Origin of the sequence: Streptomyces sp. P9-A4, from assembly GCF_036634195.1 — a bacterium.
In the GTDB taxonomy this organism is placed as follows: domain Bacteria; phylum Actinomycetota; class Actinomycetes; order Streptomycetales; family Streptomycetaceae; genus Streptomyces.
In genome coordinates this window covers 284,454-515,139 of record NZ_JAZIFY010000001.1, presented here as the reverse complement: position 1 = coordinate 515,139, position 230,686 = coordinate 284,454, and the positions used below count along the sequence as shown (strand labels likewise).

The 230,686-nt window shown below is 73.0% G+C and carries 176 protein-coding genes, 13 pseudogenes and 1 riboswitch (2 of these 190 only partly in view); of the genes and pseudogenes, 89 read left to right on the top strand and 100 right to left on the bottom strand.

Annotated elements, in window-relative coordinates:
• Positions 1-664, top strand: the 3' end of a protein-coding gene (locus tag V4Y03_RS02260; RefSeq protein ID WP_332433810.1) for an AfsR/SARP family transcriptional regulator. 2,321 nt of this gene lie to the left of the window's left edge; only the last 664 of its 2,985 coding nucleotides appear in the window; its start codon lies beyond the left edge, outside the window; the stop codon is at positions 662-664.
• 114 nt (positions 665-778) lie between these two features.
• Here V4Y03_RS02260 and V4Y03_RS02255 read toward each other — a convergent pair whose 3' ends face one another.
• Both V4Y03_RS02255 and V4Y03_RS02250 read right to left on the bottom strand, forming a co-directional pair.
• Complete coding sequence (locus V4Y03_RS02255; protein WP_332433809.1) at positions 779-1,810, bottom strand: serine hydrolase domain-containing protein; 1,032 nt, start codon at positions 1,808-1,810, stop codon at positions 779-781.
• A 186-nt stretch (positions 1,811-1,996) separates the two neighbouring features.
• Positions 1,997-3,733: a VanW family protein gene (locus V4Y03_RS02250; RefSeq protein WP_332433808.1), complete on the bottom strand. Its 1,737-nt coding sequence runs from the start codon at positions 3,731-3,733 to the stop codon at positions 1,997-1,999.
• A gap of 189 nt (positions 3,734-3,922) precedes the next feature.
• Here V4Y03_RS02250 and V4Y03_RS02245 point away from each other — a divergent pair, with 189 nt between their 5' ends.
• The 5 genes from V4Y03_RS02245 (at position 3,923) to V4Y03_RS02225 (ending at position 11,767) form a co-directional block, all read left to right on the top strand.
• Positions 3,923-4,684 carry an IclR family transcriptional regulator gene (locus tag V4Y03_RS02245; protein WP_332433807.1) on the top strand — a complete coding sequence of 254 codons (762 nt, stop codon included), beginning with the start codon at positions 3,923-3,925 and terminating at the stop codon, positions 4,682-4,684.
• Between the two features lie 45 nt (positions 4,685-4,729).
• Positions 4,730-5,059 carry a putative quinol monooxygenase gene (locus V4Y03_RS02240; RefSeq protein WP_317873277.1) on the top strand — a complete coding sequence of 110 codons (330 nt, stop codon included), beginning with the start codon at positions 4,730-4,732 and terminating at the stop codon, positions 5,057-5,059.
• A gap of 92 nt (positions 5,060-5,151) precedes the next feature.
• Positions 5,152-6,186 carry a LacI family DNA-binding transcriptional regulator gene (locus V4Y03_RS02235; RefSeq protein WP_332433806.1) on the top strand — a complete coding sequence of 345 codons (1,035 nt, stop codon included), beginning with the start codon at positions 5,152-5,154 and terminating at the stop codon, positions 6,184-6,186.
• Positions 6,187-6,359: 173 nt separating this feature from the next.
• Positions 6,360-11,003, top strand: coding sequence for an aminotransferase class I/II-fold pyridoxal phosphate-dependent enzyme (locus V4Y03_RS02230; RefSeq protein ID WP_332433805.1), 4,644 nt, complete (start codon positions 6,360-6,362; stop codon positions 11,001-11,003).
• Positions 11,000-11,767, top strand: a complete 768-nt coding sequence (locus V4Y03_RS02225; RefSeq protein ID WP_332433804.1) for a class I SAM-dependent methyltransferase — start codon at positions 11,000-11,002, stop codon at positions 11,765-11,767. Before V4Y03_RS02230 ends, V4Y03_RS02225 begins: the two co-directional genes overlap by 4 nt.
• A gap of 35 nt (positions 11,768-11,802) precedes the next feature.
• Here the strand turns inward: V4Y03_RS02225 and V4Y03_RS02220 are convergent, their stop codons facing one another.
• The 9 genes from V4Y03_RS02220 to V4Y03_RS02180 all read right to left on the bottom strand — a co-directional run bounded on the left by V4Y03_RS02220 (position 11,803) and on the right by V4Y03_RS02180 (position 24,594).
• Positions 11,803-13,089, bottom strand: coding sequence for a hypothetical protein (locus tag V4Y03_RS02220; RefSeq protein WP_332433803.1), 1,287 nt, complete (start codon positions 13,087-13,089; stop codon positions 11,803-11,805).
• On the bottom strand, positions 13,086-14,177 hold the full coding sequence (locus V4Y03_RS02215; protein WP_332433802.1) for a glycosyltransferase family 4 protein: 1,092 nt from the start codon (positions 14,175-14,177) through the stop codon (positions 13,086-13,088). Before V4Y03_RS02215 ends, V4Y03_RS02220 begins: the two co-directional genes overlap by 4 nt.
• A complete protein-coding gene (locus V4Y03_RS02210) occupies positions 14,164-15,849 on the bottom strand; it encodes a phospholipid carrier-dependent glycosyltransferase (protein WP_332433801.1) in 1,686 nt (561 codons plus the stop codon). Before V4Y03_RS02210 ends, V4Y03_RS02215 begins: the two co-directional genes overlap by 14 nt.
• Positions 15,846-16,718 (bottom strand): PIG-L deacetylase family protein, encoded by an 873-nt coding sequence (locus V4Y03_RS02205; RefSeq protein ID WP_332433800.1) that lies wholly within the window; start codon positions 16,716-16,718, stop codon positions 15,846-15,848. Before V4Y03_RS02205 ends, V4Y03_RS02210 begins: the two co-directional genes overlap by 4 nt.
• A complete protein-coding gene (locus V4Y03_RS02200) occupies positions 16,700-18,598 on the bottom strand; it encodes a glycosyltransferase family 4 protein (protein ID WP_332433799.1) in 1,899 nt (632 codons plus the stop codon). The genes V4Y03_RS02205 and V4Y03_RS02200 overlap by 19 nt, the downstream gene beginning before the upstream one ends.
• The gene (locus V4Y03_RS02195; protein WP_332433798.1) at positions 18,595-21,117 is read right to left on the bottom strand and encodes a lipopolysaccharide biosynthesis protein; all 2,523 of its coding nucleotides are present in this window, start codon (positions 21,115-21,117) and stop codon (positions 18,595-18,597) included. The genes V4Y03_RS02200 and V4Y03_RS02195 overlap by 4 nt, the downstream gene beginning before the upstream one ends.
• Entirely contained in the window at positions 21,114-22,580 is a 1,467-nt protein-coding gene (locus tag V4Y03_RS02190) for a glycosyltransferase family 4 protein (protein WP_332433797.1), read from the bottom strand. Before V4Y03_RS02190 ends, V4Y03_RS02195 begins: the two co-directional genes overlap by 4 nt.
• Before the next feature lie 5 nt (positions 22,581-22,585).
• Complete coding sequence (locus V4Y03_RS02185; RefSeq protein WP_317874739.1) at positions 22,586-23,335, bottom strand: glycosyltransferase; 750 nt, start codon at positions 23,333-23,335, stop codon at positions 22,586-22,588.
• Positions 23,336-23,862: 527 nt separating this feature from the next.
• On the bottom strand, positions 23,863-24,594 hold the full coding sequence (locus V4Y03_RS02180) for a glycosyltransferase family 2 protein (RefSeq protein ID WP_317874740.1): 732 nt from the start codon (positions 24,592-24,594) through the stop codon (positions 23,863-23,865).
• Between the two features lie 315 nt (positions 24,595-24,909).
• On the opposite strand from V4Y03_RS02180, the gene V4Y03_RS02175 reads away from it, so the two are divergent.
• Positions 24,910-26,748, top strand: a complete 1,839-nt coding sequence (locus V4Y03_RS02175; RefSeq protein ID WP_332433794.1) for a glycoside hydrolase family 15 protein — start codon at positions 24,910-24,912, stop codon at positions 26,746-26,748.
• 33 nt (positions 26,749-26,781) lie between these two features.
• Here V4Y03_RS02175 and V4Y03_RS02170 read toward each other — a convergent pair whose 3' ends face one another.
• Positions 26,782-27,030, bottom strand: coding sequence for a hypothetical protein (locus V4Y03_RS02170; protein WP_317874742.1), 249 nt, complete (start codon positions 27,028-27,030; stop codon positions 26,782-26,784).
• 137 nt (positions 27,031-27,167) lie between these two features.
• Here V4Y03_RS02170 and V4Y03_RS02165 point away from each other — a divergent pair, with 137 nt between their 5' ends.
• The 4 genes from V4Y03_RS02165 (at position 27,168) to V4Y03_RS02150 (ending at position 32,595) form a co-directional block, all read left to right on the top strand.
• Positions 27,168-28,241, top strand: coding sequence for a phosphatase PAP2 family protein (locus V4Y03_RS02165; RefSeq protein ID WP_332433793.1), 1,074 nt, complete (start codon positions 27,168-27,170; stop codon positions 28,239-28,241).
• Positions 28,242-28,286: 45 nt separating this feature from the next.
• Complete coding sequence (locus V4Y03_RS02160; protein ID WP_332433792.1) at positions 28,287-30,512, top strand: NADP-dependent isocitrate dehydrogenase; 2,226 nt, start codon at positions 28,287-28,289, stop codon at positions 30,510-30,512.
• A gap of 94 nt (positions 30,513-30,606) precedes the next feature.
• Entirely contained in the window at positions 30,607-30,897 is a 291-nt protein-coding gene (locus tag V4Y03_RS02155) for a hypothetical protein (protein WP_317878773.1), read from the top strand.
• Positions 30,898-31,014: 117 nt separating this feature from the next.
• Positions 31,015-32,595, top strand: coding sequence for a sigma-70 family RNA polymerase sigma factor (locus V4Y03_RS02150; RefSeq protein ID WP_332433791.1), 1,581 nt, complete (start codon positions 31,015-31,017; stop codon positions 32,593-32,595).
• A 31-nt stretch (positions 32,596-32,626) separates the two neighbouring features.
• Here the strand turns inward: V4Y03_RS02150 and V4Y03_RS02145 are convergent, their stop codons facing one another.
• The 4 genes from V4Y03_RS02145 to V4Y03_RS02130 all read right to left on the bottom strand — a co-directional run bounded on the left by V4Y03_RS02145 (position 32,627) and on the right by V4Y03_RS02130 (position 36,658).
• Complete coding sequence (locus V4Y03_RS02145) at positions 32,627-33,559, bottom strand: CAP domain-containing protein (RefSeq protein ID WP_332433789.1); 933 nt, start codon at positions 33,557-33,559, stop codon at positions 32,627-32,629.
• A 152-nt stretch (positions 33,560-33,711) separates the two neighbouring features.
• Positions 33,712-34,584 carry a universal stress protein gene (locus tag V4Y03_RS02140; protein WP_332433788.1) on the bottom strand — a complete coding sequence of 291 codons (873 nt, stop codon included), beginning with the start codon at positions 34,582-34,584 and terminating at the stop codon, positions 33,712-33,714.
• Positions 34,585-34,731: 147 nt separating this feature from the next.
• Positions 34,732-36,045: an acyl-CoA dehydrogenase family protein gene (locus V4Y03_RS02135; protein WP_317878373.1), complete on the bottom strand. Its 1,314-nt coding sequence runs from the start codon at positions 36,043-36,045 to the stop codon at positions 34,732-34,734.
• 157 nt (positions 36,046-36,202) lie between these two features.
• Positions 36,203-36,658 (bottom strand): RrF2 family transcriptional regulator, encoded by a 456-nt coding sequence (locus V4Y03_RS02130; RefSeq protein WP_317878372.1) that lies wholly within the window; start codon positions 36,656-36,658, stop codon positions 36,203-36,205.
• Positions 36,659-37,170: 512 nt separating this feature from the next.
• Here V4Y03_RS02130 and V4Y03_RS02125 point away from each other — a divergent pair.
• Complete coding sequence (locus tag V4Y03_RS02125) at positions 37,171-38,031, top strand: glutathione S-transferase C-terminal domain-containing protein (protein WP_317878371.1); 861 nt, start codon at positions 37,171-37,173, stop codon at positions 38,029-38,031.
• A gap of 35 nt (positions 38,032-38,066) precedes the next feature.
• Here V4Y03_RS02125 and V4Y03_RS02120 read toward each other — a convergent pair whose 3' ends face one another.
• A complete protein-coding gene (locus V4Y03_RS02120) occupies positions 38,067-39,104 on the bottom strand; it encodes an NAD-dependent epimerase/dehydratase family protein (protein ID WP_332433786.1) in 1,038 nt (345 codons plus the stop codon).
• 143 nt (positions 39,105-39,247) lie between these two features.
• Between V4Y03_RS02120 and V4Y03_RS02115 the strand changes: the two genes are divergently transcribed.
• Positions 39,248-39,490 carry a DUF5133 domain-containing protein gene (locus V4Y03_RS02115; protein WP_317878535.1) on the top strand — a complete coding sequence of 81 codons (243 nt, stop codon included), beginning with the start codon at positions 39,248-39,250 and terminating at the stop codon, positions 39,488-39,490.
• 188 nt (positions 39,491-39,678) lie between these two features.
• Positions 39,679-42,051, top strand: coding sequence for an excinuclease ABC subunit UvrA (locus tag V4Y03_RS02110; RefSeq protein WP_317878536.1), 2,373 nt, complete (start codon positions 39,679-39,681; stop codon positions 42,049-42,051).
• A gap of 99 nt (positions 42,052-42,150) precedes the next feature.
• Here V4Y03_RS02110 and V4Y03_RS02105 read toward each other — a convergent pair whose 3' ends face one another.
• Entirely contained in the window at positions 42,151-43,443 is a 1,293-nt protein-coding gene (locus V4Y03_RS02105) for a D-alanyl-D-alanine carboxypeptidase family protein (RefSeq protein WP_332433785.1), read from the bottom strand.
• 425 nt (positions 43,444-43,868) lie between these two features.
• On the opposite strand from V4Y03_RS02105, the gene V4Y03_RS02100 reads away from it, so the two are divergent.
• Entirely contained in the window at positions 43,869-45,896 is a 2,028-nt protein-coding gene (locus V4Y03_RS02100) for a potassium channel family protein (RefSeq protein WP_332437088.1), read from the top strand.
• A 196-nt stretch (positions 45,897-46,092) separates the two neighbouring features.
• The gene (locus V4Y03_RS02095; RefSeq protein WP_332433783.1) at positions 46,093-47,343 is read left to right on the top strand and encodes a cytochrome P450 family protein; all 1,251 of its coding nucleotides are present in this window, start codon (positions 46,093-46,095) and stop codon (positions 47,341-47,343) included.
• A gap of 23 nt (positions 47,344-47,366) precedes the next feature.
• On the opposite strand, the gene V4Y03_RS02090 is transcribed toward V4Y03_RS02095, so the two are convergent.
• From V4Y03_RS02090 to V4Y03_RS02070, 5 genes are all read right to left on the bottom strand, one after another.
• Entirely contained in the window at positions 47,367-47,612 is a 246-nt protein-coding gene (locus V4Y03_RS02090; protein ID WP_317878544.1) for a hypothetical protein, read from the bottom strand.
• Between the two features lie 63 nt (positions 47,613-47,675).
• On the bottom strand, positions 47,676-48,164 hold the full coding sequence (locus V4Y03_RS02085; protein WP_332433781.1) for an NUDIX domain-containing protein: 489 nt from the start codon (positions 48,162-48,164) through the stop codon (positions 47,676-47,678).
• Positions 48,165-48,281: 117 nt separating this feature from the next.
• The gene (locus tag V4Y03_RS02080) at positions 48,282-49,487 is read right to left on the bottom strand and encodes an FAD-dependent oxidoreductase (RefSeq protein ID WP_332433780.1); all 1,206 of its coding nucleotides are present in this window, start codon (positions 49,485-49,487) and stop codon (positions 48,282-48,284) included.
• Between the two features lie 40 nt (positions 49,488-49,527).
• The gene (locus tag V4Y03_RS02075) at positions 49,528-50,946 is read right to left on the bottom strand and encodes an FAD-dependent oxidoreductase (RefSeq protein WP_332433779.1); all 1,419 of its coding nucleotides are present in this window, start codon (positions 50,944-50,946) and stop codon (positions 49,528-49,530) included.
• Complete coding sequence (locus V4Y03_RS02070) at positions 50,943-52,427, bottom strand: FGGY family carbohydrate kinase (RefSeq protein ID WP_332433777.1); 1,485 nt, start codon at positions 52,425-52,427, stop codon at positions 50,943-50,945. The genes V4Y03_RS02075 and V4Y03_RS02070 overlap by 4 nt, the downstream gene beginning before the upstream one ends.
• 304 nt (positions 52,428-52,731) lie before the next feature.
• Here V4Y03_RS02070 and V4Y03_RS02065 point away from each other — a divergent pair, with 304 nt between their 5' ends.
• Together V4Y03_RS02065 and V4Y03_RS02060 are read left to right on the top strand one after the other, a co-directional pair.
• Positions 52,732-53,706, top strand: a complete 975-nt coding sequence (locus V4Y03_RS02065; RefSeq protein WP_317875742.1) for a hypothetical protein — start codon at positions 52,732-52,734, stop codon at positions 53,704-53,706.
• A 125-nt stretch (positions 53,707-53,831) separates the two neighbouring features.
• Complete coding sequence (locus V4Y03_RS02060) at positions 53,832-55,364, top strand: amino acid permease (RefSeq protein ID WP_317875743.1); 1,533 nt, start codon at positions 53,832-53,834, stop codon at positions 55,362-55,364.
• 49 nt (positions 55,365-55,413) lie between these two features.
• Here the strand turns inward: V4Y03_RS02060 and V4Y03_RS02055 are convergent, their stop codons facing one another.
• On the bottom strand, positions 55,414-56,181 hold the full coding sequence (locus tag V4Y03_RS02055; RefSeq protein WP_332433776.1) for a GntR family transcriptional regulator: 768 nt from the start codon (positions 56,179-56,181) through the stop codon (positions 55,414-55,416).
• Positions 56,182-56,365: 184 nt separating this feature from the next.
• On the opposite strand from V4Y03_RS02055, the gene V4Y03_RS02050 reads away from it, so the two are divergent.
• Positions 56,366-57,706 (top strand): DUF2252 domain-containing protein, encoded by a 1,341-nt coding sequence (locus V4Y03_RS02050; RefSeq protein WP_332433775.1) that lies wholly within the window; start codon positions 56,366-56,368, stop codon positions 57,704-57,706.
• Between the two features lie 73 nt (positions 57,707-57,779).
• On the opposite strand, the gene V4Y03_RS02045 is transcribed toward V4Y03_RS02050, so the two are convergent.
• The 3 genes from V4Y03_RS02045 to ctaD all read right to left on the bottom strand — a co-directional run bounded on the left by V4Y03_RS02045 (position 57,780) and on the right by ctaD (position 61,642).
• On the bottom strand, positions 57,780-59,171 hold the full coding sequence (locus V4Y03_RS02045; RefSeq protein WP_332433774.1) for an FAD-dependent oxidoreductase: 1,392 nt from the start codon (positions 59,169-59,171) through the stop codon (positions 57,780-57,782).
• 330 nt (positions 59,172-59,501) lie between these two features.
• Entirely contained in the window at positions 59,502-59,936 is a 435-nt protein-coding gene (locus V4Y03_RS02040) for a hypothetical protein (protein ID WP_332433773.1), read from the bottom strand.
• On the bottom strand, positions 59,933-61,642 hold the full coding sequence (ctaD, locus tag V4Y03_RS02035) for an aa3-type cytochrome oxidase subunit I (RefSeq protein WP_443079713.1): 1,710 nt from the start codon (positions 61,640-61,642) through the stop codon (positions 59,933-59,935). Before ctaD ends, V4Y03_RS02040 begins: the two co-directional genes overlap by 4 nt.
• A gap of 284 nt (positions 61,643-61,926) precedes the next feature.
• Between ctaD and V4Y03_RS02030 the strand changes: the two genes are divergently transcribed.
• Positions 61,927-63,600: a sensor histidine kinase gene (locus tag V4Y03_RS02030; protein ID WP_317876844.1), complete on the top strand. Its 1,674-nt coding sequence runs from the start codon at positions 61,927-61,929 to the stop codon at positions 63,598-63,600.
• A gap of 18 nt (positions 63,601-63,618) precedes the next feature.
• Here the strand turns inward: V4Y03_RS02030 and V4Y03_RS02025 are convergent, their stop codons facing one another.
• The 3 genes from V4Y03_RS02025 to V4Y03_RS02015 all read right to left on the bottom strand — a co-directional run bounded on the left by V4Y03_RS02025 (position 63,619) and on the right by V4Y03_RS02015 (position 65,797).
• A complete protein-coding gene (locus V4Y03_RS02025; protein WP_317876845.1) occupies positions 63,619-64,299 on the bottom strand; it encodes a response regulator transcription factor in 681 nt (226 codons plus the stop codon).
• Between the two features lie 332 nt (positions 64,300-64,631).
• Positions 64,632-65,270, bottom strand: coding sequence for a vitamin K epoxide reductase family protein (locus tag V4Y03_RS02020; protein ID WP_317876846.1), 639 nt, complete (start codon positions 65,268-65,270; stop codon positions 64,632-64,634).
• Positions 65,267-65,797, bottom strand: coding sequence for a hypothetical protein (locus tag V4Y03_RS02015; RefSeq protein ID WP_332433771.1), 531 nt, complete (start codon positions 65,795-65,797; stop codon positions 65,267-65,269). Before V4Y03_RS02015 ends, V4Y03_RS02020 begins: the two co-directional genes overlap by 4 nt.
• A 290-nt stretch (positions 65,798-66,087) precedes the next feature.
• On the opposite strand from V4Y03_RS02015, the gene V4Y03_RS02010 reads away from it, so the two are divergent.
• The gene (locus V4Y03_RS02010) at positions 66,088-66,492 is read left to right on the top strand and encodes a pyridoxamine 5'-phosphate oxidase family protein (RefSeq protein ID WP_332437086.1); all 405 of its coding nucleotides are present in this window, start codon (positions 66,088-66,090) and stop codon (positions 66,490-66,492) included.
• Positions 66,493-66,765: 273 nt separating this feature from the next.
• Here the strand turns inward: V4Y03_RS02010 and V4Y03_RS02005 are convergent, their stop codons facing one another.
• Entirely contained in the window at positions 66,766-67,725 is a 960-nt protein-coding gene (locus tag V4Y03_RS02005; RefSeq protein WP_332433770.1) for an acyl-ACP desaturase, read from the bottom strand.
• A gap of 332 nt (positions 67,726-68,057) precedes the next feature.
• Here V4Y03_RS02005 and V4Y03_RS02000 point away from each other — a divergent pair, with 332 nt between their 5' ends.
• Positions 68,058-69,383: a globin domain-containing protein gene (locus tag V4Y03_RS02000; RefSeq protein ID WP_332433769.1), complete on the top strand. Its 1,326-nt coding sequence runs from the start codon at positions 68,058-68,060 to the stop codon at positions 69,381-69,383.
• A gap of 158 nt (positions 69,384-69,541) precedes the next feature.
• On the opposite strand, the gene V4Y03_RS01995 is transcribed toward V4Y03_RS02000, so the two are convergent.
• From V4Y03_RS01995 to V4Y03_RS01955, 9 genes are all read right to left on the bottom strand, one after another.
• Entirely contained in the window at positions 69,542-71,557 is a 2,016-nt protein-coding gene (locus V4Y03_RS01995) for an NADPH-dependent 2,4-dienoyl-CoA reductase (protein ID WP_332433768.1), read from the bottom strand.
• Positions 71,558-71,652: 95 nt separating this feature from the next.
• On the bottom strand, positions 71,653-72,522 hold the full coding sequence (locus V4Y03_RS01990) for an ATP-binding cassette domain-containing protein (protein ID WP_332433766.1): 870 nt from the start codon (positions 72,520-72,522) through the stop codon (positions 71,653-71,655).
• Complete coding sequence (gene cbiQ, locus V4Y03_RS01985) at positions 72,519-73,268, bottom strand: cobalt ECF transporter T component CbiQ (protein ID WP_332433764.1); 750 nt, start codon at positions 73,266-73,268, stop codon at positions 72,519-72,521. The genes V4Y03_RS01990 and cbiQ overlap by 4 nt, the downstream gene beginning before the upstream one ends.
• A 6-nt stretch (positions 73,269-73,274) precedes the next feature.
• Positions 73,275-73,700: an energy-coupling factor ABC transporter substrate-binding protein gene (locus tag V4Y03_RS01980; RefSeq protein ID WP_332433762.1), complete on the bottom strand. Its 426-nt coding sequence runs from the start codon at positions 73,698-73,700 to the stop codon at positions 73,275-73,277.
• Positions 73,697-74,395 carry an energy-coupling factor ABC transporter permease gene (locus V4Y03_RS01975; RefSeq protein WP_317878144.1) on the bottom strand — a complete coding sequence of 233 codons (699 nt, stop codon included), beginning with the start codon at positions 74,393-74,395 and terminating at the stop codon, positions 73,697-73,699. The genes V4Y03_RS01980 and V4Y03_RS01975 overlap by 4 nt, the downstream gene beginning before the upstream one ends.
• A 29-nt stretch (positions 74,396-74,424) precedes the next feature.
• Positions 74,425-74,632, bottom strand: a riboswitch (cobalamin riboswitch).
• Between the two features lie 65 nt (positions 74,633-74,697).
• Positions 74,698-75,117 (bottom strand): PTS-dependent dihydroxyacetone kinase phosphotransferase subunit DhaM, encoded by a 420-nt coding sequence (locus V4Y03_RS01970; protein WP_332433761.1) that lies wholly within the window; start codon positions 75,115-75,117, stop codon positions 74,698-74,700.
• Positions 75,114-75,869, bottom strand: a complete 756-nt coding sequence (gene dhaL / locus V4Y03_RS01965) for a dihydroxyacetone kinase subunit DhaL (protein WP_332433759.1) — start codon at positions 75,867-75,869, stop codon at positions 75,114-75,116. The genes V4Y03_RS01970 and dhaL overlap by 4 nt, the downstream gene beginning before the upstream one ends.
• Before the next feature lie 8 nt (positions 75,870-75,877).
• A complete protein-coding gene (dhaK, locus tag V4Y03_RS01960; protein ID WP_317878622.1) occupies positions 75,878-76,870 on the bottom strand; it encodes a dihydroxyacetone kinase subunit DhaK in 993 nt (330 codons plus the stop codon).
• Between the two features lie 174 nt (positions 76,871-77,044).
• Positions 77,045-77,422: an ArsR/SmtB family transcription factor gene (locus tag V4Y03_RS01955; RefSeq protein ID WP_317878621.1), complete on the bottom strand. Its 378-nt coding sequence runs from the start codon at positions 77,420-77,422 to the stop codon at positions 77,045-77,047.
• A 122-nt stretch (positions 77,423-77,544) separates the two neighbouring features.
• On the opposite strand from V4Y03_RS01955, the gene V4Y03_RS01950 reads away from it, so the two are divergent.
• Complete coding sequence (locus V4Y03_RS01950) at positions 77,545-79,512, top strand: heavy metal translocating P-type ATPase (RefSeq protein ID WP_332433757.1); 1,968 nt, start codon at positions 77,545-77,547, stop codon at positions 79,510-79,512.
• 45 nt (positions 79,513-79,557) lie between these two features.
• On the opposite strand, the gene V4Y03_RS01945 is transcribed toward V4Y03_RS01950, so the two are convergent.
• A complete protein-coding gene (locus V4Y03_RS01945; RefSeq protein ID WP_332437085.1) occupies positions 79,558-81,468 on the bottom strand; it encodes an amino acid transporter in 1,911 nt (636 codons plus the stop codon).
• Positions 81,469-81,833: 365 nt separating this feature from the next.
• On the opposite strand from V4Y03_RS01945, the gene V4Y03_RS01940 reads away from it, so the two are divergent.
• Together V4Y03_RS01940 and V4Y03_RS01935 are read left to right on the top strand one after the other, a co-directional pair.
• On the top strand, positions 81,834-82,730 hold the full coding sequence (locus V4Y03_RS01940; protein WP_443079857.1) for a maleylpyruvate isomerase family mycothiol-dependent enzyme: 897 nt from the start codon (positions 81,834-81,836) through the stop codon (positions 82,728-82,730).
• A 123-nt stretch (positions 82,731-82,853) separates the two neighbouring features.
• A complete protein-coding gene (locus V4Y03_RS01935) occupies positions 82,854-83,153 on the top strand; it encodes a DUF1876 domain-containing protein (protein WP_332433755.1) in 300 nt (99 codons plus the stop codon).
• A gap of 141 nt (positions 83,154-83,294) precedes the next feature.
• Here V4Y03_RS01935 and V4Y03_RS01930 read toward each other — a convergent pair whose 3' ends face one another.
• Positions 83,295-83,900 carry a CBS domain-containing protein gene (locus V4Y03_RS01930; RefSeq protein ID WP_317873588.1) on the bottom strand — a complete coding sequence of 202 codons (606 nt, stop codon included), beginning with the start codon at positions 83,898-83,900 and terminating at the stop codon, positions 83,295-83,297.
• A 210-nt stretch (positions 83,901-84,110) separates the two neighbouring features.
• On the opposite strand from V4Y03_RS01930, the gene V4Y03_RS01925 reads away from it, so the two are divergent.
• Positions 84,111-85,391 (top strand): YncE family protein, encoded by a 1,281-nt coding sequence (locus V4Y03_RS01925; RefSeq protein ID WP_332433754.1) that lies wholly within the window; start codon positions 84,111-84,113, stop codon positions 85,389-85,391.
• A 59-nt stretch (positions 85,392-85,450) separates the two neighbouring features.
• On the opposite strand, the gene V4Y03_RS01920 is transcribed toward V4Y03_RS01925, so the two are convergent.
• The 5 genes from V4Y03_RS01920 to V4Y03_RS01900 all read right to left on the bottom strand — a co-directional run bounded on the left by V4Y03_RS01920 (position 85,451) and on the right by V4Y03_RS01900 (position 90,934).
• Complete coding sequence (locus V4Y03_RS01920) at positions 85,451-87,520, bottom strand: discoidin domain-containing protein (RefSeq protein WP_332433752.1); 2,070 nt, start codon at positions 87,518-87,520, stop codon at positions 85,451-85,453.
• Between the two features lie 158 nt (positions 87,521-87,678).
• Positions 87,679-88,272 (bottom strand): TetR/AcrR family transcriptional regulator, encoded by a 594-nt coding sequence (locus tag V4Y03_RS01915; RefSeq protein ID WP_317873585.1) that lies wholly within the window; start codon positions 88,270-88,272, stop codon positions 87,679-87,681.
• A 70-nt stretch (positions 88,273-88,342) separates the two neighbouring features.
• Complete coding sequence (locus V4Y03_RS01910; RefSeq protein ID WP_332433751.1) at positions 88,343-88,921, bottom strand: 3'-5' exonuclease; 579 nt, start codon at positions 88,919-88,921, stop codon at positions 88,343-88,345.
• 10 nt (positions 88,922-88,931) lie between these two features.
• A complete protein-coding gene (locus tag V4Y03_RS01905) occupies positions 88,932-89,657 on the bottom strand; it encodes a GntR family transcriptional regulator (protein ID WP_332433750.1) in 726 nt (241 codons plus the stop codon).
• An 83-nt stretch (positions 89,658-89,740) separates the two neighbouring features.
• Positions 89,741-90,934 (bottom strand): CaiB/BaiF CoA transferase family protein, encoded by a 1,194-nt coding sequence (locus V4Y03_RS01900; RefSeq protein ID WP_332433749.1) that lies wholly within the window; start codon positions 90,932-90,934, stop codon positions 89,741-89,743.
• Positions 90,935-91,070: 136 nt separating this feature from the next.
• On the opposite strand from V4Y03_RS01900, the gene V4Y03_RS01895 reads away from it, so the two are divergent.
• Positions 91,071-92,270 (top strand): acyl-CoA dehydrogenase family protein, encoded by a 1,200-nt coding sequence (locus tag V4Y03_RS01895; RefSeq protein WP_317873581.1) that lies wholly within the window; start codon positions 91,071-91,073, stop codon positions 92,268-92,270.
• A gap of 145 nt (positions 92,271-92,415) precedes the next feature.
• Here V4Y03_RS01895 and V4Y03_RS01890 read toward each other — a convergent pair whose 3' ends face one another.
• Together V4Y03_RS01890 and yczR are read right to left on the bottom strand one after the other, a co-directional pair.
• Positions 92,416-92,919: an FBP domain-containing protein gene (locus V4Y03_RS01890; RefSeq protein WP_317873580.1), complete on the bottom strand. Its 504-nt coding sequence runs from the start codon at positions 92,917-92,919 to the stop codon at positions 92,416-92,418.
• A 100-nt stretch (positions 92,920-93,019) separates the two neighbouring features.
• Complete coding sequence (yczR, locus tag V4Y03_RS01885) at positions 93,020-94,489, bottom strand: MocR-like transcription factor YczR (RefSeq protein ID WP_332433748.1); 1,470 nt, start codon at positions 94,487-94,489, stop codon at positions 93,020-93,022.
• 96 nt (positions 94,490-94,585) lie between these two features.
• On the opposite strand from yczR, the gene V4Y03_RS01880 reads away from it, so the two are divergent.
• Both V4Y03_RS01880 and V4Y03_RS01875 read left to right on the top strand, forming a co-directional pair.
• On the top strand, positions 94,586-94,819 hold the full coding sequence (locus V4Y03_RS01880) for a hypothetical protein (RefSeq protein WP_317873578.1): 234 nt from the start codon (positions 94,586-94,588) through the stop codon (positions 94,817-94,819).
• Positions 94,816-95,385: a universal stress protein gene (locus tag V4Y03_RS01875; RefSeq protein WP_332433746.1), complete on the top strand. Its 570-nt coding sequence runs from the start codon at positions 94,816-94,818 to the stop codon at positions 95,383-95,385. The genes V4Y03_RS01880 and V4Y03_RS01875 overlap by 4 nt, the downstream gene beginning before the upstream one ends.
• A gap of 39 nt (positions 95,386-95,424) precedes the next feature.
• On the opposite strand, the gene V4Y03_RS01870 is transcribed toward V4Y03_RS01875, so the two are convergent.
• The gene (locus V4Y03_RS01870) at positions 95,425-96,861 is read right to left on the bottom strand and encodes a DUF6777 domain-containing protein (RefSeq protein ID WP_332433745.1); all 1,437 of its coding nucleotides are present in this window, start codon (positions 96,859-96,861) and stop codon (positions 95,425-95,427) included.
• Between the two features lie 206 nt (positions 96,862-97,067).
• Between V4Y03_RS01870 and V4Y03_RS01865 the strand changes: the two genes are divergently transcribed.
• Positions 97,068-98,417: a streptophobe family protein gene (locus tag V4Y03_RS01865; protein WP_443079710.1), complete on the top strand. Its 1,350-nt coding sequence runs from the start codon at positions 97,068-97,070 to the stop codon at positions 98,415-98,417.
• A gap of 38 nt (positions 98,418-98,455) precedes the next feature.
• Here V4Y03_RS01865 and V4Y03_RS01860 read toward each other — a convergent pair whose 3' ends face one another.
• Genes V4Y03_RS01860 through V4Y03_RS01850 form a run of 3 tightly spaced genes read right to left on the bottom strand, consistent with a single transcriptional unit; the run spans position 98,456 to position 102,926 of the window.
• Positions 98,456-99,442, bottom strand: coding sequence for a serine/threonine-protein kinase (locus V4Y03_RS01860; protein WP_317873574.1), 987 nt, complete (start codon positions 99,440-99,442; stop codon positions 98,456-98,458).
• A complete protein-coding gene (locus tag V4Y03_RS01855; protein WP_332433742.1) occupies positions 99,442-100,254 on the bottom strand; it encodes a hypothetical protein in 813 nt (270 codons plus the stop codon). Before V4Y03_RS01855 ends, V4Y03_RS01860 begins: the two co-directional genes overlap by 1 nt.
• A gap of 5 nt (positions 100,255-100,259) precedes the next feature.
• Positions 100,260-102,926, bottom strand: coding sequence for an FHA domain-containing protein (locus V4Y03_RS01850; protein WP_332433740.1), 2,667 nt, complete (start codon positions 102,924-102,926; stop codon positions 100,260-100,262).
• A gap of 102 nt (positions 102,927-103,028) precedes the next feature.
• Between V4Y03_RS01850 and V4Y03_RS01845 the strand changes: the two genes are divergently transcribed.
• Positions 103,029-103,694, top strand: a complete 666-nt coding sequence (locus tag V4Y03_RS01845; RefSeq protein WP_332433739.1) for a TetR/AcrR family transcriptional regulator — start codon at positions 103,029-103,031, stop codon at positions 103,692-103,694.
• Between the two features lie 212 nt (positions 103,695-103,906).
• On the opposite strand, the gene V4Y03_RS01840 is transcribed toward V4Y03_RS01845, so the two are convergent.
• The gene (locus V4Y03_RS01840) at positions 103,907-104,779 is read right to left on the bottom strand and encodes a DUF3626 domain-containing protein (protein WP_332433738.1); all 873 of its coding nucleotides are present in this window, start codon (positions 104,777-104,779) and stop codon (positions 103,907-103,909) included.
• A gap of 122 nt (positions 104,780-104,901) precedes the next feature.
• Between V4Y03_RS01840 and V4Y03_RS01835 the strand changes: the two genes are divergently transcribed.
• Both V4Y03_RS01835 and V4Y03_RS01830 read left to right on the top strand, forming a co-directional pair.
• Positions 104,902-105,570: a ThuA domain-containing protein gene (locus V4Y03_RS01835; protein ID WP_332433736.1), complete on the top strand. Its 669-nt coding sequence runs from the start codon at positions 104,902-104,904 to the stop codon at positions 105,568-105,570.
• Between the two features lie 81 nt (positions 105,571-105,651).
• Positions 105,652-106,029, top strand: a complete 378-nt coding sequence (locus tag V4Y03_RS01830; protein WP_012895409.1) for a nuclear transport factor 2 family protein — start codon at positions 105,652-105,654, stop codon at positions 106,027-106,029.
• A gap of 169 nt (positions 106,030-106,198) precedes the next feature.
• Here the strand turns inward: V4Y03_RS01830 and V4Y03_RS01825 are convergent.
• The 6 genes and pseudogenes from V4Y03_RS01825 to V4Y03_RS01800 all read right to left on the bottom strand — a co-directional run.
• A pseudogene (locus V4Y03_RS01825) lies at positions 106,199-106,857 on the bottom strand (helix-turn-helix domain-containing protein); the annotation flags it as partial.
• A 228-nt stretch (positions 106,858-107,085) separates the two neighbouring features.
• Positions 107,086-107,829: an alpha/beta hydrolase gene (locus tag V4Y03_RS01820; protein WP_332433732.1), complete on the bottom strand. Its 744-nt coding sequence runs from the start codon at positions 107,827-107,829 to the stop codon at positions 107,086-107,088.
• 239 nt (positions 107,830-108,068) lie between these two features.
• The gene (locus tag V4Y03_RS01815) at positions 108,069-108,839 is read right to left on the bottom strand and encodes an alpha-ketoglutarate-dependent dioxygenase AlkB (RefSeq protein WP_332433731.1); all 771 of its coding nucleotides are present in this window, start codon (positions 108,837-108,839) and stop codon (positions 108,069-108,071) included.
• Positions 108,823-110,055 (bottom strand): hypothetical protein, encoded by a 1,233-nt coding sequence (locus V4Y03_RS01810; protein ID WP_332433730.1) that lies wholly within the window; start codon positions 110,053-110,055, stop codon positions 108,823-108,825. The genes V4Y03_RS01815 and V4Y03_RS01810 overlap by 17 nt, the downstream gene beginning before the upstream one ends.
• 33 nt (positions 110,056-110,088) lie before the next feature.
• A complete protein-coding gene (locus V4Y03_RS01805) occupies positions 110,089-110,412 on the bottom strand; it encodes a hypothetical protein (RefSeq protein ID WP_332433728.1) in 324 nt (107 codons plus the stop codon).
• Positions 110,413-110,485: 73 nt separating this feature from the next.
• Positions 110,486-110,869, bottom strand: a complete 384-nt coding sequence (locus V4Y03_RS01800) for a VOC family protein (RefSeq protein WP_332433727.1) — start codon at positions 110,867-110,869, stop codon at positions 110,486-110,488.
• Between the two features lie 222 nt (positions 110,870-111,091).
• Between V4Y03_RS01800 and V4Y03_RS01795 the strand changes: the two genes are divergently transcribed.
• Positions 111,092-112,489, top strand: a complete 1,398-nt coding sequence (locus V4Y03_RS01795; protein WP_332433726.1) for an NADP-dependent succinic semialdehyde dehydrogenase — start codon at positions 111,092-111,094, stop codon at positions 112,487-112,489.
• An 85-nt stretch (positions 112,490-112,574) separates the two neighbouring features.
• On the opposite strand, the gene V4Y03_RS01790 is transcribed toward V4Y03_RS01795, so the two are convergent.
• Both V4Y03_RS01790 and V4Y03_RS01785 read right to left on the bottom strand, forming a co-directional pair.
• On the bottom strand, positions 112,575-113,600 hold the full coding sequence (locus V4Y03_RS01790) for a PHP domain-containing protein (RefSeq protein ID WP_332433725.1): 1,026 nt from the start codon (positions 113,598-113,600) through the stop codon (positions 112,575-112,577).
• A gap of 11 nt (positions 113,601-113,611) precedes the next feature.
• Positions 113,612-115,687, bottom strand: a complete 2,076-nt coding sequence (locus V4Y03_RS01785; RefSeq protein ID WP_317874405.1) for a SpoIIE family protein phosphatase — start codon at positions 115,685-115,687, stop codon at positions 113,612-113,614.
• Between the two features lie 150 nt (positions 115,688-115,837).
• On the opposite strand from V4Y03_RS01785, the gene V4Y03_RS01780 reads away from it, so the two are divergent.
• From V4Y03_RS01780 to V4Y03_RS01765, 4 genes and pseudogenes are all read left to right on the top strand, one after another.
• Positions 115,838-119,353, top strand: a complete 3,516-nt coding sequence (locus V4Y03_RS01780; RefSeq protein WP_332433723.1) for an AfsR/SARP family transcriptional regulator — start codon at positions 115,838-115,840, stop codon at positions 119,351-119,353.
• Between the two features lie 8 nt (positions 119,354-119,361).
• Entirely contained in the window at positions 119,362-119,562 is a 201-nt protein-coding gene (locus V4Y03_RS01775; protein WP_317874403.1) for a hypothetical protein, read from the top strand.
• A 348-nt stretch (positions 119,563-119,910) separates the two neighbouring features.
• The gene (locus tag V4Y03_RS01770; protein ID WP_332433721.1) at positions 119,911-121,089 is read left to right on the top strand and encodes an acyl-CoA dehydrogenase family protein; all 1,179 of its coding nucleotides are present in this window, start codon (positions 119,911-119,913) and stop codon (positions 121,087-121,089) included.
• Positions 121,090-121,130: 41 nt separating this feature from the next.
• Positions 121,131-121,505: pseudogene (locus tag V4Y03_RS01765) on the top strand (SAM-dependent methyltransferase); the annotation flags it as partial.
• 37 nt (positions 121,506-121,542) lie between these two features.
• Here V4Y03_RS01765 and V4Y03_RS01760 read toward each other — a convergent pair.
• The 3 genes and pseudogenes from V4Y03_RS01760 to V4Y03_RS01750 all read right to left on the bottom strand — a co-directional run bounded on the left by V4Y03_RS01760 (position 121,543) and on the right by V4Y03_RS01750 (position 125,011).
• Positions 121,543-122,276, bottom strand: a pseudogene (locus tag V4Y03_RS01760) (ATP-binding cassette domain-containing protein).
• A complete protein-coding gene (pstC, locus tag V4Y03_RS01755) occupies positions 122,264-123,976 on the bottom strand; it encodes a phosphate ABC transporter permease subunit PstC (protein ID WP_332437084.1) in 1,713 nt (570 codons plus the stop codon). The pseudogene V4Y03_RS01760 and the gene pstC overlap by 13 nt, the downstream one beginning before the upstream one ends.
• Before the next feature lie 123 nt (positions 123,977-124,099).
• Positions 124,100-125,011: pseudogene (locus tag V4Y03_RS01750) on the bottom strand (phosphate ABC transporter substrate-binding protein).
• A gap of 684 nt (positions 125,012-125,695) precedes the next feature.
• On the opposite strand from V4Y03_RS01750, the gene V4Y03_RS01745 reads away from it, so the two are divergent.
• The gene (locus V4Y03_RS01745) at positions 125,696-126,025 is read left to right on the top strand and encodes an ArsR/SmtB family transcription factor (protein ID WP_317874396.1); all 330 of its coding nucleotides are present in this window, start codon (positions 125,696-125,698) and stop codon (positions 126,023-126,025) included.
• A 289-nt stretch (positions 126,026-126,314) separates the two neighbouring features.
• Here V4Y03_RS01745 and V4Y03_RS01740 read toward each other — a convergent pair whose 3' ends face one another.
• Positions 126,315-126,734 carry an arsenate reductase ArsC gene (locus V4Y03_RS01740; RefSeq protein ID WP_332433719.1) on the bottom strand — a complete coding sequence of 140 codons (420 nt, stop codon included), beginning with the start codon at positions 126,732-126,734 and terminating at the stop codon, positions 126,315-126,317.
• Between the two features lie 71 nt (positions 126,735-126,805).
• Between V4Y03_RS01740 and V4Y03_RS01735 the strand changes: the two genes are divergently transcribed.
• The 7 genes and pseudogenes from V4Y03_RS01735 to V4Y03_RS01705 form a co-directional block, all read left to right on the top strand.
• Positions 126,806-127,114, top strand: coding sequence for an ArsR/SmtB family transcription factor (locus tag V4Y03_RS01735; RefSeq protein WP_332433718.1), 309 nt, complete (start codon positions 126,806-126,808; stop codon positions 127,112-127,114).
• A complete protein-coding gene (gene arsB / locus V4Y03_RS01730; protein WP_332433716.1) occupies positions 127,111-128,196 on the top strand; it encodes an ACR3 family arsenite efflux transporter in 1,086 nt (361 codons plus the stop codon). Before V4Y03_RS01735 ends, arsB begins: the two co-directional genes overlap by 4 nt.
• Before the next feature lie 75 nt (positions 128,197-128,271).
• On the top strand, positions 128,272-129,330 hold the full coding sequence (locus V4Y03_RS01725; RefSeq protein ID WP_332433714.1) for an ArsO family NAD(P)H-dependent flavin-containing monooxygenase: 1,059 nt from the start codon (positions 128,272-128,274) through the stop codon (positions 129,328-129,330).
• Positions 129,331-129,419: 89 nt separating this feature from the next.
• Complete coding sequence (locus tag V4Y03_RS01720; RefSeq protein WP_332433712.1) at positions 129,420-129,800, top strand: ArsR/SmtB family transcription factor; 381 nt, start codon at positions 129,420-129,422, stop codon at positions 129,798-129,800.
• A gap of 482 nt (positions 129,801-130,282) precedes the next feature.
• Positions 130,283-131,545, top strand: coding sequence for an ATP-grasp domain-containing protein (locus V4Y03_RS01715; protein ID WP_332433710.1), 1,263 nt, complete (start codon positions 130,283-130,285; stop codon positions 131,543-131,545).
• Between the two features lie 502 nt (positions 131,546-132,047).
• Entirely contained in the window at positions 132,048-135,086 is a 3,039-nt protein-coding gene (locus V4Y03_RS01710) for a hypothetical protein (RefSeq protein ID WP_332433708.1), read from the top strand.
• Positions 135,087-135,120: 34 nt separating this feature from the next.
• Positions 135,121-135,402 (top strand): annotated as a pseudogene (locus V4Y03_RS01705) (transposase); the annotation flags it as partial.
• Between the two features lie 170 nt (positions 135,403-135,572).
• Here V4Y03_RS01705 and V4Y03_RS01700 read toward each other — a convergent pair.
• The 4 genes and pseudogenes from V4Y03_RS01700 to V4Y03_RS01685 all read right to left on the bottom strand — a co-directional run bounded on the left by V4Y03_RS01700 (position 135,573) and on the right by V4Y03_RS01685 (position 145,254).
• Positions 135,573-142,937, bottom strand: a complete 7,365-nt coding sequence (locus tag V4Y03_RS01700; protein WP_332433707.1) for a polymorphic toxin type 27 domain-containing protein — start codon at positions 142,935-142,937, stop codon at positions 135,573-135,575.
• A gap of 267 nt (positions 142,938-143,204) precedes the next feature.
• Positions 143,205-143,489, bottom strand: a pseudogene (locus V4Y03_RS01695) (transposase family protein); the annotation flags it as partial.
• A 4-nt stretch (positions 143,490-143,493) separates the two neighbouring features.
• On the bottom strand, positions 143,494-144,009 hold the full coding sequence (locus V4Y03_RS01690) for a GNAT family N-acetyltransferase (RefSeq protein ID WP_332433706.1): 516 nt from the start codon (positions 144,007-144,009) through the stop codon (positions 143,494-143,496).
• 120 nt (positions 144,010-144,129) lie between these two features.
• On the bottom strand, positions 144,130-145,254 hold the full coding sequence (locus V4Y03_RS01685; protein WP_332433704.1) for a permease: 1,125 nt from the start codon (positions 145,252-145,254) through the stop codon (positions 144,130-144,132).
• Positions 145,255-145,554: 300 nt separating this feature from the next.
• Between V4Y03_RS01685 and V4Y03_RS01680 the strand changes: the two genes are divergently transcribed.
• Entirely contained in the window at positions 145,555-145,884 is a 330-nt protein-coding gene (locus V4Y03_RS01680) for an ArsR/SmtB family transcription factor (RefSeq protein WP_332433703.1), read from the top strand.
• Positions 145,885-145,899: 15 nt separating this feature from the next.
• Positions 145,900-146,292, top strand: a complete 393-nt coding sequence (locus tag V4Y03_RS01675) for an ArsR/SmtB family transcription factor (protein ID WP_443079856.1) — start codon at positions 145,900-145,902, stop codon at positions 146,290-146,292.
• 141 nt (positions 146,293-146,433) lie between these two features.
• On the opposite strand, the gene V4Y03_RS01670 is transcribed toward V4Y03_RS01675, so the two are convergent.
• Entirely contained in the window at positions 146,434-146,796 is a 363-nt protein-coding gene (locus tag V4Y03_RS01670) for an ArsR/SmtB family transcription factor (RefSeq protein ID WP_332433702.1), read from the bottom strand.
• A gap of 187 nt (positions 146,797-146,983) precedes the next feature.
• Here V4Y03_RS01670 and V4Y03_RS01665 point away from each other — a divergent pair, with 187 nt between their 5' ends.
• The 7 genes from V4Y03_RS01665 (at position 146,984) to V4Y03_RS01635 (ending at position 157,258) form a co-directional block, all read left to right on the top strand.
• Positions 146,984-148,387: an NAD(P)-binding domain-containing protein gene (locus V4Y03_RS01665; protein WP_332433700.1), complete on the top strand. Its 1,404-nt coding sequence runs from the start codon at positions 146,984-146,986 to the stop codon at positions 148,385-148,387.
• 198 nt (positions 148,388-148,585) lie between these two features.
• Positions 148,586-149,455 (top strand): oxygenase MpaB family protein, encoded by an 870-nt coding sequence (locus tag V4Y03_RS01660; protein WP_332433699.1) that lies wholly within the window; start codon positions 148,586-148,588, stop codon positions 149,453-149,455.
• 26 nt (positions 149,456-149,481) lie between these two features.
• Positions 149,482-151,767 carry a serine/threonine-protein kinase gene (locus tag V4Y03_RS01655; RefSeq protein WP_332433697.1) on the top strand — a complete coding sequence of 762 codons (2,286 nt, stop codon included), beginning with the start codon at positions 149,482-149,484 and terminating at the stop codon, positions 151,765-151,767.
• A 144-nt stretch (positions 151,768-151,911) separates the two neighbouring features.
• Entirely contained in the window at positions 151,912-153,504 is a 1,593-nt protein-coding gene (locus V4Y03_RS01650; RefSeq protein WP_332433695.1) for a phytoene desaturase family protein, read from the top strand.
• 446 nt (positions 153,505-153,950) lie between these two features.
• Entirely contained in the window at positions 153,951-154,985 is a 1,035-nt protein-coding gene (tdh, locus tag V4Y03_RS01645; RefSeq protein ID WP_332433694.1) for an L-threonine 3-dehydrogenase, read from the top strand.
• A 3-nt stretch (positions 154,986-154,988) separates the two neighbouring features.
• On the top strand, positions 154,989-156,188 hold the full coding sequence (locus V4Y03_RS01640) for a glycine C-acetyltransferase (protein ID WP_317875788.1): 1,200 nt from the start codon (positions 154,989-154,991) through the stop codon (positions 156,186-156,188).
• 140 nt (positions 156,189-156,328) lie between these two features.
• A complete protein-coding gene (locus tag V4Y03_RS01635; RefSeq protein ID WP_332433693.1) occupies positions 156,329-157,258 on the top strand; it encodes a LysR family transcriptional regulator in 930 nt (309 codons plus the stop codon).
• Here V4Y03_RS01635 and V4Y03_RS01630 read toward each other — a convergent pair.
• Both V4Y03_RS01630 and V4Y03_RS01625 read right to left on the bottom strand, forming a co-directional pair.
• Entirely contained in the window at positions 157,228-158,340 is a 1,113-nt protein-coding gene (locus V4Y03_RS01630; protein ID WP_332433692.1) for a winged helix DNA-binding domain-containing protein, read from the bottom strand. The genes V4Y03_RS01635 and V4Y03_RS01630 overlap by 31 nt on opposite strands.
• A complete protein-coding gene (locus V4Y03_RS01625) occupies positions 158,337-159,326 on the bottom strand; it encodes an NADP-dependent oxidoreductase (protein ID WP_332433691.1) in 990 nt (329 codons plus the stop codon). The genes V4Y03_RS01630 and V4Y03_RS01625 overlap by 4 nt, the downstream gene beginning before the upstream one ends.
• Before the next feature lie 92 nt (positions 159,327-159,418).
• On the opposite strand from V4Y03_RS01625, the gene V4Y03_RS01620 reads away from it, so the two are divergent.
• Complete coding sequence (locus V4Y03_RS01620) at positions 159,419-160,375, top strand: helix-turn-helix transcriptional regulator (RefSeq protein WP_332433690.1); 957 nt, start codon at positions 159,419-159,421, stop codon at positions 160,373-160,375.
• Between the two features lie 72 nt (positions 160,376-160,447).
• Here V4Y03_RS01620 and V4Y03_RS01615 read toward each other — a convergent pair whose 3' ends face one another.
• Entirely contained in the window at positions 160,448-162,280 is a 1,833-nt protein-coding gene (locus V4Y03_RS01615; protein ID WP_332437082.1) for a serine hydrolase domain-containing protein, read from the bottom strand.
• A 162-nt stretch (positions 162,281-162,442) separates the two neighbouring features.
• Between V4Y03_RS01615 and V4Y03_RS01610 the strand changes: the two genes are divergently transcribed.
• The 3 genes from V4Y03_RS01610 (at position 162,443) to V4Y03_RS01600 (ending at position 166,816) form a co-directional block, all read left to right on the top strand.
• Positions 162,443-163,555: an NAD(P)H-dependent flavin oxidoreductase gene (locus tag V4Y03_RS01610; RefSeq protein WP_317875793.1), complete on the top strand. Its 1,113-nt coding sequence runs from the start codon at positions 162,443-162,445 to the stop codon at positions 163,553-163,555.
• Positions 163,552-165,123 (top strand): acyl-CoA synthetase, encoded by a 1,572-nt coding sequence (locus V4Y03_RS01605; RefSeq protein WP_317875794.1) that lies wholly within the window; start codon positions 163,552-163,554, stop codon positions 165,121-165,123. Before V4Y03_RS01610 ends, V4Y03_RS01605 begins: the two co-directional genes overlap by 4 nt.
• 595 nt (positions 165,124-165,718) lie before the next feature.
• Positions 165,719-166,816 carry a calcium:proton antiporter gene (locus V4Y03_RS01600; RefSeq protein ID WP_332433687.1) on the top strand — a complete coding sequence of 366 codons (1,098 nt, stop codon included), beginning with the start codon at positions 165,719-165,721 and terminating at the stop codon, positions 166,814-166,816.
• A 29-nt stretch (positions 166,817-166,845) separates the two neighbouring features.
• On the opposite strand, the gene V4Y03_RS01595 is transcribed toward V4Y03_RS01600, so the two are convergent.
• Positions 166,846-169,248: a penicillin acylase family protein gene (locus tag V4Y03_RS01595; protein WP_332433685.1), complete on the bottom strand. Its 2,403-nt coding sequence runs from the start codon at positions 169,246-169,248 to the stop codon at positions 166,846-166,848.
• A gap of 156 nt (positions 169,249-169,404) precedes the next feature.
• Here V4Y03_RS01595 and V4Y03_RS01590 point away from each other — a divergent pair, with 156 nt between their 5' ends.
• Positions 169,405-170,913, top strand: a complete 1,509-nt coding sequence (locus tag V4Y03_RS01590) for a fatty acyl-CoA synthetase (protein ID WP_332433683.1) — start codon at positions 169,405-169,407, stop codon at positions 170,911-170,913.
• A 22-nt stretch (positions 170,914-170,935) separates the two neighbouring features.
• On the opposite strand, the gene V4Y03_RS01585 is transcribed toward V4Y03_RS01590, so the two are convergent.
• A complete protein-coding gene (locus V4Y03_RS01585; RefSeq protein ID WP_332433682.1) occupies positions 170,936-171,658 on the bottom strand; it encodes a TetR/AcrR family transcriptional regulator in 723 nt (240 codons plus the stop codon).
• A 117-nt stretch (positions 171,659-171,775) separates the two neighbouring features.
• On the opposite strand from V4Y03_RS01585, the gene V4Y03_RS01580 reads away from it, so the two are divergent.
• The gene (locus tag V4Y03_RS01580; protein ID WP_332433681.1) at positions 171,776-172,999 is read left to right on the top strand and encodes a saccharopine dehydrogenase family protein; all 1,224 of its coding nucleotides are present in this window, start codon (positions 171,776-171,778) and stop codon (positions 172,997-172,999) included.
• A 40-nt stretch (positions 173,000-173,039) separates the two neighbouring features.
• On the opposite strand, the gene paaK is transcribed toward V4Y03_RS01580, so the two are convergent.
• A complete protein-coding gene (paaK, locus tag V4Y03_RS01575) occupies positions 173,040-174,347 on the bottom strand; it encodes a phenylacetate--CoA ligase PaaK (RefSeq protein WP_332433679.1) in 1,308 nt (435 codons plus the stop codon).
• A 259-nt stretch (positions 174,348-174,606) separates the two neighbouring features.
• Here paaK and V4Y03_RS01570 point away from each other — a divergent pair, with 259 nt between their 5' ends.
• The 4 genes and pseudogenes from V4Y03_RS01570 to V4Y03_RS01555 all read left to right on the top strand — a co-directional run bounded on the left by V4Y03_RS01570 (position 174,607) and on the right by V4Y03_RS01555 (position 178,974).
• On the top strand, positions 174,607-175,830 hold the full coding sequence (locus V4Y03_RS01570) for a cytochrome P450 (RefSeq protein WP_332433677.1): 1,224 nt from the start codon (positions 174,607-174,609) through the stop codon (positions 175,828-175,830).
• A gap of 105 nt (positions 175,831-175,935) precedes the next feature.
• A pseudogene (locus V4Y03_RS01565) lies at positions 175,936-176,019 on the top strand (cupin domain-containing protein); the annotation flags it as partial.
• Between the two features lie 128 nt (positions 176,020-176,147).
• On the top strand, positions 176,148-176,924 hold the full coding sequence (locus tag V4Y03_RS01560; protein WP_332433675.1) for a GNAT family N-acetyltransferase: 777 nt from the start codon (positions 176,148-176,150) through the stop codon (positions 176,922-176,924).
• A gap of 118 nt (positions 176,925-177,042) precedes the next feature.
• A complete protein-coding gene (locus V4Y03_RS01555; RefSeq protein ID WP_332433674.1) occupies positions 177,043-178,974 on the top strand; it encodes a serine/threonine-protein kinase in 1,932 nt (643 codons plus the stop codon).
• Positions 178,975-178,999: 25 nt separating this feature from the next.
• Here the strand turns inward: V4Y03_RS01555 and V4Y03_RS33825 are convergent.
• A pseudogene (locus V4Y03_RS33825) lies at positions 179,000-179,281 on the bottom strand (pentapeptide repeat-containing protein); the annotation flags it as partial.
• A 636-nt stretch (positions 179,282-179,917) separates the two neighbouring features.
• Here V4Y03_RS33825 and V4Y03_RS01545 point away from each other — a divergent pair.
• Both V4Y03_RS01545 and V4Y03_RS01540 read left to right on the top strand, forming a co-directional pair.
• Entirely contained in the window at positions 179,918-181,264 is a 1,347-nt protein-coding gene (locus V4Y03_RS01545) for an alpha/beta fold hydrolase (protein ID WP_332433673.1), read from the top strand.
• A gap of 242 nt (positions 181,265-181,506) precedes the next feature.
• A pseudogene (locus V4Y03_RS01540) lies at positions 181,507-182,826 on the top strand (IS701 family transposase); the annotation flags it as partial.
• Between the two features lie 101 nt (positions 182,827-182,927).
• On the opposite strand, the gene V4Y03_RS01535 reads toward V4Y03_RS01540, so the two are convergent.
• Positions 182,928-184,568, bottom strand: coding sequence for an acyl-CoA synthetase (locus V4Y03_RS01535; RefSeq protein WP_332433671.1), 1,641 nt, complete (start codon positions 184,566-184,568; stop codon positions 182,928-182,930).
• 184 nt (positions 184,569-184,752) lie between these two features.
• Here V4Y03_RS01535 and V4Y03_RS01530 point away from each other — a divergent pair, with 184 nt between their 5' ends.
• The 7 genes from V4Y03_RS01530 to V4Y03_RS01500 all read left to right on the top strand — a co-directional run bounded on the left by V4Y03_RS01530 (position 184,753) and on the right by V4Y03_RS01500 (position 193,182).
• Positions 184,753-185,553, top strand: coding sequence for a crotonase/enoyl-CoA hydratase family protein (locus V4Y03_RS01530; RefSeq protein WP_317877625.1), 801 nt, complete (start codon positions 184,753-184,755; stop codon positions 185,551-185,553).
• Between the two features lie 231 nt (positions 185,554-185,784).
• A complete protein-coding gene (locus V4Y03_RS01525) occupies positions 185,785-186,744 on the top strand; it encodes a Zn-ribbon domain-containing OB-fold protein (protein ID WP_332433669.1) in 960 nt (319 codons plus the stop codon).
• Complete coding sequence (locus V4Y03_RS01520) at positions 186,741-187,799, top strand: thiolase domain-containing protein (protein ID WP_332433667.1); 1,059 nt, start codon at positions 186,741-186,743, stop codon at positions 187,797-187,799. Before V4Y03_RS01525 ends, V4Y03_RS01520 begins: the two co-directional genes overlap by 4 nt.
• Positions 187,792-188,973 (top strand): thiolase domain-containing protein, encoded by a 1,182-nt coding sequence (locus V4Y03_RS01515; RefSeq protein WP_332433666.1) that lies wholly within the window; start codon positions 187,792-187,794, stop codon positions 188,971-188,973. Before V4Y03_RS01520 ends, V4Y03_RS01515 begins: the two co-directional genes overlap by 8 nt.
• 434 nt (positions 188,974-189,407) lie before the next feature.
• The gene (locus V4Y03_RS01510; RefSeq protein WP_332437081.1) at positions 189,408-192,242 is read left to right on the top strand and encodes an ATP-binding protein; all 2,835 of its coding nucleotides are present in this window, start codon (positions 189,408-189,410) and stop codon (positions 192,240-192,242) included.
• Positions 192,243-192,298: 56 nt separating this feature from the next.
• Positions 192,299-192,799 (top strand): hypothetical protein, encoded by a 501-nt coding sequence (locus tag V4Y03_RS01505; RefSeq protein ID WP_033205852.1) that lies wholly within the window; start codon positions 192,299-192,301, stop codon positions 192,797-192,799.
• A gap of 17 nt (positions 192,800-192,816) precedes the next feature.
• Positions 192,817-193,182: an RNA-binding S4 domain-containing protein gene (locus V4Y03_RS01500; protein WP_332433663.1), complete on the top strand. Its 366-nt coding sequence runs from the start codon at positions 192,817-192,819 to the stop codon at positions 193,180-193,182.
• Positions 193,183-193,251: 69 nt separating this feature from the next.
• On the opposite strand, the gene V4Y03_RS01495 is transcribed toward V4Y03_RS01500, so the two are convergent.
• From V4Y03_RS01495 to V4Y03_RS01485, 3 genes are all read right to left on the bottom strand, one after another.
• Entirely contained in the window at positions 193,252-195,447 is a 2,196-nt protein-coding gene (locus tag V4Y03_RS01495; protein WP_332433662.1) for a terpene synthase family protein, read from the bottom strand.
• 162 nt (positions 195,448-195,609) lie between these two features.
• Positions 195,610-197,556 carry an N-acetylmuramoyl-L-alanine amidase gene (locus tag V4Y03_RS01490; RefSeq protein ID WP_332433661.1) on the bottom strand — a complete coding sequence of 649 codons (1,947 nt, stop codon included), beginning with the start codon at positions 197,554-197,556 and terminating at the stop codon, positions 195,610-195,612.
• Between the two features lie 365 nt (positions 197,557-197,921).
• Complete coding sequence (locus V4Y03_RS01485) at positions 197,922-199,049, bottom strand: aminoglycoside phosphotransferase family protein (RefSeq protein WP_317878076.1); 1,128 nt, start codon at positions 199,047-199,049, stop codon at positions 197,922-197,924.
• A gap of 234 nt (positions 199,050-199,283) precedes the next feature.
• Here V4Y03_RS01485 and V4Y03_RS01480 point away from each other — a divergent pair, with 234 nt between their 5' ends.
• On the top strand, positions 199,284-200,777 hold the full coding sequence (locus tag V4Y03_RS01480; protein WP_332433659.1) for a DNA-binding protein NsdB: 1,494 nt from the start codon (positions 199,284-199,286) through the stop codon (positions 200,775-200,777).
• 55 nt (positions 200,778-200,832) lie between these two features.
• On the opposite strand, the gene V4Y03_RS01475 is transcribed toward V4Y03_RS01480, so the two are convergent.
• The gene (locus V4Y03_RS01475) at positions 200,833-202,311 is read right to left on the bottom strand and encodes a PP2C family protein-serine/threonine phosphatase (protein ID WP_332433657.1); all 1,479 of its coding nucleotides are present in this window, start codon (positions 202,309-202,311) and stop codon (positions 200,833-200,835) included.
• A 326-nt stretch (positions 202,312-202,637) separates the two neighbouring features.
• Between V4Y03_RS01475 and V4Y03_RS01470 the strand changes: the two genes are divergently transcribed.
• Both V4Y03_RS01470 and V4Y03_RS01465 read left to right on the top strand, forming a co-directional pair.
• The gene (locus V4Y03_RS01470) at positions 202,638-203,750 is read left to right on the top strand and encodes a hypothetical protein (protein WP_332433655.1); all 1,113 of its coding nucleotides are present in this window, start codon (positions 202,638-202,640) and stop codon (positions 203,748-203,750) included.
• Between the two features lie 136 nt (positions 203,751-203,886).
• Positions 203,887-205,029: a hypothetical protein gene (locus tag V4Y03_RS01465; RefSeq protein WP_332433654.1), complete on the top strand. Its 1,143-nt coding sequence runs from the start codon at positions 203,887-203,889 to the stop codon at positions 205,027-205,029.
• 240 nt (positions 205,030-205,269) lie between these two features.
• Here the strand turns inward: V4Y03_RS01465 and V4Y03_RS01460 are convergent, their stop codons facing one another.
• The gene (locus V4Y03_RS01460) at positions 205,270-205,848 is read right to left on the bottom strand and encodes a TetR/AcrR family transcriptional regulator (RefSeq protein WP_332433653.1); all 579 of its coding nucleotides are present in this window, start codon (positions 205,846-205,848) and stop codon (positions 205,270-205,272) included.
• An 89-nt stretch (positions 205,849-205,937) separates the two neighbouring features.
• Here V4Y03_RS01460 and V4Y03_RS01455 point away from each other — a divergent pair, with 89 nt between their 5' ends.
• The 3 genes from V4Y03_RS01455 to V4Y03_RS01445 all read left to right on the top strand — a co-directional run bounded on the left by V4Y03_RS01455 (position 205,938) and on the right by V4Y03_RS01445 (position 208,000).
• Positions 205,938-206,384 (top strand): DUF1772 domain-containing protein, encoded by a 447-nt coding sequence (locus tag V4Y03_RS01455; protein ID WP_332433652.1) that lies wholly within the window; start codon positions 205,938-205,940, stop codon positions 206,382-206,384.
• 82 nt (positions 206,385-206,466) lie between these two features.
• Entirely contained in the window at positions 206,467-206,997 is a 531-nt protein-coding gene (locus tag V4Y03_RS01450) for a GNAT family N-acetyltransferase (protein ID WP_332433651.1), read from the top strand.
• 64 nt (positions 206,998-207,061) lie between these two features.
• On the top strand, positions 207,062-208,000 hold the full coding sequence (locus V4Y03_RS01445; protein ID WP_332433649.1) for a carbohydrate kinase family protein: 939 nt from the start codon (positions 207,062-207,064) through the stop codon (positions 207,998-208,000).
• A 130-nt stretch (positions 208,001-208,130) separates the two neighbouring features.
• Here the strand turns inward: V4Y03_RS01445 and V4Y03_RS33820 are convergent.
• The 3 genes and pseudogenes from V4Y03_RS33820 to V4Y03_RS01425 form a co-directional block, all read right to left on the bottom strand.
• Positions 208,131-208,636 (bottom strand): annotated as a pseudogene (locus V4Y03_RS33820) (GNAT family N-acetyltransferase); the annotation flags it as partial.
• A gap of 192 nt (positions 208,637-208,828) precedes the next feature.
• Positions 208,829-209,185: a DUF805 domain-containing protein gene (locus V4Y03_RS01430; RefSeq protein WP_332433646.1), complete on the bottom strand. Its 357-nt coding sequence runs from the start codon at positions 209,183-209,185 to the stop codon at positions 208,829-208,831.
• A 190-nt stretch (positions 209,186-209,375) separates the two neighbouring features.
• Positions 209,376-209,735, bottom strand: coding sequence for an SPW repeat protein (locus V4Y03_RS01425; protein ID WP_242427237.1), 360 nt, complete (start codon positions 209,733-209,735; stop codon positions 209,376-209,378).
• 383 nt (positions 209,736-210,118) lie between these two features.
• Here V4Y03_RS01425 and V4Y03_RS01420 point away from each other — a divergent pair, with 383 nt between their 5' ends.
• Complete coding sequence (locus tag V4Y03_RS01420; RefSeq protein ID WP_317876023.1) at positions 210,119-210,490, top strand: cupin domain-containing protein; 372 nt, start codon at positions 210,119-210,121, stop codon at positions 210,488-210,490.
• A 55-nt stretch (positions 210,491-210,545) separates the two neighbouring features.
• Here the strand turns inward: V4Y03_RS01420 and V4Y03_RS01415 are convergent, their stop codons facing one another.
• Positions 210,546-210,908 carry a hypothetical protein gene (locus V4Y03_RS01415; protein WP_332433641.1) on the bottom strand — a complete coding sequence of 121 codons (363 nt, stop codon included), beginning with the start codon at positions 210,906-210,908 and terminating at the stop codon, positions 210,546-210,548.
• Positions 210,909-211,186: 278 nt separating this feature from the next.
• Positions 211,187-212,146, bottom strand: coding sequence for a LysR family transcriptional regulator (locus V4Y03_RS01410; protein ID WP_332433639.1), 960 nt, complete (start codon positions 212,144-212,146; stop codon positions 211,187-211,189).
• A gap of 137 nt (positions 212,147-212,283) precedes the next feature.
• Here V4Y03_RS01410 and V4Y03_RS01405 point away from each other — a divergent pair, with 137 nt between their 5' ends.
• The 3 genes from V4Y03_RS01405 to V4Y03_RS01395 all read left to right on the top strand — a co-directional run bounded on the left by V4Y03_RS01405 (position 212,284) and on the right by V4Y03_RS01395 (position 216,262).
• On the top strand, positions 212,284-213,534 hold the full coding sequence (locus V4Y03_RS01405; protein ID WP_332433638.1) for an MFS transporter: 1,251 nt from the start codon (positions 212,284-212,286) through the stop codon (positions 213,532-213,534).
• Between the two features lie 40 nt (positions 213,535-213,574).
• Entirely contained in the window at positions 213,575-215,017 is a 1,443-nt protein-coding gene (locus V4Y03_RS01400; RefSeq protein ID WP_332433637.1) for a carboxylesterase/lipase family protein, read from the top strand.
• A 552-nt stretch (positions 215,018-215,569) separates the two neighbouring features.
• Positions 215,570-216,262: an RraA family protein gene (locus V4Y03_RS01395; protein WP_317876018.1), complete on the top strand. Its 693-nt coding sequence runs from the start codon at positions 215,570-215,572 to the stop codon at positions 216,260-216,262.
• Between the two features lie 33 nt (positions 216,263-216,295).
• Here V4Y03_RS01395 and V4Y03_RS01390 read toward each other — a convergent pair whose 3' ends face one another.
• Together V4Y03_RS01390 and V4Y03_RS01385 are read right to left on the bottom strand one after the other, a co-directional pair.
• Positions 216,296-216,733 (bottom strand): OsmC family protein, encoded by a 438-nt coding sequence (locus V4Y03_RS01390; RefSeq protein WP_073902499.1) that lies wholly within the window; start codon positions 216,731-216,733, stop codon positions 216,296-216,298.
• Positions 216,734-216,853: 120 nt separating this feature from the next.
• Positions 216,854-217,666 carry a type 1 glutamine amidotransferase gene (locus V4Y03_RS01385; RefSeq protein WP_332433633.1) on the bottom strand — a complete coding sequence of 271 codons (813 nt, stop codon included), beginning with the start codon at positions 217,664-217,666 and terminating at the stop codon, positions 216,854-216,856.
• Between the two features lie 188 nt (positions 217,667-217,854).
• Between V4Y03_RS01385 and V4Y03_RS01380 the strand changes: the two genes are divergently transcribed.
• Positions 217,855-218,481, top strand: coding sequence for a hypothetical protein (locus tag V4Y03_RS01380; protein WP_332433632.1), 627 nt, complete (start codon positions 217,855-217,857; stop codon positions 218,479-218,481).
• Positions 218,482-218,526: 45 nt separating this feature from the next.
• On the opposite strand, the gene V4Y03_RS01375 is transcribed toward V4Y03_RS01380, so the two are convergent.
• The gene (locus V4Y03_RS01375) at positions 218,527-219,180 is read right to left on the bottom strand and encodes a class I SAM-dependent methyltransferase (protein ID WP_332433631.1); all 654 of its coding nucleotides are present in this window, start codon (positions 219,178-219,180) and stop codon (positions 218,527-218,529) included.
• A 232-nt stretch (positions 219,181-219,412) separates the two neighbouring features.
• On the opposite strand from V4Y03_RS01375, the gene V4Y03_RS01370 reads away from it, so the two are divergent.
• The gene (locus V4Y03_RS01370; RefSeq protein ID WP_332433629.1) at positions 219,413-221,839 is read left to right on the top strand and encodes a molybdopterin cofactor-binding domain-containing protein; all 2,427 of its coding nucleotides are present in this window, start codon (positions 219,413-219,415) and stop codon (positions 221,837-221,839) included.
• A gap of 15 nt (positions 221,840-221,854) precedes the next feature.
• Positions 221,855-222,334 carry a (2Fe-2S)-binding protein gene (locus V4Y03_RS01365; protein WP_332433628.1) on the top strand — a complete coding sequence of 160 codons (480 nt, stop codon included), beginning with the start codon at positions 221,855-221,857 and terminating at the stop codon, positions 222,332-222,334.
• A gap of 9 nt (positions 222,335-222,343) precedes the next feature.
• Here the strand turns inward: V4Y03_RS01365 and V4Y03_RS01360 are convergent, their stop codons facing one another.
• The gene (locus tag V4Y03_RS01360; RefSeq protein ID WP_317878435.1) at positions 222,344-222,718 is read right to left on the bottom strand and encodes a MerR family transcriptional regulator; all 375 of its coding nucleotides are present in this window, start codon (positions 222,716-222,718) and stop codon (positions 222,344-222,346) included.
• Between the two features lie 63 nt (positions 222,719-222,781).
• On the opposite strand from V4Y03_RS01360, the gene V4Y03_RS01355 reads away from it, so the two are divergent.
• Positions 222,782-224,080: an MFS transporter gene (locus V4Y03_RS01355; protein ID WP_332433627.1), complete on the top strand. Its 1,299-nt coding sequence runs from the start codon at positions 222,782-222,784 to the stop codon at positions 224,078-224,080.
• 106 nt (positions 224,081-224,186) lie between these two features.
• Here V4Y03_RS01355 and V4Y03_RS01350 read toward each other — a convergent pair whose 3' ends face one another.
• From V4Y03_RS01350 to V4Y03_RS01320, 7 genes and pseudogenes are all read right to left on the bottom strand, one after another.
• The gene (locus tag V4Y03_RS01350) at positions 224,187-225,026 is read right to left on the bottom strand and encodes a hypothetical protein (protein ID WP_332433626.1); all 840 of its coding nucleotides are present in this window, start codon (positions 225,024-225,026) and stop codon (positions 224,187-224,189) included.
• Positions 225,026-226,300: a VWA domain-containing protein gene (locus V4Y03_RS01345; protein ID WP_317874837.1), complete on the bottom strand. Its 1,275-nt coding sequence runs from the start codon at positions 226,298-226,300 to the stop codon at positions 225,026-225,028. Before V4Y03_RS01345 ends, V4Y03_RS01350 begins: the two co-directional genes overlap by 1 nt.
• 80 nt (positions 226,301-226,380) lie before the next feature.
• A pseudogene (locus V4Y03_RS01340) lies at positions 226,381-226,803 on the bottom strand (flavodoxin family protein); the annotation flags it as partial.
• A complete protein-coding gene (locus V4Y03_RS01335) occupies positions 226,791-226,973 on the bottom strand; it encodes a hypothetical protein (protein ID WP_332433625.1) in 183 nt (60 codons plus the stop codon). The gene V4Y03_RS01335 and the pseudogene V4Y03_RS01340, both read right to left, overlap by 13 nt.
• 151 nt (positions 226,974-227,124) lie before the next feature.
• Positions 227,125-227,856, bottom strand: a complete 732-nt coding sequence (locus V4Y03_RS01330; protein ID WP_332433624.1) for an NUDIX hydrolase — start codon at positions 227,854-227,856, stop codon at positions 227,125-227,127.
• Between the two features lie 116 nt (positions 227,857-227,972).
• Positions 227,973-228,662 (bottom strand): annotated as a pseudogene (locus V4Y03_RS01325) (IS5 family transposase).
• 103 nt (positions 228,663-228,765) lie between these two features.
• Positions 228,766-229,406, bottom strand: a pseudogene (locus tag V4Y03_RS01320) (transposase family protein).
• 312 nt (positions 229,407-229,718) lie between these two features.
• Here V4Y03_RS01320 and V4Y03_RS01315 point away from each other — a divergent pair.
• A protein-coding gene (locus V4Y03_RS01315; protein WP_332433622.1) for a flavin monoamine oxidase family protein crosses the window boundary here: on the top strand, positions 229,719-230,686 show its 5' portion. 391 nt of this gene lie beyond the right edge of the window; 968 of the gene's 1,359 nt are visible here — the first part of the coding sequence; the start codon lies at positions 229,719-229,721; its stop codon lies off the right edge, out of view.

Sequence of the window (230,686 nt, the reverse complement as noted above, 5' to 3'; positions counted from 1 at the left end):
GCTGCACCGGCGCATGGCCGTCGCCCACGGCATGGCCTTCCGCAACGAGGCCTGCCTCGACCACCTCCGTATCGCCCTGGAGCTGTTCACCGAGCGCGGGGACGTACTGGCCCAGGCGTCCATCCTCGGCAACATGTCGTCCCTCTACGCCCAGATCGAGGACGCCGAACGGGCGCTCTCCCACGCCGAACTCTCCCGCGACCTCTACCGGAAGGCCGAACGCGACCTCCCCCGGGAGCGCGGCAGCAGCCGGGGCGAGGCCCTCGTCCTCAGCCGGATCGCGGACGCCCGGCAGCTGCTCGGCGATCTCGAAGGGGCGGCGGCTGACTTCCTCAGTGTGATCGAGCTGCTGCGCACGGACGGCCACTGGCTGTTCCTGGCCACCTCTCTCACCAAGTACGGCGACATCCTCCGTGGTCTGGGGCACCGCGACGAGGCCTTCGCCGCCCTCGCGGAGGCGCTCGGCATCCGGCACCGGATGAACGACGTCGGCGGGACCGCCGACTGCCTGGTCTTCACCGCCCGCGCCCACCACCACTTCGCCGAGTGGGAGGCCGCCCGCGAGACCTGGGAGAACTGCCTTCGGCTGGCCCGGGAGCACAACCTGGCCAAGCGGATTACGGAGAGCCTCGAAGGCCTGGAGGCCCTTCCCGCAGGAACGTAGCAACCCGGCCCGGCGCGGGGGCCGTCCACGGCCGTCCCGGACGGCACCCGGGAATGCCCGGGACGTCCCTGGGACGACCGGGACGCGGAGGACGAAGGCGGCCGGCTCCGGCGGTCAGGGGAAGGCCAGCGCCCGGAAGACGTCCCTGACCCGGGCCAGCGGGCCCGGGTCACGGGTGAGGCGGAGCCGGTTGGTGAGCAGGACCGCCCACCGCCCGCGGGCCGGTGACACCCACATCCCCGTACCGGTGAAGCCGAAGTGCGCCCACACGCCGTCCGCCGGATCCGTGCCCGGTGCCGGGTGCCAGAACAGCCCGCGCGGCGGGTCGAGTTCACCGGTGCGGACCCGGAGCGAGTCGGCGGTCCAGCCGGCGGAGAAGGTGCCGGGCACGGGGGCGAGCAGATGGCGCAGGAACCCGCCGATGTCCGCGGTGGTGGTGAAGACCCCGGCGATCCCGCAGGCCCCGCCGAGCAGCCGGGCCGAGAAGTCGTGGACGGTGCCTTGGAGCGGGGCGCCGGTCCCCTCGTCGTACTCGGTGGGCGCGCACCGCTCCCTGATCGCCGCGGGCAGCGGACCGTACCGGGTCTCCGGCATGGCGAGCGGCGCCCAGACGCGTTCCCCGGCGAGCCGGGGGAGCGGGGTGCGGGTGAGGTGTTCGGCGAGGTAGCCGAGGACCAGCGCCGCCCGGTCGGTGTACGCGACGGCTTCCCCCGGCCGGTGCCGCAGCGGCTCCGCGAGGACGCCGTCCCTGACGTCCTGCGGATCGGAGCCGTACAGGTGCCGGAGGTTGGCGCGGAGCGGCAGGCCCGCGGTGTGGGTGAGGAGGTGGTGCGCCGTGACCCCGGCGAGGGGACGCCCCGCCGCCTCGGGCCAGTAGGAGCCGAGCGGCGCCGCGAGGTCGAGCTTCCCGGCGTCCACGAGGGTCCCGGTCACGGCCCACACGGCGAGGATCTTGGTGAGGCTCGCGACGTCGAACAGGGTGTCGGGGCGCATCGGCTCCCCGGGCCGCGCCGGGTCGAGGAGTCCGACGGCGCCGTCCGACAGGGTGCCGCGGGCGTCACCCACGGCCCACGCGGCGCCCGGGTACACACCCGAGCGGGCCGCGTCACCCAGCAGCCGCTCGATGGGATCGCTGCGCACTGCCAAGGCGGGCCTCCGACGGGTCTGCGGGGGCGGGGCCCCGGGGACCTGGCGGGCCGCGCTCCGGAGTCATGCCCCGGCGGTACGGGAAGACACCCTTCCGTCACGGGAAGACCCCGGGCGCCTCATCCGTACCCCCCGACGGACGCGTGCCGGTCATCTGCCGTACGCGCCCCCGAGCCGCCGCCCGCGTTACTTGCAGATCACCTCGTCGCGCGGGGTGTAGTGGGTCTTGAAGGTCTCCCGCTTGACCTCGGCGCCGCCGTTCTTGAACACCCGGTCCACCGAGATGTCGAAGCCTTCGAGGGGCGGCTGCGGCACACAGGCCTCACCGGTTCCCTCGCGCTTCGAGGGCTGCGTGAGGTTGGTGCGCGGTCCCGCGACCGCCTCCACGGAGTCGTACTTCTTCGTGCCCAGGAAGCTCACCGTGACCGAGGTGTCGGTCGCGCCCGCCTTGATGTAGATCGGCTTGCCGGTGTCGTTGCGGAACTTCAGGTCCAGCGAGCCCCATGCGACGGTCGCCTCACGGCCGGCCGGGTAGCGCTCGATGTAGAAGGAGTGGGCGCCGTACTCCACGGGCTTCACCCCGGCGAAGAACATGGCGTTGAACATGGTGGTGGCCATGGCCGAGACGCCACCGCCGGGCGCCGACCGGTACTGGCCGTCCAGGATCATGGTGCCGTCGACGAAGCCGTTGTCCGCGGTCCGCTCGCCGACCGTCTTGTTGAAGCTCCACACCTCGCCCGGCTGTACCAGCGAGCCGTTGATCAGCTCGGCCGCCCGGCCGATGTTCGTCGTCCGGTACGGCGCGCTCGGGAAGTTCACCGTGAAGGTCGACATCTGCTCGGTGATGCCGAGACGCGCGAGGGAGCCCGCGCTCAGCTCGGGCTCGGTGACGGTGGTGGCCACCGGCGCGGTCCGCGCGGCCGTGCCGGACTTGGTGAGCAGCGGGCGTACGGCGTCCCCGAGGGCCTTCGCGGTCACCTCGTGCCCCGGCCGGCCCTCGGACTCCACCACGACCTTGCCGTCCCTGACCCCGAGGCTCGCCTCGACGGGCGCGCCGGTCAGCGCGGCGAGCGGCCGGGCCACGTCCGGATCACGCAGCAGCGCCTCCGCGTCGAGCGCGGGAGTGAGCCGGCCGTTCTCCGTCTTCACGGTGAGGTGGTCGCTCAGCGTCGCGGGGGAGATCCGCAGCCGCTCCTGGCCGGCGGTGAGGGTCACCGGGCCGGAGACGGCGGGCTTCGCGTACGAGTCGAGGAAGCGGGACACCTCGGTCGCGGGCAGCTTCGGCTCGGTCATCGTGACGGGCAGGTTCACCGCCGAGGCGCCGGTGGCGGGGTAGGCGGCGCGCAGGGTCTCGACGGCCTGCCCGGTGTCCAGCTTCTGCCCCGTCACCGGGTGCGTCGCGACGGCCTTGCCGTCGCGGAAGGCCACGGACCCCTCGCGTACCGCCCGGTCGTTCTTCTCGGCCAGCGTCGACACGGTGGCCTTCGCCTTGGCGGCGTCGTACGCGTAGACGGGCCGGATGTCGCGCTCGCCGGACGAGAAGAGCCGCCCGATGACGGTGAAGGGGTCACGGGCCGGATCGGCGGCCAGGTCGGCGGTCTTCGCCAGGTCCACGGTGAGGCCGGCGGCGGCCGGGGCCACGGTGGTGGCGCTGTCGCCGACCCGCACGGGTATCGGCGCGTTCCACGAGGCCGGGGCCTCGGCCGCCAGCTTGGCCTGGGCCTGCGCCCGGCTCATGCCGCCGATGTCCACGCCGTCGACACGGGTGCCGGCGGATATGTCGTCGCCGGTCGCGGCGAGACCCGCGACGTACAGGCCGCCCGCGGCGACGGCGACCACACCCGTCGCGATCGCCGCCGTCCGGAGGCGAGGACGGCGCCCCTGCCGGGGCAGTGGGGCATGGTCGGTCCTGGAGCGGGGCACACGCTCTCCCGTGGCGTCGAGGATGGGGGGAACCACTCGACGGTACGCCGAAAGAGTGCCATATGCACATAAGGCCGGTTGACCTGCGGGGATACGGAGGGGAGGGGTGCGGGTGCGGAGAGTGCCGGGCGGGGCTGGGAGGCCCGCGACCGCGCTCCCCCCATTTGCCGGTCGGTCTAAGCTGGAGCGGTGCCTGATGCGTCCCCGAGTTCCGGGCCCCGGTCCGTCGACCGGGCCCTCGCCGTCCTCGACGCCGTCGCCGACGCCGACCGGCCCGTCGGGGCGAAGGCGCTCGCCCGGCGGCTCGGCTGCGCCCTCTCGACCGTGTACCACCTCACCGGGCCCCTCCTCGCCCGCGGCTACCTCGTCCGCACCGCCGAGGGGTACGCCCCGGGCCCCCGCGTCCCGGCCCTGTACCGCTCCCACCAGCGGCACCACGGGCTCGGCGCAGGGACCGGCGACCTCCTCGGCCGGCTGCGCAGGGCCACCGGTGCGGAGGCGTACCACACCGCGTACCGCGACGGCCTGATCACCGTCGTCGACACCACCGCCCCGGTGACCGACGCCGCCCACCCCTTCACTCCCGGACCCGAGGACCGGGCGCACGCCACCGCCCACGGCAAGGCGCTGCTCGCCGCCCTGCCGCGCCCGCTGCGCCGCCGCTATCTGGCGGAGCACGGGATGGCCCGGTTCACCGAGCGCACCATCACCAGCGCCGAGCGCTTCGAGGCCGAGGTCGACCGGGTGCGCGGGCAGGGCTTCGCCGTGTCGGTGGGCGAGGCGGACCTCGCGTACACCTGTCTCGCCGTGACCCTGCCCGAGCGCGGCGACGGCATCGTGCACGCGCTCTCCGTCTCGCTGCCGACCGCCGACTTCGGCCGGCGGCAGGGTGTGATCCGGGCGGCCCTCGCCCGCGCCGTACCGGACTTTCCGGCCCTGCCGGAATCCTGAGGGGGCCGGCTGGCGGCGCCCGCCGGCCGAGCGCAGGCTGGACGCATGATCTTCATCGCCGTCCGGTTCACCGCCCGCCCCGACCACGCCGACCGCTGGCTCGACCTGGTCGCCGACTTCACCCGCGCCACCCGCGAGGAGCCCGGCAACCTCTTCTTCGACTGGTCCCGCAGCGTCGACGACTCGAACGTCTTCGTCCTCCTCGAGGCCTTCGCCGACGGCGAAGCGGGCGCCGCCCACGTCGCCTCCGCGCACTTCAAGGCCGGTCTGGAGGCCATGGCCGGAGCCATCGCCACCACCCCCGAGATCATCAACGTGGAGGTGCCCCAGCAGGGCTGGGGCGCCATGGCGGAGCTGGCCCCGACCGGCGCCTGAGCCGCCGTCCACGGCCCCGGGGGCCGCAGTCCCGCCTGATAGGTTCGCACGCACAGGCAGGCGGGGCGCCGGCCCGAGGGGAGAAGCGGCACATGGCGTCGAGCGGGCGGCAGACCGGCAGGCCCACCCTGGAGCAGGTCGCGGCCAGGGCGGGAGTCGGCCGCGGCACCGTGTCCCGGGTCATCAACGGCTCCCCCCGGGTGAGCGAGCAGGCCAAGGCCGCCGTCGAACGGGCCGTCGCCGAACTCGGCTACGTCCCCAACCGGGCCGCCCGCGCCCTGGCCGGCAGCCGTACCGACGCCGTCGCCCTGGTGATCCCCGAGACCGAGGCCCGGCTCTTCGCGGAGCCGTACTTCCTCGACATCATCCGTGGCGTCAGCAGTGAACTCGCCGACGCCGACAAGCAGTTGCTGCTCACCCTGATCCGCAGCGAGCAGGAGCGCCAGCGCTTCGAGCAGTACCTCGCCGCCCAGCGCGTCGACGGCGTCCTCCTCGTCTCCGTGCACGGTGAGGACCTGCTGCCCGACCAGGTCCGCGCCCTCGGCCTGCCCGCCGTCCTCAACGGCCGTCGCACCGAGGACGAACGTGTCGCCTTCGTCGACTCCGACAACACCGGCGCCGGCCGGACCGCCGTCGCCCACCTCGCGGGGCGCGGCCGGCGCGTGATCGCCACCATCACCGGCCCCCTCGACATGTACGTGGCCCGCTGCCGGCTCGACGGCTACCGCGAGGGCCTGACCGGGGCCGGACTCGTTCCCGACGACGCGCTCGTCGCCGACGGGGACTTCACCGAGGAGGGCGGCCGGCGGGCCATGCGGGAACTCCTCGACCGCAGGCCCGGCCTGGACGCCGTGTTCGCCGCCTCCGACGTGATGGCCGCGGGCGCGCGCGGCGTCCTGCGCGAGGCGGGCCGCCGGGTCCCCGAGGACGTGGCCCTCGTCGGCGTCGACGACTCGGCCGTCGCCCGGCACATGGACCCTCCGCTGACGAGCGTCCGCCAGCCCATCGAGGAGATGGGCCGCACCATGGCCCGGCTGCTGCTCCAGGAGATCGCCGCACCCGGCGACCCGGACGAGCAGCCCCGCCGGATGCTCCCGACGGAACTCGTGGTCCGCGCCTCCTCCTGACAGCCCCTCGCCCCGCGAGGCGGGCTCGCGCACCGGGTCACCCCGCGGGAACCGCCCCGAGATCGCCGCCGAGATGCACCCGCCCCGGGCGCCCCGGAGAATGGACACCGTACGGGGTCCGAACCGCGACCAGGGCGCTCCCGACGGCGTCCGACCCGGCAAGGGGGTCGACGATGCCGCTGCGCCAGCCGAACCGGCCGCTCGCCGCGACCGGGGCACTGCGCCGGTGGACCCTGCTGTACGTCCTGGTGGTCGTCCTTCTCACGGTCGCCTACCTCCAGTTCCCCTCCCGCCACACCATCCTCTGGGCGCTCATCGGACTCGGCGGCGTCGTCGCCATCCTCGTCGGCGTCCGGATCCACAGGCCGTCCCGGCGCTGGCCCTGGCTCGTGCTCGCCGCCGCCAACCTCACCTTCGTCGGCGGCGACACCGCGTACAACGCTCTGGAGGCCTTCTACGGCCAGACCAGACCGTTCCCCTCCGTCGCGGACGCCCTCTACCTGGCCACGTACCCGCTGTTCGCGGTCGGCCTGTTCGGCTTCATCCGCTACCGGGCCGTCGGCCGTGACCTGGGCGTCGTCCTCGACGCGCTGATCCTCACCGCGGGCCTCGCGCTGCTCTCCTGGGTCAACCTCATCACCCCGCTGGCCAGGAGCGAGGGCATGAGCTGGACCGAGAAGGCCATCTCCATGGCGTACCCGCTCGGTGACGTGCTGATGCTGGCGATGCTGGCCCGGCTCCTCGTCCCCGGCGGCCTCAGAACCCGCTCCGTGCAGCTCCTCACCCTCGGCACCTGCGGCATCCTCGCCTCCGACGTCATCTACGGCACCCTCCAGCTCAAGGGCACCTGGCAGGTCGGCACGGCCTGGGACCTCGGCTGGGTCGTCTTCTTCACCGCCTGGGGCCTCGCCGCCCTCCACCCGTCGATGACCCGCCTCACCGAGCGTGCCCCCGAACCCGCGCCGCACGTGGCCGAGCGGCGCCTCGCCCTGCTGGCGGGTGCCTCGCTCGTCGCGCCCGTCCTGCTCCTCCTCCAGTCGCTGAGCCACGACGGGGACCGGGACATCGCCGTCATCGCGATCTTCTCGGCCCTGATGTTCGTTCTCGTCCTGGTCCGGCTCTGGGGCATGATGAACGACCACGGCAAGGCCGAGGCGCGCGAGCGCAGCCTCCGGGTCGCCGCCGCCTCCCTCGTCGCCGCCCTCAGCCCCCGCGAGGTCGGCGGAGCCGTGGAGACGGCGTCCGCGACGCTCTTCGGCCCCGGCACCGGCCACCGGGTCCTCCTCCTCACCCGCGACCGCCGGGGCGACCTCAACGCCGTGGCCACCGCGAGCCACCCCTGGAGCTGCCGTACGGGGGAACTGATCCGCCACGGGACCGACGAGCCGTCCCGGCCCACCACCGACCCGCTCCGGGTACGGCCCGACGTGTCGTCACGGGCCGCCGCCGCCCCGTCCCGGCCCTCCGCCGGCGCCTCGCCCCCGCCGCCCGGCCCGGCCTGGCACGAGGCCGTCGCCGACGGCACCCGGCTCGTCCCGGTGAACCGGCTCGACCCCGCCGTCGCGGCGGAGGTCGCCCCCGAGCCGTACGCCCTGCTCTGCCCCCTGCGGCTCCAGGCCCCGGCCGGCCCCGAACCCCTGCTCGGCGTCCTGGTCGTCGCGGGCCCCGAGAAGAAGCTCGCCGAGATCTCGGGCCCGGCCCAGTCCCTCGCCTCCCAGGCGGCCCTGGCCCTCGAACGGTTCGCGCTCAGCGAGGAGGTCAACCGCCGGACCAGCGAGGCCTACTTCCGCACCCTCGTGCACAACACCTCGGACGTCATCCTCATCGTCGACGACGACGACACCGTCCGGTACGCCAGCCCCTCCGCCGAGACCACGTTCGGCCGCTCCCTGCTCCCCGGCACCCCGCTCACCGACCTCATCGCCCCCGCCGACGTCCCCGCCGCGCTCCGCGTCCTCGCCGACGCGCGCTCCCGCTCCGCCGTCGACGCCCGCGACGACTGGAAACTCCTCCACGGCGGTTCGGCCGACCTGGAGGTCGAGGTCCGCTGCAGCAACCTGCGCGACGAGCGCACCGTCCACGGACTCGTCCTCACCCTCCGGGACGTGACCGAGCAGCGGAAACTCGAACGGGAACTGACCCACCGGGCCTTCCACGACTCCCTCACCGGGCTTCCCAACCGCGTCCTCCTCCTCGAACGGGTCGAGCGCGCCCTGCTCCGGGGCCGCCGCGAATCCACCCTGACCTGCATGCTCTTCGTCGACCTCGACGACTTCAAGGTCGTCAACGACACCATGGGCCACTCCGTCGGCGACGAACTCCTCGTCGCCGTCGCCCGCCGCCTCACCTCCGTGCTGCGGCTCACCGACACCGCCGCCCGGCTCGGCGGCGACGAGTTCGCCGTCCTCATCGAAGGCGCGCGCGAACCCCGCGACGCCGAGGCCCTGGCGGCGGAGATCGTGCACACCCTCAGCCAGCCCTTCCACCTGACCGACGGCGCGGTCTCGGTGTCGACCAGCGTCGGTATCGCGACCGTCCTCGACAGCGCCCACGCCGAGGAACTCCTCGGCCACGCCGACCTCGCCCTGTACGCGGCCAAGGCGGCCGGCAAGAAGCGATGGCGGCTCTTCCACCCGGAGTTCCACTCGCGGCTCGTCGCCCGGCACGAACTCCAGGCGGGCATGGAAACGGCCATCGCCGACCACGCGTTCGCCCTGCGCTACCAGCCGATCGTCGAGGTCAGCGGCGGCGCCCCGGCCGGTCTGGAAGCGCTGATCCGCTGGCCGCACGCCCGGCGGGGCCTGGTGCCTCCCGACCAGTTCATCGCCCTCGCGGAGGAGAGCGGCCACATCATGCCGCTGGGCGCCTGGGTCCTCGAACACGCCGCGCTCGACATCGCCCGCTGGCAGCGCGCCCGCCCCGGCAAGGCCCCCCTGTACGCCAGTGTCAACGTCTCCGCCCGCCAGTTCCGCGACCCCGGCTTCCTGGAAGGCGTACGGCGCACCCTGCGCTCCTCGGGGCTCGCGCCGGGCTCGCTCGTCCTGGAGCTCACCGAGAGCGTCCTCATGCGCAGGGACGCCCAGATCCGGACCACCATGGCCGCCCTCAAGGACCTGGGCGTCTCCATCGCCATCGACGACTTCGGCACCGGGTTCTCCTCGCTGAGCTACCTCCGCGAGTTCCCCATCGACGTCCTCAAGGTCGACAAGTCGTTCATCGACGACATCACCACCGACCCCCAGCAGGTGGCGCTCGTCGAGGGCATCGTGCGCATCGCGGACGTGCTCGGCCTCCAGGTCGTCGCCGAGGGCATCGAGCACGAGGAACAGCGGGCGCTCCTGGCCGAGATGGGCTGCCGGTACGGGCAGGGCTTCCTCTTCGCCCGGCCCATGACCGCCCACCAGGCGGAGTCGTACCTGCACCGCGCGCCCTCCGGCGCCGAACGGCTCGCCGTCCGCCCGGCCGGCGTCGGCGCCTCCGTCCGGCCCTCCGTCCGGCTGTCGGCGAGGGCGCCCGCCCGCCCGTCGACCGGAGCCTCCGCCGGTCCGTCCGGCCCCGTCCGGCGCCTCCCGCGCGCCTCCCGCTGGCGCGACCTGGAACACCTCCAGCACACCAGCCCGATGTGCGACGCGGTCATCGACGAGATCGACGGCCGCCGCATCCGGGTCGGTGACGACTGGCTCGTCGACTTCGCCTCCTGCAACTACCTGGGCCTCGACCTCGACCCGACGGTCATCGCCTCGATCGAACCGCAGGTCAGACGGTGGGGCACCCATCCCAGCTGGTCCCGGCTCATCGGCAGCCCCCGGCTCTACCCCCGGATCGAGGAGCGGCTCTCCGAACTCCTCGGCGCCCCCGACACCCTGCTGCTGCCCACCATCACCCTCATCCACCAGTCGGTGATCCCCCTCCTCGCGGGCACCGGACAGGTCTTCGTCGAGGCACAGGCGCACCGCACCGTGTACGACGGCTGCGTCTCCGCCCGGGGCCAGGGCGCCGAGATCCACCGCTTCCACGCCGAACGGCCCGAGGAGCTGGCGGCGCTGCTGCGCGGCGCCCCCGCCGACGCCGGCCGGCTCGTCTGCATGGACGGCGTCAACAGCATGACCGGAAACTTCCCCGACCTGCCCGGCCTGGCCCGGATCTGCCGGGAGAACGGCGCCCTCCTGTACGTCGACGACGCCCACGGCTTCGGCGTCATCGGCGAGCGCAGCCCCGGCGAGACCAGCCCGTACGGCACCCGCGGCAACAGCATCGTCCGCCACCTCGGCGAGACCTACGAGGACCTGGTCCTCGTCGGCGGCTTCTCCAAGGCGTACTCCTCCCTGCTGGCCTTCCTCGCCGTCCCGAAGTGGCTCAAGGACCATCTGAAGGTGGCGGCGGCCCCGTACCTCTACTCCGGGCCCTCACCGACCGCCTCGCTCGCCACCGCGCTCGCCGGACTCGACGTCAACGAGGAGCGCGGCGACGAGATCAGGGCCCGGCTGTACGCCATGACGGCCCGCCTCCTCGCCCATGTACGGGCCCTCGGGGTCGCCACCCCCAACAGGGACGGGCTGCCGATCGTCGAGATCCCCCTCGGGGACGCCGACGACCTCGACGACGTCGCCGCCTTCCTCTGGGAGCGCGGCATCTACGTCACGCTCGCCGCCTACCCGCTCGTCCCGCGCGAGCAGGTGGGCTTCCGCATCCAGATCACCGCCGCCAACACCGACGCCGAGATCGACCAGCTGTGCCAGGCCCTCACGGAACTCGCCGGGCGCTTCCGGCTCCGCCCCGCCCGCCCCGTCGCCGCGGGCCGGACGGCGGAGCCATGAGGGGCGAAGCGCCGCCCCCGGCGGACCGGACCCGGGTCCGCCGCAACCGGGACGCCGACTGGGACGCCTGGCCCGTCACCGACTACCTCGCCGAGAACTACCGGCAGCTCCACCCCTGCGACATCGGCGTCATCCGCCACCACGCGGCCGTCTACCGGCGCCACGCCCCCCACAGCCTGGCCCACACCCTCGAACTCGGCGCCGGCCCCAACCTCTACCCGCTGATGCTCGCGGGCGCCGCGAGCCGCCGCGTCGACGCCCTCGAACCCGGCGCCGCCGGTGCCGACTACCTGCGCCGCCAGCTCGACCGGGGTCCCGACGAGAGCTGGCAGCCCTTCTACGCCCTGTGCCGCTCCCTCGTCCCCGCCCTCCCGGCCACCCTCATGGAGGCGCTCCGCCCCGTACGGGTCGTGCCCGGCGCCGCCGGCGACCTGGTCCCGGACAGCTACGACCTCGCCTCGATGAACTTCGTCGCCGAGAGCGTCACCGAGGACTTCGACGAGTTCGCCGCCCTGTGCGCCGCGTTCGTCGGCGCGGTCAGGCCGGGCGGCCTGCTCCTCGCCGCCTTCATGGAACGCATGCCCAGCTACCGCATCGGCACCGGACCGGTCTGGCCCGCCTGCCCGGTCGACGAGGCCGCCCTGCGCGCCGTGTTCGCGCCCCGCACCACCCGGCTGCGGATCGCCCGGCTGGCGAAGGACCGCACACTGCCCGAGTACGGGGACACCGGCATCCTGCTCCTCACCGCCGAACGGCCGGCCTGACGACCCGACGGCGCCGGGACCCCCCCGGCGGCACCTCAGACGTGGCGCCGGATCGTGTCCGCGTACTCCGCCAGCGAGGACCCCGGCGTCCCGTCGTACAGATGCCGGTCGAAGGCCCACATCATCCCTTCGAGCCCGCAGGACGACATCTGCCGGAAGGCCGCCTCCGTCACCCCCGGGCGGTACGGGGACACCTGCGGCCCCGCGCTCTCGCCGGCCAGCCGGGTGAAGCCCGCGCTCCGGGCCACCGCCACCACCCAGCGCGCCGAGGACCAGCCGCGCACCGCCGCGTCGGCCGGCGCGGACACGTCCGTCCGCGCGTCGCCGGGCGAGCAGCCGTTGTCGGCCGGGTCGCCCGTGCCGTCCACCAGCGCCGTCGTGACGATCCGCACGGTGTCCCGGTGCTCGACCAGGGGGAGCGTCAGGAAGAAGCCGGCACCCCGCGCCACGAGCCGGACCGACGGCGAGCCGGCGAGCCGCGCGTTCACGGCCGCCCGCAGGTCCGAGGGGTAGAAACCCGCCCCCGGGACGAGGACCTTGAGCGCCCCCCGGTACCCGAGCGAGGTGTACAGGTCGAGCTGCCAGTTCACGGCCCCGGCCAGCGCCCCGGTGTACCAGTCGTACCAGCGCGCCACCTGCTCACGGGTGAACGGCTTCCCGTGGTACGTGGACTCCCCGGGCCGCCATCCCGGGTACGGGCTGCTCGCCTGGGCGTGGTTGTCGTACGCCCAGAACTCACCGGGGCCGCCGCTCCCCGACAGCGGCGAGGGATAGGCGAACTCGCCGTTCTCGTTGACGCCGATCCGGATCGCCCAGACGTGGCCGAGCCCGATGAGCCGGTCCACCGCGCGCACGTACTCGGCGACCTGATCCCGTACGGGTCGGCTGAACACGATGTTCGGGGTGCCGGTGGACCGCTCGCCGTACTGGTTCTCGAAGACCGACTCGGGGAAGGCGTCCGGCAGCCAGGGCGGCGGATGGTTGAGGCCGAGCCCCGCCTCGACCAGCAGCCCCGCCGACCGGAAGGAGTCGAGCCGGGCACGCACCTCGCGCGCGTACCCCTCGTCGTACACGCCCTGCCGCGGTTCGAGCCGGCCCCAGTCGATCTGCAGATGCGCCACCCGGATGCCGTTCCGGTACTCGGTGAGCGCCCGGTCCGGTTCGGTCTGGAGGGTGCCGTACCAGTACAGCCCCGGCGCCGGTTCCCGCCCCTGCCCCACGTGCCGCAGCAGACCGAACGCCCCCACGAGCAGGAGGAGGACCGTGAGGACCGCCAGGGCGGCCACCCCGCCCCGGCGCCCCGGCCACCTCCGCGCCGTCATGACAGCAGCTCCCGGTAGAGCGCCGCGTAGCGGGCCGCGAAGCGCTCGGGCCCGAAGTGCTCCTCGACGAGGGAGCGGCCCCGCTCCGCGAGCACGTCCCAGGACCTCGGCTGGTCGAGCAGCCAGGCCAGCTGCTGCCCGGTGCGCCGCGCGTCACCGGCCGGCGCCCGCAGCACCGCGTGGCCGAAGTCCGCGAACTGCGGGAGGTCGCTGAGGATCGCGGGCCGCCCCGAGGCGAGCGCCTGGAGGACGGTGAGCGGGATGTCCGCCTTGCCGCCGAGCACCGCCGGAGGGAACAGCAGCACATGGACCGAGGCGAGGAGCGCGTGCATGTCGTCGACGTAGCCGAGCAGCTCGAAGTCCGTGAGGCCCGAGGCCCCGGCCCGCTCCCGCAGCGCCTCGTCGAGCGCGCCGGGGTCCTGCCCCGGCCGTCCGCGCATCGCGAGGACGAGACGGAACCGGGCCCCGGCCCGCACGGCCTCCGCCGCCGCGTCGATCGCGATCTCCGCCCCGCCGTCGGGATCGTGGTGCCCGGCGAACAGGACCGTCGGGAAGCCCTCGGGGCGCGGCAGGTACGGCCAGGCGTCCAGGCCGATCATCGGCGGCACCACGCGCACGTCCCCGAAGTCCGCGGCCCGCAGCCGCCGCGCCATCGACTCCGAGAGGGCGATCGTGGTGCCCAGCGGCCGGGTGCGGGCCAGGAACCGGTTGTCCATCACCCCCGGCACCGTGTGGACCACCGGCCGCCCGCCGAGCAGCAGCGGGCGCAGCCACGAGAACGCCGGGAAGGTGCGGCCGATCGTCAGGAAGGCGTGCACCAGGTCGACCCGGCGGGCGAACACGGCCCCGAGGAGGGCCGACTGCACCCGTTCCGGCACGTGCGGCACGCCGTCGCGGGAGAGGAGGCGGACCGGCCGCCCGCGGGCCGGCGGAGCCTGCCGGCGGCGCGGCCACTGGGAGAACCAGACGAAGTCCACGTCCGGCAGGGACCCGAGGACATCGGAGGCGAGCCGCACGTCACCGCCCTCCGACCCGTCCAGCGGGCTGCTGGTCAGGAGCAGGACGCGGGGCCGGTCACCGTGGCGCATCGCCCGCCTCCGTGACCGGCGGCCCCGGCACGGGCGCCGCCGTCGGACCGGGCGCCGGAAGCAGCGGCCCCGTCACGGCGGAGCCCGGCACGGCGACTGCCGTCAGGCTCGGTCCCGGCAGCGGCGCGGGCAGCCGGTACAGGGCGAGCGTGCCGTACGTGGGCCCGTGGAACACGAACACCGGCCGCAGGCCGTCCGTCAGCCCGTGGACCTCCGCGACCGAGGAACGCCCGTAGCCCTGCTCGATGACCCGCCAGGGCACGATCAGGTACCCGGCGCCGTTCGCGGCCCGCTCTCCCGGAGTCACCCAGTGGCCGAGCCGGTAGGTGTCCTCCAGCGCCCAGGTGGTCACGCCCCGGGTCCGCTGGCCGTCCACGGTCACGATGCCGCTGCCCGCCGGGACGTGGGTGAGCACATACGCCCGGAGCCGGGCGAAGCCGTCGTCGGGAGTCCACCGGTCACGGGCGTACACCGCGGCCGGGGCGGCGAGCAGGGCGACGAGCGCGCCGCACGCCACCAGGCGCAGTCCGCGCCGGTGGCGGGACGGCACCGGCAGGGTGACGGCGAGCGCCACCAGGTTCGGCACGAACAGCAGATAGAGCGCCTGCTCCTCCAGGGTGCCGATGGCGAGGGCGTACCCGAGGGTGAGGATCGCCGAGATGTGGAAGAGCGTGAGCAGCCGGTACATCGGCTCCCGGTGGCGCAGGAGCAGCACGAGGGCCACCGGGGTGAGCGCGAGCAGCACGTAGGTGCTCGCGTAGCCGGGGAGTTCGGCGACGAGCCGGCCCGAGAGGGAGGGTGTGCCCGCGGCGTTGAAGCCGGTCTCCTGCACGATCCCGATGAGCCGACGCACACCGGAGGTCTTCGCCTCCCAGAAGGCGTCCATGTGCCCGAATCCGGCCACCAGAGCCACGTACCCGGCGTACATGAGGACCGCCACCGAGGCGGCCAGGGCGACCAGTCGGCGGGGTGGACCCCAGCCGAGCGCGAGGGCGGCGAGCAGCGGCAGCACGGTGATCAGCACCGCGTGGTCCTTCGTCAGGATCGCGAGCCCGAAGAACAGTCCGGCGAGCAGGGCGCGTGCCCGGGGCCGTGCGGTCGGACCGGACCGGGCGAGTCCCAGCAGGACGAGCATGCCCGCGAGGACCCACATCATCGTCGCCGTCTCCAGCAGCACCCGGTTGTTCTGGCGGATGCAGAACTGGTCCAGGGCGAACACCAGGCCCGCGAGCACGCCCGCGCCGCGCGACCGGACGCGCGCCACGAGGAAGACCAGCAGGGCGGCGGTGCCCCCGGCCAGGAGGGCGTTGAGCACCCGGGAGGAGTGCACGCCCGCGATGACGTCCGCGTGTTGCCCGACCACCTTCGTCCAGCCGGCCTCCAGATAGAAGTAGCCCGGCGGGTGGAGGAAGAACAGGCCCTCGTCGTCCCCGGGGAAGCCGCCCGCGGCGGCACTGTCCCCGAGCCGGCGGTAGATCGGCTCGTCGACGAACAGGTCCCCGGCGCGGCTGATCTCCAGCAGGCGCAGGACCGTGGTGAGCACCGCGGCCAGCGCCGCGTAGACGTACGTGGGGAGGGGGCCGCGCCGTATCCGCCGACGCGGACGCGGTGACGTCTCCGACGCCGCCGCCTCGGTCCCGGCGGCCACGGGGGCGGTGCGTTCGACGGTCATGACACGCCTCCGGCGGTGTGGAGCCCGAGACCGGGGGCCCGCGCGCGGCGCGGATCGGTGGCCCACGGACCGTCCTCGGGCAGCAGGTACACCTCGGGCGCGCGCGGGACGCGGCCCCCGGGGAACAGGGCGTCCGCCTGCGTCCGGTAACCGCGGATCAGCTCCGCCTTGCGGTCGAGGCCCCGCTCCCAGGAATGGGCCACGAGCCGGTGCCTGCCGGTGAACCCCGGGTCGGGGGCCGCGTGCTGGTCGTACGGGAAGTCGCTGTAGTACACGACCCGGCGCCCGCACCGCTCGGCGGCGGTGCGCACCAGGACGTGGTCGGCGTGCCCGCCCACGCCCAGCGGCGCGAGGACGAGCCCGCCGGTGGAGCCGGGCAGCAGGGCGTCGACGGTCGCCCCGACCGCGCGCAGGGTCTCGTCGTCGTAGCGGGAGACCCGGCCCCGGGCGAGGTGCAGCCGGTACGTCGGGTACACGTGCGCCAGTTCGGGCAGCAGCCGGGAGAGGCGTTCCGTGCCCGGCCGGGGCCGCGGCAGCCGCCGGAAGAGACCGTCGACCAGGCCGACGTGACGCCAGTGGACGTCGAGCCGCTCCAGGACCCGCCGGTCCTCCGTCCGCCGCTCGGCGAAGAGGCTCTCGGCGTCCTCGGCGCCGGTCTGCTTGAGGTACTGGCGGGCGGAGAGGGTGTACGGCGGTGGCGCGGCCCGGGTGAAGAGCGTGGCGACGGTCACCGGCGCCCGCCGCCCCGCCCAGCCGAGCAGCCCGCCGCAGGACAGCACGGCGTCGTCCAGGTGCGGGGAGAGCACCAGGACCGGGACGCCCGATCCGACGACGGTCCGTACGAACCCGGTCAGCGGGTCGTCTGCCATGACGCACCCCTCTTCCTCGGTCGGCGGGGGCCGGCCGGAGTGTCCAGAAGCCGGTGGGCCAGGGCCAGGTAGCGGCCCGTCATCTCGTCCCAGGTGTAGTGCCGGGCGGCGAGCCCGGAGCGGCGGCCGAGCCGGCGGCGGAGTGCCGCGTCGGTGGCCAGCTCGCCCATCCGCTCCGCGAGCGCCGCCACGTCGAAGGGCGGCACGGCCACGTCGCCGCCGTCGCGCATCCAGCGCAGCGCGGGCAGGTCGAAGTGGAGCACAGGCTTCCCGTACGACATGCCTTCGAGGGCCACCAGGCCGAAGGTCTCGTGCCGGGACGGCATCACCAGGAAGGCGCTGTCGCGCAGGAGCTGCCGCTTGCGCTCCTCCTCGGCGTACCCCACCCAGTGGATCCGCGGCTCGGGCCCGTGGCCGTGGGCGTCGACGAGCGCGGCCAGCCGTCGTTCCTCGGCGGCGGTGCCGCGGCCCGCGATGAGCAGGTCCAGCGGCGGCGCGGCGCGCTCATAGGCGTCGAGCAGCAGGTCCAGGCCCTTGGTCCAGGTGTCGATCCGGCCCAGGAACAGGATGAACTGCCCGGATCCGAGGCCGGTCTCGTCGAGCGCGCGCGGCTCCACGCCGTTGGCGATGACCTGGACGTCGGCGCGGGGACTGAGCCGGCGGACCACCGCGCCGTCGGCCGTGTTCATCACCACGATGTGCCGGTAGCAGCGCAGTCCCAGCCGCTCGACCAGGAAGAACGGGATGTGGTAGCGGCGCCACAGGGCCTCCGCGCTGCGGCCCTGGTCGATGCCGATGACGGGGGCGCCCGTGGTCAGCGGCAGGAAGCTGGTCGAGAACGGGGGAGTGAAACTCTCCAGCCACAGGTCGTGCGGGATGCGGCGGGCCACGAACGGCAGCATCGCGAGGAACAGCAGCTGTCCGGCGCGCGGTCCGGCGCGGCCCACCGGCAGCCGGACGTACCGGACGCCGTCGCGCTCCTCGGAGCCGCCGCTCCGGCCCGCCGTCACGACGGTCACCCGGTAGTCCTCGGCGAGCCGCCGGGCCACCTTGCCGACCACCAGGGCGCCGCCGCCCCGGTAGGCGGGGTTCTCCGCGTCGTCGTAGCTGGACACCACCACGTGCCGCCGGGCGGGCCTCCCGGACTCCTCGTGGGGCAGCTCCCGCTCCCGTACCTCTTCGAGGATCCGGTCGAGGGCCGTCGCCGCCACCAGGGACGGGGGCCGCTCGCCGTCGATCCGTGTGATCCGTGAGAGCCGCCGCGACCAGCCCCGGTACCGCGTCCACCAGGCCGTCGGGGGCCCGGCGACCTCTTCCCAGCCCCGGCCACGGAGGGTGTCAGGGCCGGTCTGTACGAGCAGGGTCAGCCGGTAGCGGCGGGCGATCCGGAGGTAGACGGACGCCGCCCGCGAACCCTCGGGCAGGTCGAACTTCACCAGGCCGTCCAGCGGACCCCGGTCCGTGACGACCACCGCCCGCCGGCCGTGCGCACGCGCGCGCGTGCGGGCGACCAGCCCGGCGGCGGCGATCCGGGCGGCGAGTTCGCCGGCGTCCACGAACGCGTGGACACGGCGCAGCCGGGATCCCCGGCGCTCGGGATCCCCGGCGCGCCGTGCCCACTCGCCCCCACCCGGTTCCCCCGGCTCTCCCAGCCGGGGCGGAACCGGGAGACCGCGGCACAGGAAGCAGCCGTAGCAGTGGGTGGTGACCACGGTGAGACCGCGTTCGCCGAGCAGCGGCCTCAGCCGGGCGACCAGCGAGGACTTGCCCGAGCCGTCGGGTCCGGAGACGGCGACGAGCAGGGGACGCCGCGACCTGCCTCCGGCACTCCTGGGCCTCCCGGCACCCGTGGTGGGCCTCTCGGCACCCGTGGTGGTCATGGCACCCGCCTCCGCAGTCTCTTCGTCACCACGAGCGGCACCCGGAGGGAGGCCTCACGGGTCGCGGCCCGCAGCCGTCCCTCGCCCAGGAGGTGGCCGCTGTGCTCGGCGCCCACCCGCAGGGAGGTCCGCACGGGCAGCGGCAGGGGGAGAGGGACGGGTTCGCCCCGGTCCAGGCGCGCCATCGCCTCCACGGCGGTGGCGAGGGCCTCGTGGCCGCCCGTGCTCCAGCCCTCGCGCGCGGCCTCACGGTGTGCCTCGGCCAGGACGTCGGGGCGCAGGAGGGCCCGCAGGGCGAGGAGTTCGGACAGGTCGAGGGTGAGGTTCTGGAAGAGCGCGTGAGCGAGCCAGATCCGCAGCCGGTCGGAGGGACACGGCGTCAGCCAGGCGTAGCCGTTCCCGCTCCCGTCGCCGTTCGTGTGCCCGGCGCCTTCGGCGTGGCCGCCGTTCGCGTCCTCGGGCCGTCGCGCTCGGGCGAACAGCTGCTCGGTCGGCAGGATCTGCACCCCGAACCACGAGACCGAGCCGTGCAGATGCGCGGCCGGACCCGTCGGGGGTTCCAGGAGCACCTTGCTCGTCCGCTCCAGCCAGTACGTCGTCCGGTGCGCGTACCAGCCGTCCAGGGCGGCCTGCGCCGCGCCCAGCCGCCCCGGCGGCACCACCAGGTCGAAGTTGCCGTACACGTAGTCCCCGGCCAGATCCGCCTTGATGAGGACGGTCGGGACGCCGGCCGCCCGCAGCAGTCGCGTGGACTCGACGAGATTGCGCCGGAACAGGCCCGTCGCGCGCTCGACCTCGGTGAGCGTGGCCCCCAGCTGTCGGGGGTACGCGCGGGCCAGCCGGCCCTCCACCTGGTTGAGCCGGGCCGCGGCCAGCGCTCCGAGCAGCTCCTCGTCACCGGCGGGCCGGACCCGGCCGCGCCACACGGCGTCGACGAGGAGCGGCACGGAACGCTCGTCGTGGGCCGCGGCCCGGGCCCCCGGTGTCCCGGACGGCGTCGGCGGCGGCTCCGCCAGGGGCTTCGCGCCTCCGCCCGGAGGGACTGTGTCGTCGCCGTTCACGTCGGACTCCTTTCCTTCGCCGCCCTCGGGGTCGGGCCCGGGAGCGGCCGGGCCGCGCCGCCGGCCGAAGAAGCGCCACAGCGCGACCCCCGTGACCGCCAGCGCGGCGGCGAACCAGACGAGGGTGTACGGGCGGAGCAGCGCGAGGCCCCCGGCGAGGGCGAGGAGCGGCAGCACGACCCGCCCGAACGGCCGCTCCGCCACCCCGAACCCGTGCAGCCGGCCGTGCCGCACGGCGAGCAGGACCAGGGCCCCGACGGTTCCGCACAGCCCGCCGACCGCCATGCCGAGCACCCCGGCGACGGTCCAGCCGCAGGCCAGGCCCGTCACGTACAGGGCGAGTCCGGCGAGCAGCGTCCGCAGGCAGGCGTAGTCGTTGACCGCCTGCGCGAAGGTCACGAGCAGGGCGAGCGCGCCGAGGGCGAGCCCGGACGTCGCGGTGCAGGCCATCAGGGTGGAGATCATCGTGTAGCCGGCGGGGAAGACCCTGGTGATCAGATCCCCGGGCACGGTCGCGGCCACCACGGTCAGTGGCAGTGCCACCGTCAGGTACATCCGCAGCGCGCTCGCCGTCAGCGGATCGCCCGCCCGGCGCCGGGACAGCGCGGGCAGGAAGGCGATCGAGACGGCGCTGGCCAGGAAGAGCGGCACCCGTCCCAGCATCACCGCCGCCTGGTAACTGGCCGCCGCCGAGCGGTCGGTGGGCAGTATCGCGACGAGCACGATGTCCACGGACGCGAGCAGTGCCACCACGCCCTGGAGCGAGGCGACACCCGCCGCACGGCGCCACAGGTCGCGGTCGGCGGTCAGGGTCCGCCAGGGGCGGCGGGGCACGCCGTGGAAGCGGCGCGGCCGGAAGAGGACGTACGGCAGGACGGCGATCCCGAAGGCCGCGAGGGCGCCCGTCTCGCCGAATCCGAGCGCGGTGACGAAGAACAGCCCGACGGCGAACTTGAGACCGGCCTCCACCGCGGTGAGGACCGCCAGCGTCCGCAGCCGTTCGGTGCCCTGGAGCCAGCCGGCGGTGATCCGGGTGACATAGACGGCGAGGGTGCTGCCCGCGATCACCAGCGTCGTCGCCGCGCTCGCGAAGCCCGCGGCGACACTGCCCACCACGATCGCGGCGCCGGCGCCGCCCGCGACGGCGGTGACGAGGGCGAACCGCACCGCGTCGCCGCGCTCGGCGTCCGAGCGGGCCCGTGCGAGGGCCTGCGCCAGCATCCAGGGCACGGTGACCACGGCCACGGCCGAGGCGCACACGACGAGCCCCTGGCCGGCCGCGAAGGTGGCGTACTCGCCGACGTCGAGGAGCCGGGTGAGGACCAGGGTGTACCCGTAGTTGAGGGCGCCGACCAGGACCACCGCGCTCGCGATCCAGCGCGCGCCGTGGACGGCCGTGACCTCGTCCGGGTGGGCGGTGCGCGGCTCGGCGGCGAGGCGCTCGGCGGCGGCGGTCATGACGGCCGCCCGCCCGAGGGTCCGGGCCCGGAACCCCCGTCGGAGCCGGCCGCGCCGAGCAGTACGTCATGGCCGTTGGCCAGGGTGATGCGGGCGTTCGCGACGGCGGCCTCCGCCACGTCGAGGCGGCTCAGCGCGTTCAACGCCCTTACCTCGTCGCAGCCGTGGAGCAGCAGTCGGAAGGCGTCGCCGTCCCGGTGCCAGGCATCGGTCTCGCGCAGCGAGCTCCGCACCGCCCGTTCGGTGGCGTCGGGGTCCGGGGAGGTGAAGCGGGTGACGACGGACAGGTCGCTCGCGCAGCGGCGGGAGCGCCGGTGGCGGTGGATGCGCTGGAGGTCCTCCAGGACGACCTGGGCGAGCCGTTCGGCGCTGGCGTCCCAGGAGAAGGCCGCCGCCCAGGCACGGCAGCGGGCCGCCGTGAGGTCTCGTGCCTCCGGCGTCGCCAGGGCGTCGAACGCCTCGGCGATCCCGGCCGCCAGGTCCGCGTCGGGTGCGAGGAGCCACCCGTTGACCCCCGGCCGGATCGCGTCCCGCAGCCCCGGCACGTCGAAGGCGAGCGCGGGGGTGCCGACGGCGTTCGCCTCGATGACGGCGAGTCCCCAGCCCTCGGCGACCGAGGGCACGACCGTCAGCCACGCCCGGTGGAACAGCTCCTGCTTGCGCTCCTCGGAGACGTGTCCGTGGAAGACGACGGCCGACCCGACGCCGAGCCCGGCGGCGAGCTTCCGCAGCGACTCGCCCTCCGGCCCGTCCCCGCAGAGGTCGACGCGCAGCTCCGGTATCCGCCGCAGCAGCTCGGGCACGGCCCGGAGGACCAGGTCGACGCGCTTCTGCGGCACCAGCCGGCTGACCACGGTCAGCGCCGGGGTCGCGGAGCGCCGTCCGGCGGGGGCCGTGAGGGAGGGGTCGGGGCGCCCGTTGGGCACGATGTGGATCGGGTTGCCGAAGCCGAGTTCGCGCCGGGTGCCCTCACGGGTGGACGGTGACACGACGACCACCGGGCGCCCCCGGTAGACCCGCCGGCTGACCTGCTTCTCCAGGACCCGCCCCACCGTGTTCATCGGCCAACGGAACCGGGTGTCGAACTGGTGCTGGTGGACGTGGTGGATGACGCAGATGTCGGCGGTCCACCGGGGGGTGAACAGGGGCGAGAAGAACGGGATCCCGTTCTGGAAGTCGACCACGGCGTCGTACGCGTGACGGTTCCGCAGCAGGTGCGCCGCGGCGGCCCCGTACACGCCGAACGTCCCGCCGGCGCGGACGACGCGGATCCCGTCGCGGTACTCCCGGGCACGCGAGCCGGGGTACCGCGACGAGACGAGGGTGACGTGGGCTCCGGCCGACGCGAACCGCCGGGCGATCTCCCAGCAGTACGCCTCGGCTCCGCCCGCGTCGGGGTGGGCCGGGTCGCGCCAGTTGAGGAAGGCGAGGTCGGTACGGGCGAGCCGGTCGAGTGCGGTCACGGTAATCACCTGGCCAGCGAGATCCGCAGGAGATCGGCCATCGAGCGCAGTCCGTCGCGCCGTGCCGAGAACGTCGAACCGGGTACGTCGTGCCAGACCACCGGCACCTCCACGACGTCCCGCCCGGCCCGGACGACGTGGGCGAGCAGTTCCACGTCGAAGGCGAAGCCGTCGATGTGGCAGTCGCGGACGATCGCGCGGGCGAGCGGACCGGAGAAGAACTTGAACCCGCACTGGGTGTCGGCCACCCCGGGCAGCGAGAGCCGCGAGAGCGTACGGAACATCAGACCGCCGCCGCGCCGGAGCGCCGACTGCTCGACGGCGAGGCGTGCGCCGGGGGCGTGCCGCGAGGCGATGACCGCACCGTGCCCGGCGCGCAGCAGCCCCATGACCCGGTCCAGGGTCTCGACGGGAGTGGCGTTGTCGGCGTCGGCGAAGCCGATGAACCGGGCCGAGGAGGTCTCGATGCCGCGCCGCACCGCCGCGCCCTTGCCCTGGTCGCTGCACCCGATGGCGTGCACCGGGACGGCGGAGCCGGCGAAGCGCTCCAGGACGTCGAGGGTGCCGTCGGCGCTGTTGTTGTCGACCACGACGACCGCCGAGGACCAGGGCCGTTCGGCGAGGAAGCCGAGGGTGGCGGTCACGGTCGAGGGCAGCCGGCGCTGCTCGTTGAAGGCCGGGATCAGCAGTTCGAGTTCCACCGGCGGGCGGACGAGCGGGCGGGGGAGCGGTACGTGCGCGTGGGTGGCGGCCATCACGCCTCGCCTCCTGGGGACAAGGCGCGGGGCGCACCGGCGCGCGGGGGAGCGGTACGGGTGGGGCGGCGGGACGCGGCCGGGCCGGGAGGCGTCACGGGCGCGGAAGGCCCGGAGGTTCCGCCTGGTTCGGCCGGTTCGGCCGGCTCGCCTGGTCCGGCTGGTTCTCCGGAGGCGCGGTCGCGTCGCGCGGTGCGGGTGCGTGCCGTACGGCCGCGGTGCCGGCGCCCGGCGCCGTGCGGCCTGTGCGCCCGGTTCAGGGCGGGAACGGCGGCGGCGCGGACCCGGTCGGACGCCCGGCGTGCCGGGTGGATGTCCGGGCGGCGGAGGGAGTGGCGGGGCGAGCGGCGCCGGGCATCGGCGAGAGGCCAGTCGGTCATCCGCCGCAGGGGGTGCGGAGCGGGTGCCACCGGCGCTCGGCTGATGCAGAGCAAGGTCACGACGAGCCTCTTCCGACAACCGACCCTACCGAGGGTCTGTCCAGAAATAGTGCTGTTTCCAGCGTTAGCACCCTTACGAGCGGTTCGTCAACCGCAGGGGGCGCCGGAGCCGCGGTCGCCGCGCGCGGGTCGCCGGTGTGCGAGCCGGGAGAGCGCGTTGTGCGGCCGTTCGTCGAGCAGGGTGCCGAGGATGCGGGCGCCGTCACGGATCGTGCGAGGGTGTGACGGGCCGTGGCGGCGCGGCAGTTCGAGGCTCGGCACCTCGGCCACCCGCAGGCCGTAGTGGAGCGCGTGCGCGACGAGTTCCGCCCCGAGCTCGACACCGTCCTCGCGCAGGTCGAGAAGGTCCACGAAGGTGCGCCGGAACGCGCAGAACCCGTACCAGAGATCCGTCAGATGCTGCCCGTACAACTGCCGTGCGACGCGCAGCAGCGCACGGTGTCCGAGCCGTCGCGAGAGCGGGTAGTCGGCGAAATCTCCGCCTGCGATGAACCGCGATCCCTTGACGAAGTCGTAACCGCTTTCCAGGTAGTGCAGAAAGTGCGGGATCTCGTGCGGGGACATGCTCCCGTCGGAGTCCATCAGTACGACGAACTCCCCGGTCGCCGCCCGCAGCCCGGCGTGCGGGATGTCGCCCAGGGTGGCGTCCCAGGGGCCGAGCCCCCGCACCGTGAGCCCCTCGCGGAGCCCCGCGCGCACAACGCCGTCGCCGGGCTGCGCGCCGACCAGGACCACGTCCCCCACGCTCGGCGGCAGTTGGCCGAGGAGCTGGCCGAGCGCCGCTCCGGGGTCCCTGACCTCGGGTCGGACCGTCAGCACGAGACTCACCGTCCGCATGCCGTGATCGGGTGTCCGGTCGGACGACCGGCGCAGGGGATGTGAATCGCTACTCATCGGTACGACCCTCCGCGCGACGGACCCGCGCCCGTCCAGAATCCTTCGCCGGGGGCGGCACCGTCAAGAAATGCGGTAAACCGGCAGGGGAATCGTGAAAAGGTATGCGGAACCCCGGGAAGTGATCCCGTCCGGTCCGGCGTGAATTCCCCGCCGGACGACGCCGCTCCGACACGGATTTCGCGCTCCCGGAATCCCTCGGCTTATGCACGCGATTCCCCAGGGGCATACAATCCGGTCATGGCAGGGCGAATTGAGGACTACGCCCTCGTCGGTGACCTGGAGACGGCGGCGCTCGTCGGGACCGACGGGTCCGTCGACTGGTGGTGCGCCCCGCGCTTCGACTCGCCCGCGTGCCTCGCCGCCCTCCTCGGTGATCCCGGGCACGGCCGCTGGCTGCTCGCCCCGGTCGGCAAAGCCCGCTGCTCGCGCCGGAGTTACCGGGGCGACACCCTCGTCCTCGACACCGTCTGGGAGTCCTGCTCCGGAACCGTCCGCATCACCGACTTCATGCCGCCGCGTTCGCCGCGCGAGGACTCCCCGCGCATCGTCCGGCTGGTGGAGGGGCTTGCCGGACGGGTCGACATGCGGGGCGAGTCGAGGGTCAGGTTCCACCACGGCAGCATCGTGCCGTGGACCCGCTCCGTGGACCGCCGCACCGTCGCGTCCGTCGCCGGACCCGACGCCGCCTACCTCTCCTGCGGCCCCGGCACGGAACCCGTCGTCACCCCGGACCGCACCACCGTCGAGTTCACCGTCACGGCCGGCCGGCGGGTCGCCTTCGTCCTCGGCTGGCGCCCCTCGCACATGCCGGTGCCCCCCGCCGCCTCGCCCGCCGACCTCGACGCCGCCCTCACCCGTACCCTCGCGTTCTGGAACGAGTGGGCCGCCGACCTCCGCTACGAGGGGCCCGCGCGCGAGGCCGTCATCCGCTCCCTGCTCACCCTCAAGGCGCTCACCTACGCCCCCACCGGCGGTGTGGTCGCCGCGGCGACCGCCTCGCTCCCCGAGTCCCTCGGCGGACAGCGCAACTGGGACTACCGCTTCTGCTGGCTCCGCGACTCCACCTTCACCCTCTCCTGCCTGATGCGCGGCGGCTACCGCAGGGAGGCGCTCGCCTGGAAGGACTGGCTCGTCCGCGCCGTCGCGGGCGACCCCGCCGACCTCCAGCCGCTCTACGGGGTGGAGGGCCAGCGGCGGTTGCCCGAGACCTTCGCCGACTGGCTGCCCGGGTACGAGGACTCACAGCCCGTCAGGTTCGGAAACGCGGCCGTCGACCAGTTCCAGCTCGACGTCTACGGCGAGGTCCTCAGCACCGTCTACTCGGCCGTCCGGGCCGGCGTCGCCCTCGACGCCCCGGCCTGGTCCCTGGTGGCCTCGCTCCTGGAGTACCTCGGCGAACGCTGGCAGGAACCGGACGAGGGCATCTGGGAAGTCCGGGGCCCACGACGCCACTTCGTCCACTCCAAGGTGATGGCCTGGGTCGCGGCCGACCGGGCCGTCCGGCTGGCCCGTGTCGCCGGGCTCCGCGGCTCGCTCGGCCGCTGGCAGGGCCTGCGCCGCGACATGCGCGCGGAGATCTGCGCCCGGGGCTGGAGCGAGGAACAGCAGTCCTTCACCCAGTACTACGGAGGCCGGAGGATCGACGCCACCGCCCTGCTCATCCCCCGGCTCGGCTTCCTCCCCGCCGACGACCCCCGGGTGCTCGGCACCGTGCAGGCCATGGAACGCCTCGACGACCACGGCTTCCTGCGCCGTTACGGGGACGCCGACGGCGGCACCCACGAGCTGGACGGACTCGGCGGCACCGAAGGGGCCTTCGTCGCCTGCACGTTCTGGTACGCCGACGCCCTCGCCGTGACCGGCCGGCCCGAGGAGGCCAGGGCCGTCTTCGAGCGGGTCCTCGACATCCGCAACGACGTCGGGCTGCTCGCCGAGGAATGGGACCCGGTGGCCGGCCGCCAGCTCGGCAACACCCCCCAGGCGCTCAGTCATGTGGCGCTGGTGAACACCGCGTTCACCCTCTACGGAACCCGGCGCCGCGACCGTGCCCGCTCCCGCCCCCTCGCCGTGGCGTGATCGCGCGGGCGCCCCGGTTCGTGGTCGGCGACGCTACCGCCGGGGCCCCCGGTCCTCGTCCGGGAGGATCCAGCGCCCGTCGCCGCCCCGGCCCGGACGGAAACGGCGGCCCTCGTCCCGGCGGCGCGAGTCGTGCGACTCGCTCATCGCCTCGAAGGCGACGAACGCGGCGATCACCAGCCCGAGCACGATCGCGCCCAGGATGTACCAGCCGTTCGGCGCCAGGAAACCGAACGCGATCAGGACGACCAGTCCGATACCGATCTTGCGCGGCAGCGACATGTGGAGCTCTCCCCCCCCGGAGGATGCCTGCGGTCTCCCGACCAGACGCGGGCACCGCCGGCCCGGTTCCCGTCTCCGGCGTGTCGTTCGGGTGAGTCCAGCGGGCGGGGCAGCCGCGCGTGGGTTCGAATCGGGGCATGGCTTCCTACGACAGGCCCCGCGCGGGCGGCACCCCGAGGCCGCTGGAGACCGGTGACACCTGGTGGTACGCCGCCGTGGCAGGCGAGGCCGCGGGATCGTTCAGCACCAGGGTCCGCATCCGGACCCGGCGTGCCTGCCTCGGGGCCGTCCTCCTCCTCACCGTCGTCTACGCCGGCCTCGTGCTCACCGCGACCGGCCGCCGCTGGGGCGACGCAGCCGCGACCGGCAGGCGCGCCGACACCGCCGCCGCCACCCTGCTGCGCGAGCACCCCTCCCTCGCCGGACTCACCACCCTGTCCCTGGTCCTCGGCTGCGTCCTCCTGGTCGCCGTCGGCCTCATACGCAAGCGGTACGTCCCCACCGGACTCGCCGCCGGTGCGGTCGTCACCGCCCTCGCCGTCACCGGACTGCTCCAGCGCTACGCACCCCGCCCCCGGCTCGTCGACCCCGGCGGGGCACTCGTCCCCAGCGGCTTCCCCAGCGCGCAGACCACCCTCGCCCTCGGCATCGCCCTCGGCCTGCTCCTCGTCGTCCCCTACCGGCTGCGCAGCCTCGCCGTCGGCGCCGCGACGCTCTGGGCCGTCGCCGTCGGCGCCTACACCGTCGCCGCGGGCCAGCACCGGCCCGGCGACGTCATCGCCGCGGCCCTGGTCGTCCTCGCCGTCTTCTGCGGACTCCTCGCCGTCCTCGCCCGCAAGGGCAAGGTGCGCCGCGGGGCCCGCCGGGGGCCCGCCCTGCCCGGCCTCCCGGTGACCGTGCCGCTCGCCCTCCTCGCCGCCGCCGGGCTCGGCATCGGCCTCTGGCTCCTGGGCGACACCCTCGCCCTGCCGGCCACCGCCCCCTACGACCCGGCCGAGCTGCGCCTCGCCCACCGCTGTGGGCAGACGCTCGCCGCCGGTGCGGTCGCGGCGGCGGGACTGGCCGCCATCGCCCTGCTGCGCCGCGTCGACCTCGACGGCGCCGCCGCCCCGTACCGTCTCGGCGGCCCCTTCGTGGAGGCCGCCGGAGTCCCGGGGGACGGAGAGCTCGTGGGGCCCTTTACCGATGACCTCGATCACGAGATATCTTGATGTCGAGCAATCTCGCATACGCAGACGTGGAGCTGGAGAACCCTGGTGACTGACTCGACCATCATCTACACCCACACTGACGAGGCGCCCGCCCTGGCGACGTACTCGTTCCTGCCCGTGATCCAGGCGTATGCCTCGCAGGCAGGCGTCACGGTCGAGACGCGGGACATCTCCCTCGCGGGCCGCATCATCGCCGTCTTCCCCGAGTTCCTGGAGGAGGGCCAGCGCATCGCCGACGCCCTGTCCGAGCTCGGTGCCCTGGCCAAGACGCCCGGCGCCAACATCATCAAGCTGCCGAACGTCTCGGCGTCCATCCCGCAGCTCAAGGCCGCGGTCGCCGAGCTCCAGGCGCAGGGCTACGCCCTCCCGGACTACCCGGACGACCCGAAGACGGACCAGGACAAGGACGTCCGCGCCCGCTACGACAAGATCAAGGGCTCGGCCGTCAACCCGGTCCTGCGCGAGGGCAACTCCGACCGCCGCGCGCCGGGCTCGGTCAAGAACTACGCCAAGACCCACCCGCACCGCATGGGCGCCTGGACCTCCGAGTCCAAGACCAACGTCGCCACCATGGGTGAGAACGACTTCGCCTCCACGGAGAAGTCCGCCGTCATCGCGAAGGACGACACCCTCCGCTTCGAGTTCACCGCCGCCGACGGCACCGTCAGCGAGCTCCGCGAGCCGCTGAAGGTCATCGCCGGCGAGGTCGTCGACGCCGCCGTCATGCGCGCCGCCGCCCTGCGCACCTTCCTCAGCGAGCAGGTCGCCCGTGCCAAGGCCGAGGACGTGCTCTTCTCCGTGCACCTCAAGGCCACGATGATGAAGGTCTCCGACCCGATCGTCTTCGGCCACGTCGTGCGCGCTTTCTTCCCGGCCACCTTCGCCAAGTACGGCGAGGTGCTCGCCGGCGCCGGCCTGTCCCCGAACGACGGCCTCGGCACCGTCCTGGGCGGCCTGGACGCCATCCCGCACGGCCTCGGCGCCGAGATCAAGGCCTCCTTCGAGGCCGAGCTCGCCGACGGCCCCGCCCTGGCGATGGTCGACTCCGACAAGGGCATCACCAACCTGCACGTGCCGTCCGACGTCATCGTCGACGCCTCGATGCCGGCCATGATCCGCACCTCCGGCCACATGTGGGGCCCGGACGGCCAGGAGGCCGACACTCTCGCCGTCCTGCCGGACCACAGCTACTCCGGCGTGTACCAGGCGGTCATCGAGGACTGCCGCGCCCACGGCGCCTTCGACCCGTCGACCATGGGCTCCGTCCCGAACGTCGGCCTCATGGCGCAGAAGGCCGAGGAGTACGGCTCCCACGACAAGACCTTCGAGATCGCGCAGGCCGGCACCGTCCGCCTCGTCGACTCCGAGGGCAACGTCGTCCTGGAGCAGGAGGTCGCCGAGGGCGACATCTTCCGCGCCTGCCAGACCAAGGACCTGCCCATCCAGGACTGGGTCAAGCTCGCCGTCACCCGCGCCCGCGCCACCGGCTCCCCGGCCGTCTTCTGGCTGGACGAGAGCCGCGGCCACGACGCGCAGATCATCGCCAAGGTGAAGCAGTACCTGCCGGAGCACGACACCGAGGGCCTGGACATCCAGATCCTGTCCCCGGTCGAGGCCACGAAGTTCTCCCTGGAGCGCATCCGCCGCGGCGAGGACACCATCTCCGTCACCGGCAACGTCCTCCGCGACTACCTGACCGACCTCTTCCCCATCCTGGAGCTGGGCACCAGCGCCAAGATGCTGTCGGTCGTCCCGCTGATGGCGGGCGGCGGCCTCTTCGAGACCGGCGCCGGCGGCTCCGCCCCGAAGCACGTCCAGCAGCTCGTCAAGGAGAACTACCTCCGCTGGGACAGCCTCGGCGAGTTCTTCGCCCTGGCCGCCAGCTTCGAGCACCTCGCGACCACCACGGGCAACGCCCGCGCCCAGGTCCTCGCCGACACCCTCGACCGCGCCACCGGCACCTTCCTCAACGAGGACAAGTCGCCGACCCGTCGCCTCGGTGGTATCGACAACCGCGGCAGCCACTTCTACCTGGCCCTGTACTGGGCCCAGGAGCTGGCCGCCCAGACCGAGGACGCGGAGCTGGCCAAGGCCTTCGCGCCGCTGGCCGAGACCCTCGCCGCCGACGAGCAGAAGATCGTCGACGAGCTCGTCGCCGTCCAGGGCGCCCCGGCCGAGATCGGCGGCTACTACCAGCCCGACCCGGCCAAGGCCGCGGCCGTGATGCGCCCGTCCGCCACCTTCAACGAGGCCGTCGCGTCCCTCGCCTGATCCGGCGCGCGCCCGTACCGCCCCGGCCGGAATCCTTCCGGCCGGGGCGGTCCCGTCGGTGGCGCATCCGCCGTTCGGGTGTGAACCTGGATGGATGAGCTGGGCATCTTGGACGACCGCCGGTGTCTACACCGGGCGTGGTGGGGTGCTGACCGACGAGGCGGGCGTCGTCACGGGAGATCTGACCGTGCACACGACCTGGGCCGACCGGGAAGCACGCGTGGCCGTGCAGTACAGCGGCGCATCCGACTGGTTCACCATGTCGGGAAGTCCCGTTCCGTGCGAGACGGAGGAGGAGAGCCGCGATCTCCACGACGCCGTCGTGGCAGCCGTCCGGGAGGGGAACGGGGCCACGGTCCCGCGCCTGCCCGTCCCACCGGCCTAGCCGCGACGCCGCGACGCCGCGACGCCGCGAGCCGGCACCGAGAGAAGTGTTATCCCTCCCGCGCCCACGGGTCTCCGAACGACGGGGGACTCGGACCAGGGATGAGGGAGCAGACCCATGCACAGCGACGAGCGCCGCACCACCGCACTGGTGGAGGCGGCGAGGGCCGGTGACGCGCACGCCAGGGACGCGCTGGTACGCGCGTACCTGCCCCTCGTCCACAACATCGTCGGACGGGCCCTCGACGGCCACGCCGACACCGACGACATCGTCCAGGAGACGATGGTCCGCGCCCTCGACGGCCTGACCGGTCTCCGCGACCCCGCCCGCTTCAGGTCCTGGCTCGTCGCCATCGCCATGAACGGGATACGGCGCCGCTGGCGCGAACGCCGCCAGGAGCCCGTGCCCGGCCTCGACCGGGCCGCCGACCTCGCCGATCCGGCCGGCGACTTCACCGAACTCACCATCCTCAGGCTCGGCCTCTCCGGGCAGCGCCGCGATGTCGCCCGCGCGACCCGCTGGCTCGACGAGGACGACCGGGAACTCCTCGCCCTGTGGTGGCTGGAGGCCGCGGGCGAGCTGACCCGCGCCGAACTCGCGGAGGGCCTCGGCGGGATCTCCCCGCAGCACGCCGCCGTCCGCGTCCAGCGGATGAGGGAACGACTGGAGACCGGCCGGGCCGTCGTCCGCGCCCTGGACGCCGTGCCGGCGTGCCCGGACCTCGCCGGGACCCTCACGGCCTGGGACGGCCGCCCGTCCCCGCTCTGGCGCAAACGGATCGCCCGCCATCTGCGGAACTGCGCCGCCTGCACCGGCAGCGCGGCCGGACGCGGCGGCCTCGCCCCGGTGGAGGGCCTGCTCGTCGGCATCGGTCTCGTACCGCCGCTCGCGCTGGCCTTCACCGGCGGCGAGATGGCGCGGACGGTGGCCCTGGACCCTGCCGGGCAGGCGAGGCCGTTGGAGTCCGCCGGGCATCCCGTACCTCTGGAGTCCGTACCCCTCGAACCCCTTACGCGGGGCGTCCCGCCGGAGCCCGTCGCGCCCGCCCACGGTGTCCGGTCGACGCCGGTCCGGCGCTCCGTCCTCGCCGGCGCGGCGGCCGTCGCCGTGCTCGGGGCGGTCGCCCTGCTCGTACCCCCCGAGCCCCACGCGCGCGTGGCGCCCGCCGCGCCCCCGGCGACCCGCCCGCCGGTCCCGACCCGGTCGGCCCCGGCCCCGGCCCCGCCCCCGACCCCGAGTCCGACGGTCACCGCCCACCTGCCCGCCCCGACCTCCGCGCCTCCCGCCTCCCCGCGCCCCACGCCTCCCGCGCCCAGCGCGGAGGAGCGGGTGACCGGGCTCGTCAACAGGCTGCGGGCCGAAGCGGGTTGCCCGCCGCTGCGCGTCGACTCCCGGCTCTCCGGCGCGGCCCGCGCCTACGCGCGCGACATGGCCGCCCGGGGCTACTACGGACACGCCAGCCCCGAGGGCGACTTCGCGGACACGCGGATCACCGCCGCCGGTTACGACTGGAGCGCCTGGGCCGAGAACCTGGACCGGGGGACCACCGACCCCGCGTCCGTCGTCGAGGACTGGACGGACGGCGCGGCGCACGAGGACAACATGCTCGACTGCCGGTACCGGGACACCGGGGTGGCGTCGGTGCCCGGTCCGCGCGGCACGATCTGGGTGCAGAAACTGGCGGCCCCCGCCTCCTGACGTACGGGGGCCGCCCACGGGACGCCGCCCGCTACCGCTTGGCGCCGAAGTCCTGCACCCACCAGGGGCCGTTGGCGGTGAGGGTGACCCCGACGCCGATGTCCTTGAAGGAGCAGTTGAGGATGTTCGCCCGGTGGCCGGGGCTGTCCATCCAGTCCTCCATGGCCCGCTCCGGGGTCTTCGGCCCGCGGTGGATGTTCTCGCCCCAGGTCGACCACGCGTACCCGGCGCCGCTCATCCGGTCACCGGCGTCCCGGCCCTCCGGACTGTCGTGCTCGTAGTAGTCCCTGGCCGCCATGTCGTCGGCGTGTGCCTGGGCGGCCGCCCGCAGACGGATCTCGGCGCGGAGCGGCCCGCAACCGGCCTTCGCGCGCTCGGCGTTGGCGAGGGCGACGACCTCCTGGACGTACCGGGCGGGCTTCCCCGCGGGCACTCCCGCCCCGGGCGTCACGCCCTGCTGCTCCGGCCGCCGCTCCTGGGGCCGTACGGGAGCCCGTTCCTCCTGCCGCCGTTCCGACTCCGCCTTCGGCCGCGTCCCCGGAACCGCGCCCGACGGAGTGACGCCGCCCGGCGTGGTCCCGGCCCTGTGGGAGGCGGGCGTCGGAGCGGTCGCGGGCGAGGCCGGGGGCCGGGTGAACGGGGTCGCCTCCCGTACGGCCTCCGAAGCGGCGGATACGTCCCCGGTGGCCCCAGGTGGCGCGACCGGCGCCACGGCCGGAGGCGCGCCGACCGCGGGACCGGAGCCGACGGAGGCCACGTACACCCCCGTCGCCACCGTCAGCACGGCCGCCGCAGCCCCGGCGACGGTGACGCCGGTACGGAACGACGTGCGGCGCGCCGGACGCCGCCGCCGCGCGCCGCCGCCCTTGCGGTGCCGGCCGCCCGCCCGGCCCTCCTGGTCCCGCGTGAAGGGGTCGGGGTGCGGGCCGTGTTCGGGGTTGTCGGGGTCGTCGTGGTGCCGCATGGAGCTCCGCTCTCTCGCCGTGGTCGCCGGACGGTCCGGCGCTGGGGAGAGCCACCGGGGCGACGGCGATAACACTTTCCGGCCCCGGCCGCCCCGACACACCCCGTCAACCTGGCGCGTCAACCCGTCGCGCCCGTCCTTCCGGCACCCTTTCAGCCCTGCGGGACCACCGCCACCGGACACGGGGCGAGGTGCAGCGCCGCGTGCGCCACGGAACCGATCCGGGGCCCGACGGCGCCCCGCTTGGCGCGCCGGCCGACCACCAGGAGCTGCGCGGCCCCGGAGCCGGAGAGCAGCACCTGACCGGCGCTGCCGAGTTCGACGTGCTCGGTGACGGACACGTCCGGGTACCGCTCGCGCCAGGGCGAGAGGGCCTCGCGCAGGGCCTTCTCCTCGTACGGGACGAGCCCGCCGGCCTCGTCGGCGAGCCGCATGGAGGCCGGGCTGTACGCGTAGAGCGGCGGCAGGCTCCACGCCCGGACGGCCCGGACGGACGCCCCGCGCGCGGCGGCGGTCGCGAAGGCGAAGCCGAGGGCGGCGGCGCTGTCCTCCGGGCTGCCGAGCTGGCCGACGACCACGTGTCCGGTGGGCGGTTCGGCCGGTTCGCCGTCGCGGGACCGGACGGCCACGACGGGGCGGGTGGCGGCGGCGATGACCTGCTGGCCGTACGAGCCGAGCAGGAAGCCGGTGACGGCGCCGTGCCCGCGCGAGCCGATGACGAGCATCTCGGCGCGCTCCTCGGCGCCGAGCAGCGCGGCGACCGGCGTGTCGGGAAGGACCTCGGCCGAGAGCGCGAGTCCGGGGTACCGTCCGGCGACGGTGGCCTCCGCCTCGCGCAGGACCGCCTCGGCGGCCTGCTCCTGGGTGGCACGGTCCTGGACCAGGGGGAGGTCGAGCGGTTCCCAGCGCCAGGCGTGTGCGAGCCGTAGCGGGAGTCCCCGGTGGAGGGCCTCGCGGGCGGCCCAGTCGGCCGCGGCGAGACTCTCCGGGGAACCGTCCACTCCTGCGACGATCTCACGACTCATCAGGCTGCCTCCGTCGGTGCGGTGACGGGCCCGCCCGGTGGTCGGGCCCTCCTCCCTCCAGCTTGGGCCCATCGGCCGCCCGGCGAGAGGGCCGGACGTCCCGACATGCGGGTCCGTCCGGCCCTTCGTACTCCGGCGGCCCCGCCGTCAGGCGAGCAGGGTGAGCCGGGCGTGGGTTCCGTTGAGGTAGTGGTCGCCGATGTCCCGCAGCCGGTGGGCCGCCTGGGTGGAGGCGGTGAGCGTGCGGGCGTTGCGCCAGAAGCGGTCGAAGCCGGGACCGCCGGTGCCGGCTTCGGCGCCCGCCGTGCCGTCGACGAGTTCCAGGATGCGGGTGGTGATGTGGACGGCCGCCCGGCCGGCGACCGTCTCGGCGGCCGCCACCAGGACGGCGATGTCGGCCCGTTCCTCCACGCCGAGCGTCCACGCGGCGAGCAGACCGCGCGTCAGGGCGTCGGTGGCCCGCTCCACCACGGCCGCGGCGGCGTGCGCGGCCGTCGCCAGTTCCCCGTAGGCCAGCAGGAGGTACGGATCGTCCCCGGCGCCGGCCGGCACGGAGCCGTCCGTGGCGGGGCGGTCCGGGTGACCGGCCGGGCGCGGTCCCGCCTGTCCGGCGCGGCTGATGTCCCGGGCCTCGGCGAGCGCCCCCTCGGCGATGCCGAGGCCGACATGGACCAGGAGCAGTCTCAGGGCGAGCGGGGCGAGGCCGGAGAAGGGCGCGACGGCGTGCTCGTCGTGGGGGAGCGTGCCGAGGACCTGCTCGGGTGCGAGGGGCACCCGGTCGAAGGTCACGGTGCCCGCCCCGGCGAGCCGTTGGCCGACCCGGTCCGCCCCGGGCTCGGTGAACACCCCGGGCGCTGCGGGGTCCACCAGGACGACCAGCAGGTCGCCGGTGCCGTCGGCGCGCGCCCCGACCACCAGCCGGTCCGCCACGGCGACGGCGGAGGAGAACGTACGGCTTCCGTCGAGGACCCAGCCGCCTCCTTCGCCGTCCGCGGGGGTGAGCGCGAGGCCGGGGCCGGTCTCCGCGCGGGGCGGTTCGACGCCCCCGGCGAGCAGCCAGTTCTCCTCGGCGGTCCGTACGTCGAGCGGGGCGCCGGCCGCGCGGACCGGGTCGAGGAAGCGGCTGCTCCAGGAGAGCGCGTAGTGGTGGGCGAGGAGCTCGCCCACGGAGCTGTCGGCGGCGGAGATCTCCCGTACGACCGCGCAGGCGGCCCGCCAGTCGGCGCCCCTGCGGTCCGGTCCGGGGGCCGTGAGCAGGGCGGGCAGCCCGGCCTCCTGGAGCCGCGCGACCTCGTCGAACGGAGCCTTGCCCGCCCGGTCCCTGGCGAGTGCGTCGACGGCGAGGTCGTCGGCGAGTTCGCGGGTGACGCGGGGCCAGAAGTCGTCGTCAGGGAGCTGGCCGGCAGGTGCGGAAGTGGTGCGTGCCGCTGGTCTCTTCGGCGATTTCCTCGGCGTGCTCACGTCACCTCACCTGATTCTTTAATCCCCAGTGGAACAGTAGGGATAGTGGCAGAGGTGGTCACTCCGCCCCAAGGGGCGTCCATGGGCTGGACAAGGGCGTCCTGATCCGCGAGACGGCGGCAAGTCGCCGCAGGTGGGGGAGGGTTGACCTCGGAGGTCAGGGGTTGGTCCAGGCCTCCGGGTCGTCCGTGAGCGCCACGATCCCCTCCGGCAGCCGGGCCGCCGCCACCTCCGCGAGCGAGACCCCGAGCACCTGGCGGACACCGGCCCGCAGGGCGATCCACAGGGGCAGCAACGATTCGGCCGGGCCCGTGTACGACAGGTCCGGCGGCCGTTCCCCGCGTACGGAGACCAGCGGGCCGTCCACACAGCGGACGACCTCCGCGACCGAGATCGTCTCGGCCGGCCTGGCCAGCCAGTACCCGCCGTTGCCGCCGCGCTGGCTCTGCACCAGGCCGCCCTTGCGCATGTCGCCGAGGATGCTCTCCAGGAACTTGTGCGAGATGCCCTGGCCCTCGGCGATGGCCTCGGCCTTCAGCGGCCCGGCGTCCTGGGCGGCGGCGAGCTGGAGAGCGGCCCGTACCGCGTAGTCGGCCCTGGCTGAAATGCGCATGCGCGCATTATTCCGCACGGGCGGGACCGGGAGGACGGCGTGTTCCGCACCTTGACGCCGCCCCCGGCCGGTCGGACACTCAAGGACGGGAAACCCGAGCGAACAGGTAGGGAACCATGCGACGCACCGGCCGGCGGGACACCGCACACGCCGTGCCCCTCCCGCGCTCCCTGCCCCGCCTCACCTCGCGCCGCCACATCGACCTGCTGCGGGTCTGCAGCGCGGCGAGTCGGCCTCACGAGGCCGGACTTCGGCGTGCCGGCCCTCCGCGGGGCGTCCTGGCGTGAACGCCCGTCCCACCCGCTGAGACGTCCTTCCGTCGCCGGAGGCCCGTGCGAGGTCCTCGCACGGCCGGAACAGCCCCGTCGGCTCCGCCGAATCCGTGCGCGTCTCCTCCTTCCCGTACCCCTGCTGCCCCCGGGCCCCGTGCCGCCCGCACCGCCGTCGCCCGTCCGCGACCGGTGCCGTCGCACGCCGCCCGGCCCAGCACCGAGCACCCCCAAGGGAGAAGCATGTCCGTCGTCCCGTCCTCGCTGCTGCCCGCCTCCGCCGTCCCCGCCTTCCGCGGACGCATCGGCCGCGACGTGCACAGCGGCCACTACGCCGCACCGCACCGCTATCGCCTCCATGTCGCGCCCTCCGCCCCGGGCTGTCTGAGGATCGCGCTCACCCACAGCCTCCTCGGACTCGACGACACGCTCCCGCTCACCGTCCTCCCCGAGACCCCCGACACGCCCGACGGCGGATACGCCGCGCTCCGCCCGCTGTACGAGGCGAGCGCGTACCTCTACGAGGGGCCCGCGGCCGCACCCGTCCTCAGCGACCGATGGACCGGACGGATCGTCAGCACCCACACCCCCGACATCCTGCGCGACCTCGCCCTCCGCTTCCGCGGCGAAGGCCCCGACCTGCTGCCCGAGGAACACCGCGGCGCCATCGAGGCCATCGCCGACCTGTGCGAACGCAGCGTCAACCGGGCCGCCCAGCGCGCCGGCGAACTCGGGATCGACGGCGAGGCCGCCCACCGCGACCCGCTCACCGTCCTCTTCGCGGCCCTCGGCTCCCTGGAACGCCGGCTCGCCCGTACCCCGTACGTGCTGGGCGACGCGCCGACCGCCGCGGACGTTCACGTCTGGACCACCCTGGTCCAGCTCGACACCGTCCACCGCTGGCACCTGGACGCCGCCGCCATGGACCGCGTCGCCGCACACCCGGCCCTGTGGGCGTACGCCCGACGGCTCGCCGCGCGCCCCGAGTTCAGCCGCTGCCTCGACATCGACGCGGTCATGCGCCGCCACCGCGCGCACTGCCGGGGCCGGGAGGCGGCGGGCGCGGCCATCCGCCTCGTCGACTGGCCCGCCATCGCCCGCTGACGCCCGCCCCGGCCGATCCGGCGACCGAGGGCGGTTCAGCCGATCCGATGCCCCGCCAGGGGCCCCGTGTCGTCACCCGCGCCCGCGCGGACCCCGCGAAGGAACGCCTCCAGCGCGTCGAGCGAACTCCGCGACGGCTCCCACTCCAGCTCCCTGCGGGCCCGCTCGGTCGCCAGCAGCGGCATCTGCCGCAGCGCGTCGAAGAGCCCGGGGGACGCCTGGGCGAGCCTCAGCCGCCACGCCGCCGACAGGGCGCCCCGCACGGCGCCCGCCGGCACCCGTACCGGCCGGGCGTTCAGCAGCTCGCCCAGGGCCGCCGCGTCGATCACCGGCTCGGCGGCCAGGTTGAACGCGCCCCGGACGTCCCGCAGCAGCGCCCGGAGATAGGCCTCGGCCGCGTCCTCGGTGTGCAGGGCCTGGAAACGGAGCCCCTTGAACTCGGGGAGCAGCGGCAGCAGATCGGGCCGCATCAGCTGCCCGGGGAAGAACCGCCCCGCGAAGACCCGCCGCTGCCCGCTCGCCGACTCCTCCTTGAACAGGAACGCCGGGCGCATCCGTACCACCCGGATCAGCGGATGATCGCGCTCGAAGGTGTCGAGGACCCGCTCCAGATACGCCTTCTCCCGGGTGTACGCGGCCCCCGGCCAGCCGTGCGTCGGCCACGCCTCGGACACCGGGGTACCGCCGACGGGACCGGGGGAGTACGCCCCCACCGAGGAGGCGTGCACCAGGACCGGCACCCGCGCCGCCGCGACCGCGTCGAAGACCCGCACCGCGCCGAGCACATTCGTCCGCCAGGTCTCCAGCGGATCGTGGGTCGGGCCGAACCGCCAGGCCAGGTGCACCACCGCGTCCGCCTCGGCCACGTACCGCGCGAGCTGCGGCTCGTCCTCCTCGCGGGAGAGGTCCACCTCGGCCCATTTCACCCCGGGGATCTCCAGGCCGGGCCGCCGACGGGCGAGCCCCAGGACCGAGCCGACGCGCGGCTCGCGCGCCAGGACCCGGACCAGGCTCGTCCCCACGTTGCCGGTGGCGCCGGTGACGACCACCCGCGAAATCGTGCTCGGGTTCATGTCTCCGACACTCCGCCATGGGCGGCGGAACCGCACCCCGGGCAGGGCCCCGCACCGGTTCCGTCACACAGCGTGTCCGTGCCGGTCGCGAGTGTGGCCGTCGACCGGGAGTATGGAGCGACTCAGGAGACAGGAGTACACCCATGCTGCTGCCCGACAGGAACACGGTCGACCGGCTGCTCCGGCACTACCGCGACCAGGAGCGGACCGTACTGGCCAGGCCGTGCGACCTGTCGGCCCGCCGGCGCTTCGAGGACACGGCGTACACGCTGTGCGTCCTCATGGGAGAGCGCACCGCCCGCGATGCCGTCCACGCCGCCGAACGCCATCTGGCCGGAACCCACCCCCGCACCCGGCAGTCCCTCGAAGGCCTTCCCGGCGCCTGACCCACCCGTCACGGGGTCGGTCAGGACGCCCGGGCCCGCGCGTCACAGGGTCGGTCAGGATTTGAGAAGCGTCCCCGTCCCGCCGCCGATAGCGTGGCTGCCACGGACCCCGCGATACGCCCGCCGTCGGACACGACGGGACGGCGCCGGTCCGTGTTTCGGCCCCGCGCGCGACAGGTGGAGAGACGATGAGCAAGGCCCCCAGGGTGGACGAGCACCCGGCCGACCGGCACGACCTGATCCGTGTGCACGGCGCACGGGAGAACAACCTCAAGGACGTCAGCATCGAGATCCCGAAGCGCCGGCTCACGGTGTTCACCGGCGTCTCCGGTTCGGGCAAGAGCTCCCTCGTCTTCGACACGATCGCCGCCGAGTCCCAGCGGCTCATCAACGAGACGTACAGCGCCTTCGTCCAGGGCTTCATGCCCACGCTCTCCCGCCCCGAGGTCGACGTCCTCGACGGCCTCACCACGGCGATCATCGTCGACCAGCAGCGGATGGGTGCCGACCCCCGCTCCACCGTCGGCACCGCCACCGACGCCAACGCGATGCTCCGCATCCTCTTCAGCCGCCTCGGCGAGCCGCACATCGGCCCGCCCAGTGCCTACGCCTTCAACGTCCCCTCGGTGAAGGCCAGCGGAGCGATCACCGTCGAGCGGGGCGGCAGCAAGACCGTGAAGGCCACCTTCAACCGCACCGGCGGCATGTGCCCGAACTGCGAGGGCCGGGGCACGGTCTCCGACATCGACCTCACCCAGCTCTACGACGACACGAAGTCGCTCGACGAGGGCGCGCTCACCATCCCCGGCTACACCCCGGGCGGCTGGAACTACCGCCTCTACAGCGAGTCCGGCTTCGTCGACCCCGGCAAGCCGATCGGCAAGTACACCAAGAAGGAACTGAAGGACTTCCTCCACCACGAGCCGACCCGCATGAAGATCGCGGGCATCAACATGACGTACGAAGGGCTGATCCCCCGGATCCAGAAGTCGTTCCTGGCCAAGGACAAGGAGGGCATGCAGCCCCACATCCGGGCGTTCGTGGAACGGGCCGTCACCTTCACCACCTGTCCCGAGTGCGAAGGCACCCGCCTCGCCGAGGGTGCCAGGGCGTCGAAGATCAAGCGGATCAGCATCGCCGACGCCTGCGCGATGCAGATCAGCGACCTCGCCGACTGGGTCCGGGGGCTGACGGAGCCGTCGGTGGCGCCGCTGCTCACCGCACTCCAGCTGACCCTGGACTCGTTCGTCGAGATCGGCCTCGGCTATCTCTCCCTCGACCGGGCCGCGGGCACGCTCTCCGGCGGCGAGGCGCAGCGCGTCAAGATGATCCGGCACCTCGGCTCCTCGCTCACCGACGTCACCTACGTCTTCGACGAGCCCACCGTCGGCCTGCACCCCCACGACATCCAGCGGATGAACGAGCTGCTGCTCCAGCTCCGCGACAAGGGCAACACCGTCCTCGTCGTCGAGCACAAGCCCGAGACGATCGCCATCGCCGACCACGTGGTCGACCTGGGCCCCGGCGCCGGTACGGCGGGCGGCAGCGTCTGCTTCGAGGGACCCTTCGACGCGCTGCGGACCTCGGGCACCGTCACCGGCCGCCACATCGACGACCGGGCCTCCGTCAAGGACGGCGTGCGGGAGGCGACCGGGACCCTGGAGATCCGGGGCGCGACCACCCACAACCTGCGGAACGTCGACGTCGACATCCCGCTCGGGGTCCTCACCGTCATCACCGGCGTCGCCGGCTCCGGCAAGAGCTCCCTCGTGCACGGCTCCCTCCCGGCGGGCGACGACGTCGTCTCGATCGACCAGACCCCGATCCGCGGTTCGCGCCGCAGCAACCCCGCGACGTACACCGGACTGCTCGACCCGATCCGCAAGGCCTTCGCCAAGGCCAATGGCGTGAAACCCGCCCTGTTCAGCGCCAACTCCGAGGGCGCCTGCCCCACCTGCAACGGCGCGGGCGTCATCTACACCGACCTCGGGATGATGGCCGGAGTCTCCTCCACCTGCGAGGACTGCGAGGGCAAGCGGTTCCAGGCCTCCGTCCTCGAATACCTCCTCGGCGGCCGTGACATCAGCGAGGTCCTCGCGATGTCCGTGGCGGAGGCCGAGGAGTTCTTCGCCGACGGCGAGGCGAAGACCCCGGCCGCCCAGCGTGTCCTGGCCCGGCTCGCCGACGTCGGTCTCGGCTACCTCAGCCTCGGGCAGCCGCTCACCACCCTGTCCGGGGGCGAGCGGCAGCGTCTCAAGCTGGCCACGCACATGGGCGACAAGGGCGGCGTCTACATCCTCGACGAGCCGACCACCGGTCTGCACCTCGCCGACGTCGAGCAGCTCCTCGGGCTCCTCGACCGGCTCGTGGACTCCGGCAAGTCGGTCATCGTCGTCGAGCACCACCAGGCGGTCATGGCCCACGCCGACTGGCTCATCGACCTGGGCCCCGGGGCCGGCCACGACGGCGGCACCATCGTCTTCGAGGGCACCCCCGCGGACCTCGTGGCGGCCCGCTCCACCCTCACCGGCGAACACCTGGCGGCGTACGTGGGGGCGTGACGTGACGGTCCTGGTCGTACGGGGTGGGCCGCCACGGCCCCGGAGGGTTCGGGGCGTGACGGCCGGAAGGGCGTGGCGGAGCAGGGAGGTGACGGCCGGTCAGCCCGCGCGGTGGGCGGCCCGCCGCCGCAGGCCCCACAGCGCGAGCGCCGCCGCGCAGGCGGAGCCCACCAGGGCCAGCGACAGACCGGCCGAGGCGCCCGAGGGCGCCGCGCCGTGCGCCGCCTTCCCGGGAGCGGTCACCCGCTCGGCACCGGCCCGGGGCGCCGTACTGTCCGTGTCGGTGCCGCCGCCGTCCCGGGCCACCGACACCGCGCGGGTGCCCGCGTCGGACGCCGCCTTCACCCGTACCGGCAGGAGGGAGCCCACCGGCCGGACCCGCTGGGCCGAGGCGAAGCCCCAGTCGAGCAGTTCGCGGGCCTCCTCGTACACCGTGAAGCCGCCTCCGGCCTGCGGGTTCATCACCGAGACGACCAGCGTCCTGCCGTCCCGGCGGGCGGCCGAGACCAGCGTGTTGCCCGCGTTGCTGGTGTAGCCGTTCTTGATGCCGATGAGCCCGGGATAGCGGCTCACGCCGTCCGCGCCGGTGAGCAGCCGGTTGGTGTTCGCGATGCCGTACGACCAGGAGCCCGCCGGGAAGTCCGCGTAGGGCGTCGAGCAGTAGCGGGTGAACTGCGGGTCCTGGAGGCCGGCCCTGCCGAACACCGCCAGGTCGTACGCCGAGGAGACCTGCCCCGGCGCGTCGTACCCGTCGGGGGAGACCACGTGCGTGTCGCGGGCGCCCAGCGACACGGCCTTCTCCTGCATCTGCCGGGTCATCGACTCCCAGCCGCCGTTCATCGAGGCCAGGACGTGGACCGCGTCGTTCCCCGAGCTGAGGAACACGCCGTTCCACAGGTCCGAGACCTTGTACGTGTACCCCTCCTTCACCCCGACCAGGCTGCTGCCGTCCCCGATCCCGGTCAGCTCGGAATCGGCCACGGTGTGCCGCTCGGACGGCTCGTGGTGGGGGAGCGCGGTCAGGGCGAACAGCGTCTTCAGGGTGCTGGCCGGCGGCAGCTTCCGGTGCGCGTCCCGCGCGGCGAGCACCTCGCCCGACGAGGCGTCGGCCACCACCCACGACAGGGCGGAGACCGAGGGCACGGCGGGCGCGCCCGGCAGGGGCTGCACCTGCGTGCCCGTCCGGTCGAGCCGCGCCGGGTCGACGTACTGCCGCGTGGGCGGCGTCGGCTCCCCGACGGAGGAGGCCGAGGTGACCGAGGAGACGGGGGTCACCGGAGCGACGGAGGAGGGCGAGCTGACGGAGGACGCCGTGGCCGCCGGAACGGGCAGCACGAACAGCAGCGCCGCGGAACCGGCGGCGGCATGACGGACAGCTGACGTGACGATCATTCAGCCACCGTAGGAACGGCTCGGCGGACGCGCAGATCGGAGTGCGCCGACCGGCGTAGCGGGTGTGGCGTACGGGTGTGGCGCCCGGCGCCGCGCGATGCGTCACCGGACCGTGCTTCGTACGGCTCCTGACCGCTCCGTGCCACTTCCGTACCTCCTTTGTGCCGCTTCCGTGCCGCTCCGAAACGGCCCACCGTCCCGTTGTCGGTGGCGCAGGGCATCCTTGTGACGTGCCCTCATACCCCCACCAGAGCAACGCCGTTCCTCCCGGTAGCCCCCCGGAGAGCCCGTCGGCGCCGGCCACCGAGCCGGCCTCCCGGCCGGTCCCCGGACCCGCCAGGTCTCCCGGCGCCCCCGGCGGCGGCCCCTTCGGCGTGCCCGCGGTCCGGTCCGAGCGGCAGCCCCGCAGCGCCCCCGCCGGGCACATGATCGTCTGTGGGGACGACGCCCTCGCCCACCGCCTCGCGGGCGAACTGCACGAGGTGTACGGGGAACGGGTCACGCTCCTCGTCCCGGCACGGCCCGACGCGCCCCGCACGCCCGTCGCCCGCACAGGCCGCGCCCTCGCCCTCTTCGGACGGGTCACCGCCGCCGTCGCCCGCACCACCGTCCCCACCACGACCGGCGCGAGCACCGGAAGCGGTGACGGCGGCGACCCCACCGGCACCCTGCGCGTCGTGGAAGCGGCAGAGGCCGACGACCGGGCCCTGACCGACGCGGGCGTGGAGCGGGCCGCCGCGCTCGCCCTCGTCCACGAGGACGACGAGACCAACATCAGGGCCGCGCTCACCGCCCGCCGCCTCAACCCCGGACTCCGGCTGGTCATCCGGCTCTACAACCACAAGCTCGGCCAGCACCTCGAAACCCTCCTCGACCAGGCCGCCGCCGTCGCCGAACCGGGCCTCGACCCCGAGAAGCTCGACGCCGCCACCACCGTCCTCTCCGACGTCGACACCGCCGCCCCGGGACTCGCCGCCGCCGCCGTCGCGGGCACCAGCAAGGTGGTCCAGGCCGGCGGACTCCTCCTGCACGCCGTCGAGCGGCTGCCCGCCGCGGGCGAGGCCCCCGACCCCGGCCTCTGCACGCTCGCGCTGCTCTCCGCCACGGCCGGAGACCCGGCGGGCTGCGAGGGCTCCGAACGCAGCGGCGACGAAGGCCCGCGCCTGCTGCCCGACGACCGCACGGTCGCCGCCGCCACCGGCCGCGCCGCCGTCACCCTCGAAGCCGTCACCCCGGCGGGCCCCGCCCTGCCCACCGCCCGCCTCGCCGCCTCCGCACTGCCCGTCGCGTCCCTCTTCTCGCGGCGGCTCCGCTGGTCCCTGAGCGGCGCCGCCGCCGCGGTCCTCGCGCTGGCCCTCGCCTCCACCCTCACCACCGGCGACCACCCGCTGCACGCCGCCTATCTGACCCTCCTCGACATCTTCGCCATCGGAGACCCGGCCGTGGGGGAGCCGACCAGCCGTCAGGTGCTCCAGATCCTCGCCGGGTTCGTCGGACTGCTCCTGCTGCCGGTGATCGTCGCCGCCCTCCTCGAAGGACTCGGCACCTTCCGTACGGCGACCACCCTGCGGCGCCCACCCCGAGGGCTCTCCGGCCACGTCGTCCTCCTCGGCCTCGGCAAGGTCGGAACGCGGGTCCTCGCCCGGCTGCGCAGACTGAACATCCCCGTGGTGTGCGTCGAGTCCGACCCGGAGGCCCGGGGCGTCGCGGTCGCCCGCCGCCTGCGCGTCCCCACCGTCATCGGTGACGTCACGGAGGAGGGCGTCCTGGAGGCCGCCCGCATCCACCGGGCCCACGCGCTGCTCGCCCTCACCAGCGTCGACATCACCAACCTGGAAGCGGCGCTGTCCGCCCGCGCCGTCACCCCCGACCTCCGGGTCGTCCTGCGGCTGTACGACGACGACTTCGCTACCGCCGTCTTCCGCACCCTGCGCACGGCCCACCCCGGGGCCCTGACGCGCAGCCGCAGCGTCTCCCACCTCGCGGCCCCCGCCTTCGCGGGCGCCATGCTGGGCCGCCGGGTGCTGGGCGCGATCCCCGTCGAGCGCCGGGTCCTGCTCTTCGCCGCCGTGGACGTCGCGGACCATCCGCTGCTCGACGGCCTGACCGTGGCGGAGGCCTTCCGTGCGGGATCCTGGCGGGTCATCGCCCTGGACGGGTCGGGACCGGCGCCCGGAGCCCCTACCGGCCCGGGCGCCCGTACGGGGCCGGCTTCGCGTACGGGAGCGGGCGTGCGTACGGGACCGGCCTCGCGCTCGGGCGCCGCGGACGGACGCCAGGGCTGGCGTCTGGACCCCGAGCGGGTCCTCGGACCGGATGACCGGGTCGTCGTGGCCGCGACCCGCCGGGGCCTGGCCGAACTCCTGGGCCGGGGTGGGCCGGACGGCCGTACGGGCGAGGAGGGAACCTGGGAATCGCGGCGCGATCCGACCGGAGCCGACCGTAGGATCTGACCGCTCGAACGCCCCAGCGTGACGGCTCGACCGCGCTGCCGTGCACACCCCACCGCTCGCCCGCTCGGCAGCCCCACCGCTCGACCCCCGGCGGTCCCACCGTTCGACCCCTGGCGGTCCCACCACAAGCGCCCCACCACGACCGCCCCGGCCTCCCGGGCCCCCGGCCCCGTACCCCTCAGTCAGGAGTTCCTCCGTGAGCACACCGCACAGCGCCGCCCCCGGCCGGTCCCCGCACCGGCTGGACCCGGCGGGCGGCTGCCCGCACGCCGACAACGCCCGGCTGCTCGCCGAGGGCGCCGTCGCCCCGGTGGTCCTGCCCGGCGGGATCGAGGGCATGGCGGTACTCGGCCACGACGCCCTCCGCGACTTCCTCTCCCATCCCGAGGTCGCCAAGGGCCCCCAGCACTTCACTGCCCTCACCGAGGGCCGGATACCCGACGGCTGGCCCCTGCGCACCTTCGCCACCGTGCCGGGCATGACGACGGCGGACGGCGCCGACCACCGCCGGCTGCGGGCCCTGGTCAGCAGCGCCTTCACCGCCCGCCGGGTCGACGAACTCCGCCCCCGCGTCGAGGCCGTCACCGCCGCACTGCTCGACGGACTCGCCGAGGCCGCCGAAGCCGGCGACGGCGTCGCCGACCTGCGCCGGAACTACGCGCTGCCGCTGCCGCTCGGCGTCATCTGCGAACTCCTCGGCGTCGACCCGGCCCACCAGGACCGACTGCACCGGCTCTCCAGCCTCGTCGTCGCCACCGACACCGAGCCCGCACGCGCCGTCGCCGCCAACCGGGAACTCGTCGGACTCCTCGCCGCCATCGCCACCGAGAAGGCCGCCACCCCCGGCGACGACCTCACCAGCGCCCTCATCGCCGCCCGCGACGAGGGCGGCGACCGGCTCAGCCAGCCCGAGTTGATCGGCACCCTGCTCCTGATGATCATCGCGGGGCACGAGACCACCTTGAACCTGGTCACCAACGCGGTCCGGGCGCTCTGCGCCCACCGCGACCAGCTCGCCCTGGTCCAGGAGGGCCGGGCCGACTGGGCGGACGTGGTGGAGGAGACCCTCCGCTGGGACAGCCCGGTCAGCTACTTCCCGTTCCGCTACCCCACCCGGGACCTGACGGTCGACGGCACCCTGATCCCCCGGGGCACCCCCGTCCTGGCCGGATACTCGGCGGCCGGCCGGGACACCGAGGCCCACGGCCCGGACGCCGACCGCTTCGACCTCACCCGTACGACGACGGCGAAGCACCTCTCGCTCGGCCACGGGCCCCACTACTGCCTGGGCGCCCCGCTCGCCCGGCTGGAGGCGACCGTCGCCCTGGAGGCGCTCTTCACCCGCTTCCCGGACCTGGACCTGGCCGTCCCGGAGTCCGAGCTGACCCGCCACTCCGGCTTCGTGGGCAACAGCGTCCGGGCCCTCCCCGTCCGGCTGGGCCGCTGACGGACCGCGCGGGGCCCGCCGGTTCAGCCGGTGCGGCCCCACGCGGTCGAGGGGGAGTCCCGCAGGGACGAGACCAGCCGCAGCAGCCGGTCCTCGTTCCCCGCGAGGCCCGCCGCCCGGAGCGCCTCGTCCGCCTCGGCCATCGGACGGGTGAGCATCACCCCGGCGTACGGGGCGAGCTGGGGGTCGGTCAGCACGGCCCGGGTGGATTCGAGCAGCCGCAGGTACGCCTGGGCCGCCTTGCGTTCGATGGTGGTGATGGTGGTCATTGTCGGGCTCCCTCTCGACAGTTCGGCGCTCACCACCCTCTCGTACGGGTCTGACAACGGCGCTCAGGCCCGGTCGCCGGGCGGTTCCGCCAGCCGCTCCACCAGCCGTTCCAGGAACACCCGCTGACCCTCGACGAGCAGCGGAGCGGCCGTCTCCGGGGCGAACCAGCCCACCCGGTCGATCTCGGGGAACTCGCCCCGGACACCGGACCGCGGCGGCCATTCCATGGTGAAGGTGCCCGGCACGACGGCGGCCGGATCGAGGGTTCCCTCGACGGCCCAGACGGTGACGAGCTTCCCGCCGCGCTGCCGGGACTCGCCGAGCTCCAGCCACGCGCCCTCGGGCGCCGGAAGGCCCAGTTCCTCCTCGAACTCGCGGCGCGCGGCGGCCTCCGGCGTCTCGTCCGCCGTGTACTCGCCCTTGGGGATCGACCAGGCCGCCTGTTCGCGGGACGCCCAGAGGGGCCCGCCCATGTGACCGATGAGCACTTCGACGTCCCCGCCCGTCGTACGGCGGAAGACCAGGAGACCCGCGCTGCGTTTGTCCGACATGGACCCAGTCTGACCGAAGGACCACCCTCGGAGCCCGGCCCCACTCCGCCGGGCCCCGCACCGGAGTCCGGGGCGGACGCTGGACAGGTCATCGCGAGGCCGCCCGCCCCCCTCGTCTCACTCCTCCGCGCCGACCACCACCGGTCCGCCCGCGAGGTCCACTCCGCTCGACCAGCGGGGCGGGAGCCGCACCGACCGCCAGGGGGCGAGTGTGCCGTCCAGCCGCTCCCGCCGCAGCACGACACCGTCCTGGCCGACGGTCAGGAGGGGGCGTACGAGCCGCCGCTCGGGCCGCACCAGGAGGGGCACGGACACCGGGCCGAGGAGCCCGGGCGTCACCCACCGCAGCGGACCGGCCGTCTCGACCGGTACGCCGCGGGTGGGCCAGGGTCGTCCGTCGAGCAGGGCGAGCACGGCGTCCGCCGCCGCCCGGCCCTCGGCGGCGGCCACCGGCGCCGGTTCCCCGCCGTGCAGCAGGTTGCCGACCGCGAACACCCCGGGCTCGGCGGTGCGGAAGGCCCCGTCCGTCGCCGGTCCCCGGGTGCCGGGGACGAGCGGAAGCCCGTAGGCGCGGGCGAGTTCATGGTCCGGGATCCAGTCGCCGGTGAAGACGACGGTGTCGCACCGCAGGGTGGCCGTGCGGCCGTCCCCGGCCTGCACCGTGACCCCGGTGAGCCGACCGCGGCCGTGGAGTTCCGCCACGGCCGTGCCGACGAGCACCGGGACGGGCCCGAACGCGGCCCGGCGCACCCGGCCTTCGGCGACGACCGCCACCACCTCGACGCCCGCCGCGCGCAGCGTCCGTACGGCGTTCCGGGCCACGGGCTCGCCGCCGACGACCACCGCCCGCTTCCCGACGGGCTCCCGCCACCTACGGGACGGGGCGGTCAGCCGCTGGAGTTCGCCGGAGGTCAGCACCCCCGCGGGCCGCGAGCCCGGCACGAGCCGTGCGCTGCGGGGACGTTCGCGGGCCCCGGTCGCGAGGACCACCGCGCGCGCCCGGACGCGTTCGAGGCCGCTGGGGGCGGTGAGGTCCAGAGTGAGCGGCCCGGCCCAGCCGGTGGCCGACACGCCGGTGCGTACGGTCGCCCCTGCCCGTAGCGCCGCCCGCACGGCGCGCCGCGCGTAGGCCGGTCCGTCCAGGGGGCCGCCCAGGGCGTCCGCGCCGAACCCGGGGCGGGCGCAGTGCCGGGGGACCCCGCCCGCCGCCCGCTCCCGCTCCAGTACTTCGACGCGGCCGGCGCCGGCCGCCGCGAGACGGGTGGCCGCCGCCAGCCCGGCGGGTCCGGCGCCCACGACGAGCACGTCCACCGTTCGGTTCACGCTGCCCCTTCCCGTACGCGCGGAGCGACGGCATCCCGGTTCACCGGGCACCCTCCCCGTACTCCTCGAACAGCGCGCGTACCTCGGCGCCGCAGTGGTTGCCCTGGCACCGGCCGCCACGCGCGCGCGTCCTGCGGCGCAGTCCGTCGAGACCGCCCGGCGGGATCGTGGAGGCGAGGGCGGCCCGGATCTCTCCCCGGGTGACCCGCTCGCAGTGGCAGACGATCTCCCCGAACTCCGGGTCGCGGGCGATCAGCCGGGCGTCCCGGTACGGGCGGGGGAAGGCCTCTCCGAGGTTCGGCATCCGGACCCGGGCCGGCGGTCGTTCGGGGCCCGGGTCGAGCCCGCAGTCGGCGAGCAGTCCGCGTACGTGCTCGGCGATGGCCAGGGAGGCGGTGAGCCCGGTGGAGCGGATTCCGCCCACCGTGACGTACCGGAGTGCGGGGTGGGCCGCGATCCGGTAGTCCTCCTGGCCGGTGGCGGCCCGCAGCCCGGCGTAGACCGCGGTCACCTCCTCGTCGAGCAGGGCGGGCAGGATCCGGCCGCCCTGCTCGCGGAGGCCTGCGAGCCCTTCCGCCGTGGTGCCGGTGGCGGTCTTGTCGGTGAGGTCCTCGGCCGTGGGGCCGAGCATGACGTTGCCGTACACCGTCGGCGCGACGAGGACCCCCTTGCCGAGCGGCCCCGGCACGGGAAGCAGGATGTGCCGTACGAGGTCGCGGGCGAACTTGTCGAAGACCAGGAGCTGGCCCCGGCGCGGGGTGACGGTGAAGTCCTCGCGGCCGACGAGCGCGTCGAACGCGTCGGCGTGCAGCCCGCAGGCGTTCACGAGGTGACGCGCCCGCAGCACCCCGCGCCGGGTGACGAGCCGGTGGTACGGATCGCCCGGACGGACCTTCTCCACCCGGCAGTCGAGATGCAGGTCCACCCCGGAGCGGACGGCCTGGGTGGCGTAGGCGAGGGTGGTCGTCCACGGGCAGATCACCGCCTCGCCCGGCACTTCGAGCGCGGCGAGCGCGCCGGGACCCAAGTGCGGTTCCCGCGACCGGAGTTCGGCGGCGGTGAGCATGCGGGTGGCGTGATGCCCGTTGCGTGCGGCCTTCTCGGCGAGGCGGGGGAGGGCGGCGCGCTGCTGCTCGTCCCAGGCGACGAGCAGGGCGCCCACCGGTTCCACGGGGATGCCGGTCTCCCGCGCGTACGCGGAGAGCAGCCGGTGTCCCTCACGGACGAGGCGGGCCTCCAGGGTGCCGGGGGTGGCGTCGAAACCGGTGTGCAGGATGGCGGTGTTGGCCTTCGACGTACCGTCGCCGACGTCGTTCGCCGCATCCACGAGCGCGACCCTCAGCGGGTGGCGGGCCAGTGTGCGGGCGATGGCGGAGCCGACGACGCCCGCGCCGACGACCACCACGTCGTACTCCGCCCCTGAACCCACCGGGAGGGGACCCGTACGGCTGACGCTCATCCGGCCCCACCGGAACCCGAGCCGCCCGCCGCCCCTGCTCCCGCCCCCGTCCGGTCCACCACCGCCGACACCTCCGCCCGGAACCGGGCGAGACGGGCCTCCGCCTCGTCGGCCGAGATCCGGGGTTCGTACACGGCCGAGGGCTTCCACACGGGTACGGCCTCACGGAGCGTGAGTCCCGGTTCGTGGCCCAGCCGGGCCACCGCGCCCACCCCCAGCGCCGTCGCGTCGGGCGACGAGGAGACCTCGACGGGGAGTTGCAGCAGATCGGCCTGGGCCTGCATGAGCAGGGCCGACCGGGTGAGCCCGCCGTCGGCGCGCAGCGAGGTGAGCGGCGCGCCCCGGTCCGCGGCGACGGCCGCGGCGAGGTCCACGACCTGGGCGGCGATGCCCTCGCACAGGGCGCGGACGAGATGGCCCCGGGTGGTGTCCAGGCCGAGGCCGCCGATCGAGCCGCGTACGTCTCCCCGCCACCAGGGCGCGGCGAGCCCGGCGAGCGCGGGAACGAAGGTGACCCCGCCGGTGTCGGGCACCCCGCCGCCGACGGCGTCGATGTCCTCCGCCCCGGAGATGACGCCGAGGTCGGTGAGCCACCGTACGGCCGAGGCGACCGTGTACACCTGCCCGTCGAGACAGTGGGCGACCCGGCCGCGCAGCCGCCAGGCGACGCAGCCGACGAGTCCCGAGGTCGCGCGGTGGGGCTCGGGGCCGGTCTGCGCGAGGAGGAAGGCGCCCGTGCCGTAGGTGCACTTGGCCGCGGCGGGGTCGTCGGCGCTCTGCGCGAGCAGTGCCGCCTGCTGGTCGACCAGGAGGCCGGTGAGGGGGAGCGGCGGGCCGAAGGCGTGCGTGGTGCCGACCGGGGTGTCGCAGTCCACGACTTGGGGGAGCCGTTCGCCGCCCAGGCCGTACAGATCGAGCGCGGTCCCCGACCACGCGACCGTGTCCAGGTCGAGGAGCCCGGTCCGTCCCGCGGTGGCCGCGTCGGTGACGAAGGCGCCCGTGAGCCGGTGGACGAGCCAGGCGTCGCTGGTCGTGACCACGCCCGAGCCGGTGGCGTGGCGGCGGATCCAGGCCATCTTGGGAGCGGCGAAGTACGGGTCCACCGGAAGTCCGGTGATGTGCCTCAACTGCTCGGCGTGGCCGTCGAGTTCGGCGCAGATCGGGGCCGCTCTGCGGTCCTGCCAGACGAGCGCGTCCGTGAGCGGTTCGCCGGTGGCCGGGTCCCAGGCGAGGACGGTCTCGCCCTGGTTGGCGAGGCCGACGGCCACGACCGGGGTGCCCGCCTCGGCGAGCGCCGCGCGCCCGGCGGTGACCACGGAGTCGTACAGCTCACGCGGGTCGACCTCGACCAGGCCTCCCGGCAGATAGCGGGGCCGTACCGGGGCCGTGCCGCTGCCGATGACTCCGCGCTCGGGGCAGAGGACGAGCGCCTTGGTGCCCGAGGTGCCCTGGTCGACGGCGAGTACCGGGCCGCCCGTCATCGTGCCGCTCCTGTCGCCGGGGTCGCTCGGTGATCATCCGGTCACCGAAAAGGGTCAGGGTGCCGTCGTGACGGGTCTTCGTCAAGCCCTGGCGCGGGACCCCGTCAGGTTCCAGCGACCTACCTGACGGTAAGTCAAATTCGGTCGTTGGCTTAATAGTTACTGTCCCAAAAGAAAGTGGACCGGTCGAGTCCAGAGCCCTCTATAGTGATCGCCGATCAACGGCCGGGACGCCCGCCGGGGGACTGACCACCCCCTCCATCCACCGAGGACCCATGTCACCCACACCACCACCCACCCCCTGATGGCCGGACACGGCTTCCGCCCCGTCTACCATCCCGCGGGCCACGACCACGCCCTGCGCAACGTCCTCCAGGACTTACGCACCGGCCGCTGGGTGGCCATGGCCCGGCTCCTCGACGAGACCTCGGACTGGGACGGCTGGACCCGCCGTACCCAGGTCCTCGCCGCCGTCGCCGCCGGCACCGACGTCGTCCACATCTGGCGCGCCGAACAGCCCGACAGCCAGGCCGCCGCCGTGATGCACAGCCGCGTCAGCGTGGAGCGCGCCGTACGCGCCCACCGCGCCGGCCACCCCCGGACCCGGGAACTCTGGCAGGAGGCCTGGACCGCCTGCCGCGACGCCGCGGACCGGTCCCCCGAGGACCCCGTGCCGTGGGTGGGCCTGATCGCCCTCGCCGCTCTCGACGGGCGCCAGCGCATGGCCGAGCACCGGCTCACCCCGCCCGCCCCGATGCTGCCGCCCGGACCCTGGGGCCTGCTCGCGGAGGCGGAGAAGCGCGACCCGTACAACCGCGAGGCGCACCACCGCATGCTCCAGTTCGTCTACGCCCGGCGCCCGGGACCGCTCTCCGAGGCCGTCAACTACTCCCACTGGGCGGCCTCCTCCGCCCCCCTCGGCTCCGCCCTGCACGCCCTCCCGCTCTACGTACGCGTCGAGCGCTACCGGCGCGAGCGCGGCCAGGAGCGCGCCCTCGACCTCCACTGGGTGGCCGAGGACGCCGTACGCGACGCCCGCCGCGCCCTGGACACCTGGTTCCTCTTCACCGCCACCGACGACGCCTCGCTGCTCGACCTCAACCATCTCGCGCACGCCCTCTACGGCGCCCTCCGCTTCGCCGACGCCGCCCGCGTCTTCGAGGCGCTCGGCCCGTACTACACCACCCTGCCGTGGGCGTACCGGACGCCCGATCCGGACGACCGCGCCCTGGCCGAAGAGGTCTTCCTGCGCGCCCGAGCCCGCTGCCTCAGCGGCTGACGGCCGCCCCGGCCTCACCAGCCCGTCTCGCCCGCCCCGCTCCTACGCCCCACCTGACCCACCCGCCCCGCTCCGTACGCCCGTCCCCCACCTCAGCCCGTCCCGTCCCCGGAGGAACCCCGCTCATGTCCCGCGCCGACGCTCCCGCCGACCCGATACGCACACCACCGCCCGCCCAGGACGAGGAGGCGAGACTCAGAGAGCTGGGCTACCAGCCCGTCCTCGCCCGCCGCATGGGCGGCTTCGGCAACTTCGCGATCAGCTTCTCGGTCATCTCCGTCCTCTCCGGCTGCATGACCCTCTACGGCTTCGGCATGGGCACCGGCGGCCCCGCCGTCATGCTCTGGGGCTGGGCCGGCGTCGGGCTGTTCGTGCTGTGCGTCGGTCTCGCCCTCGCCGAGGTCACCAGCGCCTACCCGACCTCCGGCGCCCTCTACTACATGGCCGACCGGCTCGGCGGCCGTCGCTGGGGCTGGTACACCGGTTGGCTCAATCTGCTCGGTCTGCTCGGCGCCATCGCCGGCATCGACTACGGCGCCGCCCTCTTCACCGGAGCGTTCCTCAACCTCCAGTGGGGCTTCGAGCCCACCGCGGGATCCACCTTCCTGATCTTCCTGGCGATCCTGCTGCTCCACGCCGTCCTGAACCTCTTCGGCGTCCGCCTGGTCAGCGTGCTCAACTCGATCAGCGTCTGGTGGCACCTGGCCGGTGTGGCGATCATCGTCGGCGCCCTCGCGTTCGTCCCCGACCGGCACCAGTCCGTCGAGTTCGTCTTCACCGAGTTCGTCAACGACACCGGATGGGCCAACCCGTTCTACGTCGCCGCCATCGGTCTGCTCCTCGCCCAGTACACCTTCTCCGGCTACGACGCCTCGGCCCACCTCTCCGAGGAGACCTCCAACGCCTCCGTCACCGCCGCCAAGGGCATCGTGCGGGCCATCTGGGTCTCCTGGATCGCCGGATTCGCCCTGCTCGCCGGGCTGAGCTTCGCCATCCAGGACTACGCCGCCACGCAGAACAGCGCCACCGGGGTCCCGCCCGCCCAGATCCTCCTGGACGCGCTCGGCTCCGGCGGCGCCACCGCCCTGCTCCTCGTCGTGATCGTCGCCCAGCTCTTCTGCGGCAACGCCGAGGTCGCCGCCGCCAGCCGGATGGTCTTCGCCTTCAGCCGCGACAACGCCCTTCCCGGCTCGGCGATCTGGCGGAAGGTCAGCGGACGCACCCAGACCCCGGTCCCCGCCGTCTGGCTGGCGGTGGGCATCGCCGCGCTGCTCGCCGTCCCCTCGCTGTACTCGGCCACCGCCTACGGCGCCGTCACCGCGATCAACGTCATCGGCATCACGCCCGCCTACGCCATCCCGATCTACCTGCGGCTGCGCGCCGGGAACCGGTTCACCCCCGGCCCGTGGAGCCTGGGCCGCTGGAGCAAGCCCATCGGCTGGACCGCCGTCGTCTGGGTGGCGCTGGTGACCGTGCTGTTCTGTCTTCCGCAGAAGTCGCCGGTGACGGTCGATACCATGAACTACGCCGTGATCGCGCTGGCCGTCGTCCTCGTCCTCGCCAGCGTCTGGTGGTACGTCGCCCGCCGCTCGTACGGCACCCCGACGGCGTACGGCAACGCCCGCGAGGAGGCGGAGATCGCCGAGGGCATCGTCTGACGCCGGACCCGGCTCCTGTCCCCTTACCGGACAGGAGCCGGAGACACCGTCAGGCGCTGAACTCGTACGTCCAGGCCGCCGACCGGGCCGAGAAGTCGATGTCCGTGATCTCCAGGGCGTGGCCGTGCTGGTCGCTCACCACCCGGTGGACGACCAGCCGGGCCGCGCCGCCGGCCGTCGTCGTGGTCGGCCCGGGCGGCACGCCCACCGACTCCCGGTGGGTGATCCGCAGCCCCGCCTGGTGCATCCAGTGGTAGAGCAGCCGCAGGTCCGGCTGCTGACGGCAGTCCCGCCCCCGCCGGTAGCGCGACAGCTGCGGGATCTCGGCCAGCGCGGGCCGGGAGAACCACGACACCGCCCGCTGGAGCGCGGCGCCCTGCGGTCCGAGCACCGTGTGCCGGTGCACGAGGGTCGGTTCGCCCGGGGTGAGCAGGAGGCGCGGCGCCAGCGGAGCGGGCGGCGGCTCCCAGGTGAGGGAGGCCCGGACGAGCGCCTCCGCCGCGCGCGGGCCGCCGGGGAAGGTCGGCCGGCCGGCCGTCGGAACCGGGACGACGGGCTCGCCCCCGGCTCCGCCCGCCTCGGCCGGGGCGGCGAACGTGCCGCGCCGGTCGGTGACCACCAGCCGTTCGTCCCGCAGGAGTTGGAGTGCGCTGCGCACGGTCTGCCGGTTGACGTGGTGGCACTGGGACAGGGATCGTTCCGAAGGGAGCCGGCTGCCGGGGGAGATGCGCCGGTCGGCGAGGTCCTCGCGCAGTGCGGCGGCGACCCGGAGATAGAGCGGCGCGTCCGCCGCCGCCTCGGAATCGGGCTCGGCCATGATCAAACCCTCTCTTCGCTCAGCGTGACCGCAAGGGTCGGATGGGTGATCAATTCCTATCATTGGTCTAAACCATTTAGCTAGGCCGGTCGGGCAGAGTGGCCGAAACGGTCGTGGCCGCTTGTAATGAGGGGGCAGGTGACGGGTACCGGACCGCGTCGGCGGGAAAGGCGGGTGAGGCCGGATGACGACACCGTCGGAGCGCGCCGCGCGGGGCAAGGCGGCCCGCAAGAAGGTTCCCCGGTCCTCCCACGGCCGCTGGATACCCAGCTCCCAGCGCCCCGACCCCATCGACGTCCTGGAACGCCAGTCCCTCGACCGGCTCCCCGACCTCGTCCCCCTCCGGTACGCCCGGATGGCGGCCTCCCCCTTCGCCTTCCTGCGCGGTGCCGCCGCCGTCATGGCCGCCGACCTCGCCGCCCAGGGCCACACCGGACTCACCGTCCAGCTCTGCGGCGACGCCCACCTCCTGAACTTCGGGGTGTACGCCTCACCCGAACGGGCGCTCCTCTTCGACGTCAACGACTTCGACGAGACGCTCCCCGGGCCCTTCGAATGGGATGTGAAACGGCTCGCCGCCAGCGTCACCGCCGCCGCCCTCCAGAACGGCAGCACCAAGGCCAAGGCCCACCGCGCCGCCCTCGTCGCCACCGAGTCGTACCGCACCCAGATGCGCCACCTCGCCGGCCTCGGCGAACTCACCGTCTGGTACGAGCGCATCGCCGCCGACGACCTCGTCCCGCTCGTCCGCCGCGGCGACCGCGCCCGCTTCACCGACCGGCTCGCCCGCGCCCGCCGCCGCACCAGCCTCCAGGCCCTCGGCAAGCTCACCGAGGCCGACGCGACCGGCGCCCGGCACATCGTCGACGACCCGCCGCTCCTCGAACGGACCACGGACATCGACCGGGTCACCATCGGCAAGATCTTCAGCGACTACCGCAGCTCCCTCGCCGAGGAGCGCCGCGTCCTGCTCGACCGCTACCGCTTCCGCGACGCCGCCCGCAAGGTCGTCGGCGTCGGCAGCGTCGGCACCCGCTGCTTCGTCATCCTCCTCGAAGGGCGCGACGAGGGGGACCCGCTCATCCTCCAGGTCAAGGAGGCGGGCCCCTCCGTCCTTGAGCCGTACCTGGCGCCGAGCGCCCACTCCCACCAGGGGCGCCGCGTCGTGTCCGGCCAGCGCCTCACCCAGGCCGCCAGCGACATCTTCCTCGGCTGGATGACCGGACCCGAGCAACGGCACTTCTACTGGCGCCAGCTGCGCGACATGAAGGGCTCGGCCGAGGTCGAGACCATGTCACCGTCGCTGCTGCGGGAGTACGCACGGCTCTGCGGCCGGGCCCTGGCCCGCGCGCACGCCCGCTCGGGCGACCGCATCGCCATCGCGTCCTACCTCGGCGGGTCCGATGTCTTCGACCGGGCGATCGCCGACTTCGCGCTCACCTACGCGGGCCAGAACGCCGACGACTACGCGGCGCTCGGCGCGGCGATAGCGGCGGGGATGGTGACGGCGGCGCCGGGTACGTGACGGGGACGGCGGGGGTGGACGGCGCGGCCCCCGCCAGTATCCCGCCCACCCCCAATGCCCTACGCCCTACGCCTCACCCCTCGCGGCGCAGAGGTGGCTCCACCGGTGTCTCGGCCACCGGCCCGAAGAGCACCGCCCGGGCGACCGAGGGGGCGAAGACGCCGGTCAGCGGGGCGGTCAGGTTCAGCGCCGCGCGGAAGGGCGTGCCCACGACGGGATCGCCGGCGGACCGCGCCTGCACCCGGCGCAGGTACCAGCCGACGACCTTGTCCAGCGGAGCCGGCTTTACGGCGTCGCCCGTAGCGCCGGGCATCTTCTTGTCGGCTCCGGCCGAGATGTCCCAGGCCGGCTTCGAGGCGTCGAGCAGTGCGCGCTGCACCACGCGGGTGGTCGGGGTGCGCCTGGGGTCGGCGAGCGCCCGGCGGAGCGCGACGGCGCTGAGCGCGGCGACGGCCATGCCCTGTCCGTAGATGGGGTTGAAGGCGCACAGGGCGTCGCCGGTGGCGAGGAATCCGGCCGGACGGCGGCCCGGACGGTCGTAGCGGCGACGGATGTTGGCGGTCCGGCGGAATCCGTACACGGGGGACTCCGGCTCGGCCCGGGCGAGCCAGTCGCTGATCACCGGGTGCGGCAGCCGCTTCGCGTACTCCTCGAACGCGCCGTCCTCGCTGGGGGGCTCGTCGCCGCGCAGCCCGGAGAGGGTGACGAGATGGCGCCCGTCGCCGAGGGGCAGGACGACTCCGCCGTACACCTGGGTGGGGTTGGGGACGACGTAGTAGCCGCGCGCGTCGGTGTCGGTGTCCTGCGCGGTGGTGCGGTACACGCGGGTGCCGTACGCCAGACCGGTGTCGAGAGTCTCCTCGTGCGGGGCCTCGGCGCCGATGCCCGCAAGCCAGTCGGCGGCCTTCGTCGACCGCCCGGAGGCGTCGACGACCAGATCGGCGGCGAGGGTACGGGTCTCCTTGCCGGCCCCCGCGCCGCGCTCCCGCAGCCGAACGCCGCGCACGCGCGCGGAGTCGCCGGTCAGGCCCACGGTCTCGGTGCCGTCGACCAGCTCGATCCGGGGATCGGCGAGCACGCGCTGCCGCACCAGCCACTCCAGCTGCGGGCGGGGACCGGTGTAGAAGTGGGCGGTCGCGGGCGTACGCCGGAACCACTGGCCGTCCTGCCACTGGACCATGTCCTCGGGGACGCCCACCTTGGGCGCGCCGAGCTCCCGCAGCTCCTGTATGAAGCCGGGAAGCAGTTCGTCGAGCGCCTGCTGCCCGCCGGCGATGAGCACATGCAGGTGCCGCCCCTGCGGAACGCCGGGCCGCGTCTCCGGCCCCTCGGGGAAGCGGTCGCGCTCGACGACCGTCACCTTCTCCGCGTGCTCGGCCAGCACCCGAGCGGCCAGCATCCCGGCGAGACTTCCCCCGATGACCACCGCGTGACGTGTCACCCGGCGGCCCAAGTCGTCGTCCATACCCGCCCCTTCGCGTAGTGGAACTCCAACGACCCAGTATCCACAAGGGCACGAACCACGGCCCGCCACCGCCGCGCGGTTTCGGCCACCGGGTGCACGGCATAGGGTGACGGACATGGCATGTGCACGTTCGAGCGGACCCGCGGGCTTCGGGTAGCCCGCCAGGACATCCCTGGCGGTGCCCTCCGACGGAGTCCCATGGGTCTGGACCCGCCCGAGCGGGCTCTGGCTCTTCTGCGCGGACGAGAAGTTGCCGCATGCTCGACCACGCGGCGATGGGCACGATGGCCATCCTCCGTGTCCGGTGACCATCTCAGGGCGCCGTTTCGGTCAGCGGCCCGCGAGGAGTGACGCGGCCACCGCCGCCCCGGGTGCGGCGGTGAGCCCGGCCAGGGCCCAGGCGACCCACACCCGCCCTGGCCGGGTGGACGCGGCTGCTCGCGGCGTGTGGCGCAGCGCCGCCCAGCGTCGGGCTTCTTCCCGCTGTTCGCGTGCGTACTGAGCCCGGCCGCGGATGGCCAGGGCTCCTGACACCGCCGCTCCCACCCCCACCACAACGCCTATGAGCGCCCAGTGCGCCGACGTCAGCAGCAGGGGGACGACGAGCGCCGCGGCAGCCCAGCCGGTGAGGCAGGCCACGGCTGCCGTTCGGAGGGATGCGGGGCGGTCTGCGCCGGCGCGGATGTCAGTGATCGCGGGGATGTACCAGACGCACCCGGAGGCGGTCGCGGCCCCGATGCCCAGGGCGAGCACGGCCGCGGTCATCGGTGGCTCACCGCCTCGTCCGGCTTGTTCTGGAGGTGGTCGAGGGCGGCGATCTCCGGGTGGTGCAGGTCGAAGGCCGGGGATTCGGAGCGGATCCGAGGCAGGGCGACGAAGTTGTGCCGCGGCGGCGGGCAGGAGGTGGCCCACTCCAGCGAACGGCCGTAGCCCCACGGGTCGTCGACCTCGACCTTCTTGCCGTACTTGGCGGTCTTCCAGACGTTGTAGAAGAACGGCAGGAAGGCGAGACCAAGGAGGAAGGAACCGATGGTGGAGACCGTGTTCAGGGCGGTGAAGCCATCGGCGTCGAGGTAGTCCGCGTACCGGCGCGGCATGCCCTCGGCACCCAGCCAGTGCTGGACGAGGAAGGTAGCGTGGAAGCCCACCGTGAGGGTCCAGAAGGTGATCTTGCCCAGCCGTTCGTCGAGCATCTTGCCCGTGAACTTCGGCCACCAGAAATGGAAGCCGGCGAACATCGCGTACACGACCGTGCCGAACAGCGTGTAATGGAAGTGCGCGACGACGAAGTACGAGTCGGAGACGTGGAAGTCCATCGGCGGCGAGGCCAGGATGACGCCGGTCAGACCGCCGAAGGTGAAGGTCATGAGAAAGCCGGTGGCCCAGAGCATCGGGGTCTCGAAGGACAGGGACCCCTTCCACATCGTTCCGATCCAGTTGAAGAACTTCACGCCCGTCGGTACGGCGATGAGGAACGTCATGAAGGAGAAGAACGGCAGGAGCACGCCACCGGTGACGTACATGTGGTGCGCCCACACGGTCACGGACAGACCGGCGATCGCGATGGTCGCGGCCACCAGACCGATGTAACCGAACATCGGCTTGCGGCTGAAGACCGGGATGACCTCGGAGATGATGCCGAAGAACGGCAGGGCCAGAATGTAGACCTCGGGGTGGCCGAAGAACCAGAAGAGGTGCTGCCACAGCAGCGCGCCACCGTTCGCCGCGTCGAAGACGTGCGAGCCGAACTTCCGGTCGCATTCGAGGGCGAAGAGCGCCGCGGCGAGAACCGGGAAGACCATCAGCACGAGCAAGGACGTGAGCAGCACGTTCCAGACGAAGATCGGCATCCGGAACATCGTCATCCCCGGGGCGCGCATGCAGAGGATCGTGGTGATGAAGTTGACCGCGCCCGCGATCGACCCGAAACCGGAGAGCGCGACACCCATGATCCACAGGTCGGCGCCCAGGCCGGGCGAGTGGATGGCGTCGGAGAGCGGCGCGTAGAGGAACCAGCCGAAGTCCGCGGCCCCACCGGGGGTGAGGAAGCCCCCGGCGGCGATCAGCGAGCCGAACAGGTAGAGCCAGTAGGCCAGCATGTTCAGCCGGGGGAAGGCCACGTCGGGCGCGCCGATCTGCAGCGGCATGATCCAGTTCGCGAAGCCGGTGAAGAGCGGCATGGCGAAGAGCAGCAGCATGATCGAGCCGTGCATGGTGAACGCCTGGTTGAACTGCTCGTTCGACATGATCTGCGTGCCGGGGCGCGCCAGCTCGGCGCGCATCATCAGGGCCATGACACCCCCGATGACGAAGAAGAACAGCGCGGAACAGAGATAGAGCGTCCCGATCTGCTTGTGATCGGTCGTCGTCAGCCATGACACCCACGTGGGCCGTCCGCTGCCCTCACCGGCGGTCGGGGCCAGGAGCGAAGGCTCACTGGACTTCACCTGAATACTGCGTGCCTCGTCCACCGGACGGAGACCTCCACTTCCGCTCGCGTTTCGAACGGCTGGGAAGGGCCGTGTACGGGGGATGCCTCGGCCCTTCCCGGCCGCCCGCCCATGCTGCTGGCCGGCTCCCGGACCCGGGCAGGGCCCAGCGGTACCCGGAGCCGGCGCCGTGGCAGGGCCGAACGGCCCCGGCCGTTCGTGCTCCCGCCGCTCCTCGTAGGCTGCGACGGTCCCCCGGGGACACCCCCTGGTCGGCCCGCCGCCGTCCGGACGTTCGCCACACGAGACGAGAGCAGACGGCAGACATGTCCGACACCACACCGAGGCCGCATCCACCCTGGCCCCGGCTCGACGTCCCCGAGCGGATACACGGCCTGCTCGCCGCGGTCATGGACCTCGGCCGCGACCTCGAACTCCCGCAGGTGCTGCGGAGCATCGTCGAGGCCGCGGTCAGTCTCACCGACGCCCGGTACGGGGCGCTCGGCGTGGTCGACGACGGGCAGAAGCTGTCGCAGTTCCTGCCGGTGGGCATGGCCGAGGACCTGGTCGCGCGGATCGGCACGGCGCCGTGCGGGCACGGCATCCTCGGCGAACTGATCCACAACCCGATGCCGCTGCGGCTCGACGACCTCACCCGGCATCCCAGCAGCTTCGGGTTCCCGGCGCATCATCCGCCGATGCGGACTTTCCTCGGGGCACCGATCCGGGTCCGCGACGAGGTCTTCGGCAACATCTACCTGACCGAGAAGCGGAGCGGCGGAGCGTTCGACGCCGACGACGAGGCGGTCCTCACCACACTGTCGACGGCGGCGGGCGTGGCCATCGACAACGCCCGGCTCTACCACGACAGCCAGCGCCGGGAGCGCCGCCTCGAAGCGCTCGGCGAGATCACCCGCGAGCTGCTCGCCGGCACGGAAACGGACGTGGTCCTCCAGCTCATCACCCAGCGCGCCATGGAGGTCGCCGACGCCGACCAGGCCGCGATCCTGCTCCCGACCGGCTCGGGGCTGGAGCTGTCGGTCCGGGTGACGTACGGAGACTCTGCCGCGGCAGTCGACGGGGCCAGGCTCCCGGCGACCGGCTCGCTCGCGGGTCTCGCGGCCCACACCCGGCGTACGGTCGTGTCGGCGGACGTCCGTGCCGATCCCCGAGGCCGCGCACTCGAGGCCACCGTGCCCGCCCACGGCCCGGTGGTCGCTGTGCCTCTTCCCCTCGACGACGCCGTGTGCGGGGCTCTGCGCCTGAGCCGACGCGCAGGGACGCCCACCTTCGACACCAACGAGACGCTCTTGATCAGCGGTTTCGCCGATCAGGCGGCGATCGCCCTCGAACTCGCCCGGCGGCGGGCCGAGTCCGAGGAGCTCGCCGTGCTCCACGACCGCGACCGCATCGCACGCGACCTGCACGACGTCGCGATCCAGCGGCTCTTCGCCACGGGAATGACGCTGCAGAGCGCGACCCGGACGATCGGGGACGCCGGTGCCGCGGAGCGGGTCGCGCGAGCGGTGGACGATCTCGACGCCACCATCCAGATCATCCGCTCCACGATTCTTCAGCTACGCACGGCCGACGACGACCGCGGCGGTCCCGCGCTACGCCGACGACTCGCCGAGACTGTCCAACTGGCCTCTCAGCACCTGGGGTTCATGCCCTCGCTGCGGATCTCGGGCCCGGTCGACAGCACCGTCTCCGGCGCGCTGGCCGAACACGTGCTGGCGGTGGTGGCAGAGGCCCTGAGCAATACCGCACGACACGCGCGGGCGAGCCATGCCGGCGTGGAACTCTCCATCCCCGACGCGGCCGACCGACTGGTCCTGACGGTCACGGACGACGGGGTCGGCCTGGGGCGGGCCCGCCCGACCGGCGGGCTGCTCAACATGGGCTCGCGCGCGGAGCAGTGCCGGGGAAGTCTTCGTCTCGACGCGTCCGGAGAGCATGGTGCGAGGATCACCTGGAGCGCCCCGCTGTCCGCGAACTGACAGCCCGCTCACCAGGGTTCACCGACCGCGTCCCGGGGCGTCCCGGAGCCGTTCGGCGATCATCGCCGCCTGAAGCCGGCGCCCCACCCCCAGCTTGCCGAGGATGGACGACACGCGGTTCTTCACCGTCTTCTCGGCGAGGAACAGCCGATCGGCGATCTGGCGATTCGTCAGGCCGAGCCCGATCAGATCGAGGATCTCCAGCTCGCGGGGTGAGAGCCGGTCGAGTTCTCCGGGCACGACCGCCTCGGGCTCCGGCTTGGGCTCCCGTATCCGGGCCATCACACGGCTCGTCAGCCGGGGGTCGAGGAGCGACGTGCCCGTCGCGACCGCGCGGACGGCGGCCACCAGGTCCGAGCCGCCGATCTGCTTGAGAACGTATCCCGCCGCGCCCGCCATGATGGCGTCGAACAGGGCCTCGTCGTCGTCGAACGAGGTCAGCATCAGGCAGGCCAGCTCCGGCAGCTCCGCACGGAGTTCGCGGCACACCTCCACGCCCTCGTGATCGCCGCCGGTCGCGGTGCCGAGGCGTACGTCGAGCACGGCCACGTCCGGCCGTGCCGCGGGCACCCGGGCGAGCGCCTCCCGGGCACTGGCCGCCTCGCCGACCACCACGATGTCGGGCTCGGCTTCGAGCAGATCGCGCACTCCCCGGCGCACGACCTCGTGGTCGTCGAGCAGGAAGACCCGCACGGACATGCCGGAGGGGTCGGCGGAAGCGGTGGGATGTCCGGCGGTCAGCACGTTGTCACCAAGAACTCCAGGGCAGGGGCGAGACGGCCACGCGCGAGGGCGGTGGCCTTCGGGCCGGTCCACTGCCCGGCCCCGGGCGAAACGAGCGCCAGTATGACAACACCGGCTCCGGGCCCTTCGGCCCCGGGTCCATGGGGCCGAACGGCCCTATCCGGCACGTCCGTCCCCGTGTTCGACTCGCCTCCGCGACCTGGGGTGCCGGCCCCGGCGCGGCCCGGCCGTCCCCCAGGCCCCGGGCCCGGCACACCCAGGCCGCGCCAGTACCCCCCTGACCGGTCTCACAGCAGGCGGCTCCAGTAGTCCCAGAAACGTGTGGCGATCAGCATCACGATGCTGCCGCACCACACGACCGGTACAGCCCAGTGGAACTCCACCGCCCCGGCGACCAGGAGCCTCGGCGCGCGCAGGACGCCGTGCTTCAGGTTGTGCACCGTCGTGTACCAGAACATGACGACGGTCGCCGCCCAGGCCAGACAGCACCACAGGCACAGGGCGCCGATCTCGTACAGGGCCTGGCTCATCAGCCACATGCAGAAGCCCGCCCCCAGCAGCGCACCGAAGTTGAGCCCGAGCCAGAACCAGCGCCGGTAGCGGGCCCCGGCCAGCGCGCCGACGCCGATCGCGACGACGACGCCATAGGCGACGAGGCCGAGCATCGGGTTCGGGAACCCGAACACCTCCGCTTGCTCGCTGCGCATCACGCTGCCGCAGGAGATCACCGGGCTGAGGTTGCAGGACGGGATGAAGCCGGGGTCCTGAAGGATCAGGAACTTGTCCAGGGTGATCACCCATGAGGCGAGCAGCCCGAGCCCGCCGGTGATCACCAGGAGCCACGCGAAGGCACACGTGGCTCCGGTCCTGCGGTCGGCCGGGAGGGTCTCCCCGGAGGTGGCGCGGTCATGCAGAACGCTGGTCATCGTCGCTCTTTCGTGCGGCAGGCGGGTCGGGCGGCGGGGACCGAAGGGGCTGTCGCCCCGCGAACCGCCCCGACCGGCCACACCACCTCCACCCTCACCCCGTGCGCCCTCGCGTAGGCCACCATGTGCGCGGTGGCGTCCCGCCCGTTGGTCGGGGACCCGTCCCAGACCGCCAGCAGCAGGTCGCTCCGGGCGACCAGCGCCTCGTCGGCGCGCACGCGGGAGTCACGGTCCGCGGGGTCATAGGCCAGCAGGCGGACCTCCTCCGCGAGCGCCATCAGCTCACGGGCCGGCTCCAGGTCGCGCGGCGGCAGCGGTGCCGGCACGGCACCCCGCGCGGGCAGGACCGCGACGAGCTGTCGACCCGACGCCCGCACAGCGCGGGCGAAGGGCACCGACGCTCCCGATCCGACGCGAACCAGACCGGGCGCGGGATCGGCGTACCGCTCCAGGCGTACGCGCAGCTCTCGCTCCACCATGGCCGACGTGTCCGGGGGCAGCTCCTCGTGTCCCACCACCGCGATCATGTCTCTCCTCACCTTCCCGCCCGCCGGGCACTCGTCGGCTGTCGCTCCGTGGGACCTGTGAGGTCCGCCGCTCAGTGAACAGTCACCTGCGGCCGGGGTGACAGGGGCCGAACGGCCCTTCCCGGCCGCGCCCACGTGACCTGTACTGAGGCCGTCGGAGCCCCACGGCCCCTACTCGCGCACCGCGCGACCCCACCGAAGCCCCCAGGCAGGCACCCGTGCACAAGGAAGCAGTCCCCGACCTCGCCGACCCCCACCGGGCCGACTCCGCGGCGGAGCCGAGGCGACGCATGGTCGAGCTGGACAGCGACGAGGCGCTGCGGCTCCTCTCCGAAGTGTCGCTCGGTCGCATCGTCTTCACCCAGCGGGCGCTCCCCGCCATCCGCCCCGTCAACCACCTTGTGGACGGCGGCGACATCATCATCCGCACCCACGAGGGCGCGGCGCTGGCCCGGCACGCCCAGCAGGCCGGTCCCAGCGGTGTCGTCGTCGCCTACGAGGCCGACGACATCGATCTCGCGACCCGCCTCGGCTGGAGCGTCGTCGTCACCGGCTACTGCCAGCTGATCACCGACCTCGAAGAGGCCGCCCGGTACCGGGCGGCACTCCACCCGTGGACCGACCAGCACTTGGACTACGTCGTCCGCGTGCATCCGGACCTCGTCACGGGCATCCGACTCGTCGCCGCCGACTGACACCGCTCCGCCGGGCGCTCCGGTCCCCGCAGGGCCGGAGCCCCTCCTCATGGGGCCGACCGCGTCACGCGGTCCGCGGTGCGGGAGAGAAGACGGTTGCACCCCGTTCCGCACACGGCCGGGGGCCCCACGGCTCACCGTGCCCGCGCCTCACGCGGCGCCCGCCACCTCCTCGGCCGCGCGCCGCCCGGCCAGGGGCGACGGAGGGCCGCGCCCCGGCCCGTCCGAGGCCCGGGCCCGGGCCCGTGCCACGTGCACGGGCCCGGTGGACGTTCAGGCGCGTGAACTCGCCCCGGCCGCACGACGGGCGAGGAGCGCGGCGCGGCGTTCGTCGAACCGGGCGGCCTGGGTGTCCAGATCGCCGAGGAACACGCCGAGCTCGTCCTGGGCCTTGAGGCCGTCGGGACCCAGGCCGGAGATGTCCATGACCTTGAGGTGGCGCAGTACCGGCTGGAGCACGTCGTCGTGATGGACTCGCAGGTTGTAGACGCCGCCGACGGCGATCCGTACCGCCGCCCGCTCGAAGCCGGGCATGCCGTGACCGGGCATGCGGAAGCCGGTGACCACATCGGCGACGGCCCGCATCGCCTGGTCCGGGGCGAGTTCCAGGGCGGCCTTGAGGAGGTTGCGGTAGAAGACCATGTGGAGGTTCTCGTCCCTGGCGACCTGGGCCAGCATGCGGTCGCAGACCGGGTCACCGGACAGGTGGCCGGTGTTGCGGTGCGAGATGCGGGTGGCCAGTTCCTGGAAGGCGACGTAGGCCACGGTGTGCAAGGGCGAGTGCCGGTTGTCCGAGACGAAGCCCGCGCTCATGTGGGTCATCCGGGCCCGTTCGAGGGCGGCCGGGTCCACGGCCCGCGTGGCGAGGAGGTAGTCGCGCAGCACGATGGAGTGCCGGGCCTCCTCAGCGGTCCAGCGGTGCACCCACGTACCCCAGGCGCCGTCACGGCCGAACAGGGTGGCGATCTCGTGGTGGTAGCTGGGCAGGTTGTCCTCGGTCAACAGGTTCACCACCAGCGCGACGCGGCCGACCTCGGTGAGCGTGGACTGCTCCGGTGACCAGGCTTCGCCGCCCAGCGGTCCATCGAAGTCCCGGCCCTGGCTCCACGGCACGTACTCGTGCGGCATCCAATCCTTGAACACGCTCAGATGCCGGTTGAGTTCGCGCTCCACCACCTCCTCCAACGCGACGAGGAGTTCGGCGTCGGTCCAGGTGAGACGGGCAGGGGGCATGGGCGGGGCTCCAGCTCTCGGTGCGGCGCGAAACCTACGGGTGCGTAGGTCGGTCACCGTAGGCGGACAGGAGCGGGCACCGGCTAGGGCCGTTCGGCCCTGGGAACCAGGGCCTATAGGGCACTTCACCCCGATGTGATACTGGCGTGCCATTTCGGCTCTGCAATACGTTCATACTCATTTCCGACAGGATTCGCGCCAATGCCGTGCCCACCCCGTCCGCTCCGACTTCTCCGATTCCCGCGTCCACCGCACCTCGCTCCGTACGCCTTCGCCGCTTGCGTCCTGGCCCGCACGAGTCCCGCGTCCGGCGCCTGTGCGAGGGACCTCTGATGACGCCGACACCTGGTGCGGGGACCTGTGAGGCGACCCCGCTGCACGAGGACTATCACGCCCTGCTGGCGCGGCACGAGGCGATGCGGCTGCGCCGTAGCCTGCTGGCGCCCGCACGGCAGTCCGGGGCGGGCGAAGCCGATCCGCTCGGCACCGCGGGCGCGTACGACGGCGCGTACGACCAGACCGTCATCCTGCGGGATCTCCATCTGGTCACGCCTTTCGACGAGTTGATCACCCACCTCTATGCGGCGATGTTCGAGCGGCGCCCCTACCTGCGGTCACTGTTCCCCGAATCGATGGAGTTCCAGCAGGCCCATCTCGCCAGGATCTTCCAGTACTTGATCGACCATCTGCACCGGCCCGCCGACATCGCCGTCACCCTGCGCCAGTTGGGCGGCGACCACCGCAAACTCGGCGTCCGGGCAGCGCACTTCGAAACGTTCGAGCAGGCGCTCCGCGAGGGGCTGCACCGCCGCGCAGGCGTGTGGTGGAGCCCCGAGCTCGAAGGAGCCTGGCTGCGGATGGTGCGGTTCGCCGTCGCGGCCATGGTCGACGGCGCCGAGGCGGCGATGACCGAACCGCTGTACTGGAACGGCGTCGTGAGCGCGCACGAGCTCCGCCGCCCCGATCTCGCCGTGCTCCGCGTCCGCACGGCCGAGCCCTACCCCTACAAGGCCGGGCAGTACGCCGCCGTGGAGTCACCGCTGCTCCCGCGGACCTGGCGGCGCTACTCCCTGGCCCGCGCACCCCGGCCCGGCGCGGAGCTGGAGTTCCACGTGCGGCACACCGCCCCGGGCGGCCTGAGCGAGGCCCTGGTCAAGCACACCCGCGTCGGCGACACCCTGCGCCTGGGCCCGGCCCGCGGCCGGATGACGACCGACGACGACAGAGCCCGCGACGTCCTGCTCGTGGCCGGCGGCACCGGATGGGCGCCTCTCAGAGCCCTGCTGGAAGACCTGGCCGACCACCGCGAGCCGGGCCGCGCTGTCCATCTGTTCCTCGGCGCCCGCCACCGTGCCGACCTGTACGACATGCCGGCCGTGACCGTGCTGGAGCGGCGGTGTCCCTGGCTGCGCGTGATCCCCGTGATCGGGCAGGGACCCGGGGCCGGACACGAAGCGACGATGGCTGAGGCCGTGGCCCGGCACGGCCTCTGGCAGCGGCACGTGGCCTGCCTGGGTGGCCCGCCCGCCATGGTCGGTGCCGTGACGGACGTCCTGGCCGCCACGGGTGTGCCCGCCGAGCGGATCCGCCACGACCCGGTCAGCGCGGGCGGGACCGAACCCATACAGCACGGAGAGTGGGCAGAAGCGGCCTCGTAGACGGCGCGAGTGACTCAGGTCACCAGGGCCTGTCGTCAGACTCCCGCCTGCCCCACGACGCCCGGTACGGCGAGAGCACGCACCGGACGCCGCGGGGCCGCCCTTCGGGCGACGACGGGAGTGCGACGACAGGCCCTAGGAGCGGTCGGCCACGGCCGTCACAGCGTCGCCGCGAGTCGTGTTCCCTGGTCGATGGCGCGCTTGGCGTCCAGTTCGGCGGCTACGTCCGCGCCGCCGATCAGGTGTGCCACTCGGCCCGCCGCCACCAGGTCCTCGTACAGGTCGCGGCGCGGCTCCTGGCCCGCGCACAGCACCACCGTGTCGACCGGGAGCAGCTGCGCCTCCCCGCCGATCGTGAGGTGCAGGCCCTCGTCGTCGATCCGGTCGTACGACACACCCGCGACCATCGCCACGCCCCGGTGCTTGAGCTCGGTGCGGTGGATCCACCCCGTGGTCTTGCCGAGGCCCGCGCCGACCTTGGACTCCTTGCGCTGGAGCAGGTGCACCTGGCGCGGCGCCGCACCGCGTTCGGGGGTGCGCAGCCCGCCCCGGTTCTCGTACGACGTGTCCACGCCCCACTGGCGGAAGTACGTCTCGGGGTCCTGGCTCGCGCCCTCCCCGCCGTCCGTCAGGAACTCCGCGACGTCGAAGCCGATGCCGCCCGCACCGATGATCGCGACCCGCTCGCCGACGGGCGCGCCGTCCCGCAGCACGTCCAGGTAGCTCAGGACGCTCGGGTGGTCCTCGCCCGCGATCCCGGGGGTGCGGGGGGAGACGCCCGTGGCGACGACGACCTCGTCGTACTCCGCGAGGTCGGCGGGTGACACGTATGTGTTCAGCCGGACGTCGACACCGCGCTCGGCGAGCTGCACGCGGAAGTAGCGCAGCGTCTCGTCGAACTCCTCCTTGCCGGGCACCCGCTTGGCGATGTTCAGCTGGCCTCCGATCTCGGCCGCCGCGTCGAACAGCGTCACGGAGTGGCCCCGCTCGGCCGCCGACACCGCGCAGGACAGGCCGGCCGGCCCCGCGCCGACGACGGCGATCCGCTTGGCGCGGCGGGTGGGGGAGAGGACCAGCTCGGTCTCGTGGCAGGCGCGCGGGTTGACCAGACAGGAGGTGATCTTCAGGTTGAACGTGTGGTCCAGGCAGGCCTGGTTGCAGCCGATGCAGGTGTTGATCGTGTCGGCGCGCCCGGCCGTGGCCTTGGCGACGAAGTCCGGGTCGGCGAGGAAGGGGCGGGCCAGCGAGACGAGGTCGGCGCGGCCGTCCGCGAGGATCTCCTCGGCGACCTCGGGGGTGTTGATGCGGTTGCTGGTGACGAGCGGCACGGAGACCGCGCCCATCAGCTTCTTCGTCACCCAGGTGTACGCCCCGCGCGGCACGGAGGTCGCGATGGTGGGGATGCGGGCCTCGTGCCAGCCGATGCCGGTGTTGATGATGGTCGCGCCGGCCGCCTCGATCTCCTTGGCCAGCCGGACGACCTCCTCCAGGGTGGAACCGCCGGGCACGAGGTCCAGCATGGACAGGCGGTAGACGACGATGAAGTCCGTGCCGACCCGCTCGCGGATCCGGCGGACGATCTCCAGCGGGAACCGCACGCGGTTCTCGTACGAGCCACCCCAGCGGTCGGTGCGCTGGTTGGTCGCGGCGGCGATGAACTCGTTGATCAGGTAACCCTCGGAGCCCATCACCTCGACACCGTCGTACCCGGCCTCCTTGGCGAGTTCGGCGCAGCGCGCGTAGTCCTCGACGGTCTGCTCGACCTCGGCCTCGGTCAGCTCGTTCGGTACGAAGGGGCTGATGGGCGCCTTGAGGGCGCTCGGCGCGACGAGGCCGGGGTGGTACGCGTACCGGCCGAAGTGCAGGATCTGCATCGCGATCCGGCCACCGGCCCCGTGCACGGCGTCGGTGATCAGCCGGTGCTCGGCCGCCTCCTCCGCCGTGGTGAGCTTCGCGCCGCCGTCCCAGGGGCGCCCGGCCTCGTTGGGCGCGATGCCGCCGGTGACGATGAGGCCGACACCGCCCCGGGCGCGCTCGGCGTAGAACGCGGCCATGCGCTCGAAGCCGTGCTCGGTCTCCTCCAGGCCGACGTGCATCGATCCCATGATCACCCGGTTGGGCAGGGTGGTGAACCCGAGGTCGAGCGGGCTCAGCAGGTGCGGGTACGGGGTCATGCGGGCGCCTCCTCGCGCAGGATCTTCGCCCCCAGTTCTAGGGGCTCCCAGGCGGTTATGCAACTAGTTGCAGAAGGAGAGAGGCGTGATGTCTACTACTCGGTAGCAAAGCGGGCCGCCACCACCCCCGACCACGCCTCCAGCTCCTCCGGGGTGCGCGGCTCCGGCGCACCGGGGGCCAGCAGACCATGCGCGCGGAGCAGCCGGGCCACCGACGTGCCCCACGGCCGCCGCAGCCGGGCCTCGGCGAGCAGCGCGTCGTCCGCGAGCAGCTCCGCGACCGGCCCGGTCCGCAGCCCCGAAGGGGCCAGCACCGCCGCCTCGTCCGCCCAGCGCAACGCCAGATCCACGTCGTGCGTCGCCATCACCACCGTCGTGCCCGAGCCGCGCAGCCGGTGGAGCGTGTCGAGCAGCCGCTCCTGGCCGTGCGGATCGAGTCCCGCCGTCGGCTCGTCCATGATCAGCACCCGTGGCCGCATCGCCACGGCCCCCGCGATCGCCGCCCGCTTGCGCTGCCCGTACGACAGCAGGTGCGTCGGCCGGTCCTCCAGGGCCGCGATGTCCAGCGCCTCCAGCGCCTCGCGCACCCGGAGCCGCACCTCCTCCTCCGGCAGTCCCAGGTTCATCGGCCCGAACGACACGTCCTGGCCGACCGACGCGGCGAACAGCTGGTCGTCCGGGTCCTGCACCACCAGCTGCACGGTCGTCCGCAGCAGGGTCAGCCCCTTCCGGTCGTACGCCACCTCCTCCCCGTCCAGGAGCAGCGACCCGCTCCCGCACCGCAGACCGCCGCTGAGCAGCCGAAGCAGCGTCGTCTTGCCGCCGCCGTTGCGGCCGAGCAGCGCGACCGCGCGCCCTTCCGCCACCGCGAAGTCCACCCCGGAGAGGACAGCGGGACCGTCCTCGTAGGCGAAACCGGCGCGGACCAGCTCGACGACGGGGGTGGGGGGCGTCGAAGACGTCACGGAAGGAACCTTTCCAGTACGAGGGTGAGGGCGACGAGCCCCGCGAGGAGCGCGCCCGAGGCGGCGAGGAACCGGCGGGACACCGCACACGCGGGCACCATGACCCGCAGCGTCCCGTCGTAACCCCGCCCGGCGAGCCCCGACTGCAGCCGCTGCGCCCGGTCGAAGGCCCGGACGAACGTCGTCGCGCCGAGACCGGCCAGCGACCGCCAGGTCGCCGCCCGTGTGGTGTGCCCGAGCCGGGCCGCCTGCGCCTGCCGGATCTTGGCCAGCGAGTCGAGCAGCAGGAAGATGATCCGGTACATCACGAGCGCCACGTCGACCACCGGCGCCGGCACCCCGGCCCGTACGAGCCGGGGCAGGACGTCCGACACCGGCGTCGTGAACGCGAACAGCAGCACCCCGAGCGAGGCCGACGCGGTCCGCAGCAGCAGCCCGCCCGCCTGCGCGGGCCCGCCGGGCGCCCACGCGACGAGCCCCCGGGCGCCGCCGACCTCGAAGAGCAGCGGAACGGCTCCCGTGACGCAGAACGCGAGCGGCACCCGGAAGGCCCGCCACAGGGCCCGGCCCGGCACACCGGCCGGACCGAGCAGGACCGTGAGCGTGGCCGCCGCGACGAGCACGGCGCCCGGCCACGGCGGCAGACCGACGGCGCACAAGGTCAGGCCGAAGCCGAGCAGCGCCTTCTCGGCAGGATGACGGAGGCGCCAGCGACCGCTGTGCGCCGCCGCGTCGATCGGCAGCATCGGCGGCTACGCGTCCTGCCCGTCGGGTGCCCCGCGCGGCGGCGCGGCGGCGGGCTCGTCGTGCGGGGGAGCGGCGCCGTGCTCGTGCGCGGCGGCCCCCTCCTCCACGGCCGCCCCGGCCTCCGCCTTCGCTCGTTCCGCCCCCTGTCTGCGGCCCCGCCGCAGACCGAAGTAGTACGCCAGGACGCCCGCGCCGACGGCCGCCTGCAAGGCGAACAGCGCGGACTCGATCTCTCCGGACGGCGGCTCGTACAAGGGGCTGAACCACGGCTCGTAGTCCGGGCGAAGTTCCGTGATCGCGGTCTCCGCCTCCGCGTCGGAGCCGGTGAACGGCTCCTTCTTGTGGTCCCCGAGCCCCAGCGCCAGCGGCAGCACCGCGAGCGCGGCGACGACGAGCAGCAGCAGGGCGTTGATCTTCGCGTTCCTGCTCATCGCGCGGCCGCCTCCTCGTGCCGGTCCGTCCGACGCCCGGCGAGGACGCCGAGCCGGATCAGTTCACCCTTGCTGGACTGCGTGAGCAGCCGCATCACGAGGACGGTGAGCAGGCCCTCGCTCACCGCGAGCGGAATCTGCGTCACGGCGAAGATCCCGCCGAACTTGACGAGCGCGCCGGGGACACCGCTGCCCGGGTCGGGGAAGGCCAGGGCCAGCTGGACGCTGGTCACGCAGTACGTGGAGAGGTCGGCGACGAACGCGCCGAAGAAGACGGCGACCATCAGCGGCGCCCCGAGGCGGCGCACCAGCCGGTACGTCCCGTAGCCGGCCCAGGGGCCGACGATCGCCATCGAGAAGGCGTTCGCGCCGAGCGTGGTCAGGCCGCCGTGCGCGAGCAGCAGCGCCTGGAAGAGCAGGGTGATCGTCCCCAGGACCGCCATGATCGGCGGCCGGAACAGGATGGCGCCCAGACCCGTACCGGTCGGGTGTGAGCAACTCCCCGTCACCGAGGGCAGTTTGAGTGCCGACAGGACGAAGGTGAAGGCGCCGGAGGCGCCGAGCAGCAGGGTGGACTCGGGATTCGACCGCACCTCGCGGGTCAGCGCGCGGACCCCGTGGACGACGAACGGCGCGGACGCGACGCCCCAGGCGGCGGCGTGCACAGGGGGTAGATACCCCTCGGCTATATGCATGGTTGGGAGACCCTCTCCAGCACCTCGTGGATGGACAACGCACCCTGGCCGGTCTCCTGGCTGACGGTCATGCCGTCCGGACTCCGCCTTCCCACACCACGACGGTCTCCCGACGCGGTCCAGTGGCTTCCCCGAGGGTGTTCCCCGCGGGGGTGGAGCCGGACCTCCCGATCACAGTGGCGAGGGCCGCACCGGTACTTCACCGGTTTCCCGTACACCAAGGCCCTGCGACATTAGTGCGTTGACCTGCTGGATCACAACACGGTCGCCACCCGGTGCGGCGTCTCGGTCACTCCGCGCACTCACTCCTTGCGGTAGGCGTACGCCTCCGAGGCCGCCGCGGCCACCGCGTCGAGGTCCCCGCCCGCGCTCGCCGTGACCAGGGCGGCGACCGCGCCCTCGACGAACGGCGCGTCCACCAGGCGGGTGCCCCCGGGCAGTTCGTCGCCCTCGGCGAGCAGCGCCTTCACGGTGAGTACGGCGCTGCCCAGATCGACCAGGACCGCCACCCCGGCGCCCCGGTCGACGGCCTTCGCCGCCTCGCAGATCAGCTCGGAACTTGTGCCGAGGCCGCCGTCCGGGGTCCCGCCCGCGGGGGCCACGGGCGCCAGGTCGCCGCCGCCGGCGAGCCCCCGGGCCAGCTCGGCCACCGCCGTCGCGACGGCGGCGCTGTGCGAGACGAGCACGATGCCGACGGAACCGGCCGGGGTCCCGCCGCTCATGACGCCCCCTCGGCGCGCGAGGTCTCGGCGCCCGCCGCTTCCGTACGCGAGGACTCCGCGCTGCGTGAGGCTTCCTCGCTGCGTGAGGCTTCCGCGCCCGCCGTCTCGTCGAGTGCCGCGAACAGCAGGGCCGAGGACGTCGCCCCCGGGTCCTGGTGGCCCACCGACCGCTCGCCGAGGTAACTGGCCCTGCCCTTGCGGGCCCTCAGGGGTACGGTCGCGAGGGCGCCCGCCTCGGCAGCCGTACGGGCGGCACCGTACGACTCCCGCAGCCCCTCCACGGCCGGCACGAGGGCGTCCAGCATCGTCTTGTCGCCCACCTGGGCCCCGCCCAGCTGCGACACGGCCGCCACACCGGCACCGAGGGCCTCCGCCAACTCGGCCCGGGTGACCCGCTCGCCGTCGCCCAGCGTCTTGCCCGCACGGCGCAGCAGCGTGCCGTACAGCGGCCCCGACGCGCCGCCGACCGTGGAGATCAACTGCCGTCCGGCGGTGGTGAGCACCGCGCCCGGCGTCGCCGGCGGCTCCTTCGCGAGGATGTCGCTCACGGCGGCGAACCCGCGCTTGAGGTTGACGCCGTGGTCGGCGTCGCCGATGGCCGAATCCAGCTCGGTGAGCCGGTCCGCCTCGCGGTCGACCGCCTCGGCCAGGTGGGTCAGCCAGCGGACCAGGAAGTCCGCGCCGAAGGTCTCCGTGCCGTCGTCCACCCGGTCCGCCTCTCCCGTCTCTTCCTTCTCTCCCACCTGTTCCATCACCCGGCTCACCGTCCCCAGCGCAGCGCCGGTGTCTCCACGGGCGCGTCCCAGAGCCGCAGCAGTTCCTCGTCCACCTCGCACAGGGTCACCGAGCAGCCGGCCATGTCGAGCGAGGTCACGTAGTTCCCGACCAGGGTCCGGGCCACCGGCACCCCCCGCTCGCCGAGCACCCGCTGCACCTCGGCGTTGTATCCGTACAGTTCGAGGAGCGGGGTCGCTCCCATCCCGTTCACCAGGGCGATCACCGGCCCGGACGGGCGCAGGTCCGTCAGGACGGCGTCGACGGCGAAGTCCGCGATCTCCCGCGAGGTCATCATCGGCCGCCGCTCGCGTCCGGGTTCGCCGTGGATGCCGACCCCCAGCTCCAGTTCGCCTTCCGGGAGGTCGAAGGTGGGGCTGCCCTTGGCGGGGGTGGTGCACGCGGCGAGCGCCACGCCGAAGGACCGGGAGCGTTCGTTCACCCGGCGGGCGATCGACTCCACCCGCTCCAGCGGGGCGCCCTCCTCGGCCGCCGCGCCCGCGATCTTCTCCACGAAGAGGGTGGCGCCGGTGCCGCGCCGGCCCGCCGTGTACAGGCTGTCCGTGACGGCGACGTCGTCGTCGACGAGGACCTTGGCGACCCGGATGCCCTCCTCCTCGGCGAGTTCCGCGGCCATCTCGAAGTTCAGGACGTCCCCGGTGTAGTTCTTGACGACGAACAGCACCCCGGCGCCGCTGTCCACCGCCGCCGCGGCCCGCACCATCTGGTCGGGCACGGGGGAGGTGAAGACCTCTCCCGGGCAGGCGGCCGCGAGCATCCCCGGCCCCACGAACCCGCCGTGCAGGGGCTCGTGCCCGGACCCTCCGCCGGACACCAGAGCGACCTTCCCCGCGACGGGCGCGTCCCGCCGCGTCACGACCCGCCGCTCCACGTCGACGCTGAGCTCGGGATGCGCGGCGGCCATTCCGCGCAGGGCATCGGCGACGACGGTCTCGGGGACGTTGATGAGCATGCGCATCGGTACCTCCTGGTGAGGCTGACAGAGAATGTCGACTCGGTACCGACTCTAGTGAGGGGGCGCCCGGTTGTGGCGGTGATCGCCGCACGCCCCGCCTTCTTTCCGGTCACCACGACGGGATGCCCGGCCCTCTCGGGGAACACGAGCGGACCCCGGCCGGTCCGCCCGCCCCGGCTACGCCCCGCGCACCCCGGTGGCCGGGTCCGTCACGCCGAGGCGGAGGTGCTCCACGTGGTGGAGGGCCTGGTCGAGGAGGCCGGCGACATGGTCGTCGTGCAGGGCGTAGACCACGGAGCGGCCCTGCCGGGTGCCGGTGACGAGGCCGAGGTTGCGCAGCAGACGGAGCTGGTGGGAGCAGGCGGACTGCTCCATGCCGACGGCGTCCGCGAGTTCGGTCGCCGCGCAGGGCCCTTCGCGCAGGCGGGCCAGGATCAGGAGCCTCGACGGTGTGGAGAGGGCCTGGAGGGTGGTGGCGACCTGCTGCGCGTTCTCGGGGGTCAGGCGGGTGCGCGCGGGTGCGCCGTCGTCCGTGGTGTTCGCTCCGTGGCCCATGGACGCCATCCTACGGAAATGAACACATGAATGGATGTTCAAGTATTCCTGTACGGTGGGACGGTACGACCCCTCCCGTGGGTGAGCGCGTGCGCCCCCTCCCCCGAAGGACTCCTTCCGCCATGGTCTCCACCCTGACCGAACCAGCCCGGCCCTCCGCCGTGACCACGCCGCCGCGCCGCCGCACCCGCGTCCTCGCGCTGCCGGAGGCCCGCTGGGCGCTGGCCGCCCTGGTCCTCTTCCTGGCCGCCCTCCCCCCGCACCTCCTCGGCGCGCCCGCGTGGACCTGGGGACCCCTGTACGCCGCGGCCTACCTCGCGGGCGGCTGGGAACCCGCGAAGGAGGGCCTCAAGGCGCTCAGGGACAAGACCCTGGACGTGGACCTGCTGATGGTCGTCGCCGCCCTCGGCGCCGCCGCCATCGGGCAGGTGCTCGACGGGGCCCTCCTCATCGTCATCTTCGCGACCTCGGGCGCCCTCGAAGCGGTGGCCACCACCCGTACCGCCGACTCGGTGCGCGGACTGCTCGACCTCGCCCCGACCACCGCGACCCGCCTCCTCGGCGACGGCACCGAGGAGACCGTGGCGACCGGGGAACTCCTCGTCGGCGACACGGTCGTCATCCGCCCCGGCGAGCGGGTAGGCGCCGACGGCCGTGTCCTGACGGGCGCGAGCGAGGTCGACCAGGCCACCATCACCGGCGAGCCCCTGCCCGTGCTCAAGGAGAACGGCGACGAGGTCTTCGCCGGCACCCTCAACGGCACCGGCGCACTGCGCGTCCGGGTCGAACGCGACGCCTCGGACTCGGTGATCGCCCGGATCGTCCGCATGGTGGAAGAGGCCTCCGCGACCAAGGCCCCCACACAGCTGTTCATCGAGAAGGTCGAGCAGCGCTACTCGCTCGGCATGGTCGCCGCCACCCTGGCCGTCTTCCTCGTCCCGCTCGCCCTCGGCGCCGACCTGACCGACGCACTGCTCCGGGCGATGACCTTCATGATCGTCGCCTCGCCCTGCGCCGTCGTCCTCGCCACCATGCCCCCACTGCTCTCCGCCCTCGCGAACGCGGGCCGGCACGGCGTCCTGGTCAAGTCCGCCGTCGTGATGGAGCGCCTCGGCCAGGTCGACGCGGTGGCCCTCGACAAGACCGGAACCCTGACCGAGGGCACCCCGCGCGTCACCACCGTCCGTGCCATGGCGGACTCCGGCCCCGGCGAGGACGCCGTCCTCGCCCTCGCCGCCGCGGCCGAGCACCCCAGCGAGCACCCGCTGGCCCGCGCGGTCGTCGCCGCCGCGCGGGCCCGGGGTCATCGGCCCGCGCCCGTCGAGCACTTCCGCTCCACCCCAGGCACCGGGGTCACCGCCACCCTGGACGGCGACACGGTCGCGGTCGGCGCGCCCGCCCGGCTCCTCACCGGGGGGCGGGACCCGCTCTCCGCCCGCGCCGCCGCCGTCTCGGGCGTGCTGGAGGCCGACGGACAGACCGCCGTCCTCGTCATGGTGAACGGGGTCCCGGCCGGCGTCCTCGGCATCGCGGACCGGCTGCGCCCGGACGCCGCCGCCACCGTCGCGGCCCTGACCGCGCTCACCGGCACCCCGCCCGCGCTGCTCACCGGCGACAACCCGCGCGCCGCCGCCCGCCTGGCCGCCGATGTCGGCATCACGGACGTACGCGCGGGCCTCCTGCCCCAGGACAAGGTCGCCGCCGTCCGGGAGCGGGAACGAGCGGGCCGCAAGGTCATGGTCGTCGGGGACGGCGTCAACGACGCCCCCGCCCTCGCCGCCGCGCACACCGGCGTCGCCATGGGCCGCGCCGGATCGGACCTGGCTCTGGAGACCGCCGACGTGGTCATCGTCCGCGACGAACTCGCCACCGTCCCCACGGTCGTCGCCCTGTCCCGTACCGCCCGGCGCCTGGTCGTGCAGAACCTCGTCATCGCGGGCACGGTCATCACCGGCCTGGTCGTCTGGGACCTCGCGGGCACCCTGCCGCTGCCCCTCGGCGTCCTCGGCCACGAGGGCTCCACCGTCCTCGTCGGCCTCAACGGCCTCCGACTCCTGCGCGAATCGGCCTGGCGGCGCGCCACCGCGTGACGCGCGCGAAGTGCCGGGTCACCGGACGCCCGGGAGGGTGCGCCCTCAGCCCACGTGGACGTAGGGGCGGCGGGCGCGGTCGGGCTCAGCCTCGCGCAGCACCTCCCGGGTGACCGGCGCGACGTCGCCCTGCCCGAAGAGGAAGAACCGCAGGAAGTTGGCGAACGGATTGCCCTCCGTCCACTCGAAGTAGATGTGCGGACGGGTGCCCGTCAGGTCCCGGACGTGCAGCAGGAGGGCCGCCAGCGCGTTCGGGATCGAGGAGCTCTCCACCGTGAGGACGCGGTAGCGGCCGTGCAGCACCTCGCCGCGCACCCGTAGCCCCGCTTCGAACTCCGACGGGTCGGTGACCGTCACCTCCACGAAGACCAGGTCCTCGTGGACGGGGATGTCGTTGTCGTGGCGGATCTGCTCGACCTTCTCGCGGTACTCGGCCACGTCACGGCGATCGGGCTCGTTGGCGACGAAGCGGGCCGTACGGCGCGAGATGTCCTGCACGAAGCGCGTCGCCAACTCGTCGAGCTCGATGTGGGTGACACGCAGTTCGAAGGCGCGGCCGAGACGGGAGAGGAGGGAGATGAGGATGATGCCGGCGATGAAGCAGGCACCGATCTTGACGCCGTCCGGGCGTTCGATGACGTTGACGACCGTCGTGTAGACGAACACGGCGGAGATCACGGCGAAGCCGATCGTCCAGCCGCGCTGGCCGGCCTTGCGCGCGGCGATGGTCACGGCGATGGCGGCGGAGCAGATGAGGACGAGGACGCCGGTGGCGTACGCGCCGCCCTGGGCGTCGACATCGGCGTCGAAGATCCAGGTCACCAGGAAGGCGACCAGGGTGAAGACGATCACCATCGGGCGCACCGCACGCGCCCAGTGCGGGGCCATGCCGTAGCGGGGCAGGTAGCGGGGCATCAGGTTGAGCAGCCCGGCCAGGGCGGAGGCCCCGGCGAACCACAGGATGGCGATCGTGGCGACGTCGTAGACCGTGCCGAACGTGTTGCCCAGGTACTGGTGTGCCAGATAGGCGAGCGCGCGGCCGTTGGCCTGGCCGCCGGACTCGAACTCCTTCGCCGGGATCAGGACCGTGGTGATGAAGCTCGTGCAGATCAGGAACACGCTCATGATCAGCGCGGCCGTCGTGAGCAGCTTCTTCGTGTCACGGATGCGGCCGGTCGGTTTCTTCTCGGTGTCCCCGGGATCACCCGCCACGTGCGGCATGACCGCCACGCCCGTCTCGAACCCGGACAGCCCGAGCGCGAGCTTCGGGAAGACGAGGAGAGCCACACCGACCATCGCGAAGACGTTTCCGTGCTGGGCGGTCAGCGCCGAGGCCCAGTCCGTCACCACGTGCCCCTCGGTGATCACATGCCACAGGCCGGTCACGACGACGACGGCGTTGAGCGCCAGATAGGTCCCCACCAGCGCGACCGCGACCCCGATCGCCTCCAGGAAGCCCTTGAGGAACACCGCGCCGAGCAGGGCGATCAGGACCAGCGTGACGATCATCTGCTTGTCCTGCAGAGCCTCCGCCAGATGCGGGTTCTCCACCAGGTGCGTGGACGCGTCGGCGGCCGACAGCGTGATGGTGATGAGGAAGTCGGTCGCGGCGAACCCCAGCAGGGTGAGGACGAACAGCTTGCCCTTCCAGAAGGACAGCAGCCGCTCCAGCATCGCTATCGAACCCTCGCCGTGAGGGCTCTCCTCGGCCACCCGCCGGTACACCGGAAGGGCTCCGACCAGCGTGACGACGACCAGCACGATCGTCGCGACGGGGGAGAGCAGCCCGGCCGCGAGGGCGGCGATGCCCGGCTGGTACCCGAGGGTCGAGAAGTAGTCGACACCCGTCAGGCACATCACCCGCCACCAGCGCTGCCCCCTGTGCCCGGTGTCCGGGGCCGGTTCGGCGGGACGGGAGGGCTTGCCCTTGCCCATGTCGGAAAGACCCTCCAGCATCCACGCCCGCAGCCGGCTCGTGCGCGGGCCTTCCGAGGCGCCCCCGTCGTCGGACGGGGGCCTGCCGTGGCGTGTGGCCAAGTCGTCGGATGTGGCCATGAGGGTGCTCCTGATGTCCTGCTGGGGGTGGATTTGCGCCACTTGCGAGGGTGGCCGGGCCAGCGTAGGCAACGTGTGTACGACGCAACCGGGCGGGCGCGTCAGGAACTCGTCAAGATCATCCTGCCGGGTCCGTCGCGAGGGGGACTTCCGGCTCCGGCAGGCCGTCGCCGCGCGACCGGTGCCGAAAGGGCTACTGGCTGGTACGTTCCCTCACCGACCGGTGCTCCGTCTGGGGTCGCCGGAGGCAGGGGAGAGGCATGGCGATGGTGGTGCGACAGGCGGGCGGGGTCCTTCCCGGAGGGCTCGCGGAGGCGATATCGGGGACGGCGGAGGAGATCGCCGCTGTGCTGCGCGGGGCCACGGGTGCGGCCGGCGCCCCGGCCGGTGGTCCCGGCGGTGGGGCCGGAGCAGGGCGGGCCGACGGCGGACGAAGCGGTTCCGGCGATGTCGCCGGTCTCCCCGTGCCCCGTTCCACCTGGACCGTCGGGGAGGCCGCCGCCCACCTGGCCCAGGCCAACGCCCTGATGGCCGACCTCGCCGCAGGCCGCGAGCGCCCCTACGGCGACGGCACCCCCGGCAGCCTCGCCGAGGCCAACGAGATCGACCTCGCCGGATTCACGGAGCGCGCCCCCGGCCCGCTCGCCACGCTCATCGCCGACCGCGCCGCCGACTTCCTCGCGGCCGTCGAGGACCGCGACCCGGACGCGCTCCTCTCCACCCCGCTCGGCAGCATGCGCCCGGCCGTCCTCGGCTCGTACCTCCTGACGCACATGCTCGGGCACGGATACGACCTGGCCCTCGCCCTCGGCCGCCCCCACATGCTCGACGCGCACCGGGTCGGGCTGACCCTGCCGTTCATGCTCCAGGTGATGCCCCGGGTGACCGACCCGGCCGCCGTCGCGGGTCTGACCGCGCGCTTCGCGGTACGGCTCCGCGGCGGCGCGAGCTTCGGCGTCGTCGTCACGGACGGCGCCGTCGAGGTGACCCAGGAGCCGCCCGGCCGGCCGGACTGCACGATCCTCACCGACCCGGTCGTCTTCCTGCTGCTCGGTCTGGGCCGGGTCGACCCCTGGCCCGTGATCGCCCGGGGCAAGGCCCTCGGCTGGGGACGCAAGCCCTGGCTGGCGCCGCGGTTCCCGCGGCTCTTCAGGGCCCCCTGAGCCGCCGCACCGCCGCCTTCGCGGCTCCCCCGTGCGCCCGGGCCGCTGCCGATGGATCCTGGAGGTATCGGAAGGGGCCGCGCCGCGCGCTTCCGCGCGGTCCCGCGCGCGAGGAGGCAGACCATGACCCGCACCCTGGAGTGGACGGTAGGCGTGGAACTGGTCGAGGACGCCGGCAGGACCCATGCCGAGGCCCGGTTGAGCACCGGAACCTCCACCATCACCGGCCACGGTTCCGCACGGTGCAATCCGGCGGACGCGGACGTGCCGGCGATCGGTGACGAGCTCGCCGCGAGCCGGGCGATGAAGGACCTGGCGGGCAAGCTCATGCGGGAGGCCAGCCGGGAGATGGAGGCGGTGGGCGCGGGGACCGTACCCCAGCACACCGGACCCGGATACGGCTGGCCGGAGGCGGTCTCCTGACGGAACCGCCACGCCGGGGCACGGTCGCCCGAGCGGCCCGTCGGGCCGTACGACCGTGCCCTCTGGGGCCTGTCGTCGAACTCCCGCCTGCCCCGCCGCGGGGCCGCCCTTCGGGCGACGACGGGAGTTCGACGACAGGCCCTAGCCGTCCGAGTCCCCGTCCCCCTCGTACCTCAGCCGGTCGGCGACCTCGACCACCCCGTCGACCGTCTCGCACAGCCGGACGATGACCGGGCCGAGGCCCGGGCGGTCCAGGGTGCCGCTCAGCGTCACCCGGCCCTCGTCGACGTCGATGTGCACGGCGGAGGGGGACAGGCGCAGGATGCGGACGACCACGTCCTCCCGGATCTCCTCCTGGATCGACCGGTCCCTGCGCAGGAACAGCTGGAGCAGGTCGCTGCGGCTCAGCACCCCGATCAGGCGTCCGTCCGCGTCCACCACCGGGAGCCGCTTCACCCGGTGCCGTTCCATGAGGCGGGCCGCCTCCACCGCCGTCCACGAGGGGCGGGCGGTGACGACCGGGCTCGACATCATGGCCTCGGCGGTGCTGGGCCCGTCCTTCGCCGTGTGGCGCCGCAGCAGGTCCGCCTCGGACACGACGCCCACCGGCCGGTTCTCGTCGTCGACCACCGGGACCGCGGTGATGCCGTACTCGTCGAGGAGCCGTGCGATCTCCTTGAACGACGTCCCTGGCTGCACCGCCACCGCGGCCGGTGTCATCAGGTCGGCGACACTGCGGTGCCTCATCGTCCGTTCCGTCCCTTCTGGGTTCCGGATTCCATGATCTCGCACCATGGGCGGGAACGGGATGCCGGGTCGGATCCGGGGATGGACGGCGAGCGCGTGAACCGGAGCGTGAAGGGCGTGAAGAGGGGGGCGACAAGGGCTTGCCTGTGCTGTCATGTGCATGGTTACTTCGGGTAACTCACCCCCGCGAGCCGGAAGAAGGACCCCCGCATGCCCCCTGCACGTACGTCGAGCCCCCGCCCCCGTTCCACGCGCTTCGCGGCGGCCCTCGCCGCCGCCGTCGCCCTCGTCGCCACCGCCGGCGGCACCGGATTGGCCGTGGCCCCCGAGGACCCGCCGCCCGCCGCGCTCCGAGAGGCGATGTTCGTCGGCAACAACTGGGACGGCACGGCCGACGTGATCGCCTCGCGAGGCGACTTCCACCGCATCGGCCGGCTGAACGTCATTCCCGACAAGGCGGAACGCCTCCGCGAGATCTATCTGAACCCCATCAAGCTCGCGTTCTTCCTCGGCGTCCGGACCGGACCGGGTGAGGGCCACGACCAGTTCGTGGACGACATGTACGCCACCCCGGACGGCGCCTCCATGGTCGTCTCCCGGCCGAGCTTCGCCGATGTCGTCTCCCTCGACCTGCGGACCGGACGGATCAACTGGCGCTTCCCCGTGGCCGGTTACCGCGCCGACCACATGGCCGTGTCGCCCGACGGCACCCGTGTCGCGGTCTCCGCCTCCACCGCCAACACCGTGCACGTCCTCGACATCTCCACCGGCCGTCAACTCGGCTCCTTCGCGACGGGCGACAAACCGCACGAGAACGTCTTCACCTCCGACGGAATGCTCTGGAACATGGCCATCGGCGAGGTCACCACCGCGCTCGACGCCCCCTGGCTCGACTGGACCAAGGGCGACCGCCGCATCACCGTCGTCGACGCCGAGACCTTCCGGACCGTCCGCGTCATCGACATGCGCGAACGCCTCGACGCCTTCGGGCGCGGTGACCTCTCCGACGCCGTACGCCCCCTCGTCCTCACCCCGGACGAGAAGAAGCTCTACTTCCAGGTCTCCTTCTTCAACGGCTTCCTGGAGTACGACATCGCCACGGACCGGATCACCCGGGTCAAGGAGCTCCCCGGCAACCCGGCGACCGACCCCGACCGCACCACCTGGGTCAACGACTCCCGGCACCACGGCCTCTCGATGAGCCCCGACGGCACCAAGCTCTGCGTCGCGGGGACGATGGACGACTACGCCACCGTCGTCGACCGCGCCACCCTCCAGGAGGGCCCGCTCGTCGCGGCCTCCAAGCCCTACTGGGCGACCGTGAGCGGCGACGGACGCTCCTGCGTCGTCTCCGAGAGCGGCGCCGACCGGGTGAGCGCGATCGACTTCGCCACCGGCCGGCGTGTGGCCTCCGTGGACGTGGGCGACCATCCGCAGCGCGTGCGGCTCGCCCGTATCCCCGCGGACTGGACCGGACCCAGCGGGAGTTGAGGGACGCGGGCGGGGCCTGCCGGATCCAGTCGGATCCGGCAGGCCCCGCCTTCGTGCGTTCAGGCCCTGCGGACCGAGACCTCGTAGAGCGAGTAGCCCCACTGGGTCGCCCGCTGCAGGCCGTGGACCCGGACGTGACGAGCCGACGTCGACGGGAACTCCGCCGTGTCCAACCCGCCGTCCCCGGCTTCCGTCGACCACACCGTCCGCCAGTCCGTACCGTTCTCGGACACCTCGATCCGGTACTGGCGTGGGTACGCGCGCTCCCAGTCGAGGGTCACCCGGCCGATCCGGCGGACGGCGCCCAGGTCCACGCCCAGCCACTGGTCGTCCGACCAGTCGCTGGCCCAGCGGGAGCCGACGTCACCGTCGACGGCCCGGTCCGGGGCGAAGCTCGTGAACGGGTTCCACTCCGCGGAGCTCGCCGAAGCCGGCGCGCCCGCGGCGAGGTTGACGCCCACCTCGTGGTTCTCGGTCGCCTTCCACGTGGTGAGGTACGACTCCGCGCCGCGGGACAGCTCGTCCACGACGCCCTGACCGCCGCCGGACAGCCGGATCTGCTCGATCCAGTCCGGGACCATGCCGTTGTGCGCACCGCCGTCGGTGTTGAAGTCCCAGGTGCGCTCACCGGTCACCTGCCGGTCGATCACCGAACCGCCGTCGAAGCTGCGGAAGGGGTACTTCACGGCGTTGGGAGCGTCGGCCCCGCCCGGTGCCGGCCAGCCGCCGACCCCGTTCATGTCGGTGCCGTAGCCCAGGCCGACCTTGTACTTCGCGCGGAGCGCGGCCTTCTGGCCGGCCTCGCCGATGAAGCCCTGCGCGCCGCTCATGTACTGGCCGAGGAACCCGCCCAGCCGGTAGAGCCGCTCGGTCCAGTCCAGGTCCATCCAGCTGTGGCTGGAGAGCACGCCCGGGTACTCCTCGGCCTCCAGCATGTCGAGCGCGCGGCCGGCGGCCTTGACGCTCATGTGGTCCAGCTCAAGCATCATGCCGCGCTGGATCATGCCCTTCACGGCGTACTCCCCGAGCCGGGTGAGTCCGCGCGTGTTGCACTGGGCGTCGGAGGCGTACGAGGGGACGCTCACCCCCGCCGGCAGCTTCTCCGCCATCGCGGGGGGCGCGGCGGCCAGCCCGATCGGGTTGTCGTGCTGGGGCCCCGCGCACTTCTCGGTGGCCCAGAAGGTGCCCGTGGACAGGAACTGGCCGATGTTGACGGCCACGCCCGTGGTCCCGGTGTCGAACCGGACACCGCACAGCGCGTTGTCGAACTTGTGGCAGAGGAACATGCTGCGCACGCCGAGCGCGTACAGCTCGTCCAGCCCCTTGTCGATGTCCGCCTGGCCGCACTGGGCGACGTCGAGGATCTGCTTGCAGCCGAAGGGCTCCGAGGCCTCCACGCCGAGGACGACCGCGAGCTTGCCCTGCTGGATCACCGAGCGGGCCTGGTCGGCACTGGTGACGATCCGGAACCAGCCCTTGCCGGGGCCGCCGAACATCCCGTCGATGTAGTCCTGCATCTCGTACGTCTTGCGGGCCTCGAGCCGGATCGCGTCCATCTCGTCGCAGCCGCGGTCGCGGGGCAGGAGCGAGCAGATCAGGCCGTTGCTGACGAGGTCGTTGACCAGCACGCGCTGGCCGCCGCGCCAGGCACGCTCGACCCAGGCGTAGTAGTTCTGCTGGTGGCTCAGGGAGTTGTTGGCGGGCCAGTCCTTGAACGTGGGCCAGCCGACGGGGTCGTGCTTGCCGTTGTCACCTCCTGTGAGGTGCTCGAAGAGGGCGCCAGTGCCGTCCGGGTAGTGCTCCGGACAGTCCTTGAGCGCGTCGGCGATGCCTGCGGTGGAGAACGTCTTGCCGCAGATCATCCGGCCGCCGAAGCCCTCGTTGGACATCAGGTGGTTGTGTGCGTCGACGAAGCCGCGCACCCTTCCCTGGGCGTCCGTGCCGGTGAGCGGGGCGCCCGTGACGTTGATCTGTGAGTCGGCCGCGGGGCGGGAGGTGGGCTCCCACCACGAACCGCCCGCGGCGGCCGCGGGGACGGGACCGGAGCCGAAGAGGACGGCGGCCAGGGCCAGGAACAACGCGAGAAGAGCGGATCTGCCGCCCGTTCCGCGCGTGATGGGTCGTGTCATGTGTGCGATGCCCTCCGGTCGGTGGGGTGTACCGGGCGCCCCGAGGATCGCGGTGTTGGCGGAGTGAGTCAAGAGTCCGGGACAGATGACCTGTTGAGGGATGCGTGGGTCCCGCCGGACCGGTGGTGCTGCACGCGGGCGTTCGGCGGGACCGGGCGTCATCCCTCGATCAGCAGCACCAGTTGATCGGCCGTCAGATCCAGCTGGTCAGAGGCGGTCCGCTCGTCACCGAGGACCAGATACTGGAGCGTCAGACCGTCGATCACCGCCGCCAGATAGCGTGCGAGCGTCTCGGCCGGCATCCGGAACTCCACCCCCCGCACCTCACGGACCTGAGCGAGCAGGGCGTCCGCCGACACCACGTACTGGTCGTACTGCGCGCGCGCCAGATGCTCGAACCCCGGTTCCCGCAGTGCGTACTGGGTGAGGTCGTATGTCAGCATGTGCTCGCCCGGGTGGGCCGTGACATGGTCCCAGTACGTCTGGAGCGCGCCCCGTACCGTCTCCCGCAGGGTGGAGCCCGGTTCGACCGCCGACATCACCCGCACCACGTAGTTGCCCGTGATCGTCTCGATCGCGGCCTCCAGGAGGGCCTGCTTGGACTCGAAGCAGTAGTGGAACACGCTCAGCGACACACCGGCCTCGGCGCAGATCGACCGGGTGGTCGTCCTGGCGACGCCGTCCCTGGTCATCGCCCTGATCGCGGCCTCGACCAGCTGCCTGCGTCGTACGGCCGACGGCATCCGCCCCATGGTTCCTCCTCGGGTCCGGCGTCAGGGTAACCGCAGCGCTGCGCGGAATCGCCACCCCGGGTCCGCGGGGTCAGCCGGCTCGGTGGGGCAGCGGGTTCGGCCAGGCGCCGCGCTCCGCGAGCCGCAGGACCAGCGACGCGATGTTCCACGCGTCGTCCTCGCCGCTGTGGTGACGCCCTTCGAGGGGCAGCCCGGCGACCTCCAGGGCCTGCGCCATCCCCGGGCGCCTGACCAGCCCGTACGCCTCGGTGAAGACGACCTTCGCGTTGGTGTGGCGAAACCCGAAGGGGTACCGGGTGCCGGTGGCCCGGCACTGGCGGGTGAACTGGTTGCGGTCGTAGTCGCCCCAGCTCGCCCAGGGCCGTACGCCCGCCCCGTACGTCGTCGCGAGCAGCCGGCAGGCGTCGGCGAAGTCCAGGCCGCCGTCCACCTCGGCCTGGGTGAGCCCGGTCAGCCCGGTACAGAACGCGCTGACCCGCGAGCGGGCCGGCCGGACCAGCACGCGGTGGCGGGAGACCCGTTCCCGCGCCTCCAGATCGACGACCGTCAGCCCGATCTCGATGATCTCGCTGACCGCCCCGGGCGGTCGCTCACCCTCCCAGCAGGTCGCCTCGACGTCGACGACGTTGACCAGATTCCCGTGCTCCATGCGGGGGAGCCTAGGAGGGCGGGGGAGCCCCCGGCATCCGGTTTACGCCGGGGGAGTCCCCGTCTGCCACCCGGTCCCGCTCCAGGACCGCGCGCAGCGCCGCCACCGCGTGCGCGCGGTGTTCGTCGAGCCAGCGCACGGTGGCCTCCTCGTCGCCCTGCCGGAGCGCGGAGATGACGGCGCGGTGTTCGCGCACGGCCTGCTTACGGTGCGGGTCCTCGGTGTAGTACAGCGAGCGGTACGCGTCGGTGGAGTCCCACAGGGTCGCGATGAGGCGGACCAGCCTCGGCATCCCGGACGCCTCGATCAGCGTGAAGTGGAAGCGCCTGTTCGAGGCGGCCATCGCCGTCACGTCACCCTCCTCGGCGGCCCGCTCCACCTCGCGCTGGATGCCTTCGAGGGCGGCCACGATGCCGTCCGGCAGCAGCCGCACGGCCATCCGCACCGCCTCGGTCTCCAGGAGCTCCCGGATCCGGTAGATCTCCTCCAGGTCGGAGAGGGAGAGCTCCGCGACGAAGTAGCCCCGGTGGATGTGATGGACGACCAGACCCTCGGCCTCCAGGGCCTTGAGGGCCTCGCGCAGCGGCACCCGGCTCACCTCGTACCGGGCCGCGAGGGCGTCCTGCCGGATCTGCCCGCCGGGCCTCAGCTCCCCGCTGGTGATGGCGCGCCGCAGTTCTTCGAGGACGAACTGCTGGGCGGTCTGCGGCCGCCGCTTCTGCACCGCGCTGCTCATCGCCTGTGTGACCTTCCGTTCCCTCGCTCTGCCCACCGGCGGATCACTCCACCGGTCAAGACCATCTTCCTACGCGCGCGTGGCTACGGATTCCGCGCGCCGGCGGCCTTCGTCCCCACCAGGCCCAGGGAGGACAGCAGGTCCTCGGTGTGCTCGCCCAGGCGCGGGGGAGCGGCGCGGTAGCTGGGCGGGGTGGCACCGAGCCGGACCGGATGGGCGACCTGCCCCGGGCCGGCCGCCGACTCCGGCACCCTGGGAGCGAGCCCCAGCCGTTCGGCGAGGTCGAAGGCGGCGGCCAGGTCGTTGATCGGCCCGCACGGCACGCCGACGGCGGTCAGCTCCTCGAACCACCGGTCGGCGGTACGGGTCCCCAGCGGCCCGGCGAGAGCGGCGACCAGCTCCTCCCGGTGGGCGACCCGGGCGGTGTTGGTGGCGAAACGGGGATCGTCGGCCAGCTCCGGCAGGCCGAGCCCCCCGCACAGGGACCGGAACTGCCGGTCGTTGCCGACGGCGAGGACCAGCGGCCGGTCCAGCGCCTCGAACACCTCGTACGGGGCGATGCTCGGGTGCCGGTTTCCCATCGCGCGCGGGACGGCACCGGCACCGAGGTGGGCCGCCGCCTGGTTGGTGAGCGCCGACAGCAGGGAGGACAGCAGGGAGACCTCGACCCGCTGCCCCTCGCCGGTGCGCTCCCGGTGCCGGAGGGCGGCGAGGACGCCGAGGCCCGCGTGGAGCCCGGTGATGACGTCGACCAGGGCGACCCCGGCCTTCGTGCCCTGGCCGTCCGGTTCGCCGGTCACGCTCATCAGGCCGCCCATGGCCTGGACGAGCAGGTCGTAGCCGGGCAGCCGGGCGCCCTCCGCGGTGCCGAAGCCGGTCACCGAGCAGTAGACCAGCCCCGGATTGCTCGCCCGCACGTCCTCGTACCCGAGACCGAGCCGGTCCATCGTGCCGGGGCGGAAGTTCTCCACGAGCACGTCCGCGCGGTCCACGATCGCGCGCGCCGCCGCCAGACCCTCGGGGTCCGCGAGGTCGAGCGCGACGGAACGCTTGTTCCGGTTCACCCCGAGGAAGTACGTCGCCTCCCCGTCGGCGAACGGCGGGCCCCACGCGCGCGTGTCGTCGCCGGAACCGGGCCGCTCGATCTTGATCACGTCGGCGCCGAGGTCGGCGAGGAGCATCGTCATGTACGGCCCAGCCAGCACGCGCCCGAAGTCGGCGACGACGATCCCCGACAGAGCGCCCGGCTCCGTCGGACCCGGCTGATCTGCGCGCATGCCGTTCTCCCTCACTGGCGATCGGATCCCATCGGACCGTACGGTTCGGACATCGGATTTTCAATACTGGATCCAATATCCGATCTAGGGCTACGCTTCGGCTCGCCGAGTCGCCACAGCCGCCAGGAGGCCGTCCGTGAAGTCGCAGTCGTCGTCGCAGTCCAGCTCCGCTCCCGTCCACCCCTTCGACCTGCTCGCCGTCGACGGACTGCTGACCGACGAGGAGCGCGAGATCCGCCGCACCGTCCGCGCCGTCGCCGACCGCGAGCTGCGGCCGCACGTAGCCGGCTGGTTCGAGAAGGGCGAGATCCCCGCCCGCGAACTCGCCCGCACCCTCGGCGGCATCGGCGTGCTCGGCATGCACCTGGAGGGCTACGGCTGCGCGGGCACCAACTCCGTCGCGTACGGCCTCGCCTGTCTGGAACTGGAGGCCGTGGACTCCGGACTGCGCTCCCTGGTCTCCGTGCAGGGCTCCCTCGCCATGTACGCGATCTGGAAGTACGGCTCCGAGGAGCAGAAGCAGCGCTGGCTGCCGAAGATGGCGGCGGGCGAGTACATCGGCTGCTTCGGCCTCACCGAGCCCGACGCCGGTTCGGACCCCGGCGCCATGCGCACCCACGCCAAGCGCGACGGCTCCGACTGGGTGCTCAACGGCACCAAGATGTGGATCACCAACGGCTCCGTGGCCGATGTCGCCGTCGTCTGGGCCCGTACCGAGGACGGCGTGCGCGGATTCCTCGTCCCGGCCGGCACGCCCGGATTCAGCGCCCCGGAGATCAAGATGAAGCTGTCGCTGCGGGCCAGCGTCACCAGCGAACTGGTCCTGGAGGACGTGCGTCTCCCGGCCGACGCGATGCTTCCCGACGCCCGCGGCCTCTCCGGCCCGCTCGGCTGCCTCAACGAGGCCCGGTTCGGCATCGTCTTCGGCGCGCTCGGCGCCGCCCGCGACTGCCTGGAGACGGCGATCTCCTACGCCCGCGACCGGATCGTCTTCGCCCGCTCCCTCGCCTCGTACCAGCTGACGCAGCAGAAGCTCGCGGACATGTCCGTCGAACTGGGCAAGGGCATGCTGCTCGCCCTCCACCTCGGCCGCCTCAAGGACGCGGGGACGCTCACAGCCGAGCAGGTGAGCGTGGGCAAGCTGAACAACGTGCGCGAGGCCATCGCCATCGCCCGCGAGTGCCGCACGATCCTGGGCGCCAACGGCATCACCCTGGAGTACCCGGTGCTGCGGCACGCCAACAACCTGGAGTCGGTGCTCACCTACGAGGGCACGAGCGAGGTCCACTCCCTGGTCATCGGCAAGGCGCTCACGGGCGAACAGGCCTTCCGCTGAGCGAGACCGGAACGGCCCCCAAGGTCGAACCGGGCCGAAGCGGCCCCGGCTAGAACGGGCTGAAGCGGTCCCGGCTAAACCGAGCCGAAGCGGCCCCCGGCCGGGCGGAGCGCGCGCGCTCGGCCGGGGGAGCCGACGCGTCCGCTCAGCCCGCCGTCACACGGCCGAGGAAGGCGTCCAGGTTGCCCGTGAGACGGGCGACCTGCTCGTCGAGGGTCAGGGACTCCTCGTGGCGCCGGTGGCGCAGCTTCGGCTGCCGCTTGCCCCGGACGTAGAGGGAGCAGGCCAGGTCGGAGCAGAGGTAGATCCCGACCGTGTTCCCCTCGCGGCCGCGGGGGCCGGCGAGCGGCGCCACGAGCAGCGTGACGCCGGAGGAGGCGTGCCCGGTCAGACACACCTGGCACATGCTCGACTTCACCGCGCTGGTCCGGCCGGCCGCAGGGACCCGCAGGCTCACCCCGACCGGGCCGTCCGGACGGGGTACGACCAGATGTGCCCGGAGCGGCGCGCCCGGGTCGATCCAGCCGAGGAAGTCCAGGTCGTCCCAGGGGAGTTCGGCGAAGTCGAGCGGCAGCTTGAGGCGGGCCGCCTCGCCCTTGGTGCTGTTCACGAAGGACGCGCGGATCTGCTTGTCGGTCAATGGTTCCACTCGGTGGACCGTACACGGGCCCCTGCGGACGCGGCATCCGAAATACGGCCGCCCCGGGCTGCCCGCGTCCGCCTGCCTGCCCCTTCGGATGCCGCGTCCGTCAGGCCACCCAGTCCGGGAGCGCGGGGGCGGCGAAGCGGCCCGGGGCGCCGTCGAGGGCCGACGCGAGCCGTTCCGCCGCCGGTTCGTACACCTCCGCCGGCAGCGTGTACGGGAGGCGGAGCCGGTGCTCGTGCGTACCGGGGTCCACACCGAACCGGGCGCCGCCCTCGACCCGCACCCCGTGCCGTAGCGCGCGCGTGGCGAGGCCCGAGGCGACCGGCCGGCCCAGGTCGATCCACAGGCACATCCCGCCCGGCGGCACCGTCCAGCGCCATTCCGGCACATGGCGGGCCAGGGCCGAGGTCAGGGCGTCGCGGCGCAGCCGCAGCTCCTCGACGCGGCGCGGCAGGATCACGTCGAGCCGGTCCATCAGGGCGACGGCCACCAGCTGGTCGAGTACCGAACCGGACAGGTCGGCGGTGATCCGTACCCTGGCCAGCTCGGTCACGACCCGGGACGCGGCCCGTACCCAGCCGACCCGGAGTCCGCCCCAGCAGCTCTTGCTCAGTGAGCCGACGGAGACGATCTGCTCGCCGTCCCCGCCGGCGGCGGTCGCCGCGAAGGGCAGCGGCGCGGGCACGTCCAGGGCGATGTCCGTCAGCGTCTCGTCCACCACCAGCCAGGTCCCGGTGGACCGCGCGGCGCGCGCCAGGTCGCGGCGCTGTTCCTGCGGCATCAGGTGCCCGGTCGGATTGTGGAAGTCCGGGATCAGATAGGCCAGGCGCGGCGCGGTCTGCCGGAGCGCGGCGTCCACGAGCCCGGTGTCCCAGCCGGCCTCCGTGACCGGCACCGGGGTGATGCGGAGCATTCGGCTCCGCATCGCGTCGAGGGCGTTGGTGTACGAGGGGTTCTCGGCGAGCACCCGGTCGCCGGGCCGGCCCAGCAGCGTGAGCACCAGCGAGAGCGCCTGCTGGGCGCCCGTGGTGACGAGGATCTGTTCCGGCAGGGTCGGCAGCCCGCGCGCGGTGTAGCGCTCGGCGACGGCGGCGCGCAGCGCGGGCAGCCCGTACGGGTGGTAGCCCTGCGAGCCCGCGTAGCGGGGCAGCTCGGCCGCGGCGGCGGTGAGCGCGGTGGACAGCTCGTCCGCCGGGGCCTCGGGCGCGGCCAGGGCGAGGTCGACGGTGGTTCCGGTGTCGTCGTGGAAGGCGCGGAGCGCGGTCGGCGCCTGCCCGTCGGGGAGCGCGGTCCAGGTACCCGCGCCGCGCCGGCTGTGCGCGTAACCGCTCTCCCGGAGCAGGTCGTACGCGCCGGTCACCGTCGTCCTGCTGACAGCGAGCACGGTGGCGAGTTCCCGCTCGGCGGGCAGTCGCAGGCCCAGCGCCACGCGCCCGTCGAGCAGCGCCTCGCGCACCGCCCGTGCGAGCTCCCGGTAGCCGAAGCGGCCGTCGGGGGGCGGGGTGAGCAGCGACGCGAGCTGGCGGCCCGTAAGAGTGCGGTCCACGGTGCGGACCACGCGTGCCATTGCCATGCCAATCACTCCTCATTGGCTCTGCTGTCCGGGCCAATCAGGTTACAGACTCCTTTCAGTGGCCTGGTGGCCGCATTCAGGAAAGGAGACAAATCGATGTCCGGACACTTCACCGACCGTGACGAGCGGATGTGGCAGCGACAGGCCGAGGAGAGGGCGGCGCGGCCCCTGCCGATCGGAGCCTGGCTGAAAGCACTGCGCACCCCGCGTCCCGGGCCGCCCCGGGCCGTCCGGCCGGAGTGGCCGGAACGGGCCCCCGGCTCGCCCCGGGTCCGGTCCTCCGGGCGGACGCCCGTGCCCGCCCGCCCCCGTCCCGCAGAACAGGCGTGAACGGGGCTCCGGCGGGCCCCGTCGGCCGGGTCGTCGTCGGGGTGACCGGTTCGCTCGCCTCGCTCGCCGCCCTGCGGTACGCGACCGCCCTCGCCCGGCGTGACGGCGTCCCCGTCCTCGCGGTCCTCGCCTGGGAACCCCCGGAGGGTGAGGCGCTGTACGCCCGGATGCCCGACCGGGCCTGGGCGCGCACCTGGGCCGAGGATGCCCACCGCCGTCTGGAGGACGCCTTCGTCGAGGGTCTCGGCGACCTCCCCGCGGATGTGGTCCTGGAGGGCCGGGTGGTCAGGGGCGCCCCGGCGGCGGCGCTGTGCGCGACGGCCGACCGCCCCGGCGACCTGCTGGTCCTCGGCTCCGCACCGGGCCGGGCCCGGTGGGGGCGGCTGCGCCGCCGCCCGGTCCTGCGGGCGGTCGTACGGCGGGCGGAGCGCCCCGTGCTGACCGTGCCCGGTCCGGCCCTGCTGCCCGGCGAGGCCCGCGTGCTGCGCAGGAACGCCCGTACCCCCGAATCCGGTCGGAGCCGGCCGACCGGTACGGGAGTACGGGTGGACGGGGGAGTGGGCTGACGGGGAGTGGGCCGACGGCGGGGGCCTGCTGCCTGCGGCTCAGATCCAGGGCGCGGGTCCGGGCGTCGGCACGGTGACGGACCGTGAAGCGGAGACGGACCGCGAAGCCGAGACGGAACCGGACGGGGAGGTCACCGGGGAACTCACCGGGGCCGGACGGGCGGCGGCCGGCTGGCCGGTGGTCGTCAGGTCCGCCGCCGAACTGTTCGTCACGGGCCCGGACTGCGGACCCGGGGACTCGGTCGACGACTTCGTCGCGGCCGAGGACTGCGTCGACGGTGACGAGGCGGTCGACGGCGGGGTCAGGCTCGACGGCGGCGAGGTGTCCGAGGGGGAGGTCGACGGCGAGGACGGCGAGACGGACGGAGAGGTGGACGGAGAGGTGGACGTCGAGGCCGAGGTGGACGGCGACGCCGACGGGGACGTGGTCGGCGGGGGAGGCGGCGTAGTCGGCTTGTCGTGCTTGCCGTGGTCGCCGTGCTGCCGTGCGAACCAGCTGTCGTCCTGCGGGTCGTACACCACGAAGACGTTCACGACCGTCACCGACGGCGCCACCACGACCACCTGGCTGGACTGGAAGCCCTGCCACGGGGTGCCCGTCGTCCTGGGCGACTTCTGCGCCACCGGATTGGTCAGCGGATTCCCGCAGGCGCAGCGCACCCGGGTCACCCCGCGTCCGTCGACCATCACCGCGGTGCCGGACTGGAGAACCGCCTGATAGGTGGTGGCGGAGCCGTCCTTGAAGCCGTGGTTCGTCACCCGGGTGTCGGCGCGGAGCTGAAGCGGGGTCAGCGAGCGCAGATAGCCCGGCACGTCGGCGGCGGAGATGCCGATGACCGAGGCGAAGGCCGCGTTCTTCGCGGGCTCGCCCGAGAGGTAGCGCACCTGCTGCTCCACGTCGCAGCTGCTCACCGACTTGGTCCCCCCGTAGAGGCCGGGGGTCGACCCCGAGACCTCGGTGGTGGCCGAAGCGGTACGGGGCGGCAGCGAGGCCGGTGAGGCGGAGGCGCCCTCGGTGCGGGCCGTCGACTTGGTGAACGGGTCGGGACCGGAGGCGGCGGCGTTCTGGAGGAAGACCTCGCCGCCGCCGGAACCACCCGCCGTGTCGCCCTTGTGGTCGGGGCGGTTGGCGAGGACGACGGCGAGCGCCGCGACCGCGACCAGGACGGCGGTGACCGAGGCGACCTTGGGGACGGAGCGCCACCAGGGGCCCTTGCCGTGGCCGCCGTTCCCGCCGGCGCCGGGACCGTTGCCGTCCGCGCCGCCGGGACCGCCGGGGGTGCCGCCGCCACTTCCGGGGCCGCCACCTGACGAGCCGCCGCCCGAGCCGTCGCCGCCCCCCGAACCGTCGTGGGGTGGTCCGGGGGGCGGTGGGGGACCGGCGGTCCCGGGGCGTGTACTCGGGCCCGAGAGAGGGCCGGAGGGGGGACCTGTGGGCGGGACCGACGGTGGGCCGGACGGCGGGTGGGAAGTCACGTTTTTCCCTTTCTTCCGTTCCGGGCCCATTGTGTGCGCCGGATCGCACCGGTCCGCAAGCGGAGGCGACTCCGAACGCCTGCGCGGCCGACTCGGTACGCGGGCGCAGCCGACTCCGCGCCCGGCGCAGGCGCCTCCGGACGCGCAACGGAGCCCCCTCCCCGCCCGTCCCGTCCGCCAAGCGGCCCGACCCCACCGGTACTAGCGTGGGCAGGGTGAGCAGTCGGCCCTCCACCCCCAGCTCCCCACCGCCCGCCGCGACCACCGGCGGCCAACTCGCCCGCATCGGCCTCCAGGCCCTGGCGGCGGTGGTCGCCGGCTATCTCGCCATGGGCGTCGTCGCGGCCCTCGGCCTCTGGGCCGCGGGCGCCGGTGACCTGCCCGGCGGCTTCACCGCGATCCTGGCCGCGGTCGTCGTCCTGGCCTCGGGCGGCAAGGTCGAACTCGCCGGCGACGCCGGGTCCCTCGCCGGAGCCCAGGCCGCGCTGACCGCCATGCCCCTCACCGTCACCCTGGTGGGCGCACTGGTCACCGGATTCTGCTTCCTGCGCCCCCTGCGCCACCACGCCGTCACGACCTCCCGCGAACTCGGCTTCCGCGCCGCGAGCACTGTCGTCCTCTGGCTGGCGGGCCTCGCGGGCCTCTCCGCGTTCGCCCGGCACGACTTCCCGATCACCCTGCCCGGCGGCGACACGCAGGGGGCCCTCATGGACCTCTTCGGCAAGCTCCTCGACGCCGTGAACCCCACCGTCGGCTTCCGCACCGACCTCGGACCCACCCTGTTCTACGGGCTCCTGTGGATCCTCGGCGTCCTCGTCATCGCCCTGCTGGTCTCGCGCAGCACCCCGCTGCCGGCCCGGCTCGTCCGTTACCAGGAACCCGTCCGGCCCGCCGCCCACGCGATGCTTCTCCTGGTCCTCGCGTACGTGGCCGTGGGCCTGGTCATCGGCCTGGTCGTCGCGGCGACCAAGGGGCACACCGCGGAGACCTTCGCCGTCCTCCTGCTCGGACTGCCCAACGTCTCCTGGCTCGCCCTCGGCGTCGGCATCGGCGGCTCCTGGGAGGGCACGGTCAACGGCCCCTTCGGGCTGCCCATGCCCCAGATCCTCGACGCCGTCCTGCGGCAGGGCGGCGGCACGCGTGAGAACCCCGACCTCTCGACCGTCGACCTCGGCTCACTGGCCGCGCAGGACGGCCGGGCCTGGTGGCTGCTCCCCGTCGCCGCCGTCCTCGTCCTCGCCGTGGCCTTCGTGGCGGCCGTACGCTCCCCGGCCCGGGTCCGGCCGTGGCAGCACGCGCTGCACCTCGGCATCGCATTCGCGCTGACCATGCTGGTCGTCACCCCGCTCACCCTGGTCGAGGCGCACTTCGGACTCTCGGTGCTCGGCATCGGCGAACTCGAATCGCTCGGCGGGGAGGTGGTGCTGCGCCCGCACGTGTGGAAGACGGCCGGTTTCGCCCTTCTCTGGGGCCTCGCCTTCGGCTTCGTGGGCAGCCTGCTGGCCTCGCGGGTGCGCCGTAAGGGCGAGGTGGAGAGCGGCGGAGGCGGGAAGTAGGGACGAGAGCTCGGCAAGACCGCGCTCCCGGAACGGCGCTACAGCTCCCGGAACACCGGCCGTGCCCACGCGGGCGGGTCGCGCGGTGGACCGACCGGCTCGACCCGCTTCCCCGTGACCGATCCCGCTTCCCCCGAGGAGAGGGCGGCGCGCAGCTCCGCGACGAATTCCAGACAGGTCCCGTACCGCTCCTCGGGAGTCTTCGCCAGCGCCCTCGCGAACACCGCGTCCGCCGCGGCCGGCAGCCCCGGACGGACCTCGGAGAGCGGCGGAGGAGGGTCGTACTGCTGCGCCCACAACACCGCCCAGTCCGTGTCGCGGCGGAACGGCGGCGCCCCCGTCAGGGTCTCGAAGACCACGCACGCGAGCCCGTACACGTCGCAGCGGCCGTCCACCGGCTTGCCCGAGATCTGCTCGGGCGCCACGTAGTCCAGGGTGCCGACGAACTCGCCCACGGTCGTGAACCCGGTCAGCGAGAGCGACTTCTTCGTCAGGCCGAAGTCCGTGAGGTAGACGTGCTCGGGGTGGTCGCCGTCGGTGCCTTCGGCGACCAGGATGTTGCCGGGCTTCACGTCCCGGTGCACCAGGTTGTGCGCGTGTGCCGCGTCCAGGGCCGACGCCACCTGTACGGCGATCCGCCCGGCCTTCACGGGGGGCAGCGGCCCCTCCCGGTCGAGCAGGGCCGCCAGGTCCTGCCCGGCCACGTACCGCATGGCGATGTACAGCACGCCCTCCGTCTCGCCCGCCTCGAAGACCGGCACGATGTGCGGGTGGTCGATGGAGGCGGCGACCCGTGACTCGTGCGCGAAGCGCTTGCGGAAGGTGTCGTTGCGGGCCAGCTCGGGGGCGAGCAGCTTGAGCGCCACCGTACGGTCGAGCCGCAGGTCACGCGCCCGGTAGACGACCGCCATGCCGCCGCGACCGATCTCGCCCTCCACGCGGTAGCCCGCGATCTCCTTCCCGAGGAGGCCCGAGGGGCGCCCCGCGAGGAGTTCCGGGTCGTCGTCGCGCGGTCCGCCGGCCATCATTCCTCACCGGACGGGGCGGGCGGCGTCTCCACGACCTGCGTCGGCGGCGGTGGTCCGGCCGGCACCTCGGCATCCACCTGAGCGACCACCTGCGTCGGCTCGTGCGCCACGGGCACGGCGCGGGTCCGCTCGTCCTCGTTCTCGTCGGCTTCGCCGGGCGGCCCGGACACTGCGGTGTCGGCTCCGGCGTCGGTATCGGGGTCGGTGTCGGTGAATCCGGCGGCGGCAGTGGGCACGGGGGAGTCCGAATCCGAAGGTGAGGGTGAGGACGAAGGGCCGGGAGAGGGCGAGGGCGTGGCGGCGATCGAGGGCGCGGCGGAGGCGACGTACGTACTGAGGCCCACGCCGTCGCAGTACACCCAGCGCTCGTGCTCGGCGTCGTACAGCCACACCGACTCGCCGTCGACGACCATGCCGACCCGCAGGCCCCGGGTCCGCAGCCGGAACTGCTCGCCGTCCAGCCGCTGTGCGCCCAGCTCCTCCGCGGCGCGCCGGTAGCGGGCGAGCGCGCCTTCGGCGCGGGCGATCAGCGGGCGCGGATCAGCGGTCCTCGTGAGTGGCCGGCCCGCCGCCGGCGGGTCCTCGGGCATGGAGACGAGCAGCCGCGCGTCCACCCATGCCGTCCACCCGTTGGCGCACTGGATCCGCCCCCAGTCGCCCGCCCGCTCCTCCAGGCGCACCGGCAGGAACGCGTCGAGCGGCGTCGTGGGCAGCCCCGGGTCCGGCGCCTCCCAGGCGGAGAGTCCGTCGCGCGGCACGACGTGGGTGGGCCGGAAATCCGGCACGTACTCGGGTACGGGGACGCTCACGGGGCCTACCTCCGCATCACGACCGGCTCGTGGCGCCGCAGGAGCCGCGCCACGACCAGACCGAGGGCGAGACAGAGCACGACCAGCATGCCCATGTCGAACAACCAGGCCTCCGCCGTGTGATGCATCAGCGGATCCGCCGTCTTCTCGCTCGGTGCGACCTTCCCGATGTCGATCGTCGCGCCCATCGCCGCGAACGCCCAGCGCGAGGGCACCAGCCAGGCCAGCTGCTCCAGGACGGGGGTGCCCCGTACCGTCAGGAGGGCGCCGCAGAACACCACCTGCACGATGGCGAGGAGGACGAGCAGCGGCATCGTCACCTCCTCCTTGCGCACGAGCGCCGACACGAACAGGCCGAGCATCATCGCGGTGAAGGCGAGGAGGGCGACGGCGAGGGTGATCTCGATGAGCGGGGGCATCAGGACGCCCTTGCCGTCGGGCACGTTCAGCGGAACGCCGATCAGGGCCACCAGGGTCAGGACCACCGACTGCACGACCGTGATCAGCCCGAGGACCACCACCTTGGAGGCGAGGTACGCGGAGCGGGACAGCCCGACGGCTCTCTCGCGCCGGTAGATCGTGCGTTCCTTGACCAGCTCGCGCACGGCGTTCGCCGCGCCCGTGAGGACCCCGCCCACACAGAGGATCAGCAGGACGTTCAACGTCGACTCGGGGTTGAAACTGCCCTCGGACAGGGCCCTGGCCATCGCGCCCATCACGAACGGCAGCGCGATCATGATGACGAGGAAGGTGCGGTCGGCGGAGAGCGCCGCCGCGTATCGCCGTACGAGGGTCCGCAGCTGGGAGGACCAGCTCTGCGCCTTGGGAGGGGGCGCGGGCTCGTGGCCGGCGGGACTGCCGGGGGACACGGGACTGCCGGGGGAGACGGGGGATGCGGTGTTGGTGGGGACGGGAACGTCCGGACGGGCCGTCGCGTCCGTGACGTACCGGCGGTGGAAGAGGGACGACCGGAACTGCCCGGCCCAGTCGCGGTCCCGGTCGTTCTCGAAGGCCTCGAAGGCCTCCGGCCACTGCGCGAAACCGAAGAAGCCGAGGGCGTCCTCGGGCGGCCCGTAGTAGGCGATCCGGCCGCCCGGGGCGAGTACGAGCAGCCGGTCGCACACGTCCAGACTGAGCACGCTGTGGGTGACCACGACGACCGTCCGCCCGTCGTCCGCGAGCCCGCGCAGCATGTGCATCACGGACCGGTCCATGCCCGGGTCGAGGCCGGAGGTCGGCTCGTCGAGGAAGAGGAGCGACGGCTTGGTGAGCAGTTCGAGGGCGACGCTCACCCGCTTGCGCTGGCCGCCGGAGAGGCTGTGGATCGGCTGGTCCGCACGCTCCACGAGACCCAGCTCGCGGATCACCTCGTCCACCCGCGCCTGCCGCTCGGCGCGCACGGTGTCCTCGGGGAAGCGCAGCTCGGCGGCGTAGCCGAGGGCGCGGCGCACGGTGAGCTGGAGGTGCAGGATGTCGTCCTGCGGGACGAGCCCGATGCGCTGCCGCAGCTCGGCGTAGTCCTGGTACAGGTCACGGCCGTCGTAGAGCACGGTGCCCCGGTCGGCGGGACGCTGGCCGGTGAGCGCGCCGAGGAGCGTCGACTTTCCGGCGCCGGACGGCCCGACGACGGCGAGCAGGCACTTCTCGCCCACCGGGAACGACACCTCGTCGAGGAGCGTGCGGCGACCGTGGTCGACGGTGACGGCGAGCGACCGCACGTCGAGGGACACCTCGCCGGTGTCGGTGAACTCGACGAGCTGTCCGCCGATCAGACAGAACGCGGAGCGCCCGATGCCGACGATGTCGTCCGCCGTCACCCGGGCGTCGACGACGGGGCGGCCGTTGAGGAAGGTGCCGTTGTGGCTGCCGAGGTCGTGGATCCAGTACGTGCCATCCGGGTGCGCGCGGAGCTCGGCGTGGCGCCGGGAGACGACCAGGTCGGAGACGACGAGGTCGTTGTCGGAGGCACGTCCGATACGGATGCTGTGGGCCGGCAACGGCCGCACGGAGGTCGGCCGCCGGAAGGTGCCGGTGGCGGCGGGGTGGGCGACGGAGGGGGGTGGGGCGGGTTCGCGTTCGCGGGGTACGGCGGGGGCGGGGGGCTCGGGAGGCTGTAGGTCGGGGGCGACTGGGGGTGGCTGGATTTCAGGCTCCGCCGGGGCGCTGGGGGCCTCGGGCTCCGCGGACGCGCGCCGGGCATCGGGTCCCGCCGGGGAGCTGTTTGCCTCGGGCTCTGCCGGCGCCGGCCTTGCCACGGGCTCTGCCGACGCTTGCCGGGCCTCGGGTTCCACAGGCGCTTCCCCGCCCTCGGGTTCCGCCCGCGCTCCCCTGACCTCGGGTTCCGCGGGCGCGCTCGCCGAAAGCACCGCGCGGGGGCCGTCCGCCGGATGCCCGAACCGTACGACCGTCCCGGGACCGACCTCCCGCGCCCCGGCCACCCGCGTACCGTCCGTGAACGTGCCGTTCGTGCTGCCCTCGTCGGTCAGGGTCCAGCGGGCGCCCACGGCGCCGAGCACCGCGTGGTGCCAGGACGCCCGGGCGTCCGACAGTACGACGTCGCTGGTGGGGTCGCGCCCGATGCGATAGACGCGGCTCGGGTTCATGCGCGTCGCGTCCCCGTCGATCTCGAGGACCAGATGAGGCGCCGCGGGCGCGACGGGTCGCTCTCCCATGCGTGAATTTTATCCGCCGGTGCTCGTCCCTGCCCGGGATGGGAGCGCCGGTAGGGTGGGCGTCCGCCGCGGGACGCGGCCCGGACGAAGGAGGAGGCACCCGTGCCGAAAGGTGTCACCAGGCGGCGGCCCCGGACCCGCGCGGCGCTTCTGAAGGCCGCCCTGGAGACCTTCGCCGAGCACGGCTTCCACGCGACGACGATCGAGCAGATCTGCGAGCGCGCCGGATACACGCGGGGCGCGTACTACTCGAACTTCGCGAGCAAGGAAGAGCTCTTCCTCGCCCTGTTCGACGAGCACAGCGACCGGACGGTGCGGAGGCTCGCGGAGTCGATCGACGGGCTGACGGCGGAGGAGTACACCCTGACCCGGCTCGCGGAACTCGCCGCCCGCGTCGAACCGGACGAGCGGGACTGGTACCTGGTCACCACGGAGTTCACCCTGCACGCGATCCGTGACCCGCAGGCCGCGTGGGTGCTGGCGCGCCACGACGAGCGGCTGCGGGCCGAGATCGCCCGCGGCCTCACCCTCGTCCTGCGCCGGGCCGGACGCGAACTGACCGTGGACGCCGACCGGTTCGCGCGGCTCCTGATCGCCCTGCGGGAGGGCGGACTCGCGCAGAGCTATGTGGAACCGGAGGAGCTGCCACCCGGCAGTCTGGAACGGCAGTTCCTCGCGCCGCTCCTCGAAGCGTCCACGAGGGAGGTCCCGGGCGGCCCGACCCCGAAGGGTCAGCCGAACAGATCCGGGTCGGACGCGGTGATCTGATCCCACAGGGGGCGCGCCCGGAACCAGCCGGCCAGATGGCCGCCGATCCGAAGAACGCGCAGGCGTCCTGGGTGATCGGGTCGAGGGGATGCCGAGGCTGGAGGACGCCTTGCCGTGCAGGGACATGACGGGGGCAGTGGGTACGGCGCGCAAAAAAGATTACAGAGACATATCCGATACGACTCCGGATCGAGGAACTGACAAGCGGTCGGTCAGCCGACGGCCGGCGCCCCGAACCGGGCCAGGCAGTGCCAGACCCGCTTCACGTCCTGGGGGTCGTACCGCCCGGACCCGGCCGCCTCCTGCACGATCCGGGGGTCGAGCCACCCGTCGACGGAGATGCGGGCGGCGAGTTCCACGTACCGCCGACCGCGGAACCCGGGGTGCTGCCGCAGCACGTCGACGGACACGCGAAAGCCGCGGTGCCACTCGACGGGGCAGGGCAGTCGACGCGCGGCCTCCTCCACCTCCGTACCCCGGTGGCTCGGATCGAGCACCAGGGCCTCCACGTCGCGCCCGATCACGACGGGGCCGTGGATCTGCGCCTCGATGTAGTCGTCGAGCGGGTCCTGGTCGGCGGCCTCCGCGAGCGCGATCAGGTTCATCCGGGAGGCGACGCCGAAGTGGGTGGGCTCGAGGTAGCTGTCGGGGTAGCAGAAGGTCGCCCGCTGGAGGGTGGCGGCGGCCAGGCGCAGATGGGCGGAGCCGAAGCGGGGAGCGGCGCCGACGGGCCGGCGGCGGAAGTCGAGGGCGCCGTAGACGGGACGGGAGTCGGCGGCGGCACGGTCGTAGGCCGCACCGAAGATGCGGCTCTCCCAGCGGTGGCGGTCGCCGCCGGGGTGGGCGGTGAGGCCGCCGTTGCTGGTGCCGGTGACGAACTGGGAACGGTAGACCCCGTCGTCGGCGAGCAGGGGGAGGAAGTACGGGTGGAAGTTGAGGGTGACCCGCAGGGACGGATCGAGCGGATCACCGTCGGCGCGCGCGGCCACATGGGCGAGGGCGCGTCGCGCGTGGGCGTGGGTATGGGTACGGGACGGAGTGTCCGCCGGGTCGTGCCGCGGTGTCCCGGGTGGCTTCGACGTCATGGGGCAGTGTGCCGGACGGCGGGGCTTGCGGCCCAGCGATTTCGGTGGCTACGGTCACGCGGGGGCAAGCGCTTACTGTCCAACTGCTCCTCACTGTCCCGCCCCAGCTTGGAGTGCACCGCGTGCCCACACCTGACGTCCTGATCTACACCCGCACCGCCGGCTACCGCCACGACTCGATCCCGGACGGCGCCGTCGCGCTCACGGAGCTGGCGCGGGAACTCGGACACCCGGCCGAGATCACCGAGGACCCGGGCGCCTTCACCCCGGGGCGACTGGCCCGGTGCGCGGTCGTCGTGCTGCTGTCCACGACCGGGAACGTCCTGACCGCCGAAGGGCGTACCGCGTTCGAGTCGTACCTGAGGGGCGGCGGCGCGCTGCTCGCCGTGCACGCGGCGGCCAACGCCGAGCCGGACTGGCCCTTCTACGGCCGACTCCTTGGCACCCGCTTCGCCGGCCACCCGGAGATCCAGCGCGCAACGGTACTGGTCGACGCCCACGACCACCCGGCGACAGCCCCGCTCCCGGAACGCTGGACCTGGACGGACGAGTGGTACAACTTCACGTCCGACCCCAGGGAGGGCGAAGTCCCGGGCGTACGGGTCCTCGCCCGAGCCGACGAGACCACCTACCGGGGCGGCACCCACGGCGAGGACCACCCACTCGTCTGGTGCCGGCGACTGGACCGGGGCCGCGTCTTCTTCACGGCCCTGGGCCACGCCCCGGAAACCTACCGAACCCCACTCTTCCGAGCCCACTTGAAGGGCGCCCTGACCTGGCTGACGACCTAGCGCTATGACCGGGATGGTCCACCGTGACCGGAAGGCGGCTCGGGGGACGAGCGCACGCGCAACGGCTGGTATTACTGGGGCATGCAGGAAGAGACGGCACGCTCCGCGATCGACACGTTCATCTCCGCGTTCAACGCCTCGGACGACAGCTATGTGACTGCCCTGCTCTCCCAGGCCCTGACCTCAGACGTGGTCTTCTGGGGGCCGTTGGGTCGCAGCGAAGGAATCGCGGCGGTCGAGCGGTTCGTGCTGGACATCCGGCGTCACCCGGCGGGGACCGGCACGATGGTGCGCTGCTCAGCGGTGGACATGCCTGACGAGTGGGCCCGGTACCAGTGGGTCTTCACCACGCCGGATGGCGGCCCCCGCCTGACGGGAACGGACGTCGTCCATCTGCGGCGGAGCCTCATCGACCAGGTCATCGTCTTTGCGGGGGAGATCGAGCCGTCCGCCTCCTGAGTCGTCCTTCTGTCGCTGTCCTTCTCGTGAACTTGTCCCTTTCGGCACTCCGCGGCTGCGGTTCGCGCTCGGTCAGGCTGCGGCGTTGAGGGGGCGACCGCCCCAGCGGATGCCCTTCTCGCTGCGGATGCGGGCGCGTTCCTTGCGTTGGGCGGCAAGTACGCCTGGTGACGCGGTGGGTGCGGCGGTAGGTCGCCGGCAGCCGGTCTGGCTTGCCCTGCTTCGCCCAGCAGGAGCCTGCGGTGGGCCGGATCCCCAACGGCCCGAACTCGTCGAAGGCGAAGACCCGGTCCGGGAAGCGGTCCAGAACCTGCTCGATCCGGTCGAGCCTGGCGTCGCGATGAGGGTCGGGTGATTCCTTCCATGTCTTGGTGCGTTGGAAGGTGATGCCGCGGCGCCGGAGCAGGCACCGTGAAGGCTTCACGGCCGATGCGGATGACACGTCCGTGCACTTCCCGCAGGTAGGCGGCGAGTTTGCGGATCGACCAGTGGGTGAAGGGCTGGCCGAGCCTGGTGGGGCGGGTGGTGGCCGTCCGGATGACGAAGTCCTCGTCGTCAGGGGTGAGCAGGCGGGGACGGCCTCCCGCCCACTGAGGGTCCAGGCAGACCAGGCCGATCTCGTTGAACCGGTGGATCACGTCGCGCACGGTGTCCTCATGGGCCTGGACCAGTTGGGCGATCACCGGCCACCCGGTTTCCGCCCGCCGAAGCGAGCAGCATCATCGCCCGCCGGTAACGCACCGAACCCGTGCTGCCCCGGCGCACGATCTGCTTCAGCTTCTGCCCCTCCTTGTCGGTCAAGCTGCGTACACGGACAGGCTCAGCCACCGCGCCTCCAGCGGTCGACTGGACGTCACCGCACATCCAACCGTCACGACCACCAACCCGGCGAACCTACGCGGTCACAGCACTAGGTCACTTGCGCGCAGCACGGGCCCCTGCCGAGGTGGCAAGGGCCCGTGCTGCCCAGCGCCGAGGAGAGCCGGGGCCCGTCCTGGACGATCAGCATCCTGGACGGTGCCCCTTACCGGCTGCTGCCGGCCCGACGGCCCGGTCTCACCTCAGGTGCCGGGCGAAGAACCGGGCGCCGGGGTCGAGTTCGAACTGCGGGACGCCGGTGTGCCCGCCCATGTTGGCGTGCAGCGTCTTCTCCTTGGAGCCGAAGGCGTCGAACAGGTCCAGGGCGGCCTGCCGGTCGTTCCCTTCGTCGTCCCACTGCAGCAGGACGTGCAGCGGAATGGTGACCTGGCGGGCCTCCTCGAACATGACGGCGGGTACGAGACTCCCGGCAAAGAACCCGGCGGCCACGATCCGCGGCTCGACCACCGCGAGGCGGAGGCCGATGGAGATCACGCCTCCCTCGTACCCGACCGGGCCGCCGATCTCGGGCAGCGCGAGGAGGGCGTCCAGGGCGGCCTGCCATTCCGGGACCGCCTTGTCGACGAGCGGGAGGACGAGGGCGTCGATGATCTCGTCGCTGACGGGCCCACCGGCCTCCATCGCCCGGCGCAGGTCGGCGCGAGCCTCCTCGGCGGCGGCCCAACGCGGCCGGTCACCGCTCCCGGGAAGCTCGATGGTGGCCGAGGCGAAGCCGTACTCCGCCGCGTAGTACCGGGCCCGCCCGGCCAGCCGCGGGTACATCCGGCTCAGTCCGAGAGGGGGGTGGCCGATCAGGATCAGCGGCACGGGTTCGGACGAGGCGGCGGACGCGGGCGTCCACAGGATGCCGGGGATCTCCCCGAGGGTGAACTCGCGCTCGAGGACGCCGTCGTCGAGGCGCCGTTCAGAAGTGAGGTGCATGGTCGTGCCTTTCGGGAGAGCTCATGTACGGCGCTCCCGGACGACCTACCGCCCGACCGTGACCCCGGAGGGGAGCACCCATGTCGATACTGCGTTCACGGGTACCACCTCCTCGTTCTCTCACACGGCCTCCGGAAACGTAGCAGTGGCCGCATTGGTCCGCCAAGCGGGTTTTCGGGGGCTCTGTGACCGGGCTGCACGATGCCCTAGCGCCATGCCGTCAGCGGCCCGAATGTCGGTCAGACGGGTGGCATGAGGTCGCTCTCGCTGATCGTGTACGTCAGCGGGGGGTAGGTGAAGTCCGTTTCGTTGTTCTCGCGGCGCCGGAGTCGGTAGAACTCGCGTCTCTGCTCATCGTCGGCCGGCGTGAGGCGCGTGCGCTGTGGGAGGTATGCGTGTCCGTCGTGATATCGGACGAAGGTGTTTGATGTTCGGAAGGTGACACCCAGCCATTGGTTCTCCGTCGTCCTGGCCGATGCGTCCAATATTATTTTGTGCCTGAGCCGCCTGTTCGAGGCGACAGAGAAAGCTACGAAACCGTTGTGGGTGAGGGGGATCTCGAACTTCTCGCCATCGGGCCCCTTCGATTCGAAGACGAGCTTCCTCGGTGGGCCCGCTTCGGGGTGTTCGTAGCAGGAGAGTACGGCGATGAATGATTCCATGGCCAGATCGAGGGCTTGGTCGGAGTGGCTGCCCATGGTTGTATAGGCGTTCGTGTAGCTCTCGATGAGGGCGTTGTTGAAGCCGACCGGGAGCGCCGCACGTTCTTGGATCTGTTGGCCGAGCCGCTCGTGCACCGCACGGAAACGCTGCGCCGGGTTGGTGTATTGGGCGGTAGTACGTACTAGAGGCACGCCACCCGCCTCGTCGGCCTTGGCCAGGACGGCGCCTCGTCGGCCTTTGCCTACGTCTTCCAGTCGAGCCGACGCGGAAAGCTCCGCGAAGAGATTCTCCTCGGTTCGCAGAACGTAGGAGATGATCTCGTCCGAGATCCTAGATTCGCGGGGCAACGTAGTCTCCCGTGTTCATGCTGAAGGAAAACTTGTCGCCGTATTCGACGAAGGACGAGGTTCTGTTCTCCTCGGCGTACAGTCTGCGCAGCTCGTTCATGCCGTCGGGGGTGGGTGGCCCCAGCTTCACCAGATCTCCGCCCGTTTTGAGGAACGTGTGGCCGTTCTTGTGGACGGCTTCCGCGCTCGAACAGCGCACCACGTATCCCAGGCGGGTCGGAAGCAACTCGGCGTCCAACGTCGAGGGCCTGATTTCGTGCGTATACAGGCGGTTGGTGGACAACGGCATGAAGAAGACGGAGCCGGGGTAGAGGGTCAGGGTGAAATGCGAGGGGAGCGCGGCCCCGTCGCGTTCTTGGGTCGACTCCTTGAGGCGGAAGTGGAGTCGGGTCAGACCGCTGGCGCTCTTCACGCCGTAGTCGAAGGCGTCTTCAGTCAGGGGGCGCAGCTTTTCGAGCCGGTCGTAGAAGGTGCAGAAGGCCATGATGCCGTTGGCGGGCATATCCTTGGTCTTGTCGGCGTGGGCCGAGATCTTGGCCTTGGACTGTTTGCGCTCCGTCGTGGCAAGGGTGTTGTGGTAGATCTGGGCGAGAACGTGATTCAGCGGTGCCTGGTTCCGGAAGACGGCCGCGGCCTCGCGGTTCAGGGCCTCGACGATGGCCGTGTCGGTCGGGCGGAAGCTCTCGGTCGGCCCCGAGAGATTCGTGGAGCAACGGAGCAGGCGGAAATGCAGTTCGTCATCGTTCTGTGTGACGGGCGTCAGATAGATTCCGCTGCGGTGGGCCGTTCCGGGTTTGGTGGACTCCGTCAGGGACTGGAAGGTGTGCTCCGTACGGATCCGTCCGAAGTGATCGGCGTCGAGTCCGAAGAAGCGGCGGTAGTACACGCCTACGCCATGTACGCGGAGGGGAACCTGGCCGAGACCGACGAGAGTCCAGGGTTCTTCGGCGCCCTCGTGGTAACCGTGTGACAGTTCCCGGATGGCGAATACCCGGTCAGCCGTACGTAGTTGGTGGACGCTGATCCCGGATACGTCGCCACACAGGTAGACGGTCTTCTGCGCGAGGTTGTGCGAACCGGAAGCAAGGTCCTCCGGCGTGATGGCACTCCCGAAGAACTCCCTGATCAAGTCATTGTCCTGCATCGTCGAAGGCGCAACCAAGATGTTGCTCGCATCATCCTCGATGGAGGCTTCCGCCGGCTCTGTTGTGTGCATCAAATCGAGTCCCTGACAGGGGTGTGGACGTCGTCAGTCACAGTTACGGGAAACCTCTTGAGGCCCGTACTCCCGGGCCGTCGCGATACCCGCCCGTACCGCTTCCAGCAAGGCCTCCAGGCCCTGCGCCCGCTGCCATTCCTCGGCCGAGTGGTGCCATGTGTGCTGTGTCGCCCGGGCTTCGGGCGTACCTTCGGTGATCACGACGGTCCGCCGACCCTTTCGGTCGGGGCCCGTCACCTGCAGGTCCATGTTCCGGATGTGGAACCGCTTCGGATAGCTGCCGAAGACCTCCAGGATCCGGCCGTCGAACGTGTAGAACTCTCTGCCTGCCCTGGCCGTGGTCTCCTCGGTCATGGGGCGACGCTACACACGGGGACCCGCAGCTGTCAGGCCCCCGTCCGGCAGCAGGTTCCGGTGACAGCCGTCGTCACATCGGTCGGATCCGGGTGCGCAGGAGGCAGAACTCGTTGCCTTCCGGGTCCGCCAGCACGTGCCAGCTCTCCGTGCCCGTCTGGCCCACGTCGGCCCGCCTCGCGCCGAGTGCGAGCAGCCGCTCCAGCTCGGCGTCCTGGTCACGGTCGGTGGGATTCACGTCGATGTGCAGGCGGAGCTTCCCGGTGCGAGGAGTGCTGCTCGGGCTCAGGACGAGGGTCGGCTGCGGGCCGCCGAAACCCACCTCGGGCGGACCGATCTCGATGCTCCCGTCGTCCTCCCGGCCCAGCTCGACGTAACCGAGGACCTCGCTCCAGAACACCGCCAGCTTCTCGGGGTCGGCGGCGTCGATGATCAACTCGCTGATGCGGCATGCCATGGTCGTGAGTGTACGGAGGCGAGCACTCGCGGGGGCGGTCGTTGCCCGGCGGCCCGCCGGCCCGAGCCCAGCTCCCCGTCTCCGCCCAGCACCTCCCCCCGGCCCCGCCCAGCACCTCCACCCCGGCCCCCCTCAAGTCACCCCGCCGCCCCGTCCCTGTTGCGCCCCGCCCCGCTTCGCGCGAAGTTGCATGCGGGGGCCGATGGCAGGAGGAGACGCGTCATGGGCATCGCCACCGTGAACCCCGCGACCGGCGAGACACTGCGTACGTACGAGGCCCACTCGCCCGAGGAGGTCGAGCGGCGGATCGCCGCCGCGCACGAGGCGTACCGCCAGTACCGCACCACGTCCTTCGCCGAGCGCGCCCGCCTCATGCGCGCCGCCGCCACGCTCCTCGACGAGGACACCGACGACATCGCCCGCACCATGACCGTCGAGATGGGCAAACCCCTCGTCGCGGCCCGCGCCGAGGCCGCCAAGTGCGCCAAGGCCATGCGCTGGTACGCCCGTAACGCCGAGGAGCTGCTCGCCGACGAGCACCCCGCCGAGAGCGACGTCCAGGACTCCGGCGCGGACATCGCCCGCGTCCACTACCGGCCCCTCGGCCCCATCCTCGCCGTCATGCCCTGGAACTTCCCGCTCTGGCAGGTGATCCGCTTCGCCGCGCCCGCGCTCATGGCCGGCAACACAGGCCTCCTCAAGCACGCCTCCAACGTCCCGAGGACCGCGCTCTACCTCGGGGACCTCTTCCGCCGCGCCGGATACCCCGAGGGCTGCTTCCAGGCCCTGCTGATCGGCGCGCGCGACGTAGAAGGTGTTCTGCGGGACCCCAGGGTCGTCGCCGCCACCCTCACCGGCAGCGAGCCGGCCGGCCGGGCCGTCGCCGCCGTCGCCGGCGACGAGGTGAAGAAGACCGTCCTGGAGCTCGGCGGCAGCGACCCGTTCGTCGTCATGCCCTCCGCCGACATCGTCGCGGCCGTCAAGACCGCCGTCACCGCCCGCGTCCAGAACAACGGGCAGTCGTGCATCGCCGCCAAGCGGTTCATCGTCCACCAGGACGTCTACGACGACTTCTCCGAGCGCTTCACCGCCGCCATGAACGCCCTCACCGTCGGCAACCCCCTCGACGAGTCCACCGACGTCGGCCCCCTCGCCACCGAACAGGGCAGGGCCGAGCTGGAGGCGCTCGTCGACGACGCGGTACGGCTCGGCGCCACCGTCCTCTGCGGCGGCCACCGGCCCGAGGAACCCGGCCTCCGGGACGGCTGGTACTACCGGCCCACCGTCCTCACCGGCATCACCCCCCGGATGCGGATCCACCAGGAGGAGACCTTCGGCCCGGTCGCCACCGTCTACCCCGTGAGCGACATCGAGGAGGCCGTCACCGTCGCCAACGACTCCCCGTTCGGCCTCAGTTCCAACGTGTGGACCCGGTCCCCCGAGGACGTCGCCTTCTTCGTCCGCGACCTGGAGGCCGGCGGCGTCTTCGTCAACGGCATGACCGCCTCCCACCCCGCGCTCCCCTTCGGCGGGATCAAGCGCTCCGGGTACGGGCGTGAGCTGTCCGGCCACGGCATCCGCGAGTTCTGCAACGCGACCACGGTCTGGCAGCGCGCCTGACACGCCCAAAGACACCCCAGGCACCCCCAGCACCCCAGGCACCCCCAGGCACCCCCAGCACCCCCAGGTACCCCCAGACGCCCTCCTACCTCCGCGCCCACTCCAACAGCCGTTCCGCGGTCCAGGTGTTGATCACCCGGTCCTCCGGCACCCCGCACTCCTCCGCCCGCGCGCAGCCGAGGATCTGCCACTCCAGCTGGCCGGGGGCGTGGGCGTCCGTGTCCACCGCGATGTACGTCCCCGCCGCCACCGCCAGCCGGAGCAGCCGCCGAGGCGGATCGAGCCGCTCCGGGCGGCTGTTGATCTCGACGGCCGTCCCCGATTCGGCGCACGCGGCGAACACCCGCTCCGCGTCGAACTCCGACTCCGGCCGCAGCCGTCCGCCCGCCACCAGCCGGCCGGTGCAGTGCCCGAGCACGTCCATCAAAGGGTTGCGCACCGCCCGTTCGAGCCGGCGGGTCATCGCCCCCGCCTCCATCCGGAGCTTCGAGTGGACCGAACCGACCACCAGATCGAGACGGTCGAGCAGCTCGGGCTCCTGGTCGAGCGAACCGTCGTCCAGGATGTCGCACTCGATGCCGGTCAGCAGCCGGAACGGCGCCCACTCCTCGTTCAGCCGCGCCACCACGTCCAGCTGCTCCCGCAGCCGCTCCGGTGACAGGCCCCGTGCCACGGTCAGCCGGGGCGAGTGGTCGGTGAGCACCGCCCACGCGTGGCCGATCGCCGCCGCCGCGCGGCCCATGTCCTCGATCGAGGCTCCTCCGTCCGACCAGTCCGAATGGAGGTGACAGTCGCCCCGCAGCGCCGCCCGCAACGCCTCGCCCCCGCTGGTGGGTTCGGCCGTCCGCAGGGACTCCTCGAGCTCCGCCTCAAGCCCCGCCAGATACTCCGGGACCCGCCCGTCGAGCGCCTCCCGTACCACCGCCGCCGTCTTCGGCCCGAGGCCCTTCACGGCCTCCAGGGTGCCGGCCGCCGCGCGCCGCTCCACCTCGCCGGCCGGCAGGGCGGCGACCGCGACGGCGGCGGTACGGAATGCTCGCGCGCGGTACGTCGGCGCCTGGGCGCGTTCGAGCAGGAACGCGATGCGGTTCAGTGCGGCCACGGGGTCCACGTCGTACCTCCTCAGGCAGTTCCCGGCTGCGGCACCGGCGCCGGGCCGATCTCGCACCACACCGCCTTGCCCTCGCCGCGCGGCTCAACGCCCCACCGCGAGGCCAGCGCGTCCAGCAGCAACAGCCCCCGGCCCGAGGTGGCCGCCTCGCCCGGGGTGCGCCGCCGGGGCCAGGCGCTCGACCGGTCCTGCACCGACAGCCGGACGCGCCGCACCGGCTCGGGCAGCACCTCCAGGGTCAGTACGGCGCCCCCCTCGGTGTGCAGCAGCACGTTGACGAGCAGTTCGCCGGTCAGCAGCTCGGCGTCGTCCGCCAGCTCCGGCATCCCCCAGTCGCGGAGCGCCTGCCCGACCGCCGCACGCGCGTCGGAGAGGCCCTGCGGATCGGCCTGGTGGATGTACTGGTGGATCCGCGGCGCCCGGTGCGTGCCCGGGTCCGGGCTGCGCCGCAGGACGAGCAGCGCCACGTCGTCGCCCGAGCCCCAGCGCTCCCACAGTCGCTCGGACAGATGGTCGGCGAGGGCCTCCGCCTGCGGCGGCCCGCTGCTGATCGCCTCCGACAGCGCGGTGAGACCGGTCTCGATGTCCGAACCCGGCTGCTCGACGAGACCGTCCGTGCACAGCACGAGCGTCTCCCCGGGGACCAGGTCGAGCCGGGTCTCCGGGAACTCCTCGTCCCCGAACACGGTCGCGATACCCAGCGGCAGCCCGCCCCGCAGTTTGGGCTGCCCGACCCGCCCGTCGGTGTGCCGGATCAGCGGCCCGAGATGCCCGGCCCGTACCGCGCGCAGGGTGCCGCTCGCCAGGTCCACCTGCGCGTACGTGCAGGTCGCGAAGCGGTTGGTGTCCAGTTCGGCGAGGAACCGGGAGGCGCGCGCGAGGACCGTCGACGGGGCGTGGCCCTCACCCGCGTACGCGCGCAGGGCGATCCGCAGCTGCCCCATGATGGCGGCGGCGTGCGTGTCGTGGCCCTGGACGTCGCCCACGACGATCCCGACCCGGCCGCGGGGCAGCGCGATCACGTCGTACCAGTCGCCGCCGACCTGCCGCCCGCTCCACGCCGCGTGGTAGCGCACCGCGATCTCGCCGCCGGTGATCTCCGGGATGCGGCGCGGCAGCATCGTCTCCTGGAGGCCGGTCGCCAGCTCCCGTTCCTCGTCGAAGAGGATGGCCCGCTGGAGCGACTGGGCGACGATCGCCGCGAGACCCAGCGCGAGGTTGCGCTCGTCGGCGTTGAAGGAGGTACGGCCCCGGTAGAACAGGGCCATGCCGCCGAGCGACCTGGCCTGGGCCACCAGCGGCAGATAGCAGGCCGCGCGGAAGTCCAGCCGGGCCAGGTACGGCGCGAGTTCGGGGAAGTCCCGCCCCAGTGACGGGAACGAGGACACGAACCGGGGCCGCCCGCTCAGTACGGCCTCGGCCAGCGGCAGCCCCCGGTCCAGGCGGCGGTTCCGGAGGTTGTCGAGCACGTCGAGGGATTCGCCGCTCAGCGCGATGATGTTGAGGGAACCGTTCTCCACGAGGCCCAGCGCGAGCCCGTCCGCGCCGAGCCGGGCGAGCCCGCCGGGCCCCGTCAGGGCTGCCGTCACGTCGTCCACCGTCACCGCCCGGGACAGTGCGTTCGTCGTCCGCTCGACGATGCTCGTCTGGACCTCGCGCCGCTTCTCCAGCTCCTGGACGAACGCGAAACGGGTGACCTCGGCGGTCGTGTCCCGCACGACGCCGACGATCCGCCGGGCCCGCCCGTCGGGCGAGCGCAGGATCCGTGCCTGCACATGCGTCCAGTGGGGTGTTCCGTCGCTCTGCGGAATGGGGAAGTGCGCCGTGTACGAGACCTCGCCGCTCTTGACGGCCTCGCGTACGACGCCCTCCAGCCGGCCCCGCTCCTCGGGCGAGAGCCGTGCGACGAGCGAGGCCGGACGGCCGTCGTAGGCCTCCGGGGCCAGCCCGAAGACCAGCAGGCCCGACTCGTCGACATCGAGGGTGCCCGTGTCGAGATTCCAGTCGAAGCTGCCGGTCCGGTTCATGGCGAGCCACTCGGCGGGCCCGATCTCGCCATTGCGCGTACGCCGGTCTTCATCGGTCATCCTGCCCATTGTCGAACCCGCACCCCTCCGACGCCATGGCGGTGACACGGTGTGGCGCGGGTTCGCCGCGGCGGGCCGTACCGCCCGGGGTCCCGCGGGGCGGCCCGTATCGCCGACGACGGCCCGCCGCCCACGGGGCAGAATGGGCCGGTGCAGCCGTCCTACCGTGTCCTCGGTCCCTGTCAGGCTTTCCGTACCGACGACGGGACGGAGGCGGTTCTCGGCGGTGCCCGGCTCCGCGCCTTGCTCTCCGCGCTCGCCGCGACGGGCGGCCGGGCCGTGGGTACGCGCGCGTTGATCGACCAGGTGTGGGCCGACACGGACCCGGCCGACGCTCCCGGCCAGGACCGTACGGAAGCACTCCAGGCCCTCGTCGGACGCCTGCGCCGGGCCGTGGGCCGCGATGCGGTGGTCTCCGTGCCCGGTGGCGGCTACCGGCTGGCCGCCGGGCCGGACGACATCGACCTCCACCGCTTCGAACGGCTCGCCGCCGAGGGAGCCGCCGCCCTCGCCGACGGGCACGCCGGGCGTGCGGCGGTCCTCCTCGACGAGGCCCTGGGGCTGTGGCGCGGGCCCGCCCTCGCCGACCTGCCCGGCCGGGACACCGACCCCCTCGTCGTAGGGATCGAGCAACGGCATCACCAGGCCCGACGCGACCGGTTCGCCGCCGACCTGGCCCTCGGCCGGGCCACCGAGGTCCTTCCGCCGCTGGCCGCCCTCGCGGCCGGGCAGCCGCTCGACGAACCCCTCCAGGCGCTGCGTATCCGCGCCCTGCGGGCGTCCGGGCGCCCGGCGGAGGCCCTCGCGGCGTACGAGGAGGTACGCGTGGGCCTCGCGGACCGACTGGGCACGGAACCGGGGCCGGAACTGCGGGCGCTGTACGCGGAACTGCTCGGGGACGCGCCCGTTCCCCGGCCGCCCGTACCCCCGTACGCCGCCGCGGGGCCGGCGCCCGCTCCCGAGACGCCTGCCCCGGCCCCGTACCCCACGGCCGGTGTCCTCCCCGCCCGGCTGACCTCGTTCGTCGGGCGCGGTCGCGAGCTGGACGCGCTCGCCGCGGGGTGGGGCGAGCGTCGGCTCGTCACGCTCACCGGCCCCGGCGGTGTGGGCAAGACCCGGCTGGCCCTGGAGGCGGCCGGGACGTACGAAGGGCGGGTCCATCTCGCCGAACTCGCCTCCGTGCGCGAGGAGTCCACCGTCGCCGCCGCCGTCCTCACCGCGCTCGGCGGGCGCGGCACCCGGCTCTGGCGCAGCCCCTCCGTCCCCGACAGCGGCCCCGAGGACCCGTTCGCCGAACTCGTGGAGCACTGCGCGGTGCGGCGTCTGCTGCTCGTCCTCGACAACTGCGAGCACGTGGTCGACGCGGCTGCCGCGCTCGTCCAGGCCCTGCTGACGCGCTGCCCGGGAGTGACCGTGCTCGCGACGAGCCGGGAGGCGCTGGGGGTGCCGGGGGAGGTGGTGCGGCCGCTGGGGCCGTTGCCCATGGACATGGCGTTGCGCCTGCTGGGGGAGCGGGGTGCGGCGGCGCGGCAGGGCTTCACCGTGGGGGAGGACCGGAGCGCGGCCGAGGAGGTGTGCCGTCGTCTCGACGGGCTGCCCCTGGCGATCGAGCTGGCGGCGGCGCGGTTGCGGGTGCTGTCGGTGCGGCAGATCGCGGACCGGCTGGACGACCGGTTCCGGTTGCTGACGACGGGGGCGCGGACGGCGCTGCCGCGCCAGCAGACCCTGCGGGCGGTGGTGGACTGGTCGTGGGAGCTGCTCGACGCGGCGGAGCGGGCGGTGTTGCGGCGGCTCGCGGTGTTCACGGGGGGTACGGAGCTGGCGGCGGCGGAGGCCGTGTGCGCGGGGGAGGGCGCCGGGGGCGTGTCCGAGGCCCCGGGCCCGCAGGCGGTCTCGGACGCGGTGGACGCGACGGACGCCGTGGACACCTTGGACGCCATGGACGCCATGGACGCCATGGATGTCCTGGACGTTCTGGGTGCCCTTGTCGACAAGTCGTTGGTCGTGGCCGAGCCCGGCCGGGACGGTGAAGGCACGCGGTTCCGGCTCCTTGAGACCGTGGCGGAGTACGCGGCGGAACGACTGGCGGAGTCCGGGGAACGGACGGCGGTGGAACGGCGCCATCTCACGTACCACCGGGAACTGGCCAGGCGTACCGAACCGGAGCTGCGGGGCCCGGGACAGGTCGCCGCCATCGCCCGCCTCGAGCGCGAGCACGGCAATCTGCGCGGCGCCCTGCGGACGGCCGTCGCCCTCGGCGACGAGCAGGAGGTGCTCTGTCTCGTCCACTCGCTCAGCTGGTTCTGGCAACTGCGCAACCACCAGGTCGACGCCAGGACCTGGGCGGTCGAGGCGGGCCGGCTCGGCCCCGACCCGTTCGAGGAGCCCGTCCGCCCCGCCGGGCCGCTGGACGGCCGGGTCACGGACGTGCCCCCGCCGTGGAGCGGCGAACGGCTCCGGGAGGCGCGCCGCGGCGGACACCTGTACGCGCTGGCGACCCAGGAAGCCGAGGGCGCCACCGCGCTCGAACGCCCCGAGACCCGCGCCCGGCTCGCCGCGGTCGTCGCGGCGTACCGTCCGGGACTTCCGCAGACCTGCCGGCAGCCGGGCACGATGTGGCACTTCGCCCGCCTCATGACGGGGGAACTCGCCGGGCTCGACGAGACCCTCACGGCGATCGTCCGGGTCTGCCGCGACCACGCCCCCGGCTGGGACCTGGCCTTCGGCCTCCTCATCCGCGCCAAACTCGCCGGTCAGGCCCCCGACGCCGCCGAGGCGCTCGCCCTCTTCGAGGCCGCGGGCGACTCCTGGGGGACCGCGGAATCCCTCGCCGCCCGGGGCGAGGCCTACGAGCGCGCGGGCCGGCTGGAGGAGGCCGCAGCCGACTTCGAGCGGGCCGCGGTCGCCGCCGCCCGGATCGGCGCGCGCTCCCAGGTTCCCGTCTTCACGGCCCGCCTGGCGGCCGTACGGCTCCGGCTCCGCCCGGACGGGGACGAGGCCGCCGAACGACTCCTGGCCGAGGCGGCCGACGGGGCGGGGGAGTGGGGCGCCGAGTCGGCCGGCTCCGCCCGTCTGCTGCTCGCCCAGCACTACGGCCACACCGGTCGTACCGACCTCGCCAGGAAACAGCTCACCCTCCTCGAAGGAGAGTTCGGCGAGGTCACGCCCGCGCTCTTCTGGGGGCTCGTCGGTGGGGCGTGGGCCTGGCTGGACTGCCTGGACGGCGCGTACGACCGGGCCGTGGAGCGGCTCGGACGGGCCGTCGACGACGTGGAGACCCTGGCCCACCTGGTCGCCCCGCACCTCGTCGTCGTCCAGTTCGCGACGGCCGCGTGGGCCCTCGGCGGGCGCGGCGGGCCGGGCGACGCCGGTACGGGCGCCGGCCTCCTCGGGGCGTACGACACCCACGCCGGGGACGACACCGGAGGCGGCTTCCGCCCCTTCGCCCCGCGGACGGAGGCCCTGATCCGGGGGCGGGCCGAGAAGAGCCTCCGGGCGGCCCTCTCTCCCGGGGAGTACGCCCGGCGGTACGCCGAGGGCGCGGCGCTCACCCTCAGATCGGCCGCGAGGCTCGTACGCCACTCGGCGGGAGCGGTACCGGAGGCGGTACCGGATGCGGTGCGGGTGGCCGGACACGAGAATGGCGAGTGCCGGAAGAACACGTAGGAGGCGGCATGAACGCTGAGCCCGACAAGACGTCCCTGGGGGACTTCCCGACGCCCGACCGGTTGCTGCACGCCGGGTCGGAGGGCGAGTTCACGGCGGAGGACCTGGTACTCGCCTCCGGCCGTGACGTGAATCCGAAGAATCTCGCCTGGGCGGAACGCCGTATGGCGGAGAAGGGTCGCGCCTCCATGGACGAGCTGCTGCCTTAGGCCTGACCCGCCGGTCCTGCCTGTCCCGCCTGCCCGGGACGGACGCGACCGGCTCGGGCCTGCCTGCCGGTCTGGCAGGAGAGCCATCGGCCCCGGTCCGGCGCGTCCGGACCGGGGCTTCGCCGCGTCCGTCGGGGCCTCGGTGCGTCCGTAAGAAGGTCTCCGGCGCGCCCGGACAGAGCCTCCGGTGTGCCCGTAACGGGGTTTCCGGTGCGCCCGTAACGGGGTCTCCGGCCGTCCCGCCCCGCCCCGAGGCTTCCGCATTTATGGAACACGTTCTACCGTGGCCGCCGTCGCGCGTCGCCCCGCACCGAGGACGCCGTAGGACCGCCGCCACGGGAGGCCCCCATGCACCTCGAGTACACGCCCGCCCAGAACAGCCTGCGCACCGAGCTGCGCGCCTACTTCGCCGAACTGGTCCCGGACGACGTCCACAGCCGGTACGCGGACCCGGCCGCCCAGAAGCGCTTCTACCGCGAGACCGTGCGCCGGCTCGGCGCCGACCGCTGGCTCGGGGTGGGCTGGCCCACCGAGTACGGGGGTCGCGGACTGACCCCGATGGAGCAGTTCATCTTCTTCGACGAGGCGGCGCAGGCCGGCGTACCGCTGCCCCTGATGGCGCTGAACACGGTCGGCCCGACGATCATGCGGTACGGCACCGACGAGCAGAAGGCGTGCTTCCTGCCGCGCATCCTCTCCGGCGAGATCGACTTCGCCATCGGGTACAGCGAACCCGACGCGGGCACCGACCTGGCCGCCCTGAAGACCCGCGCGGTGCGGGAAGGGGACACGTACGTCGTCAACGGCCAGAAGATCTGGACGACGAACGGCGACACCGCCGACTGGGTCTGGCTCGCCGTCCGCACGGACCCCGAGGCCGCACCCCACAAGGGCATCACCATGCTCCTCGTCCCCACGAGCGACCCCGGCTACTCCTGCACCATCATCAACACGCTTGCCTCGCACGACACCACCGCGAGCTACTACGACGACGTCCGGGTCCCCGAGTCCCACCGGGTGGGCGAGGAGAACAAGGGCTGGCGGCTCATCACCAACCAGCTCAACCACGAACGCGTCACCCTCGCGGCCCACGGCACGATGGCGATACGCGCCTTCCACGACGTGCAGCGCTGGGCCGCCGCGACCCCGCTCACCGACGGCCGGCGCGTGATCGACCTCCCCTGGGTCCGCCGTGCCCTGGCCCGCACCCACGTCCGGCTCGACGCGATGAAGCTCCTGAACTGGCAGATGGTGAACGCCGTCCAGAACGGCACCCTCACCCCCCAGGACGCCTCGGCCGTCAAGGTCTATGGCTCCGAGGCCCGCCGTGACGCGTACGCGGCCCTGATGGAGGTCGTGGCCGCCGCGGGCGCGCTGAAGGAGGGCTCGGCGGGCGCGGTCCTCCACGGCGAACTCGAACGCGGCTACCGCTCGGCCGTCATCTTCACCTTCGGCGGCGGCAACAACGAGATCCAGCGCGAGATCATCTCCTGGATCGGCCTGGGCATGCCGAGGGTCCGCCGATAGCCCTTCCAGGTTCGTGCCCCTTCGCGCAAAGGCCTGCAGACACCGCGTGGCTCGCCGAGGGGCTGCTGCTCTACCTCCCGGCGTCGGCCGAGCGGCGACTGGTGGCCACGATCGACCGGCTGAGTGCGCCGGGCAGCTCACTGGCGTACGAGATCAAGGAGATCTCCGAGTCACCCCGGGTGCGGGCCAATCCGGTCTACACCCGGGCGAGAGAGCAGATCGGCATCGACCTGCTCGCCCTGTTCAGCGGCGAACCACGCCCCGACACGGCGGGTGAACTCGCCGAACGGGGCTGGACGGTGGCCGTCCGCACCCCGTACGACTACTCCCGGCGACATGGCTGCGGTCCCCTCCCGGAGCCCGACGACGCCCTGGCCGCCAACCGCTGGGTCTTCGCTCACCTCGCTCGACCGCCCGGGTCCCAGCGGGCACGGGTGCGGAGTGGGCGAGTGCTCAGACCGCTGCCGGGGAGGGCTCGCAGGCGTTCGGCAGGTCGATCCGGACCGTCCGGTCGCAGAGCCGTTCCACCTGCGCGGGGTCGTGGGAGACGAGCAGGACCGTCCGGTTGCCCCGCAGCGCCGCCACGGACTCCTCGACCGTGTCGCGGCTTCGCTCGTCCAGGGCGCTGGTCGGCTCGTCGAGCAGCAGGGCCGCCGGTTCGAGGGCCAGGGCCCGGGCCAGGCACAGCCGCTGACGCTGCCCGTTGGAGAGCGTCTGGGCAGGCGTGTCCAGCCGGTCGGAGACCTCGCTCCACAGGCCTGCCTCGCGCAGTGCCTGCTCCACGCGGTCGTGCAGTTCCGTCCGGGACGCCCGCACCAGGTGACGGAGACCGAACAGGCCGTTGTCCAGGATGCTGCCCCGAAGACCACGGGGGTCTGCGGGACCAGGACGACGGTGCTGCGCAGGCCGGCGTCGCCCTTTCCGTACCGGACGGGACGGCCGAGCACCTTCACCTCACCCTGACGGCGGAGCCCGTGGGGCAGGAGGTCGACCAGGGCGCGCAGCACCGTGGACTTGCCGGCGCCCGACGGACCGCACAGACCGGTGGTGGACCCGCGTGCCAGCTCGAAGGCGACCGGTCCGACCAGGCGCTTCGTGCCGTCGAGGATCTGCAGGTCGCGGACCGCGATGACGGTCCTGTCGACCGTGTCGTCCGTGGCCGTGGCACCGGTTGTCACGTCGTCCATCGTCGTGCTCCTTCGAAGCGGTTGCGCAGGAGGACCGCCAGGCTGAGCAGGCCCGCGGTGATCAGGACCAGGACGAGGGCGCTGCCCCACGCCTGGGCGATCGCCTCGGGGGCGCCCGAGTCCTGAGACAGGGTGAAGATGTGCGTGGGCAGGGCCTGGACCGGAGCGTTGACGACGCCGGTCGGGAGAGCGGGGGCCCCGAAGAACACCGTGGCGGTGAAGATCAGGGGGGCCGTCTCTCCCGCCGCGCGCGCCAGGCCGAGCAGCAGGCCGGTGAGCGTGGCCGGCCAGGTGTACGGGATGACCACGGAGCGGACGTACTGGGAGCCGGTGAGGCCCAGTGCGAGTGCGGCCTCGGTGATCTCCGCCGGCATGCTCCGGATCCGGCCCGCTGTGGTGAGGGCGACCACCGGGATCACCACGGGCACCAGTACCACGGCGCCGGCCAGCCAGGAACGACCCCAGCCCATGGTCGTGCAGAAGAGGACGTACCCGGCGAGGCCCAGCAGGATGGTGGGAGTTCCGCCGACCGCCACGGTCAGCGTCTCCAGCACGCGGGCGGATTTCGCGGAGGCACGCGTGCCGATCACGATGCCCGCTCCGTAGCCGAGCGGCAGTGCGATCAGCGCCGTGGTCGCGAGGAGCAGGAGGGTGCCGAGGATCTGGTCGCGTATGCCGCCCCCCGCCGCGCCCTCGGAGGCCGTGAACCAGAAGACCGGGTTGAGTGCCGCGCCGCCGCGGGCCAGCAGGATGCCGAGCATGCCGAGGAGGAGGGCTCCCGGCAGCAGCAGAGCCCCGAGCCGGACCACGGTGGTGAGCCGGTCCTTCGGAGTGCGCAGCCACGCGGAGGGCCGCCGGACACGTACGGCGCGTGCCGTACGTCCCGTGGAGCCGCGTGTGCCCCACACGGTGGCGACGGCGACCAGGGTCAGCAGGATGATGCCGAGCCCGCACAGCGCCGCGAAGTACGGGCCGGAGGTACCCGCGAGCATCGGCTCGGGGCCGGCCAGCTTGGTGGTGAGCGTCTGGCCGGGGCGCACGAGGAAGGAGAAGACGTCCCCGAGCGACTCGGGGAGCCGGTCGTCGGCGCGGCCGATGACCATGAAGACCGCGATGGCCTCACCCAGTGCCCGGGCCAGACCGAGGAGGACGCCGGCCCGCATGCCCGGACGGGCCCGGGGCAGGACGGCGGACCGGACGACCTCGCGGCGGGTCAGGCCGAGCGAGTACGCGGCCTCCCGGTACCGGCCGGGTACGGCGGCCAGCGCGTCCACGCTGACCGCCACGATCGTCGGCATGATCATCACGGCGAGGACGATGCCGGCGGCGAGCAGGCTGTCGCCGCCCGGCACGTCACCGAGGTCCGCCACGAACGGCCGGATCACCATGATGCCGATCAGGCCGTAGACGATGGAGGGGACCGCTGCCAGGAGTTCGATGCTCAGGCGCAGCGGCTTGGCGATCCGGGGAGGCAGGTACTCGGACAGGGCGACGGCCGCCGCCCAGCCGACCGGGACGGCGAGCACCAGGGCCAGGACGCACACGACCGCCGATCCGTAGATCATGGCCAGTCCGCCGAAGGCGAGGTTCCCCGGACTCCAGGTGGACGACGTGAGCAGCGCCGCCCAGTCGACGGTTCCGCTCGCGATGCCCGTGACCAGGTAGCCGAGCAGGACCGTGAGGATGAGCAGCACGGACAGGATGCCGCTGTAGGCCCAACCCCAGACCCATCTCGCCCGGCTTGCCGCGGCCGCTCCCGGGGGAGGGCCGCGACGTGGCGGGTCCGGGCGCCAGGGTGGGGCGCTCCAGAGTGAGACCCATGGTCAGAGGCCCATCTGCTCGCGCGTGAGGTAGCCGTGCTCGGGCAGCAGCTTCTGGCCCTCGGGCGAGAGTATGTAGTCGATGTACTGCTTGACGGTGCCCTTAGGCTCGCCGTTGGTGATCATGAACAGCGGACGGGTCATCGGGTACTTCCCGGACGCCACGTTCGCCAGGGTGGGGGCGACGCCCTCCAGGGGTACGGCGACCAGGTCGGAGTGACCGTCGATGAAGCCGGTCGACAGCGGGGCGATGGAACCGCGGGTGGACTTCAGCTTGTTGCGGGTCTCCAGGTTGCCGCCGACGATGGCGTAGTTCGCGGACTTGGGCGGGGCCGGCGGCTCGCCCTTGCCGTAGATGAACTTGTCGAGCACCTCACGGGTGCCGCGGCCGGGCTCCTTGTCGTACACGAAGACCGGGAGGTCGGGGCCACCGACCTCCTTCCAGTTGGTGATCCTGCCCTCGAAGAGGCCCGCGACCTGTGCCTTGGACAGACCCTTGACCCCGCCGTCGGCCACCTCCTTGGTGATGATGACGCCGACGGCGTCCGCACCGATCTGCGTGGTGACGAAGTCCGTGCCGGGGTAGGCCTTTTGATCCTAGTCGGACAGGGGCTTGGAGCTGAGGGCGATGTTGATCTGGCCGGTGCCGAGCTGGGAGATGCCGCCGGCGGAGCCGCCCTGGGTGGCGACGGTGATGTTCAGGCCCTTGGCCTTCAGCGCCTCGGCGGCGTCGGAGGCGACCGGGGCGACGGTGGTGGAGCCGCTGGCCTGGATGGCGTCCGAGCCGGCCTTCGCGGAGCCGGCGCAGCCGGTCAGGGCGGCGGAGAGGAGGAGAGCGGCGGAGGCGGCGGAGGTGCCCTGGCGGACACGCCGTCCGGTGAGGCGCGCTGATGTGCCGCGGGTTTCGGTGGACATGAAAGACATGGCGGTGCCTTTGCGGTGAGGGAGGGGTGGGAATCGGGGAACACGGGCGGCGGGTCGCCGCCCGTACGGCAAGCAGGTCTGGGGGCGGGACTGAGAAGGGGTCCGGCCGTGACCGCCGGTGGCACCCCTGCCGCGTGGACGGGATGGGCGGACGCCGGGCGAGCCCGAGGGTGCTACGGGAGGGCGGTGCGGCGGGCACCGGGCGGGCGGATGACGGCCGCTAACGGCTTTCAGCCGGATGCCCTGTCCCTTTGAGGGACTCATGTATCGGGCATCGGTTCCCGTTCGCCTGCTGACCCCAGGTGCGGAGCGCGATGCCGTGGCCGAACGCTATCGCCTCCGCGTCGCCCTGGCGACATCTTGGACTGCCCGAAATCATCGATGATCGGCGATGGATATCGATGATTGGCGATCGATTTGCGGCGCCGCAATGGCCTGATCCTGTAGGTCGCCCCTTCAGGGAGGGGCGGCCCTGGAGCCATGTCCGGGCCTCCGGTGCGAGGGGCGCGTCGGGTGAGGTGAGGGAAAGCGCCTCACCATCGAATGGGTGCGGGTGAAGGGGGGGCTGGATCGCCCCGGGCGTCGTCCGCCTTCAGGGACTCCCCGTAGCGTGCGTACGGGAGATCTTCAAGAGCCTTGCTGTATGACGCTGCCATCGAATACCATCGATGGACCATGAGCGGTACGATGAATGCCCAGCTGATCGACCGAGCGGCAGCCGAGTCCTATGCGACCTGGTTCAAAGCCCTCTCCGATCCCACCCGTGTGCAGATCCTGAACCTTCTGGCGCTGGCCTCCGAGCCCATGAGCGTCGGGGAGATCGTGGACCGGATGAACATCGGGCAGTCCACTGTGTCGCACCATCTGAAGCTGCTCGCGGATGTCCGGTTCGTACTGCGTGAACGTCAGGGCACCTCGATGCTGTACACGATCAACGTCGCTTGCGTGGCCTGCTTCCCCAGCGCCGCAGACGCCGTCATGGGCCGCCCGGCGGCCTCCGCGTAGGAGTGCCCACCGTGGGCGATCCGCTGCTCTGAGCGGTGGACCCCGTATCGCGTCGCGTGCGAGCTCAGACTTGAACAGCTTCAAACTCCGTGCCGGAGTGCGGCGTGGGCTCTTGAGTCCGTTGGTCGCGCCCGCGGCCTGCGGAGTCCGTCAGGGAGGGCGAACCGGTCGGCCGGCCCGGCCGCGCGGCAGCCGTAGAGGGGCCAGCTCCTGCCCGGCAGGTCCGCCAACGTGACGGACAGAAGCTGGTGTTCATGGGCGGTTGCGGCCGCCGGAGCCGGTCAAGGAGTCACGCCTCCCGCTTCGCCTCGATCTCGGCGATGAGGCCCTCGATCAGGACCTTGATCTCGTCGCGGATCGGACGGACGGCCTCGACACCCTGGCCGGCCGGGTCCTCCAGGGCCCAGTCGAGGTACGTCTTGCCAGGAAAGACCGGACAGGCGTCGCCGCAGCCCATGGTGATGACGTAGTCGGACGCCTGAACGGCCTCGGTGGTCAGGACCTTCGGCTTCCGGTCGGAGATGTCGATACCGACCTCCCGCATCGCCTCGACCGCGGCCGGGTTGACCTGGTCGCCCGGAATCGAACCCGCGGAGCTGACCTCGACGCGGTCGCCGGCCAGGTGGCCGAGGAATCCGGCGGCCATCTGGGAGCGGCCGGCGTTGTGGACGCAGACGAAGAGGACGGTGGCGAGCGGAGCGGTGGTCATCGGTTCTTCCTTGCCGGCGAGAGGTCAGCCCCGGCTGGTATCAGCAGCGAGTGATGTGACAGTATCAGCCCATGATGACGTCAGTCGATACTGATCTGATCAGGGTTCTGGCCGATCCGCTCAGGCTCCGGATCGTGACCCTGCTCGCCCGCGAGACCCTCTGCACCACCCACCTCGTCGAGGAGACGGGCGCCAAGCAGACCAACCTCTCCAACCACCTGCGGGTGCTGCGTGAGGCCGGCGTGGTGGAGACCGAGCCCTGCGGACGTTTCACGTACTACCGCTTGAAGCCGGACGTCATCGCCCAGCTCGCCGGTCAGTTCGCCGACCTGGCCGATTCCGCCCGTACCGCTGCCGAGAACAAGAGGGCCTGTCCGTGAGCTCGACCCAAACGCCCGCTCCGGCGGCGAATTCCTCGGTCGTCGCGAAGCTGTCGACGCTCGACCGCTTCCTCGCCGTCTGGATCCTCCTCGCCATGGGCCTCGGCCTCGGGCTCGGGCGGCTGATCCCGGGCTTGAACGACGGGCTGGCCGAGGTCGAGATCGGCGGCATCTCGCTGCCGATCGCCGTCGGTCTGCTGGTCATGATGTACCCGGTCCTCGCCAAGGTCCGGTACGACCGCCTCGACGCCGTCACCGGAGACCGGAGGCTCATGGTCTCGTCGCTCGTCATCAACTGGGTCGTCGGCCCGGCGCTCATGTTCGCCCTCGCGTGGACCTTCCTGCCGGACCTTCCCGAGTACCGCACGGGCCTGATCATCGTGGGCCTGGCGCGCTGCATCGCCATGGTGATCATCTGGAACGACCTGGCCTGCGGCGACCACGAGGCCGCCGCGGTGCTCGTCGCCCTGAACTCGGTCTTCCAGGTCCTCGCCTTCGGCGTCCTGGGCTGGTTCTACCTCGACCTGCTCCCCGGGTGGCTGGGCCTCGGCGAGGGCGAGACGCTCGACATCTCCATGGGGAAGATCGCCCTGAACGTCGTCGTCTTCCTCGGCGTCCCGCTGGTGGCCGGGTTCCTCACCCGCCGGATCGGTGAGAAGCGCCTGGGCCGGGAGTCGTACGAAGCGACGTTCCTGCCGAAGATCGGACCGTGGGCGCTCTACGGGCTGCTCTTCACGATCGTCATCCTCTTCGCCCTCCAGGGGAAGACGATCACCTCGCAGCCGCTGGACGTCGCGCGGATCGCGCTGCCGCTTCTCGTCTACTTCGCGGTCATGTGGTTCGGCACCTTCGCACTGGGCAAGGCCATCGGCCTGCGCTACGACCGCACCGCCACCCTCGCCTTCACCGCCGCCGGCAACAACTTCGAACTCGCCATCGCCGTCGCCATCGCCACCTTCGGAGTGACCAGCGGACAGGCGCTCTCCGGAGTCGTCGGCCCCCTCATCGAGGTCCCGGTCCTGGTCGCACTCGTGTACGTGTCGCTGCTCTGGCGCAAGAAGTTCGCCCCTGCCCAGCAGTAGCCCCGCCGTGTCGCCACTCCGCGCCACGCCCCTCCGGCAGGGCGGGGCGCGGCCGTATGAAGGGAAGCCAAGGAGATGAGCAAGGCACTCGACATCGTCGTGATCGGTGGCGGTCAGGCGGGACTTGCCGCCGGCTATCACCTGCGGCGCCTCGGCGGCCTCGATTTCGCCGTCCTGGACGCTCAGCCCACGCCGGGCGGGGCCTGGCAGCACACATGGGACTCGCTGCACCTCTTCTCGCCGGCCGCCTACTCGTCTCTGCCCGGTCGCCTCATGCCGCCGCGGCAGGGGGAGACCTACCCCGACGCCGCCCACGTCGTCGAGTACCTGACCGACTACGAGCAGCGCTACGAGCTTCCCGTTCATCGGCCCGTTCGAGTTCAGGCGGTCCGCCGCGACGGCGAGCACCTTCGCGTCGAGACCGACGCCGGTACCTGGCGGGCCCGTGCCGTCGTCAGCGCCACCGGAACGTGGTCACGGCCGTTCCTTCCCTCCGTCCCGGGCCGCGGCGCCTTCCAGGGGCGGCAGCTCCACACCGTCGAGTACCGCACTCCCGGCGAGTTCGCCGGAATGCGGATCGTCGTCGCCGGAGGCGGGAACTCCGGAGCGCAGATAGCCGCCGATCTCGCGTACGCCACCGACCTCACCTGGGTCACCCGACGACCCGCGCGGTTCCTCGCCGACGACATCGACGGCCGTGCCCTCTTCGACCATGCCACCGCCCGCCGTCGTGCCCTCGACGAGGGCCGCGCGGACGCGGGGGGTGTGGCCTCGCTCGGCGACATCGTCGCCGTACCGCCCGTGCGTGAAGCCCGTGACGCCGGACTCCTGAAGGCGCAACCGATGTTCACGCGGCTGACGAGGACCGGCGTCGAATGGGCCGACGGTACGCGCGCCGACGCCGACGCGATCATCTGGTGCACGGGCTTCCGCCCCGCGCTCGCCCATCTCGCTCCGCTCGGGCTCCGGGGGACGCACGGACACATTCCCACCCGGGGCACGGAAGCCGTCGGAGAGCCCCGTCTCCATCTGCTCGGGTACGGCGACTGGACCGGCCCGGCTTCGGCCACTCTCGTCGGCGTCGGCCGTCCCGCTCGCGAGGCCGCCCGGAGTATCGGGGCCCTTCTGCGATGAGGCGGCCGCGGGTGAACGGATGGTGAATGCGTGACGGATATGGTCCCCGCGATTCGCCGTGCGATCTTGTCGGCTCGTATGGTGTCCGGATGGCAACTCCGTTGGCGGGCATACCGATCGAGGACGTGAACGAGGCGCACTGTGCGCCCTGCGCCCCGGGGCGCCTGATCGACCGCGACGAGATCGAGACGCTGACCGCCCAGTTGAAGGCGATGGCCGACCAGAACCGTCTGCAGATCATCCACCTCATCGACCAGGCGCCTGCCGGAGAGCTCTGCGTCTGTGACCTGACGGTGTCACTCGACCTGGCGCAGCCCACGGTGAGCCGTCACCTGAAGATCCTCACCACGGCAGGCCTGCTGCGCCGCGAACAGCGGGGCACCTGGGCCTGGTTCTCGATCCGCTGGGACGCTCTTCAGGGGCTCAGGGAACATGCCTTCCCCCGAGGCGTCGACTGCTCACCGTTCTGACCGCTCCGGTCCAAGTGGGGATCTTGGTGACCTCCGCGGACATGCCGACGCGGAGAGCCCGCCCGCCCCGAAGTCCACTCGCCCGCGCCCTGCCTCTCTGAGAGCATCGATGAGTGCCGATTGACTTCCGTTCGGGCGTCACGCGGGCCCGGCGGCATGCCGTGGTTGTGGTGACGGAGCCCGCTGGGGTCGGTGGGTCTGTTGGCATTCCTGGGCTCATCTGGTCGAAGCCATATGCACACGGCCTGGCGGGTCTTTGTGTGAGCGCCCGGAGATGGGCGAATCGGGGCGGCGGGGGCGGACCGCGATGGCGGCCGGCGAAGGTCGACCCTCGGCCGTTCATCGATCCATTGACATACGTCGCTTGACGCTGGCAGGGTTCCGGCCGTTGGCCGACAGCGCGTTGCTGCCGACCTGGGCTCTGACCCCGCTCCGTCGGCCGGCCCCGGCGCCGACCACACGTCAACACGAAGGTTCCCACCATGGCCGCCACGTCCCACCCTCACTCGTCCACCACCGAGGCACCGGTCCTGCTCCTCATGGGCAGCGGTGACCGCCGCTACCGGGAGTACATCGTGGCGGCGGTCGCCCGTCACTTCCGGCTGTGGCTCCTCGACGCACACGAGCCGAGCTGGCAACTGCCGTACGTGGAGGGGACCTCGCTCCTCGACACCAAGAACCTCGACGAACTCCTCGCCGAGGCGAAGAAGGTCATGCAACAGCTCCCCGTCGCGGGGGTCTTCACCTACGACGAGTCCCTCGTGCACGCCGCCGCGCGGCTGGCCGAAGCCCTCGGCCTGCCCGGAAGCGCGCCCGACGCGGTGCTCGCCTGCCGCGACAAGGCGACCACCCGGGCGCGGCTGACGGCCGCCGACGTACCGCAGCCGACGTGCACCCCGGTCTCCACGGCTGCCGAGGCCCGCAGCGCGGCCGACGCGACCGGATACCCCGTGGTGGTCAAGGCCCGAGGCCTCGCCGGCAGCCTCGGTGTCGTCAGGGCCGACCACGGTGACGCCGTCGAAGCGGCCTTCGAGGCGGCCAGCTCCGCCAACTGGCCCGGAGTGCCCCGCTACGAAGCGGACGTCCTGGTGGAGGAGTACCTCACCGGCCCCGAGATCAGCGTCGACGCGGTCGTGGCCGACGCTGTGTGCACCCCCATGACCGTGGCGCGCAAGCAGGTCGGCATGGACCCGTACTTCGAGGAGACCGGCCACACCGTGGACGCCTCCGACCTCCTCCTCGGCGACCCCGAGCTCCTCGACCAGCTGGACCGCATCCACAAGGCGCTCGGCTTCGAACACGGCGCCACGCACACCGAGTTCAAGCTCACGCCCAAGGGGCCCCGCCTCGTCGAGATCAACGCGCGCCTGGGAGGCGACTTCATCCCCCTCATCGGGATGCTCGCCACCGGCACCGATCCGGCCGTCGCCGCCGCCCACGTGGCCGCCGGACTCGCCCCGGACACCGCGCCGAAGGCACGGAAGACCGCCGCCATCAGGTTCCTCTACCCGGAGAGCGACTGCGAGGTCGTCGACGTGACCGTGCGGACCGACCTCTTCGGGCCCACGGTGCACAGCGCGGTCGCGACGGCCGGCCCGGGAACCCGGCTTGCCCTCCCGCCCCGGGCGTACATGAACCGGTACGGCTACGTCATCGCCGTTGGCGAGGACCACGAGCAGGTGACGGCAGACGTGGAGGCCGCGCCCACCCTGGTCGAACTGCGGTCGCGCCCCCTGACCGACTGACCGCTTCCACCCTCGACACGCCCGCCCTGGAGAAGGCCGTCGCCACCGGCCGTGTCGCCGACTTGCTGATCGTTTCAGAAAGAGAATCGGGGCTTCCGAAGGGCAGGTGCTGCCGCCCCGACCGAGCGGGACCTGATGGCCGCGCGGGCTCTGTTCCGGACGGCAAGGCGTTGTGACGTGCGACCACGGCGCGGTCCTGTTGGTCCTGGAGGACGCCGGGCCGCTCATCTTGCCTCGCCGTGACTTCGGCGGGCAGGTGGTCTTCTCAGCGAAGGTTCGGCACCCGGGTGCTCGGGTGAACGGCACCCTGCAGCGGGCGATGCGGGAGGGCGGCCGGGAGGGGCGCTGATTCTGGCCAAGTTCTTCGAAGTGTGACGCTGTTGTGTTCGATCTGTGTAGATTCGAGCGATCCGGGGGGCGTCATCCGGCTGTGGGCCAGGCGCTCCGCGTCCTGGTGGCCATACCAGCGTCTCCCTCATCTTCTTCGCAGACGGGAATCGCGATGACCACCCCGAGCACCGGAACACCTGCCACCGCACCAGCGACGTCTCCCGCGAGCGCGACGGCCCCGGCGAGTACGCCGCCGCAGTTCGCGGTGGACAAGGCGATGCTCGACGGTCCGACGCCGAAGGACCTGCTTCCGACCACCGGCAACTACCCGGTGGAGATCGTCCGGTACCGCTCGGTGGTGCTCACCGACATCCCCGGAGCGAAAGCCGCCCGCAAGCTGACCGGTGCCATCGACCTCGGTGAGGAGAACCTGCCGTTCTACGACCGGCCGGCCGAGGGCATGATCGTCACGACGGAGCAGAGCTGGTCGGCCCAGGGCGTCACGCTCGGCCGGCTGCTGCACAGCCTCGCGCTTGCACCCGGCGAGAGCACCAAGGTGGCGGTCGTCGACTGGCAGCGCAGCACCAAGGCCACCGGCTCCGAGACGGCTTCCGAAGCCGAAGCGCTGTCCGGCACCACCGACCAGAACCGGTCGATCAGTGAGGTCGCGAACGCGATCGCCCGCGAGGAGCAGTTCGGCACGTCCCAGGCGTCCCAGGTGAGCAAGTCGTCCAGCTCCGGCGGCAGCATCGGCGTCGCGTTATTCGGTATGGGGGCCGGCGGCAACTGGGGCGAGTCGTCGAACACGGGCTTCACGACCGCGGTGTCGCGTTCCACCGGCGTGAAGTCGGTCGCGGAGGAGGCGGCGCAGCGTATCAGCGCGCGGACCCAGCAGCTGGCGACCGCGGCCCGCAGCCGGAACATGACGGTCGTGCGTGAGACGACGCAGTCGGAGAAGGACCAGGTCGTCACCCGGGTCGTCACCAACTACAACCACATGCACGCGATGTCGGTGCAGTACTACGAGGTCGTCCAAGTCTACAACGTGACGACCAAACCGACCAAGCTGGAGCGCTGCCTGTTCATCCCGCTGCAGGAGCTCAACTTCAACTACACCAGCCTGCAGCGGTACAAGGAGGTGCTCGCGTCGGTGGCGCCGGCCGACTGGGCGGCGAAGATCCGGTCTGCGAACCCTTTCGACACCGCCGTGCGCAAGCTCGACGCGTGCACCGCGCCGGAGGCACCGTCGATCCCCCAGGTCTTCGACGGTGTGGATCTGGCCGACATCGCCGCTTCGGCCATGGGTGTGTACGGGGTGCGCAGGTACGACGGCACCCCGGTCCGCTTCGATCCGGTGGGCCGGCAGTGGAATCCTCTGCCCACCACCGGACTGGACGGAGACCTGACCCGCATCGCACCGGGCAAGGACATCGTCTGGGCGCTCAGGACCGACAACATGCTCATGCAGTTCGACGGGACCACCTGGCGAAGCCACCCCCACACCTGGCGGGCCCTTGCCCTCGCATGCGGCCAGGACGGCACGCTCTACCTCGTCGGTGGGGACAACTCACTCGGGCAACGCTCTCCGGACGGCACAATCCACAGCCTGAACGCCAAGGCCGACGACGTCGCCGCCGTCGGCCGGGACAAGCTCTGGCACTGCCGGGAGGGCCGGACCTTCGAGCGCACCGGCACCACCTGGACGGAGCGGACCCCGGCGCCGAACGTAAAGCGCCTGTCCGCCGGCCTCGACGGCACGCTCTGGGGCGTCACCGCCGACGGCAAGGCCCTGGTGGTGGAGGCCGGCGCGACGACCTGGACTGCTCCCAAGTACTTCTCCGGGGTCCCCGGGATCGTGGATGTCGTCTCCTCCGTCGGTGGGGACTATTGGGCGCTCGTGAACACCGGGCACGTCCTCCGGCTGCTCACCGCGGTGCGGGAGACGCCGATACCCTTCGACGTCCCCTCGAAGGCCGACTCCCCCTACGCGTCCAAGATCGACGTCTGGTACGACGAGTTCGGGATCCGCAGCATCCAGGTGGTCTTCCCGGGCCACACCTTCCGCTGCGGCGACACCGGCGGCTCCGGCGTGCAGCAGCGCGCGTCCCACACGTTCGCAGGCGCCGACAAACTGCTCTCCGTCGACGCCTGGTCCGGCACGGCCGCCCGCGGCAGCCTCGCCGGGCTGCGCCTGACGATGACCTCGGGCGTGGTCAACTTCGGGATCGCCGCGACCACCACCGTCGCGCCGGACCTGACCGAGGACGCCGGCGGTGCGGCTATCTGCGGGCTGTTCGGCTCGACGGTGAAGTCCGGCACCCGCTCCTACCTCGCGTCGCTCGGTTTCCACGTGCGTGGTGGGAACGTGCCGCAGGCGGTCCTGGACCACCTGAACGACAACCGCCGCCACTACAGCCAGGCCGTGTGGGCCAACGCCGACGAGTTGACGCTCAGTCGTATCCTTGCCAACTACTCGTACACGCCGGCGGGCTCGAACGCCGCGCCGGTTCTCCTCGGCACGCTGCTGGATCCGAAGCCGATCGCCGCCACCGGCAACTACCTCGGCTTCCGGTGGAACTTCAGCAGCGAGCAGGAACGAGAGGCGTGGACCAAGGCCCGTCAGCCGGGCGATGCCACGTTCGGGGCGCCGGTGACCAACACCATCGCCATCGCCACCAAGGGGGTCTTCGCCGAGGCCGTACTGGGCCGGGCCAACTCGGCGGAGAAGATCGACCTCACCCGCTTCTGGAACTGGAAGGACTCGCCCATTCAGATCACGCCGGCCGACATCGCACCGGTCTCCACCGGAACGCGGGCGCAGAACCTCGACGTCACAGCGGCCGGCATGGGAGCTTCCCAGGCGAAGTTCACGCCGCTCGCGGCGATGCCCGACCCGACGGCCCTGCAGGCGGCGCAGGCCATCGCCACCGCGAACCTGTTCCGCGACATGAGCGGCCTCAGCAACATGAGCCAGGTGCTCACCAAGGGCATCGAATCCGCCGCCGGCAACGACAAGGCCGCTGGCGAACGCGCCCAGGAGGCCCTGAAGACCGCCACCGAGCACCTGCAGAAGATGGCCCAGATCGCCGTCGACGCCGCCGGCAAGGCGGCACCGCTCGTGACCGGTGGCGCCGGAGGTGCCAGCAACCTCAGCGCTCTCGGCGGCATGCTGAACCAGGGCGGCAAGGGCGCCTCGGACGCCAAGTCCTAGACGCCGTCCAAGGGCGGGCCCGCGGCGAAAGCCCGGGCCCGCCCCGCCCGAACGGCGACCCCATCACGTGGGTGTGCCGGAGATCCACGGCTCGCACCGTCTGATCGTCGACCGCCATGGCACCCCGCTCGTCGTCACGGTCACCGGCGGCAACCGTCACGACGTCACGCAGCTTCTCCCGTTGTCGGACGCCATCCCGCCGATCCGGGGCCTGCGCGGCCGCCCCCGCCGCAAGCCCCGGCGTCTGTACGCCGACCGCGGTGACGACTTCGACAAGTACCGCGGTCTTGTGTGGAGGCGCGGCATCAAACCAAGGCGGTGGTCGAGGCCGGCTCTGAGCCGACGGGCGAAGGACCGTACACGGAAAGAAGGGGGCCTTCCCGGTGCGCGGTGCACCAGGAAGGCCCCCTTCCTCATTCACTCAGGCGGCAGACGGTCAGCTGACGTGTCCCGATTCCGCCGGGCTTCATCTCCGGCATCTCCCCATCAGTCGACCGGCGTTCCGTTGGCGTACGTGAAGCGCTTCGGGTAGACGCGCACGACCTCGCCCTCCGCGTTGGTCATCCACCACTCGATGGAGTCCCAGGTGCGGTACTCCATCCGGGTGGCCGCGCGGAGTCTGGTCATCTCCCATGCCGTTCCGAAGCCACCCTTCTGAATCGCGTCCCAGTCGCCGGGCGTTATCCCTTCCCCTCGCTGCAGAAGCAGGTTCAGCGCCTCGTCGGCGTCCTTGGCGCCCGCGACACCGTCCAGAGACACCGAGATCTTCACGTTGGGATTGACCACTGCTCGCTCCACTCCCACCGTCCACAGGGCACGAGTCCCCATCCCCATGCTGGCCGGCATTTCGGTGCCGAACACCTTGTTGTTGAATGTGTCCGCGGCGCCGCCGATGGACTTGGCCAGTTCGTCGGAGTAGGGGTTGACTCCGAGGACGACGTGATCGCCGTCCTTGGCTATGTCCTTGAGGACCTCCTGGCATTTCTTGACGACGTCTTCGTCGGCCGACGCGGTGGAGAACGCCGCGAGCTTGAGGGGCGCGGTGTCCGCGAGCTCGCACGCCTCGCCGACCTTCCGGAAGATCCGGCTGATGATGCCCTGGACGGCGGCCTCGGTCAGGCCGACGGTGCGGAGCGCCTTGAAGGCGTCCATGAACCCGATGCCCGTCCTCATGGCAGCGTCGAGCGCGGTCACCGCGGCCTTGCCCGCCCTGAAGAGCGGGCCCGCGACGAACCAGCTGGCCGCCCAGGCGCAGTCGCCCCAGCTGCCGCCCGACACACCCGGGGTGATCAGCTTGGCGCAGCCGATGAAGTCGCCGAGCAGGATGTCGACCGGGTCGATGCCCGAGTTGAACTCGACCATCGACAGCGTGATGGTGAGCCGCTCCGTCTTGGGATCCGACACCTCGGGGCCGAGGTAGACCGTGTCCGCCTGCGGGCAGGTGGCCACGTAGCTGTCCGGCAGGGCCCCACACATGTACAGGTCGACGTGCGACTTGTAGGTGATGTCGGCCGTGATCTTGCAGTCCCCGATGTGGATGATCGGGTTGCAGTTGTTCTTGACGACGTTCTTCGGCTCACCGATGTACTCGATGTGGTCGAGGACCGCCCACACGCCGCCGATGCCGGTGGTGACACCCTGCGAGATCTGCTCGTTGTTGCCAGTTGTCTCGGTGCGGTCGGCGGCGGCCTGGGCCTCCTCCGCCGCTTCCCTGGCGCCGGCGGCGGCCGTTTCGGCTGCCGTCGCGTCCGTCTCCGCCTGGGTGGCGGTGGCACGGGCGCCGGCGGCGTCCTTCTCGGCCTTGGTGGCCACGGTGCGGGCGTTGGCGGCGTCCTTCTCCGCCTCGGTCGCCGCCGCGTCCGCCGCGTTGGCGTCCGCCTCGGCGTCCGACGCGGCCGACGATGCCTTGAGGGCGGCCGTGCCGGCCGCCATCGCGTAGCCGTCGGCACGGCCCGCCGCCGCCTGGGCCTCCTGGGCCTCCTTCGTCGCCTGGGCGGCCGACTCCTGGGCCCGCAGGTACGCCTTGGCCGCGCGGGACGCGTCGGCAGCGGCGGCGGCGGAGGACTGCGCGGCGAGCTTCATGTCCGCGGCGGCCTGTTCGGCCAAGGCCTTCGCTTCGGCGGAGAACCCTTCGGCCTGGTTCGCGGTGGCTGCCGCTGCGGCGGCCTGCTGCTGTGCGATCGTCAGTGACTGCTGGCCGGTGAGCACCGCGAACGCGGCGGAGCTGTCGACCTCCTGGTACGGGCCGCCGAGCGAGATCGCCTCGTTCGCCGGCTTGGTCACCGCGGCGGCGGAGTCACGGGCCGCGAGGGAGGACCGTACGGCCGCGAGCGCCTTGCCCGCGGTGGTCGCCGCCCAGGCGGCGGTCTGCGTCGCCTCGGAACGGGCGGCTGCCGCCTCCGTCTTGGCGACCTTGGCCGCCGCGGTCGCCTTCTCCGACTGCTCCTTGGCACCCTTCGCGTCGGCCGCCGCCGCCTGCGAGGCGTCGATCGCCTCGGCCGCCGCCGCGTGGGCCGCTGCGGCCGAACCGGCCGCGATCCAGTACGACGCCCAGGCGCTGTCGGCCGCCGCCTTGGCGCGGGACGCGGAGCCCTGCGCCTTGGTGGCCGCCTCACGGGCGTTGGTGGCGGCGGCCGTGGCCGCGTTCGCCGACGCGCGCGCGTTGGTGGCCGCCGTGGTCGCCTCGTTCGCGGCGGAACGGGCGGTGGTCGCCGCGGCACGGGACGCGACGGCCGCGTCCGTACCCTCGTCGGCCGCGGCGTCGGCCTCCAGGGCCGCCGCCTTCGCGTTCAGCGAGTCCCGCCGCTGCTCGGCCTCCAGGGCCTTGTCGCGGGCGGCGACCGCGTCGCGCTCCGACTGCTCGGCGACGGCCCGCTTGGAGGCGGCCGTGGATCCCGCCGCCTCGGCCGAGGTACGGGCCTCACTCGCGATCCGGCCCTGCGCGACGGCGTCGGCCTCATGACCCGCCGCCTTGTCCCGCTCGCGCTCCGCGGTGGCCCGGTAGGCCGCCGCGTTGGCGCGCTCCAGCTCGGCGACAGCACGCGACGCATGCGCGTCGGCCGCCGCCTTCTTCGCCTCCTGCTCCTCCGCGAGGGCCGTCTCCTTGGCCTTCTTCGCGGTGGCGGCGTTCGCCGCCGCCGAGGCCGCGTAGGCGTCGGCGCTGTCCGCGGCGGCCTTCGCCTGCGCGGCGGCCTCCTGAGCGGCGATACGGCGGAACTCGGTGTTCACCGCGTGCGTCTCGGTCTGCGCCAGGGCGAGCAGCGCCTCCGACGTCGACACGGTCGCGTTCGCCGCGTTCAGCGCCGTCTCGGTCGCCTTGGAAGCGGCCGTCGCGGCGGCACCCGAAGCACGGGCGACCTGCACCGACTGCTGGGCGTACATCAGACCCCGGCCGCGCGGCACCTGGGCCGCGTCCGCGATCGTCCAGGCCTGCTGCTGGGCCGACACCGCGCGCTGCGCGGCGGCGTTGGCAGCGGTGGCCTGCTCCTTGGCGGCCGTGACCAGCGCCTGGACCTTGCCCCGGGCCTTCGCCAGGTCCGTCTTCGCCTTGTCGAAGAGAGCCTGCTCCGGCTTGAAGATGTTGTCCGGATCGGCCTCCAGCTGATCGTGCCAGTACTTCTGCCAGCGCAGGATCTGGTCGGCGAACCAGGCCTGGCCGATGGCCTCGACCATGGCATCGGTGGCGGACCGGGTCGCGGCGGCGGCGTCGGCCTCCGCCCGCATGATGACGGCGCGCGACGCGGCCTGGCCCGCGTACTCCGCCTCCCACTCGGCCGAGGCCTGGGAGACGGCCTCGCTCAGGGCGTTGCGCGGGTCGACCGGGTCCGCGTGGTCACACGCGGACCACGCCTGCTTGAGGTCCTCCACCTCGACACGGAATTCAGGCGTCCCCTCGACGGGTTTCTTGTCGAGGAAGCCACCGTGCCGCAGGTAGGACGCGACGGTGCTGGCTGTGGTGCCGCCCGCGTGCTGGGTCCTGGTCACACTGGAATCCAGCAGCATGAAGTCCGCGGCGAAGTCGCGCCAGGGGTCCTTGCCGCGGTTCTGCTCGGTGATCTCCCGGGCCCTGGCGACCGCCTCGGGGCTCGCGTTGGTGTGACCGTCCCAGCCGAGCTGTGCGGAGACCCTCGGCTGAGTGGAGAGCGTGAACTCAAGGACATCGGCGCCGAACCGCGGTGCGTGCAGCGTGATCCCGTCGTCGAACGAGCTCATCGCGTACGGCCGGTTGGCGTCCTCCAGAAGGGCCTCACGTGCCGCGAAGGCGTCCCGGTAGGCGTAACCGGCCCGCCGGTCCTGGTCGTAGGCCTGCCCCAAGGGGAAGAACCCGATCCAGTCGACATCGCCGACGACCGCCTGCAGGTCGTCGTTCGTACCGGTCAGGGCTTCGATGGCCCTGGCCTTCATGTTCGCGCCGCCCGCGTGCAGGGCGACACCCACGAGGCACCGGTTGAGACGCGGGGTGCTGCGGACGTCACGGATGACGGCCGTCAGCTCGTTGAGCCGGCGCAGCGCGTTGTCGGCGTCGCGGAAGATCGTCCGCATGCCGTCGGAGACCTTCTCGATCGCCTGCGCGAGCGCGGGGATACGGCCCACGATCACGGAGGACGACGGTACGTCCACCAGCGACCAGAGGCACTGCTCGATGCCCGAGGCCGGCAGGCACTCCTTCACCTTGACGGGGTCGAGCTGCTCGAAGAGGATCTGCCCGCCGTTGACGGTCGCCCACTCGACGACGTTCACGGAAACGGCCGCGAGGCCCTTCCGGTAGTCGTCGACACAGGTCTGGCCGCAGGCGTCGAGGAGGATCTGCTCCTCGCGCTGCCCGAGCACCGGCCAGTTGGAGGCGCCGCCCTTGATGGGCGTGATGCCCTCGGCGAGCGCTTCCTTGTGTGCCGCCTCGTTCCGCGTCCGCTGCGCCTGTTCCGCCTGTGCGGCGGCTTCTTCGGCGGCCGTGCTGTCGCCGGTGGCGTCGGATGCCTTCGACTCGGCGTCCTGGGCCGCCCGTTCGGACCCGGCCGCCTTGTTCGCGGCCTCCTCGGCGGCCTCGCCCGCCCGCCCGGACTTCTCGTCCGCCTCGGCCGCGTGCCGCTCGGCGTCCGTGGCCTCACGGTCTGCTTCGGCGGCGGTGCTGCTCGTCGCGTTCGCGATGAGGCCGGCGCTCACCGCGTCGGCCCCTGCCTGTTCGGCGTGGCCCGCGGCGGCTTCGGAGGCGGCGGTGGCGCCCTTCCGCGCCTCGGAGGCCTCGGCCGCGGATGCCTGGGCGCGCGTCACGGCCTCGACCGCGCGCACCGAATCGGTCGCCGCCGCGGCGGCGGCCTCGGCGGCGAGCTTCGCGTCGCCCGTCGCTTGGGCGGCGGTCCGCTGTGCGGACTCCGCGGCCTTGGCCGCCTCGGTGGCCTTGGCCTCGGCCGCGGTGGCCTGCTGCTCCGCGATCGTCCTCGACGACTGGCCGACCAGCATCGCGAACGCCGCCGAGGAGTCCTTCTCCTTGTACGGGGAACCGATGGCGAGGACCTCGTCGGCGGCGGCGACCGCGCTCGTGGCGGCGTCTCGGGCAGCGAGTGCCGCCTGGCCGGCCGCATGGGCACGGCCCACCACGACGCCCGCCGACTTCACCGCTTCCGTGGCGTCGCTCTCGGCGGCGGCGGCTTCCTGCTGGGCCCTCTTGGCGAGCTCGTCGGCGTTCTTCGACGCCGTGGCGGCGTTGCCCGCACGGATCGCCGCGTCCTGGGACGCGTCGAGCGCGGTGGCGGCCGCCGCACACGCGGTGGACGCCGCGCTGATGGAGGCGTAGTACGCCGACCACGCCTTGCTCGCGGCGGCCTCGGCCCGCTTGGCCGCGCCCTCCGCGGTGGTGGCGGCTGAACGGGCGCTGACGGCGGCGGCGGTGGCCTGGTCGGCGGCGGTCTGCGCGGCGGTGGCGGCCTGTGCGGCCTCGGTGGCTGCCGTACGGGCCGCGGTCGCGGCCGCACGGGTCTCCGCGGCGGCTGCCGTGCCCTCGGCAGCCGCGGCAGCGGCCTCCAGCGCCGCCGCACGGGCCGCTGTGGCCTGCTTCGCCTGCGCCGCGGCGACGGCCCTCTCCCGATCGACCTGGGCGGCCTTCGCCTTCTCGCTCGCGAGCTTCCGCTTCGTCGCCGCCTCGGTGGCGGCGGTCCCAGCGGCCGTGTCGGCGCTCTTGGCCGAGGCCTGCTCGGCCGCGGCCCGCTCCTCGGCCTCCCGCGCCTTGGCACGCTCGGTCGCGGCCTTCGCCCGCGCGGCGACGGCCGTGGCCTGCTCCGTCTGGGCCTTGGCCCGCTCGGTGGCGGCCGAAGAGGCGGCGGTGGCGGCCTTGTCGCGCTTCTGCTCGGCCGTCGTACGGGCGGCCTTCGCGGTCCGCGCGCTCTCGGCGGCGGCCGTGGCGTTGGCCTCGGCGCTGTCCGCGGCGGCCTTCGCCTGCGCGGCGGCCTCCTGAGCCGCCACCCGCCGGAACTCGGCGCCGACCGCGTGCGACTCGGTCTGTGCCTTGGCGAGCAGCGCGTCACTGGTGGCGACGGACGCGTTGGCCGCGGCGAGCGCGGTCTCGGTCGCCTTCGCGGCGGCCGTGGCGGCGGCCGCGGAAGCGCGGGCGACCTGCACCGACTGCTGGGCGTACATCAGACCGCGGCCACGCGGCACATGGGTCGTGTCAGCGACGGCCCAGGCCTCCTGCTGCGCGGTCACGGCCGTCTGCGCGGCCGTGGCCGCCGTGCCCGCGTGGGCCTGTGCCGACGTGACGAGGGCGGCGATGTTCGACCGGTAGCGCGCGAGGTCGGCGTCGGCCTTGTCGTAGAAGGCCTGGTCGGGCTTCTCGAAGATCGTGTTCGGGTCCCGGGCGAGCTTGTCCGTCCAGTACTTGCGCCAGGTCAGGATCTGGTCGACCGCCCATGCCTGGCCGATCGCCTCGATCATGTCGTCGGTGGCCTCGCGGGTCGCCGCAGCGGCATCCGCGTCCGCGTGCATGATCTTCGCGCGCTGGCCGGACTGGCCGGCGTACTCCAGCTCCCACTCCACCATGGCGGTCATCACGGGCTCGTTGAGCACGCGGCGCGGGTCGAACGGGTTCTGGCTGTCACAGGCGGACCAGGCCTGCTTCTGGTCCTCGACCTCGACGCGGTATTCGGCGGAGTCCTTGAGGGGGGCCAGGGCCGGGAATCCGCCGCGCTTCAGGTAGGCGGCGACGTCGGTGGCGGTCGTCCCGTACGCGTAGCCCCTGACGTTGATCTGGTCGTCCGAGAGCATCCAGCCCGACGTCATGTCGTGGAAGGCGTCCTTGCCCTCGTTCTCCTTGGCCACCTCCTTGGCCTTGGCTATCGCCTCGGGGCTGGCGACGCTGTGCTCGTCCGAGCCCAGATTCGACATCCTGGCCTGGGTCTCGAGGGTGAAGCGCGTGACGTCGGCGCCGAACGCCGGCACGTGCCACTCCATGGCGTCGCTCTCCCACGCCGACCGGACGTAGGGGTCATTGGCGCTCTGCAGCGCGAGGCCCCGGCCCACGACCATGTCGCTGTACGCCTGGGCGGCGCGGCCGTCCTCGCCGAAAGCCTGGCCGAGCGGCCCGTACCCGATCGTGTCCGCGCTGATGACGGTCGCGCGGAGCTCCTCCTGCGTGCCGGTCAACCCCTGGATGGCGCGTGCCTTCTGCAGCGGACCGCCGTAGTGCAGCGCCTCCCCGGCCAGACAGCGATCGACCCGCCGTTGGTAGCCGACGCTGCTGCGCATCCAGCCGGTGTCCTCCTCCGGCACCGTGTCGGCCGCTGCCGGTACGGCCTGGACCAGGCCGGTCAGTACGGCCGAGGCGGTGAGGAGGGCTGTGGCGCTGGTGGTTCGGGCCACCAGGCTTCTGAAGCGATGTCTGCGTCTGCCGACGCCTCGAACCCATGGCACTTCTATGTCTGCCGATCTCTACGACTGTTCGGCAGCATCGGCTATGAGGGTCACGGGCCGCCATGGAGCATCGGGGCAGGACAATGCCTGCGTGCTCGGCCCCTCCCCCCACGAGACGCGGCTGCCGCTTACGCCGCGACGATGCCACGTCAGGTTCCGCGCGTGAAGATCAAAAAAACTCCGCGAACGCTGCACTAGACCTCACTGACGGACAAAGCGAGCGAATCCTTGATCATCTCTTTGCCGCCGCAGGGGCTGAGGTACGCGACGTCCGTATGGGGTCGTGGTGTGGTCCCGGCGAGGAATGCGTCTGACCGGTGTGGTCACCCAGGCACCGGCCCCGATGTAGGCGCGGTCGGCGAGGACGAGAACGCCCTGACGTTCGCAGATCCGGATGATGCGGTGGATGCGGGCCGCGATCACTTCATGGGTACGGCCGGGCAGCGCGGGCGAGATCCACAGCGGCTCGCCCGACGGATCGGCCACGACCTGCACGTTCACGCGGTCATTCGACCACCGGACTACGGCGTTCCACGAGCACGACGTCGCGCCAGACGCCGTGGTGGCGGGCCACGCGCTCCCGGCGGCCCAGAACGCGGAACCCCACGGATTCGTGCAGGGCGAGGCTCGCCGAGTTCTCCGGGAAGATGCCCGCCTGGATGGTCCAGATACCCGCCTTCTCCGTGGAGCCGATCAAGGCTTCCAGGAGCGCCCGTCCCACGCCCGCTCCGCGCGCCGTGGGACAGACGTACACGGAGTGCTCGACGACCCCCAGGTAGGCAGGGCGGGCCGAGACGCGGGACACCGCCGTCCAGCCGACGACCCGCTGTCGCCCGTCGAGCGCCACGAGCCGGTGCGCCGGCAGTTTGGCGGTGTCGAAGGCGCTCCACGGCGGGGCGGCGGTCTCGAACGTGGCGTTTCCCTCGTCGATGCCCTGCTGGTAGATCGCCATGACGGAGGGGGCGTGGTCGTCGGCCATGGGGACGAGGACGAATCCGGTGTGCGGGGGTGGTGTGGCCATGCTTGCTCCTTTCCGAGGTGCGCTCCCGGTAGGCGCGCACGGGGCCGGGTACGGCGACGCTCCTGTGGCGGCACGGGCCGCCACAGGAGCGTGGGTGGGGGGTGTGGGGGAGCTTCCGGGTCAGAGCAGAGGCAGCGTGACGAGGCCGATGCCCACGCTACCGAGGAGACCGACAGCGAGGTAGAAGACGAAGACCTTCGCCTTGACCACGCTCTTGACGGCCACCATCGCCGGGATCGTCGTGATGGCGCCGCCGAGGAGGAAGGTGACACCGGCGGCAGCGACCATGCCCTGGTCCAGAAGGCCCTCGACGACCGGGATGGCACCGACGCCGTTGAGGTACAGCGGGACGCTGATGAGCCCGGCGACCAGGACGGAAAGGAAGCCGTCCGTGCCGAGGATGCCCGAGACGACATCGGTGGGCACGTATCGGACGATCAGGGCTTCGAGGACGATGGCGAGCAGCAGCCACTTGCCCAGGATCAGCGAGTCGCTGACGATCTCCTTGAGGATCTCGCCGGCGCGGAGATTCCTGATGTCACGCCGAACGAGCACACGCCACGGAGTGCCGTCGTCGTCCGCGTCGTTCCGCGCCGCGGTGGAGCAGCCACCGGCCTCGGGTGCGGACTCCTGAGCGGCGCCCCCGCAGCCGCCCTCGGACGTACCACCGCTCCCGGCCCCGCCGCCACCGACGGAAACGGGCTGCGGGACGGTCGCCTTCGCCGTGGAGCACGCCGACTCGGGAGCGGCCACCGTTTCTTGGGAGCAGGATTTCGCGGGCGTCTTCTCCTCGGCGGAGTCGAGCAGCGGATCGGCGAACCGCCCGCGACGTTCGAGCGCCAGGACGATGAGGCCCGCGCCGAAGCTCAGAACCAGGGCGCCGACGAGGCGGGCCGTTGTTATCGGGAGCCCGAGCTGGGCGGCGGAGAGCGCGTAGATCTCCGGGTCCATGGAGGGGGAGGCGATCCAGAACGACATGACCGCCGAGAGCGGGACGCCGGCTATCAGGAAGCGGCGGATGAGCGGGATCACGGTGAAGGAGCAGAAGGGGCTGAACGCTCCGATGGCCGTGACGATGGCGATGCCGAGGATGCCCCTGCGTCCGTGGGCGAAGCTGCGGCGCGCGACCACGTCGATCGACAGACGCTGTACGGCGATCCCCAGGACGATGGCGACCAGGAACCACGGGAGATAGTGCAGCACCTCGAACAGGATGAACAGGCCAAGGGCCCGCAGTTCGTCCACAGGTGAACCTCTCTGAGACGGTGACACATGAGGGGAGCGGCGCCGAAAAGGGACGTACGGGGGCGTGGCGAGCCGCGTGGGGAGGCTCGATCGGCATCCCCTTTATCGAATATCGATGATAGACGATCAATAAGGGGTCCGGCAATGGGCTTCGAGGCCGGGGGGCCGCGTCCTGCCGGTCGCGCTGTAGCCTTTGAGTAGCCGCGCTTATAGGTGGATTGAGGGAGGCCTCTCGGAGTGCTTCTCCGTACGGGGTGAGCCTTGTCGTCGTGGGTAGTCATCGAATAGCATCGATGAATCATGAGTAGTGTGATGAATGCCCAGCTGATCGACCGAAGCGTGGCCGAGTCCTACGCCACCTGGTTCAAGGCTCTCTCCGATCGCACCCGCGTGCAGATCCTCAACCTCCTCGCGCTGGCGACCGGGCCCATGAGTGTCGGAGAGATCGTGGAACGCGTGGGCGTCGGACAGTCGACGGTGTCCCACCACCTGAAGCTGCTCGCCGGCGTGCGGTTCGTCCGGCGTGAGCGCCGGGGAACGTCGATGCTCTACTCCATCAACGTCGCCTGCGTGGCCTGCTTCCCCAGCGCCGCCGACGCCGTCATGGGTCGCCCCGCGGCCTCCGTCTGAGGTCCGGCCCCCTTGATCGAGTCGACCCCTCGCGCAGCCGGCGCACCGGCCGGCGCCTGCTGTCCGCCCATCGCGGCCGCCGCGCTGTCCGAACGAGACGCCGAGATCATGGCGGCGATGTTCAAGGCGCTGGCCGATCCGGTACGGCTCCGCCTCCTGTCCAGGGTGGCCTCACACCCCAGTGGTGAGGCGTGCGTCTGCGACATAGCCGACGTGGGGGTTTCCCAGCCCACGGTCAGTCACCACTTGAAGAAGCTCCGGGAGGCGGGCCTGCTCACCTCCGAGCGGCGCGGCACCTGGGTGTACTACCGTCCGGCGCCCGGAATTCTGGCCTCGCTGGGCGCCTTTCTCGCCGGCAACGAGAAGGTCGGCCGGGGAGAAGCGCCGCTGACGGCTCAGGTCTCCTGACATCCCGTGCCGGCCTGATGGACCGCGACGACCGCGGGGAACGCCACGGCACCCCGTGGGCAACGAGCCGTGCGCCCCGATCTCGGTCTGTCGGCGTACTCGACCGTGCTCCCGTACGACCCGGTCGTCTTCGGGCTGGGTTCAGACCGAGGCGGCCTTGGTGAGAAGTGCTCCCATGGCTGCGAGGACCGCGGGCTCGACGCGGTAGTAGACCCAGGTGCCGCGCCGCTCCGAGGAGAGCAGCCCGGCCTCCTTCAGCTTCTTCAAGTGGTGACTGACCGTGGGCTGGGAAACCCCCACGTCGGAGATGTCGCAGACGCATGCCTCGCCGCCCTCGTGCGAGGCGACGGAGGAGAAGAGCCGCAGTCGGACCGGATCGCCCAGCGCCTTGAACATGGTGGCGGTCCGCTCGGCTTCCTCGGCGGTCAGCGGTCGCTCGTTCAGCGGCGGACAGCAGGGCGCTATCTCGGGCTCCAGCACCGGGAGCACCTTCGCGTTCGACATGTATCTATGTTGACACACATCGAACCAAGGGTCCGGGGGCTCGTCTCTCGCGATGCCCGCCCACCGAGCGCGCGGCCCCTGCGGTCGCTCTCGAATTCGATAAGTGTCTATGTTGACGCTTGTCGAATCAGGTGGGATGGTGAAGGTGCGAGAGATCGACGAACGTCGAATCAAAAGGGGAAGATCCGTGAACGTCACCGTCACCGACCAGCTGCCCGTCGTGGTCGTCGGAGCCGGGCCCGTCGGACTGGCCGCCGCCGCGCACCTCGTCGGCCGGGGCCTGGAGCCTTTGGTCCTGGAGGTCGGCGGCCGGGCGGGAGCAGCTGTACAGGAGTGGTCCCACGTGCGGCTCTTCTCCGCCTGGAGCGAGCTCGTCGACCCGGTCGCCGAGAAGCTGCTGGCCCCTGCCGGATGGGTGAAGCCCGACGCGGACTCGTACCCGACCGGCGGCGACTGGGCGGCCGACTACCTTCAGCCGCTCGCGGACGTCCTCGGCGACAGGATCCGGCTCGACGCCCGGGTCACCGGCGTCTCCCGAACCGGACGCGACCGTGTCGTCGACGCCGACCGCGAGCGGCAGCCCTTCACCGTGCACATCCGGTACGGCGACGGACGCGAGGAGCGCGTCCTCGCCCGGGCCGTGATCGATGCCTCCGGTACGTGGTCCACCCCGAGCCCGGCCGGCGGCGACGGACTCCCGGCCCTCGGCGAGCGCGCGGCGGCCGACCGGATCTCCTACCGCGTTCCCGACCTCAACGACCACACCGAGCGTGCCCGATATGCCGGCAAGCGCACCGCCGTCATCGGCTCCGGAGCCTCCGCCTTCACCGCGCTCGCCTCGCTCGCCGCCCTCGGCACGTCCGAAGACGGAAGCGGTACACGTACCGCCTGGATCCTGCGCCGGGGCGTCTCCGGTGCCACCTTCGGAGGGGGGAGCGCCGACCAGCTTCCCGCGCGTGGCGCCCTCGGACTCGCGGCGAAGGCCGCGGTCGAGCAGGGGTACGCGGAGGCCGTCACCGGCTTCCGTACGGACGCGATCGAGCGCCACGGCGAGCGCCTGGTCCTGGTCGCCGAGGACGGCCGTCGGCTCGAACCGGTCGACGAGGTCATCGTCCTGACCGGCTTCCGCCCCGACCTGACCTTCCTCGACGAGCTGCGTCTGGGGCTCGACGACCGCCTTCAGGCTCCCGTCGAGCTCGCTCCGCTCATCGACCCGAACCAGCACTCCTGCGGCACCGTCCACCCGCACGGTGTGAAGGAGTTGGCGCACCCGGAGGAGGGCGTGTACGTGGTGGGGATGAAGTCCTACGGCCGCGCGCCGTCCTTCCTCGCCCTCACCGGCTACGAGCAGGTCCGCTCGGTCGTCGCCGCCATCGCCGGTGACCGTGAGTCCGCCGAGCGCGTCGAGCTCGTACTCCCCGAGACCGGGGTCTGCGGCGGCGCCGGCCTCTTCGACCAGCCCGCCGACACCACGACCGACGGCGGCGGTTGCTGCGCGACCCCGGCCGCGCCCCCGGCCGCGCCCCCGGCCGCGCCCCCGACCGTGCTGCAGATCGGTGCCGGAGCCCCGCCCGCCTCCGGCGGCTGCTGACCCTGCCCCACCCACCCACAGCTGGAGGAACCTTCCCGGTCCTGAACCCGCAGATCACCGCGGACGGCGTCCGGTCCACCGGCGCCACGACGGCGCCGGTTCCGGCTCGCCCTGGCCGTGGCGGTGATCCTCGCCGCCGTCACCCTCCCGACCGGGCGGTTCCCGGCGTAGCCTGGGCGCCGCGAGGGAGGATTCGTCATGAGACAGGACGCCGATCCCGGGCTTTTCGGGCCCCGTTCCGTGACCTGGCAGCTGCACAGCGATCCCGTCATGTGGATCGCGGGCGTGCGGGCCCTCTGGCTCCAGGCGCTGCATCCCGTCGCCGTGCGCGGAGTCATGATCAACAGCAGTTTCCGTCAGGACCCCTGGGGCCGGCTCATGCGGACCGCGAACTTCGTCGGGACCCTCAGCTACGGGACCACCGAAGCCGCGGAGGCGGCCGGCGCGCGGGTGCGGGGGATCCACCGGCGGCTCGGCGTCGACGATCCCGAACTGCTCCTCTGGGTGCACTGCGCCGAGACCGACTCCTACCTCGCCGTCGCACGGCGCTCCGGCATCCCGCTGAGCGATGCCCTGGCCGACCGGTACATCGACGAGCACCGGACCTCGGCCCGGCTGGTCGGGCTCGACCCGGCGGGCGTTCCGGGGTCCGTCGCCGAACTCGCCGCCTACTTCGACTCCGTGCGCCCACGGCTCGCCGCCGGCCCCGACGCCCGTACCGTCGAGGACTTCCTGCGCCGCCCGCCCGTCCAACCCGCGCTCGTACCGGCGCGCGAGGTGATCTGGCGGCGCGTGACGGCACTCGCGTACGACACCCTGCCCCCGTACGCCCACGCGCTCTACGGCCAACCCGCCCCGCCGCCGGACGTCGTCACCCACCGGCTCGTCGCCACCGCCAACCTCCTCCGCTGCGTGCCCGCCCGGCTGCGCTGGCGGCTGCCGCCCCGGCACATCCTCCGCGCCATGGACCGGCTCGGCCCGGACACCAGGCCCGACCCGTACGCGTACCCCGCCCCGTACCCACTGTCCGAGGAGGCGTCCATACTGGAGAAGCCGGGGAAGGCGTAGGAGATCGACGGGGGCGACAGCACACGATGGGGGAGTCCAGACTCATTCAGGGCCGGTACCGCCTGCACGAGGTCATCGGCCGCGGCGGCATGGGCGAGGTGTGGCGCGCCACCGACGAGGCACTCGGGCGGGGTGTCGCCGTGAAGTGCCTCAAACCGCTCGGACCGCAGCAGGACCCCCAGGTCCTCACCGTGGTCCGCGAGCGGTTCCGGCGCGAGGCCCGGGTGGCCGCCGCGCTCCAGCACCGGGGCATCACCGTGGTCCACGACTTCGGCGAGTACGACGGGGTGCTCTTCCTCGTCATGGAACTGCTCGAAGGGCGCAACCTCAGCCAGCTCCTCACGGCCAACGCCCAGCACCCGCTGCCCGTCCACGACCTCGTCGAGATCGCCGACCAGGTCGCGGACGCCCTCGCGTACACCCACCGCCAGGGCATCGTGCACCGCGACCTGAAACCCGCGAACATCATGCGGCTCCGGGACGGGACGGTGAAGATCTGCGACTTCGGGATAGCCCGCCTCGGCACCGACATGGGGTTCACGTCCAAGCTCACCGGGACGGGCATCGCCATGGGCACGCCCCACTACATGTCGCCCGAGCAGATCGGCGGCGGCGAGATCGACCACCGCAGCGACCTCTACTCGCTGGGGTGCGTGCTGTACGAGCTGGCCACCGGCGCCCCGCCGTTCGACCTCGGCGACTCCTGGGCGATCCTCATCGGGCACCGGGACACGGTGCCGAGTCCGCCGCGTGCCCACCGAGCCGAACTCCCCGACTACTTCGACCGGATCGTCGTCGACCTGCTCGCCAAGGTGCCCGAGGAGCGGCCCGCGGACGCGGGCGACCTGCGCCGCCGGATCGTGTCCGGCCGCGTCTCGACGACGCCCGTCGCGCCCCTGGTCGTCCCCGGGCCCGGCCCCCACGCGCCCCCACCCGCGCCCGCGTGGGCCCGGGGGATCACCGGCGGACATCGGCCCACGGACGCCGGGGCCGTGACCCGGCCGGTCTCCCACGACCCGACCGCGGCCGTACTCACCACGGAATGGACCACGGCGGCCCCGTCGACCACCGCGACCCCGCCGGCTGCGGGGAGCGGGGTGACCACCGGGGCCGGGGCGGCCCTTTCCACGGGAATCGCATCGGCCCCCGCGACCGACCGGACCCCCGCCCCCGGCGCTCCCTCCGCCGAGCTGGTCGCGGTGCTCGCCGGCCGCTACCGCGCGGGGATGGGCCTCGGTCGTCTCGGCCGCTGGGACGAGGCCGAGTCCGTGCACCGGTCCGTCGCGGAGCACCGTGCCGCCGCCCTCGGCGAGGACCATCCCGACACCCTGGCCAGCCACTACGAGGTCGGCTTCGCCCTCGCCCGGCTCGACCGCCCAGCCGACGCGCTGCGCGTCTTCGACCGCGTCGCCGGGACCCGCTCCCGCGTCCTCGGCGAGGACCACCCGGACACGCTGGCCGCCCGGCAGGAGCGGGCGTACGCGCTCGGGCGGCTCGGCCGTCACCCCGAGGCGTACGAGGGGTACGTCACGGTGCTCGCCGCCCGCGAGCGGACCGTCGGGCCCGACCACCCCGACACCCTGCGCTGCCGCCACAACCTGGCGTTCACGCTCGGCCGCCTCGGCCGCCTGGAGGAGTCGCACCGTACGGCCCAGGAGGTCGCGGAGGCGCGGGCACGGCTGCTCGGCGCGGACCACCCCGACACCCTCCTGACCCTCCATGAGGTGGCGTACACCCTCGGGCGGCTCGGGCGCGGACAGGAGGCGCTCGCTCAGTACCGCGCCCTGGCCGACGCGCGCGCCGCGACCCTGGGCCCCGACCACCCGGACACCCTCGCCGCCCGCTACGAGACCGGCGTCTGCCTCGGACGGCTCGGCCAGGCCGCGGACGCCCTCGACGTCTGCCGGGACCTCGTCGCCGCCCGGACCCGCGCCCAGGGCGCCGACGGGCCCGAGACCCTGCGCGCGCGCCACGCCCTCGCCGTCAACCTCGGCCGGCTGGGCCGCTGGGCGGAGGCACGCACCGAGTCCGAGGGCGTCCACGCCGACCGGGCGCGGGTCCTCGGGCCGGACCACCCGGACACCCTCCTGAGCCGCCGGGAGACCGCCGTCGCCCTCGGGCGGCACGGCCGCGAGGAGGAGGCGCTGGAGGCGTACCGCGCGATCGGCGCGGCCCGCACCCGTGTCCTCGGCCCCGCCCACCCCGACACCCTCGCCGCCCTCGACGACGAGGCCCACTGCCTGGAACGCCTCGGCCGACCGACCGAGGCCGCCGCCCTCCATCTCAAGGCGGCCATGTCGGTCGACCCCTGAGGCTGGGGGGTTTCCCGGTCCGGCGGCCCCTGAGTCGAGGGGGCTTCCCGGCCAACGGTGGTCCTTGAGCGGAGAGACTTCCCGGTCCGGCGGCCCTTGAGTCGAGGGGCTTCCCGGTCCGGCGGCCCCGTGTGAGCATGAGCCATGACCGACCCCGCGCCCCTTCCCGGCGTTCCCGGACCGTCCGCCTCCGCCTCCGCCGCGAGCTCCGCCTCCTACGATGCCGTCGTCGTCGGCGGCGGTCACAACGGGCTCGTCGCCGCCGCCTATCTGGCGCGGGCCGGGTGGAGCGTGCTCGTGCTGGAGCGGCTCGGGTCGACCGGCGGCGCGGCCGTGTCCACCCGGCCCTTCGCCGGGGTCGACGCACGGCTCTCCCGGTACTCGTACCTCGTCTCGCTCCTCCCGGAGAAGATCGTGCGCGAGCTGGGACTGCGCTTCGCCGTACGGAAGCGGTCCGTCTCCTCGTACACCCCGCGCGGCGACGGCGGCCTCCTCGTCGGCGGCGGCCCCGACCGCACCCGCGCCTCCTTCGCCGCGCTCACCGGCTCCGACCGCGAGTACGAGGCCTGGCAGGCGTTCTACGCCCGGACCGGCCGGGTCGCCCGCCGTGTCTTCCCCACCCTCACCGAGCCGCTGCCCACCCGTGACGCGCTCCGCGCCCGGGTGGACGACGCCGACACCTGGCGGATGCTCTTCGAGGAACCCCTCGGGGTCGCCGTCGAGCGGGAGTTCGCCGACGACCTCGTGCGCGGGGTCGTCCTCACCGACGCACTCATCGGCACCTTCGCCGACGCCCACGAGCCGACGCTCCTCCAGAACCGCTGCTTCCTCTACCACGTGATCGGCGGCGGCACCGGCGACTGGGACGTGCCGGTCGGCGGCATGGGCGCTCTCACCGACGCCCTCGCCGGGGCGGCCCGCGCCGCCGGCGCCGACCTCCGTACCGGCCACGAGGTCACCCGGATCGAGACCGACGGCCGCCGCGCCGCGATCACCTACCGCACCGCCGAAGGCGAGGGCACCGTCGACGCCGGCCACGTCCTCGTCAACGCCTCCCCGACCGACCTCGCCGTCCTCCTCGGCGAGACGCCCCCGCCCGCCCCGGAGGGCGCCCAGCTCAAGGTCAACATGCTGCTGACCCGGCTGCCGAAGCTGCGCGACCGGAGCGTCGACCCGCACGAGGCCTTCGCCGGCACCTTCCACATCGCCGAGGGGTACGGGCAGCTCGCCACCGCCCACGCCGAGGCCGCGGCGGGGCAGCTGCCCTCCGCACCGCCCTCCGAGATCTACTGCCACTCCCTGACGGATCCCACGATCCTCGGCCCCGAACTGGCCGCCACGGGACACCACACGCTCACCCTGTTCGGTCTGCACACCCCCGCGCGGCTGTTCGCCGCCGACAACGACGGCACCCGGGCCGCGCTCCTCGCCGCGACCCTCGAACAGCTCGACGCCCAGCTGGACGAGCCGATCACCGACTGCCTCGCCCTCGACGCGGACGGCCGACCCTGCATCGAGGCGAAGACCCCGCTCGACCTCGCACGCGAACTCCGTCTCCCCGGCGGCCACATCTTCCACCGGGACCTCTCCTTCCCGTACGCGGAGGAGGGCACGGGCCGGTGGGGCGTCGAGACCGGCCACGCCAATGTGCTGCTGTGCGGCGCGGGCGCCGTCCGGGGCGGGGGAGTGAGCGGCATCCCCGGCCACAACGCGGCGATGGCGGCCCTCGGCCGCTAGGGCCTGTCGTCACACTCCCGCCTGCCCCACGACGCCTGGCACGCGCTCTCGCCGCACTGGGCGAAAGCCCGAGTACGGTCCAGTACGAGGGCTTCCGCCCGGCACGCCGAGAGCACGCACCAGACGCCGCGGGGCCGCCCTTCGGGCGACGACGGGAGTGTGACGACAGGCCCTAGGACGGCCCCCCGGCGACGCCCCGCCGACCGACGCCCCCGGCGATGCGCGGCCGGCCGCGCGCGCCCCCGGCCACCAGGGCGGCTCCCCGTGCGGACGCGTTGACGTCGCCGCGCCCCCGCCTGCGGTGTGAAGCTGATCTACGAGCGCGCTTAAGAAATCCTCGATGGACCGCGAGCTCTCCGTACGGAAGATTCTCTTCCAGGGATCTTGGGCGCACAGTCGTGCCCGCACCCCCACATCACAGGACACGCACGTCGGGAGCCGTTGCATTGAAGGCGTTGGTCAAGCTGAAGGCGGAGCCGGGACTCTGGCTCACGGACGTGCCCGAGCCGGAGACCGGCCCCGGGGACGTACTGATCAAGGTCAAGCGGACCGGTATCTGCGGGACCGACCTGCACATCCGCTCCTGGGACGGCTGGGCGCAGCGGACGATCGCGACGCCGCTGACCATCGGCCACGAGTTCGTCGGCGAGGTCGTCTCCGTCGGCCGTGACGTCAGCGACATCGGCATCGGCGACCTGGTCAGTGGCGAGGGCCACCTCGTCTGCGGCAAGTGCCGCAACTGCCTGGCCGGCCGCCGCCACCTCTGCCGCGCCACGGTCGGCCTCGGCGTCGGCCGCGACGGCGCGTTCGCCGAGTACGTGGCCCTGCCCGCGTCCAACGTGTGGGTGCACCGCGTCCCCGTCGACCTCGACGTCGCCGCGATCTTCGACCCGTTCGGCAACGCCGTGCACACGGCGCTCTCCTTCCCGCTGGTCGGAGAGGACGTCCTCGTCACCGGCGCGGGCCCGATCGGCATCATGGCCGCCGCCGTCGCCAAGCACGCCGGTGCCCGCAGCGTCATGATCACCGACGTCAGCGAGGAGCGCCTCGCGCTGGCGCGCAAGTCGGGCGTGACGCTTGCCCTCAACGTCGCCGAACAGACCATCGCCGACGGACAGCGCACCCTCGGGCTCAAGGAGGGCTTCGACGTCGGTCTGGAGATGTCCGGCAACCCGCACGCGATGCGCGACATGGTCGCCAACATGACCAACGGCGGCAAGATCGCCATGCTGGGCCTGCCCAGCGAGGACTTCGCCGTCGACTGGGCGAAGATCGTCACCTCCATGATCACGGTCAAGGGCATCTACGGCCGTGAGATGTTCGAGACCTGGTACGCGATGTCGGTGCTCCTGGAGGGCGGCCTCGACCTCGCCCCCGTGATCACCGGGCGCTACGCCCACACCGACTTCGAGGCCGCGTTCGACGACGCCGCCTCCGGCAAGAGCGGCAAGATCATCCTCGACTGGACCACGGGAGCCTGACCCATGTTCGATTCCGTACGCGACGACGTCCGTGCCACCCTCGAAGAGATCCGGCAGGCCGGGCTGCACAAGCCCGAGCGCGTGATCGGCACCCCCCAGTCCGCCACGGTCGAGGTCACCTCGGGCGGCCGCCCCGGCGAGGTGCTGAACTTCTGCGCCAACAACTACCTGGGCCTGGCCGACCACCCCGAGGTGGTCGCCGCCGCCCACGAGGCGCTCGACCGCTGGGGCTACGGCATGGCGTCCGTCCGCTTCATCTGCGGGACGCAGGAGGTGCACAAGGAGCTGGAGGCGCGTCTGTCCTCCTTCCTCGGCCAGGAGGACACGATCCTCTACTCCTCCTGCTTCGACGCCAACGGTGGTGTCTTCGAGACGATCCTCGGCCCCGAGGACGCCGTCATCTCCGACGCCCTCAACCACGCCTCGATCATCGACGGCATCCGCCTCTGCAAGGCCCGCCGCTTCCGTTACGCCAACCGCGACATGGCCGACCTGGAGCAGCAGCTGAAGGAGGCGACGGAGGGCGGCGCCCGGCGCAAGCTCATCGTCACCGACGGCGTCTTCTCGATGGACGGTTACGTCGCCCCGCTCGACGAGATCTGCGACCTGGCCGAGCGCTACGACGCCATGGTCATGGTCGACGACTCGCACGCGGTCGGCTTCGTCGGCCCCGGCGGGCGCGGCACCCCCGAGCTGCACGGCGTGATGGACCGCGTCGACATCATCACCGGCACCCTCGGCAAGGCCCTCGGCGGCGCGTCCGGCGGCTATGTCGCCGCCCGCGCCGAGATCGTCGCCCTGCTGCGCCAGCGCTCCCGCCCGTACCTCTTCTCGAACACCCTCGCCCCGGTGATCGCCGCCGCCTCCCTCAAGGTCCTCGACCTCCTGGAGTCCGCCGGCGACCTGCGCGACCGGCTGCGCGCCAACACCGAGCTGTTCCGGACCCGGATGACGGCGGAGGGCTTCGACATCCTCCCCGGCGACCACGCCATCGCCCCCGTGATGATCGGCGACGCGTCCGAGGCCGGCCGCATGGCCGAGCTGCTCCTCGAGCGCGGTGTGTACGTGATCGGCTTCTCGTACCCGGTCGTGCCGCAGGGCCAGGCCCGCATCCGCGTCCAGCTCTCCGCCGCCCACTCCACGGAGGACGTGAACCGGGCCGTCGACGCCTTCGTCGCGGCCCGCGCGGCGCTGAGCGCCTGAGCGACCGAGGGGCTGAGCGCCTGAGCGCCCGAGCCTCAGATGGTCTGAGCGCCTGAGCGTCCGACCGACGCGACAGCGCGCACGCGCGCGTGGGGCCTGCCTCGGCCGAGGCAGGCCCCACGGCCTGCGAAAATGGGTAGATGATCGAAGCACGGCGGTTGCACATCCTCCGCGCGGTGGCCGACCACCGCACGGTCACGGCGGCGGCCGCCGCGCTCTACCTCACCCCCTCCGCCGTCTCCCAGCAGCTCGCCGCCCTGGAGCAGGAGACCGGCCACCGGCTCGTCGACCGCAGCGCGCGCGGTGTACGCCTCACCCCTGCCGGCGAGATCCTGCTCAGCCACGCCAACGCGGTCCTGGCCCAGCTGGAGCGCGCCGAGTCCGAACTCGCCGCCTACAGCTCCGGCGACGCCGGTACGGTCACGGTCGCCGCCTTCGCCACCGGCATCGGCCTCGTGGTGGCCCCCGCCCTCCGGGCCCTGGCCCGTACCGCGCCCGGCATCCGGGTCCGGGTGCGGGACGCCGAGGGCGACGAGAGCCTGCTCATGGTCCTGGACCGGCAGGTGGACGTGGCCGTCGCCGTCGAGTACCGGGGTGCCCCCGGCGAGGACGACGCCCGGCTCACCCGCCTCCCGCTCTACTCCGAACCGTTCGACGTGGTCCTGCCCCCCGGCCACCCCCTCGCCGGGGACGAGCGGGTCGCGCTCGCCGACCTCGCCAAGGACACCTGGATCGGGCAGTCCACCGGCAACCCCTGCCATGACGTCACCGTCCTGGCCTGCGAGTACGCGGGCTTCGCCCCTCGCTTCGCGCATGTCTCCGACGACTTCCGCGCCGTCGTCGCCCTCGCCTCGGCTGCCGCCGGAGTGGCACTGGTCCCGCGCTCCGCCCTCCGCGGGACCGACCTCAGCGAGGTGGAGATCCGCCCGGTGGACGGGGTGGCACCCACCCGGCGGGTGTTCGCGGCGGTACGGCGAGGGGCCGAGGAACACCCCCTGATCAGCCCCTTCCTCGCCGAACTGCGCACGGCGGCAGCCCCTCAGACGGTCGTCCCGCCGGTGTCCCCGTAGGCCACCGTCTTTCCTCCCACGAACGGCAGCAGCGCGTCGGCCTCCTGTACCAGGGCCGCCCGGTCGGCCGCGCCGAGCGGGCGGAACGGGGTCAGCCGGAGCGTCCCCGCCGCCAGGGACCATGTGCCGCGCACCCGGCCGTCCACCAGGAAGGTGGGCAGCACCCGTGCCTGGCCGGGCATGACCCTCCTCCGGTCCTCGTCACCGATGATCCGGGTCCGGTCAACGTGGCCGAGCAGGACGTTGTCGAAGGCGGGCAGCAGCCGTACGGGAGCGGGCGTCTCGGGGTCCGGCAGCTCGGCGTCGGCCAGATCGATCAGCTCTCTGCCGTCCGGACCGGCGTACCGGCGCAGTTCGGCCGCCATCCCCGCGACGACCTCACCGAGCCGGGTCAGTCCGCACCAGGCCTGGACGTCCTTCACCCCGGCCGGGCCGAACGCGGCCAGATAGCGGCGGATCAGCGCCGCCGCCGAGCCCTCGGCGGAGGACGGCGGGACCATCGGCCGTCCCAGCCAGGCCTCGGCGGGCGTGACCGACACCGCCGACCGGTTCCCCCACGAGCCCCAGTCGCCGGTGGCCACGTCGTGGACGAGAGGCGTGCGCAGCTCCACCTCCCCGGCCAGAATCCGGCCGTCGCGGCCCGGATGGCGCCCCGCGAGCCGCCGGGCCAGCTCCTTGCGCGACAGCGTCCCCCCTCCGAGCAGTTCGAGCCCCTCGGCCACCAGGGCCGCCGGGTCCAGGGCCGTCCTGTTCCGGGTGAAGTGCGGCGCGCCGGCCGTACGGTCGAGCACGGGCTGAAGCAGGGGCCGCAGCCGACGGAAGTCCTCGGACGCCGTCAGGTGCTGGGTACTGCGGAGCAGACCGGAGCGGACCACCCGCCGGTCCTCAAGCAGCGCGGTGAGCCCGGACGGCGTGAAACCGTCGATCCTGCTCCACAGCCCGACGTACGGCCAGTTGGGCTCCTGCGCCTGCACGGCGACCAGCCGCCCGATCACCTCCAGGGGAGTGCGATCGGTGCGCCCCAGCAGGAACTGGCGTTCCAGAAGTGCCCGGTTCAGGGCCCGGTGCGAGAGGGCGGTCACGACAGCCGCACCGATACGTTGCCCCGGTAGGCACCGCCCAGCAGGGAGAGGAACGCCTGTGGCACGTCCTCGATGCCACCGTCGACCACGGTCTCCGGGTAGACGAAACGGCCCTCGCCCAGCCAGCGGCCGAAGTGCTCGCTCCAGGCCGCGATCTGGTCCGGCGTGTGGTGACAGGAGAACGGCAGCAGCTCGACGCCCCGGGCCTGCGCCGCCGCGCGGTCGGGCTGCGGGAAGCGCCGCGCCGCGTCGCCCAGCTGGCTCGACAGCGATCCGCAGAGGGCGAAGCGCGCTCCGGGCCGGGCCGCACTCAGCGCGCCCCGGTACTGCTCGCCGCCGACGAGGTCGAAGAAGACCGTGATGCCGTCGGGCGCGAGCTCCGCGAGCCGGTCGGCCGTGGGACCGTCGTGGTAGTCGAACGCGGCGTCGTAGCCGAGCTCGTCCACCAGGTACGCGGCCTTCGCCGGGCTGCCCGCGCTTCCGATCACCCGCGCCGCGCCCAGGCACGTGGCGATCTGCCCGGCCAGCGAGCCGACCCCGCCCGCCGCACCCGAGACGAAGACCACGTCACCCTCACCGACGCCCGCCACCTCGGCCATCCCGTAGTACGCCGTCGGGCCCTGCGCGAGGTGATGGCCGAGGTCGGGGAAGAGACCGCGGTCGAGCCTGCGGTACGCCCCGGCCGGACCCGCCGAGTACTCGCTCCACCCGGTCATCGACCGGACCAGGTCCCCGACCGCCAGGTCGGGGCTGTCGGACCGCACCACGGTCCCGATCGCCGCGACCCCCACCCGCTGCCCCGGCCGCCAGGCCGGGACCGGGATGGTGCAGTCGGCCCGCATCAGCTCCAGGTAGGTCGCGGCGAGCCCGACGCGGTCGGTGCGCACCAGGACCTCGCCGTCCACCTCGGTCGTCGCGACGGTGAAGTCTTCGAGCGCGGGGGTGCCGGTGATCCGGTCGGTCAGCTGGATCTCACGGGTGATCATGTGTCGGTCCTTGCTTCGGTGGCGTCCGTCGAGATCGACTCTAGGGAGGCTTCCGGTCAGTTTCCGGCCGGAAGCCGGGGGAGGATGTCGGCATGGCGAACACCAGCTCACGGACCCTCAGACTGCTCTCGCTGCTGCAGACCCATCGGCACTGGCCGGGCCTGGAACTGGCCGACCGGCTCGGGATCTCCGAGCGGACGCTGCGCCGCGACGTCGAGCGGCTTCGCGAGCTCGGCTACCCCGTCGGTGCCGCACGGGGCACCGACGGCGGCTACCAGCTCGCGCCCGGCGCCGTCCTGCCGCCACTGCTGCTGGACGACGAGGAGGCGGTCGCCCTCGCGGTGGGCGTCGGCGACGCGGCGCAGAGCGGGATAGCGGGGATGGAGGAGGCCTCGCTGCGCGCGCTCACCAAACTGGTGCGGGTCCTGCCGCCCCGGCTGAGGACCAGGGTGGACGCCCTGCGGGCCGTGACCGTCTCCGCCGGCACGTCCGGGCCGGTCGTCGGCGCGGGGGTGCTCACCGCGGTCGCCCAGGCCTGCCGGGACGAGGAGCGGCTGCGGTTCGGCTATGCGGCCCGGGGCGCCGCACCTGCCGAGCGCGAGGTCGAACCGCACCGCGTCGTCGCCCTCGGCGGACGCTGGTACCTGGTCGCCTACGACCTGGGCCGGCACGACTGGCGCAGCTTCCGTCTCGACCGGCTGACCGGTCCGAGGGCGACCGGAGCGCGGTTCCGGCCACGCGCGCTCCCGGCCGAGGACGCCGTGGCCTTCGTCCGGACGGCGAGCGGCGCCCCGGCCCCGTACACGGTCGAAGTCCTCGTCCACGCGCCCTCCTCGCGGGTGCGGCAGGTCGTCGGCCACTGGGGCACGGTCGAACAGCTCGGTCAGGACAGCTGCCGGCTCACCATGACGTCGACGACCCTCGACTGGCCGACGCAGGCGCTGGGGAACCTGGGCGCGGAGTTCGAGGTGCTGGGGCCGCCGGAGTTCGCCGCGCATGTACGGGAGTGGGGCGCCCGGTTCGTGCGGGGCGCGGGCGCATCTGCCTGACCTCGCCCGGCCCTGACCGGCGGAAGGTGTCCGGCGCCTCTCCAGGCGCGCGCCCTCGCCCGGCGACGCGGGTCAGTCCGCCGAGCGGATCCAGCCCACCGCCTCGACCCGGGCGCCGTCCGCCGGGCGGGCCTCGTCGAAGAGCGGGCGTCCGTCCGTGTCCAGGAGCCGCATCCCGGCGATGTACACCCCACGGCCGACGTACCGCCCGGCCGTCGTGAACCGCCAGCGGAGCCGTACGGGGGTGGCGAGCGGCTTCGGCACCTCGGCCGTCAGCCGGTGCCAGACCCGCCCCGACCAGCCGCCGACCGCCCCCGACGGGTGCGGTTCCGGCGCCTCTCCCGGGCGGTCGGTCACGAAGGGCAGCGGCTCCCACGTCGCCCCGCCGTCGCGGGAGGCTTCCAGGAGGACGGCGCCCGCGCCCGGCACCGTGTCCCACCACAGCGCGCACTCCCCACGCGCCGCGCCCGGCACCGGGGGCAGGGTGAGCGTGCCGGTGGCGCCGGGCGTCATGCCGGAGAACCAGGCGGTACGGCCCCGGGGCGGCCGTACGGCGACGGCTCTGGCCAGGTGGTTCGCGGCGGCGACCCGGGGCGCGGAACCGGAACGCCAGGAGCGCACCGGGTGCACGGAGTTGCCCAGGACGATCAGGAACGTGTCGGTCGTCGGGTCGAGGACGAGACCGGTACCGGTGAAGCCGGTGTGTCCGGCCGTCCGTGGCGTGGCCATCGCGCCCATGTACCAGTACTGCTGGAGCTCGAAGCCGAGCCCGTGCGCGTCGCCGGGGAAGGCGGTGTTGAAGTCGGTGAACATCAGCTCCACCGAGGCGGGGGAGAGGATGCGGGCGGGGCCGTACGCGCCGCCGTTGAGCAGGGTGCGGGCGAGGACCGCGAGGTCCCGGGCGCGGGAGAAGACCCCGGCGTGGCCGGCGACCCCGCCCAGGGCGTAGGCGTTCTCGTCGTGGACCTCGCCCCACACCATGCCCCGGTCGAGCCCGGACCACGGCGGCCGGGCGTCCTCGGTGGCGGCGATCTCCGGGCGCCAGGAGAGCGGTGGACCGAACCGAGTGCGGTGCATCCCGAGCGGAGCGGTGATCTCGTCGTGGAGCAGGGTGTCCAGACCGTGACCGGTGATCTCCTCCAGGAGCAGCTGGAGCGAGATCAGGTTCAGGTCCGAGTAGAGGTACGCGGAACCCGGCGCGTGCACAGGCGCCTCTTGCCACAGCAGCCGCAGCTTTCCCTCCCGTGTCGGTTCCCGGTACAGCGGGATCTCGGGCCGGAACCCGGAGGTGTGGGTGAGCAGCTGCCGGACCGTCACCTCCTCCTTCCCGCCGCCGCCGAACTCCGGCAGATACGCGGTGACCCTCGCCTCCAGGTCGAGCGCCCCGCGTTCGATCTGCCGCACCGCGAGGATCGAGGTGAAGAGCTTGGAGACCGAGGCCAGGTCGAAGACGGTGTCCTCGGTCACCGGGATCCGCCGCTCCGGCGGCAGCTCGACGCCGGTGTCCGTCCTCTCGTCGTACGCCGCGTACCGCACGGCCGTGCCGATCGCCCGGTGCAGGGCGACGGTTCCGCCGCGCCCGGCGAGCAGCACGGCGCCCGCGTACCAGGGGTGGTCGGGGGAGGGGCGGAGGAAGGACTCGGCCTCCGCGACCAGCCGGCGAAGGGGAGCGGTCAGCAGCCCGGCCTCACGGGCGGACCCCCACCGGAGCGTGGTCCGCCGCGACCCGTCCCCGCCCCCGGCCCCGGCTGTGCTCCGGGCCTCGCCCTCGCCCCCGGCCCCGGCTGTGCTCCGGGCCCCGCCCTCGCCCCCGGCCCCGGCTGTGCTCCGGGCCCCGCCCTCGCCCCCGGCCTCGCCCCCTGCCCCGGTCTCCGGTCCCGGCCCCCGCTCCGACCCGGCCCCCATCGCCACCCCAGCCACCTCCCACGACGTGTACTTCCTCCACCCTCCCCCACCCCCGGCGCCCCCGGAACCGCGACAGGCGGGCGAGGGCGGTCCGACAAAGAATCTGACGATGCATCAGAAAACCTCTTCCCTCCGGCGCGCCGCTGCGGCATCCTGCCGCCCATGAAGACGGAGCTGAGTCGCACACTGGGGATCGAGCACGCCATCTTCGGCTTCACGCCCTTCCCCGCGGTCGCCGCCGCACTCACCAGAGCCGGCGGGTTCGGAGTCCTGGGCGCGGTCCGCTACACCGCCCCCGACGACCTCGCCCGCGACCTCGACTGGATGCAGGAGCACACCGACGGCCTGCCCTACGGCCTCGATGTCGTGATGCCCGCCAAGAAGGCGGTCGAAGGCGTCGGCGAGGCCGAGATCGAGGCGATGATCCCCGAAGAGCACCGGGCGTTCGTCCGTGCCACCCTCGCCAAGCACGGGGTGCCCGAACTCGCCGAGGGCGAGGCCTCCGGCTGGCGGATCACCGGCTGGATGGAGCAGGTCGCCCGCAACCAGCTCGACGTGGCCTTCGACTACCCGATCAAACTCCTCGCCAACGCCCTCGGCTCGCCGCCCCCGGACGTCGTCGCCCGCGCCCACGACCACGGCGTCCTGGTCGCCGCCCTGGCCGGCAGCGCCCGCCACGCCCGCCACCACGCCGAGGCCGGTATCGACGTCGTCGTCGCCCAGGGGTACGAGGCCGGCGGCCACACCGGCGAGATCGCCTCCATGGTCCTCACCCCCGAGGTCGTCGACGCCGTGTCCCCGCTGCCCGTGCTCGCCGCCGGCGGCATCGGCAGCGGCGAGCAGATCGCCGCCGGACTCGCCCTCGGCGCGCAGGGCGTGTGGCTGGGCTCGATCTGGCTCACCACCACCGAGGCCGAGCTGCACTCCCGGGCCCTCACCGCCAAGCTGCTCGCCGCCGGTTCCGGCGACACGGTCCGCTCCCGCGCCCTCACGGGCAAGCCCGCGCGCCAGCTCCGTACCGAGTGGACGGACGCCTGGGACGACCCGGCCGGCCCCGGCGCGCTGCCCATGCCGCTCCAGGGACTCCTGGTCGCCGAGGCCGTCTCCCGTATCCAGCGGCACGAGGTCGAACCGCTCCTGGGCACCCCGGTCGGCCAGATCGTCGGCCGGATGAACTCCGAGCGCAGCGTCCAGCAGGTCGTGGACGAGCTGACCCGGGGCTTCGAGAAGGCCGTCGACCGCATCGACCGGATCGCCGGACGGAGCGAGTCATGAGCGCGGGAACCACGGCCGGGCGTCAGGCGCCCGGCGGATTCTGGGCGCAGGCCGCAGAGGACCCCGGCCGTACGGTCCTGGTCGCACCCGACGGCGAGGAGTGGACCGCGGGACGGCTGCACGCCGAGGCGAACCGGCTGGTCCACGGCCTGCGCGCCGCCGGTCTCGAGCGCGGTGACGCCTTCGCCGTCGTCCTTCCCAACGGCCCCGAGTTCTTCACCGCCCACCTCGCCGCCACCCAGGCCGGGTTCTACCTCGTGCCCGTCAACCACCACTTCGTCGGCCCCGAGATCGCCTGGATCGTCGCCGACTCCGGAGCCAAGGTCCTGCTCGCCCACGAGCGGTTCGCCGAGGCGGTGACCCTCGCCGCCGACGAGGCCGGTCTCGCCGCCGGCCGACGGTACGCCGTCGGTACGATCGCCGGCTTCCGCCCGTACGCGGAACTGCTCGAAGGCCAGGACGCGGGACCGCCCGCCGACCGCACCCTCGGCTGGGTCATGAACTACACCTCCGGCACCACCGGCCGGCCCCGGGGCATCCGCCGCCCGCTCCCGGGGAAGCTCCCGGAGGAGACCCATCTCGGCGGATTCCTCGGCATCTTCGGCATCCGGCCGGGAGACGGCAACGTCCATCTGGTCTGCTCGCCGCTCTACCACACGGCCGTGCTCCAGTTCGCCGCCGCCGCCCTGCACATCGGGCACCCGCTCGTCCTGATGGACCGGTGGACGCCCGAGGAGATGCTGCGGCTGATCGACCGGTACGACTGCACCCACACCCACATGGTCCCCACCCAGTTCCACCGGCTGCTCTCCCTTCCCGAGGACGTACGGGAGCGGTACGACGTGTCCTCGATGCGCCACGCCATCCACGGCGCCGCGCCCTGCCCCGAGCACGTCAAGCGGGCGATGATCGACTGGTGGGGGCGGTGCGTCGAGGAGTACTACGCGGCCAGTGAGGGCGGCGGCGCGTTCGCCACCGCCGAGGAGTGGCTGAAGAAGCCCGGCACGGTCGGCCGGGCCTGGCCGATCAGCGAACTCGCGGTCTTCGACGACGACGGCGTACGGCTGCCGCCGGGCGAACTGGGCACCGTCTACCTGAAGATGAACACCGGCGGCTTCCAGTACCACAAGGACGAGGCCAAGACGGCGAAGAACCGCATCGGGGACTTCTTCACCGTGGGGGACCTCGGAGTCCTCGACGAGGACGGCTACCTCTTCCTGCGCGACCGCAAGATCGACATGATCATCTCCGGTGGGGTCAACATCTACCCGGCGGAGATCGAGGCCACGCTGCTCGCCCACCCGTCGGTCGCGGACGCCGCCGCCTTCGGCATCCCGCACGCCGACTGGGGCGAGGAGGTCAAGGCGGTCGTCGAGGCGGCCGAGGGATACGAGCCCGGCCCCGCGCTCGCCGCCGAGATCCTGGCCCACTGCGAGGACCGCCTCGCCGGCTTCAAGCGCCCCAAGTCGGTGGACTTCGTCCCGCTGATGCCCCGCGACCCGAACGGCAAGCTGTACAAGCGACGTCTGCGCGACCCGTACTGGGAGGGCCACGAGCGCCCGCTGTAGGGTCGCCGACCGCATCATCGGGGAAAGCGCGGCTCCCGGCCGCGCCACCGGCGCCGGCGCGGCTCCGGTGCCAGGGCCGGGAGCAGCTGGGACTCCTCGTGGGCGTGAGCCGGTCCGTGCCGGCCTGGTAGGCGGTGAACGCCGGAACCCGGTCGCACTGCTCGGCGTACAGCCGGTCCCGTTCCTCGCCCTCCGTCACCTCGGCCCTCACCCTCGCGCCGCGCCGTCCCTCCCTCCGCGCCTACCCGCTCTTCGACGGACCGCTCGGCGTCAACGAGCCGGCGGCCCGGCCGGAGGCCGCCCCGAGCACCGTGAGCCTGATCGTCGGCGACCTCGCCGAGAAGGGCGTCCTGGAGCGACCGAGGACCCCGCCGGCCGGCGGCGGAAGATCGTCTCCATCGCCGAAGAGCACCGCCCGGCGATCGGCGGCCGGCTGGGCCGGAGCGCCGGCGCCTGGCGCGCGGCCCTCGCGCCCCTCGGCCCGGCCGAACGCGGGATGTTCGTCGGGACCCTCGCCGCGTACGAGCACGGGCTCGCCGGCCCTGACGACTGAACGAAAACAGGCCAAAGCGCTCTTTGTGGCAGGATACGGATCATGAGTTCGAGCACGGCGTCAATCACACGGCAGTGGACCACCTGGGGGCCGGTGGTGGCGGCGCTTGCGCTCGTGGCGGCCTGGGGGCGCGACCTCCCCGGCTTCGCCGTCGGGCTCATCGCGCTCTGCCTCATGGCCGCCGTCCTCGCGGCGGTCCACCACGCCGAGGTCATCGCCCACCGCGTCGGCGAACCCTTCGGCTCGCTCGTCCTCGCCGTGGCGGTCACCGTCATCGAGGTCGGACTCATCGTCACACTGATGGCCGGAGGCGGCGAGAAGACCTCCAGCTACGCCCGCGACACCGTCTTCGCCGCCGTGATGATCACCTGTAACGGCATCGTCGGCCTGTCCCTGCTCGTCGGCGCGCTCCGCAACCGCGTCGCGGTCTTCAACGCCGAGGGCTCGGGCGGCGCGCTCGCCACCGTCTGCACCCTGGCCACCATGACGCTGGTCCTGCCGACCTTCACCACCAGCCACCAGGGCCCCGAGTTCTCCTCAGCCCAGCTGGCCTTCGCCGCCGTCGCCTCCCTCTGTCTGTACGGCGTGTTCGTCGGCGTCCAGACCTTCCGGCACCGCGACTACTTCCTCCCGGTCCCGCGCCCCGGCCACGAGAGCGACGACGACCACGCCGACCCGCCGACCCTGCGCGAGACCTGGACCAGCCTCGGCCTGCTCGTCGTCGCCCTCGTCGCCGTCGTCGGCAACGCCAAGCTGATCTCGCCGACCATCGAGGACGGCGTCGAGTCGGCGGGCCTCCCCAAGGCGGTCGTCGGTGTCGTCATCGCCCTGATGGTGCTGCTGCCCGAGACCCTCGCCGCCGTCCGCGCGGCCCGCAGGGACCGCGTACAGACCAGCCTCAACCTCGCCTACGGCTCCGCGATCGCCAGCATCGGACTGACGATTCCGGCGATCGCGCTCGCCTCGATCTGGCTCTCCGGGCCCCTGGTGCTGGGCCTGGGCCCGCTCCATATGGTCCTGCTCGTCCTCACCGGTGTGGTGAGCGCGCTGACCGTGGTGCCCGGACGGGCCACCCTCCTCCAGGGCGGCGTCCATCTCGCGATCTTCGCCGCCTTCATCTTCCTGTCCTTCAGCCCGTGACGGACCTGTTCAGCCAGTGAAGGCCCCGTTCAGCCCCTGACGACCACCACCCGCAGGGCCGGCGAGCGCAGGATGTCCTTCTCGCAGAACCGGGAGGTCACCCAGCGCTCGGCCCCGTACAGCCGGGTCTGGTCGCTGTAGTGCGGCGACGCCGGGTTCGAGGACTGGGAGTACGACAGCAGGGTGCGGGCCACCGGGCAGCGCCCGCCGTCCCAGCCCACCGCCTGCACATGGCTGGTGCCGTGCGCGACCTCCACATAGCCGCCGCCCGCCGCGTTCCACACGGGCTCCGTCTTGTTCCAGATGCCCAGCGACTCGGTGCCGCCGCTGACCGGGATCCGCTCCCCGTTCCGTACGACGAACTGGTGGGCGCCGAGCGGTGCGTCCAGCGGGATGCCCGCGGCCCGCAGCTCCGCCACCGCGTCGGCGAGCGCCTTCGCGAAGCCCGGGGCCGCGGTGTTCACGGTGTGCGGGGTACGCACCGGGTCGGCCGGCGAGAACGGCACCAGCCACTGCTGCGCCGACGGCACCGTCGCCGTGAACTTCCGCCAGAACCGGTCGAAGAGCAGCGCCCCCCGGCTGTCCGTGTTGACGGTACGGTCCCAGGCCTCGATCACCCGACAGGCCTCGGTGTCGTCCGGCAGCGCCGCCGGGCAGGCCCGTGCCACGTCCGCCGCCGCCAGGTCACCGGCCGGTGCCCGGTTGGCGAACTGCTGGCGCTGGAGGTCGGTCACCGTCAGACCGCCGCGCGCCGCCATCGCCGACACATCCTCGACACCGCCCCGGGTACGCAGCGAACGCGGCGTCGCGACCGTTCCGAAGATCCGCTCGTAGCCGGTCAGCGGCCTCTCGGCATTGGCCAGCCAGGCACTGTCGTTGGAGTTCTCCACGTACGGGGCGTCCCGCAGCAGCGGCATCTTCGCCGGGCCGAAGACGCCCGGCTGCACCGCGTCGGGGTCGGAGCCGAGCGCGCAGTCCGACCGGGAGCCGTCGAGCACCGCGACGCCCGAGGCCGGATAGGTGGCCCGGCCGAGCGGGGTGGAGCAGCGCGCGGCGAGCTCATCGGTGATCCGGGGGAGCACCTGCGCCTGCGAGAAGAGCGAGTGGCCCGCCGAGTCCGCCGCGATCGTGTTGACCCAGGGGAGTCCCTGGGTGCGCTTCAGGGTGTCGGCGATGTCCTGCGTAGACCGCGACCTGGCGAAGCCGAGCGCGGTGTCGGAGCCACGCAGATTGGCCGCGTTGGGGTCGTTGAGCGCGTACGCCGTGGTCGTCGTCCACGGCAGCGGGAGCTGCGCGCCGAGGCCGCCGACGACGGGGCCGTACCGGGTCCACCACTGGGTACGGGCGACGGGCGCGCCGCCCTTGACCGCCACCGTCACCCGGCGCGGGGTCATCCGCTCCGGCCTGCCGTCCACCAGATAGGAGGTCGGGTCGCCCGGGGCGAGCGTCAGCTGGTGCAGGTTGAGCGGGACACCGGTGGCGACGGTGTGGCTCCAGGCCACCTTGTCGTTGAAGCCGATGTTGACGACGGCCGTGCCGAGGAGCGAGGCGCCCGAGACGTTCAGCTCGCCCGGGATGGTCTGCTGCGACTGCCAGAAGCGGCGGCCGCCCTGCCAGGGGTAGTGCGGGTTGCCCAGGAGAAGGCCGCGGCCGTTCGCGGTCGCGGCGCCAGAGAACGCGACGGCGTTGGAACCCATGGTGGCGTTCTCGGGCGCGAACAGCGCGCGGGCGGCCTCGGCGGCCTGTTCCGGGTCGGGGATCTCCGGCGCCGCTCCCGCGCGCGCGGCGGCCGGGGCGGTGGCCGGCGGCCGGGCGGCGGTGATGCCGTCGACGGCCCGGCCCTGACCGCCGAGCACCGACACGGCGAAGCCGCGCCGGGCCACGTCGAGCGCGGTCACCGGGCGGACCCAGTCGGCCCCCGCGCAGGCCGGGTCCGTGATCCGGTTCTTCCGCAGCCAGGCGTTGTAGCCGGCCGCCCAGCCCCGCATGAGTTCCTTGAGGTCGCGGCTCGGCCCGGCCGGAGCCGGCGTCCGCAGCAGCTCCTCGACCGTCCCGGCGTCCCTGACGCCGCGGAAGTACAGGTCGCTGGAGAGGTTCGTGGTGGCGGAGGAGAGCGAGCCGTCCGGGGCGGCGTCCGGGCCGAAGGCGCCGGATCGCTCGCCGTTCACGGTGAGGAAGCCGTCCGCGAGCGTGCAGACCTGGTCGGCGGCCTGGGCCCAGCCCGTACCGAAGCCGAGGTTCGCGTAGTCCTTGGCCACGATGTGCGGGATGCCGTACTCGGTGTACCGGATGACGGCCGAAAGACCCCGGTCGGACGGGTGGTGGTCCCGGCCCCCGGAGTCGGCGACGGCGGCGCCGGGCAGCGTGGCGGTGACCACGGCGAGGGCGGCCCCGGCGAGCGCGAGGTGTCTCAGGCGGGTGCGGAGGTGCAACGTGCCTCCCAACGAATGGATGAACACTGCGGGTTGGAACATGCACGCAGTTGCGCGCCCCCTTGTCAACATGCCGTTCGGTATCCGAGGTCCGGGCAGGTGCGGCGCGCCGCAAGCTACTTGACCTCCCGCCCGGTCCGCGCAGAGGATCACCGCATGGAACGACTCCTCAGCCGCACCGTCGACGGTGTCCTGCGCGCGAGTGCCCGGCGCGTGCCCGACCGGATCGCCGTCCGGTACGCCGACCGGACCTGGACGTACGCGGAGCTGGACGCGGCCGTCTCCACCGCCGCCGCCGTCCTGCGGGAGCGGCGGCACGGACTCGCCCTGCCGGAGTACGCCCGGGTCGCGACGTACGGCCACAACTCGGACGCCTACCTCATCGCGTTCCTCGCCTGCGCCAGGGCCGGACTGGTCCACGTTCCGGTCAACCACCACCTGACCGGCGACGACCTCACGTACCTCCTGGAGCAGTCGGACAGCTCGCTCGTGCTCGCCGACCCCGCCCTCGCGGACCGCGTCCCCGACGGCTTCCCGGTCAAGGCGCTGCGGGACGCGCCCGGTTCGCTGCTCGACGCGCTCGCCGAACCGGAGACGTACCTCACCGACCGCGACGCCCGCGATCTCGCCCAGCTGCTCTACACCTCGGGCACCACCGCACTCCCCAAGGGCGCGATGATGACCCACCTCGCCCTCGCCCACGAGTACGCGAGCGCGATCGAGGCCCTCGACCTGAGCGAGGACGACCGGCCGGTGCACGCGCTGCCGCTCTACCACTCCGCGCAGATGCACGTCTTCCTGCTGCCCTACCTCGCCGTCGGCGCCGAGAACACCATCGTCGACGGACCCGACCCCGCCGTCCTCTTCGACCTGATCGAGGCCGGACGAGCCGACAGCCTCTTCGCCCCGCCGACCGTCTGGATCGGCCTCGCCAACCACCCCGGCTTCGCGGACCGCGACCTGTCCGCGCTCCGCAAGGCCTACTACGGGGCCTCGATCATGCCCGTGCCCGTTCTGGAACGGCTGCGCGCCCGGCTGCCCGAACTCGCCTTCTACAACTGCTTCGGCCAGTCGGAGATCGGCCCGCTCGCCGCCGTCCTCGGCCCCGACGAGCACGAGGGCCGGATGGACTCCTGCGGCCGGCCGGTCCGGCACGTCGAGGCCCGGGTCGTCGACGAGGACGGCGAGGACGTGCCCGACGGCACGCCCGGCGAGATCGTGTACCGCTCACCGCAGCTGTGCGACGGCTACTGGCGCAAGCCCGAGGAGACGAAGGCGGCCTTCCGGGACGGCTGGTTCCACTCGGGCGACCTCGCCGTACGCGACGCCGAGGGCTACCTCACGATCGTCGACCGGGTGAAGGACGTCATCAACTCCGGGGGAGTCCTGGTCGCCTCACGTCAGGTCGAGGACGCGCTCTACACCCACCCCGGCGTCGCCGAGGTGGCCGTGATCGGCCTCCCCGACGAGCGCTGGATCGAGGCGGTCACGGCGGTGGTCGTCCCGCGCGGAGATGTCACCGAGGCGGAACTCCTCGCCCACGCGCGCGAGAACCTGCCCCACTTCAAGGCCCCGAAGCGCGTCCACTTCACCCCGGAACTTCCGCGCAACGCGAGCGGCAAGATCCTCAAGCGCGAACTCCGCGACCGCCTGGCAGAGGCCTGACACGACATCGGTCCCCCTCACGTCACGGCGCGCCCCCGGGCCTCCGCCCCGCGGCCAGGAGACCTTCCGCTCTGCCCAGCAGTGTGTCCAGTACGACCGGATAGGCGCTGTCGTTCATCCGGTCCGCCAGCAGCGGTGCGGTGGCGGCGATGTGGGGATGGGTCTCGGCGGGCAGCCGGGCGTACGTGGAGGTCCACATCTCCTCGTCCGCCTCCCTGACCTCGTCCTTGATGGCCAGCGCGCCCGCGTCCAGGGCCGCGAAGGCCAGTGCCAGGTCGATGAACGCGTGGTAGACGCCCACCGCGTCCGCGTCGCCGAAGCCGGCCCCGCGCAGGACGCCGAGGATCGTCTCGTCCACCTCGATCTCCCGGGGACGGCCGGTGACACGGCTGGCGGTCAGCAGGGCGGCCTGGGGGTGGGCGAGGTAGGAGGCGTGGATGGCGAGCCCCAGGGCGCGTAGGTCGGCACGCCACGCCCCGGTGGCCGTCCAGCTGTCCAGGGCCCGGCCCATCAGCTCCTCGCCGATGGCCCGGGTCAGCCCGTCCAGGCCGGCGAAGTACCGGTAGACGGTGCTCGGGTCGGCGCCGAGAGCGGCGCCGAGCCGGCGCGCGGTCAGCCCGGCGCTCCCGTGCTCGCGCAGCATCCGCAGCGCCGTCCGCACGATCAGCCGCTCCGACAGGACGGTGCCCTGCCGGGTCGGCCGTCGCCTGCGCCGCTCCGTCTCCGGCACCACCTTCTTCGGCATCCCGCCACCCTCTCCGGTCCTTATGCCAACGCCGTAGACCTTAACCGCCGGAGTCGTGTTCCATCGAGGCGTTCCCGGGCATTCCGCCGGGACGGACTCGACGAAATGGTGTGTGACATGCGTGTACTTCTCGTGGGTGCGGGCGGCGTCGGAACCGCCGTCACCCGTATCGCGGCCCGTCGCGACTTCCTGGCCCACATGGTCGTCGCCGACTACGACCTCGCCCGCGCGGAGGCCGCGGTGGCCGCGCTCGGCGAGGAGGAGAGCCGGTTCAGCGCCCACCGCGTGGACGCCTCCGACGAGGCGGCGGTCGGTCGCCTCCTCATCGAGCAGAACTGCGACGTGCTGCTGAACGCGACGGACCCCCGCTTCGTGATGCCGCTGTTCAACGCGGCGCTGGCCGCGGGCGCGCACTATGTCGACATGGCGATGTCGCTGTCCGTGCCGCACCCGACCGCGCCCTACGAGCAGTGCGGGGTCAAGCTCGGCGACGAGCAGTTCTCCCAGGCCGAGGCCTGGGAGAAGTCCGAGCGCCTGGCCCTGGTCGGCATGGGCGTCGAGCCGGGCATGTCGGACGTGTTCGCCCGCTACGCGGCCGACGAGCTCTTCGACGAGATCGAGGAGCTCGGCGTCCGTGACGGCGCCAACCTCACCGTCGAGGGCTACGACTTCGCGCCCTCCTTCAGCATCTGGACGACCATCGAGGAGTGCCTCAACCCGCCGGTCGTCTACGAGAAGGACCGCGGCTGGTTCACCACGGCACCGTTCAGCGAGCCGGAGGTCTTCGACTTCCCCGAGGGCATCGGCCCGGTGGAGTGCGTGAACGTCGAGCACGAGGAGGTCCTCCTGATGCCCCGCTGGGTGGACGCGGGCCGGGTGACGTTCAAGTACGGGCTCGGTGACGACTTCATCGCCAAGCTGAAGACCCTGCGCGAGCTGGGCCTCGACTCGACGGCGAAGGTCACCGTCGCCGGCGCGGACGGGCCGGTCCAGGTCTCCCCGCGCGACGTGGTCGCCGCCTGCCTGCCCGACCCGGCCACGCTGGGGGACCGTATGAAGGGCAAGACCTGCGCGGGCACCTGGGTCAAGGGCACCAAGGACGGCGCCGCGCGCGAGGTCTACCTCTACCACGTCGTCGACAACGAGTGGACGATGCGCGAGTACGGTTCCCAGGCCGTGGTCTGGCAGACCGCCCTCAACCCGGTGATCGCCCTGGAGCTGATCGCCAACGGTACGTGGAAGGCGAGCGGCGTCCTCGGCCCCGAGGCGCTGCCGCCCCGCCCGTTCCTCGACCTGCTCGGCGCGTACGGCTCCCCGTGGGGGCTCCGCGAGGAGATCTGAACCCGACCGCCCCTCGGGTGGGCGACCGAGGGCGCGCGTCCTACTCGGACGCCCCCTCGGGGCCGCGGTCCCTCAGGTCCACGATGCGCTTGATCTTGCCCACCGAGCGTTCCAGTGTCTCGGGGTCGACCACCTCGACCCCGACCGACACCCCGACGCCGTCCTTGACGGCCGCCGCGATCGTCCGGGCCGCCTGCTCGCGGTCCTCGTCCGTCGCCCCGGGGCGGGCCTCGGCACGGACGGTCAGGGCGTCGAGGCGGCCCTCGCGCGTCAGCCGCAGCTGGAAGTGCGGGGCCACCGCCGGAGTGCGGAGCACGATCTCCTCGATCTGGGTGGGGAAGAGGTTCACCCCGCGCAGGATGATCATGTCGTCGCTCCGTCCGGTGACCTTCTCCATCCGCCGGAACACCCGCGCCGTCCCCGGCAGCAGCCGGGTGAGGTCCCGGGTCCGGTAGCGGACGATCGGCATGGCCTCCTTGGTGAGGGAGGTGAAGACGAGCTCCCCCTCCTCGCCTTCGGGGAGGACCTCGCCGGTGAACGGGTCCACGACCTCCGGGTAGAAGTGGTCCTCCCAGATGTGCAGGCCGTCCTTGGTCTCCACGCACTCCTGCGCCACACCGGGGCCGATCACCTCCGACAGGCCGTAGATGTCGACCGCGTCGATCGCGAAGGCCTCCTCGATCTCCTTCCGCATCGCCTCCGTCCACGGCTCGGCGCCGAAGACGCCCACCTTCAGGGAGGTCGACCGGGGGTCCACCCCCTGCCGCTCGAACTCGTCGAGGAGGGTGAGCATGTACGAGGGCGTCACCATGATCACCTCGGGCCGGAAGTCCTGGATCAGCTGCACCTGCCGGGCCGTCATGCCGCCCGAGGCGGGGATCACCGTGCAGCCCAGGCGCTCCGCGCCGTAGTGCGCGCCGAGTCCGCCGGTGAACAGGCCGTACCCGTACGCCACGTGGACCTTGTGCCCGGGGCGGGCGCCCGCGGCGCGCAGGGACCGGGCCACCATGTCGGCCCACATGTCGAGGTCGCCCTCGGTGTAGCCGACGACGGTCGGCCGTCCGGTGGTGCCGCTGGAGGCGTGGATGCGCCGGACCTCGGACTGGTCGACGGCGAACATCCCGAAGGGGTACTGGTCGCGCAGGTCCGCCTTCGCGGTGAAGGGGAAGCGGGCCAGGTCCGCGAGCGTACGGCAGTCGTCCGGGGTCACCCCGGCCGCGTCGAAGGACCGCCGGTAGAAGTCCACGTTCTCGTACGCGTGCCGCAGGGTGGCGCGCAGCCGCTCCAGCTGGAGGACCGCCAGCTCCTCGCGTCCGAGCCGTTCGCCGCTGTCCAGCAGTTCCGTCATCGCGCCACTCCTCCACGGTCGTAAAACGGACGACCGATCATTCGGTAGTCCGTTCGGGATCAGTAAAACCGGAGGTACCCGGGGGTTGGCAAGGGGTCGTGCACCGGATATCGGTCCGGAGCCCGGTCCACGCGCGCGGACCACGGCATTCACTCCGACATCACGCCTTTGTGTGCTTTCCGGCGGGTACGGTCGGCCGCACCGGTCACGGAGGGAAGGACTGGAGCGCCCCCGACGTCAGGGAGACAGGGTCCCCCGCATGCTCGACACACACGTACCCGGCACCGCCGACGCCCCCCAGGTCCACTTCTGGGCCGTGCCCGACCTCACCGGTCTCGACTTCGACCCGCTGCTCGCCAAGCTGCTCCACGAGGACCCCGTCACCCGGGTCCGGCTGCCGCACGGTGAGGGCCACGCCTGGCTCGTCACCCGGTACGAGGACGTCAAGTTCGTCTCCGTCGACCCCCGCTTCAGCCGCCATGCCGTCCGGGGCCGCTCCATCACGCGCGTCGCCCCCCACTTCATCCCGATGGAGGGCGCCGTCGGCTTCGCCGACCCGCCCGACCACACCCGGATGCGCGGCGTCGTCGCCCGCGCCTTCAGCGTCCGCGCCCTGCGCTCCCTGCGCGAGCACGCCCAGGACGTCATGGACCGCCTCCTCGACCGCGTCGAGGAGCACGGGGCCCCCGCCGACCTCATGGAACTCGTGAACCGGCCGTTCCCGCTCGTCATGGTCAGCGCACTCATGGGCGTGCCCGAGGGCGACCGGCCGCTGATGGCCCGCTGGTCCGACGCCCTCCTCTCCGCCGGCGCCGGACGCGAGGCCGGCGAGCGGGCCAAGGCCGACATGGGCCGCTACTTCACCGAACTCGTCGGCCGCAACCACGGCACCGGCCAGGAGACCCTCGCCGCCGTCCTCGCCGACGCCGTCGACGACGAGACCCTCACCGAGCACGAGGCCGTCGGCCTCGCCGTGCTCATCCAGATCGGCGGCGCCCACGCCGTCCGGAACAACAGCGCCAACATGGTGTACGCGCTGCTCACCCACCCCGAACACCTCGCCCGGCTGCGCGCCGAACCCGGGCTCGTACCGCAGGCCGTCGACGAACTCCTCCGCTACATCCCCCACCGCAACGCCGTGGGCCTCTCCCGGATCGCCCTGGAGGACGTCGAGGTCGGCGGGGTCACCATCCCGTCCGGCGACCCGGTCTACGTCTCCTACCTGACCGCCAACCGCGACCCCGCCGTCTTCCCCGACCCCGAACGGCTCGACTTCGACCGCGGCTACAACCCGCACGTCGCCTTCGGCCACGGCCCCCACTACTGCCCCGGCTCCGCCCTCGCCCGCATCGAGTCCGAGATTCTCGTCGAGTCCCTGTGGACCCGCTTCCCGGACCTCCGCCTCGCCGTCCCGGAGGACCAGCTGCGCTGGCAGCGCGGAGCTCTCATCCGCGGCCCCGAGACCCTCCCGGTCATCTGGTGAGAGGAGCGCGAACCCCGTCACCGCCACCGCGACCGGACCGGGCGGCGGCCTCATCGTGCCGCCCGGCCACGGCAGGACCTTCACCACCGCCGCCCAGCACGTCACCTTCTCCCGCCGGGCTGCCCGCACGCCTTCGCCAACCCCACCGGCGAACCCGTGCGCATGCGGTTCCAGGCCTCGCCGCCGCCATCACCCCGCTGCGGCACGACGCGGGCCGGGCGGGGCGGACACCGGCCGGTGCGGAAGCGGATACGGAGGTTCCGGCGGCCCGGTAATCCCGTTGCCCGGCCACCGCCCCCGGTGCTGGAGTGACCCGCATGGAACCCCAGCACCTCCGTGACCTGTACGACCGTCAGCTGCGCCGCGAGGCCCGCCCCGACGGCCCCGGCTGCCGGATCGAACGCGTCGGCGACGTCGTCCGCCAGACCGGACCCGCACACGCCTGGAACGGAGTGCTCTGGTCCGGCCTCGGCGACGGCGACGCGGACCGCGCCGTCGCCGAGCAGATCGAGCACTACCGGGCGGCCGGGCTGTCCTTCGAGTGGAAGCTGTACGCCCACGACACCCCCGCCGACCTCGGCGACCGGCTCCTCGCCGCCGGATTCACCGCGGAGGACCCCGAGACCCTGATGGTCGCCGAGGCCGCCGCGCTGCCCGGTGACGTCCCGCTGCCCGAGGGCGTCGAACTGCGCGCCGTCACCGACGAGTCCGGCGTACGCCAGGTGGTCGAGGTCCACGAGCGCGCCTTCGGCACCGACAGCGCCCACATCGGACGCCAGCTCCTGGACCGGCTCGCGGCCGACCCCGACACCGTCACCGCCGTCGTCGCCCTCGCCGCCGGGGAACCCGTCAGCGCGGCCCGCCTCGAACTCTGCCCCGGCACCGACTTCGCCGGGCTGTGGGGCGGCGGCACCGTCGAGGGCTGGCGGGGCCGCGGCCTCTACCGCGCCCTCGTCTCCCACCGCGCCCGCATCGCGGCCGAACGCGGCCACCGCTACGTCCAGGTCGACGCGGCCGACACGAGCCGGCCCATCCTCCACCGCCTCGGCTTCCTGACGCTCACGACCACCACTCCCTATACGTACGGCGGTTAGGGCCTGTCCCTCGGATCGTGCCGGGCGCGCGGGGCCCTCGCCCATGGGACCGGCCGGCCGCGCGGGAACGGTAGGGTGCCGTCCGGTAATTGAGGTCTGCGTGGGGAGACACGGGTTCATGGGTGGTCAGCAGTCGGATCGGGGCGGCGCGGGCGAGGTCTTCCAGGCGCTCGCGGCGGACGATCCCACCACGGTCGCCGGGTACCGGCTGGCCGCCAGGCTCGGGGCCGGCGGCATGGGGAAGGTGTACCTCTCGTACACGCCCGGCGGACGGCCCGTCGCGATCAAGCTGATCCGGCCCGAGTTCGGTGAGGACGCGGAGTTCCGCCGCCGGTTCGCCCAGGAGGTGCGCTCCGCTCAGCGCGTGCAGGGGCTGTTCACGGCCCCCGTGATCGACGCCGACCCCGAGGGCGCGCAGCCCTGGCTGGCCACCGCCTACGTCCCGGGCCCTTCGCTCGCCGACGCGGTCGTCACCCACGGGGCGCTGCCCGTGGAGACGGTGCTGCTGCTCGTCGCCGGGATGGCCGAGGCCCTGCACGTGATCCACGGCGCCGGGATCGTCCACCGCGACCTCAAGCCGTCCAACGTGCTCCTGGCCGCCGACGGGCCCCGCGTCATCGACTTCGGCATCGCCCACGCCGCCGACGCCACCTCGCTCACCGGCAGCGGCGTCACCATCGGCACCCCGTCCTTCATGGCGCCCGAACAGGCCGCAGGACGCAAGGTGACCCCGGCGACGGACATCTTCGCCCTCGGCCAGGTCGCGGCGTACGCGTCGACCGGCCTCCCCGCGTTCGGCGAGGGAACCTCGCACGGCGTGCTGTACCGGATCGTCCACGAGGAGCCGGACCTCGGTGCCGTGCCCGAGCGGCTGACCGAGCTGGTCACCCGGTGCCTCGCCAAGGACCCCGAGGCGCGTCCTTCGATCCCCGAGGTCATCGCGCTCTGCCAGGCGGCGAACGCGGCGACGGTGCTCCGCAGGCCCGAGGACTGGCTGCCCGGCGCCGTCTCCGCCGACATCACGGCGCGCGCGGCGGCCCCCGCGCCCCTCCAGACGCCGCCGCCCCCGCAGACCGCCCCCGGTCACCCGCCCACCGCTCCGGCCGGGCCGGCCGCCCCCGGCGTGGCCTACGCCCCGACCGCCCCTTCCGGTCCGACCCCGCCGGTCGCCGCGCCGACCGTCCCGCCCGGCGCGTACGGACCGCCCGCCGCCGGACACCGGCCGGGACCGTACGGCCCGCCGACGCCGCCCGCGGGACAGCCGTACACCGGCGGGCCGCAGCCGGGACAGGGACACCCGGGACAGCCGTACCCCGGACAGCCCCACCCCGCGCAGGCCCACGCCTACGCGCCCACGCAGGGCCCGGTCCCCGCGGCGCACTTCCAGTACCCCGGTGCCCCCGGCCGGCCGATGCCCACGCCCCCCGGCGCCCCGCGCGGCTCCGCCAAGCGCGTCCTGCTCGTCGCCCTGGCCGCCGTACTCGCCTTCGGTGTCGTCGGCGGCGTGACCGCCTACGCCCTCCTGAAGGGCAAGGGGGAGCCGACCGCGTCGGAGAACGACAAGCCGAGCGGCACGGGCGGAGCCACCACGTCCGGCACCACCGGCGGAACCGGAGCCACCGCCGGCACCCCGAGCGAGAAGCCCTCGACCCGGCCCGAACCGACGCCCGCCGACTTCCGGAACATCAACCTCACCGCCGGCTACCACCTGACCCTCGGCGACGAGGTCGTACGGCCCCAGGACGGCGAGGACGGCGAGTACGAACTGTCCTACGACACCGGCGGGTACCTCGACGCCGAGAGCGTCGGCGGCAACCTGGTGCTCCTCGATCCGGGGCAGCGGGGCTCCCTCGCCGTCTGCCGCGCGGAGACCCGCTTCACGCAGAACGTCTACGTGAACAAGCTCTCCCAGGGCCGCCAGCTCTGCGTCACCACCGGCACCGGCCACATGGGCCTCGTCACCGTCAAGGGCATCTCCCCGGAGGAGTCGCCCAGCACCTATCTGACGCTCGACGTGACGGTCTGGCGCAACGCGGCGCCCTCCTCGTAGCCGTACGGGGAAGCCGCCGCGGCGGTCAGGACGTCCAGTGCGCGGGGCGCTCGAAACCCTCCGGGAGGCGGGTCTCGGCGTTCCCGCGCGCCGCGTTCAGCTGCGGCTGGGTCAGGAAGAGCGCGCCGGTGAGGTCCGCTCCCGACAGATCGGCGTCCCGCAGGTCGGCGCCGATCAGGTCCGTGAGCGACAGATCGGCCCCGGACAGATCGGCGGCGATCAGCAGCGCCCCGCGCAGGTCGGTGCCCCGCAGCTTCGCCCCGCGCAGCCGCTTCCCGACCAGATCCGCCCCGCGCCGGCTCTTCGGCCTCCCGCCGGCCGTCGCGCGGACCAGCTCGCTCGTCCGCAGCAGCAGCCGGTTCACATCGGCGCGGACCTCGGGCACGCTCAGTTGCTCCAGCGCGTCCGCCGAGCCCGCCGTCAGCTCCTCGACACGGGCGAGCGCCGTCCGCAGCTCGGCGTGGACCGGGCGGGCGGCCGGACGGCCCACCGCCTCGGTCAGATAGCGCAGCAGCTCGTGCAGCTGCCGCATCACATGGAACACGTCGTACATACGGCCCGCGGTCTCCGGGGCCTCCCGCCAGGACACCCCGCCGAAGGTCACCTGGGACACCTGCTGACCGGCGCCGAAGCAGTCGTACACCGTGCAGCCCTGGAAACCGCTCGTCCGCAGCCGGGTGTGGATGCCGCAGCGGAAGTCGTCCCGCAGGTTCCGGCAGGGCTCGCCGGGGGCCTTGTTCACGGCGAAGTCGGCGGACTTCGCGAAGGGCAGCGCCACGCAGCACAGGCCGAAGCAGTTCGCGCAATCGCCGCGCAGCGCGGCTTCCCGGGTCTCGGGCACGGTGGAACGGTTCCTTCGCTGATCGGGGACGGTCCGCTCACCGTACCGCCTCCCGCCGAAACCGATTGCGGAGATCGCCCCGGGCCGTTGAGGATCGCTGCCATGCCGCATTTCACGACGTACGACGGGACCGAACTCGCCTACCGGGTCACCGGGGAGGGCGAGCCGCTGGTGTGTCTGGCGGGCGGCCCGCCGCGCGACGCCGACCACCTCGGCGGACTCTCCGCGCACCGCACCCTGGTCCTGCTCGATGCCCCTGGCACCGGGGCGAGCGCCGCGCCGGCCGACCCGGGGACGTACCGCTGCGACTGGCGGCCCGGCGACGTCGAGGCGCTCCGCGCCCACCTCGGCCCGGAGCGGATCGACCTCCTCGGCCACTCGGCGGGCGGCGACCTCGCCACCCTGTACGCCGCCGCGCACCCCGGGCGGATCCGCTCGCTCGTCCTCGTCGCCTCCCCGGGCCGCGCGCTCGGCGTCGGGACCACCGAAGAGGAGCGGCGGAGCCACCGGGCGGCCGACGCCCACCACGGCGAGGGCGCGTACGACCCGGAACGGACCCGTCGCGCGCTCGCCGCGCTCACCGCTCCCGTCCTGGTCCTGGCGGGGGAGTACGACGCAGGTCCCACCCCGGCGAAGGCGGCCGAGGCCGCCGCCTGCTTCCCGTACGCCGAACTCGTCGTCCAGCCGGGCGCCGGGCATTTCCCGTGGGTGGACGACGCGGACGCCTTCGTCCGCCCCGTCGCCGCCTTCCTCGACCCCGAGGTGCGTACGGTCACGGTGGACGGCGTGCGCCTCGCCTACCGGGTACGGGGCTCCGAGGGCGCCCCGTCCGTCGTCCTGGTCCACGGGCGCGGCGAGAACAGCACCACGTGGGCGGAGGTCGCGGCGGAACTCGCCGCCGACCACCGGGTGTACGCCGTCGACCTGCGCGGCCACGGACTGAGCGACCGGCCCGGCCGCTACGGCTTCGACGCCTTCCGCGACGAACTCGGCGGCTTCATCGAGGCCCTCGGGCTCGCCCGCGCCACCGTCGTCGCCCACTCGATGGGCGCCGCCGCCGCGTACCTCCTCGCCCAGCGCGCACCGGAACTGATCGGCCGGCTCGTCCTGGAGGAGCCCCCGGTCTTCTTCCCGCTCGACCCGCCGCGCCCGCCGGCCGAGCGGCCCGAGGGGCGGCTCGGCTTCGACTGGGAGATCGTCCCGGCCACCGACGCCCAGCTGAACGCCCCGGACCCCGCCTGGCGGGCGGAGGTCCCGGCGATCGGGGCCCCCACCCTGGTCCTCGCGGGAGGCCCGGCCAGCCACGTCCCCCAGGAGCACCTGACGTGGCTGGCCGAGCACGTTCCCGACGGCCGTCTGGTCACGATCGAGGACGCCGGACACCTCGTCCACACCACACGGCGGGACGCGTTCCTCGGGGCGGTACGGGAGTTCGGCCTGTCGGGCTAGGACCTGTCGTCAAACTCCCGCCTGCCCCACGACGCCTGGCACGCGCTCTCGCCGCACCGGGCGAAAGCCCAAGTACGGTCCAGTACGAGGGCTTCCGCCCGGCACGCCGAGAGCACGCACCAGACGCCGCAGGGCCGCCCTTCGGGCGACGACGGGAATTTGACGACAGGCCCTAGTAGGGCTTGGTCAGGTTCAGTCGTTGGTGGCGTGTCCAGATGAGTGGTTGTGCCGTTGAATCGGATGTGACGCCTGAGGACTTGGCCGCGGTGCGGTGTGATCTGGAGGATTTCGCGGCGGAGGTTTTCGAGCCGTTCGCGCGGAACGATCAGCGTCGGTGGGGGCAGGTCTACCTGCGTGGGCTGCTGACCGACGGGCAGCGTAAGTCGGTCGAGCCGATGGCGGCCCGGCTGGGTGAGGACGGGAACCGGCAGGCCCTGGCCCACTTCATCACCACCAGCCCGTGGGATCCGGCACATGTGCGGGCCCGGCTCGCCTGGAAAATGGAAGCGGCGATCCGGCCGAGTGCGCTGATCTTCGATGACACCGGGTTCCTCAAGGACGGCAACGCCTCGGCGTGCGTGTCCCGGCAGTACACCGGCACCGCGGGCAAGGTCACCAACTGCCAAGTGGGGGTCTCGTTGCACCTGGCGTCCGACCATGCCTCGGCGGCGGTCAACTGGCGGCTGTTCCTGCCCGAGACCTGGGATCCCGCGTCGCCGAAGGCGGACCCCGACAAGGCTGCCCGCCGCACTGCATGCGGCATCCCCGACGACGTCCGGCACGTGGAGAAGTGGCAACTCGCACTCGACATGCTCGACGAGACCCGCTCATGGGGTATCGACGTGCCACTGGCCGTCGCGGACGCCGGATACGGCGACGCCGCGGCCTTCCGGCACGGCCTGCAGGCCCGCGGCCTCAACTACGTGGTGGGGATCTCGACCACCCTCTCGGCCCAGCCCGGCAAGGCAGTGCCGGTGGCCGAGCCCTACCGCGGGAACGGACGGCCCCCCGTTGCGAAGTACCCGGACAAGCCACAGTTGGTGAAACAGCTGGTCATCGCGGCGGGCCGGAAGGCGGCGAAGCCGGTGCAATGGCGCGAGGGCTCCCGGCCCGGCACCGGCCGCAGCGGCTTGAAACGGATGTACTCGCGGTTTGTGACCATGCGGATCCGGCCTGCCGGACGCGAGGTCCGCCAGGCCGTTGACGGCCCGGAGCTGCCCGAGTGCTGGCTCCTGGCCGAGTGGCCGGCCGACCAGGCCGAACCCGTCCAGTTCTGGCTGTCCGACCTGCCCGCCGACACCCCGCTGACCACCCTGGTCCGCCTGGCCAAGCTCCGCTGGCGCATCGAGCACGACTACCGCGAGATGAAACAGGCCCTGGGACTTGCCCACTTCGAGGGCCGCACCTTCAACGGCTGGCACCACCACGTCACCCTCGTCTCCGTCGCGCACGCCTTCTGCACCCTCCAGCGGCTGGCCAGAGCCCCAAAAGACACGGCGCCGGCCTCAGCCTCTACCGGATCGTCCGCGAACTACAGACTCTCCTCGCCACCTGGAACGGCGCCTGCCCCACCTGTCACCGCGACATACCCACGGCGATACCAACCTGACCAAGCCCTACTAGGGCCGCCCTTCGGGCGACGACGGGAGTTCGACGACAGGCCCTAGGCCTCTTCGCCCGCGTCCCGCGCGTCCGCCTCCACCGCCACCGTGCGGGCCCAGCGGTAGTCCGCCTTGCCGCTGGGGGAGCGCTGGATGCGGTCGGTGAGGACCAGCTGGCGGGGGACCTTGTAGCCCGCCAGGCGCGGGCGGCAGTGGGTCTGGAGGGCTTCCAGGTCCAGCGCCGGGGCGTCCGCGCGGAGCTGGACGACCGCCGCGACGTGGTTGCCCCAGCGGGCGTCGGGGACTCCCGCGACGAGGGCGTCGTAGACGTCGGGGTGGGACTTCAGGGCCTGTTCCACCTCCTCCGGGTAGACCTTCTCGCCACCGGTGTTGATGCACTGGGAGCCGCGCCCGAGGACGGTGACGACCCCGGACTCGTCCACGGTCGCCATGTCCCCGAGGAGCACCCACCGCACCCCGTCCCGCTCGAAGAAGGTCTCGGCGGTCTTGGCGGGGTCGTTGTAGTAGCCGAGCGGTACGTGCCCGCGCTGGGCGAGGCGGCCGATCTCGCCCGGGGTGACGGGGGAGAGGGTCACCGGGTCGACGACCTGGGTGCGTTCGTTGACATGCAGCCGGAAGCCCTTGGCCGGGCCGGAGTCGTCGGTGGCACGGCCGTTGGAACCGGACTCGGTGGAGCCGAAGTTGTTGAGCAGCAGCACGTTCGGCATCAGCTCCTGGAGCTGGGCCCGTACGGTCTCGGACATGATCGCCCCGGACGAGGACAGGCTGAACAGGGCCGAGAGGTCCGTGTCCTTCTGCGGCCCGCGCAGCGCGTCCACCAGCGGGCGCAGCATCGCGTCCCCGACGAGGGAGATGCTGGAGACCTTCTCCTTCTCCAGGGTGCGCAGCACCTCCTCCGGCACGTACTTGCGGTGCAGGACGACCCGCTGGCCGTAGTCGAAGGCGATGAACGCGGTCAGGGTGGACGTGCCGTGCATCAGGGGAGGCGCGGGGAAGAAGGTGATCCCGGCGCCGCCGGCCGCGACCCGCTCGGCCAGCTCCTCGGGGCGCTTGACCGGCTCGCCCGAGGGGTCGCCCCCGAAGAGCCCCGCGAAGAACAGGTCCTCCTGGCGCCACAGGACGCCCTTGGGCATCCCGGTCGTGCCGCCGGTGTAGATGATGAAGAGGTCGTCGCCGGATCGCGGTCCGAAGCCGCGATCCGGCGATCCGGCGGCCTCCGCCTCGGTGAACGGCACGCAGTCGAGCGGTGCCGCGCCCTCGGGCGGGGTCCCCACCCGCACGAGGTGCCGCAGCTTCTCCGTCTGCGGCAGTGCCGCCGCGACCCGGTCGGTGAACTCGGCGTCGAAGACGAGCGCGGCCAGGTCGGCGTCCCGGTAGAGGTAGACCAACTCCTCCTCGACGTAGCGGTAGTTGACGTTCACCGGTACGAGCCGCGCCTTGAGGCAGGCGAGGACGGTCTGCAGGTACTCGACCCCGTTGTACAGGTGGAGCCCGAGGTGTTCGCCGGGCCGGAGGCCCGAGTCGACGAGGTGGTGGGCGATGCGGTTGGCCGCCTCGTCGAGTGCGGCGTAGGTGAGCCGGCGTTCCTCGCCCGTGCCCGGATGATCGACGTACACCAGCGCCTCGCGGTCGGGGACCACGTCGACGACCGATTCGAACAGGTCGGCAAGGTTGTACTCCACCGTTCCTCCAGATCCCGGCTGGTACCGACTCGTACGGGTGCGCACTGGCTCGGCGGTCATTAGAGCGCCGTCCGCCGACAGGGGGAAGGGGGTGCGCAGAAGAATCTGACTGAGTGTCAGAAAACTATTGAACTGGACTCCCCACTCCTGCAACCTGTTCCAGAACTGGAGACGGGAGACCCCCATGGGCGGCACCGAACACCTCAGCGTGCGGCGCGAAGGCGCCACGCTCGTCCTCACCTTGAACCGGCCCGAGGCCAAGAACGCCCTCTCGCTGCCGATGCTCGTCGGCCTCTACGACGGCTGGCTGGAGGCCGACGCGGACGACAGCGTCCGCTCCGTCGTCCTCACCGGCGCGGGAGGATCCTTCTGCGCCGGCATGGACCTCAAGGCCCTGGCCGGAAAGGGCATGGAGGGCGAGCGGTACCGGGACCGGCTCAAGGCCGACCCCGACCTGCACTGGAAGGCCATGCTGCGCCACCACCGCCCGCGCAAACCCGTCATCGCCGCCGTCGAGGGCTACTGCGTCGCCGGCGGTACGGAGATCCTCCAGGGCACCGACATCAGGGTCGCGGGCGCCTCCGCCACCTTCGGCCTCTTCGAGGTCCGGCGCGGGCTCTTCCCCATCGGCGGCTCCACCGTCCGGCTGCCCCGCCAGATCGCCCGCACCCACGCCCTCGAAATGCTCCTCACCGGCCGCCCGTACACCGCCGAGGAAGCCGCCCGCATCGGGCTCGTCGGCCGGGTCGTCCCCGACGGCACCGCCCTCGACGCGGCCCTCGACCTCGCCGAACGCGTCAACGCCTGCGGCCCGCTCGCCGTCGAGGCCGTCAAGGCCTCCGTCTACGAGACGGCCGAACTGACCGAGACGGAGGGGCTGGCCGCCGAACTGAAGCGGGGCTGGCCGATCTTCGACACGGCGGACGCGAAGGAGGGGGCGCGGGCGTTCGCGGAGAAGAGGCCGGCGGTGTACCGCCGGGAGTGACCTTTCCCCACCCCACCCCGCCCCTTCCCGTGACCGGGGGCAAGCCCCCAGACCCCCGGACGGCCTTCGGCCGTGCCCCCGAACGCCGGGCCGGCTGGAGATCCAGCCCCGCCGGCGTGTGAGACACGGGGCCTGGGGCGGAGCCCCGGTCCGGGAAGGGGCGGGGAGGGGAGAAGGCCCCGCGCAGCGGCCCCGCACCCACGCCCACACCAGCCCCCAAGGAGCCCGCCCATGACAGCCACCCCGGCGCCGGAGGCCCTCCGCGCCCCCCTGGTCGTAGAATTCCCCTTCACCCGCTCCCTCGGCCCCGTCCAGTCCGCCTTCCTCACCGGACTCCGCGAGCGCACCCTGCTCGGCGTCCGCACCGGGACCGGCGACGTGCTCGTCCCGCCCGTCGAGTACGACCCCGTCACCGCCGCCGAGCTGAGCGAGCTCGTCGAGGTCGCCGCCACCGGCACCGTCACCACCTGGGCCTGGAACCCGCAGCCCCGCGCCGGCCAGCCCCTCGACACCCCCTTCGCCTGGGTGCTCGTCCGTCTGGACGGCGCCGACACCGCCCTCCTGCACGCCCTGGACGCCCCCGGCCCCGAAGCCGTCCGCACCGGACTGCGGGTCCGCGTCCGCTGGGCCGCGGAACGCTCCGGCGCCATCACGGACATCGCCTGCTTCGAACCGTACGAGAGCGTGGCGGAGCACGAACCCGCCCCGCACGACGGCCGCTTCGACGAGCCCGTGACCGGCATCGTCGCCCCCGCCCGCCTCGACTACACCTACAGCCCCGGCCGCGCCCAGACCCGCTACCTCCAGGCGCTCGCCGAGCGCAGGACCGTCGGCGAACGCTGCCCCTCCTGCGCCAAGGTGTACGTGCCGCCCCGCGGCGCCTGCCCCACCTGCGGCGTCGCCACCACCGACCGGGTCGAGGTCGGCCCCAAGGGCACCGTCACCACCTTCTGCATCGTCAACATCAAGGCACGGAACGCCGAGATCGAGGTCCCGTACGTTTACGCCCACATCGCCCTGGACGGCGCCGGACTCGCCCTGCACGGCCGAATCGCGGGCATCCCGTACGACGAGGTCCGGATGGGCCTGCGGGTCGAACCGGTGTGGACCGAGGGCGGGCGGTACCCCGACCACTACCGGCCCACCGGCGAACCCGACGCCGACTACGACACCTTCAAGGAGCTGCTGTGAGGCCCGACCGAGAGGTGGCGATCGTCGCCTTCGCCCAGAGCGACCACCGACGGAACACCGACGACCTCTCCGAGGTCGAGATGGTCATGCCCGTCCTCCACGACGTCCTGCGGCAGACCGGACTCAAGGCCGCCGACATCGGCTTCACCTGCTCCGGCTCGTCCGACTACCTGGCCGGGCGCGCTTTCTCCTTCACGATGGCCCTCGACGGCGTCGGCGCCTGGCCGCCGATCTCCGAGTCCCACGTCGAGGCCGACGGCGCCTGGGCGCTGTACGAGGCCTGGGTGAAACTCCTCACTGGCGAGGCCGACACCGCCCTCGTCTACTCCTACGGCAAGTCCTCGCCCGGCTCCGTGCGCGACGTCCTCACCCGCCAGCTCGACCCCTACTACCTCGCCCCGCTCTGGCCCGACTCCGTGTCGCTCGCCGCCCTCCAGGCGCAGGCCCTCGTCGACGCCGGGGCCACCGACGAACCGGCCCTCGCCGCGATCGCCACCCGCAGCCGCGAGGACGCCGCCGCGAACCCGCACGCCCAGCTGCCCGGCGCCCGCCCCCAGGGCGAGTACGTCGTCCGGCCGCTGCGCACCGGCGACTGCCCGCCCGTCGGCGACGGCGCCGCCGCCGTGATCCTCGCCGCAGGCGACCGGGCCCGCGAACTCTGCGCCCGCCCCGCCTGGATCCGCGGCATGGACCACCGCATCGAGGCCCACTCCCTCGGCGTCCGCGACCTCACCGACTCGCCCTCCACCCGCCTCGCCGCCGAACGCGCCGGAGCCTTCGAGCGGCCCGTCGACACCGCCGAACTCCACGCGCCCTTCAGCTCCCAGGAAGTCGTCCTGCGCAAGGCCCTCGACCTCGACGGGAGCGTAAGGGTCAACCCGTCCGGCGGAGCGCTCGCCGCCAACCCCGTCATGGCCGCCGGCCTCATCCGGCTCGGCGAGGCCGCCGCCCGCATCCACCGCGGGGACTCCGACCGGGCCCTCGCCCACGCCACCTCGGGCCCCTGCCTCCAACAGAACCTCGTCGCCGTCCTGGAAGGGGAGCCCCGTGGCTAAGGCTGTGACATCCAAGGAGTGCGTCGCCGTCGTCGGCATCGGCCAGACCAAACACGTCGCCGCCCGCAGAGACGTCTCGATCGCCGGGCTCGTCCGCGAGGCCGCCCTCCGCGCGCTGGCGGACGCCGAGCTGACCTGGGCGGACATCGACGCCGTCGTCATCGGCAAGGCCCCCGACTTCTTCGAGGGCGTGATGATGCCGGAGCTGTACCTCGCCGACGCGCTCGGCGCGGTCGGCAAACCCATGATCCGGGTGCACACGGCCGGATCCGTCGGCGGCTCCACCGCCCTCGTCGCCGCCAACCTGGTCGCCGCGCGCGTCCACGGGACCGTTCTCACCCTCGCGTTCGAGAAGCAGTCCGAGTCCAACGCCATGTGGGGGCTCTCGCTGCCCGTGCCGTTCACGCAGCCGCTGCTCGCCGGCGCCGGGGGCTTCTTCGCGCCGCACGTCCGGGCCTATATGCACCGCACCGGCGCCCCCGACACGATCGGCTCCCTCGTCGCGTACAAGGACCGGCGCAACGCGCTCAAGAACCCGTACGCCCATCTCCACGAACACGACCTCACCCTGGAGAAGGTGCAGGCCTCCCCGATGCTCTGGGACCCGATCCGCTACTCGGAGACCTGCCCGTCCTCGGACGGCGCCTGCGCCATGGTCCTCACCGACCGCGCGGGCGCGGCCCGTTCACCCCGCCCGCCCGCCTGGGTGCACGGCGGGGCGATGCGCAGCGAACCCACCCTCTTCGCCGGCAAGGACTTCGTCTCGCCCCGCGCGGGCCGGGACTGCGCCGCCGACGTCTACCGGCAGGCCGGCATCACCGACCCCCGGCGGGAGATCGACGCGGTCGAGATGTACGTGCCGTTCTCCTGGTACGAACCCATGTGGCTGGAGAACCTGGGCTTCGCCGAGGAGGGCGAGGGCTGGAAGCTCACCGAGGCCGGGGTGACCGAACTCGACGGGGACCTGCCCGTGAACCCCTCCGGCGGGGTGCTCTCCACCAACCCCATCGGCGCCTCCGGAATGATCCGCTTCGCCGAAGCGGCCCTCCAGGTACGGGGGGAGGCGGGGGAGCACCAGGTGGACGGTGCCCGCCGGGCGCTCGGGCACGCCTACGGGGGTGGCGCGCAGTTCTTCTCCATGTGGCTCGTGGGGGACACGCCGCCGTCGGGTTGAGCCGGCCGCCGCCGGGGTACGGAGACGCGTGAAGGTAGCTGGACGTTTGGCCGCCACAGCTCACTCCATCGGGCGTACGCTGGGGTTTTCGCGGGGCCTCCCGCCGGGCGCCCTGATCCTGCGCCCGGCGTGCGCCCCCGGTGTGGGGGTGGAGTGTGGCACAGCACGACGGCCGGACGGCACGTCAGGGTTTCGGCCTCTTCGAGCGAGAGGCCGCCATCGGCGCGGCCGAGGAGGCCCTCGACCTCCTGACAGGCCTCGCCGACGATTCCCTGTGGCCCGACCGCTTCTCCGCACCCCGCGAGCGCCCCGGCCCCCGCCTCGTCGCGCTGCCCGGCCGCGGAAGGGCGGACGTCCCGCAGCCCGCCGACGGCCGGCCTCCCGTACGCCTCGCCAACGGGGGACATCTCGGCGTCGCCCGCGCCGACGGCAGCGTGTCCGGCGCGTTCGCCGCCGAGGACGGCGACCGTCCCCCGGCCGTCCCGCGCGGCGGCATCCTCGCCTACGCCGCTCCCGCCGGGCTCGGCAAGACCACACTGCTCGCCGAGATCCGTCGCCGCGCCGTCGGCCGGGGCTGCACCGTGCTCTCCGCACGCGGCGGCGACCAGGAACAGCGGGTCGCCTTCCACGTTGCCCGTCAGCTCCTCCAGCCCCAGCTGGCCCACGCCACCGACGCCGAACTCCGCGAACGGCTCGGCTCCTGGTACGACATCGTCGGCCCCGCCCTCGGCCTGCGCGCCTCCGCCGAGGGTTCGCCGCCCGACCCCCAGGGCCTGCGCGACGGACTCGACTGGGTCCTCACCCATCTCGCCGTACGCCGCGCACCGCTGGTCGTCGTCCTCGACGACGCCCACTGGACCGACCCCGAAACACTCGGCTGGCTCGCCGCGTTCGCCCCGCGCGCCGAGGAACTGCCCATGCTCCTCGTCGTCGCCTACCGGCCCGACGAACTCCCGGACGAAGGCGCCGAGTTCACCGGACACCGGTCCGGGCAACGCCCCCACGGGCTCGCACCGCTCACCTCCGAAGCCGTCGCCCGGCTCGTCCGCGACCGCGTCGGCACCCAGGCCGACGACACCTTCTGCCACGACTTCTGGACCGTCACCTCCGGCAACCCCTTCGAAGCGGTCGAACTCGCCGCGAAGGTCCGCGACCGGGGACTCGAACCCACCGCCGACGGCGCCCACGAACTCCGCGACCTCGCGGCCGCCCTCAAGGGCACCGGCCTCGTCGCCCGGCTCGAACGCCTCGGCTCACCCACCGTCCGGCTCGCCTGGGCCTGCGCCGTCCTCGGCACCGAGATCTCGCCCCAGCTCGCGGGCGCCGTCGCCGGTCTCGGCAGCGAGGCGGTCGCCGAGTGCGCCGCCCGACTCCGCGAGGCCCGCGTCCTCGCCGAGGCCGAAGGGCCGGACGAACCGCTCCAGTTCGTCCACCCCCTCATCGCCACCACCGTCTACCGCTCCATCCCGGCCGGCACCCGCGTCGCCCTGCACGGCCAGGCCGCCTGGTGCGTCGTCGACGCAGGCCTCGGACCCACCGCCGCGGCCCGCCACCTCCTGGAGACCCACCCCGAGGGCGATCCCTGGGTCGTGCACCAACTGCGCGCCGCCGCCGGCGAGAACCTCCGCGCCGGAGCCCCCGACGCAGCCCGCCGCTTCCTCGCCCGCGCCCTGCGCGAACCGCCCGCCGACGACGACCGGGCCGCCGTCCTCTTCGAACTCGGCTGCTCCTCGCTCCTCACCGAACCCGCCACCACCGTCAACCATCTGCGCGCCGCCCTGGAAGAGCCCGTCAGCGACCCCGCCCTGCGCCACGGGATCGTCTACCGCCTCTCCCAGGTCCTCGCCCACAGCGACCGGCTCGTGGAGGCCTCCGAACTCCTCGGCCACGAGGCCCGGCAGGCCCCCGACGCCCGCAGCAGGCTGCGGATGCAGGCCGAGAAGTTCATGTGGGACGCCCTGCGTGCCGACGAACCCGAATCGCCCGCCCGGTCCCGGCGCCTCGCGGCCCTCGCCGACCGGCTCACCGGCCGGGACGTGACCGAGCGGTACATCATCGGACTCCGCGCCTGGGACGCCACCCTGCGCGCCGAACCCGCCTCCGTCGCCCTCAAGCATGCCGAGCGCGCCCTCGAAGGCGGCCTGACCTGGGCCGATGAGAGCCGGGGCTTCGAGGTGCCGGTCCTCGTGGCTCTGCTCCACCTCTACGCCGACCGCCCCGGCCGCGCCGAGGAGCTCTTCGCCGCCGGAACCGCCGAGTTCGAGAAGCAGGGCTGGCGCGGGGCGCACCTCGCCTTCGCGTACACCCTCATCGGCTATATACGCTTCCGTCGCGGCCGCCTGATGGAGGCCGAGGACTTCGCCCGCTCCGGACTCCGCCTCGCCGAGCGCGTCGGAGCCCGCACCCCGGCCCTCTGGTACGCGACCGGCGTCATGATCGAGGTCCTCATCGCCCGCGGCCGGACCGACGAGGCCGAGCAGGTCGCCCGCGAGCACGACTTCGGCGAACCGTTCCCGGCCGCCGTCACCATCCCCGACTGCGAGACCGTCCACGCCGAACTGCTGCTTGCCACCGGCCGCACCAAGGAGGCCGCCGAGGAACTCGCCGCCGTCGGCAGGCGCCTCGACCCGCGCGGCAAGCGCAACCCCTCCTGCTGCCCCTGGCAGCTCCACCTCGCGCTCGCCGAGGCGGAGACCTCCCCGGCGAAGGCGGTGGCCATCGCCCACGAGGCCGTCGCCCGCGCCCGCCAGTACGGCGCGCCCTCCGCGATCGGCCAGGCGCTCCGGGTGACCGCCGAGGTCTCCGACCCCTCCGAGCGGGTGAAGCTCCTGGAGGAGTCCGTCAGCTGGCTCGACCAGTCACCCGCCGCGTACGAGCTGGCCCGCTCCCTCGTCGCCCTCGGTGTGGCACTGCGCCGCACCGAGCGCGCCGCGGAGGCCGCCGAGCACCTCTACCGGGGCCTCGAGGCCGCCCAGGACTGTGGCGCGGACGCCCTCGCCGAGGTCGCGCGGGCCGAGCTCGCGGCGGCCGGGCTGCGGCCCCGCGCCCTCCACCCGGCGGGCACGGACACGCTCACCGCCCGTGAGCGCGCCGCCGCCGATCTCACCGTCCGCGACCAGAACGCGGCAGCCGCCCTCGGCGTCGACGCGACCGCGGTCGGCCGGCTCCTCTCCGCCGTCTACCGCAAGCTGGGCACCGATCGCACGGGCCTCGCCCAGGCCCTGCGGAACACGGGACGGGACCCCGACGACCTCGCCGGACAGGACTGACCGGCCGGATCCGCCCGGCGCGTCGCACCGCGCGCCGGGCCACGTACCATGGCCGTATGTCCTTCCTCCGCCGCCGCAGCGCCGCCACACCCGCGGGCCCGGACTTCGACGTCCTGGCCATGGATCCGGGGGACTGGCCCGGCAACCTCGGCGCCGGTCTGCTGCCCGCGCCCGACGGCTCCTGCCAGGGCGTCTTCCTCCGCTACGACCTCTTCGGCGGACGCGGACCCGCGATGATCATCGGTAATCTCCCGGAGGGCTCCCCGGCGCGCGAGCTCGCGGACGGCCAGATCCCCTTCGAGGTGGCCCAGCTCCTCGCCGCCCTTGAGAACGACGAGCCGGTCGAGGTCCTCGACGCCGAGGACGTCCCCGTGATGCAGGGCGACAACCTCCTCATCGTCCGTCGCCTCAAGCTCTCCGAGAGCCGTATCTCCTGCGTCCAGTTCGATCGCAGCGACAACGTCCTCGTGACGATCGCCAGTTGGGACCGGCCGATCACCGACGACCTGTACGCGCTGCTCAAGCCGCTGCCCGCCGAGCTGTTCCAGCAGGGCTGAGGGAGGGGCGGGGGCCGATGAGCGCGCGCGTCGACAGCTGGATCTGGGCGGTCCGTCTCACCAAGACCCGCTCCCAGTCCGCCGCGGCCTGCCGCGCCGGGCACGTCAAGGTCAACGGCGAGCGGGCCAAGCCCGCCCAGCCGGTGAAGCCCGGCGACGAGGTCAGGCTCTTCCACGGCGGCCGGGAGCGGATCGTCGAGGTCAAGGAACTCCACACCAAGCGGGTCGGCCCGCCCGTGGCCGCCGAGGCCTATGTGGACAACAGCCCGCCCCCGCCGCCGCGCGAGCACGTCGCCGTCGCCGCCGTGCGCGACCGGGGCGCCGGCCGCCCCACCAAGCGTGACCGGCGCGAACTCGACGACCTGCGTGGCCGTCGCGCCTGACCCGTACGACCCGTCCCGGCGGGTACGAGGGCCGCTGCCGGGAACTCCCGGCGGCGGCCCTCCGCCGTGTCAGCGCGCCCCGGCGCCGAGCAGCCCGGACAGCCGCGCGGCCGAGGTGCCCAACCCCGTCGGACCGCGCCGCAGCAGCGCGGTCCCACTGCCCGCGTGGACGTCCTCGGCGCCGTAACGCCGCACGCTCCGGTGCCAGTTGAGGATTCCCGCGAGCCAGTCCTCCAGCTCCCGCAGATACGCCTCGAAGGCCGCCCGGCCCGCCCGGTCCAGCCCGAAGTCGGCGTAGAGCAGCGGCACTTCGTTCTTCTTCAGGTGCTCGTACTGGCGCAGCCGGCCCCGGATCAGGTCGTCGACCATCGACACCGCCGTCGGGTAGTCGCAGTCGAAGAACTTCTGCAGGACGAGCACGCCGTTGTGCACCTCGCCCTCGACCTCGATCTCCTTCTGGTACGAGAAGAGGTCGTTGAGGAGCGTCGCGTAGTCCATGACCGAGTGCTCAAGGGCCTGGACGGTGCCGGTGTGGTAGATCTCGGGCGGCAGCTCCTCGGTGTGGCGCAGCCGGCACAGCAGCATGGTCAGCTCCGAACCGAAGGTGGTCCGGCGCATCTCGATGTAGTCGACGGGGTCGGGCACCCGGTGCTGCGCCTGGTTGTGCAGTTCCCACAGCCAGCTGTCCAGCATGGCGTCGAGCGCCGTGCGCAGCTGGGCGCGGGCCTCGGGAGGCATGGGGCCGGCGGTGCGGTGCCAGAGGTCGGCGAGCGACCGCTCCATCGGGTTCACGGCGAGCGCCGCCCCGGCGGCCGTGTCCTCCAGCGGCATACAGGTCTTGAAGCGCTCGGTCTGCTCCTTGGCCCCCCGGAGGTCGCGCGAGCGCCCGAAGAAGAAGGGGTAGTAGTCGTCCCCGTACGTCCCCCAGGTCAGCCACTCGGCGTTGAGCTCCAGCTCCTCCGGCGTGGCGTCCGGGTCGAGCCCCGCCGAGCAGAGCGCGAGGTCGAAGCCCTCGGCCATCGGCCGGTCCCAGATGTGGTCCAGAAGGCCCCAGTGCTCGGCCCAGTCCAGGGAGCGCCGCCGCGCCTCATGGTGGTGGGGGCTGAGCGTCAGCGGGTACGGCAGGTCGAACTCCGGCAGCAGGGAGGGCCCGACGTGCCGGGGCGTGTGGGTGAGCGTCCGCAGCCGGGAGGCGGCGGGGCGGCCGAAGAGGGTGCGGATGTCGAGCGCGGAGGTGCCGATGACCCCGTCGAGCCGCGAGGGCCCGGCGACCATGCCCTCGTTCATGTACCGGCTGGAGCGCATGTGCCACTCGTGGCCGCCGGACTGCCAGTCCTGGAGCCCCTTGGCGTACGCCGCGACGGCCGCGACCTCGTCCGGCCCGAGGCCCTTCTCGACGGCGAGCGGCGGCACCTCGGTCAGGGCCGTGTTCTCGAACTGCTGGATCCGCGAGGTCAGCAGGTCGTTGACGGCATCGGCCGCCTCCTGCGTCGTACAGCCGAGGAAGCGTTCCAGGACCAGCACGCCGTTGCTGTTCTCGCCCTCGTCCTCCACCTCCCGCTGGTAGGAGAAGAGGTCGTTGCGCAGGTGCACGGCGTCCGAGAAGGCGTCCCTGAGGACCCTCAACGGGCGGGAGTGCGCGACCCGTTCGGGGACCTCCGCGCCCGCCGCGTACTCGACGAGCCCGGCCGACCAGGGCGCTCCGCCCACCTTGCGCCGCATCTCGATGTACTCGACGGGGTTCGCGACGCGCCCCTCGTTGATGTTGTCCAGCTCCCAGAGCGACTCGTTGAGCAGGTGCTCGGTCGCCTCCGCGAACCGCACCCGCCAGCCCTCCGACATCGAGGGAACGGTCCGCCGCCAGAGGTCGGCGAGCCCTGCCTCGACCGGGTTGGTGGGCTCGGGCATGCCCTCCGCCGGGTCCGCCGGCATGAACAGCGGCAGCCGGTCCAGATACGTCTTGCCGCCGGCCCGGTCCTGGGTGCGCTTGAAGACCTCGAGGAAGTGGTCGTCGAAGAAGAACACCCACGTGTACCAGTCCGTGACGAGGTCCAGGGCCTCCGCGTCGCAGTCCGGGTGGGTGTACGCGCACAGCAGGGCGTAGTCATGGGAATCGAGGTCCTCCTGCTCCCAGACCCCCGAGCCCTCCAGCATCCCCATCTCCCGCGCCCAGTCCCGGGTATGGGTGCGGGCGGTATCCACATGGGGATTGAGCCGCGCCGGATACGGAACATAGAAATCCGGCATAACGAAGGGCTGAGGCATGCGCTGAGGGGCCTTCCGGTGAGCAGAACGCAGGTTGTCCGGCCCACCTTTACCCGTCGCCCGTACGGCGCACGCGATCTCCTGAATAGTCATATGAACGCCGAAGGGGTGGTGCCGGACCCGATGTCCGGCACCACCCCGCGCCTTTCGGCCAGCTCCCCGTCAGGCCCGGGAAACCCGCACGTCAGCGGCCTTCACAAAGGCCACACGATGGCCGAACTGGATCTCGTAGTACTCCTCCTGGCCGCGCACCACCCGGTGCCCGCCGGTGTCGAACACCGGCGCGAAGAAGTACTCGCCCGGGGTCCGGTCTCCCACCACGTACCGCTGCCCGGCGAGCAGCCTGTACGGCAGCGGCGACACCGACTGCACCGGCACGCCCGCCGGGTACGCCGAGGCCTCCGGGTACGCCCGCCCGTACACCGGCACCTCCGCCAGACCCTCGCGGGGCGTCAGGACCAGCCCCCGCGCGTTCACCGCGGCCGGCTCCTTCGCGGGGTTGTGGAACCAGGCCTTCTGCCCGAGGTACCAGATCGCCGTCCAGTCGCCCCGGCGCTCCGCCACCGCGTAGCTCTGCCCGGTCGAGGCACGTGCCCCGGTGTCGTTGACCCCGGTGGTCGAGTCCTGCCCGCCGGGCCGCAGACCGATGTCCTTCACCAGGGGCGCGTCCGCGCCCGGCGCGGTGTGGAGGCGCACCGCACCGCTGCCGTGCGGCACGCACGCGGTGCCGGCCGTCGTGCAGCCCGTGTAGACCGGCTGGTGGCCGCTGTACTCCGGCCGGATCGTCACCACCCCGGCGTCCGGGCCCGCGCTGGGCGTGATCGGCCGGCCGAGCAGCCGGAAGTAGTGCGCCCAGTCCCAGTACGGACCCGGGTCCGTGTGCATGCCCTTGATCGAGGACGAGACCGTGCCCGGGACGTTGTCGTGGCCCAGGATGTGCTGCCGGTCCAGCGGGATGCCGTACCGGGCGGCGAGGTACCGCACCAGCCGCGCCGACGACCGGTACATCGCCTCCGTGTACCAGGAGTCCGGCGAGGTCAGGAAGCCCTCGTGCTCCAGCCCCACCGACTTGGCGTTCACGAACCAGTTGCCCGCGTGCCAGCCGACGTCCTTGAGCGACAGGTGCTGGGCGACGTGCCCGTCGGAGGAGCGCAGCGAGTACTGCCACGAGACGTACGTCGGGTCCTGCACCAGCTTCAGGGTGGTGCCCCAGTCGGCCTCGGTGTCATGGATGACGATGTAGTCGATCGACTGCGAGGCCGGGCGGTTCGCCTTGTCGTGGTTGCCGTAGTCGCCGTCGCCGAACTCCTCGTACGGCGCCGGGACCCACTCGCACGCGACCGTGGGCGGGCACTCCACCGGGCCGCCGGCCGGCCGGCGCAGCCCCAGGGCCGTCATCTGCTCGGTGGCGGGCGCGACCGACGGCGCGGCCGGCAGCGTCACCAGCTGCCCGCTGTCCGTGGTCCGGGACTCGCCGGTCCTGATCACGTCGAAGACGTCGTTCGCGTACGTGGCCGCCGTCGCCGAGTCGTCAGCGCCGGAGTACCGGGCCACCGCCCCGTACCAGTCGGCCGGGTCCGCGCTCGCCGGAAGCCCGGACTCCCGCTGAGCCGCCGCGAGCAGCGCCGCCCCGCCCTCGATGTTCGCCTCCGTGCCGGTGCGCAGCTCCTCGGCCGGAATGCCGGACAGCTCGGACGCCCGCTCCAGGGTCCGCAGCCGCGGGGGCAGCGACGCCGGGGCCGGCGAGGAGGCCGAGGCGGCCGGTACGGCCGGGTCGCCGGAGGCCGCCGGGCGCAGGGCGCGGGAGTCGTCGCCGCGCGCGTCCTCCTCGCCCTCCGAGTGGTGCGGGGCGGCCGAGGCCAGCGCCGTCACCGCGTCCGTCAGGTGCATCGGTCCGTAGCCGCCGGTCACGCTCGGCGCACCACCGTGGGTGTCCCAGCGGGACTGGAGGTAGGAGACGGCGAGCAGCACGCTCTCGGGTACGCCGTGGTGGGCGGCAGCGCGGGCGAACTGTCCCTGGAGGACACCCGCCTCGGGTACCTCGGCACCGGCCGGCGGGGCGGCGGAGAGCAGCGGGAGCAGCAGGGCGGCGGACGCGAGCACGCCCACCGCCCTCGGGACACGGGGAGACGGTGTACGTCTCGTGGTCGAGGGACGGAGCAAGGCAGCCTCCAGAGGCAGGGGGTGACACGGGGGCGTGCGGGACCGAACCCGTACAGGGGTATCGGCTCCCGAACGATCCGTCAATCACGCCTGCATCCATGGAAGTTCCCACGTCAGAGCGGGAATGGAGGCCATCCGGCGGAGTTTCGCGGAGATGGGTCCCGGGCCTGGGACGCGTCAGTGGAGTGGACCATTGGCTCCGCCGCCGCGGCGGCGGCTCGGCGGCGGACGCAGCGATGCGCCGCGTCCCGGTGTGTCGGCACCGGGCGCACGGCGCACCCACCCCCGTGTCGTCGGTCGGTTCCCGCGCCTCAGCGCGTCCCGACCGCCGCGCGCACGGCCCGCCGTGCCATGGCGCAGTCGTCGTGCAGCCGCCTCAGGAGCAGCCGCTGTTCCTCACCGGGCGCGAGCGCACCCGTCGGCACCGGCACGGAACCCGCCGGCGGAGCCTCCTTCATAGTGCGCTGCACCGCCGTCTCGTAGGTACGGATCTCCCGCGTCAGGACGATCATCAGGTTCACCAGGAAGGCGTCCCGGGAGGCGGGACCCGCCTGCTGGGCGAGCTGGCTGATCTGACGGCGGGCCGGCGGAGCGTCACCGAGCACCGCCCACAGCGTCGCCAGGTCGTAGCCGGGCAGGTACCAGCCCGCGTGCTCCCAGTCGACGAGGACCGGCCCGGCGGGGGAGAGGAGGATGTTGGAGAGCAGGGCGTCACCGTGACAGAACTGGCCCATGCCCTGACGGCCGCCCGCCTGCGCCAGACCGTGCAGCAGCTTCTGCAGATCGTCCCGGTCGCGGTCCGTGAACAGCCCGAGCTCGTGGAAGCGCGCGATCCGCGTCCCGTAGTCGAGCGGCGCGTCGAAGGTTCCGGCCGGCGGGCGCCAGGCGTTGAGGCGGGCGATGGCGCCGAGCGCGGCCCGCACATCGGCCCGGGGCGGCGCCTCGACGGGGTGGCGCGAGAGCGCCGCCGCCCGTCCGGGCATCCGCTCGATCACCAGCGTGCAGTTCTCCGGGTCCGCCGCGATCAGCCGCGGCGCCCGCACGGGCGGACGGTGGCGGACGAAGGAGCGGTAGGACGCTATCTCGTGCCGGAACCGCTCGACCCAGGCCGGGGAGTGGTCCAGTAAACACTTCGCGACCGCCGTGGTCCGCCCGGTCGTCCCGACGATGAGTACGGAACGCCCGCTGCGCCGCAGCACCTGCACCGGATTGAACTCCGGGCAGATCCGGTGGACCGAGGCGATCGCCATCTTCAGCTGCGCACCCTGAGGGCCGGACAGGTCGAGTCTCCCGCTGATCGGCTGGGTGCCCGTGCCGCCGGCCCAGCGCCGCGGCCGGACGGCCTGCGGGACGGGGGCGAGGTACGGACCGGCGCCGGCCGGGAGGATGCGGTGCTGCGGCCGGGGCGGGGCGGACACGGAGGACGATGCTGTGTACATGGAGGTGACAGATCCCTTCGTGTGCCGACGAGTTGCGTGCGTCGCCCCGCCCGCCCCCGGGTCCGCACCCTGGGGAATGAGGGCCGGTCGGCGGGGCGGGGTGGCGCGCTCCTACCTGACACCCGGGCGCGGGTGGCGGAACATCCAGCGCACCCTGGCGAACCCTGGCGAATTGTCGCCAGGCCTATGACAGAGGGCTACTGTCAACTCAGCCGAGAACCTGGGGGCTTAGACGTGACCGGACAAACCAACACCCGCCTTGCAGACCTGTTCGGCCTGGCCGGATGGTCCAAGGGCGAGCTCGCGAGACTCGTCAACCGGCAGGCGGCGGCCATCGGCCACCCCCAGCTGGCGACGGACACCTCGCGGGTGCGGCGGTGGATCGACCGGGGCGAGACCCCGCGCGATCCCGTGCCCAGGGTGCTGGCAGCACTGTTCACCGAGCGACTCGGCCGTGTCGTGACCATCGAGGACCTCGGGTTCGTACGACACGGGCGCAGCGGAAAGCAGCGGGACGTCAGGAAGACGGACAACCCTGACGGGCTGCCCTGGGCACCCGATCGTACGGCGGCGGTCCTCACCGAATTCACGGGAATGGACCTCATGCTCAACCGACGCGGCCTGGTGGGCGCGGGTGCCGCGCTTGCCGCCGGCTCCGTACTCAGCAACGCCATGCACGACTGGCTGCAGAACGACCCCGCACGCCAGTCCTCCCCCCAGCGGGCCACCGACCCCCTGCACGCCGACCCCGCCGGGTTCGACCGGTACGAGGCGGCCCCCATCGGGTCGCAGGAGATCGAGGCCCTGGAGCACTCGGTGGAGGTGTTCCGCGCCTGGGACGCCTCCCGGGGCGGCGGTCTCCAGCGCAAGGCCGTGGTGGGCCAGCTCAACGAGGTGGGCGGCATGCTCGCCTACCGCCATGCCGACCACCTCCAGCGGCGCCTGTGGGGCGTCGCCGCCAACCTGGCGGTCCTCGCGGGCTGGATGTCCCACGACGTGGGCCTCGAACCCACGGCGCAGAAGTACTTCGTGATCGCCGCCCACGCGGCCCGCGAGGGCGGCGACCGGCCCCGGGCCGGCGAGGCGCTCTCCAGAGCGGCCCGGCAGATGGTGCATCTGGGCCGTCCCGATGACGCCCTCGACCTCATGAAGCTCGCCAAGGACGGTTCGGGCGAGCGGGTGCTGCCCCGCACCCAGGCCATGTTCCACACGATCGAGGCCTGGGCGCAGGCCTCGATGGGCCGCGGGCAGGCGATGCGCCGCACCCTCGGCGAGGCCGAGGAGCTGTTCGTCTCCGACCGGCACGACGAGAAGACGCCGAGCTGGATGCAGAACTTCGACGAGGCGGACATGCACGGCATGCAGGCCCTCGCCTACCGCACCCTCGCGGATCACGACGCGACCGCCGCGGTGCCGGCCCAGCACCATGCCAAGCTGGCGCTGGAACTGCGACGCGGCGGCCACGACCGGTCGAAGCTCTTCGATCACATCTCGATGGCTTCGGCCTGCTTCATCGCCGACGACCCGGAGCAGGCCGACCGCTACGCCAGGCTGGCCCTGATCTCGATGGGCAAGACCTCGTCGCACCGCACCTGGGACCGGCTCCGGGAGATGTACCGGCTCACCGGGCAGTACGCCGGGTACACGACGATCGACGGCCTGCGCGAGGAGATGGAGGAGGTCCTGCCGATGTCCCCGGTCAACCGGCCGAGGACGGGCGAGGCCTGAGGGGCCGGGCTTGTTGAGTACGGGCGAGCCCGCCCTCAACCGATCCGTGCCACCCTCAACCGACCCGTACCACCATCACGCAGGCGTCGTCCTCGCGCTCTTCCTCGCCGAACTCCTCGACCACCGCGCGGACCCCGTCCTGCGCGTCCCGTGCGTCGGCGAGCCGGTGTCCGAGAGCGAGCAGACGCCGCGCGCCGGTGTCGTCGTCCGTTGCGCTGCCGCGGGTCAGGCCGTCGGTGTGCAGGACGAGGACGTCCCCGGGGAGCAGCCGGGTCTCGGCCTCGCCGTACACCGCGCCGGTCGTCGCCCCGAGCAGGACGCCTTCGGGGCGCCGGAGGACGTGCCCCGTCCCGTCGCGGAACAGCAGCGGGGCGGGGTGACCGGACTGCGACCACGTGAGGGTCTGGGCCACCGGGTCGTACCGGCAGCACATCGCGCTCCCGAGCGCGGGCTGCGCGGCGGTCTCCAGGAGCTGGTTCAGATGCCCCATGAGCGCGGCGGGGCGGATCCCGGCGACGGCCATGCCGCGCAGTGCGCCGAGGAGCATCGCCATCGACGAGGTCGCGGCGACCCCGTGGCCCGTCAGATCACCGACGGTGAGCAGTGCGTCCCCGTCGGGCAGTGCCAGGGCGTCGTACCAGTCGCCGCCGATCAGACCGGTGGTGGCGGCCGGGAGGTAGTGGGCGGCGACGTCCAGCGGGGCGGGGCCGTCGTGCGCGAACCGCAGCGAGCCGCGCCACGGCGGCAGTACGGCCTCCTGGAGCTCGACGGCGACCCGCCGCTCGGTCTGCTCGATGTGGCGGCTGAGCTCCAGGGTGTCCCGGCTCTCCCGGACCGCGCGCTGGCTGCGCCGGAGTGCGCTGACGTCGCGGAGGACGGCCCACATGGAGGCGGTGCAGCCGTCGGCGTCGAGGACGGGCTCGCCCGTCATGTGGACGGTGCGGACCGTTCCGTCGGTCCGGATGATCCGGAACTCGCCGTCGATCGGCTTCCCGTCGATCAGGCAGTCCGTCACCATGCCCTGCAGCACCGGCTGGTCGTCGACGAACACCATCGTCGGCATCTCGTCCAGCGACATCGCGCCGCTCTCGCGCGCGCGTCCGAAGATCTGGAACAGCTCTTCGGACCAGCTGACCTCGTCCGTGAGCAGGTTCCACTCGGCGCTGCCGACGCGGGAGAGCAGCGAACCGGTGCGGGCCGGGGCGGGTTCGCCGTACGCGGCACCGGGGTCGGCCACGTGCGGGATGGCCGGATCGGTGTCGGTGACGGGCTCGATGTCGGCGTCGGGGGCGAGTTCCTCCGGCACGCCGGCCCGGAGCTGGCCCAAGTGGGCGCCGAGGTCGTCGAGCTGGTGAACCGCGAGGTCACAGAGGGCACGCTGCCAGCGTCGGCGGGGATCGTCCTCGTTCGCCACGGCGTCCTGGCGGACGGCGACCAGCTCGCCGCGGAGGCGGCGGGTCTGCGAGATGAGCGCGTCGACGGCGCCCGGCTCCGGCTGGTGGGCGGGGCGGTCCGCGAACAGAGGGGACGGCATGTCGTACTCCGATACAGGCGCGGCACGGCCAGGCCAAGGGGGAAAGGGAGGCCCGCATACGACTGTTGCACAGGCCGAGACAGCCTGTAAGTGCTTTGGCAACACTCGATCCGGTGGTGCTTCTGACATATGCCAAAGGCCCGGCGATTATCGGCCAGGCCACGACGGGTTACGGTGCGGGGGTGGTGAACGACGACGGAATCGGCACATTGGGCACCCGCACGGGGGTCCCGGGAGCGACGGGAGCGAGCGGGACAACGGACCTGGTGGGGGCGGCGGTTACAGCGGTTTCGGCAGCGACGGAGGTGACGGCGGTGACAGGGGTCATGGGTGTGACGGATGAGGTACGTGGAGCGTCGCCGGCGCCCGCCGCCCCCGTCGGCACCGCCCTGCTGCTCGCCGCCGCGCCCGCCGGGCGGGGGCGCGTCATGGACGCCGCGTCCGTGCTCCCGGCCCTCGCCGCCGTGCCGCCCGGTGCCCTCACCGGCACCGCCACCGCGACGGTCGTCGAACTCGCCGACCCCCTCGACCCGCAGACCGTGCTCACCCGGCTCCGCGCCGCCGCCGCGAGCCCCGGCCCCCTGCTCGTCTGCCTCGCCGGGCAGCTCCATCTCGACCGCCGGCAGCGGCTGCCCCACCTCGCGCTCGCCCGCACCACCACCGCGACCCTCCGCTACACCGCGCTGCCCTGGCACTGGCTCGTCGGCGAGCTGAGCGTACGGCCCCCCGGCACCACGACCGTCGTCGCGGACCTCGCGGCCGACCCCGATGCGTGGGAACGCCTCGCCGCCGCACCGGACCTCCTGCACCTCGGACCGGGTCCGACCCTCTACGGGAGGGTGACGGCGCCCCCGCGCCGAGGGGGGACGACCACGCCCGACTACCTCCGCTCCTGGGCGGAACTGTGGCGCTCGGGGGTCCGGCTCCCGTACGCCACGCTCCACGCGGAGTCCGCCGCCCTGACCGCCTCCCTGACACCGGACCAGACGCTCCTGGGCCCGGCCGCCGTTCCCGCTCCCGGGCCGGTCGTGGAACAGGACCCGCACCCCGCGATCCTGGCCGCCGCCATGGCCGGCCGCCACGGCGAGGCCGCGTCGGTGGCCGCTGCCTGGGAACGCGAGGCCCTGCGCCACCACGGGCCCCGCTCCGTGGAGGCCGTCCACTGGACGGAGGTGCGCGCCGACCTCGCGCGCCTCGCGGGGGAACCCGCCCGCAGCTGCGAACTGTGGCTGGTCGCCGCCGAGGCCCGGCTCGGCCTGGGCCAGCGGACGGACGACCCGGACGTCGAAGGGGCCGTGGACCGGGCGCACCACCAGTGGGAGCAGACCGACGACCCGGAGCGCGCCCGAGCCCTCGGCCCCGCGCTCGTCGCCCTGCGCCGACGGGTCCCGGGCCGCCAGCCGGGAGCCCTGGCGGCGCTCACCCGCCGCATGACCTGAGGCGCGCGGTGTCATCGCCGTACGGGACACCGGGGGAGCGGCGCACACGGTGACGGACTGGCGGGCGGTCGAGGCGGCGCTGACCCGCGGCTCTCTATGATCGCCTCAATACGAGGCCGTGACGGGGGAGTTGTCGATGATCGTGGGACACGTACGGACACCGGGGGTGCTGGGGGCGCTCGCCCTCCTGGGCGCGGTCCTGGTCGGGTGCACCTCGGGAGGCGGCGCGGACGGCACGACGGGCGGCACCCCGGGCAGTACCTCGGGCAGCGCTTCGAGCGGTGCGGAACCGGTGCTGACGGAAGCGCTGGCACGGCAGGTCTTCGAGAAGTACGTCCGGGAGAACGCCGCGGCCGACGCCAAGGGGGATCTCGAGGCGACGGCCCGTATCGAGGGTGGCCGGCTTCTTGAGGAGAGCCGCGCCGAGGCCCGGCTGCGCGTGGCGAAGGGGGACAAGGACACGCCGGTCCGCTATGTGAGGCCGGTGTTCCTGGTCCCGGCGGCGGGGTCGGGGACAGGAGCCGGGGCTGGGGAGTCCGCTCCGCAGGGCTTCGCCGTGCTGAGCAAGAGACAGGGGCAGGAGTCGGACCGGTCCTCCGTCCTGCACTACTTCGTGCGTGGAGGCGACGGCGAGGGGTGGCGGGCCGTGGTGGCCACCTGGGTGGTGACCGAGCCTCCGGCGGGCACGCCTGGCACATCGGCACCGGCGCCCGATCCGTCGCCGGAGAAGGGCGTCCTCGCGCTGCGGCCGAAGGTTCTGCCGTCCCCGGCCCGTGGGGCGTCGGGGCGGGCCGAACTGTCACCGACCGGGGCGGCGGACGCCGCCGTGTGCGGGAAGTACGCGGAGTTCCTGAGCTTCACCGTGCCCGGGGGGAAGTCCGACAGCCCGTACTTCGTACGGGGCGAGTTCACCAGCAAGCTGGTCGACTTCTTCAACGGCTGGCACGAGAAGCAGCTCGTACGGGACTTCACCTACCGGCCGGTGGGGCAGGCGCTGCCGGTGTTCCGGCTGGACAACGGCGGTTCGCTGGTCACCTGCACCCTCGAAGGGACCTTCCACGACCGGGGCCGCACCCCGGCGGACTGGATCTCGACGAACGAGGGCAGCGACACCGAAGTCCTGCTGGGCCGGGCCGGCCGGAAGTGGAGCACCATCGAGGAGGTGTGGAGCGTGACGGCGGTGGTGGAGGTGCCGAAGGGCGGAGGGCCCTCCACGGTCCTCTCCTCGAACGCCTACAAGGCGACGAAGATGTCCGTGAAGGGCGTCGAACTGAAGTGACCGTGCGGACCCGGCGCGCCTCGACGCGGCCGGATCGCCCGGATCCGGCACCGGCCGCCCGTAGGGCCGGTGAGGGCGTCCTCATCTGGAACAGACAGCCCTCCCGTGTCGAGCGAGTGATCGTTACGCTCCACGCCCGGACAGTCACCGTCGATGACGCGCCAGGTTCCGGATGATCATTCACTCCACCGTGTCCCATGGCCGCATACGCGGTCCTCGACTGCGGCCCGGTCGGCTCCTTCAGAGCACGGCGAGGCGGTCCACCAGCAGTTCCACCCTCTGCCCGGTGTCCTCGGGCGGCAGCCGTCCCGCCCGGGTCAGGGTGGCGATCCCGTGCAGGGAAGCCCAGAACACCTCGGTGAACACTCCTGGGTGGACGCCGTCCCCGGCGACCTCGCCGAGGCACTCCAGCAGGGCGGCGAAGGCGTCCTTGAGAGGTGCCGGGGTGTCCTCCCGTGCGTACGCCAGGCCGCCGTCGAGCTGGAACAGGGCGTCGTAGACCGCCGGGTTGCGCTCGGCGAAGTCGAGGTAGCCGCGGGCGAGGGCGGCGACCCGGGCGCGCGGACCGTCCGCGCCGGCGGTCGCTTCCCGCAGGGCCACGGCCATCTCGGTGGCGCCCTGGAGGGCGACGGCGCCGATGATCTCGCGCTTGCCGCGGAAGTGGCTGTAGAGGACGGGCTGGCTGTATTCGATGCGCTCGGCGAGCCGGCGGGTGGTGACCGCGTCCCAGCCCTGCTGCTCGGCGAGTTCGCGGGCCGTCGCCACGATGAGGCGCTCGCGGTCCGCCCTTTCACGCTGCTTGCGTTCTTGTACCGACATGATTCGATCCTAGCACCGCTAGACAAGCGAGCGGCAGTAGTACTAGCGTTGCCACATCACCTAGCGCTGCTAGATCCAGAGGGGTCATCATGCTCAACGCACTCGAGGTCGTCACCACCGTGGTCTTCGGGGTGATGGTGGGGGTGGAGTTCGCCGTCGCCTTCGTCATGAACCCGATCCTCAACGCCCTGCCCGAGGACAGTCGCCAGCTCGGCCACGCCCACGGGGGCCGGATGCTCGGCGCCGCGATGCCGGTCTGGTACATCGGCTCGCTCGCCCTCGTCGCGGTCTGGGCCGTCGCCGGATGGCACCACGACGGCATCGGCCTGGTCGTCATCGCCGGCGCGCTGCTGATCCTCGCCGTGGTCATGTCGATCCTGCTGCTCGTTCCGATCAACAACCGGAACAGGACGTGGACCCCCGAGAACCGGCCCGAGGACTGGAAGGAGCAGGTGAACCGGTGGGTCCGCTTCCACTACGTCCGCGTCGCCGTCCTCGTCGCCGCCTTCGCCCTGCTGGTCGCCGCCCTCGTCTGAGCCCGGGGGCCGATACGGGCCCGGCGGCGCGCGCCCCGGGCCCGTAACCCTCGGCACCCCGCCGGGCTGAGATGATCGGACCATGCCCGCCTCCTCGACCCCGGCCCCCGGCACGGCCTCGCCGCCCGTCCCCTCCCCGCCGCTTCCCTTCACCACCGAGCGGCTGCTGCTGCGGCCCGTGCGTGCGGGCGACGTTCCCGCCGTCACCCGGCTGTGGACGGATCCAGAGGTCAGGCGGCATCTGGGTGGGCCGGTCACCGAGCACGTCGTGCGGATCCGGCAGTGGCGCGTGGTGGGCGCGCCGGGCGTGCACGCGGTCGTGCGGGCGGCCGACGGTGTGCTGCTCGGGCTGGTGACGGTGGAGCCCGGGGCGCGGGACGGGGAGACGGAGATCTCGTACCAGTTCCTGCCCGAGCACTGGGGCAGGGGCTACGCACGGGAGGCCGTCGCGGCCGTCCTCGACATCACGCTCAGCGAGACCCCCAGTGTGGTCGCGCTGACCCAGCAGGCGAACCACCCCTCCCGGCGCCTCCTGGAGGATGTCGGGATGACGCATGTCTCGTCCTTCGTCGAGTACGAGGCCCACCAGGTCCTCTACCGGCGCCGAAGCTGACCCGGCCGACCCGCGTCGCCCCGAACGTCCTCGGGGCCCGACCTGTGCCAAGGAGCTCTGACCCATGTCCTTCCTGGTGATCGGCGAGTGCGTCGCCGACATCGTGCCGGCCCCGCCGGGCTCCGGCGCCGCCGACCGGGTCCACCCGGGCGGCAGCCCCGCCAACGTCGCCTACGGCCTCGCCCGCCTCGGCCGGGACGTCACCCTGCTCACCCAGCTCGCCGACGACCCCCACGGACGGCTGATCGCGGACCACCTCACGGGCGCGGGCGTACGGGTGGAGGTCGGTGGCACAGCCGCCCGCACCCCGTCGGCGGTCGTCGGCCTCGACGCGCACGGCCGGGCCGCGTACACCTTCGACATCGCCTGGACCCTGTCGGCCGGAGCGGCGGCGGCGCCCGCGCCGGCCCATGTGCACATCGGCTCGATCGCCGCCGTCATCGCCCCCGGCGCGGACACCGTCCTCGCGGAGGCCGAGCGGCTACGGGACCGGGCCACGGTCAGCTACGACCCCAACGTACGGCCCGAACTGATGGGGGAGCAGGTGGCGGCCGTCGCCCGCGTCGAGCGCTGCGTCGCCCTCGCCGACCTCGTCAAGGCGAGCGACGAGGACCTGGCCTGGCTGTACCCGGGCGAGGACCCGCAGGAGGTCGCCGCCCGCTGGCTGGCCCTCGGTCCGGCCGTCGTCCTGGTCACCCGGGGCGCGGCCGGCTCCTTCGCCCTCACCCGGCACCACACGGTCGCCGCGGAGGCGCCCCCGGTCACCGTCGTCGACACCGTCGGGGCGGGCGACTCGTTCATGTCCGCCGTCCTGGACACCCTCGCCGGACGGGGGCGGGAGGCCCTCGGCGGCCTCGGCGCCGAGTACCTCGCGGAACTGCTGCGGAGAGCGGGCGCGGCGGCGGCCGTCACCGTCTCGCGGTCGGGCGCCCTCCCGCCCGACCGGTCCGAACTGGAAGCGGCCGGGCGGGAGTTCCCGGTCAGGTCCGGGCGTGCGTGGTGATGTAGGAGGCGAACTGCTCGACCATCTCCGGCGTCACCGTCGGCCGGCACTCGGCGATGGCCTCCAGGTAGTCCACCGTGCTCGCCCCGGGGGCCGGGCCGTCACCGGCGCGCCCACCGACGGAGAGAAGGTCCCGCTCCATCCCGGCGACCTCGGCCCACAGGTCGCCCGGGAGCAGCCGGCCGCCCAGGTCGTCGAGGAGTCCGGCGGCCGGCCCGTGCAGCGGCTCCACCTTCTCGAAGTACGTGACGGCCGGCTGCCGGGTGTACCCGGCGTTGAGGAGGCCCTCGCCGACGAGTTTCTCCTCCGGCAGGACGTACGCGATCCTCCCGGCGCGGGCGGCCACGAGCCGCCGCTCCAGCTCCACCAGGAGGGCGCTGGCGAGACCGCAGCCGCGCCACGCCGAGGAGACCGCGATCCGCATCACCCAGGCCCGCTCGCCGGAGACACAGGCGAGCGCGGCCCCGATCGGCGCGCCCTGGTGGACGCGACGACGGCGGGCTGGCGGCTGGTGAGGGCGCCGATGCACTCGGCGAGCGAGAACACGGACTCCTGGCCCAGCTCGGCCGTGGTGTCGATCAGACGGACGACGGCCGCGAGATCGCTCTCACGGTAGTCGTGGATGTGCCAGTTCACCGGTGGTGCCGCCCCTCGTTGGTGCCGTTGCGGCGAGGCTGGGCGGGGTCCCGGAGGCCGGTCGTGCGCCATCCTGCACAGGGCGGCGCGGGCGAACGCGCCGTACCGGCTCTATGCGGTCCGATGCGGTCGCGGCATGCGAAAGGCCCCCGGAAGGAGTTCCTTCCGGGGGCCTGCGTGACGACGGGACCGTCAGTAGGCCGGGGCCAGCTTCGGGTTCGGGCCGTGGGCGTTCTCGTGCTGGTCGCCCTCGGTGGCGAGGAAGACGATCAGGATGATGGCGCCGACCAGCGGGATCAGGTCGATGAGGATCCACCAGCCCGAGCGGCCGGTGTCGTGCAGGCGGCGGACCGTCACGCCCAGGCTCGGCAGGAGGATGGCCAGGAAGTAGACCACGTACAGCAGCGGGTAGGTGCTGATCGCCATGTCGACGATCATGATGATGATCGCCGCGATCGCGTTGAAGAGGAAGAACATCCAGAATTCCTGGCGGCGCGCGCGGCCGTTGAACACGGCGTACTTCTTGAGAACGTCGAGGTACCAGTTCACTTTGTCCCCCCAAGGACTGGGTATGCGAGCGGGAGCCTGTCCCTGTGGAGCAAGCTTTACGCAGAACTTAGGTGGCTGAAACCACATGGGTCAATTCGTTACCGGGTAGTGGCCGTTCCGGCGCTGGGGAACGCGAACGGCGGCGCCTCCGGTGAGGGAGGTGCCGCCGTTCGGGAAGGGGATCAGTACGTCACGTCCTTCTCTTGGTCATCAGCAGTCCGCCGGCCGTGAGGGAGAACAGGCAGACGCATGCGCCGGTGATCACATTGCTGAGGATCGTGCCCGTGTCGGGGTTCCGCGAGACCACCCACGGGGCGACGATCAGCCAAGCGCCCAGCAGCAGTACGACGAAGTTCAGGTCCTGCGACCGCTCCGGTGCCATCGACATGCACAGGCCGAGGGCCGCGAGGGCGATGCCGACGACCAGGTTGGTGATGGCGAGTTCGGGGCGGGCGGCGGAGAAGTGAACCGTCCACGCGGAGATCGCGGCGTAGATGCCGGCGAGGATCACGAGTTCCTCGACCGCCGCGACACCTCGGGTCTGGAGCATACGGGCATATCGGTCCCGCATTTCCGGCGCATCGGGGTGTCCCGCGATATCACCAGGACGGTGAGAGACGTCGGCCATGCGACTCGCCTCCTTCTGGCGTCATGCATGTCTGACCGCGCTTGCGGCGAATGGGGCCGCTGCTTCATTGTGCGCTTATCTGGTCTTTATGTGTAGATCTGCCCGATAAGGGAACCGCACAGAATTTGAGCTGCGCATATGCAGAGAACCACCAAAGGAAGATCCCGTTCAACAAAAATTCAATTCAAACGCGAGCCAGTCGTCGCATCGGTGTGCCGGGCGTCCCTGTGCCGGGTGCCCGGCGCGTCTCCGGCGTAGCCTGGAAGTGGACTCGGGGTCCGAATCTCCACCGCCAGGAGCGGATGATGGCCGGCATCGTACGAAGAAGCTTCGACGCAGCGGACGAGACCCGCCCCTTCGAGGACGGTAAGGGCAGGGTCGACCTGCTCACCAGCGGACGCGGCCCGGTCGGCCGTGCCGTGTTCGAACCTGGCTGGAAGTGGTCCCAGCACGTCAAGCCCATCGCGGGCACCGACAGCTGCCAGGCCTCCCACGTCGGATACGTCGTCAGCGGCCGGATGAAGGTCGTCATGGACGACGGCGAGTCGGCCGAGTTCGGCGCCGGCGACTATATGGAGGTCACCCCCGGACACGACGCCTGGGTAGTGGGCGACGAGACCTGCGTGGCCGTCGACTGGACGGGCTTCGGCGACTACGCCAAACCCCAGGGCTCCTGACGCTCCGCACGTCCCATCGGCTCGACCAGGGAACGCCCGTGCCAGGAGCGGGCGTTCAGCCGTAGGCGTCGGTGACGCAGTCGGCCGCGCACCGCCAGTGCTCGAACCGGCGCCGCAGCGCCGCCGCCGCGTGCGGCCGCTCCACCTCGGCGTACCCGTACCGCTCCCGCGTCATCCGCACCACGGCCTCGACGGTCACGATCGCCGGCTCGCCCTCGCCGGCGGACCTGCGGGCCACCGAGATCACCTGGTCGGCCGCCCGCTGCAGGTTGCGGGCGTACTCCCGCTGTGCCATGGTCCGCGCCCGAGAGGCGGCGAACGGCCGCGCCGCGCGGCCCTTCCAGATCACCCCGGCCGTCATGAGTCCCACACCGGACAGCCCGATGAACGCCCCCATCAGGATCCCGCCCCACCCCATCACCGGCCGCCTTCCCCTGGACCCACCGTTCCGAACAGCCCCCCGATTCTAGGGCGGACCGCCCGCCCCGACCGGGCTCGCGGCGGTTTCGACACGACACCTCCTAGGGCCTGTCGTCAAACTCCCGCCTGCCCCACGACGCCTGGCACGCGCTCTCGCCGCACCGGGCGAAAGCCCGAGTACGTCCAGTACGAGGGCTTCCGCCCGGCACGCCGAGAGCACGCACCAGACGCCGCGGGGCCGCCCTTCGGGCGACGACGGGAATTTGACGACAGGCCCTAGAACCGTCCCCTCCGGGGCCGTGACCAGGCGGGCGCCCAGATCCCGGGATCCGGGCGCGTGAGGTCCGGTGCCTCGGGGGAGGCGCCGAGGCGGTCGCGGAGGGCGAGCAGTGCGGGATGGGGATTGTCCACGGCCCAGAGCAGCGAGTGCGGGTAGACCGGGGTCGGGCCGTGCACGCCGACGCGGCGCAGGCCGTGGCCCTCGGGCCAGACCAGCCGCGTCCACTCCCCGACGAAGGTCGCCAGGCCGGGGGACGTCGCCACTTTGTCGAACAGCGGCTCGGTGCCGAAGTCCGGCCCCGTCACCTCGATGCTGAGCCCGAACGCGGCGGCGAGGTCGGCGTAGTAGGCGGCCCACTCCGTTCCGCCGACCACCCCCGGAACCCAGATCCGGTGCCCCACCAGCTCCGCCGGGGTCACCCCGCCCGCCTCCGCGAGCGCGTGCTCAGGACCCGTCAGGAGCTGCATCGGCTCGTCCAGGACCGGAAGCGCCCCGATCCCCTCGGGGAGCCGCCGGCCCGGCATGGTGACCGCACGGAACGACGCGTCGACCGTGCCCGCCCGGAGCGCCGCGACGGCCGCGTCGGAGTCGAAGAGGGTCACCACGTCCAGTTCCACCTCCGGGTGCGCCCGGTGGAAGTCGCGCAGCAGCGCCGCCGGTGCCAGCCGGCGCCCGATCACGTCCACCCGCAGCGCGCGCCGCCCCGGACGCACGGAGGCGAGTGCCCGCGCCTCGGCGTCGAGCAGGGCGCGCGCGTGCGGCAGGAACGCCCGCCCGTCGACCGTCACCTCCGCGCCCCGGCCGGTACGGGTGAACAGGCGTACCCCCAACTCCTTCTCCAGCGCCGCGACCCGCTTCGAGACGGCCTGCTGGGTGACGGACAGGTCGTCGGCGGCCCGCCGGAACCGGCCCGAGTCGACGACGGCGAGAAAGGTGCGTACGGCTTCGAGATCCACGGCGCGCAGCGTAGGCCGACAACCGCCGGTTGTGGTGCGCGCGACACCCGGTTGTTTGATCCGGACGCCCCCCGCTCGCTTGGATGGCGGCGGTCCCGGCGCGGTCGGCGCGGCCGGCCGGCGAGAGGCGTACGGGTATGCGGCGAGGGGTGTCCCTGGGGCGGGACTACGGGTGGCTGTGGGCCGCCTACGCGGGAAGCACCATGGGCACCTGGGTCGCCTTCAACGCCTTCCCCCTGCTCGCGATCACCGTCCTCCACGAAGGCACCGCAGCGGTGGCCGCCCTCGCCGCGGTCGGCGCGGCCGTCGGCGCCGCCGTCGCCGTACCGCTCGGCCCCTGGGTGGAGTTCCGCCGCAAGCGGCCCGTCATGATCGCGATGGACCTGGTGCGCTGCGCCGCCCTGCTGAGCGTCGCCGTCGCCTACGCGTTCGGCTGGCTCGGCTTCGCCCAGCTCCTGGTGGTCTCCGTCCTCGTCGCCGCGGCCGACATCACCTTCGGCGCCGCCTCCGGAGCCTCCCTCAAGGCGCTCGTCCGCCCCGAGGACCTGCTCGTCGCCCAGGCCCGCTTCGAATCGACGACCTGGACCGCGACCGTGATCGGGCCACCGCTCGGCGGCGCGCTCTTCGCGGTGCTCGGCCCGGTGGCGACGGTGGTGGCCGACGCCCTGAGCTATCTGCTCTCGGCGGCCGGCATCCGCGCGATCGGGACGCGGGAGGAACAGCCCGAGGGCGGGACGGGGGCCCGGCTGAGCGCGGGCGACCTCCTCGAAGGGTGGCGGGGGATCCTCGCCCACCCCGTGCTGCGCCCCCTCTTCCTCAACACCCTCGTGGTCAACGGCCTGATCATGGCCACGGCCCCGCTCCTCGCCGTCCTCATGCTCGGTCCGCTCGGCTTCAGCCCCTGGCAGTACGGGCTCGCCTTCGCGGTGCCGTGCGCCGCCGGGCTCATCGGCTCCCGGCTCGCCCGGCCGCTCGTCGTGCGCTTCGGGCAGCGCAGGGTCCTGCTGGTCTCGGGAGCGCTGCGGGCCTGCTGGCCCGTGGGCCTCGTCTTCATCCACCCCGGCGTGACGGGGCTGCTGCTCGTGATCGGCATCGAGTTCGCGCTGATCGGCTGCGCGGCCGTGTTCACCCCGGTGCTCGCCGCCCACCGCCTGGAAGTGACGGCCACCGGCCGTGTGGCCCGCACCCTGACCGCCTGGTCGGTGAGCACGAAGACCTCCATCGCGGCCATGACCGCGCTGGGCGGAGCCCTCGCCACCGTCACCGGCCCCCGGGCGGCCCTCGGCGTGGCGGGCGTCCTGCTGCTCGCGACCCCGCTGCTCCTGCCCTGGGCGGCAGGGCGCACACCATCGGGGATTGACACGTGTAAGTCGTCGGTGACAGGCTGATTGTCCGGCCCTGTGCCCCGCGCAGAAGGAGCAGCACCCCATGAGCACCACCGTCACCACCACCCGCGGGCCCGTCCGCGGCGAGCGCCGCGCCGACGGCAGCCACCGGTTCCTGGGCATTCCCTACGCACAGCCGCCCGTGGGTGACCTGCGCTTCGCCGCCCCCGTACCGCCCGAGCCGTGGTCGGAGCCGCTCGACGCCACCGCGTACGGGCCGACGGCGCAGCGCCGCCCCTTCTCCGAGGTCACCACCATCCCCGAGCCGTCCATCCCGGGCGCCGGAGTCCTCAACCTCAACGTCTTCACCCCCGCCACCGACCCGGCGGCAGCCCTGCCCGTCCTCGTCTGGATCCACGGCGGCGGCTACGTCGCCGGCTCGGCCGCCAGCCCGTGGTACGACGGCGCCGCCTTCAACCGGGACGGCGTCATCCTCGTCTCCCTCGGCTACCGGCTCGGCATCGAGGGCTTCCTGCACCTGGAGGACGCCCCCGACAACCGGGGCGTACGGGACTGGATCGCCGCCCTGGAGTGGGTGCGGGACAACATCGCGGCCTTCGGCGGCGACCCCGCCAAGGTGACCATCGCCGGGCAGTCGGCCGGCGGCGGCGCCGTACAGACGCTGCTCGCCGTCCCCAGCGCCCGGGGCCTGTTCCGCGGCGCCCTCTCCGTCTCGGGCGCCATCCCGCGCCCCGACGGCCCCGAGATCGCCCGCGCGGCCTCCCGGCTCCTCACCTCCCGCACCGGCCTCCCGGCCACCGCCGCCGCCCTCCGGGACCTGAGCGACGACCGGATCCTGGACATCCAGGACCTCATGGCGCAGCCGGGCCCGGACCGCGGCGAACTCCCGCCCATGCTGTGCCTCGCGCCCTTCGCCGACGGCGAGCTGATCCCGGTCCCCGCGCAGGAGGCGCTGACGACGGGGGAGGCGGGCGCGGACGTGCCGCTGATGCTCGGTTTCACCGAGCAGGAGTTCACGATGTTCCCCGCGCCCGGACCGGACGGCCCGCCGCTGCCCGTCCTGCTCGGCGGTCTCGGACTCGACCCCGCCAGGACCGACGCCCTCATCGAGGCGTACGCGGAGGCCGGCCCGGAGCAGGTCTTCGGCCAGGCGCTCACCGACTCCATGTTCCGCGCGCCGACCCTCGCCATCGCGGACGCCCGTGCCGCGCGCGAACGGCCCACCTGGCTGTACGAGTTCACCTGGCGCTCGCCGGTCGTCGGCCTCTCCTTCCACTGCCTCGACCTGCCCTTCGCCTTCGACGTCCTCGACGCCGACGGCGTCGCGAACGTCGCCGGCGAGGCGCCGCCGCGCGAGCTGGCCGACGCCCTGCACCGGGCCTGGGTCGCCTTCGTCACGCACCAGGACCCGGGCGCCGACTGGCCCCGCTACACGACGAAGGACCGCGCCACGAAGATCTGGGACACCGAGCCCGGCGTCGCCCTGGACGCACTGAGCCAGGTACGCGCCCTCTGGCTCGACTGAGCCGGGTACGCGTCCTCCGGCTCGACCGAGCCCGGGGACCGTCCCGATGGCGGCCGCGGGGGAGCGGCCGTCGGGGAGGGGGGCGGGGCAGGGCGGGGTGGGGCGGGGAAAGACGGCCGGTGTCTCGACGACACGGGACCGGCGGTCCCGAACCCGCGGGCCCGTGCCCCGGCCTCCTCGGACGGGCGGCCCGGGAGCGCCCGTCCGTGCCCCGCCGGGATGAACCCCCGATGGGGACGCATCCGGCGGGGCACGCCCGTGGCCGGGGCCTGTGGGGACAGGCGCTTGTGCTGCGGCGGCGGGGCGGTCGGTGTGACGAGCCCGTGGGACCGTCGGCCTGACCGGCCTGACCGGCCTGACCGGCCTGTGGGTCTCTGGGTCTGTAGGTGTGGCGAGCCGGCGGGTCCGTCCGCCTGACGCGGCCCGCAGATTCCGTCGGCCGACCGGCCTCGGGCCGTGGGTCTGATGAGCCCGCGCCCGTCCCGCCTTCCCCTTCCGCCCGATAGCATCGCGCAGCCCCGGTACCGCACCCGTCACGGAACGGAACGCCCGATGCTGAAGGACTTCGCCGAGCTCTCCACGCCCCTTGTCGCGGACGCCTGTGTGCGACTCGGGGAACCCCTGCGGGCCGCGCCCGTCGGCATCATGCCCGTCGTCGACGGCAAGCGCGTCGCCGGCCGGGCGCTTCCCGTGCGGCACCACGGGAGCGTCGACGTCTTCCTGGAGGCGTTCACCCACGCCGAGCCCGGCGACGTCCTCGTCATCGACAACGCCGGCCGCCGCGACGAGGCCTGCATCGGCGACCTCGCGGTCCTGGAGGCCCGGGCGGCGGGCGTGGCCGGAGTCGTCGTCTGGGGCCTGCACCGCGACACCCCTGACCTTGTGGAGATCGGGCTGCCCGTCTTCTCGTACGGCCGCCACGCGCCCGGCCCCGTCCGGCTCGACCCCCGGGACCCGGACGCGCTGCGCACCGCGCGCTTCGGCGGGCACGAGGTGACCGGCGCCGACATCGTGTTCGCGGACGACGACGGCGTGCTCTTCGTGCCCGCGGGCCGCGCGGCCGACGTCCTGGACGCCGCCCGCGCTCTCTTCCGTACGGAACGCGAGCAGGCCCGCCGCATCAGGGCGGGGGAGTCCCTGCGCGCCCAGACCCGGTTCGACGCCTATCTGGCGGGCCGCGCCGAGGACCCCTCGTACACCTTCCGCCACCATCTGCGCCGGATCGGCGGCGCGATCGAGGAGTGAGCCCGGGGCGCCGCGCACCGGCACCGGCCGGGTTCAGCCCTCGAAGCCGACCGTGCCGTCCGGCAGGATCGCCTCCACGCGCGCGCCGTGCTCCACGGTCCGGCTCACCGTGCAGAACTTCTCGTGCGTGAGCCGCACTCCGCGGGCGAACACCTCGGCCGCCTTGGGGTTGTTGTCCGGGAGCTCGAACTCGTAGCTGACCCGGATCCGCCCCACCCGGCCGTCGTCCTCGGGACCCGAGACCGACTCGACGACGATCTTCAGGTCGTCGTGGTCCACGGCCCGCGCGGTCCGGTCCACGACGAGCCCGCCGCAGCCGCCCATCGCCGCGAGCAGCAACTCGACGGGGGTGAAGGAGGGCTGTGCGTCCGCGTCGTCGGCGGCGGCCATCCGGACCTCCGCGCCCCGGTCGTTGCGGGCGGTCCAGTTCCGGTACCCGGTGCGGACGGTCTCGATGCGGTAGTCGGCCATGGAGTCGGTCTCCTTCGTTCTGGAATGCGTCCCCGTACGGTACGGTCGCCCGCCCACGCAACCCCACCGTCCCCGCCCGGCCAAGCGGACGCGCCGACCACCGCCGACCGGTGGGGGTCGTCAGCGCACCGGCGCGACGGCCCCGTCGGGGCGCGTATCCGGGTGCGTCCCGGGGCCGGATCCGCCCGTGTGCGCCCGTACCACCGCGCCCCACGCCTCCGACACCGCGCCCCAGACCGCGTGCAGTCCGGGCTCCGCCTCCCGTACGGTCCTCACCGCCGCCTCCGGGTCGCCGCCCACCGCGCGGAGGCGCGCGCCGTCCTCCGCGGCCCATTCCGCGACCGCGTCCGCGCCGACCTCCGGATGGAACTGCACCGCCCACCCCGCGTCCCCGACCCGGAACGCCTGGTACGGGCAGTCGTCGCCCGTCAGGAGGGGTACGGAGCCCGGCGGCAGCCGATCGACCTCGTCCCAGTGCCACTGCGCGGCGAGCGCGCCGTCCGGCACGCCCCCGAGGACCGGGTCCTGCGCGGCGGCCGGCAGCCTCCGCAGCGGGACGGCGCCCACCTCGGGGCCCCCGGAGCGGGTCGTGACCGAGCCGCCCAGGGCGTGGGCGACGATCTGCCCGCCCAGGCATATCCCGAGCAGCGGCGTCCCCCCGGCCACCGCCTCGCGAACGAGCGTACGGACCGAAGGAAGCCACGGGGCGGCCTCGTCGTCCTCGCAGTTGACGGAGCCGCCGAGCACGAGCAGCCCCGCGTGGCCCCGCAGGTCGGCCGGCAGCGCCTCGCCCCGCCAGGCACGCACCACGTCGAGCCGCAGGCCCGCGCCCGTGAGTCGCTCACCGACGAGACCGGGCCCGGCCTCCTCCTCGTGCTGCACCACCAGAACGTCGATTCGCCTGTCCGCAGCCGCGCGGCTTCCGGTCGTCACGGTCGTCCCGCCTCCCACTCCTGTCCCGGGGACACCTCGTCGTGCCCGCCGCCCCGAGGATCGCCGAAGGGGCACCCGCCGGGGAACCCTTGGGAGGACGCGGAGTGATCACAGCTGAGTACCCGGGTCCGTACGGCTGAGTACGTCGACCGATACGGGGGCCGGCCCGGTGCTGCTGGACTGTCACCATGACCTCCGACGCCCGGCGCAACCGCCCGCTCCAGCACGTCACCGCCGCGGGCACCGCCCTCGCGGTGGCCGTCGGCCCGCTGGTGCTCGGGGCCCTGCTCGTCCGGTCGGCGGGCGGCGACCCGATGGCCTCCGTCAACGCCCTGATCGCGGGCGGCGGCCAGCGCGCCCGGATCTCCCGCGCCCAACTCCGCACGGGCGCCCGGCTGCGGACGGCCGGCGCACGCCGGGGCCAGGGCGCCCGGCTGAGGCCCGCCGCCCGGCTGAGGCCCGCCGCCCGGCTGAGGCCGGTCGCCAGGCTGAGGCCCGTCGCGAGGCTGCGCCGGCGGTCCCAGCCGCACCCGGTCGCTCAGCCGCACCCCGCCGCCCAACCGCACCCCGGCATCCCGCGCCGCCCCCGGCCCCGCCCCCTCCCCGGTCTCCGCCTCCGGCGATCGTCCGGGACCGGGGTGGCGTCCGGGACCGGGGCAGCGTCCGGGATCAGGGCAACTTCCGGCACCCACGTGCGGTCCGGACCCCCGGCGTACAGCCCGTCCACCGGGAGGCGTTCGCTGGTCGCCCCGGTGCCGCGCTGGATGCTGACCGTCACAGAGCCCTTGCGGCGCTCGGTGAAGGCCCGCCCGTAGCGGGGGCGCCCGCCGCCCGCGAAGCCGGGGCCCGGGGACCCGTACTCAGTCGCACGGCCTGCGTGCCATGAGAAAGGCCTGCGGGGTCTTCTCCTCGGGGTGCGGTGCGCGCACCAGCCGGGCCGATTCGGCGAGGCCCGCGTCGGCGAGGAGTCCCGCCACCCGGTCCGGGGACCAGCGGTACACGTCGAGCGCGACCTCGTGGCCGTAGGCCCGCTCCAGGCGCACCCGCTCGTTCCCCACCTTGAAGGCGACCAGGACGAGGCCGCCGGGTGCGAGCACCCGCCGGAACTCGGCGAAGGAGGCCACGAGTTCGGACTCCGGCATGTGCACCGTCGAGTACCAGGAGAGCACCCCGCCGAGCGTGGCGTCCGGCAGGTCGAGCGCGGTCATCGACCCCACCTCGAAGCGCGGCCCGGGATACGTCTGCCGGGCGACCTCGATCATCCCCGGCGAAAGGTCCACGCCGAACACGTCCGCGCCGAGTTCCCGCAGGTGGGAGGTGACCCGGCCGGTGCCGCAGCCGAGATCTCCCACCGTACGGGGGCCTCCTGCGGTCTCCACCTCCGCCACGAAGCCGGCCAGCATCGCCCGGTCGAGCGGGGTCTCGTCCAACTGGCCGCCCAGCAGCCGCTGGTAGGCGACGGCGACGGTGTCGTACGAGTGGCGGGTGGCGGTGATGTGCGCGGCTTCGGTCATGGCGGCACCCTACGGCGATGGCCGTGCGCCAAGGCGGCGGCCGGACCCCACCGCCTGGCCGAACCCTGCGGCGCGGGCCTCACTCCGCAGTGTCGGCCGGAGCCGCAACGCTTGACCTAGCCCTGACAATCACCCAGGCCGAACGGCCCCGCGAGGTCACCCGCATGAGCGATGATCAGCGCATCCGATGAGGCCCCGGCGCGCAGCCCCGGGCCATGACGAAGGGCACCGAATGGCGAGGCGGCACCCCGTGCGGGACGAGCACCCCACGAGCGGCAGGGGGGACGCGGGCGCGTCGCACCGCGCGTCCACGGACGGCACCGGCACTGCCGACGGCGTGGAGAGCGGCGGCGCCCCCGGCATCGGCCGGCGCCGCTTCCTCGGGTACGTCCTCGCCGCTCCCACCCTCACCGTCGCCGCGCAGCTCGGCGCCGAGGCCCTCGCCCCCCGGGAGGCCGCTGCGGCGACCCCGGCGCTCATCCCCTCGCTGCCGGGCCCGGCCGAACTCCTCGACCTCAACGAGCTGCTCACCCTCGCCGCCCTGCCCACCAGCAACCTGATCACCATCCGTCTCGACGCCGACGGCACCGCCCACTTCGCGTTGCCGCGCGCCGAGGTCGGCCAGGGCGTGACCACCTCCAGCGCGATGATCGTCGCGGAGGAACTCGACCTGCCCCTCGACAAGGTGAAGGTCACCCTCGCCGACGCCCGGCCCGAGCTGCTCTTCAACCAGCTCACCGGCGGCTCCAACACCACGTACTCCACGTACACCCCCATCCGGGTCGCCGCCGCCGTCGCCCGCGGACGGCTCCTCCAGGCCGCCTCCCTCGTCCTCGGGGAGGCCGTCGGGACGCTCACCACCAAGGCGGGCGCGGTCGTCTCGTCGGCCGGGGCGCTGCTCGGCTACGGCGAACTCGCCGCGGAGGCCGCCGCCCTCACCGACACGGCGGTGCACGTGGAACTGAAGGACCGCGCCGACTTCCGTGTCATCGGCACCGGGCAGCGCCGGGTGGACGCCCTCGAAGCGGTCACCGGCCGCAAGAAGTTCGCCATGGACCTCCAGGTCCCGGACGCCCTGCCGACCATGGTCTGCCGCCCGCCGACCATCAACGGCACCGTCCGCTCCGTCGCCAACCTGACGGAGGTCCGGGCGCTGCCCGGCATCACCGACGTGGTGACCGTCTCCACCGGCGTCGCCGTGCGCGGCCGTACCTTCGGCCAGTGCGTCGACGCCGTACGCGCCCTCCGGGTCGACTGGGGGCCGGGCACCGCCGAGGGCGCCTCCGACGCCACCGTCCTGGAGAAGCTCCGGCGCGCCGAACTCCCCCTGGTGGTCCCGCCGCTGCCCCTCCTCACCAAGGCGGTCGACGCCCGCTTCACCTTCCACTTCGCCAGCAACGCGGCCCTGGAGACCAACTGCGCCGTCGCGGACATCCGGGCGGACTCCGCGGAGATCTGGGCCTCGCTCAAGGCGCCGATCGTCGCCCAGGAGGAGATCGCCCTGAAGCTCGGCCTGCCGGTCCCGGCCGTGCGCGTGCACGTCACCGAGGGCGGCGGCTCCTTCGGCCGCAAGCTCTTCCACGACGCGGCCCACGAGGCCGCCGAGATCTCCCGGGCCATGGGCAAGCCCGTGAAGCTCATGTGGCACCGCACCGACGACTTCCGCCAGGGCCGTACGCACCCGATGTCCACCTCCCGGGTCCGTGCCACGTACTCGCTCGGCGAGGTCCTGACGTACGAGCAGCGGCACACCTCCGTGGCCACCGACTTCGGGCACGGCATCGGCGAGGTCCTCACGGCGGAGGCGGCCCGGCTGCCCGTCGCCGACCTCACCTTCTCCGAGACGATGTTCCAGCTCACCCAGATCAGCCCCTACCACCTCGGGGTCACCACGCAGCTGCTAGCCGAGACGGACAAGGGCTTCAACACCGGGTCCATGCGCAATATCTACTCGCCCAACGTCCGCTGCGCGCAGGAACTCGTCATCGACGAACTGGCCGGGCGGACGGGGCAGGACCGGTACGCGATGCGGCGCCGGCTCCTCAAGGACGCGCGGGCCCGCGCCGTCCTCGACAAGGTCGCCGAGGTGGGGGAGTGGGGCCGGAGCATGCCGGCCGGCACCGGGCAGGGCATCGCGGTCCACACCGAGTACCACTCCGCCGTCGCGATCCTGGCCGAGATCGACTGCCGCCCGGGGACCACCGGGCGGAAGATCCCCGGCGCGTACACCGGCCCGCGCGTGACCAAGGTGGTCTGCGCCGTCGACGTCGGCCTCGCCGTCAACCCGCGCGGCCTGGAGGCCCAGATGATGGGCGGCATCGCCGACGGCATCGCGATCACGCTGACGTCCGGACTCCACCTGAAGGACGGGCACTTCCTCGAAGGCAGCTGGGACCAGTACTTCTACACCCGGCAGTGGAACACCCCGCCCGAGCTGGAGATCATCGTCATGCCCCCGACCGGCGACAAGCCGGGCGGCGCGGGCGAACTCGCGGTGGCCGGTGCCATGGCCGCCGTGGCCTGCGCGTACGGCCGGGCCACCGGGACGATGCCGACGGTCTTCCCCGTCAACCACGCCGAGCCGCTCGCCTTCACCCCCCTGCCGACGGTCCCGCCCGTCCCCGCCTCGCCCACCGACGGCCGCGACCGCGCGCTGTAGAGACCTGGAGTCCCCGTGCCGCAGCACACCTTCATCCTGAACGGCAAGGCCGTCACCGCCGACGTCGAGGGCGACGTCAGGCTGCTCTGGGTCCTCCGGGACGTCCTCGGCGTCACCGGACCCAAGTACGGCTGCGGGGTCGGCGTCTGCCGGGCCTGCACCAGCCACCTCAACGGCAAGGCGATCACCCCCTGCGCCGTCCCCGTCGAACAGCTCGCCCCGACCGACGAGATCACCACCATCGAGGGCCTCCCGGACACCGTCGGGCGCGAGCTGCACCCGATGCAGGAGGCCTGGCTCGACCTCGACGTCGCCCAGTGCGGCTACTGCCAGCCGGGCCAGATCATGACCGCGGTGGCCGAGGTCCGCCGGGCCCGGGAGGCCGGCCGGGAGATCACCGAAGCCGACCTCGACACCATCCGCAACATCTGCCGCTGCGGCACCTACGACCGCATCCGCCAGGCGGTGCTGGAGGGCGCACGCCGTATGACCTGACCGGAGGCCTCAGGCCGGTGAGGTCAGCTTCTCCCGTACCGTGTCCAGGTACTCCGCCACCGCGTCCCGGTTGCGGGTGAGGCAGCGGATCCGTTCGGTCATCCGGTCCCGCTCGTCCTCCAGAGTGGCCAGCATCTCCGGTGTGGCGTCCGGGAAGTGGATGATCCTGGGCTTGTTCAGACAGGGCAGGATCTGCTTGATGATCCGGGTCGGCAGGCCCGCGTCCAGCAGGCCCTTGATCTGCATCACCCGGTCCACGTTCGAACCGTCGTAGACCCGGTAGCCGTTCGGCTGCCGGTCCGCGACGATGAGACCCTGCTCCTCGTAGTAGCGCAGCAGTCGGCGTGGTGTTCCGGTGCGCTCCGACAGTTCCCCGATCCGCATGGGACGCCCCCTCCCGGGACTCGCTTGACCTTCACATCGATGTGAGGGTTCGAGCATAGGGCCATGGCCAACAACACGACGACGTCGGCCCGTTCCGACGTCACCTCCGCCTCCCCTGCCTCCGCCTCCCCGGCCCCCGGCACCCCGCGGTCCTCCGGCACCCCGCGGTCCTCCGGCACCCCGCAGTCCTCCGGCACCCCGCAGTCCTCCGGACGGCTTCCGCTCGCCGCCCTGCTCGCCCTCGCCACCGCCGTCTTCGTCACCAGCCTCACCGAGACCCTGCCCGCCGGCGTACTGCCCGCCCTGAGCGCCGACCTCGGCGTCGGCGAGGCCGCCGCAGGCCAGGCCGTCACCGTCTACGCCCTCGGCACCGCCCTCACCGCCGTCCCGCTGGCCGCCCGTACCGCCGGCTGGCGCCGCAAGCGGCTGCTGCTCGCCTCGGTCGCCGGATTCGCCGCCGCCAACACCGTCACGGCCGTCTCCGGCTCGTACGCCCTCACCATGGGCGCCCGTTTCCTCGCCGGCGTCGCCGCGGGCGTCGCCTGGGCCCTGCTCGCCGGCTACGCCCGCCGCATCGCCCCGCCGCACCTCCAGGGCCGGGCCGTCGCCGTCGCCATGACCGGCATCCCGCTCGCGCTCTCGCTCGGCGTCCCGGCCGGCACCTTCCTCGCCGAGGCGGTGGGCTGGCGCGTCGCGTTCACCGCCATGACCGTGATCGCCGTCGGGCTGCTCGGCTGGATCACCCTCGCCGTCCCCGACCTGCCCGGGGAGGCACGCGGCGGGCGCGCCCCCGTCGCCCGGACCCTCAAGGTGCCCGGCGTCCTCCCCGTCCTGACCGTCACCTTCACCCTCGTCCTGGCCCACACCGTGCTCTACACCTACGTCGCCGCCTATCTGGCCCACCTCGGCCTGGCCGGATCCACCGGCCTCGTCCTGCTGGTCTTCGGCGCCGCCTCGCTCGCCGGGATCTGGTTCACCGGCCGGCACATCGACACCCGGCTCCGGGTCCTGACGCTCGCCGGGACGATTCTCGTCGCCGTGGGCGCCGCCGCGCTCGCCGTACCGGCGGCAAGTACCGCACTCGTCCTGACCGCCGCCGCGCTCTGGGGCTTCGGCTGGGGCGGCGCGCCCACCCTGCTCCAGACGGCCGTCGCCGACGCGGGCGGCGACCATGCCGACACCGCCCAGACGATGCTGGTCAGCCTCTGGAACGCGGCGATGGCGGCCGGCGGCATCGCCGGCGGCCTCCTGCTCGGCGGCCTCGGCGCCGGCGCCCTGCCCTGGAGCGTGCTCGTCCTGCTCGTGCCGGTCGTCGCGCTCGTGGCGGGGGCCCGCGCCCACGGCTTCCCCGCCCGCCGGTGAGCCCCGGACGGTGTCCGAAGCGCACGAAGGCCCCCACCGCGCCGAGGCGGTGGGGGCCTTCCGCCGTCCGTGGGCCGGGGCCGGGACGGGGGTGACACGGTGCCGGTCAGGCCGTCGGCGGCACCCGGGGCGGGCGCCCCGTGCCCCGCGTCAGCACGTACCCGCCGATGCCCGCGAGCGCCGCGAGCACGCCGCCCGCGGCGGTCCACAGCCAGCGGTCCGACCACCAGCCGGAGGACCAGCCGTCCTCCGGGGCCGCTGCCTCGACGGCCGTCTTCCGGCCTGCGTCGGTCTCGGCCTCCGCCAGTTCGGCGGTGGTCGCCCCGGGCACCAGCGGGGCGGCGAGGGAACCGTCCGTGGCGTAGGCGCCGCCCTTGTCGAGGGTGTTCACCCCGATCCTCGCGGTGAACGGCTGCCCGAGGTCGTCGTCCGGCAGCGCGCTCACGGTCAGCCGTACGTAGTAGCTGCCGGGCAGCGGGTCGTTCGCCCAGGCGTCGGCCGAGGCACGCACCGGCCGCAGCACACAGGCGAGTTCCACGGTGGTGGCGTCCTTGGCGGCGGTACGCGACTGGGTCCCGTACATGCACGGCTGGCGCCGCCGGAGCCCGTCGTACACGTCGACCCGCCAGGTCGCGGACCCGTGCCGCAGGGCCGCGTCAGGCAGTGTCACGGTCGCGTTGACCGTCGGCCGCTGCCCGGTGTCCGCGGGGAACACCCAGTACAGGTAGTCACCCGTGGCCGCCTGCGCCGTGGCCTGCTGGCCCGGGAGGAAGCGCGCGGCGGTACGGAAGGTGGTGCCGGCCTCGGTCGGCCCGGCCTTCGAACCAATGTCCGCGCTCGGGTCCGCCGTGGCGGAGGGGGAGTCGGCCAGGGCCGCCGGAGCGGCGAGGCCGAGCAGTGCCGCGCCCGCGAGCGCGGCCGTGGCGAGGGTGCGTACGGTACGCATCAGTGGGTCCTCCAGACCGCGAGGCGCCAGCGGGACAGCCAGCCCCAGATCAGACCGGCGAGGAAGCCGGCGACGATCAGTGCGCCGAGCAGCCACCAGCCGCGGCCGAGACCGAACGACGCGACGTCCGACGCGGCCGAGGGCCCGTCGACGACGTCCACCGTCAGCTCGATCGGCATGCCCGGCGTCGTCTTGACCGACGCGGGCGCCGAGAACGAGTTGCTGACCTGGAGACAGACCGTCTCCGCCGCCGGCTTGGCGTCCCCGGGCCCGTCGTCGAGGTCCGGCTTCGGATAGCGCAGGCCTGTCGAGATCACGTCGGTGCGCCCGTCACCGGCCTCGGAGCCGCGGACGATCTCCCGCCCGTGCAGGGTGACCGCGCGCAGCAGCACCCCGTAGTCGTTGTTGACGGCACGGTCCGCCGAGACGCTGACGGAGGCACGCAGTTCCTGACCGGGCAGCAGGTCCACCCGGTACCAGCGGTGCTGGCCGAAGGACTCGCGGTCGGTGTACAGACCGGGCTTGAGCTGCGGCGCGTCGACGCACCGCGCCGCACCGTCGGTGGCCACCGGGGTGACGACCGGGTCGGCGGCACGGTCGACGAGCTGACGCACCCGGCGGGACAGGTCCTCGGTGCGGTGGACCGAGGTGTACGTGCCTCCGGTCGCCTCCGCGATGCAGGTGAGCTGCGCCCGGGTCTTGGCGTCCGGCACCAGGCCCAGGGTGTCGATGACGAGGTGGATGCCCTTCGCCGCGATCTCCCGTGCCACCTGGCAGGGGTCGAGCGGGGCGCAGGTGTCCTCGCCGTCCGTGATGAGCACGATCCGGCGGGTGGCGTCACCGCCCTCCAGGTCCTGCGCCGCGCCCAGCAGCGCCGGACCGATCGGGGTCCAGCCCGTCGGGGCGAGGGTGGCGACGGCCGTCTTGGCCTCGGTGCGGTTCAGCGGCCCCACCGGGTACAGCTGACGGGTGTCCTTGCAGCCCCGCTTGCGGTCCTGCCCCGGGTAGTCGGCGCCCAGCGTGCGGATGCCGAGCTGCACCTCCTCGGGCACCGCGTCGAGGACCTCGTTGAAGGCCTGCTTGGCCGCGGCCATCCGGGACTTGCCGTCGATGTCCTTGGCCCGCATGGAGCCGCTCACGTCGAGGACCAGCTCGACCTTGGGGGATTCCTTCGCCGCCGGCTCGTCGGCGGTCGCGCTCGTCGGCAGGAGCGCGACGCTCAGGGCGGCGAGCAGCGCGCAGGCCCCGGTCGCCAGCCGTTTTCTCGTGATCATCGCCGGATCGTATTGATGATCGTCCGACAAACCAAAACCGGGGTGGGGGCAGGGACGTGAGGGGGAGTCGTGTAACGCCCTCAGCGGTGTTCCGGGTTCGGGGAGCTCCGGCTTGCAGCCGGCGTCCCAAGCCGAGCGCTGGTTGCTGTGTGCCGGAATCCCGCCGGTCCGCTTCAGCAGGGCCGCCAGGTGCATCAGGTTCCACGCCATGAACGAGGTTCGCGGTTGGTGAAGTCGTTCTCGGGACCGCCCGAACTCGGATCCAGGTACGAGGGTCCGGGGCCCGCCGCCCCGATCCAGCCCGCGTCCGCCTGCGGCGGCACCGCTTACTCCAGGTGCTGGAGGCTGTAGAGGACGTTCATCGCGCAGTGCTTCACACCGTCCTCGTTGCCGGTGATCAGACCACTGACGGCCCGGCCGTAGTACGCGTACTGCCCCGCGTCGTTCAGCAGGCTCGAACAGGCGCAGAGCCGCTCGATCACCCGCTTCATCACCGAGCCGGATCGGCGAAGCACTCCTCCGCCATGACGAGTTCGGCCAGGTCGCCGACGTCGCCCATGAAGCCGAGCACGAATTCGGTGCGTGTCCAGACTCGGCCGCGCTCACGACGGTTCAGCCCGTCGTAGCGGTCATGGATGCGGATCGCCTGCTGCTTCAATTCGTCGAAGTCCACGGAGTCCGTCCCCCAGAGGTGAGTGTGCTGAGGAGCATTGCCCGTTTGCCGGTCCTTGCGTGACGAGGAGTCCTGGAGGCTGGCCCGTCGTGCTGAAACGAGAGGGAAACATGTGACGACGGGGAAAGGAGTGCCGGACCGGGTGGCGGGTTCAGGTCGAGAAGTACTGGCCCAGGACCTGGTGTAGGTAGTCCGCGCCCGGGCCGAGGCAGGCTGCCTGTTCGGTCGAGGGAACGAACGCGATCTTGTCGAGCTCGGGTACGTCTCCACGCTTCGTCTCACACACGGTGAGATCCGCGTGCCGACGGCGCACGAGCGCGCTGGGCACGGGCGGGGCGAGGAAGTGGAAGCCGAGGCTGCCGAACCGCGTTCCGCGGGTGAGGCCCCACAGCCGCAGCTCCTCGACGACGATGCGTACGCCGAGCTCCTCGGCCAATTCGCGGGCTGCATCCCGACGGAGTGACGCCACATCCAGGGGGTGACCGGCCGCAGGGGGCTCCGCCGAGCCGCCGGGAAGGCTCCAGTGGCCGGGCGCCGCGGTAGTGGAGGAGCCACGTCCGACGGTGAGTCCGGCCTCCGTCGGCAACAGGACGGTGACGAAGACGGAACCGGGGACCTCTTCGGCCGGCCGGAGCCGACGCAGGCCCCGGTGCCGGTACGTCGTCCTGGCCCACCGCACCACCGACTGGCCGGGCCCGGCCAGGTCGATGCCCAGACCCGCGACGAGCGGGCCGTCGAAGGTCGTGGGGTTGCGGGCCTTCGCCTCCGCCCAGAGACGGTCGATCTCGCCCCGCTCCTGCGACGTCAGGGCCGGTGGCGGGTGCTCGACGAAGTCGATCTGTTGCGCGTCGAGGAACTCGACAGGGAGATGCCCAGGCTGCATCAGAGGTCCTTCCCGCCCGTCGGGGCGCTCGGATCGATCGAATGTGGCGAAATGCGGCCCCCGGACCCCCGCACCGGCTGCTCTGGTTCGGAGACGTTAGGGCCTGTCGTCAAATGTCACGCCCACATCAGGAGTGATGTGAGGGTGACAGCTGCCTCGTAGGACTCGGCGGTCTTGTCGTACCGGGTCGCGTCCCGCGCCACTGTTTCACACGGTTGAAGCACCGTTCCACGACGTTGCGGTGCTTGTACGCCTCGCGGTCGAAAGCCCGCGGGCGCCCTCCGCGGTTGCCGCGCCCGGCCCGGTTGCGGACCTGGTCGGCCCGTTCGGGGATCTTGTGGGCGATGCCCTGGCGGCGGAGCCAGGTGCGGATCGCATTCGAGCTGTGGCCTTGTCGCCCAGGACGTGATCGGGCCGGGTCCGGGGGGGTGCCCCGGACCGGTCCGGGGCACCCGGATCGCTTCCATCACGGTGGTGAACCGGGTGCAGTCGTTGGTGTTGCCGCCCGTCACGACGAAGCCGAGTGGTCGGCCCCGCCCGTCGCAGGCCAGGTGAATCTTGCTGGTCGGACCACCCCGGGACCGGCCGAGGGCCGGGCCACGGAGCCCCTTTCCGGGCCCCGGCCGCATGCTGGTGGGCGCGGACGATGGTGGATCCCGCCAGGCCGTCCCGGTCCGGAACTTCCACACGATCCCGTTCAGGACACTGCGGTCGTCCAGCCGCTTCCGCCCCCCCCGCAACGACTCGGGCAGCAGCGGCCGGACGAACTCCCACTCGGCGTCGGACAGTTCATGGCGACGTATCACGACACCATGATCCACCACCCGAGATCATTTGAGGACACCGCCTGAAGCGTGTTGCAGAAGGTTGTGTCCGGGCAGGTCAGGGCCGGTTTTGGGGCTGGTCTGGTCATGCGGTGAGGGCGAGGTTGTGCATGTGGGCGACGGCCTGGAGGGCGTGGTGGAGGCCGTTGCCGCGTTGGCGGCAGTCGCGGAGGATCTTGTAGTGCTTCATGCGGGCGAAGGCGTGCTCGACGCGGGCCCGGACCGTGCGGTGCTCGGCATTGTCCTGCTCCTCGCCGGGCAGCAGGGCTCGTCCGGGGCGTTTGCGGTGCGGGACGGTGAGGCCGGTGTTGATGTAGGCGCCGTCGGCCGGCACGGTCACGCCTTCGCGGTGTTGGGCCAGGCCGGATTCCCGCCAGGCCTTCGCGTCCGCGGTGTTGCCAGGTGCCGGCCGGGCCGCGGCGACCACGAGTTTGGTGTCGGCGTCGATGATGACCTGCACGTTTGCCGAGAACCGGTAGTTGCGTGAGGACGCCCCGGTCTTCCGGTGACGGACCGGGATGAGGGTGCCGTCCACGATCCACAGCCGGTCGACCGCGTCGCGTCAGCCGGTCGGGTGGCACGTTCGATGGCCAGCAGTGGCCCCGGCCACTGGATCACCCGGCACACGGTTGCAGGTGAGACGCCGAACAGCGGCGCGAGCTGCCGCATCCGCAGGCCCGTGAACGTCTCCACCCGCAATGGCTCAGCCCTCAACACCCCACGCATGCAGGGGAAATGCCCGCACAGCAGCCTTCTGCAACACGCTATAGGCGCCTGGGTGAGGGTGCTCGCGGCGCACGAGCCCTCGCGCAGCTTCCCGACGCCCCTTCTGAGCATGATCCGGACGCAACCCCGAAACGAATGAACGTGCAGGTTGGGCCTCCATTCCGGTTACCTGGTTGCACGTGTAAGGGCCCTGTCGACATACTCGGGCGGCGGTGCGGGCGCGCTCAAACGCGCTCCGGGCGTCCCTGGACCCGCGAACGTGCACTGCACCAGGCCCTGCTGGGAGGGCGTACGCGAGGAGTGCTCGCAAGCATGAGCGGAACCACAGCCGTATCCGGAATCGACCCGAAGGACACGGCGGGCGATGGCCCTCTGTGTGACGTGATCATCGTGGGGGCCGGACTCGCGGGACTGATCGCGGCCCGGGATCTGGCCGAACATGGTCTGGCGGTCATGGTCCTCGAGGCCAGGGACCGGGTGGGCGGACGAACCTGGTCGCGGGCGTTCCCAGGAACCGACGTCACCGTGGACCTGGGTGCGGAATGGGTCGCGCCCGAGCACCACACCGCGATCATGGACGAATACGCGCGCTACGGCATCGAGTTGGAGGACGCCGAAGGGACCGAGCGCGACCTGTGGCTGCTCGAAGGCGACGTGCTACACGGGACGATCCCCTTCGACGGAGCCGAGCGAGAGGCGTTCGACGCGTTCACGGCCGGACTCGCCGAGCAGGCGACAGCCCTGGCCGCCGCGCCGCCGTTCACGGCGCCCGAGGGAACCGACGTCCCCCTCGCCGACCTGCTCGCGGGTCTGCCGCCGCGGGTCGCGGGTGCGTTCGCGGCGTACGCGGCATCCCAGATGGGAGCGTTGCCCGCCGAGTACTCCGCGCTGGCTGTCATCGAGGACCTGGCCGCGCTCGGCAGCCCCGCGGGTGACCCCCAACCGGCCGACACCTTCGACCCCGCCGCCGAACGCCGGGTCAAGGGCGGGGTCGGCGCACTGGCGGAACGGATCGCGGCGTCACTCGCCGACCGGGTACGCCTCGGGTCACCTGTCACCGCGATCGAGCAGGGCGTGACCGAGACCGCCGTGACGCTGACCGACGGCACAACCCACCGGGCCCGCGCGGTCGTCGTCGCCTTGCCGGTCAACACCTTGTCCGACGTCGCATTCGCCCCGCCGCTCCCGGAGGACGCGCGCCGGCTCGCCGTCGAGGGGCACACCGGGCGCGCCGTGAAGGTGATCGCACGGACCACCGGTGTTCCGGCCGACGCCTCGGC

What these genes read in the sequence shown, in the direction of transcription:
- V4Y03_RS02050 (WP_332433775.1), top strand. Translation starts at nt 56,366, where the DNA reads ATGACGACACCGTCGGAGCGCGCCGCGCGGGGCAAGGCGGCCCGCAAG.
- V4Y03_RS01745 (WP_317874396.1), top strand. Translation starts at nt 125,696, where the DNA reads ATGAGCGGTACGATGAATGCCCAGCTGATCGACCGAGCGGCAGCCGAG.
- V4Y03_RS01920 (WP_332433752.1), bottom strand. Translation starts at nt 87,520, where the DNA reads ATGACACGACCCATCACGCGCGGAACGGGCGGCAGATCCGCTCTTCTC.
- V4Y03_RS02015 (WP_332433771.1), bottom strand. Translation starts at nt 65,797, where the DNA reads ATGATCGCGGTGGTGGGACACGAGGAGCTGCCCCCGGACACGTCGGCC.
- V4Y03_RS01860 (WP_317873574.1), bottom strand. Translation starts at nt 99,442, where the DNA reads ATGGCCGGCGGACCGCGCGACGACGACCCGGAACTCCTCGCGGGGCGC.
- V4Y03_RS02145 (WP_332433789.1), bottom strand. Translation starts at nt 33,559, where the DNA reads ATGCGGCACCACGACGACCCCGACAACCCCGAACACGGCCCGCACCCC.
- V4Y03_RS02010 (WP_332437086.1), top strand. Translation starts at nt 66,088, where the DNA reads ATGGTCGAGCTGGACAGCGACGAGGCGCTGCGGCTCCTCTCCGAAGTG.
- V4Y03_RS02140 (WP_332433788.1), bottom strand. Translation starts at nt 34,584, where the DNA reads ATGAGTCGTGAGATCGTCGCAGGAGTGGACGGTTCCCCGGAGAGTCTC.
- V4Y03_RS01390 (WP_073902499.1), bottom strand. Translation starts at nt 216,733, where the DNA reads ATGGCCGACTACCGCATCGAGACCGTCCGCACCGGGTACCGGAACTGG.
- V4Y03_RS01635 (WP_332433693.1), top strand. Translation starts at nt 156,329, where the DNA reads ATGATCGAAGCACGGCGGTTGCACATCCTCCGCGCGGTGGCCGACCAC.
- V4Y03_RS01650 (WP_332433695.1), top strand. Translation starts at nt 151,912, where the DNA reads ATGACCGACCCCGCGCCCCTTCCCGGCGTTCCCGGACCGTCCGCCTCC.
- V4Y03_RS01830 (WP_012895409.1), top strand. Translation starts at nt 105,652, where the DNA reads ATGCAGGAAGAGACGGCACGCTCCGCGATCGACACGTTCATCTCCGCG.
- V4Y03_RS01445 (WP_332433649.1), top strand. Translation starts at nt 207,062, where the DNA reads ATGTCCTTCCTGGTGATCGGCGAGTGCGTCGCCGACATCGTGCCGGCC.
- V4Y03_RS02205 (WP_332433800.1), bottom strand. Translation starts at nt 16,718, where the DNA reads ATGGCAGACGACCCGCTGACCGGGTTCGTACGGACCGTCGTCGGATCG.
- V4Y03_RS01545 (WP_332433673.1), top strand. Translation starts at nt 179,918, where the DNA reads ATGCCGCATTTCACGACGTACGACGGGACCGAACTCGCCTACCGGGTC.
- V4Y03_RS01350 (WP_332433626.1), bottom strand. Translation starts at nt 225,026, where the DNA reads ATGCGTACCGTACGCACCCTCGCCACGGCCGCGCTCGCGGGCGCGGCA.
- V4Y03_RS01805 (WP_332433728.1), bottom strand. Translation starts at nt 110,412, where the DNA reads ATGACCGAGGAGACCACGGCCAGGGCAGGCAGAGAGTTCTACACGTTC.
- V4Y03_RS02055 (WP_332433776.1), bottom strand. Translation starts at nt 56,181, where the DNA reads ATGGCCGAGCCCGATTCCGAGGCGGCGGCGGACGCGCCGCTCTATCTC.
- V4Y03_RS02220 (WP_332433803.1), bottom strand. Translation starts at nt 13,089, where the DNA reads ATGACGGCGCGGAGGTGGCCGGGGCGCCGGGGCGGGGTGGCCGCCCTG.
- V4Y03_RS01995 (WP_332433768.1), bottom strand. Translation starts at nt 71,557, where the DNA reads ATGACCCCGTACCCGCACCTGCTGAGCCCGCTCGACCTCGGGTTCACC.
- V4Y03_RS02125 (WP_317878371.1), top strand. Translation starts at nt 37,171, where the DNA reads ATGTCCGTCGTCCCGTCCTCGCTGCTGCCCGCCTCCGCCGTCCCCGCC.
- V4Y03_RS02110 (WP_317878536.1), top strand. Translation starts at nt 39,679, where the DNA reads ATGAGCAAGGCCCCCAGGGTGGACGAGCACCCGGCCGACCGGCACGAC.
- V4Y03_RS01530 (WP_317877625.1), top strand. Translation starts at nt 184,753, where the DNA reads ATGGGCGGCACCGAACACCTCAGCGTGCGGCGCGAAGGCGCCACGCTC.
- V4Y03_RS02130 (WP_317878372.1), bottom strand. Translation starts at nt 36,658, where the DNA reads ATGCGCATTTCAGCCAGGGCCGACTACGCGGTACGGGCCGCTCTCCAG.
- V4Y03_RS01910 (WP_332433751.1), bottom strand. Translation starts at nt 88,921, where the DNA reads ATGGAGCACGGGAATCTGGTCAACGTCGTCGACGTCGAGGCGACCTGC.
- V4Y03_RS02225 (WP_332433804.1), top strand. Translation starts at nt 11,000, where the DNA reads ATGAGGGGCGAAGCGCCGCCCCCGGCGGACCGGACCCGGGTCCGCCGC.
- V4Y03_RS02170 (WP_317874742.1), bottom strand. Translation starts at nt 27,030, where the DNA reads ATGTCGCTGCCGCGCAAGATCGGTATCGGACTGGTCGTCCTGATCGCG.
- V4Y03_RS01930 (WP_317873588.1), bottom strand. Translation starts at nt 83,900, where the DNA reads ATGAGGCACCGCAGTGTCGCCGACCTGATGACACCGGCCGCGGTGGCG.
- V4Y03_RS02210 (WP_332433801.1), bottom strand. Translation starts at nt 15,849, where the DNA reads ATGACCGTCGAACGCACCGCCCCCGTGGCCGCCGGGACCGAGGCGGCG.
- dhaL (WP_332433759.1), bottom strand. Translation starts at nt 75,869, where the DNA reads ATGGAACAGGTGGGAGAGAAGGAAGAGACGGGAGAGGCGGACCGGGTG.
- V4Y03_RS01585 (WP_332433682.1), bottom strand. Translation starts at nt 171,658, where the DNA reads ATGCCGAAGAAGGTGGTGCCGGAGACGGAGCGGCGCAGGCGACGGCCG.
- V4Y03_RS02075 (WP_332433779.1), bottom strand. Translation starts at nt 50,946, where the DNA reads ATGAGCGTCAGCCGTACGGGTCCCCTCCCGGTGGGTTCAGGGGCGGAG.
- V4Y03_RS01770 (WP_332433721.1), top strand. Translation starts at nt 119,911, where the DNA reads ATGCACCTCGAGTACACGCCCGCCCAGAACAGCCTGCGCACCGAGCTG.
- V4Y03_RS01355 (WP_332433627.1), top strand. Translation starts at nt 222,782, where the DNA reads ATGGCCAACAACACGACGACGTCGGCCCGTTCCGACGTCACCTCCGCC.
- V4Y03_RS01375 (WP_332433631.1), bottom strand. Translation starts at nt 219,180, where the DNA reads ATGACCGAAGCCGCGCACATCACCGCCACCCGCCACTCGTACGACACC.
- V4Y03_RS01455 (WP_332433652.1), top strand. Translation starts at nt 205,938, where the DNA reads ATGCTCAACGCACTCGAGGTCGTCACCACCGTGGTCTTCGGGGTGATG.
- V4Y03_RS01400 (WP_332433637.1), top strand. Translation starts at nt 213,575, where the DNA reads ATGAGCACCACCGTCACCACCACCCGCGGGCCCGTCCGCGGCGAGCGC.
- V4Y03_RS02165 (WP_332433793.1), top strand. Translation starts at nt 27,168, where the DNA reads ATGGCTTCCTACGACAGGCCCCGCGCGGGCGGCACCCCGAGGCCGCTG.
- V4Y03_RS01725 (WP_332433714.1), top strand. Translation starts at nt 128,272, where the DNA reads ATGAGCAAGGCACTCGACATCGTCGTGATCGGTGGCGGTCAGGCGGGA.
- V4Y03_RS01740 (WP_332433719.1), bottom strand. Translation starts at nt 126,734, where the DNA reads ATGACCACCGCTCCGCTCGCCACCGTCCTCTTCGTCTGCGTCCACAAC.
- V4Y03_RS01450 (WP_332433651.1), top strand. Translation starts at nt 206,467, where the DNA reads ATGCCCGCCTCCTCGACCCCGGCCCCCGGCACGGCCTCGCCGCCCGTC.
- V4Y03_RS02155 (WP_317878773.1), top strand. Translation starts at nt 30,607, where the DNA reads ATGAGCTGGGCATCTTGGACGACCGCCGGTGTCTACACCGGGCGTGGT.
- V4Y03_RS01470 (WP_332433655.1), top strand. Translation starts at nt 202,638, where the DNA reads ATGGGTGTGACGGATGAGGTACGTGGAGCGTCGCCGGCGCCCGCCGCC.
- V4Y03_RS01975 (WP_317878144.1), bottom strand. Translation starts at nt 74,395, where the DNA reads ATGCATATAGCCGAGGGGTATCTACCCCCTGTGCACGCCGCCGCCTGG.
- V4Y03_RS01415 (WP_332433641.1), bottom strand. Translation starts at nt 210,908, where the DNA reads ATGGGGTGGGGCGGGATCCTGATGGGGGCGTTCATCGGGCTGTCCGGT.
- V4Y03_RS02025 (WP_317876845.1), bottom strand. Translation starts at nt 64,299, where the DNA reads ATGTCCGTGCGGGTCTTCCTGCTCGACGACCACGAGGTCGTGCGCCGG.
- V4Y03_RS01955 (WP_317878621.1), bottom strand. Translation starts at nt 77,422, where the DNA reads ATGGGCCACGGAGCGAACACCACGGACGACGGCGCACCCGCGCGCACC.
- V4Y03_RS01680 (WP_332433703.1), top strand. Translation starts at nt 145,555, where the DNA reads ATGAGTAGTGTGATGAATGCCCAGCTGATCGACCGAAGCGTGGCCGAG.
- V4Y03_RS01810 (WP_332433730.1), bottom strand. Translation starts at nt 110,055, where the DNA reads ATGCACACAACAGAGCCGGCGGAAGCCTCCATCGAGGATGATGCGAGC.
- V4Y03_RS01915 (WP_317873585.1), bottom strand. Translation starts at nt 88,272, where the DNA reads ATGGGGCGGATGCCGTCGGCCGTACGACGCAGGCAGCTGGTCGAGGCC.
- V4Y03_RS02195 (WP_332433798.1), bottom strand. Translation starts at nt 21,117, where the DNA reads ATGACCGCCGCCGCCGAGCGCCTCGCCGCCGAGCCGCGCACCGCCCAC.
- V4Y03_RS01620 (WP_332433690.1), top strand. Translation starts at nt 159,419, where the DNA reads ATGGCGAACACCAGCTCACGGACCCTCAGACTGCTCTCGCTGCTGCAG.
- V4Y03_RS02065 (WP_317875742.1), top strand. Translation starts at nt 52,732, where the DNA reads ATGGCCGGACACGGCTTCCGCCCCGTCTACCATCCCGCGGGCCACGAC.
- V4Y03_RS02215 (WP_332433802.1), bottom strand. Translation starts at nt 14,177, where the DNA reads ATGCGCCACGGTGACCGGCCCCGCGTCCTGCTCCTGACCAGCAGCCCG.
- V4Y03_RS01330 (WP_332433624.1), bottom strand. Translation starts at nt 227,856, where the DNA reads ATGCAGCCTGGGCATCTCCCTGTCGAGTTCCTCGACGCGCAACAGATC.
- V4Y03_RS01980 (WP_332433762.1), bottom strand. Translation starts at nt 73,700, where the DNA reads ATGAGCAGGAACGCGAAGATCAACGCCCTGCTGCTGCTCGTCGTCGCC.
- V4Y03_RS01610 (WP_317875793.1), top strand. Translation starts at nt 162,443, where the DNA reads ATGAAGACGGAGCTGAGTCGCACACTGGGGATCGAGCACGCCATCTTC.
- V4Y03_RS01715 (WP_332433710.1), top strand. Translation starts at nt 130,283, where the DNA reads ATGGCCGCCACGTCCCACCCTCACTCGTCCACCACCGAGGCACCGGTC.
- V4Y03_RS02005 (WP_332433770.1), bottom strand. Translation starts at nt 67,725, where the DNA reads ATGCCCCCTGCCCGTCTCACCTGGACCGACGCCGAACTCCTCGTCGCG.
- V4Y03_RS02020 (WP_317876846.1), bottom strand. Translation starts at nt 65,270, where the DNA reads ATGACCAGCGTTCTGCATGACCGCGCCACCTCCGGGGAGACCCTCCCG.
- V4Y03_RS01950 (WP_332433757.1), top strand. Translation starts at nt 77,545, where the DNA reads ATGGTCTCCACCCTGACCGAACCAGCCCGGCCCTCCGCCGTGACCACG.
- V4Y03_RS01580 (WP_332433681.1), top strand. Translation starts at nt 171,776, where the DNA reads ATGCGTGTACTTCTCGTGGGTGCGGGCGGCGTCGGAACCGCCGTCACC.
- V4Y03_RS02200 (WP_332433799.1), bottom strand. Translation starts at nt 18,598, where the DNA reads ATGACCACCACGGGTGCCGAGAGGCCCACCACGGGTGCCGGGAGGCCC.
- V4Y03_RS01605 (WP_317875794.1), top strand. Translation starts at nt 163,552, where the DNA reads ATGAGCGCGGGAACCACGGCCGGGCGTCAGGCGCCCGGCGGATTCTGG.
- V4Y03_RS01615 (WP_332437082.1), bottom strand. Translation starts at nt 162,280, where the DNA reads ATGGGGGCCGGGTCGGAGCGGGGGCCGGGACCGGAGACCGGGGCAGGG.
- V4Y03_RS01600 (WP_332433687.1), top strand. Translation starts at nt 165,719, where the DNA reads ATGAGTTCGAGCACGGCGTCAATCACACGGCAGTGGACCACCTGGGGG.
- V4Y03_RS02100 (WP_332437088.1), top strand. Translation starts at nt 43,869, where the DNA reads ATGATCGTCTGTGGGGACGACGCCCTCGCCCACCGCCTCGCGGGCGAA.
- V4Y03_RS01570 (WP_332433677.1), top strand. Translation starts at nt 174,607, where the DNA reads ATGCTCGACACACACGTACCCGGCACCGCCGACGCCCCCCAGGTCCAC.
- V4Y03_RS01655 (WP_332433697.1), top strand. Translation starts at nt 149,482, where the DNA reads ATGGGGGAGTCCAGACTCATTCAGGGCCGGTACCGCCTGCACGAGGTC.
- V4Y03_RS01850 (WP_332433740.1), bottom strand. Translation starts at nt 102,926, where the DNA reads ATGGGAGAGCGACCCGTCGCGCCCGCGGCGCCTCATCTGGTCCTCGAG.
- V4Y03_RS01395 (WP_317876018.1), top strand. Translation starts at nt 215,570, where the DNA reads ATGCTGAAGGACTTCGCCGAGCTCTCCACGCCCCTTGTCGCGGACGCC.
- V4Y03_RS01900 (WP_332433749.1), bottom strand. Translation starts at nt 90,934, where the DNA reads ATGCGCGCAGATCAGCCGGGTCCGACGGAGCCGGGCGCTCTGTCGGGG.
- V4Y03_RS01945 (WP_332437085.1), bottom strand. Translation starts at nt 81,468, where the DNA reads ATGCTGGAGGGTCTTTCCGACATGGGCAAGGGCAAGCCCTCCCGTCCC.
- V4Y03_RS01670 (WP_332433702.1), bottom strand. Translation starts at nt 146,796, where the DNA reads ATGTCGAACGCGAAGGTGCTCCCGGTGCTGGAGCCCGAGATAGCGCCC.
- V4Y03_RS02060 (WP_317875743.1), top strand. Translation starts at nt 53,832, where the DNA reads ATGTCCCGCGCCGACGCTCCCGCCGACCCGATACGCACACCACCGCCC.
- V4Y03_RS01925 (WP_332433754.1), top strand. Translation starts at nt 84,111, where the DNA reads ATGCCCCCTGCACGTACGTCGAGCCCCCGCCCCCGTTCCACGCGCTTC.
- V4Y03_RS01640 (WP_317875788.1), top strand. Translation starts at nt 154,989, where the DNA reads ATGTTCGATTCCGTACGCGACGACGTCCGTGCCACCCTCGAAGAGATC.
- V4Y03_RS01560 (WP_332433675.1), top strand. Translation starts at nt 176,148, where the DNA reads ATGGAACCCCAGCACCTCCGTGACCTGTACGACCGTCAGCTGCGCCGC.
- V4Y03_RS02105 (WP_332433785.1), bottom strand. Translation starts at nt 43,443, where the DNA reads ATGATCGTCACGTCAGCTGTCCGTCATGCCGCCGCCGGTTCCGCGGCG.
- V4Y03_RS02230 (WP_332433805.1), top strand. Translation starts at nt 6,360, where the DNA reads ATGCCGCTGCGCCAGCCGAACCGGCCGCTCGCCGCGACCGGGGCACTG.
- V4Y03_RS01420 (WP_317876023.1), top strand. Translation starts at nt 210,119, where the DNA reads ATGGCCGGCATCGTACGAAGAAGCTTCGACGCAGCGGACGAGACCCGC.
- V4Y03_RS02150 (WP_332433791.1), top strand. Translation starts at nt 31,015, where the DNA reads ATGCACAGCGACGAGCGCCGCACCACCGCACTGGTGGAGGCGGCGAGG.
- V4Y03_RS02185 (WP_317874739.1), bottom strand. Translation starts at nt 23,335, where the DNA reads ATGGCCGCCACCCACGCGCACGTACCGCTCCCCCGCCCGCTCGTCCGC.
- V4Y03_RS01465 (WP_332433654.1), top strand. Translation starts at nt 203,887, where the DNA reads ATGATCGTGGGACACGTACGGACACCGGGGGTGCTGGGGGCGCTCGCC.
- V4Y03_RS01905 (WP_332433750.1), bottom strand. Translation starts at nt 89,657, where the DNA reads ATGAGCAGCGCGGTGCAGAAGCGGCGGCCGCAGACCGCCCAGCAGTTC.
- V4Y03_RS01775 (WP_317874403.1), top strand. Translation starts at nt 119,362, where the DNA reads ATGAACGCTGAGCCCGACAAGACGTCCCTGGGGGACTTCCCGACGCCC.
- V4Y03_RS01880 (WP_317873578.1), top strand. Translation starts at nt 94,586, where the DNA reads ATGTCCGGACACTTCACCGACCGTGACGAGCGGATGTGGCAGCGACAG.
- V4Y03_RS01940 (WP_443079857.1), top strand. Translation starts at nt 81,834, where the DNA reads ATGGTGGTGCGACAGGCGGGCGGGGTCCTTCCCGGAGGGCTCGCGGAG.
- V4Y03_RS01505 (WP_033205852.1), top strand. Translation starts at nt 192,299, where the DNA reads ATGTCCTTCCTCCGCCGCCGCAGCGCCGCCACACCCGCGGGCCCGGAC.
- paaK (WP_332433679.1), bottom strand. Translation starts at nt 174,347, where the DNA reads ATGACGGAACTGCTGGACAGCGGCGAACGGCTCGGACGCGAGGAGCTG.
- V4Y03_RS01495 (WP_332433662.1), bottom strand. Translation starts at nt 195,447, where the DNA reads ATGCCTCAGCCCTTCGTTATGCCGGATTTCTATGTTCCGTATCCGGCG.
- V4Y03_RS01720 (WP_332433712.1), top strand. Translation starts at nt 129,420, where the DNA reads ATGGCAACTCCGTTGGCGGGCATACCGATCGAGGACGTGAACGAGGCG.
- V4Y03_RS01970 (WP_332433761.1), bottom strand. Translation starts at nt 75,117, where the DNA reads ATGAGCGGCGGGACCCCGGCCGGTTCCGTCGGCATCGTGCTCGTCTCG.
- V4Y03_RS01555 (WP_332433674.1), top strand. Translation starts at nt 177,043, where the DNA reads ATGGGTGGTCAGCAGTCGGATCGGGGCGGCGCGGGCGAGGTCTTCCAG.
- V4Y03_RS02115 (WP_317878535.1), top strand. Translation starts at nt 39,248, where the DNA reads ATGCTGCTGCCCGACAGGAACACGGTCGACCGGCTGCTCCGGCACTAC.
- dhaK (WP_317878622.1), bottom strand. Translation starts at nt 76,870, where the DNA reads ATGCGCATGCTCATCAACGTCCCCGAGACCGTCGTCGCCGATGCCCTG.
- V4Y03_RS01500 (WP_332433663.1), top strand. Translation starts at nt 192,817, where the DNA reads ATGAGCGCGCGCGTCGACAGCTGGATCTGGGCGGTCCGTCTCACCAAG.
- V4Y03_RS02030 (WP_317876844.1), top strand. Translation starts at nt 61,927, where the DNA reads ATGTCCGACACCACACCGAGGCCGCATCCACCCTGGCCCCGGCTCGAC.
- V4Y03_RS01800 (WP_332433727.1), bottom strand. Translation starts at nt 110,869, where the DNA reads ATGGCATGCCGCATCAGCGAGTTGATCATCGACGCCGCCGACCCCGAG.
- V4Y03_RS01625 (WP_332433691.1), bottom strand. Translation starts at nt 159,326, where the DNA reads ATGATCACCCGTGAGATCCAGCTGACCGACCGGATCACCGGCACCCCC.
- V4Y03_RS01590 (WP_332433683.1), top strand. Translation starts at nt 169,405, where the DNA reads ATGGAACGACTCCTCAGCCGCACCGTCGACGGTGTCCTGCGCGCGAGT.
- yczR (WP_332433748.1), bottom strand. Translation starts at nt 94,489, where the DNA reads ATGGCAATGGCACGCGTGGTCCGCACCGTGGACCGCACTCTTACGGGC.
- V4Y03_RS01370 (WP_332433629.1), top strand. Translation starts at nt 219,413, where the DNA reads ATGGCGAGGCGGCACCCCGTGCGGGACGAGCACCCCACGAGCGGCAGG.
- V4Y03_RS01785 (WP_317874405.1), bottom strand. Translation starts at nt 115,687, where the DNA reads ATGACCGATGAAGACCGGCGTACGCGCAATGGCGAGATCGGGCCCGCC.
- V4Y03_RS01360 (WP_317878435.1), bottom strand. Translation starts at nt 222,718, where the DNA reads ATGCGGATCGGGGAACTGTCGGAGCGCACCGGAACACCACGCCGACTG.
- V4Y03_RS02235 (WP_332433806.1), top strand. Translation starts at nt 5,152, where the DNA reads ATGGCGTCGAGCGGGCGGCAGACCGGCAGGCCCACCCTGGAGCAGGTC.
- V4Y03_RS02070 (WP_332433777.1), bottom strand. Translation starts at nt 52,427, where the DNA reads ATGACGGGCGGCCCGGTACTCGCCGTCGACCAGGGCACCTCGGGCACC.
- V4Y03_RS01345 (WP_317874837.1), bottom strand. Translation starts at nt 226,300, where the DNA reads ATGATCACGAGAAAACGGCTGGCGACCGGGGCCTGCGCGCTGCTCGCC.
- V4Y03_RS02175 (WP_332433794.1), top strand. Translation starts at nt 24,910, where the DNA reads ATGGCAGGGCGAATTGAGGACTACGCCCTCGTCGGTGACCTGGAGACG.
- V4Y03_RS02040 (WP_332433773.1), bottom strand. Translation starts at nt 59,936, where the DNA reads ATGACCGCGGCCGTGCTCGCCCTGGGCATCGGGGCCGCGACCGCCTCC.
- V4Y03_RS02000 (WP_332433769.1), top strand. Translation starts at nt 68,058, where the DNA reads ATGACGCCGACACCTGGTGCGGGGACCTGTGAGGCGACCCCGCTGCAC.
- V4Y03_RS02120 (WP_332433786.1), bottom strand. Translation starts at nt 39,104, where the DNA reads ATGAACCCGAGCACGATTTCGCGGGTGGTCGTCACCGGCGCCACCGGC.
- V4Y03_RS01710 (WP_332433708.1), top strand. Translation starts at nt 132,048, where the DNA reads ATGACCACCCCGAGCACCGGAACACCTGCCACCGCACCAGCGACGTCT.
- V4Y03_RS01485 (WP_317878076.1), bottom strand. Translation starts at nt 199,049, where the DNA reads ATGTACACAGCATCGTCCTCCGTGTCCGCCCCGCCCCGGCCGCAGCAC.
- V4Y03_RS01475 (WP_332433657.1), bottom strand. Translation starts at nt 202,311, where the DNA reads ATGCCGTCCCCTCTGTTCGCGGACCGCCCCGCCCACCAGCCGGAGCCG.
- V4Y03_RS01425 (WP_242427237.1), bottom strand. Translation starts at nt 209,735, where the DNA reads ATGCTCCAGACCCGAGGTGTCGCGGCGGTCGAGGAACTCGTGATCCTC.
- V4Y03_RS01525 (WP_332433669.1), top strand. Translation starts at nt 185,785, where the DNA reads ATGACAGCCACCCCGGCGCCGGAGGCCCTCCGCGCCCCCCTGGTCGTA.
- V4Y03_RS02090 (WP_317878544.1), bottom strand. Translation starts at nt 47,612, where the DNA reads ATGACCACCATCACCACCATCGAACGCAAGGCGGCCCAGGCGTACCTG.
- V4Y03_RS01935 (WP_332433755.1), top strand. Translation starts at nt 82,854, where the DNA reads ATGACCCGCACCCTGGAGTGGACGGTAGGCGTGGAACTGGTCGAGGAC.
- V4Y03_RS02085 (WP_332433781.1), bottom strand. Translation starts at nt 48,164, where the DNA reads ATGTCGGACAAACGCAGCGCGGGTCTCCTGGTCTTCCGCCGTACGACG.
- V4Y03_RS01690 (WP_332433706.1), bottom strand. Translation starts at nt 144,009, where the DNA reads ATGGCCACACCACCCCCGCACACCGGATTCGTCCTCGTCCCCATGGCC.
- V4Y03_RS01820 (WP_332433732.1), bottom strand. Translation starts at nt 107,829, where the DNA reads ATGCACCTCACTTCTGAACGGCGCCTCGACGACGGCGTCCTCGAGCGC.
- cbiQ (WP_332433764.1), bottom strand. Translation starts at nt 73,268, where the DNA reads ATGCTGCCGATCGACGCGGCGGCGCACAGCGGTCGCTGGCGCCTCCGT.
- V4Y03_RS01380 (WP_332433632.1), top strand. Translation starts at nt 217,855, where the DNA reads ATGACCTCCGACGCCCGGCGCAACCGCCCGCTCCAGCACGTCACCGCC.
- V4Y03_RS01735 (WP_332433718.1), top strand. Translation starts at nt 126,806, where the DNA reads ATGATGACGTCAGTCGATACTGATCTGATCAGGGTTCTGGCCGATCCG.
- V4Y03_RS01405 (WP_332433638.1), top strand. Translation starts at nt 212,284, where the DNA reads ATGCGGCGAGGGGTGTCCCTGGGGCGGGACTACGGGTGGCTGTGGGCC.
- V4Y03_RS01795 (WP_332433726.1), top strand. Translation starts at nt 111,092, where the DNA reads ATGGGCATCGCCACCGTGAACCCCGCGACCGGCGAGACACTGCGTACG.
- V4Y03_RS02240 (WP_317873277.1), top strand. Translation starts at nt 4,730, where the DNA reads ATGATCTTCATCGCCGTCCGGTTCACCGCCCGCCCCGACCACGCCGAC.
- V4Y03_RS01840 (WP_332433738.1), bottom strand. Translation starts at nt 104,779, where the DNA reads ATGACGTCGAAGCCACCCGGGACACCGCGGCACGACCCGGCGGACACT.
- V4Y03_RS01660 (WP_332433699.1), top strand. Translation starts at nt 148,586, where the DNA reads ATGAGACAGGACGCCGATCCCGGGCTTTTCGGGCCCCGTTCCGTGACC.
- V4Y03_RS01460 (WP_332433653.1), bottom strand. Translation starts at nt 205,848, where the DNA reads ATGTCGGTACAAGAACGCAAGCAGCGTGAAAGGGCGGACCGCGAGCGC.
- V4Y03_RS02045 (WP_332433774.1), bottom strand. Translation starts at nt 59,171, where the DNA reads ATGGACGACGACTTGGGCCGCCGGGTGACACGTCACGCGGTGGTCATC.